Consider the following 178,433-nt stretch of genomic DNA (forward strand, 5'->3'; position numbering starts at 1 on the left):
CAGTGCCGACATTCGGTTTTCAACAATGGCTGATTTTCGCCCTGTGATGATGGCGATTTCAATGCCTGCACCCATCAGAGACTTTATGCCATAGCCGTCACGAGTGTGAAACGTTTTAAGTTCTTCACCATCGTTACCCATGTAGATGCGGCCATCTGAAAAAACGCCGTCGACATCGCAAATTAATAGCTTAATCTCTTTCGCTTTTACCATGTTCGATTGGCATACCGGGCCATACAATGTATCAACTTGCATTACATGACTCCCGCTTTGAGTAGATCGTGCATGTTCAGTGCCCCGACCAGTTTGCCATTTTCAGTGACCAGTAGGCCATTGATTTTTCGATCTTCCATCTGTTTTAAACCTTCAGCCGCCAGTAACTGTGGAGAAATAGTCGCAGGGTTTCTGGTCATCACTTCACCAATAGCGGTGTTGTGAATATCAATACGGCTATCCAGTAGGCGACGAAGATCGCCATCGGTGAAGATGCCAAGAAGCTGCTGGTTACTATCAATGATAGCCGTCATTCCCAAGCCTTTACGAGAGACTTCAAGAAGTGCATCTTTTATTGAGGCTTCTTCCTTTACGATAGGCAGGAAATCTCCGATATGCATAACATCGCTGATACGCATCAGCAACTTTCTGCCTAAAGCGCCACCGGGGTGGGAGAGAGCAAAGTCATCAGCGGTGAAGCCGCGTGATTCCATCAAGGCAATAGCGAGTGCATCCCCCATCGCTAATGTTGCCGTTGTGCTCGATGTTGGCGCTAAATTTAGCGGACAAGCTTCCTTTTCGACGGTGATCTGTAAATGGATTTGTGACAGTTTAGCCATGCTTGATTCAGGCTTACCTGTCATGCTGATCAATGGAATACCTAAACGTTTGATCACCGGTAGCAACGCCATGACTTCTGATGCTTCACCTGAATTCGAAATGGCCAATACGACGTCACCTTTTTTGACCATCCCTAAGTCGCCATGGCTAGCTTCTCCTGGGTGAACAAAGAAGGCGGGTGTGCCAGTACTTGCCAGCGTCGCAGCAATTTTGTTACCAATATGCCCTGACTTGCCCATGCCCATGACGATTACTTTGCCTGAGCAGCCTGCAATTAATTCACAGGCTTGAGTGAAACTACCGTTAATGTATTGGGTTAAGTTCAGTAGGGCTTTTGCTTCAATTTCAATAACTTTGCGGCCAAAAGCGCAAAAATCAAACGTATTAGACATAATAGGGCTCTCCGTTAAGCCGCTACATTATAAAACAGATAACCTTGATAGGCGATAAAGCAGGTAACGAGAATGCTACCTTCTAGACGATTGATTACTCGACTCTTTCCTAAAGCCATTATTACGAGCAAAATAGAAACCCCTAACATGACATAGTAGTCTCGTCCCATGGCAAATGGACTCAATGTTGAAGGGTTTAAAAGGCCAGGGATACCCATAACGGCCAACACATTGAAGACATTCGAACCGATGATATTACCGACAGCCATATCATCTTCACCTTTGTAGATGCTGGCGATAGAGGCGGCAAGTTCTGGAAGGCTGGTACCAATCGCAATGATTGTTAGACCGATAACAAGGTCGCTCATACCAAAATACTTGGCAATAGTGACAGCAGAATCAACCAGCATACTCGCGGCATAAGGCAGTAAGACAATACCAATAGCGACCCAAATTAATGCGGCTTTGTTGCTTACACCCTCAGGAATTTCTGATTCTTGTTCCTCAACCAGAGGATCACCCTCGGCTTTTGCTTGGCGGCTAATTTTGAGCATGGCGAGCAAGAAGATGATAAATAAAATAACCAGAAGCACCCCTTCATAGAAACCAAGGTAACTATCCCACAGTAATGCACCTGCGATTAAGGTGACGGCCATCATTAATGGCAATTCACGTCGGATGATCCCCGAGCTAATAGACAGCGGTTTTAGCATGGCGGTTAGGCCTAAGATAAGGGCGATATTCGCAATGTTCGATCCTAAGACATTGCCAATGGCGGTATCGGTTTTACCTTCAAGGGCTGCGGTGGCTGATACCATCATTTCAGGTGCCGATGACCCCATAGCAAGAATGGTCATACCGATAACCAGAGGGGCGACCCCGAGGTTCTTTGCAAGTGCTGCAGCACCATATACAAGTCGGTCTGCACTCCATACTAGTAATGCTAATCCGATACAAAGCAACACGATGGCTTCGAGCATGGTTATCCCTTATCTTTGTTATATTGATTGAATTAAAACATCATGGCTTTGCTGCCAATCTATTGGTGATTCAATGAGGTTAATCTTAAGTTAAGAGACTAATTTTGACGGTTCAGCCATAAAAAAGAAAGCAAAAGGCGTGATTAATTCATCAGAGCGAGCTGTTTTTTTCTTCTGGATTTTTGTTGCCAACAAACCCGTCAGTAATGACTCGAAAATGGGTGATAACTAGGAGTGTTGCGAGGCGGTTCCATAGGGAACGATTTCACATCGTAGTAAGAAATAACATACTTCTTACCGTCAATCTCTTGAGTTGGTTGCATAATCTACCTATGATCAATTAAAAGCTGTTAAATTATTAATTATACTAATTATTCCTTTTTATTGCTGAAAGCGAAGCTAGAGTCTAAAGAGCTATGTAGGGGGACTATGAAGCATACGGATGCGCTGGTGTCGATCCGGCACGTGACCTTCTCACGGGGGGAGCGAAAAATATTTGATGACGTTTCTCTGGATGTGCCCAAAGGTAAAATTACCGCCATTATGGGCCCTTCAGGCATCGGGAAAACAACGTTGTTGCGCTTAATCGGTGGGCAAATTCAACCCGATAGTGGTGAAATTTGGTTTGAAGACGGCAATATTCCAGCCTTAAAGCGGGCAGAGCTTTATCAGGCCCGGAAGAAAATGAGCATGCTATTTCAGTCTGGCGCTTTGTTTACAGACATGAATGTATTCGACAATGTGGCATTCCCATTGCGCGAACATACCGATTTACCGGAAGACTTGCTGCGCACTTTAGTCTTGCTGAAATTAGAATCTGTGGGATTACGTGGCGCCGCATTACTGATGCCAAATGAGCTTTCTGGCGGCATGGCTCGGCGTGCAGCACTTGCCCGTGCGATTGTGCTTGATCCAGAATTGATCATGTACGATGAACCTTTTGTTGGGCAGGACCCTATCACGATGGGGGTGCTTGTTAAGCTGATAAAGGACATGAACCAAGCGCTGGGTATTACATCGGTGATTGTATCCCATGATGTGCCAGAGGTAATGAGCATTGCCGATCATGTGTATTTGCTGTCAGGAGGGAAGATCATCGGTCAAGGTTCGCCTGAGCTGCTGCAACGAAACCCAGCCCCGAAAATTCGCCAATTTCTTGATGGCGATGCAGATGGCCCCGTACCGTTCCAATTTCCAGCCCAGCCGATTGAATCCGATCTGTTTGGATTGACTGGCTCTTATGGTGATGAGCAGAGCGACAGAAACAAGGTAGCGGATTAATGATATTGGATTTTATTGCCAAGCAAGGGCGTTGGGGCATCGAAAAGTGTCAAGCGACGGGGCGGGCAACCCTATTATTATATGGGGCGCTGGTGAGTCGTCCGCAGCCTAAAAAAATGTTCCCCCTTTTACTTAAGCAGCTGTATTCCGTTGGTGTGCTGTCTGTTGCGATTATCTTAGTATCAGGGTTATTTATCGGTATGGTTTTAAGCCTGCAAGGCTATATCGTACTTGTCGACTTTGGGGCAGAGACCAGCCTAGGTCAAATGGTTGCTCTGTCACTATTACGAGAGCTTGGGCCTGTAGTAACGGCTTTGCTCTTTGCTGGGCGGGCAGGCTCTGCCTTAACCGCTGAAATCGGGTTGATGAAAGCCACCGAGCAGCTTTCTAGCATGGAAATGATGGCGGTCGATCCGCTTCGTCGGGTCATTGCCCCCCGCTTTTGGGCTGGCGTGATTTCGATGCCGCTATTAACGATGTTGTTTTGCGCGGTAGGTATTTGGGGCGGGCAGCTGGTCGGGGTTGACTGGAAAGGGATTGACTACGGTAGCTTTTGGTCAGTGATGCAGTCATCTGTTGAGCTTGGCTACGATATCGGCAATAGCATTATAAAATCAGTGGTATTTGCCATTACAGTGACATGGATAGCGGTCTTTAACGGCTATGATGCCGTACCGACATCAGAAGGGATCAGCCGGGCGACAACGCGAACGGTCGTGAACTCGTCATTGGCAGTCTTGGGGTTGGACTTTGTCCTGACAGCCTTGATGTTTGGTAACTAAATAGGCCTTAAGGCTTTGAAAGTTAGGGAAGTTAAGATGCAGCAAATAAAAAAACTAGAATTATGGGTGGGTAGCTTTATCTTAGCAGGTATCGCCGCATTGCTCGTCTTGGTATTTAAGGTCGCGGATGTTCAAAACCTAGGTGGTAATGACTCTTATCAACTGAAAGCGCAATTTCATAATATTGGCGGTTTGAAAGTACGCTCTCCAATTAAAGTTGGTGGCGTGACTGTCGGTAAAATCACGGACATTACGCTTGATACTGAAAATTATATACCGGTTGTAACACTGTCAATCGAGACAAAGTACGGCTATTTCCCGGAAACAAGCTCTGCCGCGATTTTGACATCAGGGCTCTTGGGCGAGCAATACCTAGGCCTTGATCCAGGCTTTATTGATGATGATATTGAAATGCTGGGGGACGGTGATCTTATTGAAGATACGAAATCCGCATTAGTCTTAGAAGATATGATTGGCCAAGTGCTTTATAGCATTGGTGGTGATGGCGAGTAAGGAGACTTAAGATGAAGTTTGTGCGTTACGTAATGGTGTTGTTGGCTTGCTTGCCGTTGTTCTCAGTTGCGGCAGTAGACCAAAGTGATCCATATTTAATGATCAAGGCTGTTTCTGAAAAAACATTTTCGCGAATTAAAGCTGAGCAGCCACAAATTCAGCAAAACCCTGAGGCACTACGACGTGTTGTGAAAGAGGAGTTGCTCCCTTATATCAATACACGCTATGCCGCTTATAAAGTGCTGGGGCCGAATTTAAAGAAAACCAGTAAAACGCAGCGTAATGATTTTGTTGCTGCTTTTTCTGATTATTTGGTCGCTTCTTATGCTCAGGTACTGACTCAGTATACGGATCAAGATATTAAAGTGGAATCAGCAAAGTCGGTGCCAGCCGATCGAAGTATTGTTTCGGTGCGTGTCGACATTCTTGATACGAAGCGACCGCCTATTCGTTTGGATTTTAAGCTACGCAAAAATAAAAAATCCAATGAATGGCAGGGATTTGACATGGTTGCCGAAGGAGTCAGTATGATCTCGACCAAGCAAAGTGAATGGAGTGGACAACTCCGTAATCACGGTGTCGATGCTGTAACCAAAGATTTAAAAGTGCTAGCAGCCAAACCCATTCGCCGTGAGACAGAAAATCAATGAGTAAGCCAAAGATTGAGTGGCGAGTTCAGGAAAATGGCTATTATTGCTTGTCAGGAATATTGGAACGTGACACAGTTCCAGCTTTTTGGCAGCAAAATCATGAATGGATGCCCCAGGATTCTCAGGTTAAGCTCGATCTAGCAGCTTTAACTCGGGTCGATTCTGCCGGTATGGTGATGCTGCTGCATGTATACCAACAGCTCCGCCAAAATGGCGCCGAGCTGACATTATTGAATGTGCCAGAACAGCTAATAACTTTGCTACGCCTGAGCCATATCGAAACAATGTTAGCTGCTTGTGTTGATTGAGCAGCAAAGAGGATAGCTTGTGGAAATCTCAGAAATTAAACAAATTCTGGAAAATGCTTTAGAACTTGATGAAGTCATCGTAAAAAGCGATGGCAGCCACTACGAAGTCATCGCGGTTGGCACCATGTTCGACGGTATGAACCGTGTTAAAAAACAGCAGGCCATTTATGGTCCACTGATGGGACACATTGCTGCTAACGATATTCATGCGTTAAGCATCAAGACATTTACGCCTGATGAATGGGCGCGCGATAAAAAGTTGATGTCACTGTCCTAAGAGGTTAATGATGCAGAAGTTTCGAATCCAGGGCAGTGGCCCATTATGCGGCGAAGTCTCTATTTCTGGTGCTAAGAATGCAGCATTGCCAATTCTGTTTGCTGCTCTGCTGGCCGAAGAGCCAGTCGAGGTAGCAAATGTTCCTCAGTTGCGTGACATCGATACAACGATGGAGCTACTGAGCCGTTTAGGTGCGAAAGTGTCTCGTAATGGCTCTGTGCATGTCGATGCGGGACCAGTAAATGAATTCTGTGCGCCGTACGACTTAGTTAAGACCATGCGAGCGTCGATTTGGGCGCTCGGGCCACTAGTGGCTCGTTTTGGCCAAGGCCAAGTATCGCTTCCTGGTGGTTGTGCCATTGGTGCTCGTCCAGTTGATTTACACATTCATGGCCTAGAGCAATTAGGTGCAGAAATCACCTTGGAAGAAGGCTACGTTAAAGCTTCGGTTGATGGGCGCCTAAAAGGTGCACATATTGTTATGGACAAGGTCAGCGTTGGCGCGACAGTTACTATTATGTCGGCAGCAACCCTAGCTGAAGGCACGACAGTGATTGAGAATGCTGCGCGTGAGCCTGAAATCATCGACACGGCAGACTTCCTGAATACGTTAGGTGCGAAAATCACGGGAGCGGGTACTGACACCATCACAATTGAAGGTGTTGAGCGCTTAGGTGGTGGTTACCATGAAGTGGTTGCGGACCGTATTGAAACGGGGACATTCCTTGTTGCTGCTGCAGTTTCTGGCGGTAAGATTGTTTGTCGTAACACGCGCCCCTCATTGCTTGAAGCTGCTCTGGCTAAGCTAGAGGAAGCGGGAGCAAAAGTTGAGACTGGTGACGATTGGATCAGCCTTGATATGACGGATCGTGAGCTTAAAGCGGTGAATATCCGTACCGCGCCGCACCCAGGTTTCCCGACCGACATGCAAGCACAGTTCTCACTCTTAAATTTGATGGCAAAAGGCACTGGGATCATTACTGAAACGATTTTTGAAAATCGTTTTATGCATATTCCTGAGTTGATCCGTATGGGCGCTCATGCTGAAATTGAAGGTAATACCGTGATTTGTGGTGATACTGACGGTTTAAGTGGTGCACAAGTGATGGCAACAGACTTACGAGCTTCGGCTAGCCTTGTGATTGCTGGTAGCATCGCAGAAGGTGAGACGATTGTTGATCGTATTTATCATATCGACCGTGGTTATGAACATATTGAAGATAAGTTCAGCGCCCTAGGTATGAAGATTGAACGCTTTCGCGATTAATCGCCGTTCTTGCTAACGTGTTTATAAGAAGCCTCGCATTGCGAGGCTTTTTTTATACGTTTGACCCGTTAATTAATAATCATTAGGTTCATCACCTATCAACACGGTTAGCGAAACGGGCTGGCCGTTACGTAATACTTTCATTTCCACGTTGGTACCAGGGCGTAGCTCTGTCACGATATCGAGTACATTACGGCGGTCAGTGACACGTTTACCGTCTACTTCGATAAGAATATCTTGTACTTTAAAGCCTGCACCTGCAGCGGGGCCATTTGGATCCATGCCCATCACAATGATTCCGCTAACTTGGTCTGCATCATAAAGGCGGGCCATTACGGGGTTGATATCACGCGCTTCAATACCAATGTAGCCGCGAATGACGCGCCCATCGGCAATCAACTTATTCATGATTTTATGCGTCAATTCATACGGAATCGCGAATGAGATGCCATAGGTTTCGATATCTGTTGCTTGTTGAAAAGAAGCCGTATTGATCCCAACGAGTTCACCTCGGGTATTGACCAGTGCACCACCTGAGTTACCTTCGTTGATTGCCGCATCGGTTTGCAGGAAATCTTGGCGGCCATAAAAACTCATACCAGAGCGACCAGTGGCAGAAATTATGCCGTAAGTGGTTGTTTGTCCTAGGTTGTACGGGTTGCCGATAGCTAATACGACGTCACCGACAGCAGGTTTATATTGTGGATTCAAAGGAATGACAGGCAAATTGTCAGCTTGAATTTTAAGTACTGCTAAGTCAGTGCGTTGATCTTTACCGATAAGTTGAGCGGTTAAAATTCGACCATCTTGTAATGCAACAATTACCTGATCGGCCTCAGCAACAACATGATAATTCGTCATGATGTAACCTTTATCGCTCATGATCACACCAGAGCCCAGTCCCTGAGTGCTGAGTTTTAACCGGTCTTCCGCATTGTAACGGCGGTTGTATATATTAACGACTGCGGGTGATGCTCTTCGTACGGCATAATTGAACGAGATTTGAGTTTGAGCTGGCTCTAATGGCGTGAGTACTGCTGGGGTATGGAGCACCTGAGTGCGGAGGTTGGGAAACAGAACAAGCAAGGCAATGGCTGTGACGACACCAATAATGATGGATCGACGAAAAAAAGCCAGCATGAACGCACCCCTGAAATAAACCACCTAGTATCATTGTGAGGGTATCATTACCATCACCAGATACCAAATTTCGTTGTATTTTGTTGAATGCAGGGGGAAGAGGTGCTGTGGGGGGAAATGGCTGGGCACGTTGGCCCAGCAAATGATCAAACGTTAGCGAATTATCAAGTAAAGTACGCTGTTATTACGCTGAACTTCAAGGGCAAGTACATTCGGTTGCGCTTCAAGTTCTTTCCTTAACTCGCCTAAATTACTGACGGTTTGGCGATTGACGCCGAGAATGATGTCGTCTTTGAGTAAGCCGTAGCGGGCTGCCATCGAGTCTTTTAGTAGGCTGGTGACTTTTACTCCCTTCACTTCATCTGTATCAGTTGTGTTGCTGAACTCCGCACCCGCAAGCCCTGGATGAAGGTTATCGGCTTTAACTTTATTTTGGGTGGCTTCTTGTAGTGTTACCTTAACGGTTTTCTCTTTACCATCACGAATTAAACCAAGTGTGGTTTGTTTGCCTGCCCCAAGTGTCGCTATTTTTGCACGCAGTTCACCAAACGTTCTAATTTGCTTCCCGTTAACCGAGACAATAATATCACCAGCCTTTAGCCCTGCTTTTTCCGCTGCTGATGCTGGCATGACTTGATTGACAAATGCACCGAGGTTAGTTTCATAACCAAAGGCTTCTGCGAGTTCAGAGGTTAATTCACCACCTTGCACACCCAGTACGCCTCGTTTGACTTCGCCAAACTCTAAAATTTGCTCTGTGAGGTTACGTACCATATTCACGGGGATGGCAAAACCGATCCCGACGTTACCGCCATTTGGGCCAAGAATAGCGGTGTTTATCCCAACGAGCTCACCATTAAGGTTGACGAGTGCACCACCAGAGTTACCGCTATTAATAGCCGCATCGGTTTGAATAAAGTTTTCGAAGTTCTCGAGATTCAAGCCACTTCGGCCTAGGGCTGAAATAATACCGGATGTGACTGTTTGGCCAAGACCAAACGGGTTACCAATGGCGAGAGCAAAATCCCCTACACGTAACTGATCGGAATCGGCTAGTTTTATTTCGGTGAGATTGGTTGTTTCTTTAAGTTTGAGTAATGCAATATCTGACATCTTATCGCTGCCGATCAGCTCTGCCTTAAGTTCTCGTCCATCATGAAGTTGCACCATGATTTTATCTGCGCCACCAATCACATGGTGGTTGGTAACGATATAGCCTTTATCAGCATCGACGATAACCCCAGAGCCGAGGCCTCGGAAAGGGCGCTCTCTCACTTGTTCTTCAGGGAACTCTGGGCCGAAAAAGAACCGGAAGGAGTCGGGCAGGCGCTGCTTTGAGACTTGCTTACCTTCAACTGCAATCGTCACAACGGCAGGGGTTACTTGTTCTAGCATTGGAGCAAGGCTAGGTAGCTGTTGATTATTCGCTATTTGAGGAAGGGCGGCGGTAGCTGTTAATGGGGTAATAACAGAACTGATGCCGAGTGCTAGGGCACTGAATATAAGCAAAGGTTTTTTCATTATTACTAAACTCCGATTTTCAAGTCATAAAGCAGGTATCGCTAGATAGCTGAATTGCCTGCTATAAGTGAGACTTGAAAACCGGTGTTTAGTTCATAAGAAATAAGACATTAACGATGTGCTAGCTTGCTTTCGGGGTTTCTACAACAGGCTCTGGCTCATCTTTAAGCAGGCCTGTTGCACCGTTAGCGTAGTCACGAGGCTGATCTTGAGCTTCATTAGCAAGCTCTTTGACTGCTGAAAGTTTACTTACTCGAGGTGAGAAAGGGTTATCTTGCTCAGGTAAGTTTGGCATTAGCTCGGTAGAGGTCTTTGACATGTGATCGTAGAGCTTGCTGTAGTCTTTGGCGATATTTTCTAAAAGCTCAGAGCTTTGTGCAAAGTGATCAACCAAATCCTGACGGAATTGCTCAAGTTCGTATTTTGACTTTTCTAAGTCTTTTTTCAGTTCTTTTTGCTGTTTTAGACCTTTATTGCCCAGTCGAGTAGCGAAGGCACCGATAGCCGCACCCACAATAAAGATAAGAAGCGCATAAAACCAAGTCATGAATAACTCCTTTTGACTCAATAAAAACAGGGGAAGGCTAATTTCCTCAGACATAACTGAGGGGGAATTATAGCCAATATATGACACCCTTGTTGTACACCATTGAGAATTAATTGGCGCTGAATAATCGCCAAATAAATCGTATTTGTATAGTTACTATACATGCTCAATCGCTAGCGTGGTACTATCGAAACAAAGGAAAGGAGAATAATGAGGCACGTGAGGATGACGCCGCAACAAAAATACCAGCAAGATCTCAAACGCCCGGATTTTTATGCCGATAATGCGCAAGCCATGGCGGTTCGCCATCTTGAAGATCTATATCAACGCCTATTATTACCTCCCGAGGTTCCCCAAAAATCGCTTTTCTCCCGCTGGTTTAAGCGAGAGAGCACCGACGTTGTCACCCCCGAAAAAGGGCTGTATTTCTGGGGCGGTGTAGGCAGAGGTAAAACATATTTGGTTGATACGTTTTTCGATTGCCTCCCAACCGAACGAAAAATGCGAGTGCACTTTCACCGCTTTATGCATCGAGTCCATCATGAAATGCAGCAACTGGGACAGCAAGCCGATCCTCTGGAAGTCGTTGCAGATCGGTTTAAGCTTGAAACGGATATTATCTGCTTTGATGAGTTCTTTGTCTCGGACATTACCGATGCCATGATTTTAGGTACGCTGTTTGATGCCCTGTTCCGTCGCGGTATTACCTTAGTGGCAACATCAAATATTCCGCCGGACGAGCTATATCGTAATGGGTTGCAGCGCGCGCGCTTTCTTCCTGCTATTGCATTGATTAACACACATTGCGAGGTGGTAAATGTTGATTCAGGTGTTGACTATAGGTTGCGGACATTAGAGCAGGCTGAGATCTATCACTCTCCATTGGATAGCCAAGCCGAACAAAACCTGCTGCATTACTTTGAGCAACTCACGGTAGAGCCAAGAACCGAAGGAAAGGCGATTGAAATCAACCATCGTATGCTGCCAACCCGGCATGAGGCGGATGGGGTGGTCCATTTTGATTTCGCAACGTTATGCCAAACGGCACGTAGCCAATCAGACTACATGGAGATCGCTCAGCTTTACCATACGGTGCTGTTGTCAGATGTTCGGCAGATGGGAGAACAAGAGAGTGATGCCGCTCGTCGTTTTATTGCATTAGTTGATGAATTTTATGAGCGAAACGTCAAACTCATTATTTCAGCGGAAAGCGGGTGGGAGCACTTATACCAAGGGCAACGGTTGGCGTTTGAATTTAAGCGTTGTTGCTCAAGGTTGGTGGAAATGCAAAGCCATGACTATTTAGCCTTGCCACATTTAGGTTAACCCCCTTTATTTCTCTTAAATAGAGAGTAAAAGAGGGGAGTAAAGAAACGCGAATGAAGGTTAAAACCAAAAGAAGAGAAAAAAACGCATTTTTTTTTGAAAAAAAGGTGATTTTTTCTCCACCCTTCCCTATAATCTTGCGACCCACCGTACCTGTGTCGGCGAAAGCCGGGAGCACCAACCGCTCGAAGGGGTGATGACTGGGCTCTGAACAGAGGGAGCGCTTCGGCGCTCCTGTGAAGTGAAACTATTTAATTTTGGGTAATAATTAGCATGAAAACTTTCGTTGCTAAACCAGAAACTGTAAAACGTGACTGGTATGTTGTTGACGCTGAAGGTAAAACTCTTGGCCGTCTAGCAACTGAAATCGCATCTCGTCTACGTGGTAAGCATAAGCCGGAGTATACTCCGCACGTTGACACTGGTGACTACATTGTAGTTATCAACGCTGAAAAAGTAGCTGTAACTGGCGCTAAGAAGACTGACAAAATGTACTACCACCACACTGGTTACATCGGTGGTATTAAGTCAATCAGCTTCGAGAAGCTTATCGATAAGAAGCCAGAAATGGTTATCGAAACTGCTGTTAAAGGCATGCTTCCTAAAGGTCCTCTAGGCCGTGCTATGTACCGTAAGCTTAAGGTTTACGCAGGTACTGAGCACAATCATGCTGCACAGCAGCCTAAAGTTCTAGACATCTAATTGGGGAAGATGACAATGGCAGAGAATCAATACTACGGCACTGGTCGCCGCAAAAGCTCAGCTGCTCGCGTTTTCATTAAACCGGGTACTGGCAACATCGTAATCAATAAGCGCAGCATCGAAGAATACTTCGGTCGCGAAACTGCTCGCATGGTTGTTCGTCAGCCACTAGAGCTAGTTGAAATGATTGAAAAACTAGATCTATACATCACTGTTAAAGGTGGTGGTATTACTGGTCAATCTGGTGCTATCCGTCACGGTATCACTCGTGCTCTTATGGAATACGATGAAACTCTACGTCCAGCACTACGCGCAGCGGGTTATGTAACTCGTGATGCACGTAAAGTTGAGCGTAAGAAAGTCGGTCTACGTAAAGCACGTCGTCGTCCACAGTTCTCTAAGCGTTAATATTACGCTCCAGAATGTATGTTCTGGAAAACTGTGTGCAAAAAGCTCAACCTTCGGGTTGGGCTTTTTTTATGCGCCTCTCTTTTTAATGTTATTTCTATCACAAGCCAGTAACAAGGTTGGGTTCTATTCCCGTTATAAATTTGCTTGTCCCTCCCTCGTATTCCCCTGTAATCACATCGATTAACCGTGTGTTTTGTTGTTATTAATAACAAAAAGAACATACCTCTCACATTTGTTGCGAAAAGGTAGCTTTATCTTGTCAAAAAGTGGGCTTTTCTTTATCATTTGGTGCGATAAATAACGGTTTTAGAATGACCTGATCTGTTATTTTTTTTTCTGTTGAAAGTTAGCCGTAAGCTCCAGGGACGCACAAGGACATAATAAAAATCCAGAGCGGGAGCACATGGGAGAATGTTGGATGAGCAATGCGCCAGTAAGTAACGGCCGACGCCGCTTCCTAACTGCGACGACTTCGGTTGTTGGAGGCTTAGGTGCAGCCGCTGTAGCCGTGCCTTTTATCAAATCTTGGAACCCGAGCGCGAGAGCAAAAGCCGCCGGTGCACCAGTAGAAGTTGATATCAGTAAGTTGGAAGATGGCCAGATGGTTCGCGTCGAGTGGCGAGGGAAGCCTGTTTGGGTTGTCCGCCGTAGCGATGCAATTTTAGAAGAGTTGGGTGGCCATGATGGCCAGCTTCGTGATCCGTCATCGGCGGAACCGCAGCAACCTGAATATGCCCAAAATAAATATCGTTCAGTTAAACCTGAAATCTTTTTAGCCGTTGGGATTTGTACCCACCTAGGCTGTTCCCCTACCTATTTACCCGACACCTTTAATGAGCAAGTCAGCGGTGTAACGGCAGGCTTTTTCTGCCCATGTCATGGCTCTAAGTTTGATTTGGCAGGTCGCGTATTTGCAGGGGTTCCGGCACCACTTAACTTGGTCGTGCCGCCTCACACATTCCTGGATGATAATACCATTCTGGTTGGTGTCGATGAGGAGATAGCTTAATGGAAGGGTTACTCGGTTGGATTGAAAAACGTTTGCCAGTGATGGATGCTTATAAAAAGCATCTATCTGAATACCCAATGCCAAAAAACTTTAACTTTTGGTATATCTTTGGTTCCCTCGCCATGTTGGTGCTGGTAAACCAGTTAGTAACCGGTGTTTGGCTAACCATGAACTATGTACCATCTGGCGATGGTGCTTTTGCCTCCGTGGAATACATCATGCGTGATGTTGAATACGGGTGGTTGTTGCGATATATGCACTCAACGGGCGCTTCTGCGTTCTTTATTGTTGTGTATCTGCATATGTTCCGTGGCCTGATTTATGGGTCATATCAAAAGCCGCGCGAGTTATTATGGCTGTTTGGTATGTTGATTTTCTTAGTACTGATGGCTGAAGCCTTTATGGGCTACCTACTTCCTTGGGGACAGATGTCTTACTGGGGCGCACAGGTAATTATTTCGCTATTTGGTGCTATTCCTGTTATCGGTGATGACTTAACACTATGGATTCGTGGTGATTATGTTATTTCCGGTGCAACGCTGAACCGTTTCTTCGCATTGCATGTTATAGCGCTGCCTATCGTGTTGCTTTTACTTATTGTTCTACATGTATTGGCACTGCACGAAGTTGGGTCTAACAACCCTGATGGTATCGATACTAAGCTACCGAAAGGCAGTAAAGGGGAGGGGTACAAGACACAATTCCCGTTCCATAAGCAGTACAGCGGCAAATATGACATCATCGATTCTATCCCGTTCCACCCTTATGGCACGGTGAAAGATATGGTGGGGGTAGCAGTCTTCTTATTCTTCTTCTGCTACGTGCTGTTCTTTAATCCAGAGATGGGCGGTTATTTCCTTGAGCCACCAAACTTTGAAGCGGCTAACCCATTAAAGACACCAGAGCATATCGCCCCAGTATGGTACTTCACACCATTCTACGCCATATTGCGTGCTGTTCCTGATAAGTTACTTGGTGTTGTTGCCATGGGTGCATCGATTGTTGTGCTATTCCTGCTGCCGTGGCTCGACCGCTGTAAAGTGCGTTCTTACCGTTACCGTAGCAAGCTGCACCTGATCAACATTGTTCAGTTCACTATCAGCTTCATTGCTTTAGGTGTGTTAGGTGCGCTACCCGCGACACCAACGTACACCCTCATGGCGCAGATTTTCAGCTTGGGCTATTTCATGTTCTTCGTTTTACTGTATTTCTACAGTAAAAATGAAGCAACCAAACCATTACCAGAGAGGGTGACATTCAAATGAAAACATTGATTGTAATGCTATTTGCCCTGTTGCCATCTCTGTCAATGGCGGCAGGCCCAGCAGTACCATTGGATGCGGCAAACAATGATTTATCTGATAAGGCATCGTTGCAGCGTGGTGCACAAACGTTCATGAACTATTGCTTTGCATGTCATGCGACGCAATATCAACGTTATGAGCGTGTTGCAACGGATTTAGATATTCCGGCGGATCTTATGAGAGAACATATGATCTTTAACCCGGAGGCTAAAATCGGTGAGCTAATGCTGAATGCTATTCCTACTGAATATGCAGCCGCTTCATTTGGTGCACCAGCACCGGATCTCACCATGGTGGCGCGTGTTCGAGGCACTGACTGGCTATATACCTATCTTCGTTCTTTTTATGCGGATCCAAGCCGACCATTTGGGGTAAATAATGTTGTTTTCCCAAGTGTCGGTATGCCTCACGTATTGGAAGAGCTTCAAGGTGTACCTACTAAAGTGTATGAAACGCGTCTGATCGATGGTGTTGAAACACAGGTGTATGTGGGTATTGAGTCAGACGGTACTGGTGAGTTGAATAAAGAAGAATATGACGAGGTTGTTCGTGATCTTGTTAATTTCCTCGATTACTCAGCAGAACCAATGAAACTTGAACGCCAGCGCATGGGTTATTGGGTACTGGGCTTTATTGCTGTGTTCTTTGTACTAACATTACTGTTGAAGAAAGAATATTGGCGTGATGTCCACTGATCAGGTAATCTAGTGGGTTAGGATCTCGCAATGGGGGCAGGCGCCCCCATTGCTTTTTATGTATTTAAGTATACTGGAGGGGTTAATGGCTGTTGCTGCCAATAAACGCTCTGTGATGACTCTGTATTCTGATGCTTCGGACATCTACAGCCATCAGGTGCGTATCGTACTAGCAGAGAAAGGTGTTAGCGTTGAAATTGAGCTGGTTGATCCAAACAACTTGCCAGAAGATTTGCTTGACCTGAACCCGTACAACTCAGTGCCAACCCTGGTTGACCGTGAGCTTGCACTTTACCAAGCAAGTATCATTATGGAGTACTTGGATGAGCGTTTCCCTCATCCACCACTGATGCCTGTTTACCCTGTTGCTCGTGGTAACAGCCGTCTGATGATGTACCGTGTTGAACGTAACTGGTACACCCTTGCTGAGAAAGTGAACAAGGGTACAGCAGACGAAGCTGAGAAGGCGCGCAAGCAACTTCGTGAAGAACTATTGGCTCTAGCACCTGTATTTGCTGAATTCCCATACTTTATGAGTGATGAATTCAGTTTAGTTGATTGCTACCTTGCTCCGTTATTATGGCGTTTGCCTGAAATGGGCATTGAGCTAACAGGTGCAGGTTCAAAAGAAGTGAAAGCTTATATGACTCGTGTATTCGAACGCGATTCATTCTTAGCATCACTGACTGAAGCAGAGCGCGAAATGCGTTTGGCTGGAAAGTAATGGATATGGAAAACATGACGCCGCGCCGCCCGTATTTGCTGCGCGCGTTTTACGATTGGCTGGTGGACAATGATTTGACGCCACATTTAGTGGTTGATGCCACTTTGCCAGGCGTAAAAGTACCTATGGAGTTTGTTAGTGACGGCCAGATCGTGCTGAACATTGCTCCTCGTGCAGTCGGTAACCTAGAACTTGGCAATGAAGCTGTTAGCTTCAGTGCCCGTTTTAGTGGCCGTCCGCATACGGTGATCGTCCCTCTATATGCTGCTCTGGCAGTTTATGCCCGTGAAAACGGTGCAGGTACTATGTTTGAACCTGAAGCGGCTTATACGACAGAGATGTCTGATATTGTCGAGTTTGATGGTGAAGATGATGATTTTGAAGAACAACCGGTAGAAACACTTTCGCCTGTGGCGGAAGTAACGGAAGTGATCTCAGAATCTACGCCAGACGATGAACCACCTCGACCTCGCGGGCGACCAAGCCTAAGAGTTGTGAAGTAGCATTCATCGCTTTCTTGCATAAAAAACGCAGCCTAGGCTGCGTTTTTTTTTATCTGTTATTACATTTTATTCTTTACTGTGGATACTCAAATACCCTAACCACTTTTTTTACCCCAGACACATTACGAGCGATCTCTGTGGCAATGTCGGCTTGCTCTCGAGTAATATAACCCAGAAGGTACACTTCCTTTCCTTCTGTGATCACCTTAATGGTTGCATCCCGTAATTGTTTACTACCGATAAGCTGTGTCTTCACTTTTGTTGTCAGCCAGCCATCACTACTGACTTCGCCAAGTTGTGGTAATGGCCGAATTTGCAGCTGGTTATAAACCGTATTAACGTTCTTGAGTTCTCTTACCTGCTGTTCGAGCTGCTGGCTTGTGCCCTTATCAACACTCTGACCGACAAGTAGCACCTTACCTTCTACAGAAACCGTATTCACTCGCGCTTTTTGTTGAAATGGAGGTTTATTGGCCAGTCCGGCGATCTCCATTTCAATTTGTTGGTCATGCCATTGCTGGGTGGTTGTCCGCGTGTCGGCGGGATTAATCATTGAGCATGCTTGAAGCGTCAGGGCTAAAAATGCGATAAAAAAAGAACGCCAACTTATGCTGCTTACCGTTTTCATGCCACTATCCTTGTTTAATTAACCTTCATGCTGAGGGAATAAGACTTTATCTATTAAGTCACACAAGCAATGTACGGTGAGTAGGTGCCCTTCCTGAATACGGGCAGTACGTTGAGATGGGATCCGAATTTCAACGTCTTGAATACCCAGTAGGCCTGCCATTTCACCACCATCTTTACCCGTAAGGGCAATGATGGTCATATCACGTGTTAATGCCGCTTCCATGGCTTTTATGATGTTCTTACTGTTACCACTGGTCGAAAGCACAAAAAGAATATCACCGGCCTGACCCAGAGCGCGTACCTGCTTGGAGAAGACTTCATCATGGTGATAATCATTAGCGACAGCGGTTAGCGTCGTGGTATCTGCCGTCAGCGACAGTGCGGGTAGGCTAGGGCGTTCAGTCTCAAAGCGATTGATCAAACATGATGCAAAATGTTGAGAGTTGGCCGCTGAGCCGCCATTACCACAGCTGAGGATTTTATTGCCATTGAGCAGGCTCTGCACCATGACCTGAGCTGCCTGCGACATGACCTCGGGTAGAGCTTCCGCAGCGGCAATTTGGGTTTGGATGCTTTCGGTGAAACTTTCTTTAATGCTCTCTAGCATGGATTAACCTTCAACTAGGGTATTGGTAAACCAATCGATTTTAGGGTGTTGTGCTCCTTCGATAGAGACAACATCAAATCGAAATTCAGTGTGTTCAATGGCATGGCCATTTTTTTTCAGCCAAAACAATGCGGCACGTTTTAGTCGCTGTTGTTTCCGCCAGTTTACCGCTTCTGCGGCTGAACCGTAATGGTTGTTTTTACGGAATTTTACTTCGATAAATACCCAGCAGGATTTATCGCGCATGATCAGGTCAATTTCACCACTGCGGCATTGAAAGTTTTTGGCACAAGAAATTAAACCATGGCGGCAGAGGAACTGCTCTGCCATGGCTTCGTAAGCTTGTCCTTGCTGCCGCTTATTGAGTTGGCTCAATCCCATCCCCTGAGAAAACGGCCCAGCTAAGTTGACGCTGGATAACGCATTCTTCATCAAGGCTTAGCTGACCGGTTTTACCTTGCGTTGTGTAGTTATTCACAACACGCATTTGTGGTAATTCCGCAATCATCTTATACGCGTCCATCCCAAAGGCATGAAGGCGCAAATCGGTATTTCTAGAGTTTGGCCAAAGTTCATCATAATGCGACATAAAGTTATGGTCGGCATTTATTAGAAGTGGAATATCACTAAACTCAATACCACGCAGTTCACTGGTATCGCCAGAGCGATCAGGGTAGCTACGCGAGCTTGCATAAAGTGCTGGTGGTTGAACTCCAGGGTTTATTGCAACCTCGATAAATGGCTTAAGCAAGGTTAGCTCATTCATATTAGCAATGAGGTAAACCGCATCAGTATCCCGTCGGCTACGAGGCTGAGCTTCAAGTTCGATACCAAGCAGCTGTTGCATTTGAGTGTTCCGCGACTGGCTTTCTGTTAGGCCAAAGACGGCAGCAATTTCCTGCTGGATTTGCTTACGGGAGCTAAATTGTTGACTGGTTGGTGTTTTACCGGTTAATTGTTGCCATTGCTCAGTGAACGCATCGCCGACCCGTCGACCAAAGTTGTTGCTCGGGGCTAAGACCATCGGTGATTGGTGACCTTTGGCGAATAAATGGCGGGCGGCCTGCTCGGCTTCTTGCTCAGGTGAAAGTGCGAAGTAACACGCATTTCCCTGAGTCATATTGGTCTGCTCAGGCTCATTTAGCGCAAGCAAAGTGATATTACCTTGGTTAACTTGCTGGAACTCCGTAATTTTATCTTTACGAAGCGGGCCTATCACTAATTCAACGCCATCTTGCTCAAGCTTAGCCATAATGCTGGTAATTGGCTCGGCTTCTGTATCGTAGACCGCAAGTTCAGTATTTGCGTCACGGCCACTGTCGTCGAGCATCGCGTTTATAAAACCATCGCGAACGGCTTTGCCTGATTTTTCATGGCGGCCTGATAGCGGTAGAAGTAGGGCAACATTGTTCAACTGGGCTATTTCTAGCGCCATAATCGCCTCAAGCTCCGCGGGTAAATATTGGTTAGCTGGATGGTAAGGGTTATTTGCTAACCAGTCTTCAACCATGGTCTTAAGTTTGGCTGGACGTTGGGAGTAGGTGTTTTTTAGGACACTTAACTGAATCCAGCCTCGTAGGACGGTTTCACTGTCATTAAGTGTGACCGTTTGTAGCTGATTATTGTTATAATTAGCCAGATCACGCCACACGTTTTGCCAGTTAGCTGCTTTTTGTTCACTCTTTAAATACTGATCGAGTGCTGTTCGCTCTCGAGCAGCTTTGAGTGGCTGAGCTGATTGTGCATACAGTTCTGCTCGAAGCATGTGATAGCGCAAGTACTGGCTGTCAGCGAGTGTCCACCATGGTTGGAAGTTAAGTGTTGCCAAAGCTTCCTTCGGTTGGCCTTGTTGGTAACGCAACGTAGCACGTGCGAGTTGCCATTCAGCCATTTGAAGGGAATCCATCGACATACGACTCAGGCGGTTAGCTTGTTGCTCTGCCTGGGCCCACCGGCCTTCTTTGATAAATGCTTTTAAGGCAAAGATATGCCAGTTAACACTTTCAGCTCCTTCACTTGCTTCAGCTTTGATTAAATAATCAGCCGCACTTTCAGAGGCAGCTGCTGTAATATCAGTGGCCACGACTTGCTGTTGGTTAGGCGCACTACAGCCAGCCAAAATCACAGCAAGGGCTACAGGTGCTAACAGTCGTGATACACTTTTACGCTTATGGGTAAAATTGAGCATTGAATTCATTCAACTGTGACAAATTACTCTCTATATTAATTGCAGATGAGATCTTAGACAAATGAGTGAGACCAATTCATGCACGGTAGATGTCGCAACTTTGTACATCGTACCTACACCAATCGGTAATTTGGGCGACATTACACAGCGTGCATTGGATGTATTAGCAAATGTGGATCTAATTGCCGCAGAAGATACTCGCCATACATCACGCTTGTTAACCCATTTTTCGATCTCGACCCGCACCTTTGCGCTTCACGATCATAACGAGCAGCAAAAAGCTGACTATCTGATCGAAAAACTTCAAGCTGGTACAAGCATAGCCTTAGTATCGGATGCCGGTACACCGCTGATCAGTGATCCAGGATACCACCTTGTAAACCGTTGTCGTCAGGCGGGTGTTAAAGTTGTTCCTCTTCCTGGGCCATGCGCTGTGATTACTGCGTTGAGTGGTGCGGGTCTGCCATCAGATCGCTTTAGTTTTGAAGGTTTTTTACCGCCAAAAAGTAAAGGCCGACGTGATCGTTTCCAAGCGCTGGCTGATGATGAGCGAACAATGATTTTTTATGAATCTCCGCACCGGATCACAGATTCGCTTGCAGACATGCTGGCGGTACTGGGACCTGAACGTCAAGTTGTATTGGCGCGAGAGCTAACCAAAACGTTCGAGACAATTCATGGCGCACCGCTTGGCGAGTTAATTGACTGGTTGGGAGAAGACAGTAACCGTACCCGTGGTGAGATGGTTTTGCTGGTTGCGGGTCACCGTGCAGAAAAAGAAGACTTGCCCGCTGATGCATTACGTACCGTGACGTTGTTAGTCAAAGAGCTACCCCTTAAAAAAGCGGCGGCATTGGCGGCTGAAATCCATGGTGTAAAGAAAAATGCGCTATACAAGTGGGGCCTAGATAACCTCGATTAAAGCGGTTGCGATGATAAAGATAGGGGCTTGTATGCCTATTGACCTGTCGACCATTGCTGTTTGAGTCAGGTTGTTGACTTTTTAACCGCTCCTGAGTGTTGTTAGACTTTTCACTGGTAACTGTGACCTGAGTCAGATAGAATCTGCCCCGGAGTTGGCCAAGGTAATCGCTGCTTTATCGATATCTCTAGGGGTATTGATGGAGGGGAGGAAAGTCCGGGCTCCAAAGGGCAGGGTGCCAGATAACGTCTGGGGGGCGCGAGCCCACGACCAGTGCAGCAGAGAGTAAACCGCCGATGGCTCGCTTGCGAGAACAGGTAAGGGTGAAAGGGTGCGGTAAGAGCGCACCGCGCGACTAGTAATAGTTCGTGGCACGGTAAACTCCACCCGGAGCAAGACCAAATAGGTCCCTAATGGCGTGGCCCGCGTTGGGGACGGGTAGGTTGCTTGAGCCTGTGAGCGATTGCAGGCCTAGATGAATGGTTACCACCGCGTAAGCGGGACAGAACCCGGCTCATCGGCCAACTCCCCTACTTAAGTATAAAAGGTGATGTGGTACTGCATATTTTGCTGTATCGCATCACCTTTTGTCGTTTCTGGGCAACCATTTTTGCACCACATACCGATACAAAAGATGAAGAGATGCCTGTCACATCAGGTTTCAGTAAGTTTGGTGTTATATTCAACAGGCTTCTATTCTAAGATCAATCAGGTAAGTTGATGTTGGGGATTTACCGCAATACTGGCCTCAAAGACTGATATTGAACTGCGCCAATATCAATTGATTGTTAGAAATGCGGTCTCCTGCTTGACATCTTTTTTGTCAAATACGTACACTTTGCGGTGGGATTTTTGAAAAATGCTGTGAGAACGTTGTCTTAATAGCATAAGTTGATGAATTTCCTTCCTAATACATTTTTGTGCTGAAATGCTCTCGCTATTTGTAGAGGGTTTTAGCTAGCTTCACTAGAGCTGAATTAATAGTTATGTCTGAACAGTTTGAGCACGTCTCGGTTTTACTTCATGAATCAGTGGATGGCCTAGCCATTAAACCTGATGGAATTTATATTGATGGTACTTTTGGCCGTGGTGGTCATAGCCGTCTGATCCTGTCTCAGCTCGGAGAAAATGGGCGTCTTTATGGTATTGACCGCGATCCACAGGCAATAGCAGAAGCGCAAACCATCGATGATCCTCGCTTTAGTATCATCCACGGCCCTTTTTCGGGCATGGAAAAGTACATGGAAGAACGCGATCTTATCGGGCGTGTTGACGGTGTGCTGCTTGACCTTGGCGTATCATCACCGCAGTTAGATGATGCAGAGCGTGGCTTTAGCTTTATGCGTGACGGCCCACTAGATATGCGTATGGATCCAACATCCGGTATTCCCGCTTCGGAATGGCTAGCAGAAGCTGAAGCTGATGACATTGCATGGGTACTGAAAGAGTTTGGTGAAGAGCGCTTCGCGAAACGTATTGCCCGTGGCATTGTTGCTCATCGTGAAAACCCAGAGAATGAACCACTGACCCGTACAACCCAATTGGCAAAACTGATTGCGGAAGTCTCACCGTTTAAAGATCGTCATAAGCACCCTGCTACACGTAGCTTCCAAGCGATCCGTATTTATATCAACAGTGAACTGGACGAGATTGATACTGCACTTCATGGTGCGATGAACGTACTTGCACCTGAAGGGCGTTTATCTGTGATTAGCTTCCATTCTCTGGAAGATCGTATGGTTAAGCGTTTTATCCGTAAGCAGAGTAAAGGGCCTGAAGTACCAGCCGGTCTTCCTTTGACTGAGGATCAAATTAAGGCATTGGGCACAGCCTCGATGAAAACAATAAGCAAAGCCATTAAGCCTTCTCAGGGTGAAGTGAGCGGCAATGCGCGTTCTCGTAGTTCAGTTCTACGCTTGGCTGAACGGGTATGAGCCAAACACCGGAACCGACCAAAAATCTTGCCCACCTGATAGGACACGATTTATTGTCTGTTGGGCGTGTGCCTTTGGTGTTACTGGTTCTGGTGTTAACCTCGGCTATGGGAGTGGTGTTAATTACCCACCACTCTCGCCAATTAATCGCTCAGCAGGAACTGTTGTTGATCGAGCGCGATCAACTCGATATTGAATGGCGTAATCAAATTCTGGAAGAGAACTCGCTTGCTGAACATAGTCGTATAGAGCGATTGGCAGAGCAAGAACTGGAAATGAGACGACCATCGAGAGACAGTGAAGTCATAGTGCAGTAACGAGTTTTGATGAATTTATTTAAACGTTCAGCCAAACAGAACCAACGTCGCCAGAAAGCGCCACCGGCATTTATTCCGTGGCGCTTTGGTATTATATGCGCCTGTATTATGTTGGCTTTAGCCGCGCTGATTGGCCGTTCGGCATATATCCAAGTATTAGAGCCGGGCAAGTTGATCCAAGAAGGCGATTTACGCTCTTTACGGGTTAAAGCGATGCCCTCTGCTCGCGGCATCATTTCTGATCGAAATGATGAGCAACTTGCCGTTAGTGTACCTGTCCAGGCGGTGTGGGCTGATCCGGTTCAGATCTATAAAAATGGCGGTATTACACAAACCGAACGCTGGCATGCACTTGCTGATGTGTTGGGGCTTGATCGTAAAAGATTACTCGAACGTTTAGAGCAGAACAAAAAGCGTCGCTTTATATATTTACAGCGGCAAGTTAGCCCAGCTATGGCTGCCTATGTTGGTCGACTCAAGTTACCCGGTGTTGGCTTAAAAGATGAATCCCGGCGTTTTTATCCATCTGGTGAGGTTAGTGCCCATTTGATTGGAGTGACGGGTATTGATAGTCATGGTTTAGAGGGCGTTGAGCGAACTTATGACGGTTGGCTTACTGGCGAGCCTGGCCGACGCACGGTACGTAAAGACCGTTATGGACGGGTTGTTGAAAATATCTCTCTTCAAAAGCGTGAACCAGGCAAGCCATTGAATTTAAGTATTGATCAGCGTTTGCAGGCTGTGGCCTACCGGGCGGTAAAACAGGCCATCACTGACTATCAAGCAACATCTGCGACCATTATTATGGCTGATGTGCAGACTGGTGAAATCCTTGCCATGGTTAATGCGCCATCTTATAACCCGAATAATCGCGCACAATTGCAGAATTATCGGATGCGTAACCGCTCCATTACCGATGCGATGGAGCCGGGTTCGACGATCAAGCCGTTTATTGTCTTAGCTGCAATGGAAAATGGCGTGGCAGACGAAGATACCATTATTGATACTGGTAATGGCCTGATGCAAGTCGGCGGTAGCCGAGTCCGTGACGTTTCACGTGTAGGTAAAGCCAATCTGAGCAAAATCCTCCAGAAATCGAGTAATATCGGGGTGAGTAAACTTTCGCTTGCCATGCCAATCGATGCTGTATTAGGCATGTATAGCAGCGTTGGGCTTGGTGATGCCTCGGGGATAAACCTGATTGGTGAAGCACAGGGCTTCTTCCCCGACAGGCGTCGATGGTCAGATTTTGAGCGTGCAACCCTGTCATTTGGTTATGGCATATCTGTTACCCCAATCCAGTTAGTGCGTGCTTACGCCACGTTGGGTGCTATGGGGGTAAACCGTCCTCTTTCAATTTTGAAAACGGAAGATGTGGTGCCTGGGCGTCAGGTCGTGTCGACAGAAAACACCCGAAAGCTGCTTAATATGCTGGAAACGGTTACCCATAAAGGCGGCAGTGCGGTTCGTGCTGCAGTACCTGGGTATCGTGTTGGCGCCAAAACAGGTACTGCTGTAAAAGCCGCTGCGGGTGGTTATAGTGATGAATACATCGCGATGACAGCGGGCTTAGCACCGATTAGTGATCCCCGCTTGGCGATGGTGGTGGTAGTGAATGAACCTCAAGGTGACAAATACTACGGGGGATTAATTGCGGCACCTATTTTTTCTGAAGTAATGAAAAGTGCGCTGCAAATATTGAACATTCCGCCAGATGCTGGCACCCGCGAAGAATTAAATATTGTGAACCGTAGAGACAAGGCAAATGCCGGTACTTAAACAAATGAATAAGCTGGGTGAGCTTCTCTCACCGTGGCTAGATGATATTGAATTGCCTGCGTCAGTGGCAGAGCAAACGATCCAAGGCATGTCGTTAGATAGCCGTAACATAACAAGCGGCGAGCTGTTTGTCGCTGTAAATGGACATGCGGTTGATGGCCGCCGGTTTATTCCTGCTGCGATTGCAGCCGGTGCGACCGCCATCTTGGCTGAAGCGGAAGAGGCTCAGGCTTCAATTAGGTTGCAAGATGGTGTTCCGGTGATATCGCTCGTTGATTTGGGGGCTAACCTTTCTGAAATAGCAAAGCGATTCTATGGTTCTCCCGACCAAGCATTGAACTTGGTTGCGGTCACGGGCACCAATGGCAAGACCACGATCAGCCAGATTTTGGCACAATGGGCACAGCTTATAGGCTACCGGGCTGGCGTAATGGGGACGACTGGAAACGGCTTGCTTGATGACGTTCAACCAGCAGTCAATACCACGGGTAGTGCACTCGAGATTCCACAGGTATTAGCCTCAATGGTGGATGCTGGCGCAAATTATGCCGCAATGGAAGTCTCTTCTCATGGCTTGGTGCAAGGCCGAGTAAAGTCATTACAGTTTGTTGCCAGTATTTTTACCAATCTAAGCCGAGATCACTTGGACTACCATGGTGATATGGCCAGTTACGCAGATGCCAAGAAAACGCTGTTTACGGATCATCAATCGGGTGTTGCCGTTATAAATGCTGATGATCCTGTTGGACGAGAGTGGCTTAACTGTCTCCCCAGCGCGGTTGCTGTTGCGACAGTACATGACAACCTCGTACAGCATCAAGGTCAAAAACTGTGGCTAGAGCACGTTGAGTACAGTACTCAGGGTGTCACCATTGGTTTTGACTCCAGCTGGGGGAAAGGACAGTTTACTGCACCACTGGTTGGGGCATTTAATGTGGTGAACTTGATGCTGGCGTTGGCAACATTGCTTGCGACAGGGCATTCATTGCAGGCGTTATTGGCGACGGCCCCGCACCTGCAAGCCGTGACGGGCAGGATGGAAGTTTTTCAGCAGCCTGACAAACCTATGATGGTTGTTGATTATGCTCATACACCAGATGCTCTCGAGAAGGCGCTACAAGCCTTACAGGTGCATTGCACTGGTAAGCTATGGTGTATTTTTGGCTGCGGTGGTGATCGCGATACAGGCAAACGGCCAATGATGGCACGTATTGCCGAGCAATTAGCGGATCATATTATCCTGACCGATGATAACCCTCGAACAGAAGATCCTACCGCAATTATGACCGATATGCTCGCGGGTCTAAATCAACCAGATCAAGCCGTTGTCCATCATGATCGCTATCAAGCGTGTTTGTGGGCAGCCACGCATGCCGCCCCAGATGATATTGTGCTGGTTGCGGGTAAAGGGCACGAAGATTATCAAGTGTTGGCCGGTCGCACGATCCATTATTCTGATCGTGAAACCGTGCGGACACTATTGGAGACGAATGGATGATACACGTTCAGCTATCACAATTAGCGGCTATCCTTGGCGCGGAATTCACAGGCGACGATACGCGCATTGCTGATATATCGACGGATACCCGTACTATTGGTGCCAACACCCTGTTTGTTGCACTGATCGGTGAGCGCTTTGATGCCCATAATTTCTGTCAAAACGCAATGGATAACGGTGCCAAGGCATTATTGGTAAGTAAACACTTACCTATTGCTTTGCCGCAGCTTGTTGTTGCAGATACGCTTAAAGCATTGGGGTTATTAGGTGCTTGGTTAAAGGCTGAAATGGAAAGTCGACATGGTTTGAAAACCGTAGCGTTAACCGGTAGCTGTGGTAAAACCACTGTGAAAGAAATGGTTGCGGCTATATTGAGCCAGAAAGGTAACGTTTTGGCGACAGCAGGTAATTTCAATAATGAAATCGGAGTGCCTTTAACGCTGCTTCGACTTCAGCCTGAGCACGAGTTTGCTGTTATCGAGTTAGGGGCAAACCATCAGCAAGAAATCGCTTACACCACGAGCCTTGTCAAGCCTCAGGTTGCTCTCATTAATAATTTGGCCGCGGCTCACCTTGAAGGGTTTGGCTCTTTAGCGGGGGTTGCGAAAGCGAAAGGCGAGATCTTTGAAGGGCTGACCTCATTGGAACAGCCAAGCGTGGCGATTGTTAACCTTGATTCGCACTCGCTGGAGACCTGGCAGCCGCTATTGGCTGAACACCAGTTGGTTACCTTCTCGGCAACACAAAATGAAGCGGATTATTCCGCAGACGACATAATTATTAACGCTCAAGGGCTGGCTTGTTTTACAATGCGCACCCCAAGTGGTGCTTTTCCGGTTCGCCTGACGATGGCTGGCGCGCATAATGTTGCAAATGCGCTTGCTGCCGCAGCGTTAGCGATGGCGATTGGTGCAACCTCAGAGCAGGTTATCGCTGGTTTGGGTTGTGTCGAAAACGTCAAAGGGCGAGTTGATATCACTGAGCCGAGGGCTAACTTGCGCTTAATTGATGACACTTATAATGCGAGTGTTGCCTCCGTAAAAGCTGCCATTGATCTATTGGCAAGTTTTGCTGGCCAGCGCTGGTTCGTGCTCGGTGACATGGCTGAATTGGGCGAAGATAGTGCAGCTTTGCACCGCGAGGTTGCAGAATATGCACAGAACAAAACACTAGATAAAGTATTGACCTTCGGTAAAGCAAGCCAAGTGGTGAGTGAGCTGAATAATGGTCAGCATTTTGACGATAAAACCGCATTGATTGAGCTGCTAAAACAGCAGTTAGACCAACCGCAATACAATGAAAATAATACCCAAGTGACAGTGCTAGCAAAAGGGGCGCGTAGCTCCCGCATGGAAGATGTCATTGCCGCACTGCAGGAAAACAACTAATGATTTACTGGCTTGCCGATTTACTAGAATCCACATTCCCTTTTTTCCGTCTGTTTGAATACCTGACGTTCCGCGCCATTATCAGCATCTTAACTGCACTGGTACTGTCGTTATGGATGGGGCCACGCCTCATTGCCCGCTTGCAAATGCTGCAGATCGGTCAGGTGGTACGTCATGATGGCCCAGAATCACACTTTAGCAAGCGTGGTACCCCAACTATGGGTGGTATTATGATACTTGCTGCAATAACCATTACGGTATTGCTGTGGGCCGATCTGAGTAACCCGTATGTATGGGCCGTATTAGTCGTTATGCTTGGCTATGGCGCGGTGGGTTTCGTTGATGACTACCGTAAAGTGGTTCGTAAAAATACCGATGGACTGATTGCGCGTTGGAAGTACTTTTGGCAGTCGGTCATTGCACTTGGTGTTGCTTTTGCTCTGTATGTGCACGGCCAAGATACGGTCGCAACCCAGTTAGTTGTTCCATTCTTTAAAGATGTCATGCCACAACTTGGCTTGTTTTATATTATTTTTACTTATTTTGTGATTGTTGGCACCAGTAATGCAGTAAACCTGACTGATGGTCTTGATGGCCTCGCGATCATGCCGACAGTTATGGTTGCTGGCGGTATGGCCTTCATCGCTTGGGCAACAGGCAACGTTAATTTTGCTAACTACCTGCATATTCCTTATTTGAAAGATGCCAGTGAGCTGGTCATTGTTTGTACTGCGATTGTAGGGGCGGGTCTTGGTTTCCTATGGTTTAACACTTACCCAGCACAGGTCTTTATGGGCGATGTGGGCTCCCTAGCATTAGGTGGCGCCTTGGGTACGATTGCAGTATTAGTTCGTCAAGAATTGCTACTGGTTATTATGGGTGGTGTTTTCGTGATGGAAACTGTGTCGGTGATCTTGCAGGTAGGGTCGTACAAGCTGCGAGGCCAACGTATTTTCCGTATGGCGCCTATTCACCACCACTATGAATTAAAAGGTTGGCCAGAACCACGTGTGATCGTTCGCTTCTGGATCATCACTTTAATGCTAGTATTGATTGCACTGGCAACACTAAAGGTTCGATAAATGAAAGGCTTGGATGGCGTGAAAAAGGTTGTTGTTATTGGACTTGGAATGACAGGCCTATCGGTTATTAACCACTTATTGCGGTTGCCGCAATCACTGGATATCAAGGTGATTGACACCCGTGATACGCCTCCTGGCCAAGAACAATTACCCGCAAGCGTTGAGTTGTGCAGCGGTGAGTGGCAGATGGCATGGCTGCTATCGGCTGATCTTATCGTAGCTAGCCCAGGCATTGCACTCGCCACTCCCGCATTGCTAGAAGCCGCCAATGCCGGTATTGAAATTGTTGGTGATATTGAGCTGTTTGCCCGTGCTGTCGATAAACCTGTTGTCGCTATCACTGGTTCGAATGGTAAAAGTACCGTCACCAGCTTGGTTGGTGAGATGGCAAAAGAAGCCGGAATCAATGTTGGCGTCGGTGGCAATATTGGTTTTGCAGCACTTGATCTGCTGGCTCAAGAGCATGACTTATATGTACTTGAACTATCAAGTTTTCAGCTTGAAACCACCTCGACGTTACACCTTAATGCTGCGGTTTACCTGAATTTGTCAGAAGATCATATGGATCGCTATCCAGAAGGTCTAGAGCAGTATAGCCAAGCAAAAATGCGGATCTTCCATCACGCCGCATTAGCAGTGTACAACCGTGATGATCTAGCAACCCGTCCTGACTTTACTGGTGAGATGACCAGTTTTGGCTTTGACTGCGAGCAGTATGGATTGACCATCGTAGATAATGTGGAATGGTTAGCTTATGCGGGCGAGCCTTTGATGCCAAGTGCTGACATTGCGTTAGTGGGTCGACACAATGTCGCCAACAGCCTTGCTGCGTTTGCACTGGCAGATGCTGTAGGGATCAACCGTGAATCAGCATGTCGTGCATTGCGCCGTTATAACGGGCTTGCTCACCGTTGCCAGTTGGTAGCGGATCAGCACGGTGTGAAGTGGGTCAATGACTCAAAAGCCACGAATGTAGCCAGTACGCTGGCGGCACTCGATGGTTTGAATATGCCAGGTAAATTGCATTTACTGGTTGGTGGTGACGGTAAAGGGGCGGATTTCTCGCCATTGAGATCGGTACTGCTCCCTCTGGATGTTCAGTTGTACTGCTATGGGCGTGATGGTCATTTATTCTTAGGTTTGACTGAGCAGTCAGTAGCCGTTGAAACCATGGCTGAAGCGATGGAAATGGTGGCCAGTATCGCAAACGAGGGTGATATGGTTTTACTGTCTCCAGCCTGTGCGAGCTTTGACCAATACCCAAACTTTATGGCTAGAGGTGACGCCTTTGTCGCTTTAGCTCAAACGTTACAGCACCAAGTCGGTAAGGGGAGCTAATGCTGGGTGCTCTGCGTGAAGGGATTGCCTCGTTATCTGCTTGGTTGACTCGCCCTGCAGCACCGAGCATGTATGATCGACAACTGGTTTGGATTGCCTTGGCGTTGATGGTGACAGGGCTCGTTATGGTTACCTCCGCGTCGGTGCCCGTTGCGACGCGTTTAACGGATATGCCATTCTACTTTGCATTCCGTCATGGCTTTTTTCTGGTTTGCTCAATTGTGATCGCAAGCTTTGTGGTGATGATCCCACTCGAAAAATGGCGCCAATTCAGCGTGCCAATGTTATTGATCTCTTTCGCTTTATTAGTTGTTGTATTGGTAGCTGGCCGTTCGGTGAATGGTGCTGCTCGTTGGATCCCGCTTGGGATCTTTAATTTACAGCCTGCGGAAGTTGCAAAACTGTCTCTATTTATCTTCTTATCCGGTTACCTTGTTCGTCAGTATGAACAGGTACGAGAAAGTTTCCTTGGTTTCTTTAAACCATTGCTAGTGCTTGGTTTATTAGCTTTGTTGCTGTTAGCTCAGCCTGATTTGGGGTCATTTGTAGTGATGTTTGTTACTACGGTTGGCATGCTATTTATTGCTGGCGCCAAACTATGGCAGTTCATGGTCATGTTGGTTACTGCAATTGGTGGGATCATCTTACTGATTGTCTTTGAACCATACCGATTACGCCGAGTAACGTCCTTTATGGATCCATGGGAAGACCCGTTTGGTAGTGGTTATCAGCTTACGCAGTCGCTAATGGCGTTTGGACGCGGTGAATGGTTTGGCCAAGGGTTAGGAAATTCGATTCAGAAACTTGAGTATCTTCCTGAAGCCCATACTGACTTTGTGTTTGCCGTATTAGCCGAAGAAGTTGGGCTAATAGGGGTAACGGTTGTACTACTATTGCTATTTGCGTTGGTGTTTAAGGCCATGTTTATTGGGCGTAAATGCTTGCAGACACAACAACTTTTTGGCGGTTTTCTGGCCTTTGGTTTTGCGTTTTGGTTTGCCTTCCAGACTCTGGTGAATGTCGGCGCGGCTGCGGGTATTGTGCCAACAAAAGGACTGACATTGCCACTGATAAGTTACGGTGGTTCGAGTTTATTTATTATGGCAACGGCGGTTGCGATATTAATTCGGATTGATTACGAGCAGCGTATTGCGGTTAAGTATGGTCTGATTAATGACACAGAAGATGATGACAATGAACAAGAGTAAGCGCCTACTGGTGATGGCTGGTGGCACAGGGGGACATGTCTTTCCTGGCTTGGCAGTCGCAAAAAAATTACAACAAGAAGGCTGGGAAATCCGCTGGTTGGGCACCGCAGATAGAATGGAAGCTGAACTGGTACCAAAGCATGGTATCGAGATTGATTTTATTAAAGTAAAAGGCCTACGAGGTCAGGGTGTCGCGCGTTTGCTTGCTGCCCCTTTCAAGATTGTTAACGCTATTTTCCAAGCTCGAAAATATATCAAAGCTTGGCAACCTGATGCCGTATTGGGCATGGGGGGCTACGTAAGTGGACCGGGTGGCGTTGCAGCTTGGCTCTCTGGCGTACCTGTTATTTTACATGAGCAAAATGCAGTTGCGGGCCTAACAAACCAGTGGTTATCTAAAATAGCTGCTCGTGTATTGCAGGCGTTTCCTGGCGCTTTCAAAGACCGTGAAGTAGTGGGTAATCCAGTGCGTCAGGATGTCGTTGAGCTACTAGAGCCGGCGGCGCGCTTTGCACAGCGTGAAGGGCCAATCCGTGTATTGGTTATGGGTGGTAGTCAAGGTGCCCGCATTTTAAATCAGACGATGCCTAAAGTGGCCGCTATCTTGTGTGATAAAGTGACGATTTGGCATCAGGCTGGTAAAGGCGCACAGCAAGACACTGAGCAGGCTTACCGGGAAAATACAGAAACACAGCATAACGTAACTGAGTTTATTGACGATATTGCCGCAGCTTATGCTTGGGCGGATATTGTCGTTTGCCGTTCAGGGGCATTGACGGTCTCTGAACTATCAGCGGCTGGCATTGGGGCTATTTTTGTCCCATTTATGCATAAAGATCGCCAGCAAGCTTTGAATGCCGATCACTTAGTACAATGTGGCGCGGCAAAAATGATTGAACAACCAGAGCTGACACCACAAGGTTTGGCTCAAGAAATAGACCAATTAAACCGTGACAAGCTTACCGAAATGGCACTTGCTGCACGGGAAGCGGCGATCCTAGATGCTGATAGCAGAGTTGCTGAAGTGATTAAATCGTTGGCTAAACAATAAGATGAGACAAAGTGATGAGTAAACTGGATAACCAGCAATTAGCAAAAATTAGAACTATGGTGCCAGAGATGCGCCGTGTTGAGCGTATTCACTTTGTTGGTATCGGTGGTGCCGGAATGAGTGGCATTGCTGAGGTTTTGGTCAATGAAGGCTATCGGATCAGCGGTTCTGACATTGCGCCGAACGCGGTAACGAACCGTCTTGAAAGCAAAGGGGCCGAGGTATTCTTTGGTCACCATAGCGAGAATGTTGAGCAGGCCAGTGTGGTTGTGGTATCGACGGCAATCTCACAAGACAACCCTGAGCTTGTCGCAGCTCGCGAGCTACGTATTCCTGTGGTTCGCCGTGCTGAAATGCTGGCGGAACTGATGCGCTACCGCCATGGTATCGCAATCGCAGGCACGCATGGCAAAACGACGACCACAGCACTAATGACCCAGATTTATTCAGAAGCGGGTCTTGATCCAACGTTTGTGAATGGCGGTTTAGTGAAAAGTGCAGGCACGAATGCGCGCTTAGGTTCAAGCCGTTATTTAATTGCAGAAGCCGACGAAAGTGATGCCTCATTCTTGCATTTACAGCCAATGGTTTGTGTCGTAACTAACATTGAAGCTGATCATATGGATACTTATGGCGGTGACTTTGAAGTACTGAAGCAGACCTTCATTGATTTTTTACATAATTTGCCATTCTACGGGCTGGCGATTATGTGCATCGATGATCCGGTTGTACGTGAGCTACTACCGAAGATTGGCCGTCAGGTGATCACGTATGGTTTTTCTGAAGATGCCGATGTTCGGTTGGTTGATTATTGTCAGTACGGCCAACAGGGACATTTCTCAATCCTGCGTAAAGGTAAGCCTGCGCTGAAAGTGAAATTGAATATTCCTGGTAAGCACAATGCACTTAACGCCACGGCTGCCGTTGCTGCTGCAACTGAAGAAGGCGTTGCTGACGACGCGATTATACGCGCCTTGGTCGAATTTGAAGGGACGGGACGTCGCTTTGATCAACTGGGTGAATTTGAGACCGGAAATGGTAAAGTCATGTTAGTTGATGACTACGGCCATCATCCAAGTGAAGTTGACGTGACTATTCAGGCAGCTCGTGCCGGTTGGGATGAAAAGCGTTTGGTGATGATTTTCCAGCCACACCGCTTTAGCCGAACGCGTGACTTATATGATGATTTTGCTAACGTGTTAGAGCAGGTTGATGTTTTAGTGATGCTCGATGTTTATTCGGCAGGTGAAGCACCCATCGCAGGTGCGGATGGCCGTGCACTATGTCGTACGATTCGTGGGCGTGGCAAAATAGACCCGATTTTTGTATCAAATAATGACGCATTACCATCAGCCCTTGCCAATATTTTGCAGAATGACGACCTGTTATTGACACAAGGTGCCGGAGATGTAGGCAAAATTGCGCGTCAATTGGCTGACATGAAGTTAAATATTGCTGAAATGCGTCAGAGTCAATAATGGTTTAATTGTGCTTGGTTGATAACTCTAAAAAAATCAGAAAAACTAAGTTATACGAACACTTAGCGATATTGTAAGCTTGGTTGTTTTTGGCCAAATTCTTAGGTCTTGCTCTCAGGATGTGCAAGGAATCGAGTAACAGGTGTTGGAGTGCTGCTGGTTGGTCGGTATAATCGTCCAACTTTGCTCAATAAGTTGCTCGCTTCTCGATACGAAAAGGTAGGATAGAACCCACTTTTTCGGGAAATATCGGCTATTTTGGTAAAGGTAAAAACTATTTATGGCTGATAGTGTCTTAAATAAAATACCACGATCACCTGCAGTTGCGATTGGACGCTGGGGGGGATTGGCTTTTTTTGTCTTTGTTATCGTTTTTGTTGCTTGGATTTTTAGTGCAGCAATAAACTGGATGACAGATGCAAATCGACTCCCCTTGTCACAACTTGTGATACAGGGTGAATTAAGCTACCTCACGCCAAACGATGTGCGAGATGGGATCTTACAGCTAGAGCAATTGGGCAGCTTCATGACCCAGGATGTCGATGACATTCAGCATGCGCTAGAGTCGATGCCATGGGTTGCCCGAGCTGCAGTTCGTAAGCAGTGGCCAGAAACGCTGAAAGTTTTTTTGGTTGAACACGAGCCAGTAGCGTTCTGGAATGAGCAGTATTTGGTTAACACCAGTGGCGATGTATTTTATGCGCCTTTAGAACAAGCGGGTAAGTCATTTATCGGCTTGGCAGGACCAGAAGGCTCAAGTCAGCAAGTATTGAGCGCGATGCACGAAATGCAACCAAGATTACAGCTTGCGGGCTTTGAAATTGCTACGCTGGCATTAAACGAACGTCGAGCCTGGCGAGTTTGGTTAACAAACGGCATCAGGCTTGAACTGGGACGTGAAGCAAGAATGGAGCGGCTTAACCGCTTTATTAGCTTATACCCAGAATTGGAGCAGCAAGGAAAAGCCATTGAGTACGTAGACTTACGTTACGATACAGGGGCTGCTGTTGGCTGGACAGACGATCCAGAGCAAAACGAAACTAAATAGTCTCGGCTTTATTGACGGGCTGTTTGGCCGAGTCGAACAATAAGAGCGTGCGCTAATGACGAAGGCGACAGATAAAAAACTGATAGTAGGCCTAGATATTGGCACTTCCAAAGTCTGTGCTTTGGTCGGGGAAGTGTTGCCTGATGGCGGTGTGAACGTCATTGGTGAAGGCAGCAGCATATCAGGTGGTATGGACAAAGGCGGGGTTAATGACCTTGAGTCCGTTGTTAAGTCAGTTCAGAGTGCGGTTTATAAAGCTGAATTGATGGCCGACTGCCAGATCTCCTCGGTATTTTTGTCATTATCCGGTAAGCATATACGTTGCCAGAACGAGAAAGGCATGGTGCCAATCTCTGACAAAGAGGTAACGCAAGACGACGTTGACAATGTTATTCATACAGCGAAGTCAGTAAAAATTAGCGATGAACATAAAACTTTACATGTAATTCCTCAGGAATTTGCTATTGATTATCAGGAGGGAATAAAAAACCCTGTTGGTTTATCAGGTGTACGGATGGAAGCGAGTGTTCATTTGATTACTTGCCATAACGACATGGCACGTAATATCGTTAAAGCGGTAGAGCGGTGTGATTTGAAAGTTGATCACCTGATTTTTTCAGGGTTAGCGGCCAGTCATGCAGTACTAACGGCTGATGAGAGAGAACTTGGAGTTTGTGTTGTTGATATCGGTGGTGGCACCATGGATCTCGCGATATGGACCGGTGGTGCATTGCGCCATGCTGAAGTTATCCCTTATGCCGGCAACGTAGTAACCAGTGATATTGCTTATGCTTTCGGTACACCTCCAAGTGATGCTGAAGAGATTAAAGTGAAATATGGCTGTGCACTGAGCGAGCTGGTGAGTAAGGACGCAAAGGTTGATGTACCGAGTGTTGGTGGTCGACCTTCGCGAAGCTTACAAAGCCAAACATTGGCGGAAGTGATAGAGCCTCGTTATAGCGAATTGCTTGGGCTGGTTAATCAGAAGCTGATAGAAAAACAAGAACAATTGCGTAATGCGGGCGTCAAGCACCAGTTGGCTGCAGGCATTGTCCTGACAGGTGGTGCTGCTCAGATGGAAGGTTTGGTTGAATGCGCAGAGCGTGTCTTCCGTAACCAAGTAAGGGTAGGGCTTCCCTTGGAAGTATCTGGCCTGACTGAGCATGTTCAGTCTCCGCGTTATGCAACTGCAGTAGGATTGCTGCATTACGGAAAGGACAGTCAAACATTTGATGATAGTGATTTGGAACCGAAACGATCGGTGACAGGAATTTTCACTAAGATTAGTGGTTGGCTAAGAAAAGAATTTTAAAACCTGATGCGAACAGGATGAACGGAGAGAACAAATGTTTGAACCGATGATGGAAATGTCTGATGAAGCGGTAATTAAGGTCATTGGCGTTGGCGGCGGCGGCGGTAATGCTGTCGATCACATGGTACGTGAGTCGATTGAAGGCGTTGAGTTCATCAGTGTAAACACTGATGCTCAGGCACTTCGTAAAAGTAGTGTAAGTACAGTAATCCAGATCGGTGGTGATATCACTAAAGGTCTGGGGGCTGGCGCGAACCCACAAGTGGGGCGTGATTCTGCACTGGAAGATCGTGAAGCAATCAAAGCAGAGCTTCAAGGTTCTGATATGATTTTCATTGCTGCAGGCATGGGGGGCGGTACCGGTACTGGTGCGGCACCAATCATTGCTGAAGTAGCAAAAGAGTTAGGTATTCTAACCGTTGCGGTTGTGACGAAGCCATTCAGCTTTGAAGGCAAAAAACGCATGGCGTTTGCCGAGCAAGGTATTGAAGAGCTGTCGAAGCATGTTGATTCTCTAATCACTATACCTAACGAGAAGCTACTGAAAGTACTTGGCCGTGGCATTACTTTGCTAGACGCATTTGCGAAAGCAAATGACGTACTGCGTAATGCTGTTCAAGGTATTGCAGAGCTAATTACTCGCCCTGGTATGATCAACGTCGACTTTGCAGATGTTCGAACAGTAATGTCTGAAATGGGTCATGCGATGATGGGTAGCGGTATGGCTACTGGTGATGATCGTGCAGAAGAAGCGGCGGAAATGGCAATTTCTAGTCCACTGCTTGAAGATATCGATCTAGCTGGTGCTCGTGGTGTGCTTGTTAACATTACAGCCGGCATGGACATGCGCCTAGACGAGTTTGAAACTGTGGGTAACACAGTGAAGGCGTTTGCTTCAGACAACGCGACTGTAGTTATTGGTACATCGCTTGATCCTGAAATGTCTGATGAACTGCGTGTAACGGTTGTTGCGACAGGTATTGGCAAAGAGTCTAAGCCTGATATTACGTTGGTAACAACGTCGAAGCCGGTTCAAGCTGTTGCTCAAGAGAAGTCAGCAACGTCCACTCCAGCAATGGAAGAGGCAAAGCCTGCTCCACTGACGCAATCTGCGCCAGTGACAGAGTCAGCTTCTCAGCCTGCATCAGCGTCCACGGCAGCAAAAGCGAAGCCTCAAGCAGATCACGACTACCTTGATATCCCTGCATTTTTACGCAAGCAAGCTGACTAGCCTGCGTAAATAAGTTGGGAAACTGGTTAAAAAGTGATATCATGTCCGACCTTTTACCGTGTTATTGCAGGGTAAAAGGCGACATATTGGCAAAATAATAGTTGAGATAAGCAGATGATCAGACAACGTACTTTGAAAAGCATTGTGCAAACGACCGGAGTGGGACTTCACTCAGGGCGTAAAGTCACGCTTATTCTTCGTCCGGCTGCTGCCAACACGGGTGTTATTTACCGTCGTACAGATATGAATCCGCCTGTTGATTTTCCAGCAAACGCCGATTCTGTACGCGACACCATGTTATGCACTGCCTTGGTTAACGAGGATGGTGTACGTATCTCAACTGTTGAGCACCTAAATGCTGCATTAGCAGGTATGGGTATCGATAATGTTATTATCGAAGTGGATGCACCTGAAATTCCAATTATGGATGGTAGCGCCAGCCCGTTTATTTACCTGCTTCAGTCTGCTGGTATTGATACGTTGAATGCACCTAAGCGATTCTTACGTATCAAGAAAACTGTTCGCGTTGAAGATGGCGACAAATGGGCAGAACTCCGTCCTCATAACGGTTTCCGCCTTGATTTCGCAATCGACTTTAATCATCCGGCGATTGAATCAGAGCAGCAGCGTTTAGTGTTAGATTTCTCTAGCCAGTCTTTCGTTAAAGATATTAGTCGTGCCCGTACATTCGGCTTTATGCGAGATATCGAATACCTTCAGTCTCAGAACTTAGCACTGGGCGGCAGTTTTGATAATGCCATTGTATTAGATGATTACCGTATTTTGAATGATGACGGTTTACGCTTCGACAATGAACTAGTGACACATAAAGTGCTTGATGCTATCGGTGACTTGTACATGTGTGGCCACAATATCATTGGTGAAATGGTCGCGTTTAAATCAGGTCATGCCTTGAACAACAAGCTACTGCGAGCAGTACTAGCTGATCAAGAAGCTTACGAATGGTCGACCTTTAACGAAGAACATGAAGTGCCGGTGACATTTGCTCAGCCAGGAATGGTACTTGCCTAAATCGAATAGGTAGTGTTGCCAACAGAATTAAAAAACGCCGAACTTTGTTCGGCGTTTTTGTATTTCAGGGCTAGTGCTTTTTTGACTTATTTTTTCTTTGCCGATAGTGCCGCGATACGTTCAAGTCGTTTTTTGATTTTATCTGGTGCATCTTGTGCGGTATGCAATAAGTATTGAGCGGCTAATGGTGAGATAGGCTTACGGACAATATCGGGCGTTTTATCTTCTTTAACGACAATGACTGCGGCCAACTCGGGATTCACTTTTATGTCGATGCGCGCCAAATTAGGCAGTAACTTTTCGCGTAGTTTATTGATCAAGGTATTGCGCTCGTAGTTCAGTCGCATTGACCAAGCGGCTGATGCCGTTTCAATGATCAGTATCCCTTGGCGGTAATTGCTAACGCGGCAGAACTCAGCACAATCGAGGTGTTGCTTAACGGCTTTGTTGAGCTTACTTAAAGCAATGGCACGTTGCTGGATATTGCCAAGCTGGCTGTCATCGAGCAAGTCTGCTGTTGTTTGAGGGCGATGATCGCGCATAGCTAATCGTTCCTGAGCAAAAAGTAGGGGTTAAGTTCTAATTTTTCACATATGGTAAGTCTACCTACGGGATTTGCCATAGGCGACACTGTCAATATGGCTTATTATATCAAGTCTGGCGGGGAGTGCCTCCTGTTAGCAAGGCTAGAATGTTCAAAAATGGATAGCGATGTATTGCAAACTCTAGGATTGTTTTCATACCCCCCTTGAAATTGTCGGGTAAAACCACAATATCATTTTTAACCACAGTTTTTCGGATCGGCTTCCGTTGTCACTTACGTGACGGATTTAGACGGGACAGGGATGTAGAAGTCTTAACTAAGTGTATAGCTTGGTTTGGTACAATCCCGGTTGAAAAATTCAGATTAAGCGATTCAGCCATTACTGTAGCTGAAATAACAAAGAGAAAACGGCATAGCCATGTTATCAAAACTACTGACCAAAGTTATCGGTAGCCGTAACGACCGCACACTGCGTCGTATGCGCAAAATTGTTGACCAAATCAACAAGCTCGAGCCTCAATTCGACAGCCTCCAAGACGAAGAGTTAAAAGCCAAAACGGTTGAATTCCGTGAGCGCATAGAACAAGGTGAGAACCTTGACCTACTTTTACCTGAAGCCTTTGCAACGGTTCGTGAAGCCTCTAAGCGTGTGTTCGGTATGCGTCACTTTGACGTACAGCTGATCGGCGGTATGGTATTGAACAACTGCCAGATCGCAGAAATGCGTACAGGTGAAGGTAAAACCCTAACAGCAACCTTACCGGCTTATTTGAATGCCTTGACCGGTAAAGGCGTTCACATTGTAACGGTGAATGACTACTTGGCTGCGCGTGATGCTGAAACTAACCGTGCCTTGTTTGAATTCCTAGGGATGTCGGTTGGCGTCAACGTACCAAACATGGCACCTCAGGCGAAAAAAGAAGCGTACCAAGCTGATATCTTGTACGGCACAAATAATGAGTTTGGCTTTGACTACTTGCGTGACAACATGGCTTTCCGTGCTGAAGATCGCGTACAGCGTGAGCGTTTCTTTGCCGTTGTCGATGAAGTCGATTCCATCCTAATTGATGAAGCGCGTACCCCGCTAATTATCTCGGGTCCTGCTGAAGATAGCTCAGAGCTATACACCAAGATCAATACCTTGATCCCGCAACTGGTGAGACAGGATCAGGAAGACAGTGAAGAGTACCGTGGCGAAGGCCACTACACGGTTGATGAAAAATCGAAGCAAACTCACCTGACAGAAAATGGTCAAGAGTTTGTTGAAGACCTGCTTAAGCAAAACAGTATGATGGAAGAGGGTGATACCCTGTATTCACCTGCCAACATCAGTCTACTGCACCATGTTAACGCAGCCCTACGTGCCCATGTACTGTTTGAGCGTGACGTTGACTACATCGTTAAAGACGATGAAGTGGTTATTGTTGATGAACACACAGGCCGTACTATGCCTGGGCGTCGTTGGTCTGAAGGTCTTCACCAAGCGGTTGAAGCCAAAGAAGGCGTGAAGATCCAGAACGAAAACCAAACCTTAGCTTCTATTACCTTCCAGAACTACTTCCGCCTGTATAGCAAACTGTCAGGTATGACTGGTACCGCTGATACAGAAGCTTTTGAATTCCAATCAATTTATGGTTTGGAAACGGTTGTTCTACCAACCAATAAACCGATGATCCGTGATGACATGGGTGATTTGGTTTACATGACAGAGCTTGAGAAGTTTGCTGCGATTAGCGAAGACATTAAAGAGCGTGTCGAGAAAGGTCAGCCAGTCTTGGTGGGTACCGTTTCGATTGAAAAATCAGAGCTTTTGTCTAATGCACTGAAAAAACAAGGCATTAAGCACGAAGTACTAAATGCTAAGTTCCACGAGCGTGAAGCAGACATTGTTGCTCAAGCGGGTTCTTCAGGTGCGGTAACAATCGCTACTAACATGGCCGGCCGTGGTACGGATATCGTACTTGGTGGTGCGTGGCAGAGTGAAATTGCGAAGATTGAAAACCCGACTGATGATCAAATTGCTCAGATTAAAGCTAAATGGCAAGTGGCTCATGAAGCCGTACTAGCCTCTGGTGGCCTGCATATCATTGGTACCGAGCGTCATGAATCTCGTCGTATTGATAACCAGCTACGTGGTCGTTCTGGTCGTCAGGGTGATGCAGGTTCTTCACGTTTTTACCTGTCGATGGAAGATGGCCTGATGCGTATCTTTGCCTCGGATCGTGTATCAAACATGATGAAGAAGCTGGGTATGGAAGAAGGTGAAGCCATTGAACACCCATGGGTAACGAAAGCTATCGAGAATGCACAACGTAAAGTTGAAGGCCGTAACTTCGATATTCGTAAACAGTTACTTGAGTTTGATGATGTAGCCAATGACCAGCGTAAGGTGGTTTATGAGCTACGTGATGAGCTGATGAATGCTGATAATATCAGCGATATGATTGAGCAGAATCGCGAAGATGTGATTCAGTCGGTGATTGATGGCTATATTCCTCAGCAGTCTTTGGAAGAAATGTGGGATATCCAAGGTCTTGAAGAGCGTCTAAAAGCGGATTACGACTTGGAATTACCAATCCAAGAGTGGCTAGACACTGAAGATAAGCTTTACGAAGAAGCATTGCGTGAGCGTATCGTAGAAACAGCAGTAAGCGTTTATCGTCAGAAAGAAGAAGTCGTTGGTGCGGAAGTACTGCGTAACTTCGAGAAGACGGTAATGCTGCAAAACCTTGATACGCTTTGGAAAGAACACCTTGCTGCAATGGACCATTTGCGCCAAGGCATTCACTTACGTGGCTATGCACAGAAGAACCCGAAACAGGAATACAAGCGCGAATCGTTTGAACTGTTTGAAGAAATGCTGGAAAGCTTAAAATCTGATGTAATTGCTATCTTGAGTAAAGTACGAGTTCAGCAGCAAGAAGAAGTTGAACGTGTGGAAGAAGAGCGTCGTCGTCAAGCAGAAGAGCTTGCACGCCGTCAGCAATTCCAACACCAAAATGCTGATAATCAAATTGCAGATGAAAGCACAGAGCAAGACGATGAGTCTGCACCTTACCAGCGAGAAGATCGCAAAGTGGGTCGAAATGAACCTTGCCCATGTGGTTCTGGTAAGAAGTACAAACAGTGTCACGGTAAGATCAACTAATTGATCAACAGCATTGTTGTTACTCTAAAAAGGCCGCTTAGCGGCCTTTTTTAAATCTGTGTATTTATAATTGAAGTAAGTATTTTTTTATTTCTTGCTGGTGCTGATTTATCCTGCACAATGAATGATCATTTACTTATTCTGATTGATAGTAGAAAAATAGGCGTTATACATTGGAAAAGAAACAAATATGGATATCAGCAGGGATCATCCTCAATGCTGAACAAGATCAAGTCTTTATTACCCAACGTGCGGCAAAAGCCCATAAAGGTGGTTTTTGGGAGTTTGCGGGCGGTAAAGTGGAAGCTGGTGAGACAGCCGAGCAGGCGGTGATCCGCGAGCTTCAGGAAGAAGTTGGCATTCATGCTACGGCGTTAGAGCACTTTATGGCGCTAGAACATGACTACCCTGAAAAAGCACTGAAGTTCGATTTTTACTTGGTTAAAGCCTTCGAAGGCGAAGCATTTGGTAAAGAAGGTCAGCCGGGTGAGTGGGTCGCCTTATCGGCACTCTCTGAGTATGCTTTCCCTGAAGCAAATAATGTCGTGTTGCAGAAATTGATGTCGCGATGATAGAGAAGGGCAGGTTAATCGTCGGCATTGACGATAATCTAAAGCCAAGATCCTTGTAAACGAATCGATGGATCTTGGCGTCAGGAAATGGCTAGTAGCCCATATCTTCAGACCAGCCATCTGAGTCGGACATATCCGGCGCACCTGGAATGGCCTTTTCTTCTTCCGCCCACTCACCAAGATCAATAAGCTGGCAGCGCTTGCAGCAGAATGGACGGAAAGGGCTTTGTTCTCCCCACTCAACCTCGGTTTGGCAGGTTGGGCACTTCACAATAGTGACTTTCGTTGAAGGGGTAGATGATTGCGTCACAGGGAACCTCAGCAAATAGCTAATTTAAATTCAATTGTTTCAGCGATAGCTGCCCCTTCCTCAAATGGTAAGAAGCGAACAGCAAAGCGACTGCGGTGACCCGATATCATAGGATAAACGCCATGGCTTGGGCAAATATCTAATCGCAGTAAGCAGGCATCTTCGGCATCATGCTGAAAAAAACCGCCTCTTGCGATTTGAGGTTGGTAATGACTTGATTCCCGTACCAGCCTTAGCCACAAATTTAACGCGACAGTCAGTTCATCAATATGCAGAAGCCAACCTTTCATATTGCTTTGCTTGTGGGCTAAAGGCAGGTGTAACCAATGGTGAAGCGTGGGTAAATCGAAACAACAGCTGCCGCCAGGGATTGAAAACCGTTGTTTAATACCGCCTAAAAAGCGATCTTCCCGTAATGCTTGTCCCAAACGGTTGGCCGTGAGTAATTGGTGCTGAGCGGCCTCGAGCTTATCAAGCAGCTGAAGTAATGCACTTTGATCGACGCCTTCAATATTTAACCAGTTTTTCAATTTACTTCGCTGTTTATCAAGATCTTTGGCGAGCTCTGCTTTGAGCTGGATCTGATCGAGGATTTCGAGTAAATCGAATAACGCTCGGAAGAAAATTTGGTGCTGCCACTGATCATTGAGTTGGCTGGCATGCGTCATCTGACGAATTAAATATTCCAGACGAAGGTAAATGCGAACCTTTTCATTAAGTGGATGCTCAAAACGGTTAACTTGCATAGCAATTACCTAAATGACAGTTGACGTTGCTACGCAATCGATCTGCGTAGGTATGGGTTTGTTATGATGGCGACGATTGAGACATCGCTAGGTATTGCTGGTGTAATGCCAGCACTTGTTCATCAAGGCTGGCACTGTCACCATTATTACTAATGACATCATCAGCAACGGCTAAGCGTTCTTGTCGCGAAGCCTGAGAAGCTAAGATGCTTTTGACTTGCTCAATATCAACACCGTCACGCTGAGTCGTTCGTGCTATCTGGGTGTCTTCATCGACATCCACAACCAGCAAGCGGTTAGCCATTGTTTGAAGGTTATTCTCAACCATTAAAGGAATAACGAGTAAGCAATAAGGTGATGTTGTTTGCTTAATATCAGCCTGCATTTTTTGTCTGATCATCGGGTGCAGTAACTCATTGAGCCAATGCTTCAAATTATCATCGCTGAATATTGCTGCTCTTAGCTTACTGCGGTCTAGATTACCATCTGTCAGTAGTATGTCAGAGCCTAATTTTTCTTCAATCGCTTGTAATCCGGCAGAACCAGGTGCAACGACCTCTCTTGCGACCACATCAGCATCAATAATATCAATACTGTAGTCGGCGAATAAGTTGGCTACAGTGGTTTTACCGCTGCCGATCCCGCCTGTTAATCCGATGACGATTGTCATAAGTTAAAGCCCCACATACGCAGTTAGATACCAGTTGAGCAAAGGTTCGCCCCATAAAATGGCTATCCAGCCTGCAATTGCTAGGTAAGGGCCAAAAGAGAAAGGGGTTTGGCTATCAGATTGTTGTACTCGCATTAATATGATGCCACAAATAGCGCCAACCAATGAAGACAGTAGTACAACAAACGGTAGTAATTGCCAGCCTAACCAAGCACCTAATGTGGCAAGTAATTTGAAATCGCCATAGCCCATGCCTTCTTTACCCGTCAATAACTTAAACAGCCAGTAGACACTCCAAAGGGCGAGGTAGCCGGCCATTGCACCGATAACGGCATCGTGTAAAGAAACCGGAGACCAACCGAGCAGCGCAACAAGTAAACCAGCCCAAAGCAACGGCAGGGTAATTTGATCTGGAAGCAGCATTTTATCGATATCGATAAAGGTTAAAGCGATCAATGCAAAACTAAAGAGAATAACGGCGATTGACCATTCTGACATTGGCAGCATTACAGCAACCGTGGTTGCAATGATGGCGGTCAATAGCTCGACGGCAGGGTAGCGGGCACTGATTTTAGCTTGGCAATGTTTACAGCGACCTTTCAGGATTAACCAGCTGATCACTGGAATGTTTTCCCACATACTTATTGGATGTTGGCAATGCGGGCAGCGTGAGCGTGGTACGCTTAAATTAAAGGTCGATGTGGTTTCAACGGCACCAAATTCAGGAAAGCATTCAGCACAATCTGACTTCCATTCCCGCTCCATCATGATGGGAAGGCGGTAAATGACAACATTAAGAAAACTACCGACGAGAAGGCCAAAAACAGCAGCCAAAACAGGATATAGCCAAGGGTAAAATGTCAGTAGTTCCATGAATGGTATCTCATATAAATCATTGAGGTTATTGTAGGGGAATCCTCGATCAGATCCTAGAACCTAAGCCCTAGTTCCGATAAAGAGTATATGTTTGGCGTATATTTTAGCTTTTACCTTGTCTTGCCATTATTGTGCAATGGCCTTGCTATATACGTCGCTGTTTAGCCGATGACACTCATTAGCTTGAAGATCGGCATATACATCGCAACCAGCAGTCCACCAATTAAACCACCCAAAAAGATGATAATTAGTGGTTCGAGGATTTTCCCTAGGTTATCAACGGTATTGTCGACATCACTTTCATAGAGATTGGCCATTTTGTTGAGCATGTCATCCAGTGAGCCTGACTCTTCACCAATCATGGTCATCTGTAACATCAGCTCTGGAAACACATTACTTTGCCGGAGTGCAATGTGTAACGGCATGCCCGCCGCTGTACTGGCATGGGCTTCCAACATGGCTTGCTCGATATACCGGTTCCCAGCGGTTTTGCCTGCTGCATGGAGGCCGTCTAACAGTGGGATACCGGCGCTAAAGGTCGTGGCAAGGGTGCGGGCAAATCGGGCAATGGTTGCTTTTAGCAATACTGTCCCAATGATTGGGATGCTCAGGTTGAGCCGGTGGATCGTGAGCTTGGTTTTAGCGGAACGTCGATAGCTATAACTAAACAAAAATAGCATGAGGGCAAGAGCGATACTCAGGTAGAGCCCGTAATTGATCAGCCCGTCAGAGACGATGATCACTTGGCGGGTAAACCAAGGTAGCTCTGCACCAAAGCTGCTAAAGATACTGGCAAATTGCGGGATCACAAACACCAACATCATTATCGTCACCCCGACGGCTGTTAGGGTCACCATGGTGGGGTAGATCATAGCTTTGATCACCTTCTTGCGCATTGCTTCATTTTTTTCACGATAGGTCGCGATGCGGTCAAACACTTCGGCAAGGTGACCGGTCTGCTCACCAGTATTGACCAAATCACAATAAAAATTATCGAACAACGGTGAGCTGTTGCGCATGGCGCGGGATAGGGAGGCGCCGGATTCAACTTGAATGGTAATTTGTGACAAAGTAGCCCGACCTTCTGCTTTGTGGTGGCTTTCTGCGATCAGTTTTAACGATTGAACAACTGGGACACCAGAGGCGATCATGGTCGACAATTGTCGGGTTAAAGCAGTAATGTCGGCTGGTGTCAGTTGGTTTCTCATTTTGCTAAATGAAGAGGGGGGGCGATGTTTGATCTTTTTTACTTGGATCATTTGTTCGCTGAGCTTAGCCCTAACCTCTTGCTCTTGAAAGCCGAGGATCACCCCAGATAGTTTTTTACCGGCTTGATTGACACCGCGCCAGTGGTAATAGCGAATTTTACTGGCTTGTGCCATAACATTGTCCTTCTCGGTGGTTTGTTAGGTGGGGGGAAGATATCTAGCTAAAGTGCAATACACGCTGTAACTCGTTAAGGCTGGTGACCCCGTTACATAACTTCTCGATACCTGATTGTTGCAGCTTTTGCATTCCTTGCTGGCAAGCAATGTCTTCTAACTCAAGCGTGCTTGCCCCACGCATTAGTGCTTCAGACAATTGACGGGAGAATGGCATGACTTCATAAATGCCAACGCGTCCCATATATCCCTTATTACACTCGTCGCAGCCTTGAGCATGGGCTTGGTACAATGTGGCTGTTGTTGGGATCATCAAACTATCGCGCATGAAATTATCGAGTTCATGTTCTTGTTTGCAATGCGGGCATAAGCGACGTGCTAGCCGTTGGGCGATGATCAAGCTAAGGGATGATGCAAGGTTGAAGTCTTCAATTCCCATATTGGTCAAACGGGTAATGGTTTCGGCGGCAGAATTGGTGTGCAGGGTTGAAAGCACCAGGTGGCCAGTTTGTGCTGCTTTAACCGCAATGCCGCCAGTTTCGAGATCGCGGATTTCCCCAACCATCACAATATCGGGATCTTGACGAAGAAACGATCGCAATGCTTCGGCAAAGCCCAGCCCCACGGTGGTGTTGATCTGAACTTGGTTGATCCCCGGTAAATTGATTTCTACCGGATCTTCGGCGGTCGAAATATTGCGCTCATCGGTATTGATGATATTCAGGCCGGTATAGAGTGACACGGTTTTTCCGCTACCCGTAGGCCCGGTCATTAGTATCATGCCTTGTGGCTGCTGCAGCGCGGCTAAGTAGTCCTGCTTTTGTTTGTCGTTGTAGCCCAAGAGGTCGATGTCGAGGTTGGCACTGGAGCTGTCTAAAATCCGTAATACCACCTTTTCACCCCATAATGTCGGTAGGGTTGAAACCCGTAAATCAATCGCCAGTGTTGCCGAGAGCCTGAGTTTGATCCGCCCGTCTTGTGGTTGGCGGCGCTCGGCAATGTTGAGTTTCGACATTACTTTAAGCCGCGTCGATAGCCGGCGCGAAAGGTGAGCGGGTGGGGTGGCATGCTGATGCAAGATACCGTCACAGCGAAAGCGGATCCGAAAGGTTTCCTCGTACGGCTCAAAGTGAATATCAGAGGCTTTCTTTCTCACCGCATCCATTAAGACTTGGTTGATATAGCGAGTAACGGGGGCGCTGTCTTGGGTGATATCGGTGGCATCATCGAGTAATTCGCCATCGCTCAAATCAACCAGCTCAACCAAATCGGCATCACTAACACTACGCTGGTGTTGATCGGCCCCTTTAATATCACTGCCATACACCCGGCGAATGGCTGCTTCTAGCTGTTTATGATCAAGCAACATCGGTTCGATGTTTTTGCCAGTGGCAAAACGCAATTCATCCAACGCGTTCATCTGGGTAGGGTCGCTCAAGCCGATGAAGATGGTATGGTCATTAGCTTGCAGTGGCAGCACCTTGTGTTGCAGTACTAAGTCTCGCTGGCTTAACGATTTGCAGCATTCGCTATAATCGTACTGGTGGACATCAACCAGTGCGATGGCAAAAATCAATTCAAGTTGGCGGGCGAGTTCGGTGCTGCCCATGATCCCCTGTTGCACCAAAGCAGAAGGCACTGACGTGCCTTCTGCTTGGGCGAAATCCACCACTTGTTGCTGCTGCACCACGCTGAGTAAATTAGCTTGGTGCAGAATAGAGGCGAGATTGGAGTGCATTTATTATGAGCAACCTTTTGGTTTGATTTCAGCGCTTACACTTGAAGTACAAGTCCATGTACCTGCAGAATCACGAGCTAATTTTACATTTTTACCTGCTGTTTCTGGACTTACACCACTGGTTTTGAATGTAAATAAGATATTACCTGCTGCACTTACAGGGGTATCGTATGTAATTGCTCCAAGGGCTGCTGAAGGTATAGCAAGGTCTGTTCCGTTAGTCGGAAACTTCCCTTCGTCTAAAACATATGATTCTACATTTATGCGGTGTCCAGTAATTGAAGCTAAAGCGTTGGCAGCCTCAGACTTACCAATATATTTTTGATATTGAGGAACTGCTATTGCCGCAAGTACTCCAATGACGGCCACCACAATCATTAATTCAATTAACGTAAAGCCATTTTGCTTTTTCATCTTTTAATCCTTATTTCTTTATATGGGTCAATCACTAACCACTGAAAATGTTTTTGGTAAGCTCAGAATAAGGTTTTGCTGCAACTGTCTGAATTGGCTGGAAATGATTGCTCGGCGCAGTCGTGATTAATAATGTTGTTGTTGCAGAGGTTACAATGAAGGCTGCGACTGATTATCCGCTTTTTTACTAAGGGAATGGTTAATAAGGCTGGAAACGGGTAAATAGGGGAGGGCAGGGAGAAGATTAGCTGAAAGGTTCGATACAAAAACGCGATAGCCGAAGCCATCGCGTAGGGTTATATCAGTAGTGCGAAGGTACGCCTTACTTAAAGCGCATTGACAGGTCCATGGCTTTCAAGTGTTTGGTCAGCGCCCCGACCGAGATGTAATCAACACCGGTTTCAGCGAACTCGCGGATTGTCTCTAGGGTTACATTACCAGAATTTTCCAATGCCGCACGGCCTTGGTTTAGTGCTACCGCTTCACGCATCATCTCGGTGGTGAAATTATCGAGCATGATGATATCAGCGCCGGCATCAATCGCTTGCTGCAGTTCAGCAAGGCTTTCAGTCTCAACTTCAACCGGTTTGCCTGGGTTTAGCTGTTTGGCCGTTGAAATTGCCTGTTCGATACCGCCACAGGCAATGATGTGGTTTTCTTTGATTAAGTAAGCGTCAAACACCCCGATACGGTGGTTGAAACCGCCACCGCAAGTCACCGCATATTTCAATGCACTGCGCAGGCCCGGAATGGTTTTACGGGTATCAAGTAGACGGCAGCCCGTTCCTTCCAGTTGCTTGGCGTATTGGGCTACGGTAGTCGCACAGCCCGATAGCGTCTGGATAAAGTTCATGGCGTTACGCTCGCCAGTTAACAGCATGCGTGATGGGCCAGATAAGGTACACAGCGTTTGGTTTGGCTCTACCTTGTCACCATCTTGCACATGCCACTCAATAGCCACGCCACCACCAAGCTGCTTGAAGACTTCATCTGCCCACATCTGGCCACAAAAAATACCGTGCTCACGGGTGATGATGGTTGCCACACCTTGGCTGTCGGCTGGGATCAAACTTGCCGTGATATCACGGTTGGCATCGATCTCGCCGCCTAAGTCTTCCCGCAGGGTGTCGGCGACGGCTCGGGTAATTTCAAGGGGTAACTGCTGTTTAAGGTAGTTTAAGCGCGATTCGCTGTCGTGCTTCTTTTCCATCTGAGTCATGACAATTCCGTAGCATGGGTTGAGCTGCTTATTATTGCGGGCTTACGTCGTGGGAAGCCCCGCAATGGGATAGCAGGGATCATACAATGAGATGAGGTGAGATCCTAGCGAGAGCACGGCGTTATGAATAAAGTAAAATGAATGTTTGATACAATTGTAAGCTTAATGAAGTCTGTTGATATGATGACGCACAGGATTTAGTGATGACCTTAACCATTAATTCAGAGCATTGGCTGGAAAACGTCAAGCATGTTCCTTCTCCTTTCTATGACCAACGGCCTGATAGTGATGATATTTCGTTGCTGGTGGTCCACAACATTAGCCTACCGCCGGGTGACTTTGGTGGGCCTTACATTGAACAGCTATTTACCGGGCAGCTAAACCCTGACGAACATCCCTATTTCGAGTTAATTTCCGAGTTTCGTGTGTCTGCGCACTGTTTAATTAGACGAAATGGCGATATCATTCAGTTTGTCCCACTTAATTGCCGTGCTTGGCATGCTGGTGTGTCGCAATTCGCCGATCGAGATAAATGTAATGATTACTCTATCGGTATAGAGTTGGAAGGAACGGATACCCTCCCATATACCCAAGCTCAGTACTTAACACTGGCTGCGCTCACACGGGTTATTGTTACGCGTTACCCTCAAATTATTCAAAGCCGTATCACAGGTCATGAGTTTATCGCCCCAGGGCGGAAAACCGATCCTGGGTTAGCGTTTGATTGGCTTGCTTATAAGTCGCTACTAGTAAAATAGTACATGGCTTTGATGCATAACTTCGATACATACCCTTTCGGTATACGCGGTTATAAAATGTAAGCAAATTGGTCAGACCATTATGTGCTTTTTCGCCTCAAATTCGCTTGAACCCTGTTGGATACTGGTAGTGAACATGTTTTAACAAGTTTTCATAAGATGAAATTTTTGTTAAAACCACTCTCATTCTATGATTTCTGTCAAGTTGTCAGTGGACATCTTCAATTATTTCTGTAAACTTTCTTCGCATAGTTAAATTGGTAATACCAATTATCCGCACTCCGGAATTTTCTAGAACGCTATAAGTGTAAGAAGCATAATAAAAATGACTTATAAACGAATTCGCCAACCTAAGCTCTCTGATGCAATAGAGCAAGAACTGGAGCGCCTGATCCTTGAGGGAATTTTATCCCCAGGTCAGCAGTTGCCGCCAGAACGTGAGCTGGCTAAGCAATTCGATGTTTCTCGCCCTTCTGTTCGTGAAGCTATCCAGCGATTAGAAGCCAAACAGCTACTAACACGCCGCCAGGGTGGTGGTACTTTCGTGACTGAAAAACTATGGCAGAGTTTTTCTGAACCACTGTTAGACCTATTAGCCGCCCACCCAGAAACCCAGCTAGATTTGCTGGAATCTCGCCACGCCCTAGAGGGGCTAGCTGCTTACTATGCAGCTCTGCGAGGCAATGAAGACGACTTTAACCGTATTCGCGACTGCCATGCGCGGATACAGGACGCTCAGCAACAAGGTGATTTAGAAGCCGAAGCTACCGCAGTGATGCAATACCTAATTGCAGTCACAGAATCTGCGCATAATGTAGTCTTGCTTCATATCATTCGTAGCCTTGCCCCATTGCTAGAGCAAAACGTATTACAAAACTTTGAGCTCCTGAACCGCCGCCCAGAAGTGGCGGGGAAGGTGCGAAAGCATCGAGCCAATATTGTGCAAGCGATTGTTTCAGGTGAGCCTGAGACGGCCCGTGAAGCATCGCATGCACATTTGGCTTATATAGAGGAAACCCTGTTGGATTTATCGCGTGAAGATAGCAGACGTGAACGCTCTCTTCGTCGGATTCAACAACGCAAGGACGGGCTGGATTAGTACCCCTAAAATAAGCCGTGGGTGGTAGTAAACAGTCGCGACATTGTTAGTTTTGTAGATTATCAACGAAAGGATAGATCGCATGTCTGAAGTCATGAAAAATGACGTTGACGCACTTGAAACTCAAGAGTGGCTAGAAGCTCTTGAATCAGTCGTTCGTGAAGAAGGTGTAGAACGTGCACAGTACCTGCTTGAGCAAGTACTAGATAAAGCGCGTTTAGATGGCGTAGATATGGCTACGGGCATTACTACGAACTACGTTAATACGATTCCAGCAGCACAAGAGCCAGCATACCCTGGTGATACAACGCTTGAGCGCCGTATTCGTTCCATTATCCGTTGGAACGCAATCATGATCGTATTGCGTGCTTCTAAGAAAGATTTAGACCTAGGTGGCCACATGGCTTCTTACCAGTCTGCATCCGCTTTCTACGAAGTGTGTTTCAACCACTTCTTCCGTGCACCAAACGAAGTTGATGGCGGCGATTTGGTTTACTACCAAGGTCACATCTCTCCAGGTATCTATTCTCGCGCATTTGTTGAGGGTCGCCTAACTGAAGAGCAGTTAGATAACTTCCGTCAAGAAGTTGATGGCAAAGGTATTCCTTCATACCCGCACCCTAAACTAATGCCTGAGTTCTGGCAGTTCCCAACTGTCTCTATGGGTCTAGGCCCTATCTCTGCTATCTACCAAGCTCGCTTCCTGAAGTACCTTAACGGCCGTGGCCTTAAAGATACTTCTGCTCAACGTGTTTACGCGTTCTTGGGCGATGGTGAGATGGATGAGCCAGAATCACGCGGTGCGATTTCTTTCGCTGCACGTGAAAAGCTAGATAACCTATGCTTCCTAATCAACTGTAACCTACAGCGCCTAGATGGCCCTGTTATGGGTAACGGTAGCATCATTCAAGAGCTAGAAGGCCTATTCAAAGGTGCTGGCTGGAATGTTGTTAAAGTTATCTGGGGTAACAACTGGGATGCGCTACTAGCAAAAGACACTACCGGTAAGCTTCTTCAGCTAATGAACGAAACTATCGATGGTGACTACCAGACATTCAAATCTAAAGATGGCGCCTACGTACGTGAGCACTTCTTTGGTAAATACCCTGAAACAGCTGCGCTTGTTTCTGACATGACTGATGAGCAAATCTTCGAACTTAAGCGTGGTGGCCACGATTCTTCGAAACTATTTGCTGCATTCAACAATGCAAAAGAAACAGATGGTAAGCCAACAGTAATCCTTGCTAAAACCGTTAAAGGTTACGGCATGGGTGAAGCTGCAGAAGGTAAGAACATTGCGCACGGTGTGAAGAAAATGGACATGACACATGTTCAACACCTACGCGATCGTCTAGGCCTACAAGATGTTATTTCTGATGAAGAAATGAAGTCACTGCCTTACTTGAAGCTAGAAGAAGGTTCTGCAGAGTACAACTACCTGCACGCACGTCGTAACGCGCTACACGGTTACACGCCTAAGCGTCTGCCTAAATTTACACAAGAATTTAAGGTTCCAGAGCTAGACGCATTCGCACCTCTACTGGGTGAGCAGAAGCGTGATATCTCTACGACGATGGCTTACGTACGTACGCTAAACATCCTGCTTAAAGATAAGAACATTGGTAAGAACATTGTTCCTATCATCTGTGATGAAGCGCGTACATTCGGTATGGAAGGTCTGTTCCGTCAGGTTGGTATCTACAACCCACACGGTCAAGAATACACACCTGAAGACCGCGGTGTAGTGTCTTACTACAAAGAAGCGACATCTGGTCAGGTTCTACAAGAAGGTATCAATGAGCTAGGCTCAATGGCTTCTTGGGTTGCTGCTGCAACGTCTTACAGCACCAACGATCTGCCAATGATCCCATTCTACATCTACTACTCAATGTTCGGTTTCCAACGTATTGGTGACATGGCATGGCTAGCAGGTGACCAACAAGCACGTGGCTTCCTATTAGGTGCTACTGCTGGTCGTACAACGCTTAACGGTGAAGGTCTTCAACACGAAGATGGTCACTCTCATGTTCTAGCGAATACAATTCCAAACTGTATCTCTTACGACCCAACGTTTGCTTACGAGCTAGCGGTTATCATGCAAGACGGTATCCGTCGCATGTACGGTGAGAACCAAGAGAACGTTTATTACTACCTAACGGTAATGAACGAAAACTACGCAATGCCAGCAATGCCAGAAGGCGCTGAAGAAGGCATTCGTAAGGGTATCTACAAGCTAGAATCTTACGCAGGTAGCAACAAAGTTCAGTTGATGAGCTCTGGTACTATCATGAATGAAGTACGCAAAGCTGCTCAAATCCTAAGCGATGATTACGGTGTTGCATCTGACATTTACTCTGTAACTTCATTCAATGAACTTACACGTGATGGTCAAGATGTTGAGCGTTTCAACATGCTGCACCCAGAAGCTGAGCAAAAAGTACCTTACATTACAACTGCAATGGGTACTGAGCCAGCAATCGCTGCGACGGATTACATGAAGAACTATGCAGAGCAAGTACGTGCATTCATGCCGTCTGAGTCTTTCAAAGTTCTTGGTACTGATGGTTACGGTCGTTCTGACAGCCGTGAGAACCTACGTCGTCACTTCGAAGTTAACGCGGGCTACGTTGTAGTTGCAGCACTAACTGAACTGGCAAAACGTGGTGATATCGAAAAATCTGTGGTTGTAGAAGCAATCGCTAAATTCGACATCGATGCAGACAAGACGAACCCGCTATACGCGTAAGAGGCAATAAAACATGGCAATCGAAATTAATGTACCTGACATTGGTGCAGACGAGGTTGAAGTAACTGAGATTCTTGTTAGCGTTGGCGACAAGGTTGAAGAAGAGCAGTCTCTGATCACTGTAGAAGGCGACAAAGCTTCTATGGAAGTACCAGCTTCTCAGGCGGGTATCGTTAAAGAAATCAAAATCGCTGAAGGCGACACGGTTACGACTGGTTCTTTAATCATGATCTTTGAAGCAGAAGGCGCAGCAGCTGCGCCAGCACCTGTAGTTGAAGCGGCGGCACCTGTTGCTGCAGCTCCTGCGGCGGCTGAGCTAAAAGAAGTACATGTTCCAGATATCGGCGGTGACGAAGTAGAAGTTACTGAAATCATGGTTGCTATCGGCGACAGCATCGAAGAAGAGCAATCTCTTCTGACGGTTGAAGGCGACAAAGCATCAATGGAAGTACCAGCACCTTTCGCTGGTGTTCTAAAAGAAATCAAAATTGCAGCTGGCGACAAAGTTTCTACTGGTTCTCTAGTAATGATCTTTGAAGTAGCAGGCTCTGGCGCACCAGTTGCTCCTGTAGCTCAAGCAGCGGCACCTGTAGCGGCTGCTCCAGCAGCATCTGCAGCGAAAGAAGTGAACGTTCCAGACATCGGCGGTGATGAAGTAGAAGTTACTGAAATCATGGTTGCGGTTGGCGATACAGTGGAAGAAGAGCAATCTCTTATCACTGTTGAAGGTGACAAGGCTTCTATGGAAGTTCCTGCACCATTCGCGGGCACGGTTAAAGAAATCAAGATTGCAGCTGGCGACAAAGTGTCTACTGGCTCTCTAATCATGGTATTCGAAGTCGCTGGCGCAACACCTGCACCAGTTGCAGCAGCATCGGCTCCGGCGGCGGCTCCAGCTCCAGCGGCGGCAGCTCCTGCACAAGCGGCAGCTCCAGCGGCAACTGGCGAATTCGAAGCTAACAACGACTACGCTCATGCGTCTCCAGTTGTTCGTCGTCTTGCGCGTGAGTTCGGTGTAAACCTTGCGAAAGTTAAAGGTACTGGCCGTAAGAACCGTATTCAAAAAGAAGACGTTCAAAACTTCGTTAAAGATGCACTTAAGCGCCTTGAGTCTGGTGCAGCAGCATCTGGCAAAGGCGATGGCGCAGCGCTTGGCCTACTACCTTGGCCGAAAGTAGACTTCAGCAAGTTTGGTGAAACTGAAGTTCAAAAGCTGTCTCGCATCAAGAAGATCTCTGGCGCTAACCTGCACCGTAACTGGGTAATGATCCCGCATGTTACACAGTGGGATAACGCAGACATCACTGCGCTAGAAGCATTCCGTAAAGAACAGAATGCAATCGAAGCGAAGAAAGATACTGGCATGAAGATCACTCCACTTGTGTTCATCATGAAAGCAGTAGCGAAAGCACTTGAAGCGTTCCCTGCATTCAACTCTTCTCTATCTGACGACGGTGAAAGCCTGATCCTGAAGAAGTACGTGAACGTAGGTATCGCAGTAGATACGCCAAACGGCCTTGTTGTTCCTGTATTCAAGGACGTTAACAAGAAAGGTATCTACGAGCTGTCTGATGAATTGAAAGCAATTTCGAAGAAAGCACGTTCAGGTAAGCTTACTGCTTCTGACATGCAGGGCGGTTGTTTCACTATCTCAAGCCTTGGTGGCATCGGTGGTACTGCGTTCACACCTATCGTGAATGCGCCAGAAGTTGGTATCCTAGGTGTATCTAAGTCTGAAATGAAGCCAGTGTGGAACGGTAAAGAGTTTGAACCGCGTCTACAGCTTCCACTTTCTCTATCATACGATCACCGCGTGATCGATGGTGCTGAAGGTGCACGCTTCATTACTTACCTAAACGGCTGTCTATCTGATATCCGCCGTTTGGTGCTTTAGATTTTCCTTTCGTAGCGATCATGCCTGCAAAAGCAGGCATGGAATTGTTGCGTAGCTCACAGGCTATGGCAATTTACTTTTCAGTTTGTTAACAGGTCTGTAAACTTGTTGGCTAACTGAAACAAGAAAGTAGAACTTGCCTGATAGCCTGTTAGGGATATAAGACTTACAACGAGGTCATGATGAGTAAAGAAATTAAAGCCCAGGTAGTGGTGTTGGGTTCAGGCCCTGCAGGTTACTCTGCGGCGTTCCGTTGCGCAGATTTAGGTCTGGATACAGTCCTAATTGAAAAATACAGCACACTTGGTGGTGTATGTCTAAACGTGGGTTGTATCCCATCAAAAGCTCTGCTTCACGTAGCGAAAGTTATTGAAGAAGCAAAAGCTATGGCTGAGCACGGTGTTGTTTTCGGCGAACCACAGACAGACATCAACAAAATCCGTCTTTGGAAAGACAAAGTAATTACCCAGCTAACTGGCGGTCTTGGCGGTATGGCTAAGATGCGTAAAGTTAACGTTGTTAACGGCTACGGTAAGTTTACTGGTCCTAACACTATCGTGGTTGAAGGCGAAGACGGTCCAACGACTGTTAGCTTCGACAACGCGATCGTTGCGGCAGGTTCTCGTCCTATCGAGCTACCATTTATTCCGCATGAAGATTCACGTATCTGGGACTCTACTGACGCGCTTGAGCTGAAAGAAGTACCAGAGAAGCTACTTGTTATGGGTGGCGGTATTATCGGCCTAGAAATGGGTACGGTTTACCACGCGCTAGGTTCTCAGGTTGATGTTGTTGAAATGTTCGACCAAGTGATCCCTGCTGCAGATAAAGACATCATCAAAGTCTTCACTAAGCGCATCAAGAAGAAATTCAACCTGATGCTAGAGACTAAAGTAACAGCTGTTGAAGCGAAAGAAGATGGTATCTACGTTTCAATGGAAGGCAAGAAAGCACCTGCTGAGCCGACTCGTTACGATGCTGTACTTGTTGCTATTGGTCGTGTACCAAACGGTAAACTTCTTGACGCTGAAAAAGCGGGTATCGAAGTTGACGAGCGTGGCTTCATCAACGTTGATAAGCAGATGCGTACTAACGTAGCTCACATCCACGCTATCGGTGATATCGTTGGCCAGCCAATGCTTGCGCACAAAGGTGTGCATGAAGGCCACGTTGCTGCGGAAGTTATTTCTGGTAAGAAGCACTACTTCGATCCTAAAGTAATTCCTTCAATTGCGTACACTGAGCCAGAAGTTGCGTGGGTTGGTAAGACTGAGAAAGAAGCAAAAGCTGAAGGTATCAACTACGAAGTTGCGACTTTCCCTTGGGCTGCTTCTGGTCGTGCAATCGCCTCTGACTGCGCTGACGGTATGACGAAGATGATCTTCGACAAAGATACTCACCGCGTGATCGGTGGTGCTATCGTTGGTACTAACGGTGGTGAGCTACTGGGTGAAATCGGTCTAGCGATCGAGATGGGTTGTGATGCCGAAGATATCGCGCTAACTATCCACGCACACCCAACGCTACACGAATCTGTTGGTCTTGCTGCTGAAGTATTTGAAGGTTCAATCACTGACCTTCCAAATGCAAAGGCTGTTAAGCGTAAGTAATTACGTTTTTCGACCTAAGAAAAAAGCGCCTAAGGGCGCTTTTTTTATATCTTGGGCATAGGAAACAACGTGCTTTTGGGATTAAAAATACCCCATTAAATAAGAGAGTCTAAGCTCCCTTTTCTATTACTATCAAATCAATAGCGATCGAAGCGTGGTGTATGCGCTACAGCTTGAATGTGCCAACCATGCCATCAAGGCGCTTAGATAGCTCACGCAGTGCTTGGCTGGCGCTTGCCAATTCGGTTGCAGTATCAGCCGTACGCTGGGTCGTTTCGTTGATCTCTTCAATATTGCAGTTGATATCGGTCACCACTGTAGATTGCTCTTCAGTCGCGGTTGCCACTTGCGTATTCATATCGGAAATCAGAGTGATACGATCTGAAATTGAAATTAATGCGCCAGACGCCTCATCGGCTGCAGACACCCCTTCATTGCTCAATTGGCGACTGTGAACCATTGCGCTGACTGCATCACTTGCTTCTTCTTGTAAACGATTGATCATTGACTGGATTTCGTCAGTTGAGTCGGCGGTACGGCTTGCCAAGCTCCGTACTTCATCTGCGACCACAGCAAACCCTCGGCCTTGCTCTCCGGCGCGAGCGGCTTCAATGGCAGCGTTTAATGCGAGTAAATTGGTTTGTTCCGAGATCCCGCGAATAACATCCAGAATACTACCGATGGCTTGCGTGTTGTTTGCGAGTGAGCCAATCACTTCACTCACCTTTTCTACGTCATTCGATAGTTGGTTAATCGTGTCACGAGCTTGGCCGACAACATGCTGACCACTCTGGGTTTCTGATTCGGCATTATGTGCCGCTTCTGCGGCATAGGCGGCATTGCTGGCTATTTCATTGACCGTTGCGCCCATTTCATTGATGGCGGTAACAACCTGAAGTGTGCGGTCTCGTTGGCTATGGCTGTTATCCAGTGTCGCTTGTGCTTGGGAAGCAACGGATTCTGCGGCTTCGCGTAGTGAGTTACCGGTTTCCGCGACCTCTTTGACAGAGTAGTGGATTTTACCAATAAAGCTGTTAAAGCCTTCTGATAGCTGTGCAATTTCATCATTGCCTTTAATGTCGATGCGATGGCGAAGATCGCCGTCACCTTGACCCAAATCTTTAAAGATATGCGCTAGGCGTTCGATTGGACGGGTAATATTACTGCCGAGCCAGATTGCCAGTAAAACAAACAACACCGCAATCGCTGCAGTCCATAGCATGATTTGTTGACGGGCAGTGTTTAGTTCAGCAAAGGCTTCTTCAAGCGGTAATTCAGCCACTACGTACCAATCCATTGAAGGGATGTAAGTGGTGGCGATCAGCGTTTCTTGGCCGTTTAAGTTGGCCTGAGTAACGTTAAAGTCGCCTTTATATAGCAGCTTTTGGGCATACTCAGTGCCATATATGGCCGCTAAGTCACGCTTACCCATAAGGCTGTTGTTTTTATGGAGGCGGATCAATCCATCGCTATCTGCAAGGTAAACAAAACCGGTATCTTCAAGCTGGAATTGGTTTACAAAGCGGACCATTTCATCCATGGACTTTGATAAGCCAGCCATGCCTTTGCCATTGAGTTGTTGATAATTTATAAAAAGTTTTACTTCGCCATTGGCTTCACGGAAGATACTCAGTGATTGTGCTTGGCCACTTTGGGTAAAGCCGTAGAACCAGCCATCTTGTTGTTGGTTAAGGCGACGAAGAAAACCGTTTTGGTTCCAGTAATCCCCGGTAGAGCGGTCGGCAACAGAGGCATCAAAAAGGCGATATTGATTTTTAATGTCGTTCAGCTGTTGCGTGATTTGTGTTTCTTCTGCAGCAGTACGCTCAGGGGTATACATTTGAGTAATAAAGCGATTAGTCGCAAGTTGCTTGGCAGCTTCCTGCATCAGCGATACTTCTTTATCAATGTTATTGCGGATTTGCATTAAAGTGGCAGGGAGTTCTGACTCCAATAAGCGGTTCTCGACGACTTCTCTTGCTTGTTTTTGACTGATCACGCCAACGAGTAAGGTTGAAGCAAGTACTGCGATAACTATCGCTAGGATAAGCTTTTGCTTTATAGTGAATTGATTGAGCTTCATAATTCTTTTCTGCTAAAAATTAATAAATGAACGTGTTACCCGTTCTTGGATATATTCAGAATGACTCGACGATTGTCCCCAGTTCGAACCATTAGGTGGCTATGTTATCTGCCAAGCTATTGCATAACTTTAGTGAGAAAGATCACTTTTTTGCATTTAGTGTCAATTATCAGCTCCGTTTCAGCGCCTGTATTTGCATCCGAAGCCCCCAAAATTGGTGTGGTACTTAGTGGCGGCGGGGCCAAAGGTGCTGCTCATGTTGGGGTATTAAAAGCACTTGAAGAGCTTCAGATCCCTGTCGATTACATTGTGGGTACCAGTATGGGGGCTTATGTTGGTGGTCTTTATGCCACAGGTATGAGTGCCAGCGAAATTGAAGCCTTACTCACCACGGTTAACTGGGAAGAGGGCTATCAAGATCGGGTTAAGCGGGGCGAGCGGCGAGTTCGTGATAAGCAGCAGGAAGACCGATTTCAATTTACGGGTGAAATTGGCTTTGATTTATTGCAATTAAAAGTGCCTCGCGGGTTTGTGCAAGGGCAGACGATGGGGGCAATTTTAAGGTCAACGTCTGGTAATTTGCCTGCTTTCAACAGCTTTGATCAGTTAGCCATTCCTTTCCGCGCTGTGGCGACCGATATTGAGACGTTAACCCCGGTCATTATTGACCAAGGCGACTTGGCAGAAGCAATGCAAGCCAGTATGTCAATTCCAGGGTTGCTGCCCCCGATGGAGCTAGATGATAAATTGCTGGTTGATGGTGGGATCACCAATAATCTGCCAATTGATGTCGTTAAGGCGATGGGTGCAGATATTGTTATTGCGGTGGATATCAGCAATGATTTCAAAACTAGGGACGAGCTGAATAATTATTTTTCGGTCATGGATCAACTTACCGATTTTATGGTGAGGGATAATGCGGATCGCCAAATTACCGAGCTTACTGATCAAGATTTTTTGATTCGTCCCAATATTCGCGGTATCAAAACCACTGATTTTTCCCGTATGCCCCTGGCATTAGAAAGCGGTTATGTTCATACCTTAAACATGGATGATGGGCTTGCTTCGTTGGGCGGAGCATCCGCATTCCAAGCTTATATTGAGCGAAAGCAACAGCGTCGTCGTGGGCTACGCTACCTTGATGAGATCAATATAGACAACATTACCTTAGTGAATAACAGCACCTACTCTGATGATGTGTTATTAGAGCGGTTACAGTTAGAAGCTGGCAATGAAATATCATCTGAAGAACTGGCGGACAGTGTTCGTAGTCTGTACGCCCTTGATCGATTTGAGCGTGTGGATTACCGGATTGAGCATCAAGAGGGTGAAAATAACATCTTATTAGAGGTGAAAGAGAAAAGTTGGGGCCCTAATTTTATTGATTTACGTTTCGCCATTGAAGATGATTTCGAGAATAGCACCGATTATTCGTTGGGGCTGGCGTTTAATGTTACCGGGCTGAGCCGAGCTGGTGCGGAGTGGCGGACAGAGCTGGAGTATGGCTCTGATAGTCGCATTGCGACAGGGGTATATCTGCCATTCGTTAAAAACCAAAACTTTTTTAGCCTACTTTCGGCTGAGTATACAATTGCCGATAAAAACCTACCGCTGCCTGATGATGAGCCAAGCCTAGAGGATATTGACCTGTTCATTCCAGCAACGTATACCGATATGATCTTTGACGGTTCTTTTGGCTGGCAACCGGAGTTGTGGCATGAATTTCGTTTTGGTGCACGGTATATTATTGGTGAAACCGAGTTTCAGGGAATATTGAATATCGGTACCGATAAACGCGAAAGCCGAGTTGCCTACATTCGATATAACCTCGATACGCTTGATGACTTTATGCTGCCTAAAAGTGGTAACTATCTCAAACTCGAGATGGCGGCCTCAGATGATACTCTACGTAGCCTTGGTCAAGAGTATGATGACGTTTCATTGCGTTATGATGCTGAATGGAAAGGGGCTTACACCATAGGGCGTCATACGTTGGTGGGAACGGCGGAGTATGGCAGGGTCGAATCAGATCTCGATTTAAGGCTCGATCCCAAAGAGATTGGTGGCTTCCTTAACCTTTCCGGTATTCCGAAGAATAGCCTCGCGGGAAATAATAAAATATTTACTGCCGGCATTTACCGTTACCACCTAACGGATACCGATTTTGGTCTGTTCAATTCATCTATCTACATTGGTGGCTCGATCGAATATGGCGGTGTGTATAACGATATTGATCTGAGCTTCGATGACATACCGCTATATACAGCAGGTAGTTTATATACCGGGATCACTACTCCTTTTGGCCCTCTACTTTTTGCTTATGGTCGAACAGAACAAGATAACCAGGCTTTTTATGTCTTCTTCGGTGGTGCTTTATAGAAAGGTTATTACCAGATAAACACGATTTTATGCGCATTTTGTGAATGTTGTAAAAGTCGGGCGGATTTTAATTTTAAGTTAAAAATGGTATGGTGTTTGAACGGTTTTGGTCTCCTTTGCCTTATTTTGGTTCGTGTTTGTGATGAATGAAGCAGCAAACCGTGCTGATATGAGTGATAGGGGATCAATCACTTCCAAGGATGTTTAGTTAATAAAAGCTAAACCAAAAATGAGGAATATGTCGTGCTTGAAGCCTACCGTAAACACGTCGAAGAGCGTGCTGCAGAAGGAGTTGTCCCTCAGCCATTAAATGCTGAGCAGGTTGCTGCTCTCGTTGAGTTGTTAAAAACACCGCCAGCGGGTGAAGAATCTGTACTGCTTGATCTGTTAGAAAATCGTATTCCCCCTGGCGTAGACGAAGCCGCTTATGTCAAAGCGGGCTTTCTTGCTGCAATCACGACGGGTGATGCCATTTCCCCTATCGTAAGTAAAGAAAAAGCAGCAGAACTGCTTGGCACCATGCAGGGTGGTTATAATATTGAACCACTTATCTCTCTGCTTGATGATGCTGAGCTTGCACCTATCGCTGTAAAAGCACTATCGCATACTTTGCTGATGTTCGACTCTTTCTATGATGTCGAAGAAAAAGCAAAAGCAGGCAATGAATTTGCCAAGCAAGTGATCCAGTCTTGGGCTGATGCCGAGTGGTTCTTATCGAAGCCTGCACTCGCAGAAAAAATCACGCTAACTGTCTTCAAAGTCACGGGTGAGACTAACACCGATGACTTATCGCCAGCACCTGATGCATGGTCTCGCCCTGATATTCCACTTCATGCTTTGGCAATGTTGAAAAATGAACGTGAAGGTATTGAACCAGATCAGCCGGGTTCTATTGGCCCGATCAAGCAAATTGATTCGTTAAAAGAAAAAGGCCATCAACTCGTTTATGTGGGTGATGTAGTCGGTACCGGTTCCTCTCGTAAATCAGCGACTAACTCTGTGCTGTGGTTTATGGGGGATGATATCCCGAACGTACCTAACAAACGTGCTGGTGGTTACGTACTTGGCGGTAAAATTGCGCCAATCTTCTTCAATACGATGGAAGATGCTGGTGCATTGCCAATTGAAGTTGATGTCACTGCACTAAACATGGGTGACGTGATTGATGTTTACCCGTTTAAAGGTGAAGTTCGTCGCACTGATAGCGATGATGTTGTTTCAACGTTTGAGCTGAAAACTGACGTACTGATTGATGAAGTACGTGCTGGTGGCCGTATTCCGTTAATCATCGGACGTGGTCTTACCGATCGCGCTCGTCAGTCACTAGGTCTTCCATCATCGGATGTCTTCCGTCGCCCAGTTGCGGTTGAAGATACAGGTAAGGGTTACACCTTAGCCCAGAAGATGGTCGGTAAAGCATGTGGTGTTGAAGGGGTTCGTCCAGGCACATATTGTGAGCCGAAAATGACCACGGTTGGCTCTCAAGATACGACTGGGCCGATGACCCGTGATGAGCTAAAAGACTTAGCTTGCTTGGGCTTCTCTGCTGAATTGACTATGCAGTCGTTCTGTCACACCTCAGCTTATCCTAAGCCTATCGACGTAAATACTCACCATACATTGCCAGATTTCATTATGAACCGTGGTGGTGTATCGCTGCGTCCGGGTGATGGTGTTATCCACTCATGGCTTAACCGTATGCTACTGCCTGATACCGTAGGTACCGGTGGTGATTCACATACCCGTTTCCCGCTAGGTATTTCATTCCCTGCAGGCTCTGGCTTGGTGGCCTTTGCTGCTGCAACTGGCGTGATGCCACTTGATATGCCGGAATCTATCCTTGTTCGTTTCAAGGGTGAGATGAAAGAAGGTATTACCTTGCGTGATTTGGTTCATGCCATTCCGTATTACGGTATCAAGCAAGGGCTGTTAACGGTTGAAAAAGCAGGCAAGATCAACGAATTCTCTGGCCGAGTACTGGAAATTGAAGGTGTTGAGCACTTAAGTGTTGAGCAAGCCTTTGAGCTGTCTGATGCGTCTGCCGAGCGTAGTGCTGCGGGCTGTACGGTTAAGCTATCGCCAGAATCGATTTCTGAATACCTAAGCTCAAACATTGTGATGCTGAAGTGGATGATCTCTGAAGGCTATGGTGACCGTCGTACGATTGAACGTCGTATTACTGCAATGGAAGAGTGGTTGGCTAACCCAGAATTGATGGAAGCCGATAACGACGCTGAATATACCCATGTGATCGAAATCGATTTGGCTGAGATTAATGAGCCAATTCTATGTGCGCCAAATGATCCAGATGACGCACGCTTGCTATCTGATGTTCAGGGTACGCAGATTGATGAAGTGTTCATTGGTTCTTGTATGACCAACATTGGCCATTTCCGTGCGGCGGGTAAGTTGCTTGAGAAGTTTGGCGGTACTCTCGATACGCGTTTGTGGGTGGCTCCGCCAACCAAGATGGATAGAGATCAGCTAACCGAAGAAGGCTATTACAGCATCTTCGGCAAAGCAGGGGTACGTATTGAAACCCCTGGGTGTTCATTGTGTATGGGTAACCAGGCGCGTGTTGCAGATAAGGCTACGGTAATGTCGACATCGACCCGTAACTTCCCGAACCGCTTAGGTACAGGGGCGAATGTTTACCTGTCGTCTGCTGAGCTTGCTGCAGTTGGTGCGATCCTTGGTCGAATTCCGACTAAGGAAGAGTACCTTACGTACGCGCAGCAAATTGATGCGACAGCGGCAGATACTTACCGCTACCTCAATTTCCACCGTATGGAGCAGTACACCAAAAAAGCTGATGATGTGATTGTTCAACAACCCGCATAAGCTTATTGATGTGAACGCTTAAGTTGATCAAAAACGCCTCCAGATTGGAGGCGTTTTTTATGGTTGATTTATATGTTATCAATCAATTGTTTAAGCCGTTTTAAGATCTTGCTTTTGTTTGATGCGTTTTTTCAGCCAAAAATGCTCTAGGCTAAGTCGTCCACCACCTTGGATCATTAATGTCAGGTAAACCAACGCATAAATGAATGCGAGCTCTGCGCCAGCCCAACCTTTTAGCATGCCGATTGAATAAGCTGCAATGCCCATCGTAAACAGTAATACCAACGCACTTAGGCGTGTCATTGCGCCCAGCAGTAAAGCAATAGAACCCAGAACTTCTGCCAACATGGCAAGCACAAGGCTCGGGGTACTGCCAATCCCAAGCGGATCGATGAACGTAGGAGCCAGTTCACTAAAGTTCATTACTTTACCAATGCCGTGGGTCAGCATTGCACCACCAATCGCAAGGCGAAGTAAAAGCAGTAGTATATCTTCAAGTCGGTGTGAGCCATTACGGCCAGTAAGCAGAGAGAGTAATTTATTCATGGCTGCACTCCTGTGAGTTTCAGGGTTATAAGGGAATGATTCATCGCTTTAGCTAAACATAATTAGACGGTTGACGGGATGACTCTAACCTGAATATTGCGGATAAAAGTGAGCTGGAAGTAAAGATCGTGACATCGATCGAATGCAGCGCGGAAGGGATATGGCACAGATAAAAAAAGAGGCAGCGATGCTGCCTCTTTGATAACAACTTAATTCTAGACTAGCGTTTAGCCAACATCATCACAGCAGCCACATTTCGTGCGGTGGCTTGTACATTGAATGCAGCCCCGTCAAGCGCATCTTGTAGTGTCATTGCGCCCGAAACGACACTGAATGCGGCATCAATACCGTGGTCATAAACCACGTTACAGTCATTCGACAGGCTACCAGCAATACCGATCACCGGCACATCGAATTGCTTAGCGGCACGGGCAACACCAATGGGGGTTTTACCGTGGATGGTTTGGCTGTCAATACGGCCTTCACCGGTGATCACCAAGTCAGCATCAGATACTATCTGTGAAAGGTTCACTGCATCCATCACAATCTCGATACCAGGGCGTAAACTGGCGTCGAGTAAGCCAAGCAATGCCGCGCCAAGTCCACCAGCTGCACCGGCACCTGAAGTGTTTTTGATATCGCGGCCTAGCTGAGCCTTGATAAGGTCTGCGTAGTAGGCGAGATCGGCATCAAGCTGTTCAACCATTTCTGGTGTCGCCCCTTTTTGCGGGCCAAATATATGTGACGCACCTTTCGGGCCACACAATGGGTTATCAACGTCACATGCAACTTCGAGTTTAATTTGGCTAAGGCGAGGATCGACACCGCTATTATCAATGGTTTTGATTTTAGCCAGCGCCTCGCCGCCAAAACCAACATCGTTCCCCTTTTCATCAAGCAGACGAATACCTAATGCTTGCGCCATGCCGATGCCGCCGTCATTGGTTGCACTACCGCCAATACCCACAATGATATGTTCAACACCGTTATCGAGTGCAGCTTTGATCAATTCACCCGTACCAAATGTTGTGGTTTTTAGCGGGTTACGTAGTGCGGGTTCAACAAGGTGTAAACCAGACGCTGCCGCCATTTCAATGATTGCTGTTTTGCCATGACCCATTAGGCCATAGAAACCATTAACTTGCTCACCGAGGGGGCCGGTTACCGTACACTCGACAATATCACCATTGGTTGCATCCACCAGTGACTGCACTGTACCTTCACCGCCGTCAGCCATTGGCAGCTTGATGTATTCAGCATCAGGTAGCACTTGGCTAAAGCCAGCTTCAATTGCGCTCGCCACTTCCATGGCTGTTAAACTTTCTTTGTACGAGTCTGGAGCAATAACAATTTTCATAGTTCTATTCCTTAAACGAAGAAGCCAAATACACCGAAGATAAGGGTTGAAACAACAGCAATTAATAAACCGACTGCAGATTCATAAGGGATTAACTTAAGACGCTCTTTGATATCCATGTGAACAGCGCCACCCGTCGCATGGAAGAAGCTACCGTGTGGCATGTGGTCAAGCACTGTTGCACCAGCATGGATCATTGCGGCACCCGCAAGTGCGGGTACACCCAACTCAAGGATGGTCGTACTAAATACGCTGGCAGCAACAGCAGTACCCGCTGTTGTTGAAGCGGTCGCTAATGCCATCATCGAGCCAGAAATAGGTGCCAATAGGTATGAAGGCAAACCGGAGGCGGTAAGCATATCAATCAAGCCGTCTTTCAGGCCGGAGTTCGCGATGATCCCAGCGAGTGTACCTGTACCTAATAGCATGACAGCAACAGGTGCCATTCGAGTCAGGCCAGATACGGCAAAATGGTTTGTGTCACGGAAACGGCCCATAACCATTGCTCCCACAAGGCCACCAAGTGGTAGGGCAATTAGAGGGTCGACATTGATGTCAGCAATAGGGCGTAGCGCAAGTAATGCGATGGCAACCAGTGGCGCAACGATAGCAGCACCAAATTTTGGCAGGCGGCTATGATCGACGGCAACCACTTCGTGTTCTTGGACTTTACTGCCTTTGTTAACCAGCTTCTTCGCAATGAAGTAGGCGAAAGCCATGCCAAATAAACCTGGAATAACACCTGCAGCCATAACCGAGGTTAGCGGGACATTGAATGCATCTGCAGCAGCAATGGCATTGGGGTTCGGTGACATGATGTTACCCGCTTTACCACCGCCAACCATTGCCAGCAAAATCGCCATTTTGGACAGGTCGGCGCGGCGGGCAATCGCAAGGGCAATGGGTGCGACTGTAATAACAGCAACATCAACAAATACGCCGACAGCCGTCAGGATCATGGTGGCAACAGCCAGTGCCAGTAATGCACGGGTTTCACCGACCTTTTTGACAATGGTTTCAGCGATGGACGTCGCGGCACCCGATTCAATCAATACACCAGCAAGCACACCTGCGGCAAGGATTCGCAGGACGGCAGTAACGATGCCTTGAGCACCCCCAATCATCAGGTTCACTGTGTCAGTGAGTGAGACACCACCCACAATACCCCCGACAAGGGCACCAATGATCATGCCATACGCTGGCGGGACTTTTTTAAGGATCAGGCTAATGGCCACAACGAGAGCAGCCAATGCCCCCAGTGTTGATACTTCTACCATGTTTTTTATTCCAGGGATCAGAGAAAAAGGATACGTCAAAAAACTTTGCTGATATGGAATGTACTGCGACTCGCAGTGTTTAGCTTTAGGCGAGGCAACAAAAAGAAGTCACTACTGCGTGACTATTTTGTGCGGCTGCACAGTTTTTGTTTTTCAGCTTAATTAATTAAGGCAAGGTACAAGCGAGTCTTGTCGCTTATGTTATTGAAATAAAGGCCGGTTTCTTGCTCTATACGGTCAAGGCGATAGCGGAGTGTATTACGGTGAACATGCAGTGATTCACATGTTTGAGCTAAGTCACAATTCTGCGCAAAATATGCCTGCAGCGTTTTCAATAGGGTGCCGCGCGGATCGCTCTGTTGCAATTGCACTAATGGTTGCTTTAATTGTTCGTAGCGCCACGGGTCTTGCCTTAGGCCGCTCAGCAGCACAGGTAAGATGTGATCTTGGTAAAACAGGACAGTATCATCGCTTGTTGCCGATTCTAACGTTGCTTTGGCGGTGTGATATGAACGAGCAAGTCCATGAAGTCCTGTGAAATATTCCCCCAGTGCTATTTTGATAGAGAAGTGACTTTCTTTTGCGACGCGGCGCATGAGTTTATTGACGCGCTTGAGTTCAAGTTCGCGTGACCAGCCTTCTTTCGTCAAGTGGATAGGCTTTAACACCACAATCTCATTCATTGAGACAGAGGTGATCCCTACCAGGTTGTCACGTTCAGGATGCTCAAGTAAATGCACCATGCGCTGCAAGTGCTCAAGGGATAGGTTTTCACCTTTGGAAGGGCTAACTTTTACGATAGCGGCAATGCGAGGTTGGGTAAGATCCAGTGAGAGTTTCTGTGCAATGGATAGCAATTGTGACTCATTGAGTTCACTGCCACGGATCAACTGGAGAACCAATTCCTCTTGGTGGCGTTTATTCCATTGTATCTGTGACATAAGGGCTTCTTGTTCGACAATAAGCTCTGCTGTCATTTTCACCAGTTCACCGTAACTACGCACGTCAGTTGGATCCCCTGAGATCCCAACGACACCAATGGTTTGTTGCTTGAAGCGGATCGGAAGGTTAATGCCGGGTTTTACGCCTTTGAGTTGTAGGGCTGTCGCAGGATCAATTTCAACCACTCGATTATCATTAAGAGCAAGAATTGCCCCCTCGTGCCGCTCATTGAGTCGAGAGGGATCGCCCGAGCCAATAATACGACCGTATTCGTCCATAACATTGACGGAATGGTTAATGATTTTCATTGCACGCTCGACGATTTGTCGTGCGATAGTCCCATTGAGTTGCATTTCTATTTTAGATCCTGACAATGTGCGCTTCGCTTACGCTAATTACCGACAGTAATAGCATGTATCGAACCAGTTTATCACCATCGGGATCAGTATGTTCGGCATTAATCAAGAGGGTAGCTATGGATTACGATTTTAAGAAAAATACCTTGGATGGTAGCTATCACGCCACGTTTTCAATGGGCCATGAGGCGTTGGGTCGCTGGCTGCTTGAAGAGATAGGCAAAAATTTTGAACGCATGGATGAGGTGATGTTCCAGCTTGGTGCACTTAAAAATAGCACACAAGAATGGCGCTTAATTGGCGATGAACTCACTTTGACCCTGCAAGATAATGAAGCGTTGATACAAGCTAATTTCTTGTTTTCACAAGACGATACTGAGCTGGAAGATGATTTTGACTTCTACGATGAAGAGTCTTTAGCACTGTGTGGCTTTGAGGATTTTGAGTTGGTATTGCAAGCTTGGCGGGCATTCGTTACGCGTTTTTAATTATTGGCGCGATCTAATCGAATAAATGCTTCCTTTTAGTGAAAGGGCTGCACCTTACTGGTGCAGCCCTTTTGTGTTTTTAAAGGAGGATTTTATTAAACCACTGAAAATAAAGAATTAAAAAAGTTGGCACGTTGCTTGTTTGTTAAATAACCATAACGGGAAGGAACTTCGTATATTGGGGAGCAGGCAATGAAACTAATCAACGCAATAATCAAACCATTCAAACTCGATGATGTTCGCGAAGCATTAGCGGATGTAGGGGTCGAAGGGATGACCGTTTCTGAAGTCAAAGGATTTGGTCGTCAGAAAGGCCATACCGAATTGTACCGAGGTGCAGAATATCAAGTGGACTTCCTACCGAAGGTCAAACTAGAGATAGCGACGCAAGCTGACAACCTTGATGCCATTGTTGATGCGATTTCAAAAGCGGCACAAACCGGCAAAATTGGTGATGGCAAAATTTTTGTTTATGACCTAGACCATGCTGTACGTATTCGTACCGGTGAAACCGATTTAGAAGCTTTATAAGAATAAGATGAGTAGGGGATGAGATTATGGAATTAACAACAACCGTTACAGAGTTGCGCTATGCACTCGATACTTTTTTCTTTTTGATATCTGGCGCACTGGTAATGTGGATGGCAGCAGGCTTTGCCATGCTAGAAGCTGGTTTGGTTCGCTCGAAAAATACCACTGAAATCCTAACCAAGAACTTTTGTTTGTATGCTATCGCCTGTACCACGTATTTAGTGGTCGGTTATAACATTATGTACGTCGGTAACTCCGAAGGTGGCTGGCTACCGTCGATTGGTGCATTAATCGGCACGCAAGCTGAAGGTGCAGACCATTCACTTGAGTCAGACTTCTTCTTCCAAGTTGTCTTTGTTGCAACCGCGATGTCTGTGGTTTCAGGTGCGGTAGCAGAGCGCATGAAGCTGTGGTCATTCCTGCTCTTCTCGGTGGTACTAACGGCCTTTATCTATCCAATGGAAGGATACTGGACATGGGGTGGTGGTTTCCTATCAGAAGCTGGATTTAGTGACTTTGCTGGTTCTGGTATTGTTCATATGGCTGGTGCAGCAGCAGCGCTAGCTGGTGTATTGCTACTGGGTGCTCGTCGAGGTAAATACGGCAAGAATGGTGAGATCTATCCAATCCAAGGCTCAAACATGCCACTTGCAACACTGGGTACCTTTATTCTATGGCTTGGTTGGTTCGGCTTTAATGGCGGCTCGCAGCTAATGCTTTCTGATTTTGAAAACGCAACTGCGGTAGGTCAAATCTTCTTGAATACTAATGCCGCCGCTGCTGCGGGTGCCATTGCAGCCTTAGCGGTATGTAAAACGACATGGGGCAAAGCGGATCTGACCATGATTTTGAATGGTGCACTGGCAGGTTTGGTCGCAATTACTGCAGATCCTCTTTCGCCTTCACCGTTAGCCGCTGTTGGTGTCGGTGTTATCGCTGGTGCCTTGGTTGTATTTAGTATCATCGGCCTAGACAAAATTAAAATTGATGATCCAGTAGGCGCAATATCAGTACACGGTGTGTGTGGTTTCTTCGGCTTAATGGTCGTTCCGTTTAGCAATGCTGATGCGACCTTTGGTGCGCAATTACTCGGCGCTGCGGTTATCTTTGCTTGGGTGTTTGGTGCGAGCCTTGCTGTGTGGGCTGTATTGAAATACACCGTAGGTATCCGTGTAAACGAAGAAGAAGAGCTAGCTGGAATGGACTTACATGACTGTGGTATCGATGCTTACCCTGAGTTTGTCAGTGTGAAATAAGCATGTTTATCGACCAAGGAATGCGTTGGTTGTATTCATCATGTGATTAGGAAATTAGTAACATACATCCAGTTCACATCTTTTAAAGAACGCCACTTGTTAGTGGCGTTTTTTTTCTTTTTATTGTCTTTGCGCATTGTTTTACAGAGATGCCACAGTATAATTGCAGTGATATTGATAAGTGTTATCATTACAATTACATTTTGCGTTAAGGGAAGAATAATGAAAAAGCTGTTGGCATCGGCAATCCTATTTGGTCTGGCTGCTCCTCAAGCGGCTATGGCGGCTGAAGAAGTAAATGTTTACTCATACCGTCAGCCTTTCTTGGTTGAACCAATGTTCAAAGAGTTTACTCAAGAAACGGGCATTAAAGTAAACGTTATGTTTGCGAAAGACGGTTTAGCAGAAAAGCTTCAGCAAGAAGGTCAATACAGCCCAGCAGATGTCGTGCTAACAACAGATATTAGCCGTTTGGTTGAACTATCTGACAAAGGCTTAGTTCAAGCTGTCGATAGCAAAACTATTGACCAAAATGTACCGGCTCAATACCGTGACAATGAAGATGAGTGGTTTGCACTAACGTTACGTACGCGAAATGTTTACTCATCAAAAGATCGTATTGGTGCATTGCCGGCAGAGTTCGATTACATCGATCTCGCGAAACCTGAGTGGAAAGGTAAAATCTGTACGCGTTCAGGTAAACATGCATACAATATTTCGTTGGTTTCTTCGATGATCGCCCACTACGGCGAAGCAGAAACTAAAGAGTGGCTAGAAGGCTTCAAGGACAACCTTGCGCGTAAGCCACAAGGTAATGATCGCGCTCAGGTGAAAGCCGTTAAAGAAGGTCTATGTGATCTTGCGGTGGGTAACAGCTATTACCTAGGTAAGATGGTTAATGACGAGAAGCAGAAGTCTTGGGCTGAAGCGGTTGTGATTAACTTCCCTGGTCAAAAAGCCAACGGCACACATGTTAATGTCAGCGGTATGGCGATGGCTAAGTACGCACCGAACCAAGACAGTGCGCTGAAGTTAATGGAATTCCTAACTGGCGATACAGCACAACAAATGTATGCTGAAGTTAACTACGAATACCCAGTTAAAGACGGTGTTAAACGCTCTGAGCTAGTAGCATCATGGGGTGACTTCGATGCCGATGAACTGTCTCTTGATAAAGTCGCAGAATATCACAGCGCAGCAATCAAGCTTTTAGATGAAGTGAAGTTTGATCTATAAGTTTTTACAAAAAAAGGGGCTAAACGCCCCATTTTTTGTTTAAAGCCCAGTACTTTTTCCAATGAGTTGTGGTAGCTTCACTCCTTAATAATTAAAGGGTTTTTATTGTGCTTCTGGCATGGTAGTGAGGCCGTGGTAACACAGTCTGATCGCAAAAAGTACTAAGTAGTAGGCAATGAAAGAAAAATTTATGTTCTGGCAGACCAGCGGCTGGGGGCTTTCCCTATTGCTGGTTTTGCCGATTCTAGCTATTTTTTATACCGCAATGGGCGCGTCAGATGAGGTGTTTGCACACCTCATGGGCACCGTCATGCCAACTTACACCATGAATACGTTCTTGCTGGTGGGGGGGACATTGCTGTTATCGGTGATTTTTGGCCTTCCTGCGGCTTGGATCATGGCGATGTGCCGTTTACCGGGAGAGAAAGTTTTACAGTGGGCATTGGTGCTCCCTCTCGCTATGCCCGGCTATATCATTGGCTATATCTACACCGACTGGTTTGACTATGCTGGCCCTGTCCAAATCCTGCTTCGCGATGTATTTGGTTGGCAAACGGTGCAAGATTATTGGTTCCCCAATATCCGTTCTTTGGGAGGAGCCTGCTTTGTCTTGGCGTTAGTACTCTATCCCTATATCTATTTGTTGGTACGAGCTGCTTTTATGGAGCAAAGCACCAGCTTGCTGCAATCCGCCCGCTTATTGCGTTGTTCACCGTGGGACAGCTTCCGCCGGATCTCCTTGCCTTTAGCTCGACCTTCTATTGCGGTTGGTTTGTCATTGGTGGCGATGGAAACGCTGGGCGATTTTGGTACGGTGAGCTACTTTGCCATCAATACATTGACGACTGCGGTTTATGATACATGGCTAGGTTACTCTAACCTCAATGCTGCAGCGAAAATCTCTGCGATTATGTTGATGGTTATTTTCTTATTGATCAGTGCAGAGCGGTTTAGTCGTCGAAAGCAAAAGCTTTTCCAGCAAGAGTTCGAGCATGGTGATGATATTCGTTACACCTTGACCGGTGGCAAGAAAATTGCGGCTCTGGTTTGGTGTTGGGGGTTAGTGGTGATGGCTTTCTTGCTTCCTCTTGCACAATTAAGTTACTACGCTTGGCACTACTTCGGTGAGAGTTGGACGAGTCAGTTCCAGCAATACAGTATTAATAGCCTGAAGGTTTCGCTTATTGCGGCAATCTGTGCTGTGATTTTGGCACTCATCGTCAACTTCTACCGCCGTCTTGATGGCCGTAGCATGACGGCGATACCGCTACGCATTTCGTCTATGGGCTATGCCGTACCGGGAACCGTGCTAGCGATTGGCGTCATGATCCCACTGACCAGTGCCGATCATTTATTAAATGATTTTACTATAGCTCATGGACTTGGTCGTCCTGGTTTGATTTTCTCTGGCACTATGTTTGCGATTATCTTTGCCTTTGTCGTTCGTTTTGCGGCGGTGGCGATTGGTAGTATCGAGAGTAGTCTTGCGAAAATTCCCCCATCGCTGGATATGGCGTCAAAAACCATGGGATATGCCTCTTTACCAATGTTGCGTCGAGTGCACTTACCCTTAATTCGCCGTGGCTGCCTGATTGCCGGACTACTGGTGTTTATCGAATCAATGAAAGAGTTGAATGCGGCCTTGTTGTTGCGTCCATTTAATTTCGAAACACTGGCCACTTATGTATTTAACTTCGCATCTGATGAGCAGCTTGAGCTAGCCGCACTCCCTGCGATTTTATTGGTTTTCGTTGGCCTGATCCCTCTGGTTATCGTAAACCGTTCTTTGGAGCAGAAACACTGATGAATCATGCATTATCTGTAACTAACCTGACGTGTAAATATAACGGTCAGGCGGTGCTGGAGAATCTATCACTGCCAGTCAAAGACAATGAAATCGTCTGCTTATTGGGGGCGAGTGGTTGCGGTAAGACAACGCTGTTAAAGGCGATAGCAGGGCTGTTGCCACTAGAGAGTGGCGAAATTAGTATTAACAATCGTACAATCGCCGATAGCACGACATGGCTACCGCCCGAAAAACGTAATATCGGGATGATCTTTCAAGACTATGCGCTATTTCCCCACCTGACGGTGGCTGAGAATATCGCTTTCGGCTTACGAGATTGGGACAAAGCGCGAGTGACGGCAAAAGTTCAGGAAATGCTGACACTTGTGCATTTAACAGGGCTTGATACGCGTTATCCACATCAACTTTCAGGTGGGCAGCAGCAGCGTGTGGCAATTGCGAGGGCTTTAGCCTGTGAACCTGATTTAATTTTACTTGATGAGCCTTTCTCGAATATTGATACACAGGTTCGACATGGGCTTATCAAAGAGATCCGCCGAATTTTTAAGGCACAAGGCGTGACAGCGATTTTTGTTACGCATAGCCGTGAAGAAGCGTTTGCTTTTTCTGACCGTATGGCGGTGATGAATAATGGCGTAATTGAGCAGTTTGGTAGTGCGACAGAATTGTACTATCAACCAAGCAGTCGCTTTGTGGCTGAATTTCTTGGCACAGGCTCTTATTTGCCAGCACAGGTTACCGGCACCGGGAGTTTGACGACACCTTTTGGTGCGATTAATGTCAGTAACGACTTACCTTACGAGCCCGAATCGAAGGTCGAGTGGATGCTTCGCCCGCAGAACTTAAAGTTAAAGCTGGAGGTTAACGGGTTAGGTACGATCACCGAACGACTGTTTATGGGTGATAACTGCCGTTATACCGTTGACTATCAAGGGCACAGTTTGATTGTGAATTCACATTTGATTTTAAACGTGGGTGACAAGGTGGCAGTGGAGCTAGAACCGCACGCGCCTGTGGTATTTGCTACAGCAAGTTAAGCCTGAAGGAATGCTCTTCAGTAAACAACAAAGGCCGGTATTTTACCGGCCTTTGTTGTTTGTGCGGTGAGGCTAATGACGAGGCAATAGTGCACGGATATGGGTATCAGCCTGTGCTTGCATTTGTTCGCCGTTAGGAGAGATATTGGTTTGTAGGTACAGTACATAGAACAAACCTTGGAATTGCCAAGCTTGTTCTTTGGCAGAAAGTGACGCGTGTGGTTCAGCTTGTTCAAACAATGCAGTGAAAAGATCGAAGTTTTTCTGATTACTGCTGGTGAACAAAGGCCAAATTTCATCGCGTACCGAGGTACTCCATTCAAACCATACTTTTACCCAGTCCTGCTGCTCAATCACATCATCGATTAAACGATAGCAAAGTGTTGTGAGCTGGCTTTCAACAGGTTGTGTAGTATCAAGGCTTTCTTTCAATAACTGGTGGAAGTGAGCTTCTACCTGAGAAAGTACCTGCTCAACTAATGCTTCTCGAGTTGGGAAGTAGTTAAAGACCGTCGCCACTGAAACATTCGCCATGTCTGCAATATCGGCATGACCGGCACGGCCTATGCCACGACGAGCGAAGACTTCAAGCGCGAAGTCAAGCAGTTGTTGTTTCCTCTTTTCTGGAGAGAGACGGGTTCTGGTTTTCTTTACGATCGTATCCATATCGCTTATTCCCTAGCTTTAAAGTGTTTGTTTTACTTATGATTAGTGATTATCAGATAACTTTACAGGAGCAACAGGGTGTATTCAAACTGCTTTTACTCAATGTGTGTCATATAATTGACAGAAGCGATAAAATAACTATTCGCATCAATGAGTGTTAGAATAAGCGTCCATTTTACCGTAGGCCGACAGGCGACTGGTGTAGTCGTTCTGATGGAGATAAAGATGAAGCATACAGTTGAAGTATTGATTTCTGAGCAGGATGTTCAGGCACGAGTAAAAGAGCTAGGACAGCAAATTACCGAGTGTTATAAAGACTCGGATGATCTGGTAATGGTTGGACTGTTACGCGGTTCATTTGTATTTATGGCTGATTTGGCACGTGCGATTGATCTTCCTCATGAAGTCGACTTCATGACTGCATCGAGCTATGGCAACACGATGGAGAGTAACCGTGATGTTCGAATCCTGAAAGATCTGGATGACGATATCAAAGGTAAAGATGTTTTGCTGGTAGAAGACATTATTGATACGGGTAATACCTTGAATAAGGTGCGAGAAATCTTGTCTTTACGTGAACCAAACTCAATTCGTATTTGTACGCTGCTTGATAAGCCTGAGCGCCGTGAAGTTCACGTTGATGTTGATTGGTATGGCTTTGTAATACCTGACGAGTTTGTCGTTGGTGTGGGTATCGATTACGCACAGAAATACCGTCACTTACCATTTATCGGCAAAGTGATCCCGCTAGAAGGTTAATCTTTCTTAGTTGTAAAAAAAGCGACCTAAGGTCGCTTTTTTTATGTCAGAGCGTTAGCTAAGGTTTTTCTCTAATTTAGGTAGAATGTCACTCATTGCCGATTGGTAGCTGATCTCGAGTGATTCGCGGCTTGTTGCTGTTACCCCAAGATCACGTAAAACGCCATTACCAATACCGTAGATCCAGCCATGGATCTTCACCTGCTGTCCTCGCTCCCAGGCTTGTTGCATAATCGTGGAGTTACCCAGGTTGTAGACCTGTGAAGCAACGTTGATTTCACACAGTTTGTTATCCCATTCCTCGCGGGCTAGCTGACCAAGATCGGAGCGGTGTTTTAAGTACAGATCGCGAATGTGTAATAGCCAGTTGTTGATCAGGCCAAGTTGTGGGTTTTCGATAGCTGCCGTTACACCCCCACAGCCATAGTGACCGCAAACAATGATATGCCTGACTTTCAATACGTCTACAGCGTATTGAACAACGGACAAACAATTTAGGTCGGTATGTATAACTTGGTTGGCTACATTTCGGTGAACGAAGAGTTCACCGGAGTCGAGGCCAGTTAAGCGCTCCGCGGGAACGCGGCTATCTGAACACCCAATCCATAAATATTCTGGGTGCTGCGCTTTTTCGAGATGGGTAAAAAACTCTGGCTTTTCTTCCTTGATATTTTCAGACCAAGAAACGTTATTTGCGAATAGCTGCTTAATATCTGCCATGATAATGCCTTTATTTGATACATTCGTATACCAAAGGAGTAGTGATTGAAGTTGGCACTTCAGATTACTCGTTGGGTACGACCAATTCACATATGTATCAGCACTAAATGATAAGATTGATAAATATGAAAACCGGCTTCACTATACACAAGTTGGCTGGCTAGCAAATCGGAGTAGTCCTCCGGTGAAATTTCTAACATAAAGATCGCATTTTATGAACGCATTGGAAATAAAAAATTTAAACAAAACCTATAAAGGTGGCGTTAATGCACTGAAAAACATGAGTCTATGTGTTAAAGAGGGCGATTTTTTCGCGCTACTAGGCCCAAACGGTGCTGGTAAATCAACCACAATTGGCATAATTAGCTCATTAGTAAATAAGTCTTCGGGCTCTGTTAATGTTTTTGGCTATGATCTTGACCGACAAAAAGTCGAGGCGAAGAAGCAATTGGGATTGGTGCCACAAGAGTTCAACTTCAATCCATTTGAAACGGTTGAGCAAATTGTTGTTAACCAGGCTGGTTATTACGGCGTTGATCGTCCTCTCGCCAAAGAGCGTGCTAAAAAGTATCTTTCACAGCTCGATCTATGGGGAAAGCGCAATGATCGTGCCCGTACGTTGTCTGGGGGAATGAAGCGCCGCCTTATGATCGCACGAGCGCTGATGCATGAACCTAAGCTACTGATACTGGATGAGCCTACTGCAGGGGTTGATATTGAGCTTCGCCGCTCAATGTGGGATTTTCTGCGTGAGCTCAACCGTCAAGGGGTCACCATTATTCTAACGACTCACTATTTAGAAGAAGCGGAAATGCTGTGTCGTAATATCGGGATCATTAATAATGGTGAACTGATTGAAAACACCTCAATGAAAGCACTCTTGGGTAAGCTGGAAGTGGAAACCTTTATTCTCGATATTAAGTTGAATGGCAACAAGCCTGAACTTGACGGGGTGCAGTGGAAATTACCTGATAATCACACCTTGGAAGTGGATATTAATAAGGGTGGGAGTCTTAATCATGTTTTTTCCCAGCTAACACAACAGGGCATTGATGTGATATCGATGAGAAACAAGGCCAACCGTCTGGAAGAGCTGTTTGTTACCCTCGTAACCAATAGTAAGAGTGTGAATTCAGGACAAGGAGCGCAATCATGAATCAGCAGTATTGGGTTGCCTTCAAAAGCCTGATCACCAAAGAAGTGAATCGCTTTGCTCGTATTTGGGTACAAACAATGGTGCCACCCGCGATCACCATGACATTGTATTTCATTATTTTCGGTAACCTGATCGGCAGCCGGATTGGTGAAATGGGCGGCTTCAGCTACATGGAGTATATCGTGCCTGGCTTGATCATGATGTCGGTGATCACTAACTCATATTCCAATGTCGCTTCATCATTTTTCAGTGCAAAGTTTCAACATAACATTGAAGAGCTACTTGTTGCGCCTGTTCCTAACTACATCATTATTGCGGGTTTTGTAGGTGGTGGTGTATTACGTGGCTTAGGCGTTGGTTTGATCGTTTCTGTTGTCTCATTGTTTTTTGTTGATTTGCAAATTGCCCACTTTGGTGTGATTGTCGCGACAGTGTTTATGACATCAGTGGTGTTTTCGTTGGGCGGCTTGATCAATGCGGTATTTGCCAAGACCTTCGATGATATTAGTATTATTCCGACCTTCGTACTGACACCGCTGACTTACCTTGGCGGGGTGTTTTACTCATTAAGTTTATTGCCGGAATTCTGGCAAGGCGTGTCGAAGCTGAACCCAATTGTCTACATGGTCAATGCGTTCCGCTATGGCTTTCTTGGCGTGTCTGATGTGGGTATCGGTACCTCGTTTGCTGTGCTTGGGATGTTTACCGTCGCCTTGTATGCCGTTGTATTTTTCTTGATATCACGTGGTATCGGATTGCGCTCGTAACCGGAAATGATCCCTGAAACTAAAAATCCCAGCCGAAGCTGGGATTTTTTTCAACGGTAAAGGGCGGTTATTCCTCTGTCGCCGTTGATGGTGGCGTAAGCTCAACAACTTGATTATCAATCAAGCGGGCTTTTCCTAAGATCGCCGACATCAAAATCACAGCTTGCTGTGTTTCTTCAGTTACTGCTTGCAGGCTGTTGGCATCGCGAATATAGATTTCATCCGGTTGTAGCCCAGCGGCACGCAATTGGTCATTGGCATCGACAATGATCTCTGAAAGGTCGTTACGGCCACCACGCATTTGGCTGCTGATCCAGCGCATTGTGCGGGCAAGGACTGGTGCGCGTTGACGCTCGTCAACCGTGAGGTAGCCATTACGAGAGCTCATCGCAAGGCCGTCCATTTCACGTACGGTCGGTACGCCAATGACCTCTATATCCATCGCCATGTCGATAACCATTTGGCGGATCAAGGCAAGCTGCTGGTAATCTTTTTCACCAAAGCAGGCGACATCCGGCTGAACAATATTGAACAGTTTGGTGACGACGGTTGATACGCCTCGGAAATGGCTTGGACGTAATGCACCTTCTAGCATGGTGGATAAGCCTGGTACATCAACACATGTTTGACGATCAAGGCCATCTGGATACATGATTTCAGGTGTTGGTGTAAACACCACTTCAACAGCTTCACCGTTTAACTTAGCCAGATCATCTTCCATCGTACGTGGGTAGCTGTTCAGATCATCTGCTTTGTCAAACTGCATTGGGTTGACAAAAATGCTGACTACAACCACATCCGCGTGTTCGCGTGCTTTGCGAACCAGCGTCAGGTGGCCTTCGTGTAGGTTGCCCATGGTTGGAACAAATGCAATGCGGCGGCCTTCACGGCGCCAGCTGCGGATCTGTTCTCTTAACGGGGCAATCTCGGCGAATGTTTGCATTTTTATTCCTTATTCAAAGGTATGTTCTGGGCCAGGGAATGTGCCGGCCTCGACATCTTCTAAGTATTTAGTGACAGCTGCACGCATCTCGCCAGTTTCTGCCAAGTAGTTTTTGGAAAAACGAGGCATATAATTTGCTGAAATACCGAACATGTCATGCATGACAAGGATTTGCCCATCGGTGACATTACCTGCACCAATACCAATCACGGGGACTTCTACGGCCTTCGTGATGCGTTCTGCAAGACTTGCTGGTACACATTCAAGCAAGATGATTTGTGCGCCTGCATTTTTCAACAGGATAGCATCTTTTACCATCTGCTCAGCGTGGTCAGAGTCACGTCCTTGCACTTTATAGCCGCCAAAAATATTGACTGACTGAGGTGTTAAGCCTAGGTGGGCACACACAGGTACCGCACGTTCAGTTAACTTCGTGACGGTTTCAGCAAGCCAAGCGCCGCCTTCCAGTTTCACCATGTTAGCACCAGCACGCATGAGTTCGGCTGCGCTCTCACAAGCTTGCTCTGGGGTGCTATAACTCATAAACGGCATATCGGCCATTAAAAGTGAGTTCGGGCTACCAGCGCGTACACAGCGTGTGTGGTAGGCAATATCTGCCACACTGACTGGTAAAGTATCTGGTTTACCTTGTAATACCATTCCCAATGAATCGCCCACAAGCATAACAGGCATACCCTGTTGCTCGAAAAGCTGGGAAAAACTCGCATCATAAGCGGTTACAGATGCAAACTTACGACCTTCTTGCTTCCATTTCATTAGGTCGTTAATCGTGATTTTTTTCATTTTCTCTCCCTTAATACCGAAGCAATGGCTTATTTTGACCAAATAGTCAGGCCATTACGGTCTACCTCTGCCAGCAAGCTTTGCAAGGCGGTGTTATCTGGTAGTACCAACTCAGGTGCAATTTCAGCAAGTGGGTAAAGTACGAACTCGCGTACTTTCATGCCGTAGTGTGGCACGGTTAGGCGGTCACAGTGATGCTCAAGATTGCCGTATAAAACAATATCGAGGTCGAGTGTGCGCGGCCCCCAGCGTTCTGCTTTGCGAACGCGGCCATGCTCTTGTTCAATTGCCTGTGTACAGTCAAGTAACGCCAGTGGCGTAAGTGCTGTATCGATGGCTACAACAGCGTTGATGTAATCCGGTTGGTCTTGAGGACCCATCGGTGTGCTGCTGTAGAGTGATGACACCCCAACCACGGTAAGGTCAGGGTGTTGTTTCAATATCTCAATGGCGCTCTTTGCCTGAGTGACGGGATCACTCAGGTTACTGCCAATAGCGATATAGGCACGGGTCATGATGATTTAGCCTGTGGCTTTTTACGACGCTGGGTTGGACGACGGCGACGACGACGGGGTGTTCCTTCCCCCCCTTCGTTTATTGCCTGTACCATCTTGCCACGCTGATTGCGGTCGCCATACTGGAAGTCATTCCACCATTGCGCGAGCTCTACAATATCATCCCCTTCAAAGTTGGCACGCATCTCTAGGAAGTCGTAAGCCGCACGGAACTTTGGGTGTTCCATCATTTTGAAGGCGCGTTTACCACTGCGGCGGCTAAAGCGCATTTGCTGCTGCCAGATATCACGTACAGTTGTGGTAAAACGGCGTGGGATAGCAATGCTTTTGACTTGCTCATCCAGTACATCGTTTGACGCTACCATGAAGGCATCGTAGTACGACAACCCACTAGCAAACGAGATTTCTTCTGCTCGAGTCACCATTGGGTACCACAGCATGGCCGCAAACATAAATGCAGGGTTAACACGCTTGTCTTCAGCTAAGCGTTTATCCGTTGCTTTTAGGATGTGCTCGATCATCACTTCCGTTTGGCTGTCCTGCTCTTCAGTAAAGTGCTCTGATAGTAGCGGGAACAGTTGCTGGAAAAGATTGTACTGTCGTAGCAGCTTATAGGTTGCGAATCCGTCGCCTGATTGCAGTAGCTTCAGGCTTTCTTCAAACAAACGCGCGGATGGAATGTCTTGCAGAAGGCTAGCCAGCGGTGCAATCGGCTCTGCTGTCTTCGTTTCGATTGTCATATCGAGCTTCGCAGCAAAGCGAACGGCACGTAACATGCGTACCGGGTCTTCACGGTAGCGTGTTTCAGGGTCACCGATCAGGCGAACAATACGGTTATCAAGATCTTCAACGCCATTAACATAGTCAGTGACACTGAAATCTTTAATGCTGTAGTACAGGGCATTAACCGTAAAATCACGACGTTCAGCATCTTCTTCGATAGTGCCATAGACGTTATCACGCAATAGCATGCCTTCTTGGCTCTGAGCCGAAACCTGTTTTTTGTCTTTAAGGCTCGGTTTTGCATCTGCATGGTGCCCACGGAAAGTGGCAACCTCAATCACTTCGCGACCAAAAAGAATATGAGCGAGGCGGAAACGTCGGCCAATTAGGCGACAATTTCGAAACAGCTGCTTAATTTCTTCTGGTGTTGCGTTGGTCGCAATGTCGAAGTCTTTCGGTTGTTTGTCCAGTAGGAGATCGCGAACCCCCCCGCCGACTAAATAAGCGTCGTAACCGGCTTTATTTAGGCGATAAAGGACCTTCAGCGCATTTTCGCTGATATCTTTACGTGAAATACCGTGCTCTTGGCGCTGATAAACTTGCAAGGCGAGTTCCTCGGTGTCGAGCGTACTATTATCGCGATTCAATACCTTACGGCAAAAGCTGGCTACTCGATTAAAGATAATACACCTCATTTATGTGGTTCGGGTTCAACAAACAGCCGCATATCATATATCACAGCAAAGCATTTTAGAATCCTAGCGTGATCGCAGTTGACTCTGGTAAGCACTCAATTTGCCAATTTTCGATGCCCCAGCGTAGAATATCTTCGATATTTGACGCGAATAAGTCATCGGGCGGCGATAACCCAAGAAAGTGCATCGCTTGAATGAGTGCGGGTTTTGGATTGGCTATATCGATCGCTGGCGCATGATTTTGCTTCGACAGTTTATTACCATTTTCAGTCACTGCCAGCGGTAGGTGCAAGTAACTAACCGCTTGCTGGCCCAGTAACTGATATAGGCCAATCTGTCGGCCAGTGGGTTCGATTAAATCCGCGCCGCGTACGACCTCTGTTATACCTTGTTCAATGTCATCCAATACGACGGCAAGGTTATAGGCATAAAGGCCATCCCGACGGCGAATAATGAAATCTTCTTCGGCCAGAGCGTGTGGGATCTCAATACGGCCATGGCGACGATCGTCAAAGTGGGTGACGGGTAAGTCAACCTTTAGCCTAATCGCGCTGTCAGTCGCTGGGCGTTGTAAATCACGGCAGGTTCCTGGGTAGAAACCACCCGCTTCTTTAATTTGTTTACGACTACATTGACAATAATAGGCCTGCCCGTGTGCTAGCCATTGCTCTATTTGGGCTTGATAGGTGGCATGACGCTGGCTCTGATACATTACAGCGCCATCCCAATGTAACCCATAGGCGTCTAGCGTTTGCAGAATGTCATCTGCTGCACCAGCCACTTCACGGGGAGGGTCAAGGTCTTCCATTCGAACTAACCAACAACCTTGTTGTGATTTTGCTTGAAGGTAGCTACCAAGTGCTGCAATGAGTGAACCAAAGTGCAGCGGCCCTGATGGTGAAGGGGCAAAGCGGCCAATGTAATGTTTGTTTGTAGTCATAAATAAATTAAACCAACCTAACTGCTGTTGAGTGTAAAAGGTGCCAACAACGGATGATGGTTGGTAATGGATAAAAACGAAAAAGGGAGCTGACGCTCCCTCTTGATACAGTAGCCAGTAAATACCTGAGGTATTAGCCAGCCATCTGTTTTTCTTTGATTTCAGCTAATGTCTTACAGTCGATACATAGATCAGCTGTTGGACGAGCTTCTAGGCGGCGGACACCGATTTCGATACCGCACGAGTCACAAAAACCAAAGTCATCATCTTCGATACGCTGCAATGTCTTCTCAATTTTCTTGATCAGTTTGCGTTCGCGATCGCGGTTGCGAAGCTCTAGGCTAAACTCTTCTTCTTGGGCTGCACGATCCACAGGATCAGGGAAGTTAGCCGCTTCATCCTGCATATGGTTTACTGTGCGGTCAACTTCTTCACGAAGTTGGTTACGCCACGCGCCAAGAATTTTTTGGAAGTGCTTTAGCTGCTCTTCACCCATATATTCTTCGCCAGCTTTTTCCTGGTATGGCTCAAGCCCAGCAATAGCCAGGATGCCTAGCGATTTTTTAACTTTGCTCTCTGGCATATAGCATCTCCTAAATATACCTAATAACCGTCACTGGTTAAATTTTGGCGGTATCTATAGCAGAAAGGGGGTAATGTGGCAATTGCTGCATATATTCAATTTTATACCAATGTGAAGAAAGCATCACTTTGAGGTACCTATTGGTTGAATTTTATGCAATGGTCCAAATAGATCTCGTGTTGGTTTAATACCGCCTTGTAACACACGATTTCTACACCTTCCTGTTCTGCCTGTTGGATTAAAGTATGATATTCCGGGTCTATATGGTGTGCCGCGGTTACTTTTTCAATCCCTGAATGCAAAATAGCGAAAAAAAGTATGGCACGTTGTCCGCTTTGTGCCACTTCAATTAATTCTCGTATATGTTTTTGGCCTCGGGTCGTCACGGCGTCCGGGAAATAGCCCTGTCCATTATCCAGTAAGGTAACGCTCTTTACTTCAATATAGCAGGCGGGTTTATCTTCGGCCTCTAGAAGTACGTCTATCCTACTGTTTTCGCTACCATACTTCACTTCTGTGCGAAGTGATGTATAGCCTGTTAATTCTGTGATGGCACCTTCATTTATCGCCTCAACAACTAAACGGTTGGCTTGGGCGGTGTTAACACAAATCATATCCCCTTGTGCGGTTTGAGATAACTCCCAACTGTTGGGGTATTTGCGCTTCGGGTTGTCCGACGTGGAATACCACACCGTATTACCTGCATCGGCGCAGCCAGTCATGGCACCTGTGTTGGCACAATGAATGGTTTTGACTGTACCGTCAGCGAGTTCGATGTCGGCCAGAAAGCGCTTATAACGCCTAATTAAGGTAGCAGACTGCAGTGAAGGTTCAAATTTCATTTACTTTCCTAGTTTATGTCGGAGCACGGTACATTCTTTTTCATTATTCGTTCGTGGCAACTGCCATTGCTGCAGGCTAGAGTAGCTCACACTGTGATGCCCTGACTGATTGCTGACGTGTGAAATATACAACCCAAATGACTCGAAATGAAAGGCAAAGTTATTGTATTCGGGCAATTGCTGCGGGCGGTGGGCGACCGATTTCGTTAGCGTAATATGAGGACGGTAAGGACGAACCTCCTGGTAAAGGCCAAGGTCGGTGGTGAGTGTTTGCAGCTGTTGTGCGAGATGAAGCAGGGCTGGCGGTGATAATTCAGTACCAAGCCATAGTACTTTACTGCGCTTCCAATAGCCTAAAGCGTCTAGCGTCAGGAAAATGGGCGAAGGCAGATGTAAAGTGGAGGTTGCTGCTCTTAAGGTATTGATTTTTGAGTCAGAGACATTACCCACAAAGGCAAGGGTAATGTGCATGTTGTCGTGTGGGACTGGACGGCCGAAAACAGACAGAGAGTCGACCAGCTGGCATAACGACGTAAAGTTCGGCGAATTCTTTGTTGGAGAAAGGGCAAAGAACAGGCGTTGTTTTTTCTCTTTCATTACGGTGATGTACAATGGCTTAGCTTAGTTTGAATATGACACAAGGTGTTCCCATTGTCACAGCTGCCTATCGAAGATGTTTTACCTCCGCTGCTTGAGCAACTCCAGTCCCGATCTCAATTGATCCTTAAAGCACCGCCAGGGGCGGGGAAATCAACCCGTTTACCTCTGTTTATCTTGCAACAAGCAGGTTTACAGGGGCGGATCATCATGCTTGAGCCCCGCCGCCTTGCTGCGCGTAATATTGCCGCTTATTTAGCTGATCAGCTTGGTGAGAAAGTTGGCGAAACCATCGGCTTGCGTGTGAGGGGAGAGACCAAAGTCAGCGCGAAAACCCGCCTAGAGATTGTTACGGAAGGGGTGATGACCCGCATGCTACAGCAAGATCCCGAACTTGAAGGGATTGAGCTGCTGATCTTCGATGAATTTCATGAGCGGAGTATCCATGCAGATACATCTTTGGCATTGGCGTTGGAAGTACAAGAGGCGTTGCGTGATGATCTTAAACTGTTGGTGATGTCAGCAACGCTCGATGAGGAAGCTTTAACTGAGCTGCTACCCAATGCAGGGTATCTTGAGTCTGAAGGGCGTTGCTTCCCGGTTGTACATCGTTATAAGCGTTTGGCCGATTCCGTGAACCTAATTGACGCGATGGCACGTGAGATCATGACGTTGCTTGATACGGAAACAGGATCGATATTGGTTTTCTTGCCGGGGGCTGGGGAAATTCGACGCTTAGCTGAATTACTCAATGAGCGTACAGATAGCCATGTGGTTATTAGCCCATTGTACGGTCAATTAGCGGGAGGCCAGCAGCAACAAGCGATTGAACCTGCAGCAAAAGGGAAGCGTAAAGTGGTGCTTGCGACCAATATCGCAGAAACCAGTTTAACCATTGAAGGGATCCGGATTGTGGTTGATTGTGGCCTTGAGCGGATTGCGTTATGGGATCCGAAAACGGGGATCAGCCGATTGGAGTCGGTACGTATTGCCCGCTCATCAGCCGAGCAGCGTGCGGGACGTGCAGGCCGTTTAGAGCCGGGGATCTGTTTACGCTTGTACAGTGAAGAGGCGCTAGCTCGACAGCCCGCTACACCACAACCTGAAATACTCCGCGCTGATCTAACGGCATTGGCTATGGAGCTTGCACAGTGGGGCTGTACCGATGCCAAAGATCTACATTGGCTCGATGTACCACCAACGATAGCCGTGGATCAGTCACGCCGTTTGTTGCAATCACTCGGTGCAATGGATGAACGTCAACAATTAACAGAGCAAGGGAAAGCGATTCAATCGCTCGGTGCCGACCCTCGCCATGCCGCTTTATTGCTGCTCGCTAAGACTCACGGTACGCAGGCTATGGTAACCGCGGCAATGTTAGTGGCCTTGCTGGAAGAGCCGCCAAGGGGGGGGAATAACCCAGATCTACACTTTCAATTAAGCATGCTCGAAAGTGGGAAATTACCGAAAAGTCGACACTACTTACAACGGGCGAAACAACACCTTGCTAAACTCGGTGGCCATCAATCTGGCGCGCTAGTGGCGGACAGGGAGTGGATTGCGCCCTTAATGGCGGCTGCTTTTCCTGATCGCATCGCTCTTTCTCGAGGTAAAAATAGTCGTTACCAGTTAGCTAATGGGCAAGGCGCAATGTTGATGCCTGACGAACCGCTAGCTGATGAGGCATTGTTGGTGGTGGCCGATGTGGTCAAAACGCGGCAAGGCGATAGCCGGATCTTCTCTGCTGTCGCCGCGAATTTATCCCGCCTGCAAGATGTATTACCGCACCTGTTTAGTGAGCATGAGTGGCTTGATTGGGATGATAAAAAAGGTCGCCTAACAGCAGAGCAGCATTTGTGTTGCGGTAAGCTTATTCTGGAACGACGTGAAATGGGAGCGCCCGATCCAGCAAAGGCCAGTGAAGCATTGTTAAATGCCATTATTCGTAAAGGGCTTAAGGTGTTACCTTGGACACCATCGGCGGAAAAGCTACTGGAGCGAGCGCGATGTGCCAATGAATGGCTACCAGAATTAGCGTTACCTTGCATGGATGATGACGCATTGCTCGCTGCTGCGGATGAATGGCTATTGCCATATATGAATGGAATGAAAACCCTAAAAGCCCTTGATAGGCTAGATGTGCTCGCCGCATTGGAAGCGCGATTAGGTTGGGATAAGAAGCAGTTACTTGATGACGCCCTGCCAACGCATTATCAGGTCCCGACAGGGTCTCGTTATCCGATCCGCTATCAAGTGGGGCAATTTCCGGTACTGGCGGTGAAATTGCAGGAAATGTTTGGTGAAAAAACATCACCACAGATTGCGAATGGGAAAGTAGCGGTTGTATTGGAATTATTGTCACCGGCTCAGCGACCACTTCAGATCACCCGTGATCTGGCTGCTTTCTGGCAGGGATCGTATAAAGATGTTCAAAAAGAAATGAAAGGGCGATACCCCAAGCATCCGTGGCCCGATGATCCGGCAACACATGCTCCGACTCGAAAAATCAAAAAATACATGTAGGGCTTAGTAGGTCCATTGGATTTCTTTTGAAATCATGATGTTAATTTCCTCAGTAAGATGATTGCTGAGGAGGTAGGGATAAAGAATTTTGCCATTGAATAATATACCGGCACTTCGCTTTACAGCGCAGGCTCCGAAAAAACCAGGGCCAAAACCGGGTACCAAAAAGCCAGCAACGCGACGCAAGCCAGCCGCATCGACCGCGAAAAAAAAACCGGCTAAATCAACGAAAAGTCGCAAAAAGGCCGCCACGAAAAAATCTTCCCGTCTACCCGTATGGCTAAAGTGGTTGCTTGGGTTTGGGTTTAAAGTCGCCATTGCCATCTTTGCGGTGTTGCTGGTGGTCGGTATTTACCTTGATAACGTTGTACGCGATAAGTTTGATGGACAGCTGTGGAATCTACCCGCAGTGGTATATGGGCGAGTATTGAACTTACAGCCAGGCCAAGCAATTACCTTGAATGAGGTGAGGCGAGAGCTCGATTTATTGCAATACCACAAAGTCAGTACACCACAGCGTAATGGTGAATACTCGTCTTCATCGACTCGGATTGAAATTATTCGTCGTCCCTTTGAGTTTGATGATGGCCCTGAAGGGGCAAGGCATACGATGCTAACATTTGCTGACGGTCAGCTTAAAAGTATTCATGAGGTCGGTAGCAAGCAGCAACTCGGTTATTTGCGTATCGAGCCTAAAATGCTTGGAATGCTAGGAACAACGGAAGGGGAGCAGCGGATCTTTATGCCTCGCGAGCAGTTCCCTGAAGTACTGGTTGAGGCCTTACTCGTTACCGAAGATCGTAACTTTTATCATCATGACGGTGTTTCTCCGTTGGCCATAGCACGTGCAATGGTCGTCAATTTGAAGGCTGGACGAACGGTGCAAGGGGGAAGTACCTTGACTCAGCAGCTGGCGAAAAATATTTTCCTGACCCGAGACCGCACACTCTGGCGCAAGTTAAGTGAAGCATATATCGCGTTGATCATCGATTATCGTTATAGCAAAGACCGGATTCTTGAAGCATATTTAAATGAAATATATCTTGGCCAGAATGGTGGCAAGGAAGTGCACGGTTTCGCGTTAGGGGCGAGGTTGTACTTCGGGCGACCATTGCAAGAGCTACGTATTGATCAGCAAGCACTGTTGGTCGCTATGGCTAAAGGCCCCTCTTACTACAATCCGTGGCGAAACCCCGATCGTGCACGCCAGCGTCGTGACCTGATCTTACGCTTGATGATGGATAGCGGCACGCTAAATGGAGCCCAATATGAACAGGCGGCTTCTCGCCCGCTTGATGTACAAAAGAATGGCCCGCGAATATCAAGCCGTCAGCCTGCATACTTTCAACAGTTGCAACGTGAACTAAAAGACAAAGTCGGTGATAACTTTACTCCAGGCGTTGGTTTGCGAGTCTTCAGTACGCTTGATCCATTATCACAGCAAGAAGCGGAAGAGGCGGTATTAAAAATGATCCCGCAACTCGATAAGAAGGCCGGTGTTAAGGTGGAAACTGCACTGGTTGCTGCTGATCGGCAAAGTGGTGAAATCCGCGCGATGGTTGGCGGTAGTCGCCCTGGGTATGCGGGGTTTAACCGCGCATTGGATGCAAGCCGACAGATAGGTTCTCTGGTTAAGCCTGCGGTCTACCTTTCTGCATTGCGAGAGCCTGAGCAATTTACATTAGCGACAACGATTGATGATAAGCCTATAAAACTGGCGGGGAGCCGGGGCAATAGCTGGCAACCGAGAAACTACGATCGCAAGTTCAGGGGCGAAGTACCGCTGTACTACGCGTTGGCTAAATCGTTGAATGTGCCAACGGTTAACCTTGGTTTACAGGTTGGGCTTGACGGGGTGATTGATACCATGGTTGATTTAGGGGTTGATCGTAATGAAATCCCTAAGTTGCCATCTATATTGTTGGGGGCTTTTACTCTTACACCTTATGAAGTTACCCAGATGTACCAAACTGTCGTGAGTAGCGGGCGAAAAGCAGAATTGACAGCGTTGCGTTCTGTGGTCGATATACAAGGAAGCATGTTATATCAGAGCTTCCCTAGAGCGACTCAGGCAGTACCAGAGCAAGCTGCATGGCTGACAACCTATGGTATGAAGAACGTCGTATCACAAGGTACAGCTCGCTTTTTACAGCCTCAATTTGGCTGGGCTGCGCTAGCGGGTAAAACCGGTACAACTGATAAAAACCGAGATAGCTGGTATGTGGGAGTCGATGGCCGAGAGGTCGTAACCGTTTGGATCGGGCGAGATGATAATAAATCGATTAACTTAACCGGTTCATCGGGTGCCTTGCGCCTTTATAGTGATTACTTGCATCGGCGTAACCCTGAGCCCTTGCGATTGACTTGGCCTTCCAAGCTTACCACGGTGAAGTTTAATCGATTGGACAATGGTACTTTGTCACAAGACTGTAGTGGCCAGCATTCGTTGCCCGTTTGGGACAGCGATGGTTCGGCGAAAGCTTACTGTGACTCGAGTAAGCCTGCTGGTTGGATCAAAGAGATGTTCAGTTGGTAGGACTAAAAAGGTTTGAGAAAAACGCCTTGGCTTATAACCAAGGCGTTTTTTTTGAGGTACGCCCGTCTTTTTCAACTTACCCGCATGCAGGGTATTAATCATCAGGATCAAAATAATAAGACATTCGCACCCGAGGGTTTAAATAGGTATGTATTTTTTCGGGGAGCTTATGGGGGGGAATTGCCTGCTCAATACGCAGATCACTCTCTTCAAGCTCGATAATCGGAGCTTCATTTGATGGCACCGTTGGGTCGTATAGCAAAACGTTGGGATGCAACAGGCTTTCGCTATTGACTGAAATTACCAACCCCAGTTGCTTATTGGACAGCTGTACAACACTGCCGGGTGGGTAAACCCCCATTAAGCGAATAAGGAGCGCGAGGTAGTCATTGTTATATTGTGCCTTTTTGTTCTTAAACAAAAAGGAAAGGGCACTATAAGGGATCCGCGCCTTATTTGGGTCTTGCGGATGGCAGAGATTGTCGTAAGCGTTCACGACTGCAACCAGCTGGGCTTTTAAATCAATTTGCTCGGCTTTAAGTTGTTTCGGGTAACCGCTGCCATCGAGTAACTCATGGTGCTGATATAAAATGGGTTTCGCCGCTTCAGGAAAGTCATCTGTCAAATTGGCCAGATCCAAGCTGTATTTGGTGTGCAGCTTGAGGTAGTTGTTTTCCGGATCGGTTAACTGGGTGGTTTTTCGCGTGATAGCGGTGGGGATCTTTAATTTCCCCATATCGTGAAACAGTGCCCCAAGGGCAATGGCTTTGATATCTTCTTGGGACATACCGCAAGAGCGAGCTAGCATCATCGACATTATTGCGACATTCAGGGAATGAAAATAAACATCTTCATTCTCTTTGCTATCGCCCATCAGGTGAAGAGCGACATTGTCAGATTCAAGTAGGGCATCCACCATCTCTTCTACTAACATCTCGGCTTCTTTTATCGCGGTGACAGGGCGGCTTTTTATTTTACCGACGATGGAACGCAATTGAGCCATTGAGCGGCCAAAACTTTTTTCACAGCGCTGGATCTTTCGCTTATAGTTTTTTAGCCGCGTAATTCGCCCCTGCTTCTCTAGCCACAGCTTTTCGGCTTGCTTATCAAGGAACAAGCTTTCTTGTTTGCTTATCGCCTCTATCTGCGCTTCAGGGCCTTGTGGCTCGGTATCACTCTTCTCTGGGATCAAGAAAACATACTTAACGCCAAGGTTTTTAATCAAGCGAATTTGTTGCTGGTCTTTAATCTTGAAGTGGTTCAGTAGAAAAGGGTGATCTGTCCATTGCAAGGGGAGCTTGATATATAAACCTTCGGTTAAGCGCTCTACTGAGATTTTGATGCTTGCCATAGTTTCAGCGCAACCTGCTTCGTTATTAGAGTTTGGGTGGAGTACCCCGTATCATTGCCAGCAAGAGACCATAAGCGACTGGCATGAATGAAAAATTTAATTGTAAACCATAATACCAACAGGCCAAATATGCACTCTGGGTAATATGCTGATTACCCGTTGAAGGTATACCAATGCTTTTTATCGTGGGGCATCGTATTGCTGATGTTGTAAATGGGGCAGGTTTTTACAGGTAAAAAAAAACCTCATCATAAGATGAGGTTTCAAAAATGGTGCCGACTACCGGAGTCGAACTGGTGACCTACTGATTACAAGTCAGTTGCTCTACCTACTGAGCTAAGTCGGCAAATTATTTTTATTATCCTAAGCTCGAAAGCTTAAGATTTATTTGGCTCCCCCTGCAAGACTTGAACTTGCGACATACGGATTAACAGTCCGCCGTTCTACCAACTGAACTAAGGGGGAATTATTCTTTATCTAATACGATAAATCATATCGGATGAATAATGGTGCCTCGAGGCGGAATCGAACCACCGACACGAGGATTTTCAATCCTCTGCTCTACCGACTGAGCTATCGAGGCAAAAGTCACACCGAAGTGTTAACTCTTGCAACACTGCTTACGCAGTACTTGCTAAAGAATGGTGCCGACTACCGGAGTCGAACTGGTGACCTACTGATTACAAGTCAGTTGCTCTACCTACTGAGCTAAGTCGGCACACGAATCTTTTTCGTCTTAAACCCGAAGGTCTAACACTGATTTGGCTCCCCTTGCAAGACTTGAACTTGCGACATACGGATTAACAGTCCGCCGTTCTACCAACTGAACTAAAGGGGAATTATATGGTGCCTCGAGGCGGAATCGAACCACCGACACGAGGATTTTCAATCCTCTGCTCTACCGACTGAGCTATCGAGGCAAAAGTGAAAGCGGTTAGGCTTTTACTTTTGCAATGTTGTTTACACAACGCTTGCTAAGAAATGGTGCCGACTACCGGAGTCGAACTGGTGACCTACTGATTACAAGTCAGTTGCTCTACCTACTGAGCTAAGTCGGCACACTAAATCTTTTTTAGTTCCAAGCCATTGGCTCAAAACTGAATTTGGCTCCCCCTGCAAGACTTGAACTTGCGACATACGGATTAACAGTCCGCCGTTCTACCAACTGAACTAAGGGGGAATTGCTTATCGTTGCTTGCACCATGTTCATCAAAAAGAAGAAATGGTGCCTCGAGGCGGAATCGAACCACCGACACGAGGATTTTCAATCCTCTGCTCTACCGACTGAGCTATCGAGGCAACGGAGCGCTATTAAACGGTTTTTCCGGCTTTTCGTCAACTACTTTTTTAATAAAAATGTCTAGAAAGGGTGCGTTTGATGGGTTTTTGTTCATAAACCGCATTTGTGGCTATTTCCTTGTCATAGCATCAAATTTTTCCTTGGTTGAACTCTTTTTGAAAAGCCGTCACTTTTTCTAAATAGCGGCGTGCTTCGGCATTACGGTGCTTTTGGGTTAATGCCCAATACACCTGATTAGGTTGTAGGCTATTAAGATCATTCATTGCCCGCTTGCGATCGCTATGGAATGTATTGAGTACACCACCAGTGCCGCCGTTATAGGCTGAAATCATGCTGTAATGCAGCGATAAGGGATCCCGAACATCTTTCAAATACCGCGTACGCAGTATGTAGAAGTACGCAGTGCCTGTATCGATATTTCTTGCCGGATCAAAAAGATACTCAGGGCTGGGTATACCAGGCTTGTTTTTGACGAGGTTAAATACATCCGCCCCGGCGGTTTTGGGTACCACTTGCATTAAACCGTAGGCATTGGCATGGCTGACGGCATAGGGGTTAAAGCTGCTCTCGGTTTTTATTATGGCGTAAATAAGATCTTCGGCGATACCGTAGCGACGGGAAGCATCACGCACGATGCTTGCATACTTGTAGCTACGTTGATTTGCGTGATCCTCGACCATGGGAATTTCGACGTAGTAAACCTGATGAAAGCGTTCTTTACGCTTTTTCAGCTTGGTGCGAATAAGGTATTCAGAAAATTGGTTAGCGCGCCAAGACCATTCAATAGGCTTACCCTCTTGATCTAACACTTGGCCATACAAGAAAGGTTTACCTTTAAGATCAATGGCTGAGTCGGAATACAAATCAACACCACCGGGATCATCTGGGGTCAGTAAGGTGTTATTAATGGCTTCTCTGAGGTGATTCTCTGGCTCGGTTTTTGCGACGGTTTCAACGATCACAACACCACGCTCAAAGTCGACATGGGCACGGCTTTGGTAGCCGTCGGTGTATTTAACGTATTGGCGTTTACTGGCCACCAGCGAGTCGTTGTCTCCCCAGTGACGCCTTACTTGGCCACTGAAGTTGTTCATCAACCGATCGAGTGCGGCGGCATCCCGAGTAAACTGACCGGGGAGTGGAGCGAGGTTATTCGCGAAGCGATTGGTCGCAGTGTAGTTAACATCATAGAGACCTTCGATGAACTCTCGGCTGCATCCACTTAGCAAAAGCAAAGACAATAATAGCGCGCGTGTTTTCATAATTATAAAAAAGACATCACTTGTGGTGTCACAAATGATGTCATTATCAATGCGTTGGTGTAAGGGCTGATGATAAAAATATTAGGTATTTTCAATCAAAAGCGTGATGAGGCTTACTTACTTGGTGGGGTGTAACCGTCGATAACCACATCCTTGCCTTCAAATAAGAAGTTAACCATTTCCGTTTCTAATAGTTTACGGTGCTCAGGATCCATCATATTGAGCTTCTTTTCATTGATCAGCATGGTTTGCTTACCTTGCCACTCTGCCCATGCTTCTTTCGAGATACTATCGAAAATGCGCTTACCTAGCTCACCTGGGTAAAGTTGGAAATCTAGGCCTTCCGCATCTTTATTTAGGCGGGCACAAAAAACTGTACGGCTCATTGAGTGGCTCCTTAAATTGTTAACCTTCATGGGTACGGCTCTATTTATACCAGAGAGCTGGGGTGGCATCTAGCAAACCCCGTCACCATCGGCTTATTTCTTGTTGAGTTCGTAGCGTAGACTTTCAAGGATCTGCTTTACCGGGGCCGCGAGGCCAATTTCTGCGGGTTGGTTTAAGTTATACCATTGCCCCTGATTCGCTTCGCTGACGATGCTCGGTTGCTGTGACAAGTTAAGCCTCATCGGTACAATATCGAGGTGGTAGTGGCTGAAAGTGTGGCGAAAAGCGTTAAGTTGTTCCGTGTCGGTGATGAGAGCGCTTTGTTGGCCTAGACGATGCTCCATCAGGTTCGTTAAATCAGCGTTATCATGTTGTGGGAAACACCACAGGCCACCCCAAATACCAGCAGGTGGGCGTTTTTCCAACCACACTTCGTCGTGGCACTGCAAAATGGCAAACCAAGCTTGTTTTTCTGGCATGGTTTTTTTTGGTTTTTTACCGGGGAAGTCGGTTTGACGCTCCATAGCCTTGGCCTGGCAGGAATTGGACACCGGGCATAGCTCGCATTTCGGTTTGCTGCGAGTACAAATCATTGCGCCCATGTCCATCATCGCTTGGTTATAGCGTTCGACCCCTTCGTCTGGGGTGTTGGCCTCTGCGATATCCCATAGTTTGTTTTCAACTGGTTTTTTGCCGGGCCAACCTTCAACGGCGTAGCAGCGGGCAAGCGTGCGCTTGACGTTACCATCCAGAATAGCGTGATGCTGCTTTAATGAAAGTGATAAGACCGCCCCTGCGGTTGAGCGCCCGATACCGGGTAAGGCGATGACTTTCTCAATCTCTGTTGGGAATATACCGTTGTAGTCACTAACAATGAGTTTGGCAGCTTTGTGTAGGTTACGGGCACGGGCATAGTAGCCAAGACCTGTCCACAGGTGGAGCACTTCATCTTGTTCGGCAGCGGCGAGATCAGCAACTGTAGGGAAGCGTGCCATAAAGCGTTCGAAATAGGGGATCACAGTGGCAACTTGGGTTTGCTGCAGCATGATTTCCGAGAGCCAGACTTTGTAAGGTGTTTTTTCTAACTGCCAAGGCAGAGTTTTTCGGCCGAATTTGTCATACCACGCTAAAATGGCATCAGAGAAGGTATTAGTCACAGATTTAAGCTCACTTTACTGACAGCAACAGGTGTGTGTCATTATTATTGGAATGATAATTTTCCGCTGATTGCACCACAAAGTCGGGGTTGTCGCAAACGATAGACTTGAACTTAGCCTGTAACTTTGGATAATGCCGTTCCGTTTCTTTTTTGTTTGGATATTAAGCATGAGCGAAGTTTCAAAGAAGTCAGGTGATGTCACCCTGACTGAATTTACCGAAGACGGCAAACTGGTACGAAAAATTCGTAGCTTTGTTCGTCGTGAAGGCCGTTTAACCAAAGGCCAAGAAACGGCCATGGATAACAACTGGCCAACAATGGGTATCGATTTCGCTCAGCAGATGCTGGATTGGAAAGAAGTGTACAACCGCGAAGCGCCAGTGGTATTAGAAATTGGCTTTGGTATGGGCGCATCATTAGTTGAAATGGCGAAAAATGCGCCAGAGAAAAACTATATCGGTATCGAAGTGCATAGCCCTGGTGTGGGTGCTTGTTTGATGGCGGCTGAAGAAGCGGAAATTACCAATCTACGTGTAATGTGCCACGACGGTGTTGAAGTGTTTGAACACATGATCCCTGACGGTAGCTTAGATTGCGTTCAACTATTCTTCCCTGACCCATGGCATAAAGCGCGTCACCACAAGCGCCGTATTGTACAGCCTGAGTTTGCGCAGATGCTGCGTAAGAAGCTGAAAATTGGTGGTATTTTCCATATGGCAACAGACTGGGAAAACTACGCAGAACACATGGTTGAAGTGATGGATGCTGCACCGGGTTACCGTAATACGGCCACTGATGGTGATTACATTGCTCGCCCTGAAGATCGTCCGCTAACTAAATTCGAAGCACGTGGCCACCGTTTAGGTCATGGTGTTTGGGACATGAAGTTCGAGCGCACTGAATAAGCACGAGCAGTCACTAGGCTCTGCCTAATGCCGAAAAGCGAAGATTGAGAAAGAAAACCAACCTTGTGTTGGTTTTTTTATCCTTGGAGAAAATGAATGAAGCCAACAGAGCAACTGCTAAACGAGATTTTAGATGAAGTCCGGCCATTAATTGGTCATGGAGAAGTGGCTGATTATATCCCGGCACTGGCTGAGGTTCCTGCGAATAAATTGGGTATCGCCGTGTGCTATAACGATGGTGAAATTATACAGGCTGGAGACTGTGAAGAGGATTTCTCTATCCAGTCTATCTCTAAAGTTCTCAGTCTGACGTTGGCGATGACACTGTATCAAGCGAGTGAAATTTGGCAAAGAGTGGGTAAAGAGCCATCGGGCCATGCATTTAATTCAATGATCCAGCTTGAACTTGAAAACGGTATTCCCCGTAACCCATTTATTAATGCTGGGGCGTTGATCGTGTCTGATCTTCTTCATAGCCGCTTGTCTGCGCCACAATACCGAATGTTAGAGTTGGTACGTGAATTGGCGTGTAACCCACACATAGTTTATGACAAAGTCGTTGCATCATCTGAAATGCAGCATAGCGATCGTAATGCTTCCATTGCCTACCTGATGCGTTCATTTGGTAACTTCGAAAATGAAGTGATGCCTGTGTTAAAGAACTACTTTAGCTATTGCTCTTTGAAAATGAGTTGTGTCGACTTAGCTCGTACATTCAGCTACTTAGCGAATAAAGGGCTTCCTTTGGGCGCAAAAAAAACAATTATCAACCAAACTCAGTCTAAGCAAATGAATGCATTACTGGCGACTTGTGGGTTATATGACGGGGCTGGTGAATTTGCTTATCGGGTGGGCATGCCGGGTAAATCCGGTGTTGGTGGTGGGATCGTCGCCATTGTACCGGGAGAGATGTCTATCGCGGTATGGTCACCAGAATTGGATCCGTCTGGTAATTCACTCGCCGGAACCGCCGCATTGGAATTGCTTGCTGAGAGAATTGGACGCTCGATATTTTAGTGGATGAGTTTGCTCATAGATGAACGGCTGATCCATCTTTGGGGATGCGTATGTCTACACGTTACAGTCGTTTATTTTACTCTGTGGTTGGTTTATCAATGTTAAGTGGGGCTGGGCTAGCCAGTGCTCAAGTGAATGAGGAGACCATGTGCCAGCCGGAATGGCACAACGCAATGAGTTTGCAAGACGGGGCACTAACCCTCGAATTCTCAGGTGAAACCTTTAAAATAAAACCCAGTGGCCAGCTTTATTTTGGGATCCATAAAGTGAAGCTTGATGATCATCAAATGGCCGCTCTCGCAGATTATCACCGTTTGATGTTGGACGACTTACCTTATGCGCTCTCTCATTCGCAATTGATTGATGATGAAATGTGTCACCGCGTTGCTGTCCGCCAAGCGAAAGAAAATGAGATACAGTCGATGATCCCTGCATTAAAACGCTGGCAAAGTGTGACGCTAGAATAATAGCGTATGGGGATTTGCAAGACTAAAAGCGGGCTGTTGCCCGCTTTGTTGTGTCTATGCTCGTGTTGCTAGCAGTATGACTTATGGGGTGTCATCTTCATTTACAAATGCTGCGAGCAGATCGTTAAGGAAGAGCTTGCCGTGTTCGGTGATCTGCCATTCATCGCCTTTATCTTCTAGATATTGCTGTTCTAACGCCCATTCAATCGTTGGCTCGATGGTACTTAATTGCAGGCCTGTACGGTCGATATAGTCTTGCTTTGGGCACGATTCGAGCAGTCTGAAGCGGTTCATGAAGAACTCAAAGGGGCGTTCAGCGGCTGCAACTTGCGTCGCTTTATCAAGATAAGGCTTTTGTGGGTTAAGGTAACCTCGTGGGTGTTTTACCTTAACCGTGCGGGTGATGGTGCCATCAGCGAAGCTGAGTTTACCGTGAGCGCCGCAACCGATACCGAGGTAATCGCCAAAACGCCAGTAATTGAGGTTATGGCGACACTGTACGTCCGGCTTACTGTAACCTGAAATCTCATATTGCACATAGCCTGCTTCAGCTAATAGCTGGTGGCCACGTTCGAAGATATCCCATAGGTCATCATCGTCAGGCAAAACCGGAGGCTTAGAATAGAACAGTGTATTGGGCTCAATGGTGAGCTGATACCAAGATAAATGTGGTGGATCTAGCGCGATGGCTTGCTGTAGATCAGACAAGGCATCTTCCACACTTTGCTCTGGCAGACCATGCATTAAGTCGATATTAAAGCTATTTAAACCCGCCTCGCTGGCGAGTTTTGCCGCTCTGATCGCTTCCTGGCTACCATGGATCCGACCAAGACGCTTAAGCTTTTCATCTTGGAAGCTCTGAATACCAATGGATATTCGGTTTACACCTACATCATGGTAAGCGGTAAAACGTCCCGCCTCAACCGTTCCCGGATTAGCCTCCATTGTGATTTCAATGTCATCACTGAAAGGAATGCGCTCGTTAACCGCGGCTAACAAGCGGCCGATCTCTGGTGCAGAAATCAGGCTTGGTGTTCCGCCACCAATAAAAATGGAGTGGAGCTTACGATCATCATTCTCAAGATCATAAGCCGCTATATCAGTATCCAAATCTTCAATCAGTGCATCAATATAATCGAGCTCTGGGATCTTGGTTTTCAAGGCGTGTGAGTTGAAATCACAGTAAGGGCATTTCTGCACGCACCATGGAATATGGATATACAAGCTGAGTGGTGGTGGAACTAGCATAGTTTATGCGTCCTTTAGGGCAGCAAACAACGTCGCGAGTGCTTTCCCGCGGTGTGATAGCTGCTTTTTACGAGCAGGTAGCAATTCTGCTGATGCGCATTGATCTTCTTGTACCCAGAATACCGGATCATAACCAAACCCGTTACTACCGTGAGCCTCTGTTAGGATACTACCTTCCCAGCTCCCGTGGCAGACCAATGGGGTTGGATCGTTTTCGTGGCGCATCATCACAAGTACACAGTGAAAGCGAGCAGTACGCAGCTCGGTAGGTACGCCATCCATTTCTGCTAATAGTTTTTGTAGATTATCTTGGTCAGAGGCACCTTCACCCGCAAAGCGCGCTGAATAAATACCTGGTGCCCCTTGAAGATAATCGACTTCTAATCCTGAATCATCAGCGATCGCGGGTAGGCCCGTTTCTTTTGCAGCGTGGCGCGCCTTGATGATGGCATTCTCGATAAACGTTGTGCCTGTTTCAGCCACCGAAGAAACGTTGTAATCGCTTTGAGCAACGACATCAAAGCCAAAATCGGCCAATAGGCTTGCCATTTCTTTTACTTTGCCCTGATTACCAGTAGCCAGTACCAATTTGCTCATCACTGCTCCTCGAAGAGTCATTATGCCGGTGCGTATCACCAATGTGGGCGGCTATCTTAACTGACTGCCCAAAAATTAAAAGAGGCGCTTACGCCCCCCTTTTATTTGCTGATTCACATGGTTGATTTTTCTAGTCAACGTAGAAGGTTTGCTTGAAGCCAATATTCCCTTTAGTGCCATTTTGTGACACATCAATAGAGAAACTAAAGCTTTCTTCATTGGCGTGTTTCAGCTCGGCAATGTAGTAAATGGCAGCCCCTTCTCTAACTTCACGAAAAGATAGGTTTTTAATACTGCCAATCAAGTTTTTTGCTTGTCCAGATAAAACCGCAGGCACGGCAGGCTTGCCGGTTTGGCTCGCATCAAGCACGGTCACATTCACGACCGCAGAATAACGGCTACGTTGGATTTTATAGTTGCTGGCGATTTCCGGGGTGAGGAAGGTCGATGGGAAGCTTGAGTAATGTACTTCAAGGTTGCCGATATTTTTCAGCTGTTCAGCATGAACGGGCAGGGCTGCCAGTAGAAGCAATAAGGCGCTGAGCAAGGTTTTCATTGTGATATCTCCAATGGGGAAGCGGTGTTTTTTTATTAAGCTATAGATCTATTTTCGACTACATTTTCTCGATTCACCACAAGCTTTGTTTTTAGTGTTAGACATGCTTGCATTGATATCTTGCCATTGTACCTAAATTTTCAGCTTCCAACTTGATAAAGCAGAACTGTCTATTCAATGTTTAGAGCGTTAAGAGAGTCGTTTTGACCAATATCACACTGCGGTATGGGTACAACGATTTAAATTAGGTAGGGAGTGAGGTGTGATGACGGGTAACCCAGTAGAGCAAGCGAAACTTCATCGAATGATGATAGTTGATGCCCTCGGTTTTTGTTATATCCTCCTACCGTGTGGTCAGAGCCTAGATCGTAAGTTGGGCACGCGAGAATACCGCTTCAAGGATAAATATTGGGCAAGATTGCTATTGCAGTCGCATCACAATCGATGGGGGTATCGGTTTGAATTGCGTAAGCTATATCTGAGTGTATTGCCTTGCCCTTTAATTCATCACAAATCAGATCAGACGATCCTCAATGAACTTAGTGATCGCATCGCATGTGGTGATCTTTGGGTTTATAAGGTCAATCATTTATTGTCCCTTTCTTCGTCTCCTTCTCCTGAGACTCATTCAACGATTGATTAATATAACAAAGCCGAGTACTAGACTCGGCTTTGTTATTTACAGATTAAACGAGCAATGCGGAAATGGTATCGGGTACTTCTCGTGGGCTTTCAATCCGAACTTGCTTGTGTCGGCCGAGTTCGCCCTTTTCGATAACAATCTGCCCCTTTGCGACTTTAAACTGTTTAGACAGGTATTTCGTTAGGTGAGCATTGGCTTTACCGTCAACTGGCGGGGCGGTAATGGCGACTTTTACTTCATCACCATGTAACCCAACCAATTGATCGCGACTGGCTTTCGGTTGAATATACAACCGAAGTACCAAGTCATCTCCCTGACGAATGACTGCCTTTAGGGTCATAGCTGGTACCAGATCGGCCCAACCATATCTCCCATTAAGAAATTGGCAAACTGCAAACCAATAAACAGAACCAGTACGCTTAAATCAAGGCCGCCCATTGCTGGGATCACACGGCGGATTGGTGCTGTCAGTGGTTCAGTCAGTTGATGCATAACGTATTCCATCGGACTACGACCTTGGCTTACCCAACTTAGGATTGCACGCAGTAATAGTACCCAGAATAGTAGGCCACCCATCGCTTTTAGCAATGACAAGCCACCAACCCACAGGTATTCAACACTGAATGCTAAAGCGCCACCCAGAACGAGTTGAAGGGTGATGAACTTGCCCATGCTTAATACGTACGCGAACAACAAAGTAGCGACATCAAGCGAACCGATTGATGGGATCATTCGACGTAATGGTGCGACGATTGGCTGGGTTGCTTTTACAATGAACTGAGAGAACGGATTGTAGAAATCTGCTTTTGCCCACTGAAGCCAGATGCGAAGCAGTACAACCATGATGTAAAGGTCAAACAGAGTGCTGACCAAAAAACCAAGTGAATTCATATATTAACCTTAAAATAATTTTTCCATTTCTTCCGCGCGAGTTACGGCTGCACGCATTGCTTTCGCTACGGTATCACTAAGTTGATGCTCGTTAAAAGTACGAATTGCTTCAGCGGTGGTGCCACCTTTTGAAGTGACTTGCTCACGTAGCGTTGATAATTCAGTATTCGGGTTAGCAACAACCATTTCTGCGGCACCCAATGCGGTTTGTTGAACCAACTGACGCGCTGTCTCTGGCTCAAAACCTTGCTTAATAGCCTCAGCCTGCATTGCTTCCATAAACAGGAAGAAATACGCTGGCGCACTGCCTGCCGCGGCAATAATACCGTTTATTTGGGCTTCTTGCTCTACCCAACAGGCTTTACCGACAGCTTGCATTAAGTTCTCAGCAAAGCTCTTATCACATGAACTCAAACCTTCAGAGGCAAATAAACCACTCATGCCTTTACCGATGAGTGATGGGGTATTGGGCATTACTCGAACAAGGTTAAGTTTGGTTGCCAGCATTTCGTTTAAGCGTGATGCGCTGATCCCGGCGGCAATGGATATAACCAACTTACCTGAAAAGTCTAATATTTGTAGCGGCTTACAAACTTCTTCCATTAGCTGGGGTTTTACCGCAAGCACAATGACATCAGCTTCAGAAGCTGCTTGCAAGTTGTTGTCGGAAGTATGGATACCATAATCAAGTGCTAGTGGTTCGCGGCGGGCTGCGCTTGGGGCGGTTGCGGTAATTTTGTCTGGGGCATAACCACTGGCTGTCAGGCCAGCAATGATAGAGCGTGTCATGTTACCAGCGCCAATGAAGGCAATTGCGCGTTGTTCCATGTTCATCAATCCTTATGTAAGTAGGTAGGGCGAAGAAGTATTGTCTTGGTTCTTCCTTTGACCCTTATGTTTCCATTATTTGTTAATTTTATGGTCGTACAAGTGACGAGAATTTAAGCTTGCTGAGAGTAATCCCTAGCACCAAAAATTGCCGTGCCTATACGCACAATTGTACTGCCTGCTGCTATGGCGGCATCTAAATCGCCACTCATTCCCATCGATAATGTATCGAGTTGTGGGTGTGTTGCTTTTAGGTTGTTTTGAAGCTCTGCAAGACGAGTGAAGGCGAGCAGCTGGCTGTCATAATTGTCGGCTTTTTGTGGTATCGACATTAAGCCTCGCAGTACCAAATTTGGCATTGCGGCAATTTCATCTGCCACTGCTGCAATATCACCAAATCCAAGGCCTGACTTGCTGGCTTCACCACTGGTATTGACTTGAAGTAAGACATTCAATGGTGCCTTGCCTGCTGGGCGTTGTTCACTCAGGCGGCGGGCTACTTTCACTCTGTCGATAGAATGTACCCAATCAAAGTGCTCCGCGATAGGACGCGTTTTATTGGATTGGATAGGACCAATAAAGTGCCAACTTAATGCCGAGTTTGGGTGACTTACAGCAAAGTGCTGAACTTTTTCAACACCTTCCTGCACATAGTTTTCACCAAAAGCACAGTGGCCAGCCGCAATCGCTTCTTCGATAGCGGCTATGGGTTTGGTCTTGCTTACCGCCAATAGTTGCACTGAATCGGCGTCTCGACCGCATTTTTTTGCTGCGAGGTCTATCTGGGAGATGACCTGTTCAATATTTTGCTTGATACTACTCATAATTGATTCTGTGGGGAAAATTTATGGATATCACCGAACTACTGGACTTTAGTGTAAAGCATAATGCATCAGATCTGCACCTTTCTGCTGGTGTTCCACCAATGATTCGTGTTGATGGTGACGTAAGGAAACTCAGCCTACCTGAATTAGAGCATGGTGAGGTACACCGATTAATTTTTGACATTATGAACGATGCTCAGCGTCGTGAATATGAAGAAAGGCTTGAAGTCGACTTTTCTTTTGAATTACCTGATGTCGGTCGCTTTCGTGTGAATGCTTTTCAACAAGCGCGTGGCTGTGCGGCGGTATTCCGTACCATACCGATGAGTATCCCAACCCTTGAATCGCTCAATGTGCCGGATGTCTTTTATAACATTGCCCAGTGTCAGCGCGGACTGGTCTTGGTGACGGGGGCTACGGGCTCAGGTAAATCCACCACGATTGCAGCATTGGTTGACTACATTAATGAAAATTTTAATCGCCATATTCTAACCATTGAAGATCCAATTGAATTTGTTCACTCCGGCAAACGTTGTTTGATTAACCAGCGTGAAGTACATCGCGATACTCATAGCTTTCAGAATGCATTGCGCTCATCACTGCGTGAAGATCCTGATGTTATCGTTGTCGGTGAGCTTCGCGATCAAGAAACGATCAGCCTTGCGCTAACGGCTGCTGAAACGGGTCACTTGGTATTGGGTACCCTACACACCAGTTCTGCGGCGAAAACCGTTGATAGGATCATTGATGTTTTTCCGGGGAACGATAAAGCCATGGTGCGATCCATGCTTTCTGAATCTTTACGTGCCGTAGTCTCACAGAATTTATTGAAATGTGTGAGTGGGGGACGAGTTGCTGCGCATGAAGTGATGATGGCAACGCCCGCAATCCGAAACCTGATACGAGAAAGCAAAGTGGCGCAGATGTATTCGATGATCCAGACCGGTTCTTCCATGGGGATGCAGACCATGGAGCAGAGTGTCAAAATGCTGGTTGCACAAGGCTTGGTCGAAGCTGAAGAAGGCCGTCGTGTAGTTGATAGCAGTTTTATTCAGATATAACGCAGAGGAAGAAGCATGACGTTACAAAGTGCACTGAATGAAATGGTTAGCAGCAAGGCGTCAGACTTGTACATTACCGTTGATTCACCGAGTTTATTGCGTATTGATGGCAGTTTGCACCCTATTGGCGACCCCTTGAGTCGACAAGCTATTGATCAAATGTTTGAAGAAGCAATGGATAGTACGTTGCTGGAAGATTTTTACACCACGAAAGAAGCCAACTTTGCCTTAGTGCGTGGTGAACTGCGTTTTCGAGTGAGTGCTTTCTGGCAGCGTGAGCTTCCCGGTATGGTGATTCGGCGCATAGAAACAGAGATCCCTGATATTTTCAGCCTAAACCTTCCTATGGATATGCAAAAAATGGCGTTGGCCAAACGCGGTTTGGTGCTAGTGGTTGGCGCGACGGGGTCGGGTAAATCAACCTCGATGGCGGCATTAACGGGCTATCGCAATACCAATCGCAGTGGTCATATTCTAACGGTGGAAGATCCGATTGAGTTTGTTCATAAGCATCACAAATGCATTGTTACACAACGTGAAGTCGGATTGGACACTGAAAGCTATGAAGTCGCACTGAAAAACTCATTACGCCAAGCGCCAGATATGATTTTGATTGGGGAAGTTCGTACGCCAGAGACCATGGAGTACGCAATGAACTTTGCTGAGACTGGACATCTTTGCATGGCGACCTTACATGCCAATAATGCTAACCAAGCGTTAGAGCGTATATTGCATCTTGTGCCGAAAGAGCGCCGCGAGCAGTTCTTGTTTGATCTATCCCTTAACTTGAAATGCATCCTTGCTCAGCAATTGATCCCTGATGCGCACGGCGTGGGGCGTCATGGTGCTTTTGAGTTGTTACTTAATACCCCGCGGGTGGCTGATCTTATTCGTCGAGGTGAACTGCATGAAATAAAAGAGGTTATGTCGAAGTCAAATGAGTCGGGCATGATGACCTTTGATCAGTCCCTGTATGATCTGTATAGCGCAGGCAAAATCACCGAACAAGATGCGCTTCATCATGCGGATTCTGCCAATGATTTGCGATTGATGATCAAAGTGGGTAGCAAAAACCAGCAGGGTAAAAACACCCTTGATGGGGTGACGGTCGAGATGGATTAATGCTGAAAGTGTGTGTGCTTTAGTAATAAGATCAGGCTAGGCGTAAAGCATTGGGGTTACTATGATCCTAATGCTTGTTTATATGATCAAAATTATAATTCCATTATCTTTCATTTGCTTAAGTTGAGTGTTGATCATGAGTGATCAGCGAATAGAGCTTTGGGGTTTAAGGTGTTCAAAAGCTGTACAAGCTGCTCAGTCCTCGAATTAATTGACCTCAGAGAGAATGAATTTCTTTTCATGATCATCAGTTCTGCTTTTTAATGATCATTAATGAAATTGCTGTACAGAGAATCAATAATATTTATTTCGATTGGTATAAAACAGTGAGAGACATAGAAGAGAGGTGGTAAGGCGGCGGGGGATTATTGTAAAAAGGGATGGGATAATAGCGGTAAGATAAGTCATCTAGGCTTGAGTTGTATACCTAGATGACATGGGCAACGGCAGCTAGCCGTATTGCTGCTCGAACCAACTTTCGAGGATCACAACAGCTGATTGGGAATCAATGTTACCCTTGCTGAGGTTACGATAACCCCCTTGTTCAAACAATTCAGCGCGTGCTTCTGCCGTGCTCAAACGCTCATCATGCATCTCGACCTGACAACCAAAACGACCATGTAGACGGTTGGCAAACTTTTTAGCGCGCGGGGTTATGGCTTCGAGTTCGCCACCTTGAAGGTCTAAAGGTAAGCCAACCACAACAAGATCGGGTTGCCATTCCTTTAATATTTTACCGATATCATCCCAATTCGGGATCCCGTCTTTGGCTTTCAATGCAGAAAGAGGGCTGGCGGTACCTGTAAGTTCTTGACCGATGGCGACACCGATACTTTTTGTGCCGTAGTCAAAGGCTAATACGCTGCGTGAGTTACTCATGCATGTCCTTTATCAATAGAAAGATGGGCGGAGCTTATGCCTAGTTGAGCGATGGCTTTGTGCCAACGTTCACTGATAGGGGTGTTGAATACAACCTCTGGGTTTGCTTCTGTTGTTAACCAAGAGTTTTCTGCTAATTCTTTTTCAAGTTGGCCTGCATCCCAACCGGCATAGCCGAGGGCGACCAAAAAGTTGTCTGGTGCTTCAGTGGTGCCAAGCAGTGAAAGGATATCTTTAGAGGTCGTGACAGAAACGTCATCTGTAATATCAATGCTTGAACTAAAGTTTTTCACTCGGTTATGAAGAACAAACCCGCGATCCGTTGATACAGGACCGCCGTTGAAAACGGGTTGTTCGAGACTTGAGGGATCATTTACCGGTAAATCTCGTTCGATTTCTATTTGCTCAAGCATATTACCGACGGATATTTCAATCGGTAGGTTAATGACGATGCCCATAGCACCTTCATCATTGTGCTCACAGATATAAACGACACCGCCTTTAAAGTGAGGGTCTTGCATGCTGGGCATGGCAACCAGAAAGTGATTGGTCAAATTCATTGGTGTGCACCTACTACATATCCTGTTACTAACAGTATGTCGACTAATTGGCAGAATTGGTAATAAAACGCAGCCGAGGTGGCTGCGTTTATTGTGGCTGGTCGCTAGCCGCTAAGCTGGCAGTTAGCCATTAATACGGCGCTCAATTGCGTCCATTAGCTTACCTGTGATCGAGATATCGAAAGCGGCTTCAATTTCTCGAATGCAAGTCGGGCTGGTCACGTTAATTTCCGTTAGCTTATCGCCAATCACATCAAGGCCAACAAAGATCAGACCTTTTTCTTTCAGCACAGGTGCAACGGTTTCTGCAATCTTACGATCTGTTTCACTGATTGGGCGTGCTTCACCACGGCCACCAGCTGCAAGGTTACCGCGTGTTTCGCCTTTCGCCGGAATGCGCGCTAGGCAGTATGGCATCGGCTCGCCATCAACCACCAAGATACGCTTATCACCGTTAGTGATATCAGGTACAAACGTCTGCGCCATGCAGTAGTTTTCGCCCATAGCCGTTAAGGTTTCGATGATCACTGACACATTAGGATCGCCTTTCATCACGCGGAAGATCGAAGAGCCGCCCATGCCATCGAGTGGCTTTAAGATCACGTCGCCGTGTTCTTGGTGGAAGGCTTTGATCTTGTCGGCGCGACGGGTCACAAGCGTGGTTGGTGTTAGCTCCGGGAACCAAGCGGTAAACAGTTTTTCGTTACAGTCGCGTAGGCTCTGGGGTTTATTAACAATCAATGCCCCTTCATTTTCTGCGCGTTCAAGAATGTATGTCGCGTAGATGTATTCAGTGTCGAAGGGTGGATCTTTTCGCATTAAAACAGCGTCAAGATCAGATAAAGCGATCTCTTGTTCACTATGGAATTCGAACCAGCCGTTTGGATCTTCTTTTAGGCTTACCACGCGGGTACGAGCAACGGCTTTGCCTTGCTCAAGCGATAGGTCGTTCATTTCCATATAGTGGATTTCCCAGCCGCGGCGCTGAGCTTCCATCATCATGGCAAAGCTGGAATCTTTTTTGATGTTGATAGACTCGATAGGGTCCATCACGATACCCAATTTGATCATTGGTTTCTCCTAATAATTGTCCCGTGGGGGTTAGCCGAGATCGCCGAAGCGGACTTGTAAGGCTGTAATTGCCGTCATGGCTGTCGTCTCGGTACGAAGAACGCGTGGACCAAGCAGGACTTCATCAAATTTGTATTGTTCTGTCATACCGATTTCTTCAGCAGACAAGCCACCTTCAGGACCAATCAATAAACGCAGTTTATTGACAGGCTCTGGTAAGGTGTTAATTGAGTAGCTAGCACGTGGATGCAGGTTCAGTTTCAGACCGTCGTAGTCTTCGGCACACCAGTCTTCTAACTTCATTACTGGGCGTATTTCTGGCACCACATTACGGCCGCATTGCTCACAGGCTGCAATGACGATTTTTTGCCATTGTGCCAGCTTCTTTTCAAAGCGCTCGGCATTCAATTTTACGCCACAGCGCTCTGAAATTAAGGGAGTGATCGTGTTAACACCCAGCTCGACAGATTTCTGGATGGTAAATTCCATTTTTTCGCCACGAGAAATCACCTGACCGAGATGGATATCAAGGGGAGATTCGATGCTGTGTTCGCGGCGTTCTTTGATCTCGACTTCCACGCTTTTTTTACTGGCGTTCGTGATCTCTGCCGGAAATTCAGCATTGCTGCCATCAAATAACAGGACTTCTTGACCTGCCTGCATACGCATGACACGGCCAACGTGGTTGGCGGCATCATCGCTAAGCATGACTTTACCTGAAGCGGGTAGCACTTCTGGGTGGTAGATACGTGGGATTCTCATGGCTATCTTGTAACCTGTTGGTTTTAGTCTTGGGGCATTATATACCCATGTAATGGGGGATGTTAGGTGAGATAACAAGGGCTAGCAACACAATTGCTCGCCCTTTGGTGGTTTATAAGTCTGGTTGTTCACAAGCTTGTAAAACATAAGGGTTATGGTTTTCTTGGATATCAGCAATGCGGCGGTCTCGTTCACATTCCCATGTACTGACTGGATATTGCCGATTCCATGCTTCCATTAACTGACGTTGCTGACTAGATAATGCCATTTTATATTCTTGATTCATGTACAAATAAGTACGTGCAATGGCCCCGCGTGATTGTTCGGGTGGATCGGCGCGGCGATTTTTGAAATCGATTTTCATGTCACACTGACCATAAAAAGCGCCGTTATTGCCATTCCACGGTAAGAATGCGTAGTTAGAGCGATCGCCATTTACCTCACCAACCGCTGGCGTTAAATTATGAAGATCGGCCTGCATCGAACGATAGACTGGGTTCATTTTCGTGGCGCAAGCTCGGCCTTTATAGGCTTTGCCTTTACTGTTCACACATTGAGGGTGACCTTCACGCCATTCGACAAATGCTCGGCCAAAGTTTTCGGCTGGTACCACATGTTCCCACTCTATTCGGTTAGCCCGCTTTTCTTGTTTACGAACCTCATAACCACAACTGGCAAGATCCGGTAGCCCTTTTTTACCTTGCCATGTAATCGCACAGCCGCAATAGAAGCTGGTGGGGTGATCTTGATAGATTTCAACAGCGAGACGTTTCGCTTTACTAAATGAAGAAGGGGGGGCAGCTAAAGCTATGGTTGGCAGTAATAGGCCAATGGCCAAGCAAGAATAGGAACGCAGCATGATTCACCTTTCGATACGGGTCATACTGACAAGCCTAACACTGATGTTAGTTTTTAGAAGTAATTCACAGTGAGTTTTTTATTGATTACACGAGGTTGCAGGGAATATAGGCTAACAAGCAAGGTAGGTTAGCGGCTGCTCACATTGGCGGCATTGGTAGGTCGCTTGGCCACGCTGTATTTTGTTATGGCGACGAATGGTTAGTTGATGCTCACTACACTGGCAGCGGTAGGTATAGGTATTACCTTGGACTGAGCTAACATCAAAGCTGTGCGTCGTGCGCGGTGGAACACCAAACACGTCAGCCATAATAATTTTCCATTCTTTGCCGTGTGGGCGAACCCGACCAAACAGCTTGAAAGCCACTAAGTGTGCAACTTCATGTGGCACGACTTCGTTGAGAAAGGCATGTGGATTCTCAGTGAGTAAAACTGGATTAAAACGCACTTCCCAACCTTGTAAGCGGGCACTGCCAGCGATTTTCCCGCGCTGCTTGAAGCTCACGGTTGGTATGGTTAATCGCTTATTCAGTCGTTGGTTCGCTTGTTTAATGCATTGTTCGACTTTGGCAATCACTTGGTGTTGAAGCTCAGACATAGCGTTGACTTTATAGTTGTAGCCTGACAATCAGGAAGTATAACGAAGTGGCTAAAAACAAAAAAGGAAGCCGAGGCTTCCTTTTCTTTATTCGGAGATGAGCAAACTTATCTGATGTTTGCGAAATCGCGAAGGATTGCAGCTTTGTCTGTCGCTTCCCAAGGGAATTCTTCACGACCAAAGTGACCGTATGCCGCCGTTTTCTGGTAGATAGGCTGAAGAAGATTCAGCATTTCTTGCAGACCGTATGGACGTAGGTCGAAGTGTTGACGTACTGCTTCAATGATGATGTCGTGTGGTACTTTTTCAGTGCCAAACGTTTCCACCATGATAGATGTTGGATCAGCAACACCGATAGCGTAAGAAAGTTGGATTTCACAACGGTCAGCCATGCCAGCTGCTACGATGTTTTTTGCAACATAACGTGCTGCGTATGCTGCTGAACGGTCAACTTTTGATGGGTCTTTACCAGAGAAAGCACCACCACCGTGACGTGCTGCGCCACCGTAGGTATCAACGATGATTTTACGACCAGTTAGACCACAGTCACCCATTGGGCCACCGATAACAAAACGGCCAGTCGGGTTGATGAAGAAGTTAGTGTCTTTGTTGATCCATTCTGCTGGCAGTACTGGCTTGATGATTTCTTCCATTACTGCTTCACGTAGATCCGGTGTTGTTACTGAATCACAGTGCTGCGTTGAAAGAACAACCGCATCGATACCAACGATTTTGCCTTGGTCGTACTGGAAGGTAACCTGTGATTTCGCATCTGGACGAAGGAAATCTAGCTTGCCGCTCTTACGTACTTCAGCTTGCTTTTTAACAAGCAGGTGAGAGTAAGTAATTGGCGCAGGCATTAAAATTGGTGTTTCGTTAGTTGCGTAACCAAACATAATACCTTGGTCACCAGCACCCTGTTCTTTCGGGTCTTCTTTATCAACACCTTGGTTGATGTCTGGTGATTGCTTGCCGATAGTGTTTAGTACTGCACAAGAGTCAGCATCAAAACCCATATCTGAATGAACATAACCAATTTCACGAACGGTTTCGCGGGTGATCTCTTCGATATCAACCCAAGCAGAAGTGGTAACTTCACCACCAACCATTACCATGCCGGTTTTTACGTAAGTCTCACACGCAACACGTGCTTTAGGATCTTGTTCTAAGATCGCATCCAATACTGCATCTGAAATTTGGTCTGCAATTTTATCTGGATGACCTTCTGATACTGACTCAGAAGTAAACAGGTGCTTCGCCATGAGCGCTCCCACAAAAAATGAATGATAATTTCGGACTCTATATGATTGCTGACGCATCATACAAATGCATATGGATATACGTTTGTATGTATAGAGCTACCTCCGTCTAGACGGCTATAATACGCATTGGTGATATAAAAGCAACAGTACGAAGTATAGGGATATGGTTCGCTAGATAAGCAAACGTTTCCCCTGTATAGCTTTGATTACAGTTAGTTGGAATATGAGTTTGTCTCAGCATGTTGATATGGAACTTATTTTTCGAAGGAAATCGTTTGCAGTAAGGGGGGGGATTTTGCGACAATACCCGCCCGCCGAACTCTGGTTAATGTTGAGCAATAGATTGCTAACTTTAATCATCATATAAAAGTCTACGAACCTCTGGAGCAGACATGTCTTCTCGTAAAGAACTTGCTAATGCAATCCGCGCCCTAAGCATGGATGGTGTTCAACAAGCTAACTCTGGCCACCCTGGTGCACCTATGGGTATGGCTGATATCGCTGAAGTACTGTGGCGTGGCCACATGAACCACAACCCACAAAACCCTGAGTGGGCTGATCGCGACCGTTTTATTCTGTCAAACGGCCACGGTTCAATGCTAATTTATTCTCTGCTTCATTTGACGGGTTACGATCTATCTATTGATGATCTGAAGAACTTCCGTCAACTGCACTCTAAAACACCGGGTCACCCTGAATACGGTTACGCTCCGGGTATTGAAACAACCACAGGCCCACTAGGCCAAGGCATCACCAACGGTGTGGGCATGGCGATGGCTGAGAAAGCGCTTGCTGCTCAGTTCAACCGTGAAGGCCACGACATCGTAGACCACAACACCTACGTGTTTATGGGCGATGGTTGTTTGATGGAAGGTATCTCTCACGAAGCTTGTTCACTTGCTGGCACATTGGGCCTAGGCAAGCTGGTAGCATTCTGGGATGACAACGGCATCTCTATCGATGGTGAAGTTGAAGGTTGGTTCTCTGACGATACACCAAAGCGCTTTGAAGCTTACGGCTGGCATGTTATCCCTGCGGTTGATGGTCACGATGCTGATGCAATCAACGCGGCTATTGAAGCGGCAAAAGCAGAGACTGGTCGTCCAACGCTGATTTGTACTAAAACGGTTATCGGTTTTGGTTCACCAAACAAAGCGGGTACGCACGACTGTCACGGTGCTCCACTAGGTGCTGACGAAATTGCTGCAACGAAAGCTGCACTTGGCTGGGAGCATGGTCCATTTGAGATCCCTGCAAACATCGCTGCTGAGTGGGATGCGAAAGAAGCGGGTACTGCGAAAGAAGCAGCATGGGACGAGAAATTTGCAGCATACGCTGCGGCTTACCCTGAACTAGCTGCAGAATACAAACGTCGTGTAAACGGTGACCTACCTGCACAGTGGGAAGAAAAAGCAAACGCGATCATTGCTGATCTGCAAGCTAATCCTGCGAACATCGCATCACGTAAAGCGTCTCAAAATGCACTAGAAGCATTTGGTGCGATGCTACCAGAATTCATGGGCGGCTCTGCTGACCTAGCGCCTTCTAACCTAACCATGTGGTCTGGTTCTAAGGCACTAGAAGCGACGGACTTCTCTGGTAACTACATCCACTACGGTGTACGTGAATTCGGCATGACGGCTATCATGAACGGTATTGCGCTACACGGTGGTTTCGTACCATACGGTGCAACTTTCCTAATGTTCATGGAATACGCGCGTAACGCAATGCGCATGGCTGCTCTGATGAAAATTCAGAACATCCAAGTTTACACGCATGATTCAATTGGTCTGGGTGAAGATGGCCCTACGCACCAACCTGTAGAGCAAATTGCTTCGCTACGTCTAACACCAAACATGAGCACATGGCGTCCATGTGATCAGGTTGAGTCTGCCGTTGCTTGGAAATTGGCTATCGAACGTAAAGATGGTCCTACATCTCTTATCTTCTCGCGTCAGAACCTTGCACAGCAAGCACGTACTGAAGCGCAGGTTGCAGACATCGCTAAAGGTGGCTACATCCTGAAAGATTGCGAAGGCAAGCCTGAGCTAATCCTTATCGCAACAGGTTCTGAAGTTGAGCTAGCTGTTAATGCAGCAGCAGAGCTAACAGCTGAAGGCAAAAAAGTACGCGTAGTATCTATGCCTGCAACTGATACTTTCGATAAGCAAGATGCAGAATACCGTGAGTCTGTACTTCCATCTGACGTTACAGCTCGTATCGCTGTAGAAGCTGGCATCGCTGACTTCTGGTACAAGTACGTTGGCTTCGGTGGCAAGATCATCGGTATGACAACATTTGGCGAATCTGCACCAGCAGGTGAGCTATTTAAGATGTTTGGCTTTACTGTTGAAAACGTTGTTGAAACAGCAAAAGAGCTACTTGCTTAATTGATGCCTCGGAAGTTGAATCAGTTGATAGCTAACGCTTATTGGTACTGATTTAATTCGAAGTGTAAAAAAAAGACCTCCTAGTGAGGTCTTTTTTATATAAAATGAGATCTATATCACGATGCGTTTTTTTGCGTATAGTGCGATTATTATTTGATTTATTGTTGTAAGTTGTTGATTTTTAAGTTGCTAGATGGCTTGGGTGACTTTGCTCACAATTATGGTGATTCTCGTTGGTGCTTGTTATACACTTACTCGGCTTATTAATTTTGTAGCACGGATATGACACTAAAAGTCGCAATTAATGGATTTGGCCGTATTGGACGCAGCGTACTTCGCGCGTTGTACGAAAGCGGCAAACATCATCAAATAAAGGTCGTGGCAGTCAATGAATTGGCTGAGCCAGAAGCTATGGCTCACCTATTACAGTATGACACTAGCCATGGTCGCTTTCATAAGCCTGTCAGCCATGATCAGGAGCATTTGTTTATTGCTCATAATAATGGTGAGCAAGACAGTATCCGAATCCTCCACCAGCCTGAACTTCACCTATTACCTTGGCAAGACCTCGATATCGACATTGTACTCGACTGTACCGGTACGTTTGGTTCTCGAGCCGATGGTGAAGCACATATTAAAGCTGGTGCGCGCAAAGTGTTATTTTCCCATCCTGCTGCCAATGATATCGACAATACGATTATCTATGGTGTGAACCATGAATCGCTGAAATCAACAGACAAGATTGTCTCGAATGGGTCGTGTACGACCAATTGTATTGTCCCCGTTATTAAAGTACTCGATGACACCTTTGGCATCGAGTCTGGCACTATTACCACGATCCACTCTGCAATGAATGACCAACAGGTCATTGACGCCTACCACACTGATTTACGTCGTACCCGTGCGGCTAGCCAGTCGATCATTCCTGTCGATACTAAACTCCACCTTGGTATCGGTCGGATTTTTCCGAAACTTTCCGACAAATTTGAAGCTATCTCTGTGCGCGTGCCGACAATTAACGTCACGGCGATGGATTTAAGTGTCACAGTAAAAACAAATGTGAAAGTTAATGACATAAATCAATCATTGGCAGATGCGTCTCGTTGTACATTAGGTGGCATCGTGGATTACACCGAAGCGCCACTTGTTTCAATAGACTTCAATCATGATCCCCATAGCGCGATTGTTGACGGTACCCAGACCCGTGTAAGTAACCAGCATCTTATTAAGCTGTTGGTCTGGTGTGATAATGAATGGGGCTTTGCTAACCGGATGCTCGATACCGCGCTGGCAATGCATGCAACCGATACAGCCGATAAGGCTGGTGAGCAAGACTCTGCGGTTAGCGATTACGAGTAAAGAATTATTTGGGCTTGGCAGTGACGCTGAGTCGACAAAACTTTGATTTTAAATTAATTAATGTTGAGAGGACAAACCATGTCTGTAATCAAGATGACTGATCTGGAACTAGCTGGCAAACGCGTATTTATTCGTGCTGACCTAAACGTTCCTGTAAAAGACGGTAAAGTAACTTCTGATGCGCGTATCCTTGCATCGCTACCAACGATCAAAATGTGCCTAGAAGCTGGCGCAAAAGTAATGGTTACTTCTCACCTAGGTCGTCCGACTGAAGGCGAATACAACGAAGAGTTCTCTCTACAGCCTGTTGTTAATTACCTAAACGACGCACTAGATTGCGACGTTAAACTAGCTAAAGACTACCTAAACGGCCTAGAGCTAAACACAGGTGAGCTAGTAGTTCTTGAAAACGTTCGCTTTAACAAAGGCGAGAAGAAGAACGAAGAAGCGCTTTCTAAGCAGTACGCAGCACTGTGTGACATCTTCGTAATGGACGCATTCGGTACTGCTCACCGTGCACAAGCATCAACTCACGGTGTTGGTACTAACGCACCTGTAGCATGTGCTGGCCCACTACTGGCTGCTGAGCTAGAAGCATTGGGTAAAGCAATGGACAACCCTGCACGTCCACTTGTTGCTATCGTTGGTGGTTCAAAAGTTTCAACTAAGCTGACTGTTCTTGAGTCGCTTTCAAAAATCGCTGACCAACTGGTTGTTGGTGGTGGTATCGCGAACACATTCATTGCGGCTGAAGGCCACAATGTCGGTAAGTCGCTATACGAAGCCGATCTAGTTGAAACAGCTAAAAAGCTAATGAAAGAATGTGCAATTCCTGTTGCAACTGACGTTGCATGTGCAAAAGCATTCGACGAAAACGCAGAAGCTGAAATCAAAAACGTTGCTGACGTTCAAGATGACGACATGATCTTCGATCTTGGTCCAGACTCAACGGCAGCGCTTGCTGAAATCATCGGCAATGCAAAAACAATTCTTTGGAATGGCCCTGTTGGCGTATTTGAATTCAAGAACTTTGAAGCAGGTACTGCTGGTATTTCTAAAGCGATTGCCGATTCTGAAGGTTTCTCTGTTGCTGGTGGCGGTGACACATTAGCGGCTATCGACAAGTTCGGTATCAAAGCTGATGTTTCTTACATCTCTACTGGTGGTGGTGCATTCCTTGAGTTCGTTGAAGGTAAAGTACTTCCAGCTGTTGCAATGCTTGAAGAGCGTGCAAAAGCATAATTAATGTACGGGAGTAGCTTGCTCCCGCACTTAAATGTTTGTGAATTCGGTCAAGTTTTTATAGAATGCTGACCCAGTAGCAAACGTTTGCAAAGATTTAAAATTCACACAGACAACGAGTTATTAATAGGACTATTGTTATGTCTAAGATCTTCGATTTTGTAAAACCTGGTGTTATTTCTGGCGACGACGTACAGAAAGTATTTGAAGTTGCAAAAGAGCACAAATTTGCACTTCCTGCTGTAAACGTAGTTAACACTGATACTATCAACGGTGTTCTAGAAGCAGCTGCTAAAGTTAAAGCACCTGTTGTTGTTCAGTTCTCTAACGGCGGTGCTGGTTTCTTCGCTGGTAAAGGCGTTAAACTTGAAGGTCAAGGCGCACAAATCCTTGGCGCTGTAGCGGGTGCTAAATATGTACACGCTGTTGCTGCTTCTTACGGTGTTCCAGTGATCCTTCACACTGACCACGCTGCTAAGAAACTTCTTCCTTGGATCGACGGTCTACTAGACGCTGGTGAAGAGTTCTTCGCTGAAACTGGTAAGCCTCTATTCTCTTCTCACATGATTGACCTTTCTGAAGAGTCACTAGAAGAGAACATCGAAATTTCTGGTAAGTACCTAGAGCGTATGGCTAAGATGGGTATGACACTAGAAATCGAACTAGGTTGTACTGGTGGTGAAGAAGACGGCGTTGATAACTCTGATATGGACGCATCTGAGCTTTACACTTCTCCAGAAGACGTTGCTTACGCATACGAGAAACTAAACGCTATCAGCCCACGTTTCACTATCGCAGCTTCTTTCGGTAACGTACACGGTGTTTACCAAGCAGGTAACGTTGTACTGACTCCAACTATCCTACGTGATTCTCAAGCATACTGTGCTGAGAAATTCGGTATCGCACCGAACGCACTAAACTTCGTATTCCACGGTGGTTCTGGTTCTTCTGAAGCAGAAATCCAAGAGTCTATCGGTTACGGTGTTATCAAAATGAACATCGATACTGATACTCAGTGGGCATCTTGGGATGGCGTTCGTACATACGAAGCTGAAAACCGTGATTTCCTACAAGGTCAAATCGGTAACCCAACTGGCGAATCTGCGCCAAACAAGAAGTACTACGATCCACGCGTATGGCTACGTGCTGGTCAGTCTTCAATGGTTACTCGCCTTGAGAAAGCATTCTCTGACCTTAACGCAATCGACGTACTATAATTTACGTTTCGCGTTAAAGTGTTAAAAAAACCCGCTTCGGCGGGTTTTTTGTTTTCTGCATTCGACCTTTCCACACATACCCCTCATAAATATTTATCGAAATGAGTGCACTTTTTTGTTGGTATCCATGGTACTCAGGAGTATTATCCGACCGCAATTTTTGTGGTGCCAATCGACATCAGTGCGTGCTCCTCTCTAGTTGTCACGAACGGTATTACAAAACCAAAAATCGCTGTTATAGTGGTAATTGCATAAAGGCTTGAATGTTTTAAGCCTCCGATTGTTTATGCGTCCATAATAATTTGTGGAATAGAAATAACATTAGCAGGAAGAGAAAGTATGAGTGGAAGTGTAGCGGAAACCGTCACGGATACCGTGGTCGAAACCATTAAGGATAATGAGTTGACCAACGGCGTATTGAATGCGGGCACATGGGTTGCTGATAACCAAGAGCTGCTTATTCAATATGGGGTAAATATTCTTTCAGCCTTAATGATCTTGTTCATCGGTAACATGATCACCAAAGGTATCGCCAACGGCGTAGCGAAGATGCTACGTAAGAAAGACATGGATGAAGCGGTTGTCGAGTTTCTCCACTCGCTGGTGCGTTACTTACTGTTTGTCATTGTACTGATTGCGGCTTTAGGCCGAGTTGGTGTTCAGACTGCTTCAGTGGTGGCGGTAATCGGTGCTGCCGGTCTTGCCATTGGTTTAGCGCTGCAAGGTTCACTGTCTAACTTTGCCGCTGGTGTGTTGATTGTGGCATTCCGTCCATTCAAATCAGGCGATTACGTTGAGATTGGTGGGGTTGCAGGCTCTGTTGAATCAATCCAGGTATTCCAGACGATTTTAACCACACCAGATAATAAAATGGTTGTAGTGCCAAATGGTGCGGTAATTGGCGGTTCGATTACCAACTACTCACGCCACGCGACTCGCCGCATTGATTATGTGATTGGCGTTTCTTATAACGCAGACTTGAAGAAGACGAAAGAGGTGCTAACACGTGTCGTTGAAGCTGACCCAAGAGTCTTGAAAGATCCTGCTCCAACCGTGGGCGTGGTTGCTTTAGCAGATTCTTCGGTAAACTTTGTGGTACGCCCTTGGGTGAACACAACAGATTACTGGGCGGTGTATTTTGATTTGCTGCAAGCGATTAAAGAAGAGTTAGACAAAGAAAACATTGGTATTCCGTTCCCACAAATGGATGTCCACCTAAATAAGCTAGAAAGCTAATCACTTTTTCGTAAATAAAAATGGAGCCAGAAGGCTCCATTTTTTATGCTTGTTATTGAGTGAGGGGCAGCACTCGATTAGGCAGTGCTGCGAGCAAGGTATTAAGGTCCTGGCTGGAAAATGCAAAGGTGAGCTCTGGTTTACCGGGGGTAAACATCAGCTCATTGTACTGGTAGAGCACAGGGTCAATTAACATCACGACATCAGTCGGTAAGCCAAATGGACAGACAGCACCAGGAGTACAGCCAATCGCTTCAATCATTTCGTCGTGGCTGCAGACCGAAACTCGCTTGCCCAATATTTGTTTGACGAGCTTACTGTCTAATCGGCTATCTCGGTGGGTGAGAAGCAAGCTATGTCCCCCTCCTTTTATCTTCATAAACAGGCTTTTAGTTGGCGCGGCTGTCCAGCCAAGTTCTTCAGCAATGCGCGCATCGGTATCGAAGTCCAGAATAGGTTCATGCTGCCACGCCTGATAGTTCACACCTGTTTGGCTGAATAAGGATAGGTTCGACAGGTAAATAGCTTCAAGTTTTTCCGTTGGCTGCGTTATCTTTTGGGGATCAAGCGACATACTGACTCCATAGTCCTTTGGCTAAGTGACCGGCAATGAAGAACATCATAGCAGCAACCGTAATATCAATACCGCGCTTAACCTTCGGTTTTGAGAGCGTAGGGCCTAGTTTGGCGGCACCAATTGACAAGGTATAGAACCAGACAAACGACGCCAGCACCGTACCTATTGCAAAAGCTATTCTGTCATTACCTTCAAATTGTCCACCGATAGATCCAAGGATCACCACGGTATCAAGGTACATATGCGGGTTCAGTACCGTTACGGCTAAGGCTCCGAGGATCACCGCTCGACGACCGCGAGCGAGTACCTGCTTGGACTTTTCTTGCTTTGCTGCTGGGCGAAAGGCACTGCTGAGTGAGAGCGAGCCATAGAAGAGTAAAAATAAAACGCCACCAATCGTGACGCTGGTCAGCAAGGTTTCGTTACTTGATAGTAAGGCTCCGCCACCGAAGATCCCTAGGCTGATAAACATGGTATCAAGTACGCTACAAATGGTCGCAGTCGTAAGGTGATGGTTACGCTTGATCCCTTGGTTAAGTACATAGGCATTCTGTGCCCCAATCGGGATGATCATGGTGGCCCCTAGGCCAAATCCTTGTAATAGCGCCCAAATACTCATGTTGCTTACCTTGTTGTTTTTAATGTGATTAGTGATGGCGTAAGAATACGCCTAGCTATGTTATTAAGTACAACTAATAAAATTTATACATCATAAGTTTACCTAATGCTCTGATAATGAAATGATACAAGCAGGCGTAATGTGGGAAATCAATGGAGGAAAATGGTATGAGAGGGCTTGATTATCGCTGGATTGAAGCGCTAGATGCCGTGATTGCCCAGCGTGGATTTGAACGTGCAGCTGAGCATTTATGTATCACTCAGTCGGCGGTTTCACAGCGTATTAAACAGTTGGAGAAACTGATGGCACAGCCGATGCTGGTGCGAGAGCAGCCGCCAAGGCCAACAACTGCCGGACAGAAGATCTTAGGCTTGTATCGTCGAGTACGGTTACTTGAGCAAGAGTTATTGCCTGAAATAACCCCCGATGATCTTAGTCAGCCATTGTCCGTATCGATTGCAACTAATGCCGATAGTCTGGCTACATGGCTATTGCCAGCCTTGAGCCCATTATTGAAGTCCCGCCGGATCGAACTTAATTTAATGATCGAAGATGAAGCGCGAACGCTAGACAAGTTACGCAGCGGCGAAGTGGTTGGTGCAATCAGCATGGAGGCGACACCAATGCCTGGGTGTGTGGCTGATTATCTTGGTCGGGTTGATTTTCTATGTGTCGCAAGCCCCGAGTTTGCTAAGAAGTATTTTTCAGGCGGGGTAACGCGGGAAAACTTGGTGGAAGCACCAGGGGTTGCCTTTGATCACCATGACGATATGCATGAACGTTTTATTCAGCAGCATTTTAATTTGCCGATGGGGAGCGTGATGAAGCATACGGTTCGTTCATCGGAGGCTTTTGTGCGCTTGGCGTTAGAAGGTATTGCTTTCAGCCTAATTCCTCGAGTGCAAATATTACAAGAGCTTGAGCAAGGTCTATTGGTGAATGTGACCCCTGATATTTTCCTGACTCGTCGCATGTATTGGCATCACTGGGCATTGGAGAGCGGGGTACTTACCGAACTATCACAGCAGCTAACTCATCATGCCCATCAAGTACTGCCCCAGTAATTGATAGATCGGCACAATAAAACAATGTACAAAAAAGAGGAGGAATAGGGATATTTTCTTAAATCGTGTTGTCGAATAGAAACAGAACAAGAAAACGACTGGATAGATAGGAAAAGCCTAATGAAAAAACAATTAGTTGCTGTACTTTTGGGATTTGGATTAATGGGGGCGAGTGGTTTAGCATCCGCCAATGTTACTGTGCCTCACCTCGAAACAATTGGTACGGGAGAGGTCGTTGCCCAGCCTGATATGGCGGTGTTTTCTGTTGCAGTCGTTGAAGTAAAACCAACGGCACAAGAAGCCAAGCAAGCGGTTGATCAAGCGATCACGGCTTTTGTTGAGCGTCTTTTGGCTCAAGGGGTAGAGCGAAGTGATATCCAGAGTGCCAATATTAGCTTACAACCACAGTATCATTACCCGAAGGACAAAGAGCCGGAATTAAAAGGCTACCGTGCTAGCCGGAATGTAACGGTAACGGTTGACGATCTTGAGCAACTTAATACATACCTTGATCACGCGTTGGGCGATGGGATCAACCGGATCAATAATATCGAGTTAAAGGTTAGCAACGAAGCAGAATACCTTGAGAAAGCCCGCCTAGCCGCAATTAATGATGCCAAAGCAAAAGCAGAGTCATTAGCAAAAGGTTTTGGCGAGGAACTTGACGGTGTGTGGCGTATTAATTATCACGCCAATCAACCGCGCCCTGTCATGATGCGCATGGCGATGGATGCGGCACCGGAAACGGCGGCGACCTATCAAGATGCTGAAATTGTTATTAGCGATCGGGTTGAAGTGGTATTTAAGCTGAGCCAATAACAGCTTGAATCATATAGCTGAATAGAAAAAAGGAGAGCATATGCTCTCCTTTGTTGTATAAGGCGTAAAGCTAATACCCTTAGTGCAGCTTAGTGTAAGATGCGGGCACGAATAGTGCCATCGATTGATTTTAGTTTAGTGAGTGCTTCTTCTGAGCGCTCAGTTTCCACATCAATAACCACATAACCAATCTCTGGGCCCGTCTGCAGGTACTGGGCGGCAATATTGATCCCTTCAGATGCAAAGATGGTCGTGATCTGGTTCAACACGCCTGGGCGGTTTTCGTGAATGTGCAGTAGACGAGAGCAATCACGGTGTTCTGGTAAAGAGACCTCAGGAAAACCAACGGCAGACAGTGTTGAGCCGTTATCGGAGTACTTGGCCATTTTCCCTGCCACTTCGATACCGATATTTGCTTGGGCTTCTTGAGTTGAACCACCGATATGCGGTGTCAACAACACGTTATCAAACTTGGCCAGTGGCGTTTCAAATGGGTCTTTGTTGGTTTTTGGCTCTACAGGGAACACATCGATAGCTGCACCTGCAAGGTGGCCGCTTTCCAGTGCGCTACATAGAGAATCAATATCAACCACAGTGCCACGAGCAGCGTTAATAAAGATTGCGCCAGGCTTCATGCGCGCAAATTCTTCTACGCCCATCATGTCTTGTGTTTCAGGTGTTTCTGGCACGTGTAAGCTAATCACGTCACATTTATTAAGTAACTCAGTCAGTGAAGTGACTTGAGTTGCATTACCAAGGGATAGCTTGTTTTCAATATCGTAGAAGTAGACACGCATGCCGAGGTTTTCGGCCAAAATTCCAAGCTGTGTACCAATGTGGCCATAACCGATAATACCGAGACGTTTACCCCGGGCTTCATAGGAGTTATCGGCTGATTTTAGCCATTCGCCACGATGCGCTTTGGCGTTTTTTTCCGGGATGCCGCGTAGTAGTAATAGGGTTTGGCCTAAAACAAGTTCAGCTACACTTCGCGTGTTAGAGAATGGCGCGTTGAATACTGGGATACCGCGCTTAGCCGCAGAGGAGAGTTCAACTTGGTTAGTGCCGATACAAAAGCACCCAACAGCAATTAGTTTGTTGGCGGCACGGAAGACATCTTCAGTCAGCTGAGTTCGGGAGCGAATACCAACAAAGTGGGCATCTTTGATGGCAGAAACGAGCTCTTCACCAGATAACGATCCTTTGTGGTACTCGATATTGGTGTAGCCGGCTTGCTGAAAAATTTCTATTGCAGAAGGGTGGACACCTTCGAGCAGTAGAATCTTAATTTTATCTTTATCCAGTGAAACTTTAGCCATTGATTCTCATCCTTAAAACTTTGAGTGGAGGCACTCAGGATGAGCCGATACAGAGGCAGGAAAATAATAATGATTTCCCTGTATGTTGGTTATCCACGAGCGCCACTCAAACAGTTGCGTACATGCTGACACCTAAAGTATCAAAAAATAACCAGTATGGGTAAGAATATTACAAGATAGATAATAAAAAACGGCATGTGTTATGCCGTTTTGTAATCAAATAACGAAAGCGTTACCAGCTGGTCGCTGGTATGTTATTTTTCGAACTTTTTTACGCCTTCAGGCGAGCCTACCAATAGCGCGTCAGCACCGCGGTGAGCAAATAGGCCCACTGTCACGACACCCGGCAATGCATTGATTTTCTCTTCCATTTCTTTCGGGTTGGTGATTTCCATGTTGTGAACATCCAAAATGATGTTGCCGTTATCTGTTACACAGCCTTCACGGTAAACTGGGTCACCACCTAGTTTAACCAATTCACGGCCGATGTAAGAGCGTGCCATCGGAATCACTTCTACCGGTAATGGGAATTGACCAAGCACATCAACTTGCTTGGTGTCATCAACGATACAGATAAACTGCTTTGCAATTGCAGCCACGATCTTTTCACGCGTTAAGGCAGCACCGCCACCTTTGATCATATCGTACTCGCCGTTGATTTCATCTGCGCCATCAACGTAAACATCAAGCTCAGAGACTTCATTCGCATCAAAAACAGGAATACCAATCTTTTCTAGTCGCTCGGTTGAAGCGATAGAGCTTGATACTGCCCCTTTGATTTCTTCTTTACGGGTTTCTAAAGCATCGATGAAGTGATTAACAGTAGAGCCGGTACCTACGCCTACAATGCTGCCTTTTTTTACATATTCAAGCGCAGCCCAGCCAGCGGCTTTTTTCATTTCATCTTGTGTCATGCTTTTCTCCTAGTGACGACGAATGCGGAGCGCTGATTATAGCCAAATGGAATGCTGTCGTCAGTCTCTATCTTGCCTTGATAATAGCGTGGTTTTACCGATAAAAAGATAAAACTATTAATAACATAGTCTTATTGGTGAATGATGGGTTCACATAAAACCAAACGTTTGCGTTGTGCGTCACAGGAATTGGTCATCAGGCCGTATTTATTGGCACCTATATGGGCTACCAATGGAAGTGTTGGGCGGGGGTGATGATCTCAGGTAAAGGGACATCCCAAGCTTGGGTTGGCAGACGCTCGACTTGCTGGACATTATGGGCGAGGCCAATAGGGCGGGGGCCCTGCTTGCCGTTATGCCAGCGACTAAGGGTGCGGTCATAGTAGCCGCCTCCCATGCCTAAACGCTGTCCACTTGCATCAAAAGCGACGAGCGGGGTACAAATGATATCAAGTTGTGAAACCGGTTTGACGAGGCGAATGTCTAAAATGGGCTCACGGATCTGATATTTATTGAGGGTCATTTTTGTTTCGGGGGTGTAATGCAAAAACAACAAGTGGCCCTTGCTGAACGGGTGCAGTACCGGTAAGTAAACCGCGGTTCCTCGTTGCCATAACCAGTCAATAACAGGCTGGGTATCGAGTTCCCCATCATTCGCTAAATACAGAGCAATATGTTTAGCATTAAGTAATGGAGGTGATTTTTGGCATTGGCTCAGGAGATCATGTGCGGCACAGTGTTGCTGCTCGAGCGTAAGACTACGACGCTGTTGGCGAACGAATTGACGAATTTGTTGGCGAGAGGCCGAAGATTGAATCGCAGATCTCATAGGTCATCCAATGACTGAGTGTGCTCAAGAGGTCGAGTCTACTGCAACAATGCATGTCGCATTGTGTGTAAGAGGTATGCCCCAAGGTGCCGTTGCAAATCTAGGCCCTTGAACCAGATGTTCAAGGTGGACCGGCAACATTAACCGTAGGCTTCTCGGTACAAGCCGAGCCTGCTCAATAGCTAATAAAAAAGCCAATCCTGGATTATTGCTTATCGGCTCGGGGACGTTGATTCGCTGACGTACACCCCAGGGACAATTTATTATCAACGCTTTGGTTGATATTGCAATGCTTTCTCCAATAAATCTTCCATTTCATTGATTCTATTGGATAGTTTTTCAGCATTACGTTGCTGTTCTTGGCGTTCACCGTGTAGCTCGTTGCATATGTTTAATCCCGTGAACATCAAAAGCTGTTCCGGGTTAGTTATTTTAGTTCGTTCAGAAAGATCTTTCAGGCGCTGGTTAAAATCTGCAGCGGATGCCTGTAAGGCTTCTTCCTGACCAGGTGGGCAGTTAACCTTAAATTTACGGCCTAATACCTGAATTTCTACTGCCTGATTACTCATAAACTTTACATCTGCTCCGTGCCAGACTGTTAATATGGCATTCCGCTTGCGATACGCGTTAAGTTGTTAAATATAAAAAAACCCCTATCAACATGCAAGCTAGCTTATCACGCTTTGCGCTTTATGATGTCTGACTAATCAGATATTAACCAGTTTGGCATAAACATGTTCCCGTTGATAGGAAATGGCAAGTGACGGATCTTTCTGATAAGTGGTAGCATATCATAAACCAGAACCACACCAATGACATTAAGGTGAACAGTCCATGAGCGAAGTGAAATTGCCAGCCTACGAAACAATCGAACCGATGCTAAAAGAGCATGGTTTAGCCGTGACCCCATCAGAACTACACGGTTTGATCAGTGGCATGATCTGCGGTGGCTTGGCGGTTGATGGCGAGCAGTGGCTCGGCCCGATTTGTGATTATGCCAATGAAGGCGAAGCGATGACCGACGGGGCAAAAGCCGTTGTACGCTCTGTTTTTAATGCCGCGTCGTCAGAGCTGGGGGGATTAACTCAAACATTATTTACCTCAACAGCAGCCGAGTTGGTTGAAATTGATTTTTCTGTGTCATTGCTACTGCCTGGAAAAAATGCAGAGTTGATGCTACGCGCAGAAGCATTAAGTGAGTGGGTGACTAACTTTATCTCAGGTCTTGGCCTGATGGGCATGGACAAAAAGCAGCTATCAGACGACGTTGCTGAAGCCGTTGCTGCGCTGGAAGAGATCTCTCAGCTCGGGATTGATGAAGATGAAGACATGAGCGAGCAGACGGAGCTGTTTGATAATGTCGTTGCGTATGTACCGGAATGTGTCTTAACGTGTTTAGTTGGCTTAAGTCAGCGTGGCGAAGTTGAAGACAGTGATGATGTTACTGGGGCACCAGCAGCGAAGAAACCAACCTTACACTAAGTAAGCCAGTGAATAATAAATAAAGGAACTGGATGTGAAGCAGTACGATGTCGTCATTGCTGGTGGGGCAATGGCAGGAGCTACATTGGCAATCGCCCTTAATAAGTTGAGTGCGGGTCAGTTGAATATTGCGGTGGTAGAAGCCGTAGCCCCTCGCTTAGACTTACACCCAGGCTACGATGCCCGCAGCATTGCGGTTTCATTAGGTTCGGTGAGTATACTCGACTCGATCGGTTGTTGGTCTGCGTTGTCTAAAGTGGCAACGGCCATTTCTCACATCCACGTTTCAGATCGCGGCCATGCAGGTATGGCGCATATTGATGCTCACGAACAAGCCGTTGATGCACTGGGTTATGTTATTGAATTGGCTGATGCTGGTCGCATTTTTCATCAGCAACTTACCGAGCTTGATCGTATCGATCTACTTTGCCCTGCTGTGATCGCAGGGATCGACCGTCAGGTGGCGGGTGTCACTGTAAGGTTAGATAATGGTGATACTATCCAAAGTAAGCTCTTGGTGGCTGCCGATGGGGCGTTGTCTAGTTGTTGTGAGATGCTGGGCATTGCCCACAATGAACACGATTTTAATCAAGTGGCAGTAATTGCCAATATTACGACGGCAGAAGCGCATAAAGGCCGCGCGTTTGAACGTTTTACCCCGACGGGACCGGTGGCATTATTGCCGATGTCTGAAAGCCGGAGCTCCTTGGTTTGGTGTATTCGGCCTGACGAGAAAGAAACCGTGATGGGGTGGAGCGATAGCGAATTTTTGGCGAACTTGCAGCAAGCCTTTGGTTGGCGGCTGGGAGAGTTAGTCAAAACGGGAAGGCGTAGTGCTTATCCCTTATTGCTACGCCAAGCACAGCGGTTGACGTCACATCGAGTTGCCATTGTTGGCAATGCGGCTCAAACCTTACACCCGATTGCAGGGCAAGGCTTTAACCTTGGTCTACGCGATGTCATGACACTGGCAGAGGAAGTTGCGAAAGGGGCTGCGACTTATGGCGATGCTGGATGTCAGCGTATTCTTAGTGCCTATCGGCAGCGGCGTACGCCTGATAGAGATGCCACTGTGGCCATGACTGCCGGTTTAGTTAGCGTGTTTACTAACACGAGTTTACCGTTTATTGCTGGCCGAAATACCGGGTTAATGGCAATGGAATTGAATGATGTATTTAAAGCTCCGCTGGTACGGCGGGCAATGGGACAGGTAGAAAGATAACCATGATGCAAAGTGTTGATATCGCCATTATTGGTGGTGGAATGGTGGGGCTGACATTGGCCGCAGCCTTGGCTGAAACAGAATTACGCGTTGCCGTCATTGAAGGGCACTTACCTGAACCTGACTTAGCTGCATTACCTGATTTACGTGTATCGGCCTTAAGCCGAGCCAGTGAGCGCATTTTACGCCGGGTAGGTGCGTGGGATGGTATTGAAGCACGCCGTTTCGCGCCTTATGACGGTATGCAGGTTTGGGAGCAAGATAGTTTTGCCAATATTACATTTGATGCCGCCCGTTTAGCGCAACCGAACTTGGGGCACATTGTTGAAAATCGAGTGATCCAGCTTTCGTTACTCGATAAGGTTCAGGCACTGCCCAATGTTACCTTGCTAGCCCCTGAACGCTGCCAAAGCATTGCTTTTGGTGAGAGTGAAGCATGGTTAAGCCTTGAATCTGGTAAAAACCTAACGGCCAAATTGGTTGTTGGTGCCGATGGTGCGAACTCTTGGCTTCGTCAGCAATTAGATATCCCATTAACGCATTGGGACTATGGCCATAGTGCGGTAGTTGCCAATATTCGTTGTGCCGAACCGCATCAACACACCGCTCGTCAGGTTTTCCGCCCGCAAGGACCATTGGCTTTTCTGCCACTACCTGATGCAGATCTATGCTCGATTGTGTGGTCACTGCCACCAGAAGAAGCAGAGAAAATGTGTGCAATACCAGACCACGAGTTTAATAAATACCTGACTGCGGCTTTTGATCATCGTTTGGGGCTCTGTGCCGTTGAAGGCGAGCGCAAGGCCTTTCCGTTAAAAATGCGTTATGCCCGTGATTTTGTCCGTGAACGCGTTGCGTTGGTCGGTGATGCAGCACACACTATTCACCCCCTTGCTGGACAAGGTGTGAACCTTGGCCTGTTAGACGCGGCGAGTTTGGCGCAAGAGCTCAAGCAGTTGTGGCAGCAAGAAAAAGATATAGGCAAAAAAGCCAACCTGCGTCATTACGAACGCTGGCGCAAAGCGGAAGCTGCGAAGATGATCACTGCGATGCAAGGGTTCAAAGATTTGTTTGACGGTAGCCATCCAGCCAAAAAGTTAGTGCGCGACCTCGGCATGTTGTTTGCCGATAAAGCGCCAGGCGTAAAAGATGAATTTATGAAGCGAGCATTAGGTTTATCGGGAGAGTTACCAGAGCTCGCGCGTTTCTAATCCTACCGCCTTATGATTTCTCACTGTATTAAGCCGCTCATGAAGCGGCTTTTTCTTTTCTCTGTGATGTGCTTTTTTGCCTAACCCTATCTAATACATTGAAATAGATCATCAATATTTCGATCCAATTTCGTTTTTTTCTCCTAAAGTAAATAACAGGAAATTTGAGTTAGATTTGTCGATGGTTACCAGGCCTTTTAGCTGGGTAAGAAGGGCAAAGATGGCCAAATTAAGGGGGGTATCCCCAAGGTATTAATACATCTGCTTTGTTCGCATTGAGTGGGGCGATAGGCAGGCTTTCATAAGGAAGTTGCACCATGAGCTATATTCCCTCTGAGTTAAGCTATACCAATACCCATGAATGGGTTCGTCCTGAAGGGGAAGGCGTTTATACCGTTGGCATCACTGACCATGCCCAGTCATTGTTGGGTGACATGGTATTTGTCGACTTGCCTGAACTTGATGCTGCAACCGAGGCTGGTGAAGATTGCGCGGTGGCTGAGTCGGTAAAAGCCGCTTCAGATATTTATGCGCCATTAACCGGTTTTGTGGTTGCCGTTAATGAGGAGCTTGAAGGTTCACCAGAGCTGGTGAACAGTGATCCGTATGGTGACGGTTGGCTGTTTCAAATTAAAGTAGACGATGAAAATGAGTTTACTGACCTACTGGATGCTGATAACTATCTAGATTTAGTCGATGAGTCTGAATAGTTTGAGCCCTGATCTAAAAAGCCCACCGAGTACAACGTGGGCTTTATCATTGAGTCAATCTCAGCGATTAAAATTAGGGCTCTTTAAGTTTTTTTATTTCTTGATTTATCTCATTAACGGTTTGGTAGTGGCGATGTTCTGCCTTTACAGGCACAAGCAATAGTCCATTATTGAATTCATAACCACCACGGCCATCAATGTAGATCCTTCCACTGAATAAACGACTAACGTGCTTTGCAATCATTTGTGGCACGTAGCGTTTGAACATACGCATATTTATCTAACCTTTCCCTTTGTTTGATACCAGACGAATTATAAAACAATATGCATGATGCTTTTGTGATGTCCTCAGCATAATAACAATGTTAAATAGCTTCTGTTAGCTTTAACCTTTTACCAAATCTATTCGTTTTGGTTTTTTATTCTATTTATTGTTAATGGAAAATAAGTTCATATTGATATGTTTCATTGTTTTTGTGTGAATAATTTTCTAATTATGCTTGTATTTTAATGGCTTAGTCTCTTATGAGGTCTCGTTGGCTCAAAAGTAAAGTGGGCGATATTCTGCTTTTATTGTTCGACTTTTGGTCGACGTAACGAGAAAGCTAAAATCGAATAGTGGTTTATGCTAAATCAGCCAGCAAGTCCGATCAGTAAAGATAAAAGTGACATTTCCTGCTTAGGATCAAAGCTGGCGGCTGGTTTATGCCAATAATTGTTGCTCTTAATTTTGTAGCCGAAGCGGGTAATACTTCAGCTGAAAATAAGAGTTGGATAGTTGGATAGTTGGATAGTTGGTTTAGTGGTTTTTAGCTGGGCGAAAGTCGATGAAAGCAACTAAGTAACAGACGTATTATTAATACCAACCTACATAAGTACTTGATCAGTCTTACTGGTTAAAACCGTTGTTCTCTACGTTAGAGATTTTGTAATTAGAACCACTAGTTACTGCAATCCCTGCCTTGATAACAACAACTTTTCCTGCGTAATACTTAGGTCAATTACTTATCCAGATTGGTATAAGTTAGCAATCTAATTGGTTTATAAGGTATTGGTATGACACTCGCAATTGCTGTAACCCCTCGTCATGAGGTAGCTGGTCATTTTGGCAAAGCTGCGGCTTTTCATGTTTTTGATGAGCAGGGCCTGTTGCTGCTCGAATTATCTAACGAGGGCCGTCGTGAGGTTGGCTGTAAGCATAAGAAAGTGATTCAGCGCCAGTTGAAAGAACAAGGTGTCAGTAAATTAGTGCTGGGAAATATTGGCCAACGTTCGTTAGCGAGATTGCTGAATGCGAGTTTTGAAGTATTTAAAGTACCCCCTCGTACTGCTATATGCCAGATTTTACAGGGCGATGTAGTATTAGAGCCATTAGTTTCAGCTGAGCAAGGACGTCCTTGTAAGCGAGAAAAAGGTGGGTGCGGATGTGGGTGTGGCAGTAAGAAAAAGGATGTTGCCCCTAAAATTGGTGCAATGGCAAAAGCCACAGATTCAATCAGCGGTCTCACGAAAATTGAAGGGTTCAGGTTATAACTGAACCCTACATAATGGCTTCTTTATCGACGATAGTAGCCATCGTTAATTCATCCTAACTGGCGCAGTTCATTAACCCTTGCTGTAATTGCATCATGTACACACTGTCGTAACCATTCCAGCCGGGGGTGGTTAGTATTGCGTTTTAGCCACAGCATATTGATATCAAAATCAGGAATGTTTACGGGTGGGCGACATTGACTGAGGTTGTCATTAAATACATCCAGCTTGGCCATTAGCGTCGAGACGACACACAGTAAATTACGCCCAGTAAGCAGATGGCGAATGGTCATAAAGTTACTTGATCCGACGGCGACGTGACGTTGAAAACCTTGTTGTTGAAGTTGGTTATCAACGTTACCCGCTAGCTTACCATCAGGGGTTACCAATGCCTGCGGTGTCTGTATGTAATGGGCTAAATCTATGGGAGACGATAGCCCTGTTGCATTTGCATCAAATAAACAGACATGATCTTCTGTGTACAGGTATTGGCTCTCGAATTCCCGAGGTAAATCGGCCATTGAGCCAATCACTAAATCGATTTTCTGTGTTTCCACCGCTTGCTGATAGTTGTTCCGGTCAATATTGCAAAAGCTCAACTGGCAATGAGGGGCGGCCTGACGGATAGCATCGAATAATGTGGGAGCAAACAGTAATTCGGCATAGTCGGTTAGGCCAATACGAAAGCTGCCCTGATAGGAACGCGGTGAAAAATCATCAGGCTGCAAGATTTCGTTGGTAACCAGCTGCAAAATTTGTTCAACCACAGGCGCAAGCTCAATAGCTTTGTCGGTGGCGATCATTTGATGGCCGTGACGCTCAAACAGCGGATCATCAATCAGTGCCCGTAGCCGTGATAGGTTATGGCTCATGGCTGATTGGCCAATCGATAGTTTTGCGGCAGCCTTGGTGACACTGCGTGTTTCCATTAAGGCAGAAAAGGCGATGAGCAAATTCAGATCAACACCACGCCAGTTAATATTACTCATCGTTCTTCTCTGAGGTTATCGGCAAATATCGGCCAACATCGGATCACACAGAATCAGCAAATCATCCGTTTCAAGTTCAATACCTGCCATGCGGTCGCCACTGCTGATATTCACTCGTTGGTGCTTAGTGATTTGGTGATCAAAAATGACCGGTAAAGGCCGTTTAAGGCCAATGGGTGCAACAGTGCCAATGACCAACCCCGTCACTTTCTCAACATCACTAGCATCGGCACATGTCATACGGCTACAGCCAAACATTGCCCTGACTTTTTTTGGATCAACTTGTGCAGGGCCTGGTACACACGCTAAGACGTGAAATCCACCCATATCTCGCAGCAAAATAGATTTCACCATTTGCTGAGGATCGACGCCGCGCTCACGTGCCGCCTCTTCGACCGTTTTGGCTGGTTGGGTATGGGGAAGAAGGCGGTATTCCACGCCTTCCTCTTGGAGGTAAGAGGTAACAGGAGTATTCATCGCTTAGTCGTTGTCTACTAGTGAGTATGGCAGTGGCAGTTGTTGCCATGTAGCGGCTTGGCCATTCAGGCGGAATTCAGTGCCGTCATCAAGATCGTTAGGTAGCCCAACTAACGCAACCGCAGTACCGTCGTTGTACTGATAACCTGCGATAATACTGCCGCCTTTACGCCAGTTTTCACCCACGCTACGTTCTAATGCATCACCCGATTTTGGGCATTCCTCAGCAGGACCTGTGACGATGTACATGGCACGCTTGTTGATACCACGGTATTTGGCGCGTGCAACAGTTTCTTGGCCGGTATAGCACCCTTTCTTGAAACTGATCCCATCGACAGCCTGCAGGTTCATTGCTTGTGGAATAAATTCAAGCTCAGTAGCCGCATCAACACGAGGCTGCGCCGCTTGAATATCATAGAGATCCCACAAGCTATCATCACACAGCACTGCGTTATCGCTTAACTTGCCCACAACCGCTGTTGCCTGCTCGGCAGTCAACGCCAGCAACCAGCGTTGTTGGTCTATTTTAACTGCGGTGCCGCCATCAATGACGCGCACATCACCGTCGCCACCGAAAAGTGCATCAACATTTTGTTGTGCAGCTAAGCCTGTTAGGCCTAATAAAATATCGGTACTTTGCTCAATGTCGACTTTAGAAAAAACAGCATACTTCTTTAGCTCTGGTAGCTGGGTCGCCATAATGCTCTGGCGCTGAAATAAGCCATAGCCATCATTATGGTGAAATAAGCGAAATACCGTACGCATTTTGCCTTTTGCATCACAATGGGCGCCGAGTGTGGATTGTTCTGCAGAAAGCGTCACTACATCACACGTAACCTGACCTTGTAGGTAAGACTTCTTATCGTCACCAATTAAGGTAACCAGTCCCCAGCTCGACAGATCAACGCATGCCAGTTCTGGCAGGCTATCTTCCGGTGATAGGGAAATAGGGGAAAAATTCAAAGCTTCAGACCAATTGCTCATAGGTATCCATGATGTCGAAGTAGCGGTCAGACAGTGCACAATCTGACGGGCTAGGTGAAAGTGAATATATGACTATGTTAAAGCGAGAAGGCCGTTTTGTCAGCCCTAATACTTGATAGATTAGGTCAGATAATCATCGAGATTATTGATCCTAGGTCTCAACTTGGTGGTTTGCTTGCTCTGGCGCATGGTCGGCTGCATATCTGACTGCTAGTATGGACGCCATTGTTAACGGCCAGTAACCGGTTTGAGGTTGTAAAATGTTGAGTGCAGATGAAAAAGCACGAGTAAAGTGGGCATGTCGCCGCGGCATGTTGGAACTAGATGTCCTTGTGATGCCATTCTTTGAAGAGTGCTTTGATGAACTATCAGATCAAGAGCAGCAGGATTTTATTTCCTTGCTGACGTGCGATGATCCTGATTTGTTTACTTGGATGATGCAGCATGGCCGCAGTGAAAATCCTGCACATGCGGCAATGGTGGATAAAATCGTTGCCCACAACAACAGCAAACTACGCTGATATAATACTCGTCCCGTCGAATTACCTATTAACCGCATTGGCTTGCCTATATGTCAGTGCGGCTCTCCTTCTTCTCTTCTCTGTGTTTTATCAAGTTGTGCCCTTACCTCTCGCGCTAGGGGGGATGTGGCTGTTATGTCATGAATATTGGCGGCTAGCCGTGAGTTATTGTCGAGCCCAAGGACGAATGGTGATCGAACCTCAAGGCGATATCCGTTGGCAAGGGGATATGTGGCGTTTGGATCAAGCCAAAATCCGAACCCGTTGGGTATTATTGATGCGTTTAACTAATAAAGACACGCACCAGTGGATGATAGTTTCTCCCGATAGCTGTGATCAAAGCGCTTATCGTAGCCTTGCTTTGTATTGCCACCATAGCGCATCGATCTGTCATGAATGACCGTTGTAGCCTTCTATTTACCCTCTTAATAAGAATTCACTCATGTAGTACACATATTCCTAAGGGATCTGGGGCTGATAGTGATAAATTGCAGCGGTTTGTTATTTCGAGCTAAGGGTCTCGCTCATGAAAATTAAATATAAGCTGCAAGGGCTTAGTTTATTCGCGGTTGCTTCATTGATTGTGGTTTTATCTTTGGGGTGGTTTGCCAGCGATAGGGTTATAAAAGTCAATCAAGCACTTATCACTGTGAGTGAAATGGAAGTGTCATTGCTCAATTTACGGCGCAATGAAAAAGATTTTTTGATGAGGATGGATCTTAAATACCAAGATGCATTCGAAGGTAATTATCGCGACTACCAACAGCGTCAAGATCAACTTAATCAACTCTTATCGGATTTAGGGATTAGGTTGCCTGAAATGGGTGGGTTGCCTAATAAAATGGCTGCTTACCAATCGGGTATGCTGGCGTTAATTGACGCCTATCAAGTGCAGGGCTTATCACCAGAATTAGGATTACAGCATGATTTTTTTGCCTCTTCTGAGGCATTAATTTTACAGGCTAGTGAGCAAGGTCAGGATCTTGACGAAGTGTATCGCTTGGTACAAGCCGCTAAGATTTTAGTGCTTGATAGTGATAATGAACGAGCGAAATATTATCAAACCTTACAACAAGAATTAAGCCCGTTATTACAGCGTCATTTTGGGGCTGATTTTCAAGATTACACGACATCAATAGATCGCTTATTGGCACAGATGCACATTACTGGATTAAGCCATCAGGACGGACTGCGGGGTGAAATCCGTAACCAGTCCCATCAAGTTGAAGCGGCTTTTGTTATCTTAAAACAAAAGCTAGAAGAAACCGCCGCCAATGATAAGCAAAGCACGATATGGCAAATTATGATTGCTGTAAGCATTGTCATCATAAGTTTACTGTCCGTATCGTGGTGGATCAGCCGTACCATCCAGACCCGTTTATCTGATTTAAGCGTATTGATGAGCACCATCGCCCGCGATCATGATCTCACACAGCGGGCAGATCAGAACGGTAATGATGAACTGTCTGCGATGGCTGAACACTTTAATTATTTATTAAATAGTCTGAGTGGTTTGGTCGCGAATGTGCAGCTTGCCGTAGAGCAGTTGGGGCCGGCATCGGCACAGTTACAACAGCGTAGTATTGATTCAGAGCATGCCCTAAAAAACCAGCAGGGTGAGACCGATTCAGTGGCGACATCGGTGACTGAAATGGGGGTCACTATTCGTGAAATTGCGATGAATACTGAGCATGCTGCGGGTAATGCAGATAATAGCTATCAAGGGGCAAAAGAAGGGCTAAGTGAAGTTATTGCAACCAAAGTTCGGATAAAAGCATTATCTGATGATTTATCACAAACCAGTGATGAGGTCGCCAGTCTTTCTAGCCTGTCTGAGAATATAGGTTCAGTGCTAGATGTGATCAAAGGCATTGCAGAGCAGACCAATTTACTGGCCTTGAATGCCGCAATTGAAGCCGCTCGTGCCGGAGAGCAAGGTCGAGGGTTTGCGGTTGTGGCAGATGAGGTGCGCTCTTTAGCGCTACGAACGCGACAGTCGACAGAAGAAATAACCACCATAATTGGCTCGCTACAACAGCAAACGAGTGAAGTGGTTGAGCATATAGGACGATGCCAAGAGCTCGGTAATGTGAGTGTTGATCAAGCTGATAGCGCTGAGCAGAAGATCAATCAAATCATGGCCGATATGCAGCAAATTATGGATACCAGTACCCAAATAGCCACGGCTGTTGAACAGCAGAGTCAAGTATCTGATGAGATCGGGCAAAATGTCGCAGCAATACGTGATATTACCAGCCAAAACTCTCACGTTGCCCATGACAATGCACTAGTCGCTGATGATGTCGCAAAGCAAGCTCAAGGATTGGCGAGGGCTATTTCTGAATATAAAGTTTAAAATCTGGTGGCGGTTATGGGAAAATAACATCAGGCGGGTTAAGAGTTTGATATTCCCTAATCGTCATACTGTTGGGGATTGAGCGGGTTAAGGAAAAATAATGTTCAATAAAATTTTGGTTGTTTGTGTTGGTAACATCTGTCGCTCACCGGCTGGTGAGTACCTGCTTAAGAGTTTATTGCCAAATAAAGAAATTGCTTCTGCTGGTGTTGCTGCTGTTGTCGGTAAATCGGCAGATAAAACGTCGGCATTGGTCGCAGAAGAGCACGGTGTTAGCTTGGACGGCCACGTAGCTCGTCAACTAACCAGTGACATTTGCCGTGACTATGATTTGATTTTAGTGATGGAAAAAGGTCACATTGAAGCGGTAACCAATATTGCGGCAGAAGCACGTGGAAAAACCATGTTATTTGGTCAGTGGATTGGTCAGAAAGACATTCCCGATCCACACCGCCAAAGCCGTGAAGCGTTTGACCATGCCTATGCGTTAATTGATGAATCGGCGAAGGCGTGGGCGAAAAAGCTTTAACAGCACACGGATAATGAACGAAAAATAAAAAGCGAGACGGAAACCGACTCGCTTTTTTATTTACGCAAACAAAATGTTAGCAAGGCTGATCAGGCGTTAAAATGGTTGGTTCGACCTCGTTATCAGATTGCTCTGGGTGGTCAAGAGTGTAATGCAGCCCTAAGCTCTCTTTGCGTGCGAGTGCGCTTCGCACCATCAACTCGGCAACTTGGAGTAGGTTACGTAACTCCAGCAGGTTATTTGAAACCTTGAAGTTGCTGTAGTACTCATGGGTTTCATCTTGCAGTAACTGAATACGGCGCATTGCACGCTCTAGACGTTTAGTTGTGCGCACAATACCAACGTAATCCCACATAAACAGACGTAATTCATGCCAGTTATGTTGAATCACCACTTCTTCATCTGAGCAGCTAACTTGGCTTTCATCCCAGTTAGGGATCGTATCGGGGATCGCGACATCATCGAGTTGCTGTTCGATGCTTTGTGCTGCCGCCCATGCATAAACGACACATTCCAGTAGTGAGTTTGATGCCATACGGTTAGCACCATGCAAACCGGTATAGCTAACTTCACCAATGGCATATAGCCCAGGTAAATCAGTACTACCCGCTTTATCGACCATGACACCCCCACAGGTATAGTGAGCGGCTGGTACAATTGGAATCGGCTCTTTGGTTATATCAATACCAAATCCTTGCAACTTCTCATAAATAGTCGGGAAGTGCTTCATGACAAAGTCTGCAGGCTTATGGCTAATATCCAGATACATGCAGTCTGCACCAAGGCGTTTCATCTCAAAGTCGATAGCACGGGCTACCACATCTCGAGGTGCCAGTTCGCCGCGCTCATCAAAATCTTTCATAAAGCGACTGCCGTCAGGCCGGCGCAAATAGGCGCCTTCACCACGCAGGGCTTCAGTTAGTAAGAAGTTGCGCGCATCGGGATGGAATAGGCAAGTTGGATGGAACTGATTGAACTCAAGGTTTGCAACTCGACACCCTGCTCGCCATGCCATGGCAATACCATCACCAGAAGAAACATCGGGGTTTGACGTGTATTGGTAGACTTTTGACGCGCCCCCCGTTGCAAGAACAACGAATTTAGCGCGTACGGTTTCAACCACTTCTTGGTTACGGTTCCAGATATAAGCACCCAGAACACGATTGGGTTTATCGGTGATCCCAAGTTTTTGGTAAGTGATTAAATCCAGCGCATTGTGGCGCTCTAGCACTTCAATATTAGGGTGGTTGTGAACATTGTCTTGCAGGGAGTTTTGGACTGCCATGCCTGTGGCATCTGCAGCATGAAGAATTCGGCGGTGGCTGTGGCCACCTTCGCGAGTAAGGTGGTAGCGAGGTGCTTCATCACCATGACTTTCTTCTTGGTCAAATGGTACACCGCCGTCAATGAGCCATTGCACACAATGCTTGGCATTTTCTGCGATGAAGCGAACAACATCCTCATCGCATAAGTGAGCCCCTGCAATTTGGGTATCTTCTACGTGGGAATCGATACTGTCTGATTCGTCGAAGACCGCCGCAATACCGCCTTGAGCATAATACGTAGCGCCTTCACTACGGGGTCCTTTGCTCAACACAACGACCTTTCCTAATGGCGCTAACCGAAGTGCTAACGATAGGCCAGCTGCACCACTACCAACGACAAGTACATCACACTGATGTTCACGATTTTCGTTCATTTTGATTCATATCCCTGTGGTAATCACCTAATGTTACCAAATTCCGTTCGATTTGTTCATTTTTGACTGGATATACACAAAAAACCAATCTAACGCGTTATAATGCAACCCTTAATTTTGCTTTATAAGCGAAGAGAAATCGCGCACTATTAGTAAGAAATAATTTTTTACTTTAGGGAACTTTGCCATTGTGCTCGGGTCTTAAATAATGCTCACGCTCATACACTTTTTATCATATTGTTTTAGTTGAGCATTAACCGACTATGTTTGTATGATGCAGATAACAAAGTGCTTCAGGTAGCCCGTTAAGCATACGACTAAAGCGAATAAAAATGGCAAGAGCAATAGACATAGGAGTACACGCTCGAATGAGCGAGCAGCAAACTGATCAGGTATTAATCGAGCGGGTACAGCGAGGAGACAAGCAGGCATTTAACTTGCTGGTGGTGAAGTACCAGAACAAGGTATGTAACTTGGTAGCAAGATATGTCAGTAACTCTGGCGATGTACCGGATGTCGCTCAAGAAGCATTTATTAAAGCGTATCGGGCATTACCGACTTTCCGTGGGGAAAGCGCGTTTTATACATGGCTGTACCGTATTGCCGTGAATACGGCAAAAAACTATTTGGTTGCACAGGGGCGACGCCCACCAGCATCAGATGTTGATGCTGAAGAGGCTGAATACTATGAAAGTAGTAATGCGCTGAAAGAAATTTCGAACCCTGAGAACCAAATGTTGTCAGAAGAATTAAGACGGGTTGTCTTTAGTACCATAGATACATTACCGGAAGACCTGAAAACTGCGATTACGTTACGAGAGCTAGAAGGCTTAAGTTATGAAGATATTGCTGAAATCATGGGGTGTCCGGTCGGTACAGTGAGATCTCGTATATTCCGTGCGCGAGAGGCGGTCGAAAAACGAATTCGTCCTCTTATACAGCGATAGTGTTAAGCCAAACGGTGAAGAAGATGGCTGATAGAGAAAAAATTTCGGCATTATTAGATGGCGAAGAGCTGGATCAGAGCATTGTAAATGCATTGGCTGTCGATGATGACAGTCAGCAAACGTGGCAGAACTTCAACCTTATTGGTGATGTGATGCGCGGGGATGCACCGCAAAACAAGGATTGGGACATTGCGGCAAAGGTAGCACTGGCACTGGAAGATGAACCAGCTCATACTGGTTTGACGAACTCGATAGAAGAGCCTGCCACTGTTGTACACATTGCGGCAGCACGTGAAGAACGTGTTGAAGCGCAACCAACACCGCAACAAGCTAAGCGAACAATGCCAGCTTGGTTAACTCAATTTGGACAGGTTGCTACGGCAGCTTGCGTCTCTTTAGCGGTAATCGTTGGTGTTCAACAGTACAACGGTGCTGATGATGGCGCAGCAATTGCAACCAGTGGTCAACTGCCAGTGTTGGAAACTATTCCATTTTCCGGTACCGCAGAGCCAGTGAGTTTGACGCGTGACTCCGTTAATCGCCACGCAGCAGCGCCAAGTGAAGAACAGGTCATGGAGCAACGACGCCGTATTAACGCGATGCTTCAAGATTATGAGCTGCAATTACGATTGAATGCTGAAGATGGTACTATCGATCGTACAATGCTTGACGTAAATTAGACAATGGCTGTTAAATGAAGAAAATTCTGGTTGGTGTGATGACACTAGTCAGCCTTGCGATGCCATTGCAAGCCTCTGCTGAAGAATCGACACCTTCCGCCGAGGCTTTGTTGCATCAAATGGGTAAGGCTAGCCGCGAGCTCAGCTATGAGCTGTCGTACATCCTAATCAAAAAAAATAGTATTGAACCCTTACGTTATCGCCATGCAATTGAAAATGGTGAAACGTTCGCACACCTCGTTTATCTTAGTGGTCCTCCTCGAGAAGTCATTCAACGCGGCAATGAAGTGAGCTACTTTGAGCCGGGTCTCGACCCCTTTACCATTGATAGCAATAAAATGGTCGCGCCGTTGCCGCCTATTATGAAAACCGACATTGATGAATTGGCGGACTATTACGATTTCATTCCAATGGGACGGGCACGTGAAGCGGGTGTGGCATGTGATGTTGTGCGGATAGCACCGAAAGATGGTGCGCGTTACTCGTACCTTCTGTGGATTGATATGCGTAGCAAGCTGGTGATGCGTGCTGATTTGCTTGATAGAGACGGAGAGCCGCTTGAGCAGTACCGTGCTGTATCTTATGTTATCAACCCTAAAGTCGGTGAAGTGCTTCAAAGTCTGCAGGATGTCGAACTGCCAGCGGTTGTCCAGCTGCCTCCACAGCCTCAGGCTGATTTAAACTGGCAGGTGAATTGGCTACCACAAGGGTTTGAATCAGTCTCTCGAAACCGGCATCGATTAATGATGACCGAGCGACCCGTTGAAAGCAAAATGTTCAGCGATGGCCTGTTTAGCTTCTCTATTTACGTCTCGACAGCTGACAACTTTACTGTGCGAGAGCAGCTTGTTCGCCAAGGGCGACGAACATTACATAGCTATATGCTAAAAGACAAAGAAGTGACCGTCGTTGGTGATATTCCCCCAGCAACCGCACGACGAGTTGCAGAGTCAGTGGTGTTTGCCATTTCGCCTGAGGGCGCAGGGCAATGATGCGCTCTTTAGCGACAGTGGTGACGGTAGGCAAGAATGAGCTTACCGTCAGCTGTCAGCAGCAAACAACATGTGGGAGCTGCGCAGCGCAAAGCAGTTGCGGTACAGGGATTGTGACAAAGGCGATTCCTGGTCGCAGCCACCTAGTGAAACTTGATACCAAAACCAGAGCCCAGGTGGGGGATGTTGTTGAGATCGGCTTGTCAGAACGCAGTATGTTGCATTCGGCAATGCTGGTTTATTTGCTGCCTTTGCTATTCTTAGTGTTGGGTGCTGTACTTGGACAGTGGTGGTTTGTCAGCCTTTCTGGTGGTAGTGAGCTTGGCGTCATTCTTACCGCACTCATCAGTGGGGCGGCAGGATTATTGCTTGCGCGCAACCTAGCTGCGCGTTTAGAAGGGCGCTTGGCATATAAACCAAGCCTTGTTCGAGTACTCGGTAACCCTATTTCGGCAGATCAAGTGATAAATGGCGCATCGAAAGATAGCGACTAGCGGCGAAATTCGGTAGAATCCGTCAACTTGATCGCTAGATCCCATTCATTTAATCACGAGTTAGTCACGTCAATTCATGAAGCACATTCGTAATTTTTCGATTATTGCACATATCGACCATGGTAAGTCGACCCTATCCGACCGCTTGATTCAAGTCTGTGGTGGCCTTTCCGATCGTGAAATGGCTGCTCAGGTTTTGGATTCCATGGATCTTGAACGCGAACGCGGTATCACCATCAAAGCACAGAGTGTCACGCTGGACTATACAGCGAAAGACGGTGAAACCTACCAATTAAACTTTATCGACACCCCTGGACACGTTGACTTCTCATACGAAGTTTCGCGTTCACTTGCAGCCTGTGAAGGTGCATTGCTGGTGGTCGATGCTGGTCAGGGCGTAGAAGCTCAAACACTAGCAAACTGTTACACCGCCATGGAAATGGATCTGGAAGTTGTGCCAATCTTGAATAAGATTGACCTGCCAGCTGCTGATCCTGAGCGTGTAGCTGAAGAAATTGAAGATATCGTTGGTATCGATGCGCTGGAAGCGACTCGTTGTTCAGCGAAAACAGGTCTAGGTGTTGATGCTGTTCTAGAGAACATCGTAGCAGCTATTCCTGCTCCGGAAGGTGACCCAGATGCGCCACTTCAGGCACTGATCATTGACTCATGGTTTGATAATTATTTAGGCATTGTTTCTTTGGTTCGAGTTAAGAATGGCTCACTGAAGAAAAACGCTAAAATCAAAATGATGAGCACGGGTCAGGTATGGGGTATTGATCGCCTTGGTATCTTTACACCAAAACAAATCGACACGACGGAGCTAAACACTGGCGAAGTAGGTTGGGTTGTATGTGGTATTAAAGACATTCTAGGTGCACCTGTTGGTGATACTATCACGCTAGCGAAAGATGGCTGTGAAGAAGCGTTGCCTGGTTTCCAGAAAGTGAAACCTCAGGTTTATGCAGGCTTATTCCCTGTTTCTTCAGATGACTACGAGAACTTCCGTGATGCGCTAGGTAAACTAAGCCTGAACGATGCTTCTCTATTCTATGAACCAGAGAGTTCATCTGCACTTGGTTTTGGTTTCCGTTGTGGCTTCCTTGGCATGCTGCACATGGAAATCATTCAAGAGCGTTTAGAGCGTGAATACGATCTTGCTCTGATTACGACGGCACCAACCGTAGTTTACCAAGTTGAAACAACACGCGGTGAAACACTATTGGTTGATAGTCCATCGAAGCTACCTGCGGTAAACGACATCGACACTATCGGTGAGCCGATAGCGCGTTGTAACATTCTTGTACCGTCTGAATACCTTGGTAATGTTATTACCTTGTGTATTGAAAAACGTGGCGTGCAAGCTGATATGGTTTACCACGGTAATCAAGTGGCGCTAACTTATGATATTCCGATGTCGGAAGTGGTTCTTGATTTCTTCGACCGTTTGAAGTCAACGTCTCGCGGTTATGCATCGTTAGATTACAACTTCCAGCGTTACGAACCATCAAACATGGTACGTGTTGATGTAATGATTAATGGCGAGCGTGTTGATGCGCTAGCGATCATCACACACAAAGACAACGCAAATGGCCGTGGTCGTGATTTAGTCGACAAGATGAAAGAATTCATTCCTCGTCAGATGTTCGACATTGCGATTCAGGCTGCCATTGGCGGTATGATCATTGCCCGTGCAACAGTGAAGCAGTTACGTAAAAACGTAATCGCTAAGTGTTACGGCGGTGATATCAGTCGTAAGAAGAAACTCCTGCAGAAGCAGAAAGAAGGTAAGAAGCGTATGAAGCAGATCGGTAATGTCGAGCTGCCTCAGGAAGCATTCTTAGCAATTTTGCATGTAGGCAAAGATAAATAATAATGTGTTTACTCATTACCTTAGCTCGCTACTAACTCAATAGCATTGCTTCAATGATTTAGTTAGTTGGTTAAAGGGAACGAACAATGCAGTAAGGCTTCCTTGCTGCATTGTTATATTTAGTAGGGAATATGATGGCTAATACTTTTTCGCTAATCCTTGTTTTGGCTACACTGGTCACAGGGATCATTTGGGCACTGGATAGATTTGTCTGGGCGCCAAAACGTCAATTAAAAATTGAAGCAGCGGCGGCAAATGCTGGCGGTCAAGTAGATGCTGAAACCCTACAAGCCGTGGCACCGCAACCGAGCTGGGTCGAATCAACCAGTTCAATGTTTCCGGTGATCGCGCTTATTATGGTATTTCGCTCATTTATTTATGAGCCGTTCCAGATCCCATCCGGTTCGATGATGCCGACATTGCTAGTCGGTGACTTCATCCTGGTTGAGAAATTCACCTATGGTTTGAAAGACCCTGTATTCCGTCACCAGATGATTGAAACAGGTAAACCAGAACGTGGTGATGTTGTGGTCTTTAAATTTCCGCCTCAACCTCAAATTGACTATATCAAGCGTGTTGTTGGTATGCCTGGCGATACTGTTCGCTACAGTGCGCACAAGCAATTATGTGTGGCACAAAAGGGGGCATCTGAATGTGTGTCAGTGCCGCTAACAGATATGACCGACAGTGAATTTACTGAAGGTATGACACGTTTAGTTCAATTTAATGAAAAACTTGGCGAACAAGAACACCAGATCTTAGTTCATCCGCTTAAGCGCGATCGCACTCTGTCTTACCAGCCTCGTCCTGGTATCAGCGAGTGGGTTGTACCTGAAGGGCAGTATTTCGTTATGGGTGATAACCGCGACAACAGTGCAGATAGCCGTTACTGGGGCTTCGTTCCTGAAGCAAACCTAGTGGGTAAAGCGGTCGGGATCTGGATCAGCTTTGAGTTTGAACGAGGTGCTGACAGTGCACTTCCATCTTGGATCCCTACTGATGTGCGCTTTAGCCGCATCGGTGGCATAAACTGATCGGGACAAAATGACCACTCCTGCAAATAGACTTCAGCGTAAGCTGGGCTATAAATTTAACAATATAGATTTGATGACGTTAGCGCTGACACACCGTAGCGCTAACGGCACACACAATGAGCGTCTTGAATTTTTAGGCGATTCAATTCTAAGCGTCGTGATTGCTGATGACCTTTACCACCGTTTTCCAACGGTAGACGAAGGTGATATGAGCCGTATGCGTGCAACATTAGTGCGCGGCAAAACATTGGCTGAGCTTGGCCGTGAATTTGAGCTTGGTGATCACCTACTGCTTGGCCCTGGTGAGCTAAAGAGTGGCGGCTTCCGTCGTGACTCAATTTTGGCTGACTGTGTGGAAGCCATTATTGGCGCCGTCTATCTAGACAGCGATATTGAAGTAGTACGAGGTATCGTACTAAGTTGGTACCAGTCTCGTCTTGATACGATTGAGCCGGGTATTAACCAGAAAGATCCTAAGACACGTTTGCAGGAATGCCTGCAAGGGCGCCGTTTACCGTTACCAGCGTATACTGTAACTAAGGTACACGGCGAAGCACATAATCAAGAATTTACTGTGCAGTGTGAAGTGACAGGCTTGGATAAGCCTGTTATCGGTAAAGGCGGCAGTCGGCGCAAGGCAGAGCAGGCAGCAGCAGAAATTGCGCTTAAGCAGTTGGAATCATGACAGATAAGCAACATTGCGGCTTTATTGCCATTGTAGGCCGGCCAAACGTAGGTAAATCAACGCTTCTTAATCGTTTAGTGGGTCAGAAGCTTTCGATTACCTCTCGTAAGCCACAAACAACACGTCACCGTATTATGGGTGTTGATACCCGTGATGGTTATCAAGCCGTTTATGTGGATACCCCAGGTCTTCACATCGAAGAAAAACGTACTATCAACCGTTTAATGAACCGTGCGGCAAGCAGTTCATTAACCGATGTTGAATTAGTATTGTTCTTGGTTGACGGTACGTTATGGACTGCTGACGATGAAATGGTTCTGAACAAGCTGATGAAAAGTGAGCTTCCGACAGTACTTCTCGTGAATAAAGTCGATAACGTCAAAGACAAAAATGAGCTTTTCCCGCACCTTCAGCACTTGTCTGAAAAGATGAAGTTTGTTGATGTGGTACCTGTGTCTGCAAAGAAAGGTACCAATATTGATGTGGTTGAAAAGATCGTTCGTGAGCACATACCAGAAGGTGAGTACTACTTCCCTGAAGAGTATGTGACTGACCGCTCTCAGCGTTTTATGGCCTCTGAAATTATTCGTGAGAAGCTAATGCGCTTCCTCGGTGATGAGCTGCCATATTCCGTTACGGTTGAAATCGAGCGTTTTGATTTTAACCCGCGAACCAATGGTTTTGATATCAATGGTTTGATCATGGTTGAGCGCAAAGGCCAGAAGAAAATGGTGATCGGCAAAAATGGCGAGAAGATGAAAGTCATTGGCCGTGAAGCACGTATCGACATGGAAGACTTGTTTGAGCGTAAGGTCTACCTTGAACTATGGGTAAAAGTGAAGTCTGGCTGGGCTGACGATGAACGTGCACTCCGTAGCCTAGGCTATACTGACGACTTATAAGACTTGTTATGGAAGGGCTTCAGCGTTGTTTTGTCCTCCATACTCGTCACTATAGTGAGACGAGCCTGATCCTTGATGTATTTAGCGAGGACGCAGGCCGTATCACACTGCTATCGAAAGGAGCGCGTCGTAAGCGCTCCAATCTTAAAGGCGCACTCCAGCCTTTTACTCCTCTCTTTATGAAATGGTCTGGTCGAGGCTCTATGCCTGTCCTGACTCATGCCGAACCCATCAGTATTGGCTTGCCCATGCGCAGCTATATTTTGTACTCTGCGATGTATGTAAATGAACTTGTCGCGCGGGTACTTGAAACCAACACCCCTTACCCTGTGCTGTTTCTGGATTATTTGAATGTGCTGCGTGAGCTTGCCCAAGCGGATAATCCAGAGCCAGCGTTACGGCGTTTTGAATTGGCTCTCTTACAACATTTAGGGTATGGCATTGATTTTCTTCACTGCGCAGGCAGTGGCCTACCCGTTGATGATACGATGACGTATAACTATCGTGAGCAGCAAGGCTTTATTGCCTCAATGAAAGTCGGGCACCTGACTTTTACAGGGGAGCAATTAAAGTCTATTGCTGCTCGCCGTTTTGAAACGCCTGATCAGCTTCGGGCAGCAAAACGTTTTACACGTATAGCGCTTAAGCCGTATCTTGGCGGCAAACCATTAAAAAGCAGGGAATTGTTTATCCCTCGAGGAAGGAGTACCGGAAAATGAACAACATCTTACTTGGCGTGAATATCGATCACATTGCTACTCTTCGTAATGCCCGTGGCACACGCTATCCTGATCCGGTACATGCGGCTGAAGTGGCAGAGCGAGCAGGGGCAGATGGCATCACTATTCACCTACGAGAAGATCGCCGTCATATTACTGATCGCGATGTCCGTATCTTACGTGAAACCATTCAGACGCGTATGAACTTAGAAATGGCCGTGACAGATGAGATGGTGAAAATTGCGCTAGAAACGAAGCCAGAGTTTGTTTGTTTGGTGCCAGAAAAACGTGAAGAGCTAACAACAGAAGGTGGCCTTGATGTGGCAGGTCAACTTGAGAAGGTGAAAGCCGCGACGAGTACATTGACAGCTGCTGGCATTAAAGTCTCACTGTTCATTGATGCTGATCGTACCCAAATTGATGCAGCCGTTGCTTGTGGCGCCCCATTCATTGAATTGCACACTGGCCATTATGCTGATGCTGCAACCGAAGAAGAGCAGCAAGACGAACTGAAAAAAATTGCTGCGGCGGCAAGCTATGCTGATGACAAAGGTATTAAGGTGAACGCAGGGCATGGTCTTACCTATCATAATGTTAAGCCAATTGCTGCGTTACCTGAATTATATGAGTTGAACATTGGCCACTCAATTATGGGTCGCGCAATGTTTGATGGTTTGAATAAAGCGGTTGCTGACATGAAAGCGGAAATGCAGGCTGTACCTCGCTAATGGCCATCCTTGGTTTAGGAACTGATATTGCTGATATTGAGCGGGTTGAGAAAGCGTATGCTCGTTCGGGTGAAGCGTTCGCAAAGCGAATTTTATCGGCCCCTGAATATGCAACATTCCAAACCCTGAAGCATCAAGCGCAATATTTGGCTAAGCGGTTTGCAGTCAAAGAAGCGGGCTCTAAAGCGATAGGCACTGGCATTGCCCGTGGGGTGACATTGCACGATTTTACTGTGACCAATAACGAGCAGGGTAAGCCTATTCTAACGTTGTCGGGTAAGGCGGCTGAGCTTGCGAAAGCAATGGGGGTGAATCATGTTCACTTGACCATTGCAGACGAGAAACGCTATGCCGTCGCAACAGTGATTCTTGAAAGTTAATATCTAGCGGTAGTATCTTATACATGTTGCTAAATGAAAAAAGCGAGGGCTTTATGCTCTCGCTTTTTTGTGTCTTAGTTGGCTAATGCCCCGTTAGTGGCGATAGGCTTTCGAGGCTTTGACGACATTGTTCATTTCATCAATCAACTCATAGAGTTCTGGTTCAATATCATCTTGGCTTGCCCCGGCTTTAAGCTCCGATTCAATGGTATGACACAAATTTTTCAAACGCGGGACACCACTGTAAGCACAGCTGCCATGCAGTTTGTGAATAGGTGGCCAGAGTTCAATGTCTTTACCATCCAGCGCTTCATTAACCAGCATTTCGACTTCGGGCATGAAATCTAACAACATTTGCAGCATATCTTTGGCGAGTTCTTCTTTACCCGCCGCCTGTTTAAGGGCTAACTCCCAGTCCCAACTGATATTACTGTTGGCTGCTGGGGGAGATATTTCAGTTTCTGGTATCGCCTCGATAACCACGCTGCTAGTACCATCATTAGGATGAGTCCACTTACCAAGGATCTGTTGGAGGATATGCTCTTCAATCGGCTTGGTGAGGTAATCATCCATTCCTGCATTGATCAGTCTTTCTCGCTCCCCTGCCATGGCATGAGCAGTAACAGCAATAACAGGTGTTGTGTGGTTTAGCTTGGTTTTATGGATTTCTTGGCAAGCTGTAACGCCGTCCATCTCAGGCATTTGAATATCCATAAAAATTAAATCAAAGGCTTTTTGATGGGCGTATTCAACGGCTTTTCGACCACCCGTTGCGGTGATAACGGTTTCAACCCGCTCACTGAGCAAAGCTGAGATCAGTTTAAGGTTTGCCGGGTTATCATCGACGGCCATGACGGTGAGTGGCTGAATTGTTGGCGCACTTATTGTCATCGGAAGTGGTTCAGGTTCACTCAGTAGCTCAGGCTCATTGGCCAATGTTTCAAGCAGCCTACGATGCCCAAGCGGCTTTGGTAAGCAGGCACTTACACCGGCATTCAGCAGACGCTCTGATAAGGCGAGTTCGGTTGTTGGTAGACAAACCAGCACTTTATCACTGAGCTGCTCGGCCTTGAATACTTGATCGAGCAGGGTTGCAAGAGGAGGTTGCTCGCCTGGTGCTAGATTAAGCATGGCAAAATCATGATGTTCAGCATCGTCAGGCATGGTCGAACGGTAGGTCACATGGATCCCCGCACGGATCAAGCGTTGTTGGATCACCGAAGCGGCCTGCATGTTGGGTTCAATAAGCAGTAATTTTTTATTGAGTAACGAATGGGTATCAATGGGCTGCGATACTGGTAAATCAGTTTTGTTTAGACGTAAGCTAAACCAGAACGTTGAGCCCTGATGTAAGCGGCTGGTTAGGCTGATCTCCCCCCCCATTTGCGAAACCAATTTCTGGGTGATAACCAGACCTAGGCCAGTACCACCATAACGGCGCGAAATACTGGCATCGGCTTGACTAAAGGCTTGGAATAACTGTGCTTGTTGGCGTTCGGAAATGCCGATCCCCGTATCACGGACCATAAACTGTAAGTCGAGGTTCTCATCTTTATCGGTTTTAAGCTCAACTGATACATCAATGTTACCGCGCTCAGTAAATTTCACCGCGTTACCAATGAGGTTGGTGAGTACCTGTTGTATACGCAGTGGATCACCGATTAAACCCGTTGGAATTCGGCTATCAACCTTTAGGGTTAACTCTAATCCTTTTTCGTGGGCGCTGGTTGCAAGTAACTTCATCACTTCATCGAGTGATTCTGTAAAGTCGAATGGGATATTCTCAAGCAGGAGCTTACCTGCTTCAAGTTTCGAGAAATCGAGAATATCATTAATAATGGTCAGTAGATTATTGGCCGACTTCTCGATGGTCTGAAGGTAATCCTGTTGGCTGCTACTCAGGCGAGTTTTTAGCATTTGACGGGTGAAGCCGATCACCCCGTTAAGTGGGGTACGTAGCTCGTGTGACATATTGGCCAAAAATTCAGATTTCACTCGCGCGGCTTCTTGCGCCCGTTTTTTAGCGATGTCTAATTCAACATTCTGGATTTCTAGCTGTTCCAGCGTCTCTCTCAAGTCTGATGTGGCCTGATCGATACTCTGTTGCATCTCGATATGGTATTCAGATAACGAAATCGCCATCGCATTGATACCATTTTTTAGCGTATCCAGTTCACCCAGCAATTGCCCTTCAATTCGCACATCAAGATGACCCCGCCGAATTCGGTCAACCACGCTCACCATATGTGAAATGGGACGAGTCACATCTTTCATTAATCGATAGGCAAACAATGAAGAGAGGGTCAGGCCGAGTAGCAATACCATCAGTGCGGTGAAGACTTCTTGGTATTGCTGTAAGCGCAAGGCACTTAAATCGAGTTCTAAGGCAATGTAACCTAATACTTCAGCCTGATAGCCAGGATAGGACGGATTATTGAACTGGCCTTCCTTTAGTATGGGCGCGCGAAGGATCAAAGAGTTTTCTTCGAGTCGAGTTTCCAACAATAAGGGAATGGGCTGATCGTCGGGGTACATCAGAGCTTCGAAGTTACGATGGAAATTAGAGGTTACGAAGAGCTCATTGCCCGTATTGAACACGGCAATACTGCGAACAATTTGGGAATGCTTCCGATGGGCGTAACTGATGAGTCGGCGAACAGCCTCTCGATTTTTATCCGTCATGCCATATTCTGTTGAAATCGCGAGGGGTTCGATGATGCTGGCACCCGTTGAGATCAGCTGGTGTTCAAGATCACGATAGCGACTCATGGTAAAAAAGGCACTTAATAATAGGCCAATAATCAGCGTTGGTGCTAATGTCAGGGTGAAGACCCTGGCACGAAGTCCATATTTGGTCATGGTTCTCTTAATTACAAGAATGCGATTCTGTGGGAGAATTGTCGTCCATTTATGGCCGTTAGCTTAATGAAACTAGGGCTATTCGACAATCAACTAATACCAAACTACTGATTATATCACTTAGTTTGGACAATCTGCTCCGTGGGTCAAACAATATGGCACGTTTTTTTAAGCCTCAGAAACGAAAGTTAACCGATACCAAACACAAAGAAATCACCATTTCACGGCTGGATCACCTTGGTGCTGGTATTGGCCATATCAACAAGAAATCGGTATTTGTTGATGGTGTGTTACCGGGTGAAAGTGCCGTGGTTCAACTCACGGAAGACAAAAAGCAATACGCGCGTGCCAAAGTCATTAAACGTTTGACCGATAGCCAAGCGCGTATTAAACCGCATTGTCCAATCTATGACCAGTGTGGTGGTTGTAACTTGCAGCATTTGTCTCACCAAGGCCAAGTGGAAGCCAAGCAGCAAGCATTGACTGAGCTGATGAGTAARTTTGCGAAAACGGATGAAATTGAACAAGCTGCGCCGATTGTGAGCAAGCCTTGGCAATATCGCCGTTGTGCGCGCTTTGCCGTGATGCTTGTTGGTGGCAAATTGAAAATTGGTTTTCGTAAAAAGCAGAGCAAAGAAATTGTCGATGTAGAGTCTTGTCCTGTTTTGGCAGAATCATTAAATGCATTACTGCCAGCGTTGCGCCAGGTATTGTCACAACTCAAAGCCAAAAAACACCTCGGTCATGTTGAATTAGTCGAAGCAGATAATGGTCGGGTGGTCTTAATTCGTCATTTACAGCCATTTTCTGACCAAGATATGACGTTACTCCGTCAGTTCTCTGAAGATCATCAGTTAATGTTGTACCTCGCACCGAGCGCTGATGTGGTTGAAAACGTGTCAGGAGAAACGCCTTATTACGCGCTATCTGATCTGACGTTATCTTTCTCACCAAAAGATTTTATTCAAGTTAACCGTGATGTTAACCAGCAAATGGTTGCACAAGCGATTGACTGGCTTGATATTCAGCCGCAGGATCGAGTACTTGATTTGTTTTGTGGTTTAGGTAACTTCAGTTTACCGCTCGCAAAGCAAGCAAATGCGCTGGTCGGTGTTGAAGGTATTGATGAGATGGTGCATCGTGCTAGTGAAAACGCCAAAAACAACCAGTTAAGCAATGCAATGTTCTTTCAGGCTAATTTGGAAGATGATGTGACGGCAATGGCTTGGGCACAAGAAAAATTCAATAAAATTCTGCTCGACCCAGCAAGGGCTGGAGCTGCCGGTGTGATGCAGCATGTTGTTAATTTGAACCCAGAGCGGGTTGTTTATGTTTCATGTAACCCTGCGACTCTCGCGAGAGACAGCCAGTTATTATTGAAACAAGGTTATCAGTTGGAGCAGCTTGGGATGATGGATATGTTCCCTCATACTGGGCACTTGGAGTCTATGGCTTTGTTTACCAAGTTGTAGCGCCATTACAGAAGAAACAGGATAGAGACATGGTCGCAGTTCGCGGTGCGCATTTAAAGGAAAACGATACATTTGAGCTTTCATCTTGGATTGAGAGTTTGCATCAAGACGCCAAGGTGTCTAATCGCTTAAAGAAAACCTACCAGCGATGTATCGAATTGACATCAGAGGAAGAGTCCGCGTCATTACTGCTATGGCGTGGCCGCGAGATGGTGGAGATCCTAGTTACTCTAAGCATGGATAAAGATACGCTGATTGCAGCGTTATTGTTCCCGTTGCTAGAGGCTGGGGTCTACCAACCAGAGCAGCTAAAAGAAGATTATAACGGCACGATTTTACAGATGGTCGAAGGCGTTTCTCAAATGGCCGCAATTGGTCAGTTGAACGCCACGACTGAAGGTGCAGAACAGTCTGCTCAGGTGGATAATATCCGCCGTATGTTATTGTCGATGGTTGATGATTTCCGCTGTGTGGTGATCAAGCTTGCCGAGCGGATTTGCAATCTACGAGAAGTCAAAGATGAGCCCGATGCAGTGCGCCGTGCGGCTGCAAAAGAGTGTGCGAATATCTATGCGCCGTTGGCTAACCGGCTTGGCATTGGTCAGCTGAAGTGGGAAATTGAAGATTACGCTTTTCGCTATAACCACTCTGATACATACAAACAAATCGCCAAACAATTGTCTGAGCGTCGAATCGACCGTGAGCACTATATCGATCACTTCGTGACAGACTTGGCAGATTCGATGAAGGCATCGCACATCAAAGCCGAAGTGCACGGTCGACCTAAGCATATTTATAGCATTTGGCGAAAAATGCAGAAGAAAAGCTTAGAGTTTGACGAGCTATTCGATGTGCGTGCAGTGCGTATTATTGCTGATCAGCTACAAGATTGTTATGCAGCTTTAGGTGTTGTGCATACTAAATACCGTCATCTTCCAAAAGAATTTGATGATTATGTCGCGAACCCAAAACCGAATGGCTACCAATCAATCCATACTGTCGTATTAGGGCCGGAAGGGCGTACGATTGAAATTCAGATCCGTACTAAGCAAATGCATGAAGAGTCTGAGTTAGGTGTGGCTGCGCACTGGAAATATAAAGAAGGTGCATCGTCGAGTGGGGCAAAATCATCGTATGATGAGAAGATAAACTGGCTACGTAAACTACTGGCTTGGCAGGAAGAAATGTCGGATTCTGGCGAAATGCTCGATGAGCTTCGTAGTCAGGTGTTTGATGATCGCGTCTATGCATTTACCCCGAAAGGGGATGTTGTCGATTTACCTTTAAATGCCACCCCTCTCGATTTTGCTTACCATATTCACTCTGAAGTTGGGCACCGCTGTATCGGTGCCAAAGTTGAAGGCCGTATCGTGCCATTTACTTACCACTTACAGATGGGTGAGCAAGTTGAAATCATCACTCAGAAAGAAGCCAATCCATCCCGCGATTGGTTAAACCCTAATTTAGGCTTTGTGACTTCTGGTCGAGCAAGAGCCAAAGTTCATGCATGGTTCCGTAAGCAAGCCCATGATAAAAACATGGTGGCAGGACGTGAAATTTTAGAGCTTGAACTGAATAAAATCGGCGCCAAGTTGAAAGATGCAGAAGTGTATGCACTAAAGCGCTTCAATGCTAAAAATTTAGATGAGTTATTTGTTGGTATTGGTAGTGGTGATTTACGTATTAACCAAGTGGTTAATCACATTAATACCATAATGAATAAGCCAACAGCGGAAGAGGAAGACCAGCAGTTACTGGATAAACTGACTGAAGCTAGCACCAAAATTAGTACCAGTGCGAAAAAACCTCAGCGTGATGCTGTTGTTGTTGAGGGGGTTGATAATTTAATGACGCATTTAGCCCGCTGTTGCCAACCTATTCCTGGTGATGACATTGTGGGTTTTGTTACCCAAGGTCGTGGTATTTCGGTTCACCGTAATGACTGTGAGCAATTGGAAGAATTACGCCATGTTGCTGCCGAAAGGATCATCGACACGGTGTGGGGTGGTGGTTTTGTGGGCAATTACAACATCACGGTACGCGTCAAGGCCTCTGAGCGAAATGGCCTGATCAAAGAGCTGACCAGTACGCTGGCCAATGAAAAAGTAAAAGTAGCGGGAATGAAGAGCCGAATTGACTATAAAAAACAAATGTCGATTATGGACTTTGAGTTAGAGCTCACTGATTTAGAAGTGCTGAGTAAAGTACTTAAGCGCATTGAACAGGTGAGGGACGTGGCAGAAGCCAAACGCCTGCACTAAGGTTAAGCATCAATTTATGAATAAACGGGGAGCCTAGGCGACCCGTTTTTTTTACTCCTAATTTAAAAAAGATATCATCACTATGAACAATGCTCCCCAACCTGCGATTGACCAGCTCCTGACTATAATGGCCACATTACGCGACCCAGAACGAGGCTGTCCATGGGATCGTAAACAGAGCTTTGCCTCGATTGTGCCGCATACGCTTGAAGAAGCCTATGAAGTTGCTGACGCGATTGATCAGCAAAATTGGGACGATGTGAGAGAAGAACTGGGTGATTTATTGTTTCAAATTATTTTTTATTGCCAGCTAGGCAAAGAGCAGGGGCTGTTTGATTTTGATGATGTAGTGAATGGTTTGAATGAAAAGCTGACCCGTCGCCACCCCCATGTTTTTGGTGACAGTCAGGCTAGTAGCGAGGCTGAAATCAGCGCTAATTGGGAGGCTGAAAAGGCCAAAGAACGTGAGGGAAAAGCCCAAGATAGCAGTGTGCTTGCCAATATCCCCCTTGCTATGCCCGCATTGGTACGAGCAGATAAAATTCAAAAACGTTGTGCTAAACATGGTTTTGATTGGGATACGCTTGGGCCTGTGGTTGATAAAGTACGCGAAGAAATTGACGAAGTGTTGGAAGAAGTCATCCAAGTGTCACCTGAACAAGGCAGAATCGAAGAAGAAATGGGCGACTTACTGTTTGCAGTTGCCAACTTTAGCCGTCACCTTAGTGTGAAACCTGAGATGGCATTGCAAGGTGCGAATAAAAAATTTGAGCGCCGCTTTCGCGAAGTTGAAAAAACTGTGCTAGAACAAGGGATGCGCCTCGACGACTGCACATTAGAGCAATTAGATGGAATTTGGGACGATGTAAAACTGAGGGAAAAGAAAAGTGCAGATTAACAAGATAAAATGTCATTGCTTGGTTAGTAATAATACTGTTGATAGTCATCTAGTTGAGCTGAATTGATTTGAGACAAAAAAAAACCAAACCGACTGTGATAGTTTTCACGTTGTGGCAATAAAGTGTGTCTGGTATACTAATTTCCCGTCCAGATACTTTTTATATCCTCTATACCAATCTTCCAGGTAAAACATGACGACGAATTACATTTTTGTTACGGGCGGGGTTGTATCCTCACTAGGTAAAGGTATTGCTGCAGCGTCGCTGGCAGCCATTCTAGAAGCGCGTGGTCTTAACGTGACCATGATGAAACTAGACCCTTACATCAACGTTGACCCAGGCACAATGAGCCCGATTCAGCATGGTGAAGTATTCGTTACGGAAGACGGTGCAGAGACTGACCTTGATTTAGGTCACTATGAGCGTTTCATCCGCACCAAAATGACTAAGCGCAATAACTTTACAGCAGGCCGTGTATACGCGGACGTGCTTCGTAAAGAGCGTCGCGGTGACTACCTTGGTGCCACTATTCAGGTTATTCCACACATCACTAACGCAATCAAAGAGCGCGTTATTGCTGGTGCTGAAGGCCATGATGTCGCTATTGTTGAAGTTGGCGGAACGGTAGGTGATATCGAATCACTACCATTCATGGAAGCAATCCGTCAGCTAGCTGTTGAGCTAGGCCGTGAGCGTGCAATGTTTATGCACCTAACACTTGTTCCTTACCTAGCCGCTGCTGGTGAAGTGAAAACGAAGCCAACACAGCACTCTGTGAAAGAACTACTTTCTATCGGTATTCAGCCTGACATCCTTGTATGTCGTTCTGACCGTAATATTCCTGCTAACGAGCGTGCGAAAATCGCATTGTTCTGTAATGTTCAGGAAAAAGCCGTTATTTCAATGAAAGACGTAGATTCTATCTACAAGATCCCACAGCTAATTAAAGCTCAGGGCCTTGATGATCTTGTTTGTCAACGCTTTGGCATTACAGCGCCTGACGCTGATTTGGCTGAGTGGGAACAAGTAATCTACGAAGAAGCAAACCCAACAGCCGAAGTAGTTATCGGTATGGTTGGTAAGTACATCGAACTGCCAGATGCTTATAAGTCAGTAAACGAAGCATTGAAGCACGCAGGCCTAAAAAACCGTCTGTCTGTGAAAATTAAGTATGTTGACTCTCAGGATGTTGAATCTAAAGGTGAAGAAGCACTTCAAGGCCTTGATGCAATCCTAGTTCCTGGTGGTTTCGGCGGCCGTGGTGTTGAAGGTAAGATCCTGACTGCACAATACGCTCGTGAAAACAAAATTCCTTACCTAGGTATTTGTCTAGGTATGCAGGTGGCACTGATTGAATTTGCACGTAATGTTGCAGGTTTAGCTGATGCACACTCTTCAGAGTTTAACGCTGAAACTAAGCACCCAGTTGTCGGTTTGATCACTGAGTGGGTTGATGGCGAAGGTAACGTTGAAGAGCGTACTGAAAAATCAGATTTAGGCGGCACAATGCGTCTAGGTTCTCAGCTATGTCACTTGGCTGATGGTTCTAAAGCGCGTGAATTATACGGTAAGCCAACGATTCATGAGCGTCACCGTCACCGTTATGAAGTAAACAACAACCTACTTCCTCAATTAGAGAAAGCAGGTCTGAAAATTTCTGGTCTATCAGCAGATAAGAAATTGGTGGAAATTATCGAGATCCCTAACCACCCATGGTTTGTGGCAGCTCAGTTCCACCCAGAGTTCACCTCGACACCTCGCGATGGTCACCCTTTATTTGAAGGTTTCGTGAAGGCTGCTGGCATCAACCAGCGCGGTGAGCTTAATAAGTAAGGATTACGGATAGCTGTAGCAGTGATGGCTGCAGCTATTTTTTTAGCTTTTAATTTCAAGATAAAGCAAGAGGAAACACAATGTCTAAGATCGTTAAAGTTCTAGGTCGTGAAATCATTGATTCACGTGGTAACCCAACTGTAGAAGCTGAAGTTCACCTAGAAGGCGGTTTCGTAGGTATGGCTGCTGCTCCATCTGGTGCATCAACTGGTTCTCGTGAAGCTCTTGAGCTACGCGACGGTGACAAATCTCGTTTCCTAGGTAAAGGTGTTCTTAAAGCTGTTGAAGCTGTGAACGGTCCAATTGCAGAAGCGCTTGTAGGTCAAGACGCTAAAGCTCAAGCAGACATCGATCAGATCATGCTTGACCTAGATGGCACTGAAAACAAATCTAACTTCGGTGCAAACGCAATCCTAGCTGTATCTCTAGCGAACGCTAAAGCTGCTGCAGCGGCTAAAGGCATGCCTTTATACGAGCACATTGCTGAGCTAAACGGTACTGCTGGTCAGTTCTCTATGCCTCTACCAATGATGAACATCATCAACGGTGGCGAGCACGCTGATAACAACGTTGATATCCAAGAGTTCATGATTCAGCCAGTTGGCGCTAAAACGCTTAAAGAAGCTCTACGCATCGGTGCTGAAGTATTCCACAACCTAGCTAAAGTACTTAAGGCGAAAGGCCTAAGCACTGCAGTTGGCGACGAAGGTGGTTTCGCTCCTAACCTTGAGTCTAACGCTGCTGCACTAGCTGCAATCAAAGACGCTGTAGAAGCGGCTGGCTACGAGCTAGGCAAAGACGTTACTCTAGCAATGGACTGTGCTGCATCTGAGTTTTACGACAAAGAAGCTGGCAACTACAACATGAAAGGCGAAGGCAAAATCTTCACTTCTGAAGAGTTTAACTTCTACCTACAAGACCTTGCTAACCAGTACCCAATCGTATCTATCGAAGACGGTCTTGACGAATCAGATTGGGCTGGCTTCAAGCACCAAACTGAACTTCTAGGCGACAAGCTTCAAATCGTTGGTGACGATCTATTCGTTACAAACACGAAGATTCTTGCTGAAGGTATCGAGAAAGGCGTTGCTAACTCTATCCTTATCAAGTTCAACCAAATCGGTTCTCTAACTGAGACTCTAGCTGCAATCAAGATGGCTAAAGACGCTGGCTACACTGCAGTTATCTCTCACCGTTCTGGCGAAACTGAAGATGCAACTATCGCTGATCTAGCGGTAGGTACAGCTGCAGGTCAAATCAAAACTGGTTCTATGAGCCGTTCTGACCGTGTTGCTAAGTACAACCAACTAATCCGTATCGAAGAAGCTCTAGGTTCTAAAGCTCCTTACAACGGTCTTAAAGAAGTTAAAGGCCAAGCTTAATTTTAGCTTGCTAGTAGGTTTACCTACAGACTTTCAGAGCCGCCTCATTTGAGGCGGCTTTTTTATATGCCAAGATCATGCGTGATTGTTATCGGCATAGGATTGTCAAATTACAGTAAAGCTTGATAACTAAGTGCTCAGTTACCCGATAGCTTGCAATAAGGTGCTAGTCTCGCACAGCGCTTTATGGGATTATTACAGGCTAAGTGTTTCTTGGTTGGTCATATTAACTAAATGCATTTCAGGTGGTTATTAGCCATCCTCTAAATGTCATTAGTTAATATTTTGATTAGTTCATACCAAACGGATGATTGTTTGGTGTCCCTACTAGCATAAGGAGTCGTATGCGATTGTTAACGGTATTGCTGTTGGCTGTTTTAGCTTGGCTACAGTACGACTTCTGGTTAGGTAAAAATGGAATGATTGACTACCTTGCAGTGAAAGGCAATGTTGCGGTTCAGCAACAGGCTAATGGTGAGTTGGTACTGCGTAATCAGCAAATGTACGTTGAAATTCATGATTTGCATCGAGGTCAAGAAGCCGTTGAAGAGCGGGCTCGTAATGAGCTAGGAATGATCAGGCCTGATGAAACCTTCTTTCGCATTGTGGGTGAGTAAGTCACCACTATCTACACCTAACGTTGATACTCAATAAAATGATGACCGATAAAATAATAGCTGTTGTACCTGCCGCTGGTGTCGGTAGCCGAATGGCTGCTGACCGCCCCAAGCAGTATTTATCCATCGCTGGTAAAACTATTTTGGAACATACTGTTGATCGCTTACTTTCCCATCCCGCTATTGAACAAGTCGTCATAGCGATTAGCGAAGGGGATCCATACTTCCCAACCTTACCTCTTGCTTCAGATCCTCGGGTACTGCGTGTTAAAGGTGGTGCAGAGCGAGCAGATTCGGTTTTTGCGGGGATCGCCGCGATAGAAAATACCCAAAGCTGGGTGCTGGTGCATGATGCTGCGAGACCTTGCTTACAGCAAAGTGACTTACAGCACCTCATCGAAGTTGCACAACAGAGCGAACACGGTGCGATTTTAGCAGCACCTGTCCGAGATACGATGAAAAGGGGTGATGGCCAACAGGGCATCGCTTCGACGGTCGACCGTACCGATCTTTGGCATGCTCTTACTCCACAAATGTTTCGTGCCGGTCAGCTCAAAGACGCGTTGACTCAAGCGCTTGCAGAAGGGGCTTGTGTCACTGACGAAGCGTCAGCACTAGAGCACTGTTGTATGACACCGCTGTTAGTGAAAGGGCGGGCTGATAACTTAAAAGTGACTCAGCCGGAAGATTTGGCGTTAGCACAATTTTATCTCGAACAGATTTTAAGGAATGCGCAATGATGCGAATTGGACATGGTTTTGATGTACACAAATTTGGTGGTGCAGGCCCCGTTATAATCGGTGGTGTGGCCGTTCCTTATGAGCAAGGTTTGATTGCCCATTCCGATGGGGATGTTGCTTTGCACGCGGTGTGTGATGCGCTATTAGGGGCGATTGGTGCTGGTGATATTGGTCGTCACTTTCCTGATACCGATGCTAAATGGAAAGGTGCAGACAGTCGTTTCTTACTTAGAGATGTCTATAGTAAGGTTAAAGCAGAGGGATATCAGCTAGGTAATCTTGATGTGACTATTATTGCGCAAGCACCTAAAATGGCTCCCCACATCGAATCGATGTGTCAGGCGATTGCCGACGATTTGGAAACCGAGATAAAGAATATTAATGTTAAGGCAACAACGTCTGAGCGCTTGGGGTTTACCGGGCGTAAAGAAGGTATTGCTTGCGAAGCTGTTGTCTTAATTTCAAAGCAGTAATTCAGACTGCCCAAAATGGTGTATATATGTCTAATGTAATGGACAGCTTTAGCTGGTTATACGGAAAACCAAGCTGTCAGGGCCGCATAAAGGTCGAGCCTGAAGATTTTATCGTAAAGGAAAATTTGGGGTTTGATTTTGCCGGCACTGGCGAACACTTCATGGTTAAAATCCGTAAAACAGGCGAAAACACCAAGTACGTGGTTAATGAGCTTGCCAAAGCCTGCGGTGTTCAATCACGCAACGTGAGTTGGGCTGGGTTGAAAGACCGCCATGCTGTTACTGAGCAGTGGTTGAGTGTCCATCTTCCGGGTAAGCCAGACCCTGATTTATCGCAGTTTGTGGCTGAACACCCTGGTATTGAAGTGATTGAAACGGCGCGTCATGATAAAAAATTACGCCCTGGTGATTTAGTCGGAAACTGGTTCCAGTTGCGCTTAACTGGGTTAGATCAGCCACAAGATGTCGAGGCTCGCCTTGAGCAAGTTGCAACGTCAGGTGTGCCGAATTATTTTGGCGAGCAACGTTTTGGCCATGGTGGTAACAATGTAATAAAAGCGCGTGCTTGGGGTAACGATGAATTTCGTCTCCGCGATAAGAGCAAACGCAGCTTTTATTTATCAGCGGCACGCTCATGGTTGTTTAACATGGTGCTTTCCAGTCGCATTGAACAACAGAAAGTGCACGCATTGATGGTGGGTGACTGTTTAGAGGTTGAAGGTGATGACCGTGGCGTTGTCGTCAAGCAAGTAACTGAGCAGCTACAGCAAGATATTGATAGCGGTAAAGCTTTCATTACAGCACCAATGATGGGTGATAATGCATTGCCGACTGAGGCTGATGCTGAAGCTTTTGAAATGGCGATTGTTGAGCAAGAACCGCTGCTACTGAGGCTCATTCGTGACAACCGAATGCGTCATGAACGTCGTCCTCTTTTGCTTAAACCGCAGCAAATGATGTGGCAGGTTGAGGATGATCAAATCACTGTGTCTTTTGCGTTGCCTGCAGGTTGTTTTGCTACAGCTGTTGTTCGTGAGTTAATGGCAGAGCGTGAGCTAGAACAAAAGGGTGATGAGCATGCGAATTCTGATCAGTAATGATGACGGTATTTTTGCCGAAGGTATCAATACGCTTGCTCGGGTACTGAGCGAGTTAGGTGATGTTGTGGTTGTTGCGCCCGACCGAAATCGCTCTGGCGCATCGAACTCACTGACATTGGATAACCCGTTGCGTATTCGCCATGAGGGTGAGCAGCGGATATCCGTTGAAGGTACCCCAACAGACTGTGTTCATTTTGCACTCAATGAATGGTTAGACTATCGCCCTGATTTTGTTGTCGCAGGGATAAACCACGGTGCAAATCTTGGTGATGATGTGTTGTATTCTGGTACCGTAGCAGCAGCCACAGAAGGTCATTTCCTTGGTGTGCCTGCTATTGCGGTATCCTTGGTTGGTCACACGCATTTTGCTACTGCAGCAGAAGTGGTTAAGCAGGTGCTTGTTAAGGCAGCGAAGCAACCGTTGCCCAATAACAAGATATTGAATATTAACGTACCTGATGTCCCTTTCTCTGAACTTGGCGAGTGGCAGGTTACGCGCTTAGGCGCCCGTCATCGTGCTGAGAACATGGTAAAAGATGTTGACCCTCGTGGTAAAGATATCTACTGGCTTGGTCCCCCTGGGGCTTGTCAGGATGCTGGTGCGGGTACAGACTTTTATGCAATAGAACAACAAAGTGTATCAATAACACCGCTGCAAGTTGATCTTACCGCGCATGATGCATTGAGTGATATTAAACAATGGATCAACCATTTGGAGAGCAACTAAGTATGCGCTACGTGGAAGAGCGGAATACCCTGCTAAATTATTTACATCAGCAAGGGATCCGTAATGACAAGGTGCTTCAGGCACTTGCTGCAGTTCCTCGTGAATTGTTTATCGATGAAGCCTTGTCTCACAAAGCCTACGAAAATAATGCCCTGCCGATTGGCAACGGGCAGACTATTTCACAGCCCTATATTGTGGCAAAGATGACAGAGCTACTGTCTCTAGAAGCCAACTCACGAGTGCTTGAAATCGGTACGGGATCAGGGTATCAAACCGCGGTATTGGCACAGTTAGTTGACCATGTGTATTCCGTTGAAAGAATTAAGGCTTTGCAATGGCAGGCCAAACGTCGCTTAAAACAACTTGAGTTACACAACATTTCAACGAAGCATGGTGATGGCTGGCAGGGCTGGGTGACGAAAGGGCCATTTGATGCGATTATCGTTACGGCGGCTGCCGCTGATATGCCGCTGGAATTGTTAACTCAGTTAGCCGATGGCGGGCGACTTATCATTCCTGTTGGGGATGATTTCCAGATCTTAAAGTACATTGAACGCCAAGGTGAACGTTATATCTACCGTGATATTGAAGCGGTACGGTTTGTACCATTAGTTGCAGGGGAGCTGGCGTAGCCATTGATGAACATGTTGACTGATGCAAAGGTACGATGGAAGTGGGTAACCTTGGTTGCCTGCTTGTCGTTGCCTGCGTGCAGTACCCATGCTCCAGCCCCTGTGGCCAGCTTAGGTAAAGACTATCAAAGCCTTGAACGAGGTAGCTATCGTGGTAGTTTTTACGAAGTACAAAAAGGCGATACGCTTTATTTTATTTCTTACATTACGGGCAAGGACGTTAAGGAACTTGTTTCGTCGAATAATTTATCTCAGCCCTACACTATTTTTCCGGGACAAAAATTACGACTTTGGAAACCGAAGTATGTTGCACCGAAATATGGTAGGGCAGCGCCTGTAGTTGTTGCAAGCACAACGACAAAAACACCTGCAAAAACAGCATCTAGACCGGTGCAACAACCACCTCCTTCTCAACCTAAGCCAGCGGCAAAGCCGAAGCCTGCCTCCCAGCAGACAGCTGCGCCGGCAACGGCCACAGCCAAACCTGAGCAAAAAACCGCCAATAAAACGGTTGATCAGGCTCGTGCAAAAGAGTACTCTCAAAAAACGAAAAGTAACAAAGTTGTTACAACTAAACCTAAAGCTACTAACAACAAAGTATCGAAGTGGACTTGGCCAGCAAAAGGCCGCGTTATTGCAAAATTTTCCAATGCAGAAAATGGAAATAAAGGCATAGATATTGCTGGACAGAGAGGACAGGATATCAATGCTTCAGCTAACGGCGTAGTCGTTTATGCGGGTAATGCACTGCGTGGTTATGGCAACTTAGTGATAATCAAGCATAGTGATGATTACCTTAGTGCTTATGCCCACAATGATCAGGTACTTGTAAAAGAGCAGCAAAAAGTAACTGTCGGCCAAAAGATTGCGTCAATGGGAAGTTCTGGAACCAGCGACGTTAGGCTGCATTTTGAGATCCGTTACAAAGGTAAATCTGTTGATCCTATGCGGTATTTACCAAGATAGATAACATGGCATAGTAAAGTTGTAATGTCTTGCTAACTCGCCATCTGGGAGGCGCTATGAGTAGAAGCAATACTGCTACAAATACAGAAGACTTTGACTTCGAAGAAGAAATGGAACTTGATACTGAACGTGTTGAGACCAAAGCAGCAGCAACCAATACTCGCGATGAAGAAGTCGATATTTCGCAATATGGGACGACACAGAAAGCCCTTGATGCGACCCAACTCTATTTAGGTGAAATTGGCTTTTCACCACTCCTAACGGCAGAAGAAGAAGTTCTATATGCCCGCCGAGCGTTACGTGGCGATGACGTTGCTCGTAAACGCATGATCGAAAGTAATTTAAGACTCGTTGTTAAAATCTCCCGCCGCTACAGCAATCGAGGGCTGGCACTGCTCGACTTGGTGGAAGAAGGTAACCTCGGCTTAATTAGAGCGGTTGAAAAATTTGACCCTGAACGTGGTTTTCGCTTCTCTACTTACGCGACATGGTGGATCCGACAAACCATTGAACGGGCGATAATGAATCAAACGCGTACCATTCGTTTGCCTATTCATGTCGTAAAAGAGTTGAACGTATACTTACGTACAGCCCGAGAGCTTGCCCAAAAGCTTGATCATGAACCTACCGCAGAAGATATCGCTTTTAAGCTGGATAAGTCTGTTGATGATGTTAACCGGATGCTGCGCCTAAATGAGCGAGTCGGCTCAGTTGATAACCCGATAGGTGGCGACTCTGAAAAAGCGCTACTTGATATTATTCCAGATGAAAAAGGTGGTGGTCCAGAAACCTCAACCCAAGATGATGATATTAAAACATCGATTGTACATTGGTTGCAGGAGTTGAACCCCAAACAACGTGAAGTGCTTGCCCGTCGCTTTGGCTTGTTAGGCTACGAAGCGTCGACGTTAGAAGATGTTGGTCGTGAAATTGGTTTAACGCGTGAGCGCGTGCGTCAAATTCAAGTGGAAGGACTACGTCGTTTACGTGACATGTTGACCCACCAAGGGTTGAATATTGAGTCTCTCTTCAATCAAGAGCAGCTTTAGTCACCAAGCCACACTTTTTATAACCTTCTTATGCTTGGTTACTGAAATGACAAAGAAAAAGGGTTGATGCAATGCATCAACCCTTTTTTAATTTTCGCTGTAGCTGATTATTAGAGGCTACATTAGGGCCTTTAACCGATAGAGTTCATCGAGTGCCTGACGTGGCGTCATTTCATCTGGGTTGATGTTGGCGAGAGCTTCTTCCACTTCGCTTGGCTCTGGGATCAGGCTGAGTTGCTGCTCTGCTTTTGGGGCTGCGCTGGTAGGTGCGACAGCTTGCTGATGACCACTGGCTTCAAGTTGTTTTAGTTTCATTTTTGCACGTTTGATCACCGATTTGGGTACACCAGCTAGGCTCGCGACCGCAAGGCCATAAGACTTACTGGCAGCCCCTTCCTGTACGGCATGCATAAAGGCAATGTCATCACCATGTTCAACCGCATCAAGGTGGACATTCGCAAGACCATCCATCAGTGATGGTAGCTCGGTCAGCTCAAAGTAGTGAGTGGCAAATAACGTCATGGCTGCGATTTTATCGGCTAACCACTCAGCACTGGCCCAAGCGAGCGATAGGCCATCATACGTACTGGTACCACGGCCAATCTCATCCATTAGCACCAAACTATTTTGCGTCGCATTATGCAAGATGTTTGCAGTTTCGGTCATTTCCACCATGAAGGTCGAGCGACCTGAAGCCAGATCATCGGATGCACCAATACGCGTAAATATTCGGTCAAGAGGACCGATTTTAACGGCTTCGGCAGGTACAAATGAACCAACGTGTGCCAGTAATGCGATAAGTGCCGTTTGACGCATGTAGGTCGATTTACCGCCCATATTGGGGCCCGTAATGATTAGCATGCGACGATCGTGATGTAGCGAAATAGGGTTAGCGATAAAGGGTTCGCTAAGAACCTGCTCTACAACAGGGTGGCGACCCGCAGTGATCTCAATCCCAGCTTCGTTGGTTAACTCAGGGCGGCAGTAATTAAGGCTATCAGCCCGTTCAGCTAAGTTGGTTAACACATCGAGTTCCGACAAGGCACTTGCAGCATCTTGTAATTGTTCGAGGTGCGGTAATAATTGATCAAATAACTCTTCCCAAAGCTTTTTCTCAAGTCCCAATGCCTTTGACTTTGAATTGAGTACCTTGTCTTCATGCTCTTTTAGTTCGGGGATAATATACCGTTCTGCATTTTTCAGGGTTTGGCGACGAACATAGTGGCTTGGTACTAAGTGGCTTTGTCCACGACTAACTTGAATGAAAAAACCGTGTACTTGGTTAAAGCCGACTTTGAGGCTGTCAATATCGTGGCGTTCACGTTCGTTAGCTTCTAGCTCTTCTAAGAACTTAGTCGCACCATCTGCCAGATCACGCCATTCATCAAGCTCGGCGTTATAGCCGGGGGCGAGTACGCCACCATCTCGGATCACAACGGGTGGGTTTTCAATAACGGCACGTTCTAGTAATTCACAGAGCTCATCCATTGGGGCGGCAAATTGAGCCAACTCACCAATACGTGGTTGTGGCAGCTCCGCTAATAGTTCAGCAAGTTCAGGCAAGTGCTGAAGGGCTGTGCGCATACGAGCCAAATCACGAGGGCGAGCAGAACGCAGAGCTAAGCGAGCAAGAATACGCTCTAAGTCGCCCATATGACGCAGTACATTTGGTACATCAATAAACATGCCGGAGTCTTTAAACGTAGCAATGGCATCAAGACGACCGTTTAGCTGCTTTTGATCTTGAATAGGTTGATGTAACCAGCGTTTTAATAAACGGCTCCCCATTGGAGTGGTCGTTTGATCAAGTACTGAAGCCAATGTGTTGTCAAAGCCACCAGAGAGGTTTTGCGTCAGCTCAAGGTTACGGCGAGTGGCGGCATCCAAGATCACGGCATGATCTTTGGTATCTTGGGTGATCGCGCGAATATGCGGGAGAGCGGTACGCTGGGTGTCTTTAACATATTGCATCAAGCAGCCAGCAGCACAAAGGCCGTGTTCAGCTTGCTCGACCCCAAAACCGACAAGATCGCGTGTGCCAAATTGTAGGGTTAACTGCTGGCGTGCGGTGTCGAGATCAAACTCCCAAATCGGACGGCGGCGAGCCCCCTTTAAGCCATGGAATAAACCCGGTAGAGCAAAATCTTCAGGGTAGAGTAACTCCGCTGGGCTCGTGCGTTGCAGTTCTGCCTGCATCGCTTCTTCGGTTTTAGGCTCGGTTAACATGAAGCGGCCAGAGGTAATGTCTAAGGTCGCATAACCAAAAGTACCATTATCATGGTAAATCGCAGCAATGAGGTTATCGTGACGTTCATTGAGTAGGGCTTCATCACTGACAGTTCCGGGTGTGATAATGCGGACAACTTGACGTTCAACGGGTCCTTTGCTGGTCGCGGGGTCGCCAATTTGTTCACAGATTGCAGCCGACACACCTTGCTGTACGAGCTTAGCAAGGTACCCCTCAATGGAGTGGTAAGGCACTCCCGCCATAGGGATTGGCTGGCCGTTAGAAGAGCCACGTTTGGTGAGGGATATGTCTAAAAGTTGTGATGCTTGTTTGGCATCATCAAAAAATAGTTCGTAGAAATCACCCATACGATAAAATAGCAGAATGTCAGGGTTTTCAGCTTTAATCCTCAAAAACTGCTGCATCATTGGGGTGTGCTTTTCTATGCCTTTCACTGTCACGATATTGCCTGCTAAATTGTGCCGGAAGATAAAGGGAGTATATCTCTGGATCCGGAAATAATTCTGGCCGACTAGGATACGTGAATCGGGCGGGAGGGCAAAGTGGCAAGTCATATTTTTAGCTTAGCGGCAGCTTAACTTGCTGTGCTTAAACGTGCAGAGTATCTTGTTGGCAACGTCGGTATAGCATAGCGAGGAAGTCTGAATGGAATTGGCAGAGCGAGTAGGGTATGCGCTATCTCAGCAACAATGGGTGGCCACTACGGCAGAGTCATGTACCGGTGGCGGTGTATCGATGGCGATCACTGAAATAGCGGGCAGCTCAGCATGGTTTGACCGTGCATTTGTGACTTATAGCAATGAAGCTAAACAGCAAATGTTAGACGTGCAGGATGCAACGCTTAGTGTTCATGGTGCAGTGAGTGAAGCAACGGTCATTGAGATGGCAACAGGGGCATTAGCCCATTCGCGGGCTGATATCAGCGTTGCGATCAGTGGTATCGCAGGCCCTGGAGGCGGTACCGCGGATAAGCCTGTAGGCACTGTTTGTTTCGCTTGGGCGGATAAAACAGGTTGGCAGGAAGTGGAAACCTGTTTATTTTCAGGTGATCGTCAGGCTGTAAGGGCTCAAGCGATTGAGAAGTCGTTGCATGGATTACTGCATCGTTTACAGTCTTTGAGCTAATCTACAAAGCTTGTAGTCGGTATCACAAAAAAAATCTCATACAGTGCTAGACACTGTATGAATAGACAGTATACTAATCATCATTATCAGTACTTATCTCGTACTCAATATTAAGCATCCGTTGGAGAGTCGAATGGACGACAACAAGCAGAAGGCACTTGCCGCCGCGTTAGGTCAAATTGAGAAACAATTTGGTAAAGGCTCAATCATGAAATTGGGCGACAACCGCACAATGGATGTAGAAACAGTGTCAACTGGCTCTCTATCTCTTGATATTGCATTAGGTGCTGGCGGTCTACCAATGGGACGTATCGTAGAAATTTACGGTCCAGAATCTTCTGGTAAAACAACGTTAACGTTAGAAGTTATTGCTGCTGCTCAGAAAGTTGGCAAAACGTGTGCGTTCATCGATGCAGAGCATGCTCTTGATCCGGTCTATGCAGGTAAGCTAGGTGTAGATATTGACCAATTGTTGGTGTCGCAGCCTGATACGGGTGAGCAAGCATTAGAGATTGCTGATGCGCTAGCACGTTCAGGTGCCGTTGACATCCTCGTGGTTGACTCCGTTGCTGCACTAACACCAAAAGCTGAAATTGAAGGCGAGATGGGTGATTCGCACATGGGTTTGCAGGCGCGTATGCTGTCTCAGGCTATGCGTAAGATCACGGGTAACCTGAAGCAATCTAACTGTATGTGTATTTTCATCAACCAAATTCGTATGAAAATTGGTGTGATGTTCGGTAACCCAGAAACCACGACGGGTGGTAACGCGCTTAAGTTTTACGCGTCTGTTCGTCTTGATATCCGCCGTACTGGCGCAATCAAAGATGGCGATGAGGTTGTTGGTAACGAAACGCGTATTAAAGTTGTGAAGAACAAAATCGCAGCGCCATTTAAGCAAGCCGAAACACAAATTCTGTATGGCCAAGGTTTCAACCGCAACGGTGAATTGATCGACCTAGGCGTTAAGCACAAGTTCGTTGAGAAAGCCGGCGCTTGGTACAGCTACCAAGGCGATAAAATTGGCCAAGGTAAGGCAAACTCATGCAAATACCTTGTTGAACATCCAGAAATTGCTGCTGAAATCGAGAAAAAGCTACGTGATTTGCTACTAACGACTGCGACGGAAGAAGAAGCTCTTGAAAAGAGTGACGCAGAAGAAGATCAGGCATTTTAAGGTCGCCAAAGACGTTGAGGCCTATCGTGCTCTTACAGCATGACAATTAATTAGAACGGGCAGGTAGTTATTACCTGCCCGTTTTGCTATCTGGACAATAACAATGAAAAAGCCTCAAAAAAGTGCGAAGGAAGCAGCGATTGGATATTTATCACGCCGAGATCATGCTGAAACTGAATTACACCAAAAGCTAATAGCACGTGGGTATGAAGAGTTAGAGGTTGCTGAGGCAATTGTATTTTGCCAAGATTATAACTGGCTTGATGATGCGCGCTTTGCCGAAAAAACCTTAACCAATGGTATTGCCAAAGGCTGGGGATTACTGCGCATTCGCCAAGAGATGACTATTAAGGGTGTGCATGAGAGCATTATTCAACAGCTGTTCGAAGAGGATGAATTCGATTGGTTCGAGCATGCAAAGTCTGTAGCGGTACGGAAGTTTGGTCAGACCGAAATCGAAACGTTGAAAGAGAAAGCGCGTCGTTTCCGTTTTATGCAGTCTCGTGGGTTTGATTTCGAACAGATCAGATATGCACTCAATATTGATGAGGAATTTTAGCTATATGAAGGCATTTGGTTGCATAAAACACTAACAAATACCGAGCAGGCTATTCAGTTTGCTATAAAATACACTAATTATTCACATAACATTTCCCGTATTGCCCACCGTTGTTTTACAATAACCGCCAAAGAATTTATGTTAGTCCAATCATTGCCTGTTTAATTGTTATCCCGTTGGGAGAATGGTGGCAGGTTAGATGACACATAAATACGACAATTCAGTTTACATATAAGCATTATTCAGGATTTGCCAATGTACATGAGCACTGATGAGATTCGCCGTGCGTTTCTTGCGTTTTTTGAGAGCAAAGGCCACCAGATCGTGGAAAGCTCTTCTCTTGTACCTGCTAACGACCCAACGTTGTTGTTTACCAATGCAGGTATGAACCAATTTAAAGATACTTTTTTAGGTCTGGAAAAGCGCAACTACACTCGAGCGACCACTGCTCAGCGTTGTGTGCGTGCTGGTGGTAAGCACAATGACTTGGAAAATGTGGGCTTTACTGCCCGTCACCATACATTCTTTGAAATGCTGGGTAACTTCAGTTTTGGTGATTACTTCAAGCAAGATGCCATCAAGTATGCGTGGGAATTCTTAACTGACGTATTAAAACTGCCTCAAGATCGCCTGTTGGTCACTATTTATGAGACCGATGACGAAGCATTCGCGATCTGGAACAAGGAAATGGGCATCCCTGCCGACCGTATCGTCCGTATTGGCGATAAGAAAGGTGGCAAACCATTCGAGTCAGATAACTTCTGGCAGATGGGTGATACCGGGCCATGTGGCCCTTGTACCGAGATTTTCTATGATCACGGCGATCACATTTGGGGTGGCCGCCCTGGCACGCCTGAAGAAGATGGTGATCGCTTCATCGAGATCTGGAACAACGTATTTATGCAGTTCAACCGCCAGGCTGACGGCACTATGGAGCCGCTACCAAAGCCATCGGTTGATACGGGTATGGGGATTGAACGTATCGCTGCAATTATGCAGGGTGTTCACTCTAACTACGAAATCGATATTTTCCAAACCCTGATCAAAGAAGCCGCGAGCACGATTGGTCATGACGATCTGTCGAACCAATCATTGCGTGTTGTGGCTGACCACATTCGTTCTTGTGCCTTCCTGATTGTTGATGGTGTGATGCCGTCAAATGAAGGCCGTGGTTATGTACTACGCCGTATTATTCGTCGTGCTGTACGTCATGGTAACAAGCTTGGTGCAACGGGTGCATTCTTCTACAAACTTGCAGGTCCTTTGGCTGAAATCATGGGTACTGCTGGTGAAGAGCTGAAGAAACAGCAAGCAATGGTCGAGAAAGTACTTAAGATTGAAGAAGAGAACTTCGGTCGCACCCTTGACCGTGGTATGACAATCCTGGCTGACGCGATCGATAACCTTGATGGCAAAGTGCTTGACGGTGAAACAGTATTTAAACTGTACGATACATACGGTTTCCCAGCGGATCTAACCAATGATGTTGCGCGTGAGCGTGGTTTCTCGATCGATGAAGATGGTTTCAACGATGCGATGGAAGCACAACGTCAACGTGCGCGTGAAGCGGGCACATTTGGTGTTGATTACAACGATGCGATCAAAGTTGATGCGAACACTGAATTCTGTGGCTATAACGCAACAGAAGGCCAAGCTACTGTTATAGCGCTATACCGTGATGGCAATGCTGTTGATAGCATTGATGCGGGTGATGATGCTTTGGTTGTGCTTGATAATACGCCGTTCTATGCCGAGTCAGGCGGTCAATGTGGTGATGCCGGTGTCATGAATGCTGATGCGGTATCGTTTACTGTTAATGATACCCAAAAGTTTGGCAATGCAATTGGCCATGTCGGTCAATTAACCACTGGCAGCCTAAAGGTTGGTGAAACACTGACGGCAACGGTTGATGCTGCACGTCGTGCGGCAATTAGCCTAAACCACTCAGCGACACACCTACTGCATGCTGCGTTACGCAACTTGCTGGGTGAGCATGTTTCTCAGAAGGGGTCTTTGGTGAAGCCTGATGGCTTGCGTTTTGACTTTTCGAACCTAGAAGCAGTAAGCACTGAGCAACTTCGTGAAATTGAACGTGTTGTAAATGAGCAAATTCGTCGTAACCACAACATCTCAACGGATGTGATGGACATTGATTCAGCCAAAGAAAAAGGTGCAATGGCACTGTTTGGCGAAAAGTATGATGATGAAGTTCGTGTCCTTAGCATGGGGGATTACTCTGTTGAACTATGTGGTGGTATCCACGCAGTAAACACCGGTGATATTGGTTTATTTAAGATCGTATCTGAAGGTGGCATCGCCGCGGGTATCCGCCGTATTGAAGCGGTTACTGGTGAAACGGCAATCGAAGCACTTCATGCACAAGAAGCACTACTGACTGAAACTGCTGGTCTGGTGAAATCAGATGCGGCATCTGTAGCGACAAAAGTGGGTGCATTGGTTGCTCATAGCAAGCAGCTTGAAAAAGAAATTCAGCAATTAAAAGATAAGCTTGCGGCACAAGAAGGCGCGGATCTTATCAATCAAGCGCAAGAAATTAATGGCGTAAAAGTCTTAGTCGCTAAATTGGATGACGCAGACAACAAAGCGCTACGCGGTATGGTTGATGAGCTTAAAAATCAACTAGGCAGCGGCATTGTTGTTCTGGGTAACGTGAGCGGCGATAAAGTAGGTCTAATTGCTGGCGTAACCAAAGATCTTACTGGCAAAGTCAAAGCGGGCGAATTAGTTAACCTAGTTGCTCAGCAAGTTGGTGGTAAGGGCGGTGGTCGTCCTGATATGGCTCAAGCGGGTGGTACTGATGCGGCGGCTTTGCCTGCGGCACTAGAGTCGGTAACACCTTGGTTAACTGAAAAACTGTAAATATTCTGGAGAGGTGAAGTGGCACTATTAGTGCAGAAATTTGGTGGTACTTCGGTAGGAAGTATCGAGCGAATAGAAGCGGTTGCTGAGCGTGTGATTAAAGCACGCCAGCAAGGCCATCAAATTGTAGTGGTTGTTTCAGCCATGGCTGGAGAAACAAACCGCTTGCTTGGTTTGGCTAGGCAGGTTGATGAAGTACCTACTCAGCGAGAGCTGGATGTACTGTTGTCGGCTGGGGAGCAAGTAACGATGGCGTTACTTGCGATGGCATTGAATAAGCGTGGCTTTAGTGCGATATCCTTAACCGCAGATCAAGTGGCTATCCGAACGGATAATGCATTTAATAATGCCAACATTATTCAGGTAGAAACAGACAATCTGAACGCATTACTCAGTCAGGGCAACATTGTTGTTGTGGCTGGGTTTCAGGGGCGTGATAGTCGAAATAACATCACGACTCTTGGCCGTGGTGGTTCAGACACCACGGCTGTTGCTATTGCTAGCGCGTTGGAAGCAGATGAGTGTCAAATTTTTACCGATGTTGATGGGGTATACAGTACTGACCCTCGATTAGTAGCCGATGCGTGTCGTTTAGCATCAATTCATTTCGATGATATGACATCGATGGCGCGACATGGCGCAAAAGTGCTACAATTACAGTCAGTTGAATATGCTCATCATCATAGGGTGCCCTTGAGGGTCTTGTCTTCGTTTGAAGACAGCGAGGGAACCTTGGTAAATTTTGAGCCATCAGCCTGTGAAGGTGCTGTTGGTGTGGCTGTTCAGAGTCGGCAAATCTTACTATCTGTACCACAATCGTTGATTGCAGTGCAGGAGCGGTTAAACCTGTTAGGTTTGAGTGCTTGGTGCTATGCTGGCTCTAATGATTCAACATCTATCGTTATAGCTAATGATGATTTAGCACGAGTTAAATTAGTGCTAGATAAAGTGGAAATAGCCCAAGAGAGTGTAACTATTCTCTCTGTGGTTGGGGTGACTGATGCAAATATGGTCGAACACATCGGCTTTACTTTGTCTGAATCATCTCTGGTTGTTTACCAACAACAATGGTCTGCTCGTTGTCTTTCTATTTTGATCAATGGGCAAGATCAGCAATTAGCTGTAGAGGTAATCCATAAACAATTTGTGGTCGAACCAGAAAATCTGGATAATCGGCGACTTCTCGCTGTTTCTTGAGCAGTGAACATTTACGAAAATGTAAATATTGTTGGATAATAAACGTTAACTCTTATAATACTGAGATTACTCAAGGAGCACACGAATGCTAATTTTGACACGACGCGTAGGTGAAACGCTAATGATCGGTGATGAAGTCACCGTTACAGTTCTTGGCGTTAAAGGTAACCAAGTTCGCATTGGTGTGAACGCACCTAAAGAAGTTTCTGTACACCGCGAAGAAATTTACATGCGAATTCAAGCGGAAAAAGAAGCTGGTTCCCAGGGCTCTGGTAACTACTAATTCGAAGAAGGTCAGCGATTGCTGGCCTTTTTTGTACCGCAAAGCAAATATCGCTAAATCACTGCCATAACATCAATATATGACGATAGATTGTGTTGCTGCGTGTATTTGATTACCTTCTTGGTTATTAAGTGCGCATCCGCACTGTTTGTATCGTTTTTTCATAATAAAGTGTTTGACTTATTTTGGGCTGGCAGTAATATTGGCCCCCGCAAGACGGTGAGGTGGCCGAGAGGCTGAAGGCGCTCCCCTGCTAAGGGAGTATACGGTTTATCCCGTATCGAGGGTTCGAATCCCTCCTTCACCGCCATTATCTTTTTTGTAAGAGAGTGGCAAAGAAACATCAGTGCGCGTGTAGCTCAGCTGGATAGAGTACCTGGCTACGAACCAGGCGGTCGGAGGTTCGAATCCTCCCACGCGCACCATTATTGAYTAACAATGATATTCTTCAGATGTCGTTGTTGTAACACCGAATTAGTGCGCGTGTAGCTCAGCTGGATAGAGTACCTGGCTACGAACCAGGCGGTCGGAGGTTCGAATCCTCCCACGCGCACCATTATTCAAATGCAATGRCAGTCGTTATGATTGTCGATGTGTTTAAACTGAATTTGTGTGGTGAGGTGGCCGAGAGGCTGAAGGCGCTCCCCTGCTAAGGGAGTATACGGTTTATCCCGTATCGAGGGTTCGAATCCCTCCTTCACCGCCATTCTTTCGTTAATACSAACGTATATTACGTTGGTATTAATAAGTACCTTTCATTGCAGAAAGGTAAAT

General features: G+C 46.4%; 166 protein-coding genes, 13 tRNA genes and 2 other RNA genes (1 of these 181 only partly in view). 106 read left to right on the plus strand and 75 right to left on the minus strand.

The genetic code is table 11. The features are described from left to right. The 3 genes in view from kdsC to L4D78_RS05180 are tightly spaced (at most 14 nt apart) and all read right to left on the minus strand, a layout consistent with a single transcriptional unit that may run on beyond the window. A protein-coding gene (gene kdsC, locus L4D78_RS05170) for a 3-deoxy-manno-octulosonate-8-phosphatase KdsC (protein WP_428465946.1) crosses the window boundary here: on the minus strand, positions 1-255 show its 5' portion. It extends 297 nt beyond the left edge of the window; the window shows 255 of its 552 coding nt (coding positions 1-255); it begins with the start codon at positions 253-255; its stop codon lies off the left edge, out of view. Further along, entirely contained in the window at positions 255-1,226 is a 972-nt protein-coding gene (locus tag L4D78_RS05175) for a KpsF/GutQ family sugar-phosphate isomerase (protein ID WP_428465947.1), read from the minus strand. The genes kdsC and L4D78_RS05175 overlap by 1 nt, the downstream gene beginning before the upstream one ends. 14 nt (positions 1,227-1,240) lie before the next feature. Continuing rightward, positions 1,241-2,206, minus strand: a complete 966-nt coding sequence (locus L4D78_RS05180; protein WP_428465948.1) for a calcium/sodium antiporter — start codon at positions 2,204-2,206, stop codon at positions 1,241-1,243. A gap of 429 nt (positions 2,207-2,635) precedes the next feature. Between L4D78_RS05180 and mlaF the strand changes: the two genes are divergently transcribed. From mlaF to murA, 7 genes are read left to right on the plus strand one after another with little or no spacing between them, the layout of a single operon-like run. After that, complete coding sequence (gene mlaF, locus L4D78_RS05185) at positions 2,636-3,487, plus strand: phospholipid ABC transporter ATP-binding protein MlaF (protein ID WP_428465949.1); 852 nt, start codon at positions 2,636-2,638, stop codon at positions 3,485-3,487. After that, positions 3,487-4,269, plus strand: coding sequence for a lipid asymmetry maintenance ABC transporter permease subunit MlaE (mlaE, locus tag L4D78_RS05190; protein ID WP_428465950.1), 783 nt, complete (start codon positions 3,487-3,489; stop codon positions 4,267-4,269). The genes mlaF and mlaE overlap by 1 nt, the downstream gene beginning before the upstream one ends. A gap of 36 nt (positions 4,270-4,305) precedes the next feature. Then, positions 4,306-4,782, plus strand: a complete 477-nt coding sequence (gene mlaD / locus L4D78_RS05195; RefSeq protein ID WP_428456772.1) for an outer membrane lipid asymmetry maintenance protein MlaD — start codon at positions 4,306-4,308, stop codon at positions 4,780-4,782. 11 nt (positions 4,783-4,793) lie between these two features. Next, a complete protein-coding gene (mlaC, locus tag L4D78_RS05200; RefSeq protein ID WP_428465951.1) occupies positions 4,794-5,432 on the plus strand; it encodes a phospholipid-binding protein MlaC in 639 nt (212 codons plus the stop codon). Continuing rightward, positions 5,429-5,740, plus strand: coding sequence for an STAS domain-containing protein (locus L4D78_RS05205; RefSeq protein WP_428465952.1), 312 nt, complete (start codon positions 5,429-5,431; stop codon positions 5,738-5,740). Before mlaC ends, L4D78_RS05205 begins: the two co-directional genes overlap by 4 nt. A 19-nt stretch (positions 5,741-5,759) precedes the next feature. Further along, entirely contained in the window at positions 5,760-6,017 is a 258-nt protein-coding gene (gene ibaG, locus L4D78_RS05210) for a BolA family iron metabolism protein IbaG (RefSeq protein WP_428465953.1), read from the plus strand. Between the two features lie 10 nt (positions 6,018-6,027). After that, on the plus strand, positions 6,028-7,284 hold the full coding sequence (gene murA, locus L4D78_RS05215; RefSeq protein WP_428466079.1) for a UDP-N-acetylglucosamine 1-carboxyvinyltransferase: 1,257 nt from the start codon (positions 6,028-6,030) through the stop codon (positions 7,282-7,284). 72 nt (positions 7,285-7,356) lie between these two features. Here the strand turns inward: murA and degS are convergent, their stop codons facing one another. The 3 genes from degS to zapG form a co-directional block, all read right to left on the minus strand. Beyond that, positions 7,357-8,424 (minus strand): outer membrane-stress sensor serine endopeptidase DegS, encoded by a 1,068-nt coding sequence (degS, locus tag L4D78_RS05220; RefSeq protein ID WP_428465954.1) that lies wholly within the window; start codon positions 8,422-8,424, stop codon positions 7,357-7,359. Between the two features lie 153 nt (positions 8,425-8,577). Beyond that, complete coding sequence (locus tag L4D78_RS05225; RefSeq protein WP_428465955.1) at positions 8,578-9,945, minus strand: Do family serine endopeptidase; 1,368 nt, start codon at positions 9,943-9,945, stop codon at positions 8,578-8,580. Positions 9,946-10,066: 121 nt separating this feature from the next. Next, entirely contained in the window at positions 10,067-10,492 is a 426-nt protein-coding gene (gene zapG, locus L4D78_RS05230) for a Z-ring associated protein ZapG (RefSeq protein WP_428465956.1), read from the minus strand. Between the two features lie 225 nt (positions 10,493-10,717). Between zapG and zapE the strand changes: the two genes are divergently transcribed. The 8 genes from zapE (at position 10,718) to sspB (ending at position 17,166) form a co-directional block, all read left to right on the plus strand. Beyond that, positions 10,718-11,818 carry a cell division protein ZapE gene (gene zapE / locus L4D78_RS05235; RefSeq protein ID WP_428465957.1) on the plus strand — a complete coding sequence of 367 codons (1,101 nt, stop codon included), beginning with the start codon at positions 10,718-10,720 and terminating at the stop codon, positions 11,816-11,818. A gap of 273 nt (positions 11,819-12,091) precedes the next feature. Then, the gene (gene rplM, locus L4D78_RS05240) at positions 12,092-12,520 is read left to right on the plus strand and encodes a 50S ribosomal protein L13 (protein WP_428456763.1); all 429 of its coding nucleotides are present in this window, start codon (positions 12,092-12,094) and stop codon (positions 12,518-12,520) included. Between the two features lie 15 nt (positions 12,521-12,535). Further along, on the plus strand, positions 12,536-12,928 hold the full coding sequence (gene rpsI, locus L4D78_RS05245) for a 30S ribosomal protein S9 (RefSeq protein WP_107300020.1): 393 nt from the start codon (positions 12,536-12,538) through the stop codon (positions 12,926-12,928). Between the two features lie 421 nt (positions 12,929-13,349). After that, a complete protein-coding gene (gene petA, locus L4D78_RS05250) occupies positions 13,350-13,940 on the plus strand; it encodes a ubiquinol-cytochrome c reductase iron-sulfur subunit (protein WP_428466080.1) in 591 nt (196 codons plus the stop codon). Next, positions 13,940-15,205 (plus strand): cytochrome b, encoded by a 1,266-nt coding sequence (locus L4D78_RS05255; protein ID WP_428456761.1) that lies wholly within the window; start codon positions 13,940-13,942, stop codon positions 15,203-15,205. The genes petA and L4D78_RS05255 overlap by 1 nt, the downstream gene beginning before the upstream one ends. Then, positions 15,202-15,939 carry a cytochrome c1 gene (locus tag L4D78_RS05260; RefSeq protein ID WP_428465958.1) on the plus strand — a complete coding sequence of 246 codons (738 nt, stop codon included), beginning with the start codon at positions 15,202-15,204 and terminating at the stop codon, positions 15,937-15,939. The genes L4D78_RS05255 and L4D78_RS05260 overlap by 4 nt, the downstream gene beginning before the upstream one ends. Positions 15,940-16,024: 85 nt before the next feature. Then, positions 16,025-16,663 (plus strand): stringent starvation protein SspA, encoded by a 639-nt coding sequence (gene sspA / locus L4D78_RS05265; protein WP_428456759.1) that lies wholly within the window; start codon positions 16,025-16,027, stop codon positions 16,661-16,663. Beyond that, positions 16,663-17,166: a ClpXP protease specificity-enhancing factor gene (sspB, locus tag L4D78_RS05270; protein WP_428465959.1), complete on the plus strand. Its 504-nt coding sequence runs from the start codon at positions 16,663-16,665 to the stop codon at positions 17,164-17,166. Before sspA ends, sspB begins: the two co-directional genes overlap by 1 nt. A 73-nt stretch (positions 17,167-17,239) precedes the next feature. On the opposite strand, the gene L4D78_RS05275 is transcribed toward sspB, so the two are convergent. The 4 genes from L4D78_RS05275 to L4D78_RS05290 are packed head-to-tail and all read right to left on the minus strand — an operon-like array spanning position 17,240 to position 20,591. Next, entirely contained in the window at positions 17,240-17,794 is a 555-nt protein-coding gene (locus tag L4D78_RS05275) for a BON domain-containing protein (RefSeq protein WP_428465960.1), read from the minus strand. Positions 17,795-17,812: 18 nt separating this feature from the next. Next, a complete protein-coding gene (locus L4D78_RS05280) occupies positions 17,813-18,403 on the minus strand; it encodes a phosphoheptose isomerase (protein WP_428465961.1) in 591 nt (196 codons plus the stop codon). 3 nt (positions 18,404-18,406) lie between these two features. Next, a complete protein-coding gene (locus tag L4D78_RS05285; protein WP_428466081.1) occupies positions 18,407-18,784 on the minus strand; it encodes a YraN family protein in 378 nt (125 codons plus the stop codon). Continuing rightward, on the minus strand, positions 18,762-20,591 hold the full coding sequence (locus L4D78_RS05290) for a penicillin-binding protein activator (RefSeq protein ID WP_428465962.1): 1,830 nt from the start codon (positions 20,589-20,591) through the stop codon (positions 18,762-18,764). Before L4D78_RS05290 ends, L4D78_RS05285 begins: the two co-directional genes overlap by 23 nt. Positions 20,592-20,652: 61 nt before the next feature. Between L4D78_RS05290 and rsmI the strand changes: the two genes are divergently transcribed. The 16 genes from rsmI (at position 20,653) to lpxC (ending at position 39,209) form a co-directional block, all read left to right on the plus strand. After that, positions 20,653-21,513, plus strand: coding sequence for a 16S rRNA (cytidine(1402)-2'-O)-methyltransferase (gene rsmI / locus L4D78_RS05295; RefSeq protein ID WP_428456754.1), 861 nt, complete (start codon positions 20,653-20,655; stop codon positions 21,511-21,513). A gap of 150 nt (positions 21,514-21,663) precedes the next feature. Continuing rightward, positions 21,664-22,046: RNase P RNA component class A (gene rnpB, locus L4D78_RS05300), an RNA gene on the plus strand. A 453-nt stretch (positions 22,047-22,499) separates the two neighbouring features. Next, on the plus strand, positions 22,500-23,447 hold the full coding sequence (gene rsmH / locus L4D78_RS05305) for a 16S rRNA (cytosine(1402)-N(4))-methyltransferase RsmH (RefSeq protein ID WP_428465963.1): 948 nt from the start codon (positions 22,500-22,502) through the stop codon (positions 23,445-23,447). After that, positions 23,444-23,764 (plus strand): cell division protein FtsL, encoded by a 321-nt coding sequence (gene ftsL / locus L4D78_RS05310; RefSeq protein ID WP_428465964.1) that lies wholly within the window; start codon positions 23,444-23,446, stop codon positions 23,762-23,764. The genes rsmH and ftsL overlap by 4 nt, the downstream gene beginning before the upstream one ends. A 9-nt stretch (positions 23,765-23,773) precedes the next feature. Beyond that, positions 23,774-25,543, plus strand: a complete 1,770-nt coding sequence (locus L4D78_RS05315) for a penicillin-binding transpeptidase domain-containing protein (RefSeq protein WP_428465965.1) — start codon at positions 23,774-23,776, stop codon at positions 25,541-25,543. A 4-nt stretch (positions 25,544-25,547) separates the two neighbouring features. Next, positions 25,548-27,041: a UDP-N-acetylmuramoyl-L-alanyl-D-glutamate--2,6-diaminopimelate ligase gene (gene murE, locus L4D78_RS05320; RefSeq protein WP_428465966.1), complete on the plus strand. Its 1,494-nt coding sequence runs from the start codon at positions 25,548-25,550 to the stop codon at positions 27,039-27,041. Further along, a complete protein-coding gene (murF, locus tag L4D78_RS05325; RefSeq protein WP_428465967.1) occupies positions 27,038-28,429 on the plus strand; it encodes a UDP-N-acetylmuramoyl-tripeptide--D-alanyl-D-alanine ligase in 1,392 nt (463 codons plus the stop codon). The genes murE and murF overlap by 4 nt, the downstream gene beginning before the upstream one ends. Continuing rightward, positions 28,429-29,511, plus strand: a complete 1,083-nt coding sequence (gene mraY, locus L4D78_RS05330) for a phospho-N-acetylmuramoyl-pentapeptide-transferase (RefSeq protein WP_428456748.1) — start codon at positions 28,429-28,431, stop codon at positions 29,509-29,511. Before murF ends, mraY begins: the two co-directional genes overlap by 1 nt. Then, positions 29,512-30,849, plus strand: a complete 1,338-nt coding sequence (gene murD, locus L4D78_RS05335; RefSeq protein ID WP_428465968.1) for a UDP-N-acetylmuramoyl-L-alanine--D-glutamate ligase — start codon at positions 29,512-29,514, stop codon at positions 30,847-30,849. Next, on the plus strand, positions 30,849-32,057 hold the full coding sequence (gene ftsW, locus L4D78_RS05340) for a cell division protein FtsW (RefSeq protein WP_428465969.1): 1,209 nt from the start codon (positions 30,849-30,851) through the stop codon (positions 32,055-32,057). Before murD ends, ftsW begins: the two co-directional genes overlap by 1 nt. Then, positions 32,044-33,108, plus strand: coding sequence for an undecaprenyldiphospho-muramoylpentapeptide beta-N-acetylglucosaminyltransferase (murG, locus tag L4D78_RS05345; RefSeq protein ID WP_428465970.1), 1,065 nt, complete (start codon positions 32,044-32,046; stop codon positions 33,106-33,108). The genes ftsW and murG overlap by 14 nt, the downstream gene beginning before the upstream one ends. Before the next feature lie 14 nt (positions 33,109-33,122). Next, positions 33,123-34,586: a UDP-N-acetylmuramate--L-alanine ligase gene (gene murC, locus L4D78_RS05350; RefSeq protein WP_428465971.1), complete on the plus strand. Its 1,464-nt coding sequence runs from the start codon at positions 33,123-33,125 to the stop codon at positions 34,584-34,586. 280 nt (positions 34,587-34,866) lie between these two features. Next, on the plus strand, positions 34,867-35,634 hold the full coding sequence (locus L4D78_RS05355) for a cell division protein FtsQ/DivIB (protein ID WP_428465972.1): 768 nt from the start codon (positions 34,867-34,869) through the stop codon (positions 35,632-35,634). Between the two features lie 55 nt (positions 35,635-35,689). Further along, the gene (ftsA, locus tag L4D78_RS05360) at positions 35,690-36,946 is read left to right on the plus strand and encodes a cell division protein FtsA (protein WP_428465973.1); all 1,257 of its coding nucleotides are present in this window, start codon (positions 35,690-35,692) and stop codon (positions 36,944-36,946) included. A gap of 34 nt (positions 36,947-36,980) precedes the next feature. After that, positions 36,981-38,177 (plus strand): cell division protein FtsZ, encoded by a 1,197-nt coding sequence (gene ftsZ / locus L4D78_RS05365; protein WP_428465974.1) that lies wholly within the window; start codon positions 36,981-36,983, stop codon positions 38,175-38,177. Positions 38,178-38,291: 114 nt separating this feature from the next. Then, positions 38,292-39,209 (plus strand): UDP-3-O-acyl-N-acetylglucosamine deacetylase, encoded by a 918-nt coding sequence (lpxC, locus tag L4D78_RS05370; protein ID WP_428456740.1) that lies wholly within the window; start codon positions 38,292-38,294, stop codon positions 39,207-39,209. 86 nt (positions 39,210-39,295) lie between these two features. Here the strand turns inward: lpxC and L4D78_RS05375 are convergent, their stop codons facing one another. Next, entirely contained in the window at positions 39,296-39,751 is a 456-nt protein-coding gene (locus L4D78_RS05375) for a DUF721 domain-containing protein (RefSeq protein ID WP_428465975.1), read from the minus strand. A gap of 420 nt (positions 39,752-40,171) precedes the next feature. On the opposite strand from L4D78_RS05375, the gene secA reads away from it, so the two are divergent. Together secA and mutT are read left to right on the plus strand one after the other, a co-directional pair. Next, complete coding sequence (gene secA, locus L4D78_RS05380; RefSeq protein WP_428465976.1) at positions 40,172-42,901, plus strand: preprotein translocase subunit SecA; 2,730 nt, start codon at positions 40,172-40,174, stop codon at positions 42,899-42,901. 173 nt (positions 42,902-43,074) lie between these two features. Beyond that, a complete protein-coding gene (mutT, locus tag L4D78_RS05385) occupies positions 43,075-43,473 on the plus strand; it encodes an 8-oxo-dGTP diphosphatase MutT (RefSeq protein WP_428465977.1) in 399 nt (132 codons plus the stop codon). Positions 43,474-43,564: 91 nt separating this feature from the next. On the opposite strand, the gene yacG is transcribed toward mutT, so the two are convergent. From yacG to nadC, 8 genes are all read right to left on the minus strand, one after another. Beyond that, entirely contained in the window at positions 43,565-43,783 is a 219-nt protein-coding gene (gene yacG / locus L4D78_RS05390; RefSeq protein WP_428465978.1) for a DNA gyrase inhibitor YacG, read from the minus strand. 8 nt (positions 43,784-43,791) lie between these two features. Next, entirely contained in the window at positions 43,792-44,529 is a 738-nt protein-coding gene (gene zapD / locus L4D78_RS05395) for a cell division protein ZapD (protein ID WP_428456735.1), read from the minus strand. A gap of 61 nt (positions 44,530-44,590) precedes the next feature. Beyond that, positions 44,591-45,199: a dephospho-CoA kinase gene (gene coaE / locus L4D78_RS05400; protein WP_428465979.1), complete on the minus strand. Its 609-nt coding sequence runs from the start codon at positions 45,197-45,199 to the stop codon at positions 44,591-44,593. 3 nt (positions 45,200-45,202) lie between these two features. Continuing rightward, positions 45,203-46,072, minus strand: coding sequence for a prepilin peptidase (locus L4D78_RS05405; RefSeq protein WP_428465980.1), 870 nt, complete (start codon positions 46,070-46,072; stop codon positions 45,203-45,205). A 164-nt stretch (positions 46,073-46,236) separates the two neighbouring features. Beyond that, positions 46,237-47,457: a type II secretion system F family protein gene (locus L4D78_RS05410; RefSeq protein WP_428465981.1), complete on the minus strand. Its 1,221-nt coding sequence runs from the start codon at positions 47,455-47,457 to the stop codon at positions 46,237-46,239. Between the two features lie 43 nt (positions 47,458-47,500). Beyond that, positions 47,501-49,195, minus strand: coding sequence for a type IV-A pilus assembly ATPase PilB (pilB, locus tag L4D78_RS05415; RefSeq protein WP_428465982.1), 1,695 nt, complete (start codon positions 49,193-49,195; stop codon positions 47,501-47,503). Between the two features lie 3 nt (positions 49,196-49,198). Then, on the minus strand, positions 49,199-49,609 hold the full coding sequence (locus tag L4D78_RS05420) for a pilin (RefSeq protein WP_428465983.1): 411 nt from the start codon (positions 49,607-49,609) through the stop codon (positions 49,199-49,201). 322 nt (positions 49,610-49,931) lie between these two features. Beyond that, entirely contained in the window at positions 49,932-50,819 is an 888-nt protein-coding gene (nadC, locus tag L4D78_RS05425) for a carboxylating nicotinate-nucleotide diphosphorylase (protein WP_428466082.1), read from the minus strand. 212 nt (positions 50,820-51,031) lie between these two features. Here nadC and ampD point away from each other — a divergent pair, with 212 nt between their 5' ends. The 5 genes from ampD (at position 51,032) to lpdA (ending at position 58,935) form a co-directional block, all read left to right on the plus strand. Continuing rightward, positions 51,032-51,586 carry a 1,6-anhydro-N-acetylmuramyl-L-alanine amidase AmpD gene (gene ampD, locus L4D78_RS05430; protein WP_428465984.1) on the plus strand — a complete coding sequence of 185 codons (555 nt, stop codon included), beginning with the start codon at positions 51,032-51,034 and terminating at the stop codon, positions 51,584-51,586. A gap of 325 nt (positions 51,587-51,911) precedes the next feature. After that, entirely contained in the window at positions 51,912-52,685 is a 774-nt protein-coding gene (pdhR, locus tag L4D78_RS05435; RefSeq protein ID WP_428465985.1) for a pyruvate dehydrogenase complex transcriptional repressor PdhR, read from the plus strand. An 82-nt stretch (positions 52,686-52,767) separates the two neighbouring features. Further along, the gene (gene aceE, locus L4D78_RS05440) at positions 52,768-55,431 is read left to right on the plus strand and encodes a pyruvate dehydrogenase (acetyl-transferring), homodimeric type (RefSeq protein ID WP_428465986.1); all 2,664 of its coding nucleotides are present in this window, start codon (positions 52,768-52,770) and stop codon (positions 55,429-55,431) included. A gap of 13 nt (positions 55,432-55,444) precedes the next feature. Next, positions 55,445-57,325: a pyruvate dehydrogenase complex dihydrolipoyllysine-residue acetyltransferase gene (gene aceF, locus L4D78_RS05445; protein ID WP_428465987.1), complete on the plus strand. Its 1,881-nt coding sequence runs from the start codon at positions 55,445-55,447 to the stop codon at positions 57,323-57,325. A 182-nt stretch (positions 57,326-57,507) separates the two neighbouring features. Next, positions 57,508-58,935, plus strand: coding sequence for a dihydrolipoyl dehydrogenase (gene lpdA / locus L4D78_RS05450; RefSeq protein ID WP_428465988.1), 1,428 nt, complete (start codon positions 57,508-57,510; stop codon positions 58,933-58,935). Positions 58,936-59,101: 166 nt separating this feature from the next. On the opposite strand, the gene L4D78_RS05455 is transcribed toward lpdA, so the two are convergent. Beyond that, a complete protein-coding gene (locus tag L4D78_RS05455; RefSeq protein WP_428465989.1) occupies positions 59,102-61,018 on the minus strand; it encodes a methyl-accepting chemotaxis protein in 1,917 nt (638 codons plus the stop codon). Between the two features lie 159 nt (positions 61,019-61,177). Here L4D78_RS05455 and L4D78_RS05460 point away from each other — a divergent pair, with 159 nt between their 5' ends. Together L4D78_RS05460 and acnB are read left to right on the plus strand one after the other, a co-directional pair. Further along, positions 61,178-63,397, plus strand: coding sequence for a patatin-like phospholipase family protein (locus L4D78_RS05460; RefSeq protein ID WP_428466083.1), 2,220 nt, complete (start codon positions 61,178-61,180; stop codon positions 63,395-63,397). 243 nt (positions 63,398-63,640) lie between these two features. Then, the gene (acnB, locus tag L4D78_RS05465) at positions 63,641-66,238 is read left to right on the plus strand and encodes a bifunctional aconitate hydratase 2/2-methylisocitrate dehydratase (RefSeq protein ID WP_428465990.1); all 2,598 of its coding nucleotides are present in this window, start codon (positions 63,641-63,643) and stop codon (positions 66,236-66,238) included. Between the two features lie 90 nt (positions 66,239-66,328). On the opposite strand, the gene L4D78_RS05470 is transcribed toward acnB, so the two are convergent. From L4D78_RS05470 to L4D78_RS05485, 4 genes are all read right to left on the minus strand, one after another. Then, positions 66,329-66,784, minus strand: coding sequence for a DoxX family protein (locus L4D78_RS05470; RefSeq protein ID WP_428465991.1), 456 nt, complete (start codon positions 66,782-66,784; stop codon positions 66,329-66,331). Between the two features lie 220 nt (positions 66,785-67,004). Beyond that, complete coding sequence (locus L4D78_RS05475) at positions 67,005-68,141, minus strand: glycerate kinase (RefSeq protein WP_428465992.1); 1,137 nt, start codon at positions 68,139-68,141, stop codon at positions 67,005-67,007. An 11-nt stretch (positions 68,142-68,152) separates the two neighbouring features. Further along, positions 68,153-69,418, minus strand: a complete 1,266-nt coding sequence (locus L4D78_RS05480; protein WP_428465993.1) for a GntP family permease — start codon at positions 69,416-69,418, stop codon at positions 68,153-68,155. Between the two features lie 158 nt (positions 69,419-69,576). Further along, positions 69,577-70,713: a sugar diacid recognition domain-containing protein gene (locus L4D78_RS05485; protein WP_428465994.1), complete on the minus strand. Its 1,137-nt coding sequence runs from the start codon at positions 70,711-70,713 to the stop codon at positions 69,577-69,579. A 122-nt stretch (positions 70,714-70,835) separates the two neighbouring features. On the opposite strand from L4D78_RS05485, the gene L4D78_RS05490 reads away from it, so the two are divergent. From L4D78_RS05490 to L4D78_RS05515, 6 genes are all read left to right on the plus strand, one after another. Beyond that, positions 70,836-71,204 (plus strand): YacL family protein, encoded by a 369-nt coding sequence (locus tag L4D78_RS05490; protein ID WP_428456717.1) that lies wholly within the window; start codon positions 70,836-70,838, stop codon positions 71,202-71,204. Between the two features lie 192 nt (positions 71,205-71,396). After that, positions 71,397-71,735, plus strand: a complete 339-nt coding sequence (locus tag L4D78_RS05495; protein WP_036832809.1) for a P-II family nitrogen regulator — start codon at positions 71,397-71,399, stop codon at positions 71,733-71,735. A 26-nt stretch (positions 71,736-71,761) separates the two neighbouring features. Next, a complete protein-coding gene (locus L4D78_RS05500) occupies positions 71,762-72,991 on the plus strand; it encodes an ammonium transporter (protein WP_428465995.1) in 1,230 nt (409 codons plus the stop codon). A gap of 222 nt (positions 72,992-73,213) precedes the next feature. Then, entirely contained in the window at positions 73,214-74,227 is a 1,014-nt protein-coding gene (locus L4D78_RS05505; RefSeq protein ID WP_428465996.1) for a Fe(3+) ABC transporter substrate-binding protein, read from the plus strand. Between the two features lie 175 nt (positions 74,228-74,402). Continuing rightward, complete coding sequence (locus L4D78_RS05510) at positions 74,403-76,031, plus strand: ABC transporter permease (RefSeq protein ID WP_428465997.1); 1,629 nt, start codon at positions 74,403-74,405, stop codon at positions 76,029-76,031. Beyond that, positions 76,031-77,071, plus strand: a complete 1,041-nt coding sequence (locus L4D78_RS05515; protein WP_428465998.1) for an ABC transporter ATP-binding protein — start codon at positions 76,031-76,033, stop codon at positions 77,069-77,071. Before L4D78_RS05510 ends, L4D78_RS05515 begins: the two co-directional genes overlap by 1 nt. 72 nt (positions 77,072-77,143) lie before the next feature. On the opposite strand, the gene L4D78_RS05520 is transcribed toward L4D78_RS05515, so the two are convergent. Then, entirely contained in the window at positions 77,144-77,737 is a 594-nt protein-coding gene (locus L4D78_RS05520) for a TetR/AcrR family transcriptional regulator (RefSeq protein ID WP_428465999.1), read from the minus strand. A gap of 225 nt (positions 77,738-77,962) precedes the next feature. Here L4D78_RS05520 and hpt point away from each other — a divergent pair, with 225 nt between their 5' ends. Continuing rightward, on the plus strand, positions 77,963-78,496 hold the full coding sequence (gene hpt / locus L4D78_RS05525) for a hypoxanthine phosphoribosyltransferase (protein WP_428456711.1): 534 nt from the start codon (positions 77,963-77,965) through the stop codon (positions 78,494-78,496). Positions 78,497-78,550: 54 nt separating this feature from the next. Here hpt and can read toward each other — a convergent pair whose 3' ends face one another. Beyond that, positions 78,551-79,216: a carbonate dehydratase gene (gene can, locus L4D78_RS05530; RefSeq protein ID WP_428466000.1), complete on the minus strand. Its 666-nt coding sequence runs from the start codon at positions 79,214-79,216 to the stop codon at positions 78,551-78,553. 214 nt (positions 79,217-79,430) lie between these two features. Here can and L4D78_RS05535 point away from each other — a divergent pair, with 214 nt between their 5' ends. Both L4D78_RS05535 and L4D78_RS05540 read left to right on the plus strand, forming a co-directional pair. Next, a complete protein-coding gene (locus tag L4D78_RS05535; RefSeq protein ID WP_428466001.1) occupies positions 79,431-80,372 on the plus strand; it encodes an ABC transporter ATP-binding protein in 942 nt (313 codons plus the stop codon). Next, positions 80,369-81,139, plus strand: a complete 771-nt coding sequence (locus L4D78_RS05540) for an ABC transporter permease (RefSeq protein WP_428466002.1) — start codon at positions 80,369-80,371, stop codon at positions 81,137-81,139. The genes L4D78_RS05535 and L4D78_RS05540 overlap by 4 nt, the downstream gene beginning before the upstream one ends. A gap of 67 nt (positions 81,140-81,206) precedes the next feature. Here L4D78_RS05540 and panC read toward each other — a convergent pair whose 3' ends face one another. The 8 genes from panC to thpR form a co-directional block, all read right to left on the minus strand. After that, entirely contained in the window at positions 81,207-82,082 is an 876-nt protein-coding gene (gene panC / locus L4D78_RS05545; protein WP_428466003.1) for a pantoate--beta-alanine ligase, read from the minus strand. Positions 82,083-82,091: 9 nt separating this feature from the next. Then, complete coding sequence (panB, locus tag L4D78_RS05550) at positions 82,092-82,886, minus strand: 3-methyl-2-oxobutanoate hydroxymethyltransferase (protein ID WP_428466004.1); 795 nt, start codon at positions 82,884-82,886, stop codon at positions 82,092-82,094. A gap of 29 nt (positions 82,887-82,915) precedes the next feature. Continuing rightward, the gene (gene folK / locus L4D78_RS05555) at positions 82,916-83,401 is read right to left on the minus strand and encodes a 2-amino-4-hydroxy-6-hydroxymethyldihydropteridine diphosphokinase (RefSeq protein ID WP_428466005.1); all 486 of its coding nucleotides are present in this window, start codon (positions 83,399-83,401) and stop codon (positions 82,916-82,918) included. Further along, the gene (gene pcnB / locus L4D78_RS05560; RefSeq protein WP_428466006.1) at positions 83,398-84,819 is read right to left on the minus strand and encodes a polynucleotide adenylyltransferase PcnB; all 1,422 of its coding nucleotides are present in this window, start codon (positions 84,817-84,819) and stop codon (positions 83,398-83,400) included. The genes folK and pcnB overlap by 4 nt, the downstream gene beginning before the upstream one ends. A 55-nt stretch (positions 84,820-84,874) precedes the next feature. Beyond that, positions 84,875-85,759 carry a tRNA glutamyl-Q(34) synthetase GluQRS gene (gene gluQRS / locus L4D78_RS05565; protein ID WP_428466007.1) on the minus strand — a complete coding sequence of 295 codons (885 nt, stop codon included), beginning with the start codon at positions 85,757-85,759 and terminating at the stop codon, positions 84,875-84,877. A 133-nt stretch (positions 85,760-85,892) separates the two neighbouring features. Next, the gene (gene dksA / locus L4D78_RS05570) at positions 85,893-86,342 is read right to left on the minus strand and encodes an RNA polymerase-binding protein DksA (protein ID WP_428456702.1); all 450 of its coding nucleotides are present in this window, start codon (positions 86,340-86,342) and stop codon (positions 85,893-85,895) included. 137 nt (positions 86,343-86,479) lie between these two features. Then, positions 86,480-87,184 carry a DNA/RNA nuclease SfsA gene (gene sfsA / locus L4D78_RS05575; RefSeq protein WP_428466008.1) on the minus strand — a complete coding sequence of 235 codons (705 nt, stop codon included), beginning with the start codon at positions 87,182-87,184 and terminating at the stop codon, positions 86,480-86,482. Beyond that, on the minus strand, positions 87,185-87,781 hold the full coding sequence (thpR, locus tag L4D78_RS05580; RefSeq protein WP_428466009.1) for an RNA 2',3'-cyclic phosphodiesterase: 597 nt from the start codon (positions 87,779-87,781) through the stop codon (positions 87,185-87,187). Between the two features lie 54 nt (positions 87,782-87,835). On the opposite strand from thpR, the gene hrpB reads away from it, so the two are divergent. Together hrpB and mrcB are read left to right on the plus strand one after the other, a co-directional pair. Further along, positions 87,836-90,304, plus strand: a complete 2,469-nt coding sequence (gene hrpB / locus L4D78_RS05585) for an ATP-dependent helicase HrpB (protein ID WP_428466010.1) — start codon at positions 87,836-87,838, stop codon at positions 90,302-90,304. Positions 90,305-90,407: 103 nt separating this feature from the next. Further along, positions 90,408-92,840, plus strand: a complete 2,433-nt coding sequence (mrcB, locus tag L4D78_RS05590; protein ID WP_428466084.1) for a penicillin-binding protein 1B — start codon at positions 90,408-90,410, stop codon at positions 92,838-92,840. Between the two features lie 94 nt (positions 92,841-92,934). On the opposite strand, the gene L4D78_RS05595 is transcribed toward mrcB, so the two are convergent. From L4D78_RS05595 to mutY, 13 genes are all read right to left on the minus strand, one after another. Further along, a complete protein-coding gene (locus tag L4D78_RS05595) occupies positions 92,935-94,191 on the minus strand; it encodes a cyclic di-GMP phosphodiesterase (RefSeq protein WP_428466011.1) in 1,257 nt (418 codons plus the stop codon). A 270-nt stretch (positions 94,192-94,461) separates the two neighbouring features. Continuing rightward, positions 94,462-94,537 (minus strand) — tRNA-Thr (locus L4D78_RS05600). Between the two features lie 43 nt (positions 94,538-94,580). Then, positions 94,581-94,656: transfer RNA gene (locus L4D78_RS05605), tRNA-Asn, on the minus strand. 42 nt (positions 94,657-94,698) lie between these two features. Continuing rightward, positions 94,699-94,774, minus strand: a tRNA-Phe gene (locus L4D78_RS05610). Between the two features lie 59 nt (positions 94,775-94,833). After that, positions 94,834-94,909: transfer RNA gene (locus L4D78_RS05615), tRNA-Thr, on the minus strand. A gap of 44 nt (positions 94,910-94,953) precedes the next feature. Beyond that, a tRNA-Asn gene (locus L4D78_RS05620) sits at positions 94,954-95,029 on the minus strand. 6 nt (positions 95,030-95,035) lie between these two features. Beyond that, positions 95,036-95,111, minus strand: a tRNA-Phe gene (locus L4D78_RS05625). 62 nt (positions 95,112-95,173) lie between these two features. Beyond that, positions 95,174-95,249, minus strand: a tRNA-Thr gene (locus L4D78_RS05630). Positions 95,250-95,295: 46 nt separating this feature from the next. Beyond that, positions 95,296-95,371: transfer RNA gene (locus tag L4D78_RS05635), tRNA-Asn, on the minus strand. 43 nt (positions 95,372-95,414) lie between these two features. Continuing rightward, positions 95,415-95,490 (minus strand) — tRNA-Phe (locus tag L4D78_RS05640). A 129-nt stretch (positions 95,491-95,619) separates the two neighbouring features. Further along, positions 95,620-96,753 (minus strand): membrane-bound lytic murein transglycosylase MltC, encoded by a 1,134-nt coding sequence (gene mltC, locus L4D78_RS05645; RefSeq protein ID WP_428466012.1) that lies wholly within the window; start codon positions 96,751-96,753, stop codon positions 95,620-95,622. Positions 96,754-96,866: 113 nt separating this feature from the next. Beyond that, the gene (locus L4D78_RS05650; protein WP_428466013.1) at positions 96,867-97,139 is read right to left on the minus strand and encodes an oxidative damage protection protein; all 273 of its coding nucleotides are present in this window, start codon (positions 97,137-97,139) and stop codon (positions 96,867-96,869) included. A gap of 93 nt (positions 97,140-97,232) precedes the next feature. Next, positions 97,233-98,297, minus strand: a complete 1,065-nt coding sequence (gene mutY / locus L4D78_RS05655) for an A/G-specific adenine glycosylase (protein ID WP_428466014.1) — start codon at positions 98,295-98,297, stop codon at positions 97,233-97,235. 169 nt (positions 98,298-98,466) lie between these two features. Here mutY and trmB point away from each other — a divergent pair, with 169 nt between their 5' ends. The 3 genes from trmB to L4D78_RS05670 all read left to right on the plus strand — a co-directional run bounded on the left by trmB (position 98,467) and on the right by L4D78_RS05670 (position 100,688). Next, complete coding sequence (gene trmB / locus L4D78_RS05660) at positions 98,467-99,204, plus strand: tRNA (guanosine(46)-N7)-methyltransferase TrmB (protein ID WP_428458273.1); 738 nt, start codon at positions 98,467-98,469, stop codon at positions 99,202-99,204. Between the two features lie 96 nt (positions 99,205-99,300). Then, the gene (gene glsB, locus L4D78_RS05665; protein WP_428466015.1) at positions 99,301-100,221 is read left to right on the plus strand and encodes a glutaminase B; all 921 of its coding nucleotides are present in this window, start codon (positions 99,301-99,303) and stop codon (positions 100,219-100,221) included. Between the two features lie 50 nt (positions 100,222-100,271). After that, positions 100,272-100,688: a hypothetical protein gene (locus tag L4D78_RS05670; protein ID WP_428466016.1), complete on the plus strand. Its 417-nt coding sequence runs from the start codon at positions 100,272-100,274 to the stop codon at positions 100,686-100,688. A gap of 81 nt (positions 100,689-100,769) precedes the next feature. Here L4D78_RS05670 and hemW read toward each other — a convergent pair whose 3' ends face one another. From hemW to L4D78_RS05705, 7 genes are all read right to left on the minus strand, one after another. Further along, the gene (gene hemW, locus L4D78_RS05675; RefSeq protein WP_428466017.1) at positions 100,770-101,936 is read right to left on the minus strand and encodes a radical SAM family heme chaperone HemW; all 1,167 of its coding nucleotides are present in this window, start codon (positions 101,934-101,936) and stop codon (positions 100,770-100,772) included. A 3-nt stretch (positions 101,937-101,939) separates the two neighbouring features. After that, on the minus strand, positions 101,940-102,533 hold the full coding sequence (locus L4D78_RS05680) for an XTP/dITP diphosphatase (protein ID WP_428466018.1): 594 nt from the start codon (positions 102,531-102,533) through the stop codon (positions 101,940-101,942). A gap of 130 nt (positions 102,534-102,663) precedes the next feature. Further along, a complete protein-coding gene (locus L4D78_RS05685) occupies positions 102,664-103,089 on the minus strand; it encodes a DUF4426 domain-containing protein (RefSeq protein ID WP_428466019.1) in 426 nt (141 codons plus the stop codon). Between the two features lie 686 nt (positions 103,090-103,775). Continuing rightward, positions 103,776-104,072, minus strand: coding sequence for a DUF167 family protein YggU (gene yggU, locus L4D78_RS05690; RefSeq protein WP_428458280.1), 297 nt, complete (start codon positions 104,070-104,072; stop codon positions 103,776-103,778). Next, positions 104,069-104,623 carry a YggT family protein gene (locus tag L4D78_RS05695; RefSeq protein ID WP_428466020.1) on the minus strand — a complete coding sequence of 185 codons (555 nt, stop codon included), beginning with the start codon at positions 104,621-104,623 and terminating at the stop codon, positions 104,069-104,071. The genes yggU and L4D78_RS05695 overlap by 4 nt, the downstream gene beginning before the upstream one ends. 9 nt (positions 104,624-104,632) lie before the next feature. Then, positions 104,633-105,451 (minus strand): pyrroline-5-carboxylate reductase, encoded by an 819-nt coding sequence (proC, locus tag L4D78_RS05700; RefSeq protein ID WP_428458282.1) that lies wholly within the window; start codon positions 105,449-105,451, stop codon positions 104,633-104,635. 113 nt (positions 105,452-105,564) lie between these two features. After that, on the minus strand, positions 105,565-106,275 hold the full coding sequence (locus L4D78_RS05705; protein WP_428466021.1) for a YggS family pyridoxal phosphate-dependent enzyme: 711 nt from the start codon (positions 106,273-106,275) through the stop codon (positions 105,565-105,567). Between the two features lie 23 nt (positions 106,276-106,298). On the opposite strand from L4D78_RS05705, the gene L4D78_RS05710 reads away from it, so the two are divergent. Together L4D78_RS05710 and L4D78_RS05715 are read left to right on the plus strand one after the other, a co-directional pair. Next, positions 106,299-107,336, plus strand: coding sequence for a type IV pilus twitching motility protein PilT (locus tag L4D78_RS05710; protein ID WP_428458284.1), 1,038 nt, complete (start codon positions 106,299-106,301; stop codon positions 107,334-107,336). 15 nt (positions 107,337-107,351) lie between these two features. Further along, positions 107,352-108,458, plus strand: coding sequence for a PilT/PilU family type 4a pilus ATPase (locus L4D78_RS05715; protein ID WP_428466022.1), 1,107 nt, complete (start codon positions 107,352-107,354; stop codon positions 108,456-108,458). Positions 108,459-108,908: 450 nt separating this feature from the next. Here the strand turns inward: L4D78_RS05715 and ruvX are convergent, their stop codons facing one another. From ruvX to metK, 7 genes are all read right to left on the minus strand, one after another. Next, a complete protein-coding gene (ruvX, locus tag L4D78_RS05720) occupies positions 108,909-109,337 on the minus strand; it encodes a Holliday junction resolvase RuvX (protein WP_428466023.1) in 429 nt (142 codons plus the stop codon). Next, complete coding sequence (locus L4D78_RS05725; RefSeq protein WP_428458287.1) at positions 109,334-109,897, minus strand: YqgE/AlgH family protein; 564 nt, start codon at positions 109,895-109,897, stop codon at positions 109,334-109,336. The genes ruvX and L4D78_RS05725 overlap by 4 nt, the downstream gene beginning before the upstream one ends. Positions 109,898-110,020: 123 nt before the next feature. Further along, positions 110,021-110,968, minus strand: coding sequence for a glutathione synthase (gene gshB, locus L4D78_RS05730; protein WP_428466024.1), 948 nt, complete (start codon positions 110,966-110,968; stop codon positions 110,021-110,023). Between the two features lie 30 nt (positions 110,969-110,998). After that, positions 110,999-111,730: a 16S rRNA (uracil(1498)-N(3))-methyltransferase gene (gene rsmE, locus L4D78_RS05735; protein WP_428466025.1), complete on the minus strand. Its 732-nt coding sequence runs from the start codon at positions 111,728-111,730 to the stop codon at positions 110,999-111,001. 112 nt (positions 111,731-111,842) lie between these two features. Further along, positions 111,843-112,589, minus strand: a complete 747-nt coding sequence (locus L4D78_RS05740; protein WP_428466026.1) for an endonuclease — start codon at positions 112,587-112,589, stop codon at positions 111,843-111,845. A 111-nt stretch (positions 112,590-112,700) separates the two neighbouring features. Continuing rightward, the gene (locus tag L4D78_RS05745) at positions 112,701-113,186 is read right to left on the minus strand and encodes a SprT family zinc-dependent metalloprotease (RefSeq protein WP_428466027.1); all 486 of its coding nucleotides are present in this window, start codon (positions 113,184-113,186) and stop codon (positions 112,701-112,703) included. Positions 113,187-113,293: 107 nt separating this feature from the next. Next, positions 113,294-114,448, minus strand: coding sequence for a methionine adenosyltransferase (metK, locus tag L4D78_RS05750; protein ID WP_428466028.1), 1,155 nt, complete (start codon positions 114,446-114,448; stop codon positions 113,294-113,296). Positions 114,449-114,840: 392 nt separating this feature from the next. Between metK and tkt the strand changes: the two genes are divergently transcribed. The 5 genes from tkt to mscS all read left to right on the plus strand — a co-directional run bounded on the left by tkt (position 114,841) and on the right by mscS (position 121,892). Continuing rightward, positions 114,841-116,838 (plus strand): transketolase, encoded by a 1,998-nt coding sequence (tkt, locus tag L4D78_RS05755; RefSeq protein ID WP_428466029.1) that lies wholly within the window; start codon positions 114,841-114,843, stop codon positions 116,836-116,838. Between the two features lie 282 nt (positions 116,839-117,120). Next, entirely contained in the window at positions 117,121-118,197 is a 1,077-nt protein-coding gene (epd, locus tag L4D78_RS05760) for an erythrose-4-phosphate dehydrogenase (RefSeq protein ID WP_428466030.1), read from the plus strand. Between the two features lie 78 nt (positions 118,198-118,275). Beyond that, a complete protein-coding gene (locus L4D78_RS05765) occupies positions 118,276-119,439 on the plus strand; it encodes a phosphoglycerate kinase (RefSeq protein ID WP_428466031.1) in 1,164 nt (387 codons plus the stop codon). A 140-nt stretch (positions 119,440-119,579) separates the two neighbouring features. Next, positions 119,580-120,656 (plus strand): class II fructose-bisphosphate aldolase, encoded by a 1,077-nt coding sequence (fbaA, locus tag L4D78_RS05770; RefSeq protein ID WP_428466032.1) that lies wholly within the window; start codon positions 119,580-119,582, stop codon positions 120,654-120,656. A gap of 339 nt (positions 120,657-120,995) precedes the next feature. Beyond that, positions 120,996-121,892 (plus strand): small-conductance mechanosensitive channel MscS, encoded by an 897-nt coding sequence (gene mscS, locus L4D78_RS05775; protein WP_428466033.1) that lies wholly within the window; start codon positions 120,996-120,998, stop codon positions 121,890-121,892. Between the two features lie 52 nt (positions 121,893-121,944). Here the strand turns inward: mscS and L4D78_RS05780 are convergent, their stop codons facing one another. Next, the gene (locus tag L4D78_RS05780) at positions 121,945-122,466 is read right to left on the minus strand and encodes a YbaK/EbsC family protein (protein ID WP_428466034.1); all 522 of its coding nucleotides are present in this window, start codon (positions 122,464-122,466) and stop codon (positions 121,945-121,947) included. Then, a complete protein-coding gene (locus L4D78_RS05785) occupies positions 122,456-123,088 on the minus strand; it encodes a LysE/ArgO family amino acid transporter (RefSeq protein ID WP_428466035.1) in 633 nt (210 codons plus the stop codon). The genes L4D78_RS05780 and L4D78_RS05785 overlap by 11 nt, the downstream gene beginning before the upstream one ends. Before the next feature lie 167 nt (positions 123,089-123,255). Here L4D78_RS05785 and L4D78_RS05790 point away from each other — a divergent pair, with 167 nt between their 5' ends. Then, complete coding sequence (locus tag L4D78_RS05790) at positions 123,256-124,152, plus strand: LysR family transcriptional regulator ArgP (RefSeq protein WP_428466036.1); 897 nt, start codon at positions 123,256-123,258, stop codon at positions 124,150-124,152. A gap of 120 nt (positions 124,153-124,272) precedes the next feature. Further along, positions 124,273-124,971, plus strand: coding sequence for an oxidative stress defense protein (locus L4D78_RS05795; protein WP_428466037.1), 699 nt, complete (start codon positions 124,273-124,275; stop codon positions 124,969-124,971). An 89-nt stretch (positions 124,972-125,060) separates the two neighbouring features. On the opposite strand, the gene serA is transcribed toward L4D78_RS05795, so the two are convergent. From serA to zapA, 5 genes are all read right to left on the minus strand, one after another. Continuing rightward, positions 125,061-126,290 (minus strand): phosphoglycerate dehydrogenase, encoded by a 1,230-nt coding sequence (gene serA, locus L4D78_RS05800; protein ID WP_428466038.1) that lies wholly within the window; start codon positions 126,288-126,290, stop codon positions 125,061-125,063. 254 nt (positions 126,291-126,544) lie between these two features. Next, positions 126,545-127,204, minus strand: a complete 660-nt coding sequence (gene rpiA, locus L4D78_RS05805; protein ID WP_428458303.1) for a ribose-5-phosphate isomerase RpiA — start codon at positions 127,202-127,204, stop codon at positions 126,545-126,547. A gap of 226 nt (positions 127,205-127,430) precedes the next feature. Further along, complete coding sequence (locus L4D78_RS05810) at positions 127,431-128,033, minus strand: 5-formyltetrahydrofolate cyclo-ligase (RefSeq protein ID WP_428466039.1); 603 nt, start codon at positions 128,031-128,033, stop codon at positions 127,431-127,433. Positions 128,034-128,107: 74 nt separating this feature from the next. Beyond that, a non-coding RNA gene (ssrS, locus tag L4D78_RS05815) (6S RNA) lies at positions 128,108-128,292 on the minus strand. A 7-nt stretch (positions 128,293-128,299) separates the two neighbouring features. Further along, positions 128,300-128,602 (minus strand): cell division protein ZapA, encoded by a 303-nt coding sequence (gene zapA / locus L4D78_RS05820; RefSeq protein ID WP_428466040.1) that lies wholly within the window; start codon positions 128,600-128,602, stop codon positions 128,300-128,302. Positions 128,603-128,867: 265 nt separating this feature from the next. Between zapA and L4D78_RS05825 the strand changes: the two genes are divergently transcribed. The 4 genes from L4D78_RS05825 to gcvH all read left to right on the plus strand — a co-directional run bounded on the left by L4D78_RS05825 (position 128,868) and on the right by gcvH (position 132,658). Beyond that, positions 128,868-129,515, plus strand: coding sequence for a UPF0149 family protein (locus L4D78_RS05825; protein WP_428466041.1), 648 nt, complete (start codon positions 128,868-128,870; stop codon positions 129,513-129,515). A gap of 34 nt (positions 129,516-129,549) precedes the next feature. Next, on the plus strand, positions 129,550-130,737 hold the full coding sequence (gene ubiH / locus L4D78_RS05830) for a 2-octaprenyl-6-methoxyphenyl hydroxylase (protein ID WP_428466042.1): 1,188 nt from the start codon (positions 129,550-129,552) through the stop codon (positions 130,735-130,737). Positions 130,738-130,739: 2 nt separating this feature from the next. Next, positions 130,740-131,948, plus strand: a complete 1,209-nt coding sequence (locus tag L4D78_RS05835; protein WP_428466043.1) for an FAD-dependent 2-octaprenylphenol hydroxylase — start codon at positions 130,740-130,742, stop codon at positions 131,946-131,948. Between the two features lie 326 nt (positions 131,949-132,274). Next, positions 132,275-132,658: a glycine cleavage system protein GcvH gene (gene gcvH, locus L4D78_RS05840; protein ID WP_428466085.1), complete on the plus strand. Its 384-nt coding sequence runs from the start codon at positions 132,275-132,277 to the stop codon at positions 132,656-132,658. 73 nt (positions 132,659-132,731) lie between these two features. Here the strand turns inward: gcvH and L4D78_RS05845 are convergent, their stop codons facing one another. Next, positions 132,732-132,932, minus strand: coding sequence for a DUF1107 domain-containing protein (locus L4D78_RS05845; protein WP_428466044.1), 201 nt, complete (start codon positions 132,930-132,932; stop codon positions 132,732-132,734). Positions 132,933-133,714: 782 nt separating this feature from the next. On the opposite strand from L4D78_RS05845, the gene L4D78_RS05850 reads away from it, so the two are divergent. Beyond that, entirely contained in the window at positions 133,715-134,191 is a 477-nt protein-coding gene (locus L4D78_RS05850) for a NifB/NifX family molybdenum-iron cluster-binding protein (RefSeq protein WP_428466045.1), read from the plus strand. Between the two features lie 50 nt (positions 134,192-134,241). On the opposite strand, the gene L4D78_RS05855 is transcribed toward L4D78_RS05850, so the two are convergent. The 3 genes from L4D78_RS05855 to ygfZ are packed head-to-tail and all read right to left on the minus strand — an operon-like array spanning position 134,242 to position 136,641. Continuing rightward, entirely contained in the window at positions 134,242-135,180 is a 939-nt protein-coding gene (locus tag L4D78_RS05855; RefSeq protein WP_428466046.1) for a LysR family transcriptional regulator, read from the minus strand. A 15-nt stretch (positions 135,181-135,195) separates the two neighbouring features. Continuing rightward, the gene (locus L4D78_RS05860; protein WP_428466047.1) at positions 135,196-135,657 is read right to left on the minus strand and encodes an aminoacyl-tRNA deacylase; all 462 of its coding nucleotides are present in this window, start codon (positions 135,655-135,657) and stop codon (positions 135,196-135,198) included. A gap of 3 nt (positions 135,658-135,660) precedes the next feature. Next, positions 135,661-136,641, minus strand: coding sequence for a tRNA-modifying protein YgfZ (gene ygfZ, locus L4D78_RS05865; protein ID WP_428466048.1), 981 nt, complete (start codon positions 136,639-136,641; stop codon positions 135,661-135,663). Between the two features lie 260 nt (positions 136,642-136,901). On the opposite strand from ygfZ, the gene L4D78_RS05870 reads away from it, so the two are divergent. The 4 genes from L4D78_RS05870 (at position 136,902) to L4D78_RS05885 (ending at position 140,047) form a co-directional block, all read left to right on the plus strand. Continuing rightward, positions 136,902-137,162 carry an FAD assembly factor SdhE gene (locus L4D78_RS05870; RefSeq protein ID WP_428466049.1) on the plus strand — a complete coding sequence of 87 codons (261 nt, stop codon included), beginning with the start codon at positions 136,902-136,904 and terminating at the stop codon, positions 137,160-137,162. Beyond that, on the plus strand, positions 137,134-137,562 hold the full coding sequence (locus tag L4D78_RS05875) for a protein YgfX (RefSeq protein ID WP_428466050.1): 429 nt from the start codon (positions 137,134-137,136) through the stop codon (positions 137,560-137,562). Before L4D78_RS05870 ends, L4D78_RS05875 begins: the two co-directional genes overlap by 29 nt. A 126-nt stretch (positions 137,563-137,688) precedes the next feature. Continuing rightward, the gene (locus L4D78_RS05880) at positions 137,689-139,518 is read left to right on the plus strand and encodes a methyl-accepting chemotaxis protein (RefSeq protein ID WP_428466051.1); all 1,830 of its coding nucleotides are present in this window, start codon (positions 137,689-137,691) and stop codon (positions 139,516-139,518) included. Positions 139,519-139,618: 100 nt separating this feature from the next. Then, complete coding sequence (locus L4D78_RS05885) at positions 139,619-140,047, plus strand: arsenate reductase/protein-tyrosine-phosphatase family protein (RefSeq protein ID WP_428458317.1); 429 nt, start codon at positions 139,619-139,621, stop codon at positions 140,045-140,047. A 76-nt stretch (positions 140,048-140,123) separates the two neighbouring features. Here the strand turns inward: L4D78_RS05885 and nadB are convergent, their stop codons facing one another. Continuing rightward, positions 140,124-141,746 carry an L-aspartate oxidase gene (gene nadB / locus L4D78_RS05890; protein ID WP_428466052.1) on the minus strand — a complete coding sequence of 541 codons (1,623 nt, stop codon included), beginning with the start codon at positions 141,744-141,746 and terminating at the stop codon, positions 140,124-140,126. Between the two features lie 368 nt (positions 141,747-142,114). Here nadB and rpoE point away from each other — a divergent pair, with 368 nt between their 5' ends. The 11 genes from rpoE (at position 142,115) to acpS (ending at position 151,180) form a co-directional block, all read left to right on the plus strand. After that, positions 142,115-142,693, plus strand: coding sequence for an RNA polymerase sigma factor RpoE (gene rpoE, locus L4D78_RS05895; RefSeq protein WP_428466053.1), 579 nt, complete (start codon positions 142,115-142,117; stop codon positions 142,691-142,693). 23 nt (positions 142,694-142,716) lie between these two features. After that, a complete protein-coding gene (locus L4D78_RS05900; RefSeq protein WP_428466054.1) occupies positions 142,717-143,373 on the plus strand; it encodes an RseA family anti-sigma factor in 657 nt (218 codons plus the stop codon). Positions 143,374-143,387: 14 nt separating this feature from the next. Beyond that, entirely contained in the window at positions 143,388-144,365 is a 978-nt protein-coding gene (gene rseB, locus L4D78_RS05905; protein ID WP_428466055.1) for a sigma-E factor regulatory protein RseB, read from the plus strand. Then, positions 144,362-144,859: a SoxR reducing system RseC family protein gene (locus L4D78_RS05910; RefSeq protein WP_428466056.1), complete on the plus strand. Its 498-nt coding sequence runs from the start codon at positions 144,362-144,364 to the stop codon at positions 144,857-144,859. The genes rseB and L4D78_RS05910 overlap by 4 nt, the downstream gene beginning before the upstream one ends. 76 nt (positions 144,860-144,935) lie before the next feature. Then, a complete protein-coding gene (lepA, locus tag L4D78_RS05915) occupies positions 144,936-146,732 on the plus strand; it encodes a translation elongation factor 4 (RefSeq protein ID WP_428466057.1) in 1,797 nt (598 codons plus the stop codon). Positions 146,733-146,866: 134 nt separating this feature from the next. Then, complete coding sequence (gene lepB / locus L4D78_RS05920) at positions 146,867-147,766, plus strand: signal peptidase I (protein ID WP_428466058.1); 900 nt, start codon at positions 146,867-146,869, stop codon at positions 147,764-147,766. A gap of 10 nt (positions 147,767-147,776) precedes the next feature. Further along, a complete protein-coding gene (gene rnc, locus L4D78_RS05925) occupies positions 147,777-148,451 on the plus strand; it encodes a ribonuclease III (protein WP_428466059.1) in 675 nt (224 codons plus the stop codon). Beyond that, positions 148,448-149,353, plus strand: a complete 906-nt coding sequence (gene era / locus L4D78_RS05930) for a GTPase Era (protein ID WP_428466060.1) — start codon at positions 148,448-148,450, stop codon at positions 149,351-149,353. Before rnc ends, era begins: the two co-directional genes overlap by 4 nt. Positions 149,354-149,361: 8 nt before the next feature. Further along, the gene (gene recO, locus L4D78_RS05935) at positions 149,362-150,072 is read left to right on the plus strand and encodes a DNA repair protein RecO (protein WP_428466061.1); all 711 of its coding nucleotides are present in this window, start codon (positions 149,362-149,364) and stop codon (positions 150,070-150,072) included. Further along, a complete protein-coding gene (gene pdxJ, locus L4D78_RS05940; RefSeq protein WP_428466062.1) occupies positions 150,069-150,800 on the plus strand; it encodes a pyridoxine 5'-phosphate synthase in 732 nt (243 codons plus the stop codon). Before recO ends, pdxJ begins: the two co-directional genes overlap by 4 nt. Next, positions 150,800-151,180 (plus strand): holo-ACP synthase, encoded by a 381-nt coding sequence (acpS, locus tag L4D78_RS05945; protein ID WP_428466063.1) that lies wholly within the window; start codon positions 150,800-150,802, stop codon positions 151,178-151,180. Before pdxJ ends, acpS begins: the two co-directional genes overlap by 1 nt. A 93-nt stretch (positions 151,181-151,273) precedes the next feature. Here the strand turns inward: acpS and barA are convergent, their stop codons facing one another. Next, positions 151,274-154,039, minus strand: coding sequence for a two-component sensor histidine kinase BarA (gene barA / locus L4D78_RS05950; protein WP_428466064.1), 2,766 nt, complete (start codon positions 154,037-154,039; stop codon positions 151,274-151,276). A gap of 155 nt (positions 154,040-154,194) precedes the next feature. On the opposite strand from barA, the gene rlmD reads away from it, so the two are divergent. The 13 genes from rlmD to rpoS all read left to right on the plus strand — a co-directional run bounded on the left by rlmD (position 154,195) and on the right by rpoS (position 168,190). After that, on the plus strand, positions 154,195-155,511 hold the full coding sequence (rlmD, locus tag L4D78_RS05955) for a 23S rRNA (uracil(1939)-C(5))-methyltransferase RlmD (protein WP_428466065.1): 1,317 nt from the start codon (positions 154,195-154,197) through the stop codon (positions 155,509-155,511). Between the two features lie 29 nt (positions 155,512-155,540). Then, complete coding sequence (gene relA / locus L4D78_RS05960; RefSeq protein WP_428466066.1) at positions 155,541-157,772, plus strand: GTP diphosphokinase; 2,232 nt, start codon at positions 155,541-155,543, stop codon at positions 157,770-157,772. An 82-nt stretch (positions 157,773-157,854) separates the two neighbouring features. Further along, on the plus strand, positions 157,855-158,670 hold the full coding sequence (gene mazG / locus L4D78_RS05965) for a nucleoside triphosphate pyrophosphohydrolase (protein WP_428466067.1): 816 nt from the start codon (positions 157,855-157,857) through the stop codon (positions 158,668-158,670). 193 nt (positions 158,671-158,863) lie between these two features. Beyond that, positions 158,864-160,504, plus strand: coding sequence for a CTP synthase (pyrG, locus tag L4D78_RS05970; protein WP_428466068.1), 1,641 nt, complete (start codon positions 158,864-158,866; stop codon positions 160,502-160,504). A gap of 80 nt (positions 160,505-160,584) precedes the next feature. Then, the gene (eno, locus tag L4D78_RS05975; protein ID WP_428466069.1) at positions 160,585-161,886 is read left to right on the plus strand and encodes a phosphopyruvate hydratase; all 1,302 of its coding nucleotides are present in this window, start codon (positions 160,585-160,587) and stop codon (positions 161,884-161,886) included. A 344-nt stretch (positions 161,887-162,230) separates the two neighbouring features. Next, a complete protein-coding gene (gene ftsB, locus L4D78_RS05980; protein ID WP_428458336.1) occupies positions 162,231-162,503 on the plus strand; it encodes a cell division protein FtsB in 273 nt (90 codons plus the stop codon). 41 nt (positions 162,504-162,544) lie between these two features. Then, on the plus strand, positions 162,545-163,243 hold the full coding sequence (gene ispD / locus L4D78_RS05985; protein WP_428466086.1) for a 2-C-methyl-D-erythritol 4-phosphate cytidylyltransferase: 699 nt from the start codon (positions 162,545-162,547) through the stop codon (positions 163,241-163,243). Then, positions 163,243-163,716: a 2-C-methyl-D-erythritol 2,4-cyclodiphosphate synthase gene (ispF, locus tag L4D78_RS05990; RefSeq protein WP_428466087.1), complete on the plus strand. Its 474-nt coding sequence runs from the start codon at positions 163,243-163,245 to the stop codon at positions 163,714-163,716. Before ispD ends, ispF begins: the two co-directional genes overlap by 1 nt. 26 nt (positions 163,717-163,742) lie before the next feature. Next, complete coding sequence (gene truD / locus L4D78_RS05995; protein WP_428466070.1) at positions 163,743-164,813, plus strand: tRNA pseudouridine(13) synthase TruD; 1,071 nt, start codon at positions 163,743-163,745, stop codon at positions 164,811-164,813. Further along, positions 164,794-165,543: a 5'/3'-nucleotidase SurE gene (gene surE / locus L4D78_RS06000; RefSeq protein WP_428466071.1), complete on the plus strand. Its 750-nt coding sequence runs from the start codon at positions 164,794-164,796 to the stop codon at positions 165,541-165,543. The genes truD and surE overlap by 20 nt, the downstream gene beginning before the upstream one ends. Before the next feature lie 2 nt (positions 165,544-165,545). Further along, entirely contained in the window at positions 165,546-166,175 is a 630-nt protein-coding gene (locus L4D78_RS06005; RefSeq protein WP_428466088.1) for a protein-L-isoaspartate(D-aspartate) O-methyltransferase, read from the plus strand. Positions 166,176-166,181: 6 nt separating this feature from the next. Beyond that, positions 166,182-167,141, plus strand: a complete 960-nt coding sequence (nlpD, locus tag L4D78_RS06010; RefSeq protein ID WP_428466072.1) for a murein hydrolase activator NlpD — start codon at positions 166,182-166,184, stop codon at positions 167,139-167,141. Positions 167,142-167,197: 56 nt separating this feature from the next. Then, positions 167,198-168,190, plus strand: a complete 993-nt coding sequence (gene rpoS, locus L4D78_RS06015; protein WP_428458341.1) for an RNA polymerase sigma factor RpoS — start codon at positions 167,198-167,200, stop codon at positions 168,188-168,190. 117 nt (positions 168,191-168,307) lie between these two features. Here rpoS and mutS read toward each other — a convergent pair whose 3' ends face one another. Next, positions 168,308-170,845: a DNA mismatch repair protein MutS gene (mutS, locus tag L4D78_RS06020; RefSeq protein WP_489686019.1), complete on the minus strand. Its 2,538-nt coding sequence runs from the start codon at positions 170,843-170,845 to the stop codon at positions 168,308-168,310. A 238-nt stretch (positions 170,846-171,083) separates the two neighbouring features. Between mutS and L4D78_RS06025 the strand changes: the two genes are divergently transcribed. The 10 genes from L4D78_RS06025 (at position 171,084) to L4D78_RS06070 (ending at position 178,365) form a co-directional block, all read left to right on the plus strand. After that, positions 171,084-171,563 (plus strand): CinA family protein, encoded by a 480-nt coding sequence (locus L4D78_RS06025; RefSeq protein WP_428466073.1) that lies wholly within the window; start codon positions 171,084-171,086, stop codon positions 171,561-171,563. A 133-nt stretch (positions 171,564-171,696) separates the two neighbouring features. Beyond that, entirely contained in the window at positions 171,697-172,740 is a 1,044-nt protein-coding gene (gene recA / locus L4D78_RS06030) for a recombinase RecA (protein WP_428466074.1), read from the plus strand. A 103-nt stretch (positions 172,741-172,843) separates the two neighbouring features. Then, complete coding sequence (gene recX / locus L4D78_RS06035; RefSeq protein ID WP_428466075.1) at positions 172,844-173,299, plus strand: recombination regulator RecX; 456 nt, start codon at positions 172,844-172,846, stop codon at positions 173,297-173,299. Between the two features lie 255 nt (positions 173,300-173,554). Next, positions 173,555-176,179 (plus strand): alanine--tRNA ligase, encoded by a 2,625-nt coding sequence (gene alaS / locus L4D78_RS06040; RefSeq protein ID WP_428466076.1) that lies wholly within the window; start codon positions 173,555-173,557, stop codon positions 176,177-176,179. Positions 176,180-176,197: 18 nt separating this feature from the next. Beyond that, the gene (locus L4D78_RS06045) at positions 176,198-177,376 is read left to right on the plus strand and encodes an aspartate kinase (protein ID WP_428466077.1); all 1,179 of its coding nucleotides are present in this window, start codon (positions 176,198-176,200) and stop codon (positions 177,374-177,376) included. Between the two features lie 85 nt (positions 177,377-177,461). Then, positions 177,462-177,659, plus strand: a complete 198-nt coding sequence (csrA, locus tag L4D78_RS06050) for a carbon storage regulator CsrA (RefSeq protein ID WP_428458347.1) — start codon at positions 177,462-177,464, stop codon at positions 177,657-177,659. Positions 177,660-177,877: 218 nt separating this feature from the next. Beyond that, a tRNA-Ser gene (locus L4D78_RS06055) sits at positions 177,878-177,969 on the plus strand. A 38-nt stretch (positions 177,970-178,007) separates the two neighbouring features. Then, positions 178,008-178,084 (plus strand) — tRNA-Arg (locus L4D78_RS06060). Between the two features lie 54 nt (positions 178,085-178,138). Next, positions 178,139-178,215 (plus strand) — tRNA-Arg (locus L4D78_RS06065). Positions 178,216-178,273: 58 nt separating this feature from the next. Then, positions 178,274-178,365: transfer RNA gene (locus tag L4D78_RS06070), tRNA-Ser, on the plus strand. Positions 178,366-178,433: the final 68 nt, after the last annotated feature.

The sequence above is a fragment of the Photobacterium minamisatsumaniensis genome (genome assembly GCF_050336695.1).
GTDB lineage: Bacteria > Pseudomonadota > Gammaproteobacteria > Enterobacterales > Vibrionaceae > Photobacterium > Photobacterium minamisatsumaniensis.

What these genes read in the sequence shown, in the direction of transcription:
- L4D78_RS05855 (WP_428466046.1), bottom strand. Translation starts at nt 135,180, where the DNA reads ATGAGTAATATTAACTGGCGTGGTGTTGATCTGAATTTGCTCATCGCC.
- rseB (WP_428466055.1), top strand. Translation starts at nt 143,388, where the DNA reads ATGAAGAAAATTCTGGTTGGTGTGATGACACTAGTCAGCCTTGCGATG.
- trmB (WP_428458273.1), top strand. Translation starts at nt 98,467, where the DNA reads ATGAGCGAAGTTTCAAAGAAGTCAGGTGATGTCACCCTGACTGAATTT.
- secA (WP_428465976.1), top strand. Translation starts at nt 40,172, where the DNA reads ATGTTATCAAAACTACTGACCAAAGTTATCGGTAGCCGTAACGACCGC.
- L4D78_RS05795 (WP_428466037.1), top strand. Translation starts at nt 124,273, where the DNA reads ATGAAAAAACAATTAGTTGCTGTACTTTTGGGATTTGGATTAATGGGG.
- surE (WP_428466071.1), top strand. Translation starts at nt 164,794, where the DNA reads ATGCGAATTCTGATCAGTAATGATGACGGTATTTTTGCCGAAGGTATC.
- L4D78_RS05850 (WP_428466045.1), top strand. Translation starts at nt 133,715, where the DNA reads ATGACACTCGCAATTGCTGTAACCCCTCGTCATGAGGTAGCTGGTCAT.
- L4D78_RS05705 (WP_428466021.1), bottom strand. Translation starts at nt 106,275, where the DNA reads ATGAGTAGTATCAAGCAAAATATTGAACAGGTCATCTCCCAGATAGAC.
- mazG (WP_428466067.1), top strand. Translation starts at nt 157,855, where the DNA reads ATGAACAATGCTCCCCAACCTGCGATTGACCAGCTCCTGACTATAATG.
- murD (WP_428465968.1), top strand. Translation starts at nt 29,512, where the DNA reads ATGAAAGGCTTGGATGGCGTGAAAAAGGTTGTTGTTATTGGACTTGGA.
- L4D78_RS05275 (WP_428465960.1), bottom strand. Translation starts at nt 17,794, where the DNA reads ATGAAAACGGTAAGCAGCATAAGTTGGCGTTCTTTTTTTATCGCATTT.
- L4D78_RS05475 (WP_428465992.1), bottom strand. Translation starts at nt 68,141, where the DNA reads ATGAAAATTGTTATTGCTCCAGACTCGTACAAAGAAAGTTTAACAGCC.
- L4D78_RS06025 (WP_428466073.1), top strand. Translation starts at nt 171,084, where the DNA reads ATGGAATTGGCAGAGCGAGTAGGGTATGCGCTATCTCAGCAACAATGG.
- mlaE (WP_428465950.1), top strand. Translation starts at nt 3,487, where the DNA reads ATGATATTGGATTTTATTGCCAAGCAAGGGCGTTGGGGCATCGAAAAG.
- L4D78_RS05410 (WP_428465981.1), bottom strand. Translation starts at nt 47,457, where the DNA reads ATGGCACAAGCCAGTAAAATTCGCTATTACCACTGGCGCGGTGTCAAT.
- L4D78_RS05515 (WP_428465998.1), top strand. Translation starts at nt 76,031, where the DNA reads ATGAATCATGCATTATCTGTAACTAACCTGACGTGTAAATATAACGGT.
- L4D78_RS05785 (WP_428466035.1), bottom strand. Translation starts at nt 123,088, where the DNA reads ATGAGTATTTGGGCGCTATTACAAGGATTTGGCCTAGGGGCCACCATG.
- L4D78_RS05285 (WP_428466081.1), bottom strand. Translation starts at nt 18,784, where the DNA reads ATGGGATTGAGCCAACTCAATAAGCGGCAGCAAGGACAAGCTTACGAA.
- rsmI (WP_428456754.1), top strand. Translation starts at nt 20,653, where the DNA reads ATGAGTGAGACCAATTCATGCACGGTAGATGTCGCAACTTTGTACATC.
- rnc (WP_428466059.1), top strand. Translation starts at nt 147,777, where the DNA reads ATGACCACTCCTGCAAATAGACTTCAGCGTAAGCTGGGCTATAAATTT.
- L4D78_RS05765 (WP_428466031.1), top strand. Translation starts at nt 118,276, where the DNA reads ATGTCTGTAATCAAGATGACTGATCTGGAACTAGCTGGCAAACGCGTA.
- mscS (WP_428466033.1), top strand. Translation starts at nt 120,996, where the DNA reads ATGAGTGGAAGTGTAGCGGAAACCGTCACGGATACCGTGGTCGAAACC.
- nadC (WP_428466082.1), bottom strand. Translation starts at nt 50,819, where the DNA reads ATGGAAAAGAAGCACGACAGCGAATCGCGCTTAAACTACCTTAAACAG.
- ftsB (WP_428458336.1), top strand. Translation starts at nt 162,231, where the DNA reads ATGCGATTGTTAACGGTATTGCTGTTGGCTGTTTTAGCTTGGCTACAG.
- L4D78_RS05315 (WP_428465965.1), top strand. Translation starts at nt 23,774, where the DNA reads ATGAATTTATTTAAACGTTCAGCCAAACAGAACCAACGTCGCCAGAAA.
- relA (WP_428466066.1), top strand. Translation starts at nt 155,541, where the DNA reads ATGGTCGCAGTTCGCGGTGCGCATTTAAAGGAAAACGATACATTTGAG.
- gluQRS (WP_428466007.1), bottom strand. Translation starts at nt 85,759, where the DNA reads ATGACTACAAACAAACATTACATTGGCCGCTTTGCCCCTTCACCATCA.
- murE (WP_428465966.1), top strand. Translation starts at nt 25,548, where the DNA reads ATGAATAAGCTGGGTGAGCTTCTCTCACCGTGGCTAGATGATATTGAA.
- L4D78_RS05825 (WP_428466041.1), top strand. Translation starts at nt 128,868, where the DNA reads ATGAGCGAAGTGAAATTGCCAGCCTACGAAACAATCGAACCGATGCTA.
- ftsZ (WP_428465974.1), top strand. Translation starts at nt 36,981, where the DNA reads ATGTTTGAACCGATGATGGAAATGTCTGATGAAGCGGTAATTAAGGTC.
- L4D78_RS05255 (WP_428456761.1), top strand. Translation starts at nt 13,940, where the DNA reads ATGGAAGGGTTACTCGGTTGGATTGAAAAACGTTTGCCAGTGATGGAT.
- hemW (WP_428466017.1), bottom strand. Translation starts at nt 101,936, where the DNA reads ATGCTAGTTCCACCACCACTCAGCTTGTATATCCATATTCCATGGTGC.
- L4D78_RS05480 (WP_428465993.1), bottom strand. Translation starts at nt 69,418, where the DNA reads ATGGTAGAAGTATCAACACTGGGGGCATTGGCTGCTCTCGTTGTGGCC.
- L4D78_RS05485 (WP_428465994.1), bottom strand. Translation starts at nt 70,713, where the DNA reads ATGCAACTCAATGGGACTATCGCACGACAAATCGTCGAGCGTGCAATG.
- mlaF (WP_428465949.1), top strand. Translation starts at nt 2,636, where the DNA reads ATGAAGCATACGGATGCGCTGGTGTCGATCCGGCACGTGACCTTCTCA.
- aceE (WP_428465986.1), top strand. Translation starts at nt 52,768, where the DNA reads ATGTCTGAAGTCATGAAAAATGACGTTGACGCACTTGAAACTCAAGAG.
- L4D78_RS05745 (WP_428466027.1), bottom strand. Translation starts at nt 113,186, where the DNA reads ATGTCTGAGCTTCAACACCAAGTGATTGCCAAAGTCGAACAATGCATT.
- coaE (WP_428465979.1), bottom strand. Translation starts at nt 45,199, where the DNA reads ATGACAATCGTCATCGGATTAACAGGCGGGATCGGCAGCGGTAAAACC.
- ampD (WP_428465984.1), top strand. Translation starts at nt 51,032, where the DNA reads ATGACCTTAACCATTAATTCAGAGCATTGGCTGGAAAACGTCAAGCAT.
- L4D78_RS05260 (WP_428465958.1), top strand. Translation starts at nt 15,202, where the DNA reads ATGAAAACATTGATTGTAATGCTATTTGCCCTGTTGCCATCTCTGTCA.
- thpR (WP_428466009.1), bottom strand. Translation starts at nt 87,781, where the DNA reads ATGAAAGAGAAAAAACAACGCCTGTTCTTTGCCCTTTCTCCAACAAAG.
- L4D78_RS05900 (WP_428466054.1), top strand. Translation starts at nt 142,717, where the DNA reads ATGGCTGATAGAGAAAAAATTTCGGCATTATTAGATGGCGAAGAGCTG.
- lepA (WP_428466057.1), top strand. Translation starts at nt 144,936, where the DNA reads ATGAAGCACATTCGTAATTTTTCGATTATTGCACATATCGACCATGGT.
- pcnB (WP_428466006.1), bottom strand. Translation starts at nt 84,819, where the DNA reads ATGAGGTGTATTATCTTTAATCGAGTAGCCAGCTTTTGCCGTAAGGTA.
- gshB (WP_428466024.1), bottom strand. Translation starts at nt 110,968, where the DNA reads ATGATCAAATTGGGTATCGTGATGGACCCTATCGAGTCTATCAACATC.
- L4D78_RS05710 (WP_428458284.1), top strand. Translation starts at nt 106,299, where the DNA reads ATGGATATCACCGAACTACTGGACTTTAGTGTAAAGCATAATGCATCA.
- rplM (WP_428456763.1), top strand. Translation starts at nt 12,092, where the DNA reads ATGAAAACTTTCGTTGCTAAACCAGAAACTGTAAAACGTGACTGGTAT.
- L4D78_RS05845 (WP_428466044.1), bottom strand. Translation starts at nt 132,932, where the DNA reads ATGCGTATGTTCAAACGCTACGTGCCACAAATGATTGCAAAGCACGTT.
- L4D78_RS05180 (WP_428465948.1), bottom strand. Translation starts at nt 2,206, where the DNA reads ATGCTCGAAGCCATCGTGTTGCTTTGTATCGGATTAGCATTACTAGTA.
- hpt (WP_428456711.1), top strand. Translation starts at nt 77,963, where the DNA reads ATGAAGCATACAGTTGAAGTATTGATTTCTGAGCAGGATGTTCAGGCA.
- lepB (WP_428466058.1), top strand. Translation starts at nt 146,867, where the DNA reads ATGGCTAATACTTTTTCGCTAATCCTTGTTTTGGCTACACTGGTCACA.
- L4D78_RS05835 (WP_428466043.1), top strand. Translation starts at nt 130,740, where the DNA reads ATGATGCAAAGTGTTGATATCGCCATTATTGGTGGTGGAATGGTGGGG.
- ftsA (WP_428465973.1), top strand. Translation starts at nt 35,690, where the DNA reads ATGACGAAGGCGACAGATAAAAAACTGATAGTAGGCCTAGATATTGGC.
- mlaD (WP_428456772.1), top strand. Translation starts at nt 4,306, where the DNA reads ATGCAGCAAATAAAAAAACTAGAATTATGGGTGGGTAGCTTTATCTTA.
- sspA (WP_428456759.1), top strand. Translation starts at nt 16,025, where the DNA reads ATGGCTGTTGCTGCCAATAAACGCTCTGTGATGACTCTGTATTCTGAT.
- pdxJ (WP_428466062.1), top strand. Translation starts at nt 150,069, where the DNA reads ATGAACAACATCTTACTTGGCGTGAATATCGATCACATTGCTACTCTT.
- rpiA (WP_428458303.1), bottom strand. Translation starts at nt 127,204, where the DNA reads ATGACACAAGATGAAATGAAAAAAGCCGCTGGCTGGGCTGCGCTTGAA.
- proC (WP_428458282.1), bottom strand. Translation starts at nt 105,451, where the DNA reads ATGGAACAACGCGCAATTGCCTTCATTGGCGCTGGTAACATGACACGC.
- L4D78_RS05355 (WP_428465972.1), top strand. Translation starts at nt 34,867, where the DNA reads ATGGCTGATAGTGTCTTAAATAAAATACCACGATCACCTGCAGTTGCG.
- mlaC (WP_428465951.1), top strand. Translation starts at nt 4,794, where the DNA reads ATGAAGTTTGTGCGTTACGTAATGGTGTTGTTGGCTTGCTTGCCGTTG.
- L4D78_RS05420 (WP_428465983.1), bottom strand. Translation starts at nt 49,609, where the DNA reads ATGAAAAAGCAAAATGGCTTTACGTTAATTGAATTAATGATTGTGGTG.
- panB (WP_428466004.1), bottom strand. Translation starts at nt 82,886, where the DNA reads ATGAAAAAAATCACGATTAACGACCTAATGAAATGGAAGCAAGAAGGT.
- sspB (WP_428465959.1), top strand. Translation starts at nt 16,663, where the DNA reads ATGGATATGGAAAACATGACGCCGCGCCGCCCGTATTTGCTGCGCGCG.
- L4D78_RS05505 (WP_428465996.1), top strand. Translation starts at nt 73,214, where the DNA reads ATGAAAAAGCTGTTGGCATCGGCAATCCTATTTGGTCTGGCTGCTCCT.
- L4D78_RS05650 (WP_428466013.1), bottom strand. Translation starts at nt 97,139, where the DNA reads ATGAGCCGTACAGTTTTTTGTGCCCGCCTAAATAAAGATGCGGAAGGC.
- ftsL (WP_428465964.1), top strand. Translation starts at nt 23,444, where the DNA reads ATGAGCCAAACACCGGAACCGACCAAAAATCTTGCCCACCTGATAGGA.
- pyrG (WP_428466068.1), top strand. Translation starts at nt 158,864, where the DNA reads ATGACGACGAATTACATTTTTGTTACGGGCGGGGTTGTATCCTCACTA.
- L4D78_RS05880 (WP_428466051.1), top strand. Translation starts at nt 137,689, where the DNA reads ATGAAAATTAAATATAAGCTGCAAGGGCTTAGTTTATTCGCGGTTGCT.
- sfsA (WP_428466008.1), bottom strand. Translation starts at nt 87,184, where the DNA reads ATGAAATTTGAACCTTCACTGCAGTCTGCTACCTTAATTAGGCGTTAT.
- mraY (WP_428456748.1), top strand. Translation starts at nt 28,429, where the DNA reads ATGATTTACTGGCTTGCCGATTTACTAGAATCCACATTCCCTTTTTTC.
- L4D78_RS05375 (WP_428465975.1), bottom strand. Translation starts at nt 39,751, where the DNA reads ATGCGCGATCATCGCCCTCAAACAACAGCAGACTTGCTCGATGACAGC.
- L4D78_RS05860 (WP_428466047.1), bottom strand. Translation starts at nt 135,657, where the DNA reads ATGAATACTCCTGTTACCTCTTACCTCCAAGAGGAAGGCGTGGAATAC.
- alaS (WP_428466076.1), top strand. Translation starts at nt 173,555, where the DNA reads ATGTACATGAGCACTGATGAGATTCGCCGTGCGTTTCTTGCGTTTTTT.
- L4D78_RS05810 (WP_428466039.1), bottom strand. Translation starts at nt 128,033, where the DNA reads ATGAGATCTGCGATTCAATCTTCGGCCTCTCGCCAACAAATTCGTCAA.
- L4D78_RS05715 (WP_428466022.1), top strand. Translation starts at nt 107,352, where the DNA reads ATGACGTTACAAAGTGCACTGAATGAAATGGTTAGCAGCAAGGCGTCA.
- L4D78_RS05910 (WP_428466056.1), top strand. Translation starts at nt 144,362, where the DNA reads ATGATGCGCTCTTTAGCGACAGTGGTGACGGTAGGCAAGAATGAGCTT.
- nlpD (WP_428466072.1), top strand. Translation starts at nt 166,182, where the DNA reads ATGAACATGTTGACTGATGCAAAGGTACGATGGAAGTGGGTAACCTTG.
- era (WP_428466060.1), top strand. Translation starts at nt 148,448, where the DNA reads ATGACAGATAAGCAACATTGCGGCTTTATTGCCATTGTAGGCCGGCCA.
- L4D78_RS05595 (WP_428466011.1), bottom strand. Translation starts at nt 94,191, where the DNA reads ATGGCAAGCATCAAAATCTCAGTAGAGCGCTTAACCGAAGGTTTATAT.
- rsmH (WP_428465963.1), top strand. Translation starts at nt 22,500, where the DNA reads ATGTCTGAACAGTTTGAGCACGTCTCGGTTTTACTTCATGAATCAGTG.
- acpS (WP_428466063.1), top strand. Translation starts at nt 150,800, where the DNA reads ATGGCCATCCTTGGTTTAGGAACTGATATTGCTGATATTGAGCGGGTT.
- L4D78_RS05175 (WP_428465947.1), bottom strand. Translation starts at nt 1,226, where the DNA reads ATGTCTAATACGTTTGATTTTTGCGCTTTTGGCCGCAAAGTTATTGAA.
- ftsW (WP_428465969.1), top strand. Translation starts at nt 30,849, where the DNA reads ATGCTGGGTGCTCTGCGTGAAGGGATTGCCTCGTTATCTGCTTGGTTG.
- L4D78_RS05290 (WP_428465962.1), bottom strand. Translation starts at nt 20,591, where the DNA reads ATGCTCAATTTTACCCATAAGCGTAAAAGTGTATCACGACTGTTAGCA.
- ruvX (WP_428466023.1), bottom strand. Translation starts at nt 109,337, where the DNA reads ATGAGTAACTCACGCAGCGTATTAGCCTTTGACTACGGCACAAAAAGT.
- murA (WP_428466079.1), top strand. Translation starts at nt 6,028, where the DNA reads ATGCAGAAGTTTCGAATCCAGGGCAGTGGCCCATTATGCGGCGAAGTC.
- L4D78_RS05495 (WP_036832809.1), top strand. Translation starts at nt 71,397, where the DNA reads ATGAAACTAATCAACGCAATAATCAAACCATTCAAACTCGATGATGTT.
- murG (WP_428465970.1), top strand. Translation starts at nt 32,044, where the DNA reads ATGAACAAGAGTAAGCGCCTACTGGTGATGGCTGGTGGCACAGGGGGA.
- folK (WP_428466005.1), bottom strand. Translation starts at nt 83,401, where the DNA reads ATGACCCGTGCCTATATCGCTATTGGCAGTAACCTGAGTGATCCCGTC.
- mutS (WP_489686019.1), bottom strand. Translation starts at nt 170,845, where the DNA reads ATGATGCAGCAGTTTTTGAGGATTAAAGCTGAAAACCCTGACATTCTG.
- L4D78_RS05280 (WP_428465961.1), bottom strand. Translation starts at nt 18,403, where the DNA reads ATGCTAGAGAGCATTAAAGAAAGTTTCACCGAAAGCATCCAAACCCAA.
- rpsI (WP_107300020.1), top strand. Translation starts at nt 12,536, where the DNA reads ATGGCAGAGAATCAATACTACGGCACTGGTCGCCGCAAAAGCTCAGCT.
- L4D78_RS05455 (WP_428465989.1), bottom strand. Translation starts at nt 61,018, where the DNA reads ATGAAGCTCAATCAATTCACTATAAAGCAAAAGCTTATCCTAGCGATA.
- epd (WP_428466030.1), top strand. Translation starts at nt 117,121, where the DNA reads ATGACACTAAAAGTCGCAATTAATGGATTTGGCCGTATTGGACGCAGC.
- mltC (WP_428466012.1), bottom strand. Translation starts at nt 96,753, where the DNA reads ATGAAAACACGCGCGCTATTATTGTCTTTGCTTTTGCTAAGTGGATGC.
- L4D78_RS06005 (WP_428466088.1), top strand. Translation starts at nt 165,546, where the DNA reads ATGCGCTACGTGGAAGAGCGGAATACCCTGCTAAATTATTTACATCAG.
- eno (WP_428466069.1), top strand. Translation starts at nt 160,585, where the DNA reads ATGTCTAAGATCGTTAAAGTTCTAGGTCGTGAAATCATTGATTCACGT.
- yggU (WP_428458280.1), bottom strand. Translation starts at nt 104,072, where the DNA reads ATGACCCTAAAGGCAGTCATTCGTCAGGGAGATGACTTGGTACTTCGG.
- csrA (WP_428458347.1), top strand. Translation starts at nt 177,462, where the DNA reads ATGCTAATTTTGACACGACGCGTAGGTGAAACGCTAATGATCGGTGAT.
- L4D78_RS05500 (WP_428465995.1), top strand. Translation starts at nt 71,762, where the DNA reads ATGGAATTAACAACAACCGTTACAGAGTTGCGCTATGCACTCGATACT.
- pilB (WP_428465982.1), bottom strand. Translation starts at nt 49,195, where the DNA reads ATGCACTCCAATCTCGCCTCTATTCTGCACCAAGCTAATTTACTCAGC.
- L4D78_RS05790 (WP_428466036.1), top strand. Translation starts at nt 123,256, where the DNA reads ATGAGAGGGCTTGATTATCGCTGGATTGAAGCGCTAGATGCCGTGATT.
- L4D78_RS05225 (WP_428465955.1), bottom strand. Translation starts at nt 9,945, where the DNA reads ATGAAAAAACCTTTGCTTATATTCAGTGCCCTAGCACTCGGCATCAGT.
- rpoS (WP_428458341.1), top strand. Translation starts at nt 167,198, where the DNA reads ATGAGTAGAAGCAATACTGCTACAAATACAGAAGACTTTGACTTCGAA.
- serA (WP_428466038.1), bottom strand. Translation starts at nt 126,290, where the DNA reads ATGGCTAAAGTTTCACTGGATAAAGATAAAATTAAGATTCTACTGCTC.
- L4D78_RS05670 (WP_428466016.1), top strand. Translation starts at nt 100,272, where the DNA reads ATGTCTACACGTTACAGTCGTTTATTTTACTCTGTGGTTGGTTTATCA.
- L4D78_RS05520 (WP_428465999.1), bottom strand. Translation starts at nt 77,737, where the DNA reads ATGGATACGATCGTAAAGAAAACCAGAACCCGTCTCTCTCCAGAAAAG.
- glsB (WP_428466015.1), top strand. Translation starts at nt 99,301, where the DNA reads ATGAAGCCAACAGAGCAACTGCTAAACGAGATTTTAGATGAAGTCCGG.
- L4D78_RS05695 (WP_428466020.1), bottom strand. Translation starts at nt 104,623, where the DNA reads ATGAATTCACTTGGTTTTTTGGTCAGCACTCTGTTTGACCTTTACATC.
- lpxC (WP_428456740.1), top strand. Translation starts at nt 38,292, where the DNA reads ATGATCAGACAACGTACTTTGAAAAGCATTGTGCAAACGACCGGAGTG.
- ygfZ (WP_428466048.1), bottom strand. Translation starts at nt 136,641, where the DNA reads ATGAGCAATTGGTCTGAAGCTTTGAATTTTTCCCCTATTTCCCTATCA.
- ispF (WP_428466087.1), top strand. Translation starts at nt 163,243, where the DNA reads ATGCGAATTGGACATGGTTTTGATGTACACAAATTTGGTGGTGCAGGC.
- L4D78_RS05725 (WP_428458287.1), bottom strand. Translation starts at nt 109,897, where the DNA reads ATGAATTTGACCAATCACTTTCTGGTTGCCATGCCCAGCATGCAAGAC.
- can (WP_428466000.1), bottom strand. Translation starts at nt 79,216, where the DNA reads ATGGCAGATATTAAGCAGCTATTCGCAAATAACGTTTCTTGGTCTGAA.
- barA (WP_428466064.1), bottom strand. Translation starts at nt 154,039, where the DNA reads ATGACCAAATATGGACTTCGTGCCAGGGTCTTCACCCTGACATTAGCA.
- tkt (WP_428466029.1), top strand. Translation starts at nt 114,841, where the DNA reads ATGTCTTCTCGTAAAGAACTTGCTAATGCAATCCGCGCCCTAAGCATG.
- murC (WP_428465971.1), top strand. Translation starts at nt 33,123, where the DNA reads ATGAGTAAACTGGATAACCAGCAATTAGCAAAAATTAGAACTATGGTG.
- ispD (WP_428466086.1), top strand. Translation starts at nt 162,545, where the DNA reads ATGACCGATAAAATAATAGCTGTTGTACCTGCCGCTGGTGTCGGTAGC.
- L4D78_RS05535 (WP_428466001.1), top strand. Translation starts at nt 79,431, where the DNA reads ATGAACGCATTGGAAATAAAAAATTTAAACAAAACCTATAAAGGTGGC.
- L4D78_RS05870 (WP_428466049.1), top strand. Translation starts at nt 136,902, where the DNA reads ATGTTGAGTGCAGATGAAAAAGCACGAGTAAAGTGGGCATGTCGCCGC.
- L4D78_RS05685 (WP_428466019.1), bottom strand. Translation starts at nt 103,089, where the DNA reads ATGAAAACCTTGCTCAGCGCCTTATTGCTTCTACTGGCAGCCCTGCCC.
- panC (WP_428466003.1), bottom strand. Translation starts at nt 82,082, where the DNA reads ATGCAAACATTCGCCGAGATTGCCCCGTTAAGAGAACAGATCCGCAGC.
- L4D78_RS05205 (WP_428465952.1), top strand. Translation starts at nt 5,429, where the DNA reads ATGAGTAAGCCAAAGATTGAGTGGCGAGTTCAGGAAAATGGCTATTAT.
- pdhR (WP_428465985.1), top strand. Translation starts at nt 51,912, where the DNA reads ATGACTTATAAACGAATTCGCCAACCTAAGCTCTCTGATGCAATAGAG.
- L4D78_RS05885 (WP_428458317.1), top strand. Translation starts at nt 139,619, where the DNA reads ATGTTCAATAAAATTTTGGTTGTTTGTGTTGGTAACATCTGTCGCTCA.
- L4D78_RS05490 (WP_428456717.1), top strand. Translation starts at nt 70,836, where the DNA reads ATGGATTACGATTTTAAGAAAAATACCTTGGATGGTAGCTATCACGCC.
- degS (WP_428465954.1), bottom strand. Translation starts at nt 8,424, where the DNA reads ATGCTGGCTTTTTTTCGTCGATCCATCATTATTGGTGTCGTCACAGCC.
- rpoE (WP_428466053.1), top strand. Translation starts at nt 142,115, where the DNA reads ATGAGCGAGCAGCAAACTGATCAGGTATTAATCGAGCGGGTACAGCGA.
- zapD (WP_428456735.1), bottom strand. Translation starts at nt 44,529, where the DNA reads ATGCAAGTTAACCGTTTTGAGCATCCACTTAATGAAAAGGTTCGCATT.
- zapG (WP_428465956.1), bottom strand. Translation starts at nt 10,492, where the DNA reads ATGACTTGGTTTTATGCGCTTCTTATCTTTATTGTGGGTGCGGCTATC.
- L4D78_RS05510 (WP_428465997.1), top strand. Translation starts at nt 74,403, where the DNA reads ATGAAAGAAAAATTTATGTTCTGGCAGACCAGCGGCTGGGGGCTTTCC.
- dksA (WP_428456702.1), bottom strand. Translation starts at nt 86,342, where the DNA reads ATGCCAGAGAGCAAAGTTAAAAAATCGCTAGGCATCCTGGCTATTGCT.
- L4D78_RS05470 (WP_428465991.1), bottom strand. Translation starts at nt 66,784, where the DNA reads ATGAATAAATTACTCTCTCTGCTTACTGGCCGTAATGGCTCACACCGA.
- aceF (WP_428465987.1), top strand. Translation starts at nt 55,445, where the DNA reads ATGGCAATCGAAATTAATGTACCTGACATTGGTGCAGACGAGGTTGAA.
- L4D78_RS05680 (WP_428466018.1), bottom strand. Translation starts at nt 102,533, where the DNA reads ATGAGCAAATTGGTACTGGCTACTGGTAATCAGGGCAAAGTAAAAGAA.
- zapE (WP_428465957.1), top strand. Translation starts at nt 10,718, where the DNA reads ATGACGCCGCAACAAAAATACCAGCAAGATCTCAAACGCCCGGATTTT.
- L4D78_RS05540 (WP_428466002.1), top strand. Translation starts at nt 80,369, where the DNA reads ATGAATCAGCAGTATTGGGTTGCCTTCAAAAGCCTGATCACCAAAGAA.
- murF (WP_428465967.1), top strand. Translation starts at nt 27,038, where the DNA reads ATGATACACGTTCAGCTATCACAATTAGCGGCTATCCTTGGCGCGGAA.
- L4D78_RS05780 (WP_428466034.1), bottom strand. Translation starts at nt 122,466, where the DNA reads ATGTCGCTTGATCCCCAAAAGATAACGCAGCCAACGGAAAAACTTGAA.
- recO (WP_428466061.1), top strand. Translation starts at nt 149,362, where the DNA reads ATGGAAGGGCTTCAGCGTTGTTTTGTCCTCCATACTCGTCACTATAGT.
- lpdA (WP_428465988.1), top strand. Translation starts at nt 57,508, where the DNA reads ATGAGTAAAGAAATTAAAGCCCAGGTAGTGGTGTTGGGTTCAGGCCCT.
- L4D78_RS05740 (WP_428466026.1), bottom strand. Translation starts at nt 112,589, where the DNA reads ATGCTGCGTTCCTATTCTTGCTTGGCCATTGGCCTATTACTGCCAACC.
- petA (WP_428466080.1), top strand. Translation starts at nt 13,350, where the DNA reads ATGAGCAATGCGCCAGTAAGTAACGGCCGACGCCGCTTCCTAACTGCG.
- zapA (WP_428466040.1), bottom strand. Translation starts at nt 128,602, where the DNA reads ATGAGTAATCAGGCAGTAGAAATTCAGGTATTAGGCCGTAAATTTAAG.
- rsmE (WP_428466025.1), bottom strand. Translation starts at nt 111,730, where the DNA reads ATGAGAATCCCACGTATCTACCACCCAGAAGTGCTACCCGCTTCAGGT.
- L4D78_RS05405 (WP_428465980.1), bottom strand. Translation starts at nt 46,072, where the DNA reads ATGGAACTACTGACATTTTACCCTTGGCTATATCCTGTTTTGGCTGCT.
- recA (WP_428466074.1), top strand. Translation starts at nt 171,697, where the DNA reads ATGGACGACAACAAGCAGAAGGCACTTGCCGCCGCGTTAGGTCAAATT.
- fbaA (WP_428466032.1), top strand. Translation starts at nt 119,580, where the DNA reads ATGTCTAAGATCTTCGATTTTGTAAAACCTGGTGTTATTTCTGGCGAC.
- metK (WP_428466028.1), bottom strand. Translation starts at nt 114,448, where the DNA reads ATGGCGAAGCACCTGTTTACTTCTGAGTCAGTATCAGAAGGTCATCCA.
- recX (WP_428466075.1), top strand. Translation starts at nt 172,844, where the DNA reads ATGAAAAAGCCTCAAAAAAGTGCGAAGGAAGCAGCGATTGGATATTTA.
- nadB (WP_428466052.1), bottom strand. Translation starts at nt 141,746, where the DNA reads ATGAACGAAAATCGTGAACATCAGTGTGATGTACTTGTCGTTGGTAGT.
- truD (WP_428466070.1), top strand. Translation starts at nt 163,743, where the DNA reads ATGTCTAATGTAATGGACAGCTTTAGCTGGTTATACGGAAAACCAAGC.